Below are 230,686 nucleotides of genomic sequence, written 5' to 3' on the forward strand. Positions count from 1 at the left end.
GCAAGTGCTCAACTACGCGCACGGCCCGCAGATCGCGACGACGATCCAGTGGCCCGGCGCGCGCGGCTCGGGACGCGTGAGCCTGCAACTGACGCCGCCGCCGTCGAGCGGCGCGAGCAACGTGATGTTCGAAGGACCGTGGGCGCTGTTCCGCATGTTCGACCGGCTCGACGTGGAGCCGACCGATCAGCCCGAGCGCTTCATCGTGACCTTCGATGTGGAAGGCCGCAAGGCGCGCTTCGAAGTGACGGCGAACAGCGTCGAGAATCCGTTTCGCCTCGCGGATCTGCGCAAGTTTTCCTGTCCGGAACGCCTATGAGCGACGATCTCGGCGCGACGCTCGTCGATGGCGGCGCGGGCATCGCCGGCTGGTACGGCAAGCTGCCCTCGCTCGGCGATTTCGCCGCGCGGCGTCTGTCCGACGCGTTCGTCGCGCCGTGGGACGCGTGGCTCGCGCAGCGCGTCGCGGAAACGCAGCACGCGCTCGGCGCGGACTGGCTCGAGCTCTATCTCACGTGCCCGGTATGGCGCTTCTTCGCGATGCCCGGCGCGATCGCGCCCACGCTCGCCTCGTGCTGGACGGGCGTCGTGATGGCGTCGGTGGACCGCGTCGGGCGGCATTTCCCGCTGACCATCGCGGCGGCGCTGCCGTGCGCGCCGTCCACGGGCGCGGAGGTCGCCGCGCTGTGGCAATGGCTTTCGGCGATCGAAGGCGTGGCGCTCGTCGCGCTCGATTTCGATCACAGCATCGAGCGTCTCGACGAGCAACTCGCCGCGCTGCCCGTGCCGGTGCTGAGTGCGCCGGCCGCCGCCACGCGCTCGGCCGTGCTCGACGAGCCGTGGATCGTGCAATCGCCCGAGGCGCTGCCCGAGACGCTCGCGCGCAGCTTCGCGCCGGCGTGGCAGAGCGAGGTCTACGGCATGAGCATGTGGACCTCGGCGCAGTCCGCGAGCCCCGCCGATCCGCCCGACGACGCGCCGCGCCCCTTCACCGTGTGGCCGGTCTACGGGCTGCCGGACACGGCGCTCTTCACCACCCTGTTGCGGGATTGCGGATCATGAATGCGACTGGCCGCGCGCCCGAAGACGACCGCGACGACGGCAGGACCGAGAACAACGCCGGCGACGACCGGACGGTGATCGTGAGCGGCTTTCGGCAACAGGACGCCTCAGGTGCGACGCAAGCCTTCGAGCAGGCCGCCACGCACAACGTCCTGCCGCCTGGCACGCGGCTCGGCGAATTCGAGATTCTCGGGCTGATCGGCGAAGGCGGCTTCGGCATCGTCTATCTGGCTTTCGATACCTCGCTCGACCGTCATGTCGCGCTCAAGGAGTACATGCCGTCGGCGCTCGCCGCGCGGGTCGGCACAACGCAGGTGCAGGTCCGCTCCGCGCGCTACGAGAGCATGTTCCGCGCGGGTCTGAAAAGCTTCATCAACGACGAGGCCCGGCTGCTCGCGCGCTTCGATCATCAGTCGCTCGTGAAGGTGTACCGCTTCTGGGAAGCCAACGGCACCGCCTACATGGCGATGCCGTACTACAAGGGCGTGACGCTCAGGGACGCGCTCAAGGCCAGAAAAACGCCGCCCGACGAAGCCTGGCTGCGCGCGCTGCTGACGCCGCTCGTCGATGCGCTCGCCGTGCTGCATGCGGCGAACTGCTTTCATCGCGATATCGCGCCGGACAACATCATTCTGCTGGAGGAGAGTCATCGGCCCGTCCTGCTCGATTTCGGCGCGGCGCGGCGCGTGATCGGCGACATGACGCAGGCGCTGACCGTGATCCTGAAGCCGGGCTATGCGCCGATCGAGCAGTACGCTGAAGTGCCGTCGCTCAGACAGGGACCGTGGACCGATCACTACGCGCTCGCCGCGCTCGTCTACTTCGCGATCACCGGAAAGACGCCGCCGCCGTCCGTCGGGCGCATGGTGAAGGACAGCTATCAGCCGCTCGCGAAGCTCGCAGCCGGGCGTTATTCGGAGCGCTTCCTGAAGGCGATCGATCACGCGCTCAGCGTCCAGCCCGCGAACCGGCCGCAGACGGACCGGCAGTTCGCCGCCGAACTCGGCATTTCTCTCGACGAGGACGCGGCAGGCGGCGGCGCGAACGGCATGACGCCCGGCGCGCGGCGACGCGCCGGCTGGTTGCTTGGTGCGGCGTGCGGACTCGCGACGGCGGCGGCGCTCGGCTTCTTCGTGCCGAAGCTGCTGTCGCACGCGCCTTCCGCCTCTGTCGATCGCGCGGCGAACGTCGCGAGCGCGCCAGTTCCGGCTTCCGCCGCGCCTGCCGTGGCATCGTCCGGGGCGGTCGCGGTGGCCTCCGTTGCATCCGACGCAAAGCCTCCGGTCACGCCGCCGGCCGCGTTGCCGCCCTTCACCCCCGCTGATGAATTCGCGCGCATCGTCTCGCTCGCGGACCCGTCCATCGTCGTGAAGGCGGAAGTGCCGCAGCCGCGCGCCGTGATCGGGCGTGACCGGCTGCGCTTCTCGATCACTAGCAATCGCGATGGCTATCTCTACGTGTTCGTCGTCGATCCGGCGAACCAGTATCTGCAACTGTTCCCGAACGAACTCGACCGCGACAACCGCATCGGCGCGAAGAAACGCCTCGTGCTGCCGCGTCCGAGCTGGCCGATGGAAGCGGGCGAGCCCGTCGGCGCGAATCATTTCATCGCGATCGTGTCGAGCGCGCCGCGCGATTTCGCGGCACTCGACATGACGCACGATTCCGCGTTCGCGAGCCTCTCGCCCGAGGCTCAGAACGCGGCGGCGGCGCAGCGCACGCTCACGGCGTCGCCGTTCGCGGGCGTGCCGTCGTGCGGCAGCGGGACGCCCTCGTGCCCGGTCGCGTTCGGCGCGGCCGCCTTCAAAATCGATGTCGTCCATTCGTCTAAATAGCGCAACGCGCCTCACGCCCGATGACGCGCGGCACGGCAAGTCGAAGGCCCCTGAAGCTGGACGAGGACATCATGGCACCACGAACGCGCGGCCGAGCCGCGAAGTCGGGACGCACGCCCGGCGTTTCTCCTTTAGCCGCGCGCGCCGCGCTTTCCCTGCTTTGCACGATGCTCGCGGGCGCGCTCGCCGCTTGCGCGAATTCGCCGACATCGACGCCCGCGCAAGTCGCGCAGGCGCGCGACACGGCTTCGACCAGCGCCGCTTCCGACGAGCCGGTCGAACAGGCGCCCATCGTCAGCGCGGCGGCATCGGGACGCGAACCGGGGATCGTCAATCCGTTGCCCGCGAGTCCCACGGCCGCGCTGTCCGGAGCCGCGACGCCCTTCGCCACGAAGAACGCGCTCTACACGCCCGTGCCCTTTTCCAGCGTGCCCGGCTGGTCGGGCGACGACGTCGCGCAATCGTGGGACGCCTTCCGGCGCGGCTGCTCGGTGCTGTCGGGCAAGGCCGCGTGGGCGGCGCCCTGCGCGGCGGCGCGCGGCATCGCCGCCAGCGACAACGCCGCCGTGCGCCGCTTCTTCGAGGACAACTTCACGGTCTACCAGATTCGCAACGTTGACAGGAGTTCGCGCGGCGTGCTGACCGGCTACTACGAGCCGGTCCTGCGCGGCAGCCGCAAATACGGCTCGCCCTATGTCTTTCCCGTCTACGGCGTGCCGCGCGACATGCTGTTCCTCGATGCGCGCCGCCTGCCGCCGAATGCGCGCAGCGAAGCGGTCATGGCGCGCGTCGAGGGACGCACCGTGGTGCCGCTCGCGGCGATCGCGACCGGCAATGCGAAAGGCGTCTACGCGCTCGACCTCGGCAACAGCGTGCCCGACATCCGCGACAAGAAGCTGCGGCTGCGTCGCGAGGGCAACCGCATCGTGCCGTACTATTCGCGCGCGCAGATCGAGCGCGGGCGCATCGACGCGCCGGTGCTCGCCTGGGTCGCGGACCCCGCAATGCTCTATGCGATGCAGTTGCAGGGCGCCGGCAAGATCGTGCTGCCCGATGGCGCGGGCGTCATCCGGCTCGCGTACGCCGAGCAGAACGGGCTCGCGTTCAATCCGCCGGTCGCGAGCGCGTCGAGCCAGGGCCGCAAGGTGCTCGTGCGCGGCGTCGAGATCGATCTGGACGAACGCGATGTGAGCACGCAGGAAACGCCCGGCCATATCGATGCGTCCAATTCCGACGACGCGCCCAAGTCCGTGCTGCTGCGCGGTGCCGCCGACGCCGATCCGCCCGACGACACGGCGGCACGGCCCGAAGGTCCGCCCGAATCGCCGCTGTTGCGCGGCTTCAGTCTCGCGAAGGGCGCGACGCCCGCCGTGCGGCCGGCGCGCGTGAGCACTTCGCCGTCGGCGGTGCACACGGCGGTTCAATCCGCTGCGCCCGCCGCCGATACCACCGGCACATCCGACGCGCCCGCGCCATCGCTCGCCTATGCGTTCGCATCGTCGGACCCGAGCTACGTTTTCTTCCGGGCGATCCCCGATTCCGCCGCCGGGCCGATCGGCGCGCTCGGCGTGCCGCTCTCGGCGGAACGCTCCGCGGCCGTCGATCCACGCACGACGCCGCTCGGCGCGCCGGTGTTCATCAACGCGACGGAAGCGGCGAACGGTTCGCAGGTCTCGCGCCTATTGATGGCGCAGGACGCGGGCGGCGCGATTCGCGGCGCGGTGCGCGCCGACTACTTCTTCGGCACCGGCGAGAAGGCGCAACAGAAGGCGAGCCGCATGAAGCAGCCGGCGCAGATGTGGGTGCTGCTGCCCAAGGGCCTGCGCATCTCGGCGAAGGAATCGGCGGTGCGCGTGCGCGGCGGTCCGGCGATGCCGAGCGCCGATTGCGTCGTGAGCGACCCGGACCTGTGCGTCGACGACACGCCATCGAGCGCGCCATGAAGCACACGCTGGAGCGAGCATGAAATTCCTCGTCGCCGACGATCACGAACTGATCCGCCATGCGGTGAAGTCGCTGTTGCGCGGTCTGGATCGGGAAGCGCAGTTCGACGAAGCGGATAGCTGGGACACGCTCGCCGCCGCCGCGCATCCCGACGCGAATCACGATCTCGCGATCGTCGATCTGCACATGTCGGGCATGGCGAGCGCGTCGTCGCTGACGGCGCTGCTGAAGGCCAATCCCGCGCTGCCGCTCGTCGTGCTGTCGGCGGAGGAATCCGTCGATGAGATGCGCGCCGTGCTCGCCGCCGGCGCGCTCGGTTTCGTGCCCAAGCGCGAGCCCGCCAACGTGATGCTCAAGGCGATCGAGCTGGTGCTGTCGGGCGGCGCCTACGTGCCGATCGAAGCGCTCTGCCTCGTCGATGCGGACGCCGTCGCGCCGCACCCCGCCGACGCGACGCAACCGCTCAGGAGCGCACCCGGCGCGCCGCTCGCATCGCATCACCGGCATCTGATGGAGAACCTCTCGCCGCGTCAACGCGAGATCATGCGGCTCGTGCATCGCGGCTGCACGAACAAGATGATCGCGCGCGAACTGCAGCTCGCCGAAGGCACGGTGAAGGTCCACCTTTCGGTGATCTTCCGGGCGCTCGGCGTGCACAGCCGGTCGGCTGCGATCGCCGTCATCAATGACTGGCTGCGCACGGGACGCGAGCTATGACCGCGCCCAACGTGCTGATCTGCCTGCCGACCCATCACGACGACGTGCACATCAACTTCGCCTTCTCGCTGATGGAAACCGCCCGCGCGCTCACCGACGCGGGCTGCGGTTTCCAGACGATGCATGTTGGCTCATCGCACGTCATTCGCGCGCGCAACTTCTTCGCGAGCTATTTCGTCGCGCATCCGGAGTTCTCGCATCTGCTCTTTCTCGACACCGACATGCGCTTCTCGCCGCAAGCGGTCATGAAGCTGCTCGCCGCCGGCAAGTGCGTGGCGGGCGTCGCGTATCCGTACCGGCGCGTGAACCTCGACAAGTGCATCGGCGAGGCGGATCAGGGACTCACGCTGCGCGCATGGCTCGAAAAGCATGCGGACTACACGGTGCGCCTCAGGACTTCCGGCGATGGCCACGCGCGCGTGACCGATGGTTTCGTGGAAGCGGAGCACGTCGGCACCGGCATCTTTCTCGCGCGCCGCGATGCGTTCGACGTCACGCTGCCGTTCACGCAATGCTATGCGCCGCCCGAGCAATATCGCGACGCGCTGCCCGACGGCCGCTTCTACGGTTTCTTCGACACCATCGAGGAACAGGGACATTACCTGTCCGAAGACCTTTCGTTCTGCCGGCGCGTGCGCCTCGCCGGTGCGCAAGTGTGGGCGCTCGTCGACGAGACCGTCGTGCATTACGGCGCGTCGGAAGTGGCCGGGCAGTATCTGCGGGCGCTGCGCATGCGCGGCAACATCGCGTGACGCGCGGCAAGCGCAAGCCCGCGAATCACGCCGCCTCGTGCCCCTGCCCGTGCGGTTGAAGCAGCGTGTCGAGCGTGCGGCGCAGGCGCGTCGGCGTGACCGGCTTGTGCAGCACCGGCACGCCTTCGGCCGCCAGCGCCGCGAGTTCGGGCGATGTCATGTCGCCCGTGATCATCACGCGTGCGAGACCGTTGTGGCCGCGCCGGCGCAACGCCTCGCGCACCGCCTGCATTGCTTCGATGCCCGTCTGATGACGGTCGATCCGATAGTCGCAGAACAGCACCTCCGGCACGAAGCCTTCGGAGATCGCGCGCACCGCGGCGAGCTCGTCGCGGCAGCCGCGCACGACGCAGCCCCAGCGCGCGAGCAAGGCGCCGAGCGCATCGAGATTCGCGGGATCGTCATCGACGCACAGCACGCGGCGGCCGTCGATGAACGCGCTCATCGCAGGCGACGCGACAAGGCTCGCGGTGACGCGGCTCGCATCGCCTGTTTCGACCGGCACGCGCATCGTCGTGCCGCGGCCGGGCGCGGAGCGCAGCATCGGCTCGCAGCCGAGCAGGTGCGTGAGGCTGCGCACCGTCGAAAGGCCGAGACCGTGGCCCTGGCGGCCGTCGCGATGCGCGAGCGGCGCCTGATAGAACTCCTCGAACACAAGCGCATGCTCCTGCGGCGCAATGCCGATGCCCGAATCACGCACTTCGACGAAGCAGCGCTCGCGGCTCGCGGCCCGGCGCACACCGACCCACACGGCGCCGCGCTCGGTATAACGCACCGCGTTCGCGACGAGATTGACCAGCACGCGTTCGAGCAGCACGGGATCGGTGAACGCGACGCAGGTCGTCGGCGCGATGCGCAACGCCAGCCCCTTCGCGGCCGCAGCGGGCCGAAACTGCCGCTCGATGCGCGCGAGCACGTCGGACAGATGGAAGTGCTGCGGCATCACCTGCGTCACGCCGCTTTCGATGCGCGCCAGATCGAGCACCTGATTGAAGAGATGATTCAACGCTTCGACATTGCCGACGATGTGCTGTGCGGTGTCCTCGCGCTCGGCTTCGCTCGCGCGGCGATCGGTGAGCGACTGCGCGAGCAGGCCGATCGCATGCAGCGGCTGACGCAGATCGTGACTTGCCGCCGCGAAGAAACGCGTCCTCGCGATGCTCGCCTCCTCGATCACGCTCTTTTGCCGCGCGATGGTTTCGGCGAGCCGCTGCTGATCGACGCGCGCCTCGACGATGCCGCGAAAGAGTCCGCGATATTGCGATGCGAGCCGATCCACGGCGGCGATGAAAATGACGAGCGCGATGCCCAGTTCGAGCCGGCCATGTTCCGGTTGCAGAAGATGCAGCGCGGCAGCGGGCAGAAGCAGCGGCATCACCGCGCTGCGAAGGTTGAGCAGGTTCAGGCCATTCGCGCCATAGGCGAGCGCCGCGAGCGCGACGAGCAGCACGATATGCGCGGCGGCGAGTCCCGCGGACGCATGCTGGAACGCGAACCAGACGGACAGGCCCGGCGCGCTGTGAAGCGCGACGTTCCTCAACGCGTGCAGTTCGATCCACCGGCGTGCGCCGAACCGCAAGGGCCGACGCCGCCGCCACGTCCACAAGCCGATGGAAAGCCAGATCGCCGCGCCATAGAGCAGCACGCAAAAGAGCGGCAGCGGCCCTTCGCCTGCGCGTGCACCATAAACGACGACGAGAAGCACGATCGCACAGGCGTGCGTCGCGAAGGAGGCGGGGTCGGAGGCATAGAGCGCGCTTGCGACATCGTGGTCGATATCGGCGTCGAGCTCGCGCTTTCGTTGATCGCCATGCATTCTGTCATCCCCTTGGCCGGTTTACCCAGGCGTTTAGACGACGGCTATTACCAACGGCATATTGGTCGGTTGGTAGGAAAAAACCATACTCGATTCGTGGCCACCTGAATGGGGGGATGACGAGATGGAAACCCTGACCTTGGACGTCGCGCAGGCAAGCGGCGCGACTCCGATGCTCACCGATCTGTGGCGGCGGCGCACGAACCTGTCGCACGACGAGATGCTGTCGATCTATAACCTCGTGCAAGGCGCGCTGCGCACGTATCATCCGCCCGAGCTGCACGCGTTGCGCGAGGACAAGGAAGAGCTGATCGCCCAGTTCATCTATGCCAAGGTGTTGCGCCTCGAACCCGGCCACGGCGCTTCGCATGCAGGCGAGCACAGCGCGCCATCGAGCGGTTATGCGGTGTGCGCGTATTTCAGGCGCTTTCTGATCGATCACCTGCGCAGCGCGAGCCATCAGCGCGATGTGTCGATGGAAGTGGATGGCGTCGAAGAGCAGATGGACGAACACGCGCACGCGATGGACGATCCGATCCGCTCGGTTCTGATTCAACATGGACTCGATGAAGCGCGCGTGCGGCATCTCGCGCGCGAGTTCATCGGCGGACTCGACAAGTACGAGCAACTGGTGCTCGCCGGCACCTTCGGCTGGTGCTCGGGCGACAAGGGCGGCCTCTTCGGGCTCGCGTCACGGCATCACATTCCTTCGTACCACTATCGGGCGCTGAAGCTCGGTGTCACGCTCAAAAAGTCCGCGCAAAGCGAGGATTTCGCGGCGACCAAGATCGGTCGATGGATCGGCGGCACGCTCGGCATTTCGATCAGCGCGGATAATCAGTCCGCCATTCTGCTCGTGCTGAATCTGCTCGCGCTGGAGTCCAGTCAATGCGCGCCGTGATGGTTTCCTGAGCGCGCCGCGCCCGCACCTCATGCGAGCGCGGCGTGCAGATAGTCCGCCGCGCAACGCGCCCGCATCTGCGCGAAGCCGTCGCGCGCGAGCCGCTCTCGCTCCGTGTACGAGGCGAGCAGTTCGGCGGCGCGTGCGGGCAATGCATCGTAATCGGCGAAGGCGATGGCGCGCGCGAGCGGCGCTTCATCCTGCGGGTTCGCGCAACGCTCGCTCAGCACCGCGCATCCGTTGGCGAGCAAGTACGAAAGCCGCACGATCTCGAGCACGCCGTCGGCGCGGCTGTGCACGTTGAGCAGCAGCTTCGCGCGCGCGATGAGCCGATCGCGCGCGCGTCCGTAGAGGCCGAACACCGCGATCGCATCGATGCCCGCCGCGCGCATCCTGTCGATGATGTTCACGCGTCTCGCACACAGCGAACCGAAGAACAGCACGTCGATATCGCGCGGCTCGGCAAAGCGGATGCGCGTGAGTTCCGGCACGTAACCGATCGGCACCACGCGCCCGACATGCACGCCGAGCGCCGCGAAAGCGCGTGCGTTCGCGGCGCTGTAATCCCACACGACATGACGGCGCAGCAGCGCGAGCAGACCGGGCGTGATCCATGCCGATCCCGCGTGGACCTGTTCGAGGTTGTAGAGAATCGCGTCCGGCGCGACCGTCAACCCGCAATGCGGCAGAAGGTTCGAGCCGAGCACGATATGGCGTCGTCCGTCGAGCTTTCCCTCGCATGTCATCACGCTGTCGTGACCGAGCGCGCAGAGCGCATGATGAAGCGTTTCGGCCACTTCGTGAAATGCGGCGGAATGCGCATAGCCCGGCGGCGAGACCACGGTGACGGCGAATTTCATCGACCTTCGATCATCGCCGATGTGAGGCAGAGCGTGCTGAACGGTCCGGTGATGTAGCCACGCTCGCGCGGTCCGATCGACAGGATCAGTTGAATGGAGCCGCCCGCGTAGAACTTCGTGGTGGGTTGAGCGAGGCTCTTCGCCGCCTCTTCGGAAACCCGCGACTGCGGTTTCGTGAAGCCCCAGTAGGCGTTGAGCTCGGCGCCTTGCGGCAGGCGCAGCACCCAGCAGTTTCGCAGATCGCCCCAGTCGTTGGAGATGGCCCAGCGACGCCGGACATCGCGGATCAGGCGATCGATCGTGCGCTGCGCCAGGGCTTCGAGCACTTCCGAGCCGTACATCCAGTACTTGCCGTATGCGCCCTGCTCGTGGCGGTTCGAGTCCGAGAAGCGCACCACGGTGAGCGGCCCTTCCAGAACGGTGTGTCGAACGGTTGTGAGAAACGAAGCTTCCTCCTGCACGCCCAGATCGAAGAAACCCATGATGTCTTCCCGTCGGATGATTGTTCGATTGTTCTTTGTGTATAGACGAGCGGAGGCGATTTGGTTTGAATGCGTTGGAACGGTTGCGATGAAATGAAAAAGCGCCGAAGACTCGAGAATCCGCGGCGCACATGTTCTCCTGCTATCGACGCGCTTACTGTCCGCCGAAATAGATCTGCTTTAACTCTTCGGATGAAGCGGGCTGAACGACAGTGCGGGAACCGGATGTCGATGCGCCGGACATCACGCCGCCATAGCCGGTTGCGCCGCTCTGGGCCGATACGCGCGCCTGAGCCGTCTGAATGTCCACCGGATAGTTTGGATCGTCTTTTGCCGGGTTATAACCGGCCTGCTCGAGTTTTTCCAGTTCGGCGCGCACCTGGGCACGCGTCGGTGACGCATCGGTTTGACAGAACGCGGAAAGCGGCACGGCGAGCGCCGACGCAGCAGCGACCGCAATAACGAACGTTTTCATGGCGACCTCCTCATGAATGCCAGCGAGCAGGATTCGAAAAAGGAGACCCGTAGCTGGCCATCAGAGTTTAGGCGGCGAAGCCTTCAACTTCGATACGACCGGACACGGCCCGTCCGACATGACGGGATACGGCTGACACCTGTTCGCAGCTATCAAACGAACGACGGGCTGGAAAATTGGAATGCCGCTGCACCCTGGTCACTCGATGCCTGTGCAACCGTGCAGCAGTTCCTGGAGCGTCTTACCCTTCTCGAACATTTTCCCGAATGACTTCTTCTGCAAGCGGCAACCTATCAGGTATCCCAACTTTCTGTAGCTCTCGAACTGAGCTTCGTCGAACCATTGGTCGAGCGTGGTCTGCTGCGGAAAAGTATCGTTGGTCAGCGCGTAATTCACGAGGTCCGATGCGGTCGAGATGACGTCCTTGGTCAACGTGGGCTTGACCAGAATCAGCGTGCCGCAGAACGCGTTTACCGTGGGATCCGTGCTGCTCGCGGGATATTTGATGATGCCGTCCACCACGTACGCTTTGCTCTGCGGCGGCGGCCTCTTGCTGCCCTTTTCCAGATGCCGCAGCGGATCCACGTCGATGACGATATCGACGCCGAAATCGGCCGAGCACTTGCGGATCGTGTCGGCGAGATCATCGAAATGCAGCGGCGCGTCCTCGCCGCAGTCGCAGACCACGATCAGCTCGGTGCGCCGGCGCACGAGTTCGTAGAGGCCCAGATTGTCGAAGTGACCGCCATCGGAGAGATAGAGATAGTCGGATTTCGCGTCCGCGTGACCGAACAGCTCGTTGAGATACAGTTTGCCGCTGAACGCCGGACTCGGCGGCACCGGCCCTTCCGGTGTCTCGCGGACCGGGTTCGGACACCATCTGCCCAGCCGCACGTTGAAGAGCGTCAGCAGGAACGCCACGCCCGGATCGGTATGGAAACCCCAGTTCGGGCTCGCCGCCGCGCCCGAGATCGCCACCGCGCCGCCGAGCATCGGGCCGACGTCGCGAAGGGTGCCGGACTTGCGCGACGGAGCGCGCACGGATCCGGATCTGGACGCGGTGCGCATATAGTCCGCGGTCCGCACGAACTTGCCCGCCCCTTCCTGCCTGGAAACGTAGGCCTGCGGCAGGCCGAAGCCGCAATAGAGCGGCGAGAAGAAAAACGAGCCGGCCTTGCGCTGCTGCCACGCGAGGCTCTGGCCTTCGGTCAGGTTCACCGACGTGTTCAGAAGGTGATAAGGCCGTTGCACATAGGCGCCCTCGTCCCCCTGCGGCGGCGCGCACTGCGCCGTCGCGCCGTCCTTTTCCGGCTCGGGCTTGCACGCGGCCAGCCGGTCGAGCGGGATATCGTCGGCGGGATCGAAACCCGTGAACGGATCGGGCTCGCGCTTCCGATTCCCGTCGCCGCAGCGCGACGCGCCGAGATAGCAACGGGTCAGCCGGTTACGATAGAAGTTGTGCAGCGAGAACAGATTGACGTCCACGCGCCACGCCAGCAACGCCCACGCGGCTGCCGTGCCGAGCAGGACCACCAAACCCATGTGCGCCCACGGCTTGACGACCGGAACACTGGTCTGCGCCGTCATTTGCGCGAGCGTCGTGTCGAGCACGCACAGGTACGGGTGCGAATCGCCCTTGTGCGGCGTGCTGCATGCGGACAAAACGTCGGACGGATCGAGCGCCGCCTGCCAGATCGCGTGAATCGCGTACGAGAGCAGGATCAGCAGCCCGATGATGAACACATGCGGCACCACGACCAGGAGACGCTCGGTCCACGACGGCCCCGGGCCGCCCGTCTTGTTCGACGCCCCCTTCAGCACGCCCCAGAGCGACGCCAGCAGCCAGGCCGCGCCGCCCGCGCGCGCCCAGTTCGAGCCGAAGACGACGAGCGCCGGCCCATACACCGACACGACGAAAATCCCGCCTACGAAGACGATGATGGACATCAGCCAGCCGCCGTAGCGCGCCCACCACTCCTGCACTTCGTATTCAAAGATGCGGCCCACGAGCCCGAGATGCACGACGATGATCAGCGAGAGCACGCCCAGAATCAGAAACGGCGCGACCGATATCGCGATCCATATCACGGACTGGACATCCGGCGCGCCGGACGCCGCTCTGCCGAACGTCGCGTGCGCAACGCCGAGCAGGCTTCGGACGAGCCACAGCCCGAATCCGCCGGTCGCGCCGGCGAACAGGCCGAAGAACACGATCCAGCAGCGATTGCGCCAGCGCGCGCGGTTACTGGACACCGACGGCGGCGCGGGACCGGTCTGCGGCTTGTTCGCGGGCGCATCGAACTCGACGTTCCTGCGTTCGGCCGGAAGCATGGTCGAGCCGACGCCGAAGATGACCACGAAGACGACTATCCAGGTCAGAACGCCGTCACGGGGGAGCGGATGGTCGAGCGTTGCCAGAATCGTCATCGCCGCCGTGAGGATGAACGAGGCGAGAATGCCGGGGCCGAGAATCCGCACGAGCACGAAGCTCGTGCAGGCGGTCTTTGCGTTCCCGTTCGAGTTCATGTTGCGCTCGATATTCCGGATGCTCACCCACAGCAGCACGGCCACGATCCCGATCATCCCGGCGACCGGACATTCGGCATCCTGCCCGACGAGCGACTGCGTCCAGCGCATCAGCAGAAACAGGACTCTCGGCACCAGAAGCAGGAAGCTGAGCATCAGGATCAGCATGCTCTGAATCAGCGTGAGATTGCGCAGATAGGCGGCGATCGCGGCAAGGGTATCTGTGCTCAGCAGGCCGAGTCTCGGCGTCAGATAGTTGCTGTACTCGCGCAGAAAGACGATCGACGGGTCTTCACGGTCCTTCTGGACGCCGTTCTCCTTCGTCGGACTGAGTTTCGCCTCCAGCTCCTTCGGCGTGCCGTCGGGACACCTGCGGTAGATCTGCGCCGACAGCCATGCGCCGATATAGCCGCCACCGGAAACGGTCGAAAGATAATCGAAATGACGCAGCAGCCCCTTCTCGCATAGCGACTGAATCATGCCCAGGCAGAATGTCGCGCTGCGAATGCCGCCGCCCGAGAGCGCGAGCCCGGTGAGCGACGTTCCTTTTCCGGTCATCACGTCGCGCGCTGAAGGAAAGACCACCTTTCTCGTGCGATTGATCTGCCTGAGCTCGTCGGCCATCACCTTTTTGAAAGGATCTTCCGCTGGGCTGTTCGTGTCCGCCTGACCATCGGGATTCGCCATCGCCAGCCTCGCTCGATTCGGATCATTCGAGGCGACGCATACGCCGCCGCCCGCTCAGGACACATCCTTTCAAGGCGCGGGGCAATGTCACACTGACGATCGGTGATCCTGATCGATGCACGCTGCGTTCGAGCGTGTACCCCGAATTCTTCGCATGCATCGAAGCATAGAATAAGCAGCAACCCTTATCAATTGCGTTACAGAAAATAGTATGACTGTTTTCGGGTTTGTCGCGAAAGGCTTGCTCTACCGTTCAATATCGCCTATGCATGACAGAGCGGGTTATCGATGCTCGAAGAAGCGGTTGCCGGGCCTCGGCAGGCCGAGATGCTCCCGCAACGTCGTGCCCTCGTAAACCCGCCGAAAGATGCCGCGCCGCTGCAACTCGGGCACCACTTTCGCAACGAAGTCATCGAGACCGGCGGGCAGATACGGAAACATCACGTTGAAGCCGTCGCTGCCTTCTTCGACGAGCCACTGCTCCATCTCGTCCGCGATATCCGTCGCGGTCCCGACCATCTGCAAGCCCGAATAGCCGCCGACACGCTGCGCCAGTTGACGCACGGTGAGCCCTTCGGCGCGCGCCATGTCGATCACGCGTTCGCGCGCGCTCTTGCTCGCGTTGGTCTCCGGAATCTCGGGCAGGAGGCCATCCGGATCGAACGACGAGACATCGTGGCCGAGCGCGATCGAGAGCGATGCGAAGCCGCTGTCGTCATGCACGAAGGTATCGAGCAGCGCGCGCTTCTCCTGCGCTTCGTCGCGCGAGTCGCCCACCACGACGAACGCGCCCGGCAGGATCTTCAGATGCTCGCGCGCGCGGCCGACGCGTTCCATGCGGCCTTTGACATCGGCATAGAAACGCTTGCCCGCTGCGAGATTCGGTTGCGCGGTGAAGACCGCATCGGCGGTTTCGGCGGCGAGATGCCTGCCCGCTTCCGACGATCCCGCCTGCACCACCACCGGCCGGCCCTGCACCGGGCGCGCGATGTTCAACGGGCCACGCACCGACAGATACGCGCCCTTGTGATCGAGAACGTGCAGCTTATCGGGATCGAAGAACAGGCCGCTTTCGGTGTCGCGCACGAAGGCGTCGTCGGCCCAGCTATCCCAGAGGCCCGTGACGACATCGTAGAACTCGTGCGCACGGCGATAGCGTTCGTCGTGCTCCATGTGTTCGTCGCGGCCGAAGTTGCGCGCGGCGTCGGGATTCGATGTGGTGACGAGATTCCAGCCCGCGCGTCCATCGCTCAGATGATCGAGCGACGCGAAGCGCCGCGCGATGTGATACGGCTCGTCGAACGTGGTCGAAGCCGTCGCGATCAGCCCGATACGTTCGGTCACGGAGGCGAGCGCGGAAAGCAGCGTGAACGGCTCGAACGATGTCGCGGTATGGCTGCGCTTCAACGCATCCACCGGCATGTTGAGCACGGCGAGATGATCGGCCATGAAGAACGCATCGAAGCAGGCGCTTTCGAGCGTCTGCACGAATCGCTTGATATGCCTGAAGTTGAAATTGGCGTCGGGCCACGCGCCCGGAAATCGCCATGCGCCCGTGTGCAGGCTGACCGGCCGCATGAACGCGCCGAGGTGGAGTTGTCGGGTAGGTGGCATCGCGTTGGTTTATGAACGAGTGGCGGATCGCGCCAAGTTACTGCAACTCGCCAAAACGCGCTGGAATGGAAATGACTGCTCGCCGTTCGACCGAACCGTATATGCGAAGCACGCGCCGCGTCATTTGCTACGCATAATTGATTCGTAGCGGCGGCATGCAAAGTGCCTATAGTCGGAGGCTTCTTCACATCACTCCGTCCGCGCCATGAAACATTCGACCCTTCGCCGCACGCTGATCGCCGGCGCCGCTTCCTTCATGCTCGCAGCCGTCGCGCTCGCACCCGTTCACGCCAGGGCCGAAACGCGCGAGGTCGTCATCGGCTATCAGGACATGGTGGTGCCGTGGCGCTATGCGCAGGCAAGCGGCGCCGTCGAGAAAGCCACGGGATACAAGGTCACCTATCGCAAGCTCGGCAGCGGCGCGGACGTCATCCGCGCGCTCGCATCGGGCTCCATACAGCTGGGCGAAGCGGGCTCCAGTCCGATCGCGGCGGGACTCTCGCAAGGCGTCGATCTCTCGCTCTTCTGGATTCTCGACAACATCAACGACGCCGAAGCGCTCGTCGCGCGCAACGGCTCCGGCGTGAGCAAGCTCGCCGATCTGAAGGGCAAGACGCTCGGCGTGCCGTATGTATCGACGTCGCACTTCCATGCGCTCGTCGCCTTGCAGCAGGCGGGCGTCGATCCGTCGACGGTCAAGATCGTCAATCTGCGTCCGCCCGAAGTCGCGGCGGCGTGGGAGCGCGGCAATATCGACGCGACTTACATCTGGGACCCGGTGCTCGCCAAGGCCAAGCAGAGCGGCCGCGTGCTCATCACGTCGGGCGAAGTGGCGAAGGAATCGGGCAAGGCGACGTTCGACGGCTTCGTCGCGTCGCGCAAGTTCGCACAGGACAATCCCGCGTTCCTGAACGGTCTCGTCAAGGTGCTCGCCGATACCGATGCGCAATACCGCAACCACAAGGCCGACTGGACCGCCGCATCGAAACAGGTGCAGGCCGTCGCGCAGGAATCCGGCGCGAACGCCGCCGACGTGCCCGCGAGTCTCGCGCTCTACGCCTTCCCGAGCGCGGGCGAACAGGCGTCGCCGACATGGCTCGGCGGCGGACAGCAGTCCGGCGCGGCGAAATCGCTTGCGGCCACCGCGCAGTTCCTCAGGCAGCAGGGCACGATCCAGAACGTGCTCGCGGATTACTCCACGGGCGTCGATCCGCGCTTCGTGCAGCAGGCCGCGAAATGACGCCGCTTTTCATCCGCAGCTGAATCGCCTCCGAATACATCGAATACCCGTCATGTCCAAACGTAAATCCATCTTCGATCGTCGTGCTTTCCTGTCCCTGTCCGCGCGTGCCGCGGCGAGCGCCGCCGCGTTGGCCGCGATGCCCGCATCCTTCGCCCAGCAGAGCGCGCAAGGACAGCCGCGCGTGCTTCGCATCGGCAACCAGAAAGGCTATCTGAACCTGCTCAAGGGTCGCGCGACGCTCGAAAAGCGCCTCGCTCCGCTCAACGTATCCGTGAGCTGGACGGAGTTTTCCGCCGGGCCCGTGCAACTGGAAGCGCTCAACGTCGGGTCGATCGATTTCGGCGATGTCGGCGAAGCGCCGCCCATCTTCGCGCAGGCCGCCGGTGCGCCGCTCGCCTATGTCGCCGCGACGCCGGCACGCCCGCGATCAGAAGCCGTGATCGTCCCGGCGCAATCGCCAGTCAGAACGGTGGCGGATCTGAAGGGCAAGCGCGTGGCGCTGAACAAGGGCAGCAACGTCCATTACTTTCTCGTGAAGCTGCTGCGTCAGCACGGTCTTCAGTATGGCGACGTCGAACTGGCCTTCCTCGCCCCCGCCGATGCGCGCGCCGCGTTCGAGCGCGGCTCCATCGACGCGTGGGTCATCTGGGACCCGTTCTTCGCCGCGGCACAGAAGACGCTGAATGCGCGCATCGTGGCGGACGCGAGCGGCGTCGTCGGCAACCGTGCGTACTACTTTTCGTCGCAGAGTTATGTCGCGAAGAATGCGGATGTGATCCGTATCGTCATCGAGGAAATCAGGGCGGTCGATCAGTGGGGCAAGCAGCATCCCGATGAACTCGCGAGCGAGCTCGCGCGGCTATGGGGCTTGCCGAAAGCCGTCGTCGATCTTGCGGTGAGCCGGCAGGTGTTCGGCACCGAGGCGATTACACGGAACATCATCGGCGAACAGCAGCAGATCGCCGATACCTTCGTCGAACTCGGGCTCATACCGAAGCACGTCGATGTGCTCAGAGCCGCGCCGCCCGATCTCGCCTGAGCGCCGCGAACGCGTTCATGAAACGACTGCCGTGCGCCGGCGTTCGACGTGCCTCGGGCGACCGTTCGCTTCGAACCCGAAGATATGCCGCGTGATGGCGGCATTGACTTCGTCAGCGTGCGTGAGCGGTCCCATGTGGCCGGCACGCGGGACGATTGCAAGCCGCGCCGACGAGAGCAGGATCGGCAAGCGCTCGGCCAGCGCCCGCGTGGGCAGCGGTGCGTGCTCGCCGCGCATCACGAGTACGGGCATGCGGAGGCTCGCGTATGCCGTGGCTGACGTAGGCTCATCGAGCAGCGCGCGGAAATCCAGCGGCGCTTTGGGCGCCCAGCGGGTGAGCGCAGCCTTGACCGAGGGCCGAAGCGCTTCCCACGCGCCTTCGCCGCCCCAGTAATCGACAAACGATGCCGCCGCGCCGCGATAGTCGCCGCAACTCACGCTGTCGGCTGTGCGCTTCGATATCGCGTCGATTTCAGCCAGCGCGTGAGCTCCGTGCTTGCCCATCGTCCTCAGGAGATGGAACGCCGATGGCTCGTAGAGCGACAGTGTCGCGATACGCTCCGGCCGTTCCATCGCCACCCGCAGCGCCACGCCGCCGCCATACGAGTGCCCGACGAGATGCACCTTTCCTCGCGCGGCATCGATGATATCGACGGTTCTTCCGGCCTCGCCGGCGAGTGTGAACGCGCGTTCGCCGCTCCACGGTCCTGTGCTGTCGCAACCGTAGTGCTCGGGCGCGACGAACGACACGCGTGAGCCGAGCGCCTCGCCCAGCTTGCGCCACTGCGACGCGCCCGAGCCGGAACAATGCAATGCGATCACCGTCGATGGAGCCGACACGGGCTCGATAGGGAGAGGGTTATTCATATCGTCGATCCGTTTCCATCGCACGCATGCGACGTTCGAGTTCTTCCATATCAACAGCCGATGAGAGATAAGCGTCGCGCCGGCTGTTTTCCGCGCGATCGAGCGCCTTTTCGAGGCACAAGAGAAGATAGACGAACATGTTCCCCTTCCTTCGAGCGGACATGCCTGCTCCTTCGCCTTGCGACTGCTCAAGACGAAGGAGCGGCTAAGCCCGCCTCAAACCGGCACTCCGAGCCGCGACAGCGCGAATCGAAAAGCAAAGAAGCACACCGACGACAACAGCGGCAAAGTCATGACCACCGACCCGTACCGAAGCCCTGTAAAGCACAGCAGCGATTGCAGGCGCGACCCGATCTCCAGGGCAGCGTCGACCATATGTTTGAATCGGATCATTTTCGTTCCACCACGACTTCGAGATACTCGCTGGGCAACACGAGCGTTTGATCGCCCGACCGGTTGCGACTCTCGATGAGCGCCATCAGATCGCCGTGAAACGCGGCTTGCCGATCGCCTTCGAGCGCCGCGAACGCCTTGTTCATCGGACCGTAGTACGCGCGAAATACTTCGACGAAATGCGCGGGCGAGCGGTATCGGAAGACGAAGTCGCGCTTCTTCGCTTCGATACGTTTGGCTCCGCTGCCGAGCAGTTCCGCGAGACGCGCCTCCGTGCCCCATAGCGCGGGCGACTTCACGCCAGCAGGCGGCGCGATGTATTTGCCGATCGTCTTGAAGACCTGTCCGATAAAACTCTCCGGCGTCCAGTTCGCGAGACCGATCATTCCGCCCGGCCTGCACACGCGCATGAGTTCGCTTGCCGCCAGTTCCTGATTCGGCGTGAACATCACGCCGAAGGTCGAGAGCACGGCGTCGAACGAGGCGTCCGCAAAAGGCAGCGCTTCGGCGTCTGCGTCCTGGAACTGAACGGCAAGTCCTTCGGCGTTGGCGCGTGCGCGGCCCGCGTCGAGGAGCGAAGAAACGTAATCGGTGGAGACGACATCGCAATAGCGGCGCGCGGCCGCAAGCGTCGCATTGCCATTGCCCGCCGCAACGTCGAGAACACGGCTGCCGGAGCGCAGATCGAGCGCCTCGCAAAGATTTTCTCCGACGATCTGCAGCGTGGTGCCGACGACTGCATAGTTGCCCGTCGACCAGGCGGCTTGCTGACGGACCTTGACGGCGGCGAGATCGGCGGCGGGCGAGATGGCGGTATCGACTGCGGACATAACATGGCTCCTGATAGACGGGATGGCGGCGTTGCGAGACCGTTGGTTCGCACTGCCTGTTTCGATTGCGCCGCGAAAAGACCCACTTCGAGCACGCCGACGCGACGCACCGGCATGTCGATCAAGCGACTCGAACTATTCGGCGACGCTCACGCCCGAACCGCCCATTTCCTTCGGCAGGTCCTTCATCTTGGGCAGACCGTCCCTCATCGGCAATTTCGACTCCGCGTAATGAACGTGCACGCACGGGTCGTACTGGAAGTCGGAAATGACGGCGGCGTAGACATCGGTCAGCCCGAGACCCGGATGCTCGGTGAAAAGATGGCCGCCACAGTCCCTGCACCATTTCCGATAGCTGTGCTCAGTATTGTTGTAAGTGCCGATATGATCGGTCCCGTGCGTGATGATCACGGCATCGGGCTTCCAGAGCGTGAATGCATTGACCGGCCCCGCCGACCAGCGCCGGCACGATTCGCAATGGCAGTACCCCATGCCTTCGGGCTTGCCGGTCACCGTGAACTTCACTGCACCGCAAAAACATTGGCAATGGTAAGTATCTGCGTCATTCATTTACGCATCCCTCGTTAATGTGGGTTGGCGATTGGTCGAACTGCGCTTAACCTTGCGTCAGTGATGTTTCGCGTGATGCCAGTATCGGCGCGCGAATCGCTTCTTTGAATGACCGAGCGTCCAGATGTTTTGCGCGGGACGCCGAAACTTGGGGCCTGCGATGGATGCGCTTTCCGACGTTCTTCGTCTCCTGCGTCTTAGCGGCGCGGTGTATCTGAACGGCGATTTCACGGCGCCGTGGTGCGTGGTCGGTCAGGTTTCGCCCGCGATGTGCGCGACGTTTCTGCCGCGCGCCGAGCGCGTCGTCTCCTATCACCTGATTCTGGAAGGAAGCTGCTGGGCGGCGCTGACCGATGATCCGGCCTCGGCCATTCGCGTCGATGCGGGAGAGTTGCTCGTCGTGCCGCAAGGCGAGGCGCATCTGATGGGCAGCTCGCTCGAACTCACGCCGACGCCATCGGACGAAATGGTGTCCAGATATCTGGCGACATCTCCCGGCGACGTGATGCGCTTAAGCGTCGGAGCCGAAGGCGCGAGCCAGGAAGCGGGCCGCACGCGCATCGTCTGCGGCTTTCTCGCTTGCGACGACATGCTCGCGAATCCGGTGCTGTCGTCGCTGCCGCGCCTCTTCAAGGTCGACATGCGTGATGATCCGCAATCCGCGTGGCTCGAATCGTCGCTGAGATTTGCGGTGACCGAGGCGGCCGAGTGGCGTCCCGGCAGCGCGACCGTGCTCGCACGACTCTCGGAATTGCTCTTCGTCGAGGCTGTGCGGCGGTGCATCGGGTCCATGCCCGAGGATCGCCGCGGCTGGCTCGCGGGCGTCGCCGACCGGTTCGTCGGCAAGGCGCTCGCGTTGCTGCACGCGCAGCCCGCGCACGACTGGACCGTCGACGAACTCGCGCGCCGTGTCGGTCTCTCGCGTTCCGCGCTGGCTCAGCGCTTCACGCAGTTGCTCGGCCACGCGCCGATGCAATATCTCGCAAGCTGGCGATTGCAGGTCGCGGCGCAGGATCTGCTCTCCGGGCCGCGCTCGATCGCAGCGGTGGCCGAGCGTGTCGGCTATGAATCGGAGGCAGCGTTCAATCGGGCGTTCAAGCGCCAGTTCGGGATGCCGCCTGCGAGCTGGCGGCGCAGCCAGGGACGCGTCGCGAGCGACGAAGCATCGTCCGATGAGGTCTTCGCGGGAACCGATGCGAACGAAGACGCTTGCGCGCCATTTTCCGCGCCAACGCCTTTGAATGCTCGTCCTGAACGCCGCCTCAACGACGCTGCGTGATGTCCACCCGCTATCTGATGCCGACGAGCCTGTAGCCCACGGCCGTTTCCGTAAGAATGTGCTCGGGCTGCGCCGGATCCTTCTCAAGCTTCTGGCGAAGATGTCCCATATAGACGCGCAGGTAATGCGCATTGTCGACCTGCTCCGGTCCCCACACATCGCGCAGCAACTGCCGATGCGTGAGCACGCGCCCGGCATGCCGCATGAGAACCGTGAGTAACCGATACTCAGTGGGCGTAAGGCGAACCGGCCGGCCTGCGCGCGTCACTTCCCGCTTTGCGAGGTCCACGGCAACCTCGCCGAACGATACCGCGGGCGCTTCCTCCAGCGCACGTATGCTGCGGCGCAACTGCGCGCGAACGCGTGCAAGCAGCTCGGACACGCCGAAAGGCTTCGTGAGATAGTCGTCCGCGCCGGCGTCGAGGGCTTCGACCTTCACGGCTTCGCTCGTGCGCGCCGAGAGCACGATCACCGGCACCTGCGTCCAGCCGCGCAACTCGCGAATCACGTCGATGCCGTCGGTATCGGGCAGGCCGAGATCGATCACGACGATATCGGGTTGCCTCGTGGCGACCTCGCGCAATCCCGCCTTGCCGGTTTCCGCTTCGACGACCGCGAGTTCGTGCGACTCCAGCGTCGATCGCACGAAGCGTCTGATCTGCGGATCGTCTTCGATTATCAGCACCGTATGCCCGGTTTCGCTCATGGTCTCGTCTCGCCGGTTCCGTGGTCCAGAGCGGGCTGCTCGTCCACCGGTACGTCGAGCGTCGGCGGCGTGCCGTCCGCGGGCAGCGTGAACCAGAATCGCGATCCCGCGACACGGCCATCCTCGATACGATTCTCGACGCCGATCTGCCCGCCATGCGCTTCGACGATCGCGCGGCAAATCGCGAGGCCCAGCCCCACGCCGGACTGCGCGGACTCCTTCTGTCCGCGCGTGAACTTTTCGAAAAGACGCGTCTCGATGCCCGGCGGAATGCCCGGCCCGCGATCGTCGATGCAAACGCGCACGCATCGCTGTCCCGAAAGCTGTTCCTCGCGCGCGGATATCTCGATCTCGGTGCCTTTGGGCGTGTACTTCGCGACGTTCTCCAGAAGATTGGCGAAGAGCCGGTCCATCAGCACGGCGTCGAGTTGCAATAGCGGCAAGTCCGGCGGAATGCGGGTCTGCACGCGGCGGCCCGCGAGCGTCCGCTTGAGTCCCGCGAGCGCCGCGCCTACGGTTTCCTCCAGCATCGACCATTGCCGGTTCAACCGGATCGCGCCCGCTTGCAGCCGCGCCATATCGAGGAGATTGGTGACGAGACCGCTCATGCGCAGCGCTTCCTCGTGAATCGCATGGACGAGCTCCTGAGCGCGGCCGACGCCCGGCTCGGCGGCATCGACCTGTTCTTCGAGAATCGAAGCGAAGCCGACGATCGACGTGAGCGGCGTGCGCAGATCGTGCGAAATGGCGGACAGAAGCGCATTGCGCATGCGCTCCGATTCCATATTCACGAGCGCGTCCTGCGCGATTTCGACATAGTGGACGCGCTCGATCGCGAGCGCGATCTGCGCCGCGAAAGTCTCGATCATCCGGTGCTGCTCGGGGATGGCGAGATCGGCCATGCGCTGCGGCGCGAAGGCCAGGACGCCGCGCGTGCGCATCGGCGCCTTGAGCGGCAGATACAGCGCCTGCGCCGCAGGCAAGGTGTCGGTGCTGAGTCCCGCCGGCTTCTGCTGGTCGTAGACCCACTGCGCGATATCGAGGTCCAGCGCCGATTTGTCGATCGTCGTCTCCGGGCTCGCCTCCGCCACCTTCTGCTGCACCTTCTCCGCGCTGTCGGGCAGAAGAATGGCCGCGCGCGCCTGAAATACTTCCGCGATGTGCCGCGTGCCGATCTCGATGATCTGCTCGGTCATCAGCGCGGCGGCGAGTTCCTTGGTCATCGCGTACATGGCGCCGGTGCGCCGCTCGCGTTGCGAGGCGATGCGCGCCTCGCGCCGCAGGCTCGAAGTCAGATGGCTGATCGTGAGAGAAGTCAGCAGCATGACCGCGAACGTCAGAAGGTATTGCGTATCGCCGACCGAGAACGACATGACCGGCGCGACGAAAAAGAAATCGAACGCGGCGACCGACAGGAACGAGAGCATCACGCCCGGTCCGCGGCCAAGGCGCACGGCAGTGAAAATCACGCCGAGCAGATAGAGCATCACGAGATTGGTCACCGCGAACCGCTGCGCGGCGAGCGCGCTCGCGACGAGCGTGATCCCGCCGCCGATCGCGAGTGCGAAGGCATAGGCGCGCGGCGGGGAATGCGTGCCGTCCCGCAGCGCGCTGAACGTGAGCGGCGGGCGTTGCGGGCCTTCGCGCGCGCCGGTGGACACGAGCGTCACGTCGATATCCGCGGCCTGCCGGATGATGCGCTCGCTCACCGGCCGCGCGAAGTAGCGCCGCCAGCCTTGCGTCATCGATGCGCTCGCCACCAGCTTCGACACATTGCGCATGCGCGCATAGTCGATGAGCGTCGCGGCGGCGTCGGCGCCATCGAGCGTGACGGTTTCCGCGCCGAGCTCGGACGCGAGCTTGAGCGCATCGAGCGTGCGCCGCCGCTGTTCGTCGGAGAGCCGCTGGAGCTTCGGCGTCTCCACGTAAACGGCGAGCCAGTCGGCCTTGAGCGCCGCCGCGAGCCGCGCGGCCGCGCGCACGAGCGCAGCGCTTTCGGGACCGGGACCGACGCACGCGATCAGGCGCTCGCGCGCCCGCCAGATGCGCTCGATCGACTGATCGGCGCGGTATTCGCGCATCTGCGCATCGACGCGATCGGCGGTGCGCCGCAGCGCGAGTTCGCGCAGCGCGATCAGGTTGCCCTTGCGGAAGAAATTGCGCACCGCGTGCTCGGCTTGCGTCGGCAGATAGACCTTTCCGTCGCGCAGGCGGTCGAGCAGTTCCTCCGGCGGAAGATCGACGAGCGTGACTTCATCGGCGAGATCGAACACGCGATCCGGCACCGTCTCCCAGACGCGAATGCCGGTGATGCGCCCGACGATGTCGTTCAGGCTTTCGAGATGCTGGACGTTGACGGTCGTGTAGACGTCGATGCCCGCATCGAGCAGTTCCTGAACGTCCTGCCAGCGCTTCATGTGGCGCGAGCCCTGCACGTTCGAATGCGCGAGCTCGTCGACGAGAATCAGCTCCGGCTTGCGCGCGAGCGCCGCATCGAGATCGAACTCCGCGAGCAGGCGTCCGCGATATTCGATGCGCGCCACGGGCAGCGTGTCGAGCCCGTCGAGCAGTGCGAGCGTCTCCTTGCGGCCATGCGTTTCGACGACGCCGACGACCACATCCGCGCCTTCGTCGAGGCGACGGCGCGCGGCCTGCAGCATCGCGAAGGTCTTGCCGACGCCCGCGGAGGCGCCGAAGAACACCTTCAGCCGCCCGCGCTGGCGCTTCTCCTCTTCTCGCTGAAGCTTGTCGAGCAGTTCGTCGGGATCGGGGCGCGTCATCGTCATCGTCTCTTTTCAAGGGCGCACTGTATCAGCCGCGCGCCGAATCCAGCGCCAGATTGAGCTTCAGCACGTTCACGCGCGGCTCGCCGAGCACGCCGAACTGGCGCGCGCTCGTGGCCTCGCCGACGAGCGCCTCGACCTGCGCGGACGTCATTCCGCGCGCCTTCGCCACACGCGCGACCTGATAAGCCGCCGCCGCCGGACTGATCTCCGGATCGAGGCCGCTGCCGGAGGACGTCACGAGATCGACGGGCAACGGCGAGCGGTTGTCCGGATCGGCGGCGTGGAGCGCGTCGATGCGCCCCTTGATCTCATCGGCGAGCGCGGGGTTGGTCGGCCCGAGATTCGAGCCGCTCGAACTGCCCGCGTTGTACGGATTCGGCGTCGTCGCCGACAGACGTCCCCAGAAGTACTGCGGCGCATCGAACTGCTGTCCGATGATCTCCGAGCCGACCGTCTTGCCGTCGCGCTCGATCAGACTGCCGTTCGCCTGATGCGGGAACGCCGCCTGCCCGATCGCGGTGACGACAGCAGGATAAACCAGTCCCGTGAGCACCGTCAGCGCGACGAACAACACGATCGCCGGACGCAAAATTGTCTTCATCATGTTTAACTCCAGCCAAGTGCGGTAATGACCATGTCGATGAGCTTGATGAACGGGAACGGCAGGATGATGCCGCCGAGGCCGTAAATCAGCAGGTTGCGGCGCAGGAGCGAGGCGGCGCCCAGCGCGCGATACTTCACGCCCTTGAGCGCGAGCGGAATCAGGAACACGATGATCAGCGCGTTGAAGATCACCGCCGACAAGATAGCCGACGAAGGGGACGCCAGATGCATCACGTCCAGCACCCGAAGTTGCGGATAGGTCGTCGCGAACGCCGCCGGGATGATCGCGAAGTACTTGGCGACGTCGTTGGCAATCGAGAACGTCGTGAGCGAGCCGCGCGTCATCAGCATCTGCTTGCCGATCTCGACGATCTCGATCAGCTTGGTCGGATTCGAGTCCAGATCGACCATGTTGCCCGCTTCCTTCGCGGCCTGCGTGCCGGTGTTCATCGCCACTGCGACGTCGGCCTGCGCGAGCGCGGGGGCGTCGTTGGTGCCGTCGCCGGTCATCGCGACCAGACGTCCCTCGGCCTGATGCGCGCGGATCGTCGAGAGCTTCGCTTCGGGCGTCGCTTCGGCGAGGAAGTCGTCGACGCCCGCTTCCGCCGCGATCGCCGCGGCCGTGAGGCGGTTGTCGCCGGTCACCATCACCGTCTTGATGCCCATCTTGCGCAGTTCCGCGAAGCGCTCCTTGATGCCGCCCTTCACGATGTCCTTCAGCTCGATCACGCCGAGCGCGCGCGCCGTTTCGTTCACGCGCTCCGCCACGACGAGCGGCGTGCTGCCGCGCCGCGCGATGTCATCGACGGCGTTCTGCACTTCCTGCGGAAAGCGCCCGCCGCGCTCCTCGACGTACTTCCTCACCGCGTCGGCCGCGCCCTTGCGGATCTCGCGGCCGGGAAGATCGACGCCGCTCATGCGCGTCTGCGCCGTGAACGCGAGAAAGGTCGCGTGCAGTGTCGCCATGTCGCGCTCGCGGATATTGAAGCGCTGCTTCGCCAGCACGACGATGCTGCGGCCTTCCGGCGTTTCATCGGCGAGCGATGCGAGTTGCGCGGCATCGGCGAGATCGCGCTCGGCGATGCCCGGCGCCGCGACGAACATCGACGCCTGACGATTGCCGAGCGTGATCGTGCCGGTCTTGTCGAGCAGCAGCACGTCGACGTCGCCCGCCGCTTCGACCGCGCGGCCCGACGTGGCGATCACGTTCGCCTGCATCATACGGCTCATGCCCGCGACGCCGATGGCCGAAAGCAGGCCGCCGATGGTCGTCGGAATCAGGCACACGAGCAGCGCGACGAGCGCGGTGATCGTCACCACATGGCCCTGCTTCGCCGCTTCCACGGAGAACATCGAGAACGGCAGCAGCGTGGCCGTGGCGAAGAGCAGCACGAGCGTCAGCGCGACGAGCAGGATCGTCAGCGCGATTTCGTTCGGCGTCTTCTGGCGCTTGGCGCCCTCGACCATCGCGATCATGCGGTCGAGAAAGGCCTCGCCGGGATTCACGCCCACGCGCACGACGATCCAGTCGGAGAGCACGCGCGTGCCGCCCGTCACCGATGAAAAGTCGCCGCCCGACTCGCGGATCACCGGCGCGGATTCGCCCGTGATCGCGGATTCGTCCACGGACGCGACGCCTTCGATCACGTCGCCGTCGGCGGGGATCACATCGCCTGCTTCGACGAGCACCACGTCGCCTTTGCGCAGATCGGTGGATGTCGTGATGCGGATCGGCGACTTCGGATGCGGTTCGTTGAGCTTCTTCGCCATCACGTTGTGCTTCGCCTGACGCAGCGATGCGGCCTGCGCCTTCGAGCGCCCTTCCGCGAGCGCTTCCGCGAAGTTCGCGAAGAGCACCGTGAACCACAGCCACAGCGCGATCGCGAGGATAAAGCCCGCGGGCGCTTCGGCCTGGCCTGCAAGCGCGGCGAAGAAGAGCACCGTCGTCAGAATGCTGCCGACATAGACGCAGAACATCACCGGGTTGCGCAACTGCGTGCGCGGCGCGAGCTTTTTGAACGAATCGACGATCGCCGGCTTGACCAGCGCCGGGTCGAACATCGAACGTACGGCCGTGCGTGCCTGCCCCAGATTCTCGGGACGGTGCATCGGCGGTTGATTCATTTGAGTCATGCTGTCCTCGACTTCAATGGCCTGCGATCATGGTGATGTGCTCGACGATGGGTCCGAGCGCGAGCGCGGGCACGTAGGTGAGCGCGCCGACGAGCAGCAGCGTGCCGAGCAGAAGGACCACGAAAAGCGGACCGTGCGTCGGCAAGGTGCCCGCCGTCACGGCGAGACGCTTCTTCGCGGCGAGCGAACCGGCGATCGCGAGAATCGGGATAAGCGAGCCGAAGCGGCCAAACCACATCGCGATGCCGAGCATCGAGTTATAGAAGGGCGTGTTCACCGAAAGACCTCCGAACGCGCTGCCGTTGTTGTTGGCGGCCGAGCTGAACGCATAGAGGATTTCGGAGAAGCCGTGCGCGCCCGGATTCGCGATGCCCGCCGTGCCCGCCGCGCTCAGAACGGCGACCGACGTGCCCACGAGCACCAGCAGCGGCGTCAGCAGAATGACGATGGACACCATCTTCATTTCGAACGATTCGATCTTCTTGCCGACGTACTCGGGCGTGCGGCCGATCATCAGTCCGGCGACGAACACCGCCAGCAATGCGAACGCGAGCATGCCGTAGAGCCCGGAACCGACGCCGCCGAAGATCACTTCGCCGAGCTGGATCAGGAGCATCGGCACGAGGCCGCCGAGCGGGGTGAGCGAATCGTGCGTGTTGCTGACCGCGCCACACGAAGCCGAGGTCGTCGCGACCGTGAAGATGCCCGACTGCGCGATGCCCAGACGCGTTTCCTTGCCTTCCATGTTGCCGCCCGCCTGCAACGCGGACGCCTGCGTATCGACGTGCAGCGACGCATAGACTGGATTGCCCGCCTGCTCCGCCGAGATCTCGAACAGGCATGCAGCGGCGAACGCGATGGTCATCGCCGCGAGCACGGCATAGCCCTGGCGCCTGTCGCCGACCGTGCGTCCGAACACCACGCACAGCGCCGCCGGAATGATCAGCATGGCGAGCATCTGCATGAAGTTCGAGAACGGCGTCGGGTTCTCGTACGGGTGCGCGGAGTTGGCGTTGAAGAAGCCGCCGCCGTTGGTGCCGAGCATCTTGATCGCTTCCTGCGAGGCGACCGGGCCCATCGGCAAAGTCTGCTTGTCGGCCTTGAGCGTTTGCGTGACGGACTTGCCCTGCGCGTCGGTCGATTGCGTCTGATAGCTCGTGACCTGCAGCGTCGATACGTCCTGATATGCCCTGAAGTTCTGGATCGCGCCCTGGCTCACGAAGACGAGCGCGAAGACGACCGCGAGCGGCGCGAGAATGTAGAGCGTCGTGCGCGTCAGATCGACCCAGAAATTGCCGATGGTCTGCGCGGAATGGCGCTTGAAGCCGCGGATCAGCGCGATGACCACCGCGATGCCGGTCGCCGCCGACAGGAAGTTCTGCACGGTGAGGCCGAGCATCTGCGCGAGATAGCCGAGCGTGCTCTCGCCGCCGTAATCCTGCCAGTTCGTGTTGGTCACGAAGCTGACGGCGGTGTTGAACGCGGCGTCCGGCGACATCGCGGCGAAGCCTTGCGGATTGGCCGGCAGCATGCCTTGCAGACGCAGGATGGCATACAGCACGAGCGCGCCGAGCACGTTGAAGAGCATCACGGCGAGCGCGTAGTGCTTCCACGACATCTCGGCATCGGGATCGACGCCGGCGATGCGATACAGCACGTTCTCGACCGGACGCCCGATCCTGCGCACGACGACGGACGATCCGTCGAGCACGTTCGAGATATAGCGGCCGAGCGGAATGGCGAGTGCGATCAGAACGACGATGAAAATCGCCGTCTGCATGAAGGTATTGGCGTTCATTCGAGATCCTCCGCACGCAAAAGCGCGTACACGAGGTACACGAAGAGCAGCAGCGTGGAAGCCGCCGCGAGCCACAACATCCAGGCGCTCATGGACGGCCTCCCGTCGCGCGGCGGCTCAGTCGCTCGCAGCCGCGTGTGAGCGCCACGCAAAGTCCCCAGAACAGGACGATGCCGGCGAGATAAATGAAGTCCATTTTGGTGTTCTCCCCTTATGCGGTTCAGGACAGGGTGGAGAATACGAAAACGGACGTAAACGACTTAACAAGAGGTCGGGAGAAGGTATAAAAATGGTGTAAAGATGTGGACTGCCATTCTCGCGAGGCGATTTTTATGACAGACGATCCCGATCCCGAGCAGCTGAAAGGCCCAGGTGGAATGACGTTGCGGGAGATCCACGAACAGGTGCGGAAATCGGTCGAGCGCGACCGCGAAGCGCAGGCCGCGCATAAATCAGTTGCGCCGAAATCCCGATGGCAAAGATGGGTGCGCTACGTGTGGGGACGCAGCGGGCGCCGCTGATCGCGGTGTTGCAGGTCAGCGGTTCGAACTGATCCTCAAGCGGTGGCTTTTGCCTCCAGCTCCGCGATGCGCTTGCGTAACGCGCGATCTTCCTGAAAGCGCGCCGTCTCATCGCGTATGATCGCGACGATGCCGGTCACTTCGCCTTGCGATTGCAACAGCGCGACCGTGAACGCAATCGACATCGTGCGTCCGGCCTTATCGACGGCGGGCACCTTGAGCAGATCGTGTCCGTAACGCGTCTCGCCGGTCGCCATCGTCTTGTGATAGCCGTCCCAGTGACGGCCGCGCAGGCGTTCCGGGATGATCAGGTCCAGCGACTGTCCCAATGCTTCGCTCTGGGTGAAGCCGAACATGCGTTCGGCCGCCGGATTCCATAACGTGATCGCGCCGCTCGCGTCCGAAATGATCACGGCATCGCCGATCGCATTGACGAGCTGTTCGTAGTCGATGGTGTGGGTCATGGTGTCGTCCGGATCGATATAGTATTTTTGAAGGGCGCTGCCATTCTGCCGCAAAAAAGCCGGACAGCAGAAGGCAGCGATTTCCCTTTTCCTTCTGAAACTACTGCATCAAACGGCGCGCAACTCCTGCATGCGTGCAACCTGCTCCGGGCTATAGCCAAGCTCGAGCAACACTTCCTCGGTGTGCTCGCCCAAAAGCGGCGAGCCCGTGATTTCCGGCTTCAGATCCGAGAACTTGATCGGGCTGCCGACCGTGAGGTACTTGCCGCGCACCTTGTGATCCACTTCGACGATCGAGCCGCTCGCGCGCAACGATTCATCGTTCGCGAGTTCCTTCATCGTCAGCACCGGCGCGCACGGGATATCGAACTTGCGCAGGATATCGACGGCTTCGAACTTGGTCTTGTCGGCAAGCCATGCTTCGATCGTATTGAAGATATCGAAGATGTGCGGCTGGCGCGCTTCGGCCGTCATGTAGTTCGGGTCCTGAATCCATTCCGGTTTGCCGATTGCGCGGCAGATCGGCGCCCACGCGTGACCCTGAATCGTGAAGTAGATATACGCGTTCGGATCGGTTTCCCAGCCCTTGCACTTGAGCACCCAGCCCGGCTGTCCGCCGCCGCCCGCATTGCCGCCGCGCGGCACCACATCGCTGAACGTGCCGTGCGGATATTGCGGATATTCCTCGAGATAGCCGATGCGGTCCAGACGCTGCTGATCGCGCAGTTTCACGCGGCACAGGTTGAGCACGCTGTCCTGCATCGATACGGCGACTTTCTGCCCCTTGCCCGTTTGCTGGCGGCCGATGATCGCCGTGAGAATGCCGATCGCCAGATGCATGCCGGTGTTGCTGTCGCCGAGCGCGGCCGCGCTGATGGTCGGCGGGCCGTCCCAGAAGCCCGTCGTCGATGCCGCGCCGCCCGCGCATTGCGCGACGTTTTCATAGACCTTCAGGTCGTCGTAATGGTGACCGTCGCTGAAGCCCTTGACGGATGCCACGATCAACTTCTTGTTCAGTTCGTGGATGTTTTCCCACGAGAAGCCCATGCGGTCCAGCGCGCCCGGACCGAAGTTCTCGACCAGCACGTCCGATTCGCGGATCAGCTTGGTGAGCACTTCCTTGCCTTCGTCCGTTTTCGTATCGAGCGTCAACGAGCGCTTGTTGCTGTTGAGCATCGTGAAATACAGCGCGTCGGCGTCCGGAATGTCGCGCAACTGGTTGCGCGTGACGTCGCCCGACCCGGGACGTTCAACCTTGATCACATCCGCACCGAACCAGGCCAGCATCTGAGTGCATGCGGGACCGGCTTGCACGTGCGTGAAGTCGATGATCTTGATGCCTTTGAGTGGTTTGTCGCTCAATTGAGTTCTCCTGGGTGGCTTTTTCGTCGTTACTTTTTCATCGCCGCGCTTTGCGGATTCAGATTCGTCAGGCGTCCGCTCTCCGTGCCGGCCGCTTCATCGATCACTGCGTTGATCAGCGTCGGCTTGCCCGATCTGATCGCCTCTTCCAGTGCGTGCGTCAACTCTTCCGGCGTCGTCGCGTTGAAGCCGATCCCGCCGAATGCCTCGATCATCTTGTCGTAGCGCGCGTTCTTCACGAACACGGTGGGCGCGACGTCCTTGCCACCCGTAGGATTCACATCGGTGCCGCGATACACGCCGTTGTTGTTGAAGACGATGGTGCAGACCGGCAAGTCGTATCGGCAGATGGTTTCGAGTTCCATGCCGCTGAAGCCGAACGCGCTGTCGCCTTCGATCGCGACGACCTGCTTGCCGCTCGTCACCGCCGCGCCGATCGAGAAGCCCATGCCGATGCCCATGATTCCCCAGGTGCCCGAATCGAAGCGCTTGCGCGGCTCGTACATGTCGATGATGCTGCGCGCATAGTCGAGCGTGTTCGCACCTTCGTTCACGACGTTGATGTCGGGGCGGGTCTTCAGTACATCGCGGATGGCGCGCAGCGCGCTGTGGAAGTTCATCGGCGACGGATTCTTCGCAAGCGTCGCCGCCATCTTTTCGAGGTTCTTGTTTTTGCGCTCGTTGATCGCGCCCGTCCATTCGCTCGACGGCTTCGGGAAGCCCGCGCCGATGCCCGCGACGAGCGCCGACACGCATGAGCCGATGTCGCCGATCACCGGCGCGGCGATCGCGACGTTGCTGTCGATTTCGGTCGGCGAGATGTCGATCTGCACGAACTGCTTGGGCGCCGCGCCCCAGGTCTTGCCCTTGCCGTGCGCAAGCAGCCAGTTCAGACGCGCGCCGATCAGCACGACGCAATCCGCTTCCTGCAGCACGAACGAACGCGCGGCCGACGCCGACTGCTCATGCGTGTCGGGCAACAGGCCCTTCGCCATCGACATCGGCAGATACGGAATGCCGCTCTTCTCGACCAGCTCGCGAATCTGCGCGTCGGCCTGCGCGTAGGCCGCGCCCTTGCCGAGCAGGATCAGCGGACGCTTCGCGCTCTTGATCACGTCGAGCGCGCGCTTCACCGAATCCGGCGACGGCAACTGACGCGGCGCGGCGTCCACGACCTTGATGAGCGATTGCTGGCCCTTGAGCGCGTCCATCGTCTGCGAGAGCAGCTTGGCGGGCAGATCGAGATACACGCCGCCCGGACGTCCCGAAACGGCTGCGCGGATCGCACGCGCGATGCCGACGCCGATGTCCTCCGCATGCAGCACGCGGTACGCGGCCTTCGCATAGGGCTTCGCCGCGTTCAACTGGTCCATCTCTTCGTAATCGCCCTGCTGCAGATCGACGATCTCGCGCTCGCTGGAGCCGCTGATCAGGATCATCGGAAAGCAATTGGTGGTCGCGTTGGCGAGCGCGGTCAGTCCGTTCAGGAAGCCGGGCGCCGACACGGTCAGGCAGATACCCGGCTTCTGCGTCATGTAGCCCGCGATCGCGGCCGCATTGCCCGCGTGCTGCTCATGACGAAAGCCGATGAAGCGCATACCTTCCGCCTGCGCGAGGCGCGCGAGGTCGGTGATCGGAATGCCGACGAGACCGAAGATCGTGTCGATGTCGTTCAGCTTCAGCGCATCGATGACGAGGTGAAAGCCATCGGTCACTTGCGGCGCCTTCGTTTCAACGGGCGCCTGCGTTGTTGCCTCGAGTACGTCTGCCATTTGTCTCCTCCTGAGGGCCGGTTATGTGCTGATATACTAGATATCAGATACTGCATTTGTCAAAGCTTTATTTTGAGTTTTGTGCGAAAAACTGAGGGAGAGTTACGGCGCACGCTCTGGTGCATTGCGGCATGGCGCAAGGGCCGCGGACATCTCTGTCGCGCGGCCCCTCGCCGACCCTATGAAGCACGCATGCCGGACGTCGTCATCGGGTTGAAGACTTGCTCGGCGCTTCCGTCCAGTCAGGCTGAAAGGCCATGCCGATGACCGGCTGCGGCGAAGCCTCCACGAGCGTGTTCTCTATCCAGCGCCGGCGCATCGGCGCGAGGACGAACTTGGCGCAGATGCCCGCCGCGATCGATGTGATCGCCGTAGCGATGAACACGGTGTTCCACGAGCCGAGCGACGCCAGCACCGAAGCAAGCGGCACCATCATCGAGGCCGTGCCCTTCGCGGTGTAGAGCGTCCCCGCGTTGGCGGCGGCGTATTTGCTGCCGAAGGTATCGGCGCAAGTCGCGGGGAAGATCGAGAAGATTTCGCCCCAGCACAGGAACGTCATCGCCGCGAACAGCATGAAGAGATACGGATCGTGCCCGAACTCCATCAGCCCGAGCAGCGCGACGCCTTCGCCCAGGAAGATGATGAACATGGTGTTTTCGCGGCCGATCTTGTCCGAGATGAAGCCGCATAGCGGGCGCGTGAAGCCGTTGCAGAGGTTATCGATGGACAGCGTCATCGCGAGCAGCGGCAACGTCGCGCCGAGGAGACTCACCGGCATGTTCGCGAAGCCGTATTCCTTGGCGATCGGCCCGAACTGCGCGGTGGCGATCACGCCGCCCGCCGCCACCGCGACGAACATCAGATACAGCACCCAGAAGATGGGCGCTCGCACCATCTGCCCGGTCGTATAGTCGATCTTGGTAGCGACGACGCGTTTGGCCGGCACGATGTTCGCGGGCGGTTTCGGCCGCACGAGCAACAGCGCGAGCACGAAGATGACCGCGCCTTGCAGGCTGCCGAAGAACATGAAGGCGCTTTCGTAGCCGGAGTGCTGGATCATGTTCGAGATCGGGATCACGGTGACGGCCGCGCCCGCTCCGAAGCCCGCCGCCGTCAGACCGGCCGCGAGACCGCGCTTGTCCGGAAACCACTTGAGCGCCGTGCCGACGCACGTGCCATACACGCAGCCCGCGCCGATGCCCGCGACCACGGCGGCGATGTACAGATGCATGAGCGTGGTGGCATGGGCGTCGATGATCCAGCCGATCGCCGCGCAGATCGCGCCGCCCATCACCACGGGCCGTGGTCCGAACTTGTCGACGAGCCAGCCTTCGACGGGCACGAGCCACGTCTCGGTGACGATGAAGATCGTGAACGCGGTCTGAATCGCCGCCTGCCCCCAGTGATGCTTTGCGTCCATCGGAATCACGAACAACGTCCACGCGTACTGGAAATTGGCCACGAGCCCCATGCAGACGATACCGATCACCAACTGCACCCACCTGTTATGACGACGTCCGTGCCACTGCCCGGCGACCGCCGTATCTGCGCTTGCCATGTCTGTCTCCGTTATGTGTCATTGCGCTCGTTCGGCGCCTGAGGTACTGCGAAAACCGACGCGATGCATCGGTGGCGAGACACGCGGCCCCGATGCAAAGGGGATCGGGGAAATACACGAGACCATCGTGCGGCAGAAAAACGATAGGGGAAAGTTATAAAAAATTTCGATATGGATTCACGATCGTGAATGGATGACGGCGCGCGGTGGCATCGGCAGCCATCGCGAACTTGTTACACCTCTTACCGACGGGGGCGGATCGCGTTACTAAAGCCTTTCAGCGCTGCGGTTATACTCGGCGTCGTCTCAAAATCAAACGTCCGAACAATGTCGAAACGAATCATCAAACTTCTTGCTGTCGCAGCCCTCACGGCGGCGGCCTCGGTGCCGGCCCTGGCTGGCGACATGAACAATGCGCTCGGCGGCGCGCTCGGCGGTGTGGCCGGAGCGGCGCTCGGCGGCGCTGTAGGCGGCAGCACGGGCGCGGTGCTCGGCGGTGCGGTCGGCGGCGGCGCTGGCGGCGCGGTCACGTCGAACCGGCGCGAGCGCACGGGCGCGATCGTCGGCGGCGCGCTGGGCGGCGGCGCGGGCACAGCGGCAGGCAACGCGATGGGCGGCCGTGGCGGTGGCCTGATGGGCGCGGCGCTGGGCGGTGGCGCCGGCGCAGCGCTGGGCGGCAACGTCTCGCGCTCGAACTCGTACGAGGACGACTACAGCCGCGGTCATCACGGCAAGCACCACAAGCATCACCGTCACGACTGAGCGGCAAGCGCTTCAAAGCTGGAAAACGGACGCCACGTGGTCGATGAACGCACGGACGACGGGCGGCAATCCTCGGCGCGTGGTGAATACGAGATGGACGATGCCACTCTCCGTTTTCCATTCCGGAAACACATGAACGAGCGCGCCGCTCGCGAGTTGCTCCCGGCATGCGTGATCGGGCAGCAACGCGACGCCGAGTCCCGCCATCGCGCTATCGCGCAGTGAGACATAGTCCACGCACGTCATCCGCGGCTCGCTCCGGATCGTATGCGATGCATCGTCCGGTCCGGTGAAGGTCCACTCGATCTCGCCCATCTGATCCGTGGTCGCGAGCGTCGGCAAGGCGGAGAGCGCGGCGATGTCCCCGCTCATGCAGAGCGACGCGACCGAAGGTGCAGCCACCAGGATGCGGCTCGAGTGCCCCAGCGTGCGCACGATCAGCGACGCGTCCGTATCCAGCCGCACGCGCACGCGAATGGCGATGTCGATACGTTCCTCGATCAGATCGACCGGGCGATCCACGGCGATGACCTGCAGGCGCGCCTTCGGGAAGCGCGTGAGGAACGTGCTATACGCCTTCGAGAGTGTCGGCATGAGCCCGAGCGGACAACTGCAGCGGATGACCCCGCGAGGTTCGCTCAGCGCCTCGGAGATGACGGAGTCGGCCTGCTGCACGTCGAGCATGATCGTCCTGCAACGCTCATGGAAGGCGTGCCCGATCTCGGTCACCCGAAAGCGGCGCGTCGAGCGCTCGATCAGACGCACCCCGAGCCGCGCTTCCAGTGCGGCGATCCGGCGGCTGATGGTCGATTTGGGCGTGCGCAGCGCGCGGCTCGCCGCGGCGAACCCGCCGTGCCCGACCACTTCAGCGAACAGCACGTAATCGTTGATGTCGGCCATGCCTATTGACCCATTTTTGGAACTATCAAACCCGGTTTCACAGTCTACCGCGCCGATTGTCTCATTGGCATGATGCTCTCAACGCGACGCAACCTGCGCCGCCAAACCAGACGGAGAGTTGAAAATGACTGGCAAATTCGAAAACAAGGTCGTGGTCGTGACGGGCGGTACGAGCGGAATCGGCTTTGCGACCGCGAAGCGCTTCGCCGCGGAAGGCGCATCGGTGTTCATCACCGGTCGTCGTCAGAAGGAGCTGGATGCGGCTGTCGAAGCGATGCACGGACGTGTCGTGGGCATCCGGGCGGACATGTCGAAACTCGCGGATATCGACCGGCTCTACGATGCCGTGCAGCAGAAGCATTCGAATATCGACGTGCTGTTCGCCAATGCCGGCGGCGGTTCCATGCTGCCGCTGGGCGCCATCACCGAAGAACATTACGAAGACACCTTCGGGCGCAACGTGAAAGGCGTGATCTTCACGGTTCAGAAAGCGATCCCGCTTCTGCGCGACGGCGCTTCCGTGATCCTCACGGGCTCGACGGCCGGCAGCACCGGCACCGCCGCGTTCAGCGTCTACAGCGCGTCGAAGGCCGCGGTGCGCAGTCTCGCGCGTAGCTGGACGCTGGACCTAAAGGAGCGTGGGATTCGCGTGAATGTCGTCAGCCCGGGACCGGTGAAGACGCCGGGTCTTGTCGAGCTGGCAGGCCCGGATGCGGCGCAGCAGCAGGGTCTGCTCGACTACATGGCGTCGAACGTGCCGCTCGGACGCGTCGGCGATCCGGACGAGGTCGCCAAGGTCGTGCTGTTCCTGGGATCGGAAGAATCCAGCTTCGTCGCCGGAGCCGAGTTTTTTGTCGACGGCGGGCTGGCCCAGGTCTGATTGAGCGCTCGCGTGCCGGACAAGCTCGCAGTTTCGAGCCTGTCCGGGACGTCGTTAGTGAACCTGAGCGCCTTACGCCTTTTTGGACGCAGCGCCGATCGAACGATCGAGAAAGCTCAGCAGCAGCGGAGCGATTTCGTCGAGCTTGTCTTCCAGCGCGAAATGCCCCGTGTCGAGAATGTGCATCTCCGCATCGGGCAAATCGCGCAGATACGGGTGCGCGCCTTCTTCCGGGAAGATCTTGTCGTTCTTGCCCCACACGATGATCGTCGGTGGCTGGTGCTCGCGGAAGAACGCCTGAAACTGCGGATAAAGCGGGACGTTCGTTCCGTAATCGAGGAACAGATCCATCTGGATCTCGCGGTTGCCCGGACGGTCGAGCAGCGCCTGATCGTGCAGCCAGTTATCGGGGCTGATTCTCGACACATCGGAAACGCCGTCCGTGTATTGGAAGATCGTCGTGTCGAGCGTGACGAGGCCGTGCAACGCTTCGCGATTCTTCACCGACTCATCGGCCCAATAGGCCTTGATCGGATCCCAGAACTCGCGCAGACCTTCGGTATAGGCATTGCCGTTCTGAACGATCATGCCCGTCACGCGCGACGGATTCTTGAGCGCAAGCCGATAGCCCACCGGTGCACCGTAATCCATCACGTACATCGCAAAGCGATCGATATTCAACCGGCCGAGCAACGCGTCGATCATGTCGGCGTATCGCTGAAAGCCGTAGCTGAACGCGGCGCGATCGGGAGAGTCGCTTTCACCGAAGCCGGGATAGTCGGGCGCGACGACGCGGTACTTCTGCGCGAGGATCGGGATCAGATTCCGAAACATGTGCGAAGAGGTCGGAAAGCCGTGCAGCAGAAGAACGACCGGCGCGTCCGATGGGCCGGCTTCTCTGTAGAACACATTGACGCCATCGATAGTTTCGGACTGGTAGCGAACGACGGGAATCGAAGTCATGACAAGAATTCCTGTGAAAGATGATCGAGTGCCGCATCCGCTTCAAACCGGCCCTGATGCAGCGTTGAATGCATGGTGCACCCGTCGCCAATTCGACGGAATCCTCATCTTGCCGAATGCACTCTTCTTTCATCGAGAAGAGTTGCCTTTCCTTGAACTCCGGCGCTTGCCTTCGAACAAATCACGCTGTTGCGCGAGCCCTTCTCCCACCACATCGAAAAACGCTCGCACGCGCGCGGTCTTTCGAAGATCGGCATGCGTGACGATCCATAGTTCGCCTTCCAGTTCCGCGACCGGATTCGCGGCGACACGCGTGACGCCGATATCGCCGTCGCCAAGATAGCATGGCAGCAGCGCGAGGCCGATGCCCGCGCGCGCCGCGGTCAACTGATTCACCAGACTGTTCGTCCGGTACACGAACGACGACGGCGACGCGTTGAGCGCAAGCCATTGCGCCGCGCGAATGCCCGACGCCGTTTCGTCCCAGCCGATCAACGCGTGATCGTCGGGCTTCCAGTTGCGGCGAAGGCCGCCGGCATCGGCGACATACGACGGCGCGGCGTACCACGCCCACGCGACGTCCGCGAGCTTCTTGCCCCATAGCTCGCCCTCTTTCGGCCGAACCGCACGCAACGCGATATCCGCTTCGCGCCGCGACAGACTGAGCACGCGGTTTTCGATCGACAGTTCGACGACGATGCCGGGATGCGCGAAACGGAATGCGGCGAGATGCGTGGTGAGCTGGCTATAAGCGAGCGTTTCCGACGATGTGACGCGCAAGCGTCCGCTCAGCCGATGATCACCGCCGACGACATCGCGCCCCAGCGCAAGGAATTCATCTTCCATGCGCTCGGCGCCCGCCGCAATGCGCGCGCCGGCCTCCGTCGGCTGATACACGCCGCCCGGCAAGCGCTCGAACAGACGCGCGCCGAGCTGCGTTTCGAGTGCCTTCAGACGGCGATACGCCGTCGAATGATCGATGCCGAGCGCTTCGGATGCGGCATTGAGACTGCCGCCACGCTGAATCGCGAGCACGAGTCGGAGTTCGTTCCAGTCTTCCATGTATCGACGTTAAACCAGCGCTTGCATCGATGCAAGCGCGGCTTTCACGCGGACAATGGACTTGCATCATCGCAACCACTACTCTGCCGTTGTGCAGACACACATCAACGGGAGGCAGGTCATGAAGCTAATCGAAGCGCCGACGCTCACGCTCGTCAGTCATCCGCTTTGTCCATACGTTCAGCGCGCTGCGATCGTGCTGGCGGAAAGAGGCGTCGGTTTCGAGAAGCGTTACGTCGATCTGGCGAACAGGCCCGCATGGTTCGAAACGCTTTCGCCGCTCGGAAAAGTGCCCTTGCTGATGATCGCGCGTGACGGCCGCGAAGACGCCGTGATTTTCGAAAGCGCCGTGATCTGCGAGTATCTCGACGAAACGCAGCAGGGCCGCACGCTGCTTCCGCAGGATGCGCTCGAACGCGCGCAGCATCGTGGATGGATCGAGTTCGGCTCGTCGATTCTCGTCGAGATATGGAAGCTGGAAATCGCCACCGATGCATCGGCGTATCACGCCCAGCGGAAAGCGCTCGCGGAGCGGTTCGCGACGGTCGAGCGTGTGTTGAACGCGGGGCCGTGGTTTGCAGGCCGCGAGTTCGGCATGGTCGATGCCGTGTTCGCGCCGATCTTTCGCTATTTCGATGTATTCGACGAACTCGCGGACCTTCAGGTGTTCACCGATACGCCGAAGGTCATCGCATGGCGACGCGCGCTCGCTGCGCGCCCGAGCGTGATCGGCGCGGCGCCTGCGGACTACGCACAGCGATTGCGTGCTTTCCTGCACGAACGCGATGCGTACCTGCTTCGCGCCGACGCCAAGAGACCGCGATGAGCCAGAGTGCGGCGTGGCTGCTGCTCGTCCTGTCCGGATTGCTCGATGTAGCGTGGGCCGTCTCGATGAAGTTGACGCAGGGCTATACGCGCCCCGGATGGACAGCGCTGTCGATCGTGCTGCTCGCGGCCTTCGTCTATCTGCTCGGCAAGGTGCTGGCGCTATTGCCGGTGGGCAGCGCGTATGCGGTATGGACCGGCATCGGCGCGCTGGGAACCGTGGTGCTCGGGGTCGTGCTTTTCGGTGAAACCGTGAGCGCGCTGAGGGTTATCGGCGCGGTGCTGGTCATCGCGGGGATCGCGGCGCTGATGCAGGCGCCGGTCTGACGCAAGCAATTATCCCTTGCCGAGCGGCGGCCGGCCAGGAAACCCGGCCATATTGCTCAACTGCGCGAGTTCATTGGCCGCCTCGCGCAGCAGTACCGAGTACTCGTGAATCTTCTCGACCGTCAGCCGCACGCGCGGACCGGCCAGGCTGATGACGCCGACGCATCGCGAGCCGCTCACCGCGGGCACCGCCACCGCCGACATGCGCGGGGCGAACACTTCATCGATCATCGCGTAGCCGCGCACGCGTGCCGCATGCAGAAAACCCAGAAGCGCCTTGAGCGTCGTCGGCGCGTTGGGTCCGAACTCGTTCGGCTGTCCGAAGCCCTGTTTCAACACCAGCGCGACCGCCTGCTCGTCGGTCATCGTCATGAGCCATGCGTGCCCGGTCGACGTGCATGAAAGCCGTGCCGCCTGCCCCATGTCCGGATCGTAGCGAAAGCCTGTGCGCTGTCCGTCCGCCTTGCCCACCCAGATGATCGCCTCGCCGTCCACGAGCGACAGCCGCGCCAGTTCGCCGGTCCGCGCGGCGACGCGTTCGATGATCGGCTGGGCGATATCCGCGATGCCCGTCAGGCTCAGAAATTCCAGCCCGTTCGACGTCATGCGCATGGTCAGGATGTAGCGGCCGTGATCGACCAGTTGCCGGACATATCCGCTATCGACGAGATCGACGAGCAACCGGTGACACGTGCTGCGCGGCAAAGCCAAAGCATCGGCGATGGCGAGAAGCCCCGCGCCTTCGCCCTGCGACGCGAGGAAATCGAGAATTTTCAGGCCGTTTTTAAGCGACATGTCCCGTTTGTTTTCGTGATATGAAATGCAGTTCCGGTGCGGAACATCCCGCCTTTGCAGCGCAAACAATAGCACTTGTTCGTGGCCGGAAACGAACGCTTCACCATATCGAACAAAGGGGAGACACCATGTCAGTTCTTGCTGACTCAGACATCGCCGCGGGCGAACCAACCGCACAGACTCACTTGATGGCGCGTCGCGCGGTGGCGGGCGCCACCGTCGGCACGGCGCTGGAATGGTTCGACTTCGCGTTGTACGGCGTGGTCGCAGCAACCATTTTTCCGAAGCTCTTTTTCCCGTCGCTGGACCCGACCGCATCGCTGCTCGCGTCGCTCGCGAGCTTCTGGGCGGGGCTGGCCGCACGCCCGCTCGGCGCGGTGATCTGCGGCATGCTCGGCGACCGCTGGGGACGCCGCAACCTGATGCTGGTCACGGTCTCGGTGATGGGCGTGTCGTCGTTTCTGATGGGATTGCTGCCCACCTATCAGCAGGTCGGCATTCTTGCGCCGACGCTGCTGGTGTCGCTGCGCATCATTCAGGGCTTCGCGCTCGGCGGTGAATCGACGGGCGCGCAACTGATGGCGGTGGAACATGCATCCGCGACGAAACGCGGGCTGTATTCGGGCCTGCTCGGCATCTGTTCGCCGCTCAGCCAGATACTCGCCAATCTGGCGCTGTTCGCGCTGGCCGGTCTGCTTTCGGCCGATGACTTCGAATCGTTCGGATGGAGAATCCCTTTCCTCGCGAGCTTCGTGCTCGTGCTGCTGGGCATCTATATCCGCATGAAGGTCAGCGAGACTCCGGCCTTCGAAGCGCTCAAGAAGAACAAGGGCGAGCGCGTGCGCACTGCGAATCCGCTCGGCGTCGTCTTCAAATTTCACTGGCGCACCGCGCTGCGCCTGACGCTGTTTTTCTGCGGCCCGGCTGCGCTGTTCTACCTGATCGTGGTCTTCTCGCTCAGCTATCTGACCAAGAACCTCGGCGTTCCGAAGCAGACCGGCTTCATGCTTCTGATGGTCGCGAATGTCTGCGCCATTGGCGGCGCGCTGGCGGGCGGCTATCTGAGCGACCGGATCGGGCGCAAACGCGCGCTGCTCATCGGCTCGTTCTGCACGCTCGTCTGCTGCCTGATCTACTTTCCGATCCTCAACCAGCACTCGATCGGCATGACGATGGCCGTGATGGGCGCGTTCCTCGGCTTCACGCAGTTCCAGAGCGGCATCCAGCCGGTGTGGTTCGCCGAATCGTTTCCGACCGAAGCGCGTTACACGGGATCCGCATTGTCGTACTCGGGCGCGAACCTGCTCACCGGCGGGCCGATGCCGATTGTCGCCGTGGCGCTGCTCAACGCCTTTCACGGTTCGCCGTGGGCGATCGTCGCGGTTTGCGGCTCGCTGAACCTCCTCTCCTTCCTCATGATCGCGACGTCCCGGGAAACCAAAGGCACCGCCCTCGAACGCAGCGCTACACACTGAAACCATGACCCGCAAGCTCTATATCCTCAATGGCTCGAACCTGAACATGCTGGGCGTCAGGGAACCTCACCTCTACGGCAGCACGACGCTGAAGGACATCGAACAGAACTGCCTCGCGCTGGCCGATACGCTTGAATTCGACTGCGTATTCCGTCAGACCAACAGCGAAAGCCAGTTGATCGACTGGATTCAGGAAGCGTTTCTGCAGGACGCCGCGCTGATCATCAACCCGGCTGGATTTTCGTTCGGACGGATTCCGGTGCTCGACGCGGTCAAGCTCGTGCGCCGGCCGGTGGTGGAAGTGCATATCACGAACATCCATCGGCGCTCCGAGGAATATCGTCACTCCACCATCTCGGTTGCGGCGACGGCGGTGATCTGCGGCGCTGGCGCGAATGGCTACTTGCTGGCGATTCGCGCGGCTGACGATCTCTGGGACGTTCAGAGTTGAACCCGGCGCACGCGCGCTCCACAATGAGTCCGCGTGCGCCCGTTGTTCGAATCGAACTTGACTGGCGACGCGCGTCAGAACTTGTGCCGCAAGCCGATATGCACGCTGGTCTGCGCATCGCTCGTGGACGCCGTCAGGCTGTTGATCGCCGCGACCGCCGGCCGGTTGCGCGAGTCCGTTCCGGACGCATGCTGATACACGCCCATTACATAGACATCGGTGCGCTTGGACAGAAAATAATCCGCGCTCAACACGCCCTGATGATATGTTGCGCCGCCGTTTTCTCCCGTCGTCGATGCGATGCTGCTGCCCTTCATGTAGTCGTATGCGGCGGTCATCTGTAACGCCGGCGTGAACCAGTACTGCACGTTCACTTCAGCATTGTTGAAGTGCACCGACCCGCGATAACCCGACGGATTCGGCCCGGAGTTCGCCGTGTCGCCGAGATTGCCGAACTGGATATTCGAGTACGTCGCGCCCAGAATTGCGTTGCCGATCTTGTACGAACCGCCCGCCGCGATCACCTCGTACGTGTGCGCCGATGCAAAGCCGCTGTACACCGGCGATGCGATATTCGTTGCGGCGGCGCTGGGCGTGCCCGTCGTGCTGTTGCCGAAGAAGCTCACGTTGGGATTGCGCACGTTCATGTACGCGGCCCCGAATGAGAATGGCCCGCGATCATAGCCCGCGCCGACAGACCAGGTCTGATTGCGCGTGAAATCGCCCGCGACGCCGCCCACGCCATACATGCCGCCGAAATGCAGCCCGGCATAATTCGGGCTCTCGTACTTGATCGAGTTGTTGGTGCGATATCCGTTGTTGAAGTTATCGATATCCCCCGGATGCGCCGCCAGATAGCCGCCGCCGAATGCGCGATCCGAGTACACGCCCGGATAGTCCACCACCATGTCGTACTGACGGCCGAGCGTCACCGTGCCGAGTCGCGCATCGGTCAGGCCGACGTATGCGCGGCGGCCGAACTCGAGGCCGCCTTGCGTGAACTTGCCGGTGCTCGCATCGAAGCCGCTTTCGAGCAGGAAGATCGCCTTCAGTCCGCCGCCGAGATCCTCCGAACCGCGCAAGCCCCAGCGGCTGCCCTGCAACACGCCGCCTGCCATGCTCCACTGACTTTTCCCGCCCGCGTTGCTCGTATAGCTCAAGCCCTGATCGACGACGCCGAACAACGTCACTGCGCTTTGCGCGTGCGCGGCAGTCGCCGCCAGGCCGAGCAGGCCGATAGGAATCAAACGGCTATGTCTCACTCTTCTTCTCCATGGGTCATCGCGCGAGCGTGGACGATCGATCCACGGCTCGCGCTGAGGTCATTGCGGCTTGTTTCAGCCGCGTCGGGACACACGCCATCGATGCGGCGATCGATGGTAGCGTTATCATTTCGATGCGAAAAAATGCGGGGTTGTGCTGCGGGGAAGCTGATTTGCAGGGCTTGGACAGCCCTGCGTGATGACGAGGGGCCGGCGCCTCCGGGCTTCAGTGCGTGCTTGCGAGCTCCGCGTCGATGACCGTCCCGCTGCGCGGACTCTCGATGCCGAAATGCCTCGCGAGTGCATCGACGACGTTCTCGGCCATCGCGCGACGCGTCTCCTCCGTTCCCGAGCCGATATGAGGCGTAAGCACCAGCCTGCGATCGCGTATGAGCGCCTCAGGCACGGCGGGCTCGTGCTCGAACACATCGAGCGCGGCGCCCGCGAGCCTGTCCGATGCGAGCGCTGCGATGAGCGCTTGCTCATCGACCACCGGGCCACGCGCGATGTTCACGAGAAAGCCGTCGGGGCCGAGCGCATCGATCACGGTCGCATCGATGAGATGATGCGTCGCCGACGAGAGCGGACACGTGAGGATCAGCATGTCGCAGTCACGCGCGAGCCGGGTGACGTCGTCGTAGTACGGAATATCGACGGGCTTGCGGCTCGGTCCGAAATACGCGAGCTTCGAACCGAACGCCTTGAGACGATGTGCGATCGCCGATCCGATCGTCCCCAGTCCGACGATGCCCACTTTCATGCGCGAGATGGAACGCCCCAGCCGGTATTGACCTTGCACGGGCCATTGTCCCGAGCGCACGTAAGCATCCGCGTTCACGAAGTCGCGCGTGACTGCGAGCGCGAGGCCGACAGCCGCATTCGACACGTCTTCCGCCAGGATATGCGAGGTGTTCTCGATGCGAATGCCGCGCGCGCGCGTCGCGCCGATGTCCACGTTATCCAGTCCCGCGCTGTAGCTCGAAATGATTTCGAGGGCGGGAAGCGTATCGAGGAATGCCGCATCGATCTTCGTTTTGCGCAGCGCGATCCCGCGCACCTTGCCGCCGTGCTCTTTCAGGAACGCGCTCGCAGATTCGGGCTCTTGCGGCAGATCGAGCACGGTGAAAAGCGCTCGCAATTCCGCGTGAGTCCATTCGGGCAGTTCTGCCGCGTTGAGGATAATCGGCTTGGTCATGGTTCTGATTCGATGATGAATGCAATTGACACAGGGCGAAGCGCGCAACGAAGCTTCAGCTCATCTTCACGCGCTCGATCTTGCCCATGAAGAACAGATAGACGATGGCCGCGATCAGGCAGTGCGCAGCGACGAAGTACAGTCCGACCGTATAGCCGCCCGTCGCCTGCACGAGGTAGCCGAAGACGATCGGCGTCACGATGCCGCCGATGTTGCCGATGCAATTGAAGATCGCGCCCGCGAGACCCACTGCCTCGCGCGGAGCCGTGTCGCTCACGATGGCCCACGTACCCGCGCCCGCCGCCGCGCCCTTGCCGAAGAAGGCGAGCGCCATCAGCAGGACGATCACGACATTGCTTTCGGTGACGGCCGAGAGCACGATGCTGCAGCCCACCGCCATGCCGACGATATACGGCGTCTTGCGCGCCCACGACACGCTCCATCCGCGGCGAATGAGCCAGTCGGAGATCGTGCCGCCCGCAATGCCGCCGACGAAGCCCGCGACGGCCGGCACCATCGTCGCGAAGCCGGCCTGCATCACATTCATGCCGCGCGCCTGAACGAGGTAGATCGGAAACCAGGTGATGAAGAAGTAGCTCAACGCGATGGTGCAATACTGGCCGATATACGCGCACCACAACATGCGATTGCCGAGCAGCGCGCGAACCGCGCCGGGCGCCAGCACGGGACGCGATTTGAGTTCTTGCTTCGAATCGATATCGATCATCGCGCCGCCCGCGATGATGTGTTCGAGTTCGGCGCTGGAGACACGCGGATGTTTGCGCGGCTCATGCATGACGACCGCCCACACGCCTGCCGCCGCGATACCGATCAAACCCAGCGCGATGAACGGCGCAGGCCAGCCGAAGCGCGACGTGAGCCATCCCGCGAACGGCGAGAAAATGGCCACCGCGAAATACGATGCCGATGCGAACAGCGACGTGGCAAGACCCCGCTCTTCCTTGGGGAACCACATGACCGCGACGCGGCCGTTGGCGGGAAAGCTCGGCGCTTCGATCAGTCCGAGTGCGAAGCGCAGCGCGAACAATAAGCCGAGAGCGACCGACAGATCCGACGTGAAGTTGCCGATGAAGCCGACGAGCATGGTCGCGATGGACCAGAGAATGAGCGTGGCGCCGTACATCGTCTTGGTGCCGAGCCGATCGAGCAGCAGGCCGCCGGGTATCTGACCGACGACATAAGCCCAGCTGAACGCCGACAACACATAGCCGAGCTGCACATGATTCAGGCCGAATTCCTTCGATATGCCGGGACCGGCGATCGACAGGATGGCGCGGTCTGCGTAGGCCACCGTCGCCAGCAGCAGTATCATCGCGAGGATCGAGTAACGCGTGCGGGTCGTGCGGGCCGCCGTGCCCGCTATATACTGGGTCGTTCGCTCTGTAGCCACCGATATCTCCTCTTCATGCCCCTGAACGGTTCGCGATGTCGCGCTATGCGAGCGCCTGGTCCGGGGTTGGTTTATGTTTCGCATTAGACCGATGCCGTGGATGACCGTCAATCTTGATTGATTCGATCAACGTGAAGAACTGGATGACGCAGGAAGAAGCCTGCGAGGCTCTCGGCGTGCGCAAGCAAACGCTCTATGCGTATGTCAGCCGCGGTCAGATCGAAGTCCAGGGCGATCCGCAGCACGCAAACCGCAACCTGTATCGCGCAGCGGATATCACGACGCTTCTCAAGAAGCGCAGCCTCGGGCGGGCGCGCAAAAATATCGCTGCGAGCACGATGGCCTGGGGCGAGCCGATCATCGATACGAGCATCTCCACGATCGCGCGCGGCAGGCTTTACTATCGCGGCCAGGATGCCGTGCAACTGGCTGCATCCGCGACGCTCGAAGATGTCGCGCGCCTGCTCTGGAACGTGGCCGAAGCGCCGCACTTCGCGTCGTGTGAGCCGGTTGCGTTCGACGGCCCCACAGGTGCGCGCGTTTTCGCCGCCCTGGCCCGCGACGCCGCGCATGATCGAATCGAGTCGGCGCGCAATCTGGCGGACGAGGTGCAACAGGCTGCGGCGCTGGTCGGCCGCCTCGCGAGCAATTTCGTCGAGTTGCGATCGGATGAAGGACCGTTGCATCTGCGCATCGCGAATGCGTGGGACGTTCCGCGTCATGCGGACCTGCTTCGCCGCGTGCTGGTCCTGCTGGCCGATCAGGAACTGACGAGTTCTTCGTTCGCCGCGCGCGTGGCCGCATCGACGGGAGCGTCGCTCGGGGCGAGCATGATCGCCGGACTCGCCGTGTTCTCCGGACCCATGCACGGCAATGCGATCGTGCGCGTCCGTCAATTGATGGATGACGCCAGACGATCCGGAACCGCCGAGACCGCCGTCCGGCGAAGGATCGCGCAAGGCGAACCGTTGCCGGGCTTCGGTCACGAGCTTTATCCGCAGGGCGATCCGCGCGCCGCCGATCTCCTGTCCGCTTTCGAAGCGCCCGACGATGCACGCGAGCTAATCGATTGCGTCGAACGCTTGACGGGCAAGCTGCCCGCGATCGACATGGCGCTTGCCGCGCTCGTCGAGCATTGCCCGCTTCCCGACGAAGCGGCGTTCGCGTTGTTTTCCATCGCGCGCAGTGTCGGCTGGATGGCGCACTCGATCGAGCACGTGATGGAAGGAAGTTTGTTGCGGCCGCGCGCGCGTTATGTCGGGCTGGCTGTCGGTGAATGAGTGCGGCCGGATCACTTCCATGATTAGAACTGCGAAACGATTGTTGGTACGAGTGACGGCGGTCATCGCGACCGTGTCGTTGCTTTGCGCGTGCGCTGCGGGCGGTGCCGATAGTCGAGCGAGCCACGCGGCTTCGTTCGAGACTACGCCTTGCCCGCAGCCGAACATCGCCGGGTTCCCCGATCTCGATTTCCCATCGACCGTTCAATGCGGTTATCTCACCGTCCCTGAAAATCGCGCGCTGCCCGACGGACGACACATCCGCATCTTCGTCATGCGCGCACCCGCTGTCGCGGACAAACCGCGGCGCGATCCGCTCGTCTATCTGTCGGGCGGTCCGGGCGGCGCGGGATCGTTCGAAGCGGCGTTCATGATGAAGCAGGGAATCAATGCTGGGCGCGAGGTCATTTTCGTCGATCAACGTGGCACCCACCGCGCCGATCCGCTCCTTGCGTGCCCCGCGTGGGAGCAGTATGTGTTCGATTCCGTCAGCAGCCGCTTCACGACTCGATCCGGCACGCTGGCGGACGCATCGGCTCTCAAGTCGTGTCGCGATGCAATGGCCGCCGCCGGCGTCGATCTCGCCGCCTACAACACCACCGAAAACGCCGCCGACATCGCCGATCTACGCGTCGCTCTCGGCATCGACCAATGGGACGTCTACGGCGTCTCGTATGGATCGCGGCTCGCACTGACTCTGCTGCGCGATCATCCACAAGGCATTCGAAGCGTGGTGCTCGATTCGGTATCGCCACCCACGGTCAATATCGTCGAGGACTGGTGGACGGCTCCGGCGAGTTCGTTCAGGGCGATCTCCGCTGCGTGCGCCGCCGACGCCTCTTGCGCCCGGGCCTACCCGCATCTGCAAGCCGACCTGAACCTCGCAGTGAAGCGACTCGATCGGAAGCCGTTTACGACACGAGTCAAGGACGACTCGGGTGCTTCGGTGAACGTGGTCATCGACGGCTTCGCGCTCGCCTATACGCTCATCATGTCGAGCGAACGCGGCACTGCGTCAGACGTCCCGATGATGATCGCCGATACGGCGCGAGGCGACGCGCGCGCGGTCGCCGCCCGCTATCTCGCGTTGCGCGGTCCGCAGCAGTTCGTCGGTTTGGGCGGCATGGGTCTCGCTCTCGGTGTGTTCTGCGAAGAAAGCGCCAACCTGACGACCGAGGCAGCGACGCTCGCAAAAGCGAAAGCGGCCCTTCCCGGTTTTCCCGAACGCGTGCTCCGGATTCAGCCCAAGCAAGGGCGGCTCTTCACGGAGTGTCCGGTCTGGAACGTCGGCAAGGCGCCTCCTTCGGTCAGTGCCCGAATCGTGAGCGATGTTCCCGTGCTGATACTCGAAGGCGCTTTCGATGCCGCGACCGCGCCGGCGTGGGTCGGCGCGATCACGCCGGATCTCGGCCGCGCGCAGGTCGTGTCGTTTCCGTACACGGGGCATTCGGTGCTCGGCAAATCCGGTTGCGCGCAATCGATCATGGCCGCCTTCCTCGATAATCCGACGCATCCTGTCGATGGCTCGTGCGCCGCGAAACAAACGCTGAAATTCGATACCGGCCGATAGCCAGCCGTTCCGGTGTTTCCCGAACCCGGCATGCGTTTTGCGCGTCGATGCTATCCGTCGCGGGTGATTGCTTCTCACCCGGACGTCAAAAGGAGCATCGCGTCATGTCCAATCCTACTGTCGGCGATTTTCTGATCGAACGTTTGCACGCCTGGGGCGTACGCCGCATTTACGGCTATCCCGGCGACGGCATCAACGGCGTATTCGGCGCGCTCAATCGCGCGAAAGGCAAGATCGAGTTCATTCAGGCACGACACGAAGAGATGGCTGCCTTCATGGCCTCCGCGCATGCGAAGTTCACCGGCGAACTCGGCGTGTGCATCGCGACATCGGGACCGGGCGCGACGCATCTGATCACCGGCCTTTACGATGCGCGCCTCGATCACATGCCGGTCCTCGCAATCGCGGGACAGCAAGCGCGTGCGGCTCTGGGCGGCCACTATCAGCAGGAAGTCGATCTCGCCGCGATGTTCAAGGACGTGGCCGGCGCCTTCGTGCAGCAGGCGAGCGTGCCGTCGCAGATTCGCCATCTCGTCGATCGCGCGGTGCGTATCGCGCTGTCGGAACGCAAGGTGACCGCGCTCATTCTGCCGAACGATTTGCAGGACCTCGAATACGAACCGCCGGGCCGCAAGCATGGCACGCTGCATTCGGGCGTCGGCTATCGCGCGCCGAAGATCGTGCCATATGACGATGACCTGCAACGCGCCGCCGATGTCCTCAACGCGGGCAAGAAGGTCGCGATTCTCGTCGGCGCGGGCGCGTTGCAGGCGACCGACGAAGTCATCGCTGTCGCGGACAAACTCGGCGCGGGCGTCGCGAAGGCGCTGCTCGGCAAGGCCGCGTTGCCCGACGATCTGCCGTTCGTCACAGGCTCGATCGGTTTGCTCGGCACCGAGCCCAGCTACAAGATGATGAACGGATGCGACACGCTGCTCATGATCGGCTCGGGCTTTCCGTACGCCGAGTTTCTGCCGAAGGAAGGCGCGGCGCGCGGCGTGCAGATCGACCTCAAGGCGGATATGCTCTCGATCCGCTATCCGATGGAAGTGAATCTCGTCGGCGACAGCGCCGAGACCTTGCGCGCCCTCCTGCCCTTGCTGCAACAGAAGACGGACCTCGCGTGGCGCAAGGACATCGAAGGCTGGGTCGAAGACTGGTGGAAGACATTGGAGAAGCGCGCGATAACGCCCGCGAAAGGCGGCGTGAATCCGCAGCGCACCGTGTGGGAGTTGTCGCCGCGCGTGCCCGCGAATGCGATCGTCACGAGCGATTCGGGATCGGTCGCGAACTGGTACGCGCGCGATCTGAAGGTGAAGCGCGGCATGATGTGCTCGCTGTCTGGCGGCCTTGCATCGATGGGCGCGGCCGTGCCGTATGCGATCGCCGCGAAGTTCGCGTATCCGGAGCGGCCGGTGATTGCGCTCGTCGGCGATGGCGCGATGCAGATGAACAACATGGCCGAACTCATCACGGTCGCGAAGTACTGGAAGCAATGGTCGAATCCGCGCTGGATCTGCATGGTGCTCAATAACGAGGACCTGAATCAGGTCACGTGGGAGCAGCGCGTGATGGAAGGCGATCCGAAGTTCGAGGCGTCGCAGGACATTCCATCGGTGCCTTATCACAAGTTCGCGGAAACGATCGGTTTGAAGGGCTTTTATGTCGACGATGCGGAGCGCATGGCGGCTGTGTGGGACGAAGCGCTGGCGGCGGATCGTCCCGTGGTGATCGAGGTGAAGGCCGATCCGAACGTGCCGCCGTTGCCGCCGCATATCACGTTGCAGCAGGCGAAGGCGTTCGCGACCACGCTCATGAAGGGTGATCCGAGTCAGGCGAACGTGATCGTCGATACGGCGAAGCAGGTGCTTGGTGCGGTGTTGCCGGGGCATAAGGAGAAGTAAGACGCGTGCGGCCGTACATCTGTCCAGAACGCACTCATCTCTCGAAGTAATTTTCGGCTAAGTCAAGCGAGCGACACTGCGCGGGTGCCCACATCTCCGGCACCCCACCGCCGCTCCCCCACCGGACGAGCGCGCCCCGCTACGCATCCGAGCCGATCAAGCACCATGGTTTTAACCCCCGACACCATCGTCATCATTATCGCTGCCGGCCTGTTTTGCGGCTTTCTCAACGCGGTCGCCTCTTCGGGATCTGCCGTATCCCTTCCGGTTCTGATGTCGGTCGGTCTGCATGCCGTCACCGCCAATGCGACCAACCGCGTTCCGGTTCTCGTCGGCGCCATTGCTGCCACGGTTGGACTGGCGCGACGCGGGGCCATCCCCTGGAGACGCACGCTGAGCACGGCCGGTCCGATCACGCTGGGCGCGGCAGCGGGCGCGCTGCTGAGCGAACGGATTCCCGGTCACGATCTTCGAATGGTGATCGTGGCGGCCGTGGCCGTCGCGCTCGTTCTCATCCTCACCAACCTAAAGAAGCTGTTGAACTCGGCCGCCAAAGGCGACGCGCGAGTCGACTGGAAGGTGATGCTTCTGCTTTTCTGCGTCGGCGTCTGGACAGGCTTCATCGTGCTGGATGCCGGAACGTACATGCTGCTCGTTCTCGTCCTGGCGGCGGACTTCGCGCTGCCCGAGGCGAACGCCCTCAGAAATGTCGCGACCGCCACGGCGACCGCGGTGGCAATGGCAATCTTCGCCGGGCACGAGAGCGTCGACTGGACGACGGGCGGCATCATGGCGCTCGGCAGCGTCGCCGGTGGCCTGCTGGGTGCGCGGCTCGCCATCTCCGACCAGGCGCGGCGCTGGATCGTGGGCCTTCTCATCGTCGTGATCGTGGGCGAGCTGGCTAACCTGTCGATACGTTACTTCGCTCACTTGCTGCACTGATCGAAGACGCGCCTCCCAGTAATTCTGAGCTAAGTCGCCGCCGACATCATGACGTTGACCGGGCCGCGGATCCCGCACCCTGATTCAAGGAGAAACGTCATGAAAACAGATTTCCTGCACGGCGAGCAGAATGCCGCCCCTATCGATATTCCGGCCATCGGGCTGCGTCTTCAGGTACGCATCGCTTCGAAAGCGACGGGAGCATCGGCGACGCTACTCGAAACAACGGATCAGCCCGGGTTCGGCCCGCCGCAGCATCGGCATGAGATTGAGACGGAAGTCTTTCATGTCGTGCAAGGCCGTTATCTTTTCGACGTGGACGGAAAGCAGACCATCGTTAGCGCAGGCGAGACGATAGTCGCGAAACAAGGCACCACGCACCGTTTCATCAACATCGACGATCAACCGTCGCGCATGCTGGTGCTGGTCACGCCCGGCTGGGATGCCACCCGGTTTTTTAGCGAACTCGGTGACGTGATGGCGAATGGTTCGCCGGACCCGGCGGTGTTGAAAGCATTCGGCGACGAGTGGCGCATCGAGTTTGTCGGTCCGCCGCTTACCATGCCCGCCGAACTCGCGCCCGACGCGTTGAGCGCGTAACGGGCGTACGCGCGGTCAGATGCGGCTGCTCGCTTGCAGCAGGTCGCGCGCGGTGCTCAGCATGCCGTCGGCGATATTGCCCGAATCGATCTTGTAGCTACCGTCACGCAGCGCGGCCTTGATCGACTCGACCTTGGCCGTATCGATATCGGAACCGCTCGATTCTCCCAGCGCAGACATCGACGACAGATTCACCGTCGAGTTCAGCGCACCGGCGGCGCTCACCGACTGCACGGCGCCTTTCGTCGCGCGTTGCGTGTCGTTCTGGGCGGCTGCGAGCGTGTAGTTAATGGATTCGATTTTCATGGTGTCTACTCCCGACGTGTTGAATCCTTTAACGGTCCGGGGTTTGAAATCTTCACCATGCGCGGGAACGCGTGACCGATCCCGACGTTCGTCACCACCCGCGGAGCCTTGTCGGGCGGGCGTCTCAGTCGTTTGAAACAAATTGAAACAAAGTGTGAGCAAAGCCACACAAGGGCGATCGGATCAACTCGCGATGGCTCGAACGCGTCGCGCTGCGGCGCGCATGCGCCGGCACTTTTGCTTCTCCAGCCATTGCAGCGACTCCTGCACGACTTCGGGCGGAACGTCGTCGAATGAGGCGTCGCGAATCAGCATTTCACTCGCGGCGATGTCGTTGAACTGGCCGAGCTTGTTCTGCACGGACGTCAATTCCTTGATCGTGCGATCGTGTCCGCCCTTGATCACGGGCTGAAAAAATTCGAGCAAATAGCGCAGCTTCTTGCCGGCCTTGCGAACGTCGTGGAGATCTTCTTCGTGGGCGGTCTCGTTACGCGATGCATATCGGCTGCGCTTCTTCAGCGCGCGCTCCGCCCGGCGAACACGATCCTCCGCGAAGTCCCGAATGGGAAGATCGTTGCAACTCGACTCCAGTGCGATCTGCGCGCGAAGCAGGACGTCGTTGAGGAACGACTCGACATCATCGCTCTTGATCATCGTCTGGCTATGCACCACGGCCTGCGCCCGCTTTTCTCGCGCGGCGGCCACGAGAATGCCCATCGATGCACGCGACGCCTGCGCGGCTTTCAGAAGATCGCCGGCGATATCCCAGTCTCGCGTTCCACCGGCCACGGCGGCCAGGCGCTTGAATTCTTCGGTGGCGTGTGCGGTCGCTTCTTCGCCGAGATAAGGCGAATAGGCCCAGTACAAGGCACGCAGTTTTCTGAAGGAGACGCGAAGCTGATGGAATGCTTCGGCATCGCAATCCGTGGCGACTTCTCGCGCCCGCCGCACGGCTTCGGCGACCACGGGTGCCGCCAATGATGAAAACGTGCTCGCGATTGATTCCGCGTCGGATGTCGATGAATCGGCCGGTCGTCGGCCTTCCTTGAAATTGATCGGCCGGGGCAACGGCCAGTCAGCATCCATATCCACCATCGAGGCCTCGAGTCAGACAGAATTTTGGTGGACTTGACCATACCACAGCGAAGTACCCGAAAGCTGAACTCGATGACGATTTGATGAAGGTAGAACCCGTTTATCGATCGGCGAATTCGACGCGGTTGCGCCCGCCTCGCTTGGCGCGATAAAGCGCTGCATCGGCCGACGCATAGGCCGTGTCGAAGCCGGCTCCGGCTTCATTGTTGCTGATGCCGAAACTCGCGGTGATGCGGCGATCGACCGGCGGAACAATCAGCGAATCGCTGATGGCTTCGCGCATGCGTTCCGCGAGAATTGCGGCGCTGGAAGGATCATGACCGGGCAACAGCACCGTGAATTCCTCTCCACCCACGCGCCCGATGAAGCCGCGCTCGCCCACGATTCGCCGCAGACAATCGACGACGCCCAGTATCACTGCGTCGCCTGTGGGATGGCCGAAATCGTCGTTGATCCGTTTGAACTCGTCGATGTCCAGGACAATCATCACCGCGCTGTTCGTGCGCAGCATCTTGCCGGTCCGCTCGATCACGGCGCTGCGATTGAGCACGCCTGTCAGCGCATCGTGCGACGCGCGATGTTCGAGCTGCGTGGCAAGCGCCTGCATCTCGCGCTCGGCACGATCGCTTCTGCCGATCAAACGCCGCGTGTCGCGCATCAGCCGCTCGAAATGATCGATGAGTTCGCCAAGCGACTCGCGATATACATGCGCATCCGCATCGGCGGCCGCATGCACGGCGCGGGCTTTCACGAGCGCCGCGCTCTCTTTCTGAAACAGATCGGGCGCCGCGTCCGGAGGCAGATCAGGCGAGGATGTCGAGGGCATCCTTAACGTCCCTGATAGATGATGGGACGATCCGTGAATTCGATTGCGCCGAAATCGGCCTTCAGCTCTTCGCCGAATTCGGCAATCGTCTCGTCTTCTTCATCGTGATACCAGTTCATCAGCACGCGGCTTCCCGATTGACCCGCCTGATCGAGCGCGTCGAACATGCTGAACAGCATCTTGGTGCTCGAACTATTGAAGTAAGTCAGCGCGACATCGATGGTGATCACAGCGCCCGCGTTCTCGGCCAGATACTTGCGCATCTGCTCGATGACAGGCGCATAAAAAGCCGCCGCGTTTTCCGGGTATGACTCGCCCTTGAGCGACAACGCGTGCTGGTCGAAACGAAAATCGACCTCGGGCGACGTCGTCGTGGCGGCGATATAGAGGTTATCCATGGTTCTTGCGCCTTCCTGCTCAGATTTTGGCCATGAGGCAAAACAGCGTGGTTCCGGGATCGTCGGCACGCGGGTGAAAAGCAAACTCGAGCGGCGCACTCGCATCGCGCGCCATCGTGAGAAATCCAAGGCCCGCGCCCTTGCTGTCTTCCGGCGTGTCGGACCGCAGCGATAGCTTGTACGCCTGCCTGATTTCTTCAAGCGACATATTGCGCAGGGGTTCGAGCTTATTGCGCAGATTCTCGACTTCCGCGGTCGCCATCGGATTGACGCATAACATCACGTGATGCTCGCCGTCCTTCGAGATGCAGACTGCTCCCTCGCGTATGGCTCCCGCCGTCTCGCCGCCCGCTTTCAATGCGTCCGACGAGTAGTGAACGATGTTCTGCGACAGTTCGACAAAGGACGAAAAAAGCTTGCGGCGAGTCGGCGCGTTCACGCCCGCGACTTCCAGCTGCAGCTTGACCACCTCGCCCATCGCCGCGACGATGTTATGCGAGAAATAGCCCTTGTGATAGAAGAGAACATTGCGTCGCCGCGCCAGATCGAAAAAGGCGCTGTCTTGATCGAGTAGTTGAGACATTCTGGAAATTGACTAGATACGGGCACAAAAAAACGTAACGTCATCGCGGCGCGGTTGCGTGCGTTGCCAGTCGGCGAGTGCGAGCCGAAGCGCTTCGCAGATCGTCGACGGTGGCTCTGCCCGATGTTCGCGAATGACGTCGAGCGCGCGGCGCCGGCCGAAAGAAATGCTTCGCGGGCCGCCAATCTGATCCGTCAGTCCGTCCGTGCAAATGAAGAAGAGGCTGCCCTTCGGTAATGAAATGGCGTGCGCCTTCCATTCATAGTTTGCGCGGCTATCGACATAACCTACGCCCATGCGATCGGGCGCGATCGTTTCGAACTCTGTCGCGTCAGGCGACAGGATATGCAACGCAATCCTCGCCCCCGCGAAATGCAGCATGCTCTTTGCGGCATCGAACCAGAAGAATGCGGAATCCAGCCCGTCGTTGGATTGCGGTCCTCCGCTCGCGTTGTTCACCTGCCCGAGCAAGCCCTTCACGTTGCGGTTGAGCGCCGACAGCAAGGCGGCCGGATCGCGCGGTCCCATCTGTTCGAGCGCCTTCGAGAGAGACGCCGAAGCGAGCAGCGTCATGAACGCGCCGGGCACGCCGTGACCGGTGCAATCGGCTATCGCGCCGAACCAGTCGCCGGAGTTCGCCGCGAAATGATAGAAGTCGCCGCCGACCACGTCGCGCGGTTCCCAGACCATTGCGGCATCGCGTATATGCGTCGACAAGGTTTCATCGGAAGTACGCAGCATCGCGCGTTGAATCACGCTCGCGTACTCGATGCTCTGCATGATCTGGCGGTTCTTCTCCGCCTGCATTTCCGCTACGGCGCTGACGAGTTCCAGTCCGCTGCCCACGCCCGTGAAGCGGCCGCCGCGCGTGACGATGAAACCATCGACGAGCGCTTTCTCGCCGGCCTCGACGGTCCTGAACGCAAGCGTTTCGATGCTCTCGTCCGCATCGACGATCAAAGGCTCCTTGTCCATGAACGCGATGCAGGTCTTCTTATCGTATAGCTCGCGATGAAAAGGCTTGCTCATTTGCGACATGAAGATATCCCGGTTGATCAGGCCGATGGGACGAAGGCCATCGATGACCGCGAGACTTCCCATGTCACGACGTGCCGAGAAAATCTCCATCACGAGCGAGTTGGAGTCCTCTGCATCGACGAACGGCACTTCCTGACATAAGTCTCCCGCCGTGCGTGGCTCTATCTGGGCAGAAGATCGGCGAAACCTGGAAAACGCTGGCTGCATGGCACGCGGATGACATATGAAGAAACCCCGCACGCTACGGTTTCTGTGTGTACTTTATGTGTCAGATCAAAGAAAGATAGGCCGATTAGCGCGAATGTGGAGAACGATCGTTCGCGCAATCGTTTGCCCTGTGCGACGAGAAGCAATCGCCGTCGTCTGCGATATCTGACACTCGACTGACAACACCGCGCGGATCGGCGTATCTTTACTTCCCAGCGCACTCCCTTCGGGCTTGCCGCCAGTCGCGTGCGAAGGCAATGGCCCGTGCCCGGTGCGTCTGACTAACTTCTTCAAAAAGGAGAATCACAATGAATGCACGAAAACCACTTGCACTGGCGGCTGGCATCCTCGCCGTCGCGGTATCGCTGAATGCGGGAATCGGCAGCGCATACGCTCAGAGCAGCGACGTCGCGCCGGCGACATCGGCCGCGCCGAGCGCCAAATCCACGAAGGCCGCGAACCGGCAACTCGCCAAGGACGTGCGCAAGAGCCTGACCAAGGTGAAGGGTTTGAGTGTGTCGAACATATCGGTTCGTGCTAACGGCGGCGCTGTGACGCTCGCGGGCACCGTCCCCGACGCCGCGCAGATCGACAAGGCAACCGAGGCCGCGAAGGGAACGGCTGGCGTGACATCCGTCAGGAACGCGTTGACGATTCGCGAGATCGGGCAATAAGAAAGCCGCTCGCCGCGACATGGACCGACCACGAGAATCAAGGTCGGTCCGTGGCGGATAGCGCCGCGGATAGGAATTTACCCCGAGAACCGAAAAGCGGATTTCGGCGGAGAATGGCTCCCGAAACATTTTTTCGACCGGAACATTGTCGATATAGTGAGTCGGATCACGCGCCTTGTGCACGATGCTCGGCAGCCACCTGATTCGACGCGGGCTCGCGACGCCGGCTCGACCGCGTGACATTCCTCTTGATGAGCGCCCTGTCATGAAAAAAGCGATCCTTTCTCTTCTGGCGGCCTCGGCGTTCTGCATCGCTCCGCTCATCGCAAGCGCGCAACAGGCGGTTCGCATCGGCGTTTCGGCGCCGCTTACGGGCATCGGCGCGGCCAATGGCAAGGACATCGAAAACGGCGTGCGGCTCGCCGTGGAAGAAGCGAACGCGCAACACATCAACATCGGCGGACAGCCGGTTCAGTTCGAGCTCGCATCCGTCGATGATCAGGGCGATCCGCGCATCGGCGTACAGGTGGCGCAAAAGCTCGTGGACGATGGCGTCGTCGCCGTCGTCGGCTATTACAACTCCGGCGTGGCGCTTCCCTCATCGCCGATCTTCGCGAAAGCGGGCATCCCGCTGATCGATCCGGCAGCGACGAATCCGGCCATCACGCGCCAGGGGTTGAACAACATATTCCGCATCATCGCGACGGACACGCAGAACTCCGGCAACGCCGGCACGTATGCCGTGAAGGTCACGAAGGCGAAGCGCATCGCGGTCATGGACGACCGCACGGCCTTCGGACAAGGCGCGGTCGAAGAATTCAAGAAGGCCGTGCAGGCGGCGGGCGGCCAGATCGTATCCGAGGAATACACCACCGACAAAGCCGTCGAGTTCAACGCGCAACTCACGAACATCAAGGCGGCCAACGCCGACCTTCTTTACTTCGGCGGTCTCGACGGTCAGGCGGGCCTGATCGTGAAACGCATGAAGCAGCTCGGCATACGCGCGCAGTTCGTCGGAAGCGGCGGCATCGCCGATAGCGTCTTCATCAGTTCCGCGGGCAACGCGGCGGAAGGCGCGATGGCCTGGGAATACGGCCGGCCCGTCGATTCATTGCCGGAAGGCCGGGCGTTCGCGGCCAAATTCAAGAAGCGCTTCGGCGCGGATACGCTGACCTATGCTCCGTTCGCCTATGACTGCGCATGGCTCGCCATCACGGCGATGAAGCAGGCGAACTCCACGCAGCCCGCCACATTCATGCAAACGCTGCGCACGATGCAATATAACGGCATCACCGGCCATATCTCGTTCGATAAATACGGCGATCTGAATAGCCCGACCTCGACGCTCTATCAGGTGAAGTCGATGAAATGGCAGCCGGTGACGACCATCGGCGCGGAGAAGTAACCTACGACGCTCGCTCTTCTTATTCCTCCGCTGACGGCCATTCGTTCTCGAAGACGCATTCGTCGATAGAACGGCGCTTCGCCCAATGCTCGGTCTCCAGCATCGGCGCAGCGTAGTAGCGTTCCACATGCCCCACGCAGAGAATCGCGACGGGTCTCGCGCCGGCGGGCATGTTTAGCAACGCGGCGACTTCCTGCGGATCGAAGAGGGAAACCCAGCCCATTCCGAGCCCTTCCGCGCGCGCGGCGAGCCACATGTTCTGGATCGCGCAAGCCACCGAAGCGAGGTCCATCTCGGGAAGCGTGCGTCGTCCGAATACATAGCTTTCGCGGCCGTCCATCAGCGCCATGACGAGCACTTCAGCACAGTCGCGCAAACCTTCCACCTTGAGTCGCATGAACGAATCGCGTCGCTCGCCTAGGGCGTCGGCGGTGAGCAGGCGTTCGCGTTCGACGGCGTCCCGCAACTGCGCGCGAATATGCGCACGCGTGATGCGCAGGATGCGCCAGGGCTGCATGAAGCCGACGCTCGGCGCATGCAGCGCGGCGTCGATGAGCCGCTGCATGACCGGCGGCGCGATGGGATCGCTCACGAAGTGACGCATGTCGCGACGTTCGTGAATGGCGCGATAGACCGCTTCGCGATCCGCCTCGCTGAATGCTTTTTCCATGGATATCGATGAAGGTTCAACGCATGGAGAAGCATCATACTGCGTCGGGTGGCCGGCGCTATCGACAGGATTTAAAACCTCTCCACCCGATACGCGCTTGGATCCGCAAACGTCGCCTCGCCACTCATCATCTCCGCCAGAAGCCTCCCCGTGACCGGCCCGAGCGTGAGCCCATGATGCGCATGCCCGAACGCGAACCACAGCCCCGGATGCCGATCCGCAGCCCCGATCACGGGCCGCATGTCCGGGGTGCACGGCCGCAATCCCAGCCACGGCGACTCGTCGAGCCGCTCGCCAAGCCCGAACACCGGCCGCGCGATGCGCTCGGCACGTTCGAGCTGCACCGGACTCGGCGGCCGGTTCCTGCAAGCGAGTTCGACGCCCGTGGTCAGCCGCAAGCCGCGGCGCATCGGCGCGACCACATAACCATTCTCGATATCGACGACCGGCCTCGAAAGCGCGGCACGTCCATCGTTCGCGTAGTGCATGTGGTAGCCACGCTTGGCCATCAGCGGAATGCGATATCCGAACTTGCGCGCGACGTCGCCCGACCACACGCCCAGCGCCACCACCGCCGCTTGCGCTTCGACCAGCCCGTCCGCAGTCATCACGCGCCATCCGCTGCCCGTCCGTTCGAGCGTCGCGGCGTCGCCGGTCAGGATGCGTCCGCCTTCGCGCTCGAAGAGCGCCGCATAGCCCTTCGTCAACGCGCCCGGATCGATCACGCTGTGCGGGTCGGCCCAGTGGATCGCGCCTGCGTAGCCGCCATCGAGCGACGACTCCAGCCGCTGCAACGCGCCTGCGTCGAGCACCTTCATGCCGAGTCCGTGTTCCTTCGCGATCCGCTGTGCCGCGCCCGCCTCGCGTTCGAACTGATCCTGCGAACGATAGGCTTCGAGCCAGCCCGTCGGCCGCACGAGATCGGCGACGCCCGCGCGCGCAATCAGCGCCTCGTGCTCCGCCACGCTCATCCGGATGAGCGGCAGCATGTCGCGCGCAGCCGCCGCGAGTCTCGTGGGCGCCGACTCCCACCAGAACCGCGCGAGCCACGGCGCATAGGCCGGCAGCGAGCGCAGGTCGTAACGCAGCGCCGTCGAGCGGTTGAGCGCGAACTTCAGCACCGTGCCCCAGTCGCGCGGAAACGCATACGGAACGACCGACGACGCCTCTATCAGCCCCGCATTGCCGAAGCTCGTCGCCTCGCCGGGCGCACGGCGATCGACGAGCGTCACCTGCCATCCGCGCTGCCGCAGATGCAGCGCGACGCTCACTCCCACGATGCCCGCGCCGAGCACGATCACGTCCTGAGTCATATTCCGATGCCTGATGAAGTGCCTACTTCGCAATGATGTCGCGTTTGAAGTACTTCTGCGACAGCTGACTGAGCGTGCCGTCCTTTTTCAACGCATCGAGCGCGGCGACCACCTTGGCCTTCAGCGCCGCATCGTTCTTGCGCAAGCCGATGCCGGTGCCCTCGCCGAGCGTCGTCGGGTCGGTCAGCGCGGCCCCCGCGAAATCGAAGCCCTTGCCTTCGGGCTTCGCGAGGAAGCCGTCGATGGCCGTCTGCACTTCCTGCACCGCGCCGTCCAGCCGCCCCGCCGAGAGGTCCGCGAAAATCTGGTCCTGACTCTGATAGGTGACGACCTGCACGCCCTCGCTCGCCCAGTGCTTGCGCACGTAATCCTCCTGCGTCGAGCCCTGCAGCACGCCCACCGACTTGCCCTTCAGACTCGCGGGCGAAGGCTGCAGGTTCGAGCCGCGCTTTGCGACCATCTGGATCGGCATCACGTAGACGGGCGGCGTGAAGTCGATCGCTTGCCTGCGCTTGTCGGTGATGTTCATCGCCGAATTGATCGCGTCGAACTTGCGCGCCTGCAGCGCGGGAATCAGCCCGTCGAAGCTGTTCTCGACCCAGACGCACTTCATCTTGATCCGCTGGCACACCGCGTTGCCTATGTCGATATCGAAGCCTTCCAGCTGGCCCGTCGGCGTCTTGCTCTCGAACGGCGGATACGACGCCTCGACGCCGAATCGCAAGGTCTGCGTATCCGCATGCGCCACGCCGAATGTGAACGCGAGGCCCGCCGCGCCCGCCAGGCAAATCATCTTCCAGTTCATTGTCGTCACCAAAGGTCGTGTGTGTGAATCAACACCGTCGGTCCTGCACCGGGCGCGCCGCGTTTCATCGCGCGCTCACCGAAATATAGACCAGAAATAAAATTAAAGTCTAGAATAGACAAAAATGTCCACGATCCGGAGGCTGACGAATGACTCTCTCGCCCGAACTCATGCGTGGCGCCCAGGCGCCTTTCATCGCCGACGAAGCGCAGGTGCGGCAGGCGCTGCCGTCGCTCGACATCCGCGGCGCGCTCGAAAGCATGTTCATCGCGCTCGGCGATGGCGAAGCCGTCCAGCCGCCGCAAACGCTCACGCTCTTTCCGCGCGACGCGGGAGATTTCATCACCTACCTCGGCGTGCTCGCGAAACACGAAGTATTCGGCGTGAAGCTCTCGCCCTATCTCGTGAATGCGGGCGCACCGGTCGTCACCGCGTGGACCGCGCTCATGTCGATGCGCACCGGCGCGCCGCTGATGTGGTGCGATGCCGCGCTCCTCACCACCGAGCGCACGGCGGGCACGACCGCGCTTGCCGTCGATCGCCTTGCGCGCGCGTCGAGCCGGCGTCTTTCGATCATCGGCTCGGGCGACATCGCGCTCGCGCATCTGCGGCACGTCGCTCCATTGCGCGAATGGTCGGAGATCCGCATCCACTCGCCACGCCTCGCGAACGATCGCGCGCGGATCGCCGCCATCGAAGCGCTGGACGCGCGCGCACGCGTGGCGGCATCCGTCGACGAGTGCGTGCGCGACGCGGATGTCGTCATGCTGTGCACATCTTCAGGCACGCCGGTTCTCTCGCTCGACGCGCTCACCACGCCCGCGCTCGTCACGTCGATCAGCACGAACGTCGCGCGCGCACACGAGATCGACCCGGCCGCGCTCGGCGCGCTCGATGTCTACTGCGACTATCGGCAGACCACGCCATCGAGCGCGGGAGAAATGGTGATCGCGCGGGAGCGTCACGGCTGGTCGCCGGAGGCCATCCGTGGCGACCTCGCGGAGCTCGTGCGCGGCGCATGTCCCGCGCCTTCCTTTGAACGTCCGGCGTTCTTCCGCTCGATCGGTCTCGGTCTCGAAGATATCGCGCTCGCGCATGCGTTGCACGTCCATCTCGCGAAGGGGCGCGCGGCGGCGTAGCGGTATCATCGGTTTTCGCGGTTTCGAACCCATGTCTATTTCAATGCCACGACGCAAGACGCAAAAGCCGGATAGCGACGCGCTTCTCGCACGTTATGCGCACATCGCGGACAGCATTACGACGCTCTTCTTCCCGTACGCGGAAGTGGTGATCCACGATCTCTCGGATCAGACGATCGCGTATCTGTCGAACAATCTTTCCAAGCGCGAGATCGGCGACGATTCCGCGCTGGAGGATGTCGAAGAGACTGCGCGCGAGCGGCTCGTCGGTCCGTACGAGAAGCTGAACTGGGACGGACGCCGCATGCGCTGCGTGAGCACGGCGCTCTTCGACGACGCGGGCAACGCCGCGGGCGTGATGTGCATCAACTTCAACATCGCGGCTTTCGAAGAGATGCGCTCCATGCTCGATGTCTTCCTGCGCGGCGCGGGCGTCGTCGCGCAGCCGGTCGAGCTATTCAAGGACGACTGGCAGGAACGCATCAACACGTTCCTGCACGGATGGCTGCGCGATCGGCAGCTCGCGCTCAACTCGCTCACGCGCGATCATCGGCGCGAACTCGTGGAGGCGCTGCACGCGCAGGGCGCGTTCAAGGGCAAGAGCTCGGCGAACTATGTCGCGAAGGTGCTCGGCATGGGGCGCGCGACCGTCTACAAGCATCTGCGCGAGATGAAAGACGGGGCGTGAACGTCACGCATCGTGTCCGGGCCTACAACCAGCGCCAGATACCCGCTGCCCATCCGGCGAGCGGCTTATGAGCCCACGTCGCCGCAAGCCACACGACGAGTCCGCCCAAGAGCGCGTGCAAGCCGAATCCGCCCAGCCGCGCGCGTCCGGCCGCGATCGCCGCGAACGGCAAGTAACTCGTCTTCGATTCCCGTGCCGGCCAGAGATCGGGCTGGAGACGCTCCTTCTTCCGGTCCTGCAAAGCAGCGCCGACGAGCGCAAGAATGACGATCGCCGCCCCGACGATGATGTTCTTCGTCACCGGAAACACCGCGATGTGGCACAGCCCCCAGAGTGCGAACGACCACATCATCGGATGACGCGTCACCGCGAACACGCCGTGCGCCGCGTCCGGAAACGCGGCGGGACGTTTGCCGGAGGGAAGCGCCGGGTTACGAATCAAAGAGCCCATCAGGAGGATCGACGCGATCAGCATGATCACGGTCACGATCGCCCAGAGCACGTCGCCTACCGGCCACAAGGGCGCCGTCACGGGCGCCTTCCGGTAGGCCAGTACGAGCCAGCCGAGCGTCAGGAACGCAATCAGCGAATAGACGCCCTGAAATCCCGCTTCGCCGACTGCGCGAATCACAGGCTTGCGCAGCGGATGCGACAGGAGAAAGTGGCTGCCCACGAAGGCGATCGCCGCAGCCGGAACCGCATTGGTGTTGTCCATTTGTCCGTGCTCCTCAACTCATGTCGTAGGTGACCGTCACGTCCGTACAGGGCGGCCCGGATGCCGGGTAATATGGCGAAGCCCCCTCAAGGTGCCGACATCATGGCCAAGGTCGAAGACGGACTAGCGCGTTTCTACGCCCTTTCCGACGGAATTTTCGCCGTCATCATCACTGTGATGGTTCTGGCGTTCAAACCGCCGACAGGTCACGATTTCCACGCGCTGATCGGCTTATGGCCCGATGTCATCAGCTACGCGGTGAGTTACGCATTCATCGCCGTGGTCTGGTTGAATCATCACGCCGTGCTCCGGCATGCACAACAGCTAACCGGCACGCTTGCCTTAGCCAACTTCGCCAACCTGTTCGCCATTTCTTTCATTCCATTTACCACAGCCTGGCTCGCCGAAAGTGAAATGGCAACTTTTCCGCTGACGCTTTATGCGCTGGTCTTTTTCCTCGTGCAGGGCACCTACATGGTTTTGATGTGGGAAAGCTTTTCTCACCAGACAGGTGACGGCGATCCGTACGCGCGCAAGTGGCAGTGGTTCCGGGCGTGGATCATGTTCGGCGTATTCTTTGTGTCCGCCGCAGGTGTCATCATCCCGCCGCTTCTCCGGCTCGGGCTGCTCGCTTCCTTTCTCATTCTGTACTGCCGTCCCGATCCGTTCCGGCGCGCCAGATCGGCTGTGCAAAATCGACACGGCGGGCATTAGCCGATAGTCGCTAGTTCGAGCCCACTTCTTCCAGCAACCATTCCTTGAATGCCAGTACCGGCGCGTGCTGTTCGCGCTCCTTCCTGTAGACGAGGTAGTACGCCAGCTCACAACTCTGGACATGATCGAACGGCTTCACCAGACGCCCTTCCGCCAGATCACGTTCGACCAGCGTGGTCCTTCCGAGCGCAACGCCGTTCCCGGATATCGCCGTCTGAATGGCCATCGCAGAGTCGTTCAATTGCAGGCCCCGATCCGTCTCGAACGAATCACGATAGCCCGCATGCAGCAGCCACGATCGCCATGTGGGAAAGACGCCGAAGCCGCTCATCGATGTGTCATGAATCAGCGGGTGATTCTTCAGATCAGACGGCCGCCTCAACGCGTTCGGACCGTGCGCGAGCGCGGGACTGCAGACCGGGAAAAATTCGTCACGCAGCAAGAAGGTGGACATGAGATCGGGCCATGCGCCCGCACCATATCGGATGCCGACATCGATTCGCTCGGAGGTGAAATCGACGAGATGCCCGCTCGTCTCGATCCGCAGATCGTAATAGGGATGTCGGCCCTGAAAACGGCCGACACGCCACAGAAGCCACTTTTCCGCGAATGCCGGAGGGACGGTCACCGTAAAAATGATGCGGGATTTACTCGCCCTCAGCCTCTCCACTGCGCTCGAGAGGAGATCGAAGCCGCCTTGCAGGTCGGGGAGCGCGGCACGCGCGGCATCCGTCAGCGATAGACGCGCGGGGCCCGAACTGGAGCGGTGAAACAGTTCGATGTCCAGATAAGCTTCGAGGCCGCGAATGAGTTGCCCGATTGCCGCAGGCGTCACATTCAACTCCGCGGCGGCGGCCGGGTAACTCAAATGTCTCGCGACAGCTTCGAATGCGCGCAGGGCGTTAAGGTTGTTCGGCGCTCGCATCGCTTTTCGTACTCGCGAAAGTCGAAAACAGGACTTTACCGCGACATGTGTTCGAACGTGCAGCGCCCGCTTTCATCGCGTGCCGGCGGGTTCAGAGCTGCGTGAGTCCGCCATCGACGACGAGTTCGGAGCCCGTCATGAACGCAGAATCATCGCTCGCCAGGAACAGCGCGGCAGTCGCGATTTCGCGCGCTTCGCCGAAACGCTTCAGAGGGACAGCGGCCTGAATCGCGGACCCGGTATCGGCCAGTTGTTTCTCCGACAGCCCCAGCTTTTCATGGAACGGCGTCGCAATCGGACCGGGACTCACGGCATTGACGCGGATACCGCGCGGTGCAAGCTCTGCGCCGATCGAACGTACGAGCGAGCGCGTCGCCGCCTTCGTCGCTGAAAGGATCGACAGGCCGGGCGTACCGACTTCATTGAGAAACGACGTCGTAATGACGATCGACGATCCTTTCGACAGATGCGGAGCCGCCTTTTGAATGGTGAAGAACACGCCGTTGAAATTGAGCGCGAACTGATCGCTGATCTGTTCAGGCGTGACCGCTTCGAGGGGCGCCGCCGTTCCCGCCCCCGCATTCGCAAAGATCACGTCGATGCGTCCGAACGTTTCGACGACATCAGCGATAGCCTTGTCGATTTGTGCAGGGTCGCGCAAATCGACCGACAGCGTCGTGGCGCCTTCACCGAGAACGCTGGCGGCATTCGCGAGCCGCTCGGCATTCGTCCCCGTCACGACGACCGTGGCCCCTTCGCTCTGAAAAAGTCTCGCTGCTTCGAGACCGATGCCCGAGGTTCCGCCGGTGACCAGTGCGATCTTGTTCTTGAGCTTCATGACAGACTCCTTGATGTGTGTGACGTATCGGAAACTTCGATCGGCTTTGCGTTGCCGGTGCACACACTATCGTCGCTGCCATCCATGCCGACAAATGAGAAGATCTTGCGGGGCGGAAAAGAAAAACTATGCGGCCTGTCGATGACGCGTTCTCAGTCGAGCGTCTTGCCTTTCGTTTCCGGAATGCACGCGTAGACAATCGAGCCGATCAGGGCCGCTGCTGCGAGATACACCCACACGAAGTCGACACGCCCCGACTTGACCATCCACGTCACAATGTAAGGCGCTGTTCCCCCGAAGATCGCCACCGATATGGCATAAGGGAGCGCGATGCCCGTGACGCGAACCTCCGCGGGGAACTGCTCGGCCATCACGGCAGCGCAGTTGGCGCAGTATCCGATGAGCAGCACCATGCCGATCGTCTGCGTCATGAACAGGCTGAGAAAGCTTGCGGAGACGAAATGCAGGGCAGGCCAGACATAAAGCAGAGAGCCGATCGAGAAGGCCAGCAATGTCGGCTTGCGGCCATATCGGTCCGACAGCTTGCCGCCGAACGGAAGCAGGACGAGGAATACCACCAGCGCACACGCATTCGCCAGCAGCGCGGTTTTCAGATCGACGCCGGTGCGCAAGTGCGCATACGTCGGAAAGTTCACCATCCACAGATAGTTGAAGAGCGTGCCGGCGATCGAAATGCCCGCGACCCGGAGCGCGGCACCGGGATGCTTCAGCAGCAAGTCTTTCAGCGGGCTTTTCCTGCGCTCCGCCGACGACTGAATGTGCTCGAACGACGCTGTCTCTTTCGCATGCTTCCGGACCCAGAGCGTGACGATTCCCAACGCCCCGGCGAATGCGAAGCCCGCACGCCAGCCCCACGCCGCAAGGTCTCCTTCATGAAGCGATGAGGTCGTCACGAATCCGATCAGCGATGCCAGCAATATCCCGCCGTTGAGCGCGAAGTGCTGCCACGAACCGACAAAGGCTCGCTCGCCCGGTGCGGCGGATTCGACCAGAAACGCAGAAGCGGAGCCGAACTCGCCACCGGCGGAGAAGCCTTGAACGAGCCTCGCGAACACGAGCACGATCGGTGCGGCGATGCCAATGGTTCCGTAAGTCGGGCATCCCGCGATCACGAGCGATGATCCCGCCATCAGCAGCACCGATAGCGTCAGCGCCTTCTTTCTGCCGTAGCGGTCCGCATATGCGCCGAGCACCGCCCCGCCTACGGGCCGCATCAGGAAACCCACCGCAAAGACCGCAAAGGTAGAGAGCAGATTGGCGAGAGGCTCGCTGGCATCGAAGAATTGACCGGCGAATACAGGGGCAAACGTCGCATAGATCAGCCAGTCGACCCATTCGACCATATTTCCCAGGGATGCCGCCACGATCGCCGTTCTCGATCGTCGCTGCTCGGCGGTTATCGAGGGAGCGGTATCCAGCGTGGCGAGGCAGGCGCTTCCTGCCGGCTCTTGCTGATTCATGCGTGCGTCCGTTCCGCCCATATCAACTCCAGTTTGTATCGACATACGAAGTCTCCTTTGATCAATGTCGAGCGACCCGCAATCGCTCATTCTTTTTTGCATAGCATTCCGAATTAATATGAATCTGCCTTCGCCGGACAAAAGGCCGACGTGGCTACAGCCGAATGATGACGGACTTGAGTTGCGTGTAATGAGCGAGCGCCTCGACGCCCTGCTCCCTGCCGTATCCGCTTTGCTTGAAGCCGCCGCACGGCGTCTGAACGAATCCACCACTGTACTCATTGACCAGAATGCGACCCGCGTCGAGGCGACGTGCAACCCGATGCACCCTGCTCACATCGCGCGTCCAGATACCGGCAGCGAGCCCATAGTCCGAATCGTTCGCGATAGCGATCGCCTCCTGCTCGTCACGAAACCTGATAACGCACACGACCGGACCGAAGATCTCCTCGCGGGCGATTCTCATCTGGTTCGTCACATCGACATACACCGTCGGACTGATGAACCATCCTTTTCCGCCGTCCTTCTCCAATCCCGCTTCGCCGCCGATGAGGGGCGTCAGTCCATCCTGCTTCGCTATCTCGAAGTAGGCCTTGATCCGTTCGTATTGAGCTTGCGTAGTGATCGCGCCATAGGAAGCCTCGTCACCGGGTCCGACATCGAGCGCCGATACGTGATCGACGAGCCTGGCGACGAACTCATCGTGAATGTCCTCTTGTACGAGCAAGCGCGTGCCCGCCGCGCACCACTGCCCGGCATTCCATGTGAAGCCGGTTGCACAACCTTTGGCCGCCGCTTCGATGTTGGCGTCGTCGAAGACGATGTTTGCGGATTTGCCTCCAAGCTCCAGCGTCAGCGGCAGGATTCGCTCTGCTGCAAGCCGTCCCAGCTCTTTTCCCGCGCGCACACTGCCGGTGAATGAAATCTTGCCGATATCCAAGTTGTCGACCAACGCCGGCCCAAGCTTCGGACCGGTACCGACAACGACGTTGAGAATTCCAGGCGGAAGGCCGCACTCGACGGCGAGTCTCGCCAGTTCCACCAGTGAAGCGGATGTGAATTCCGACGGCTTCGCCACCACTGCATTCCCCGTCGCCAGCGCCGGTGCGATCGCGCGCGCCGCCTGATGCAATGGAGCGTTCCACGGCAGGATCACGCCCACGACGCCAAACGGGTCGCGTCTCGTGTACACGTGATAGTCGGCACCGGCGTTGATGATCTCGCCATCCATCGAATTGACGATCCCGCCGTAGTACTCGAAGTACTGCGCGGTCAGATCCATCAGTTGAGCCATCTCGCGGCCTGGCTTGCCGGTTTCGGCGCGTTCGAGCGACCCGAGTCGCTCCACGCTGTCCCGCACGCGCCTCGCCATTTCAACGAGTATCCGGCCGCGTGCGGACGGACGCATATCCGCCCAATGCGGCTGTGCCGCGACAGAAGACGCGACGGCGGCATCGACATCCGCCGCACCGCTATCGGCGACTTCACTTTGCTTCAGGCCGGAACGAGGATCGAACTTGTCGAGATATTCGTTCGTGGAAGGCGGGACCGGTTGCCCGGCGATGAAGTTCAGAATTCTTTGCATTTTCAAGCCCAAGCTGGTTTTCACAAAAGCCATGCAGACGAACATCGCTCGCCCGGGATGTTCGTCAGGTCGCCTTTATCTCGGCGTGTGCAAGCTTTTCCAATTGGATGACGACCTTCGTCATGTCATCACCATCGAAACCGTCCGCAATTGCTGCGTCGAAAATCTGCTTCACTACGGAGCAGGCCAGCATGGGAGATTTCACCGCTTCGGCTTCACTCAAAGCGAGGCGCATGTCCTTGCGCATCAGGTCCATCCGAAATCCGAAATCGAAGTTGCGCGACAAGACCTTCTCGCCGAGTAGCGTATCGACGGCGAAGCTTCGGGCAGTTGCACTCTTCGACAACGCGTCGAGAATCACCTGTGCGGGAATTCCGGCCTTCACGCCGAAGAGGACCGCTTCCGCGGCGGTGACGAGCGCCGCGCCGGCGATCATGTTGTTCACCAGCTTCAAGGTCTGCCCCAGTCCCGGTTGCTCTCCGAGATGCGCGACATTGCGGCCGAATGCGTCGAATGCGGGCTTTGCTCGTTCGAATCCGGAAGCCGCACCCGACACGAGAACGCTGAGCGTACCGGCCTTCGCACCGGCAACGCCGCCTGCAAGCGGCGCGTCCAGAGAGACTATGTTTCGCCCGGCAAATGCGTCCGCGAGCTTTCGTGCGACCGTCGGACCTGTCGTCGAATGATCGACGAAGACTTTGATCTTCGATCCTTCGATCAAGCCGTTCTGTCCTGTCGCGACAGCCTCGACGATATCCGGCGTCGGCAGGCAGATCATCACGACCTCCGCGCGGTCCGCGAGATCGCGGGCGCTCTTCGCAGGTTCAGCGCCACCGCTGACGGCCTCGCGGATAGCATTCTCGTTGCGGTCGAACACGACAACCGCCAGGCCTTTGGCGAGCATATGGGACACCATGTGTTTGCCCATCGCGCCAAGTCCCACGAATCCGTACGTCGCCATACCATGTCTCCCGATTGGTGACGAGGGCGAACTGGCGAACGTATGCGCTGACGCCATGTCGTATCGGCCCTTGTCGAAGAATTCGGTTGAATGGTATGTCGTGCCGGCGGCACGCTCAACTCAGTTTTCCTGTCGCTTCGATTTACTTTTTTTCGTTGAGAACGCCGGCGTATTCGTGCCGGGGATACCGCATGACGAGCCTGCGCGCTGGTCATACAAAATCCGCCAATTCCCAGCCGCACGTTGCTTCGCTCCGCTATTAGCGATACCTTTACATCCATCCTTGTCTTCGTGCCCTGGTCAACGAGTGGAGAGCCGCTTCGTGAAGAAAACATGGGTTTTCTCGTGCGTCGTTGTCGTCGGCGCGATCCTCGGCGGATGCAACAAGGGCGGATCGCAAAACGCCACCGAGGCATCGGGCGCATCCGCGAGTCAGGCTCCGGTTCAGCCGGCGCAAAACGCAAGCGAAGCGCCCGCCGCATCGGGCGCGGTAGGCACCGTCAACAAGACACAGTTGCCGGCGGAAGCGGGCGAGACACTGCGGCTCATCAAAGCGGGCGGACCTTTCCCTTTCGGCGAGGACGGCGTCCTGTTCCGTAACAGTTCGAACCTGCTACCGAAGCATCCGCGCGGCTATTACCACGCATACACGGTTCGCACGCCCGGTTCTACTGATCGCGGGCAGCGCCGCATCGTATGCGGCGGGCCGCGCAGGCAGGCCACGGAGTGCTATTACACCGAGGATTACTACGTCACCTTCAAGCGCATCGCCGAATGAGGTGTGCCGCGATGGGGAAGGATCGTGGAAGGGGTTTGAACACGACGAACTGCCGGATCGGTCGCCCGACCCGGCAGCATTCCCCGCATGTTGTCATTTCTACCGTCTTTATTGCGCCGCAGGCGACTTCACGCTCGGGGTCGCCAGCGTGTTATTGCTCGTAGTCGGTGCGGTGGTGCCCGACGTCGTGTTGCTGTTCGTGCTGCTCGGCAGGCCCGAGTTCGGCGCCCTCGCGCCCATGCCGCTGTCCGAGTTCGTCATGCCTGGCGTGCCATAGCCGCCTGTTGCACCGTTGACCTGATTTGCCGGGCTGGCTGTGCTGCCAGCCGAGCCCGCGCCGTTCGAGCCGCCAGCCGTTTGTGCATAAGCCCCCGCCGACAGGGCGAGTGCGGCCACAGCCGCCATCAAAGTGCTGATTGTGTTGCTCATGTTCCGTCCCTCCTAATCGGGCTGAAGTATGGACGCAGACGCTCGCCGCCTGCTTAACATGAACCCCGCAATCGCCGTGCCGCAGTTTTACAGCCCCTCTTACATTTCCGATTCGACAGTACACCGACACGAAAGCAATGCCCTTCAGAATCATCGAGTTCATGTCGATAACAAGCTATGGACACCTGTGATAACAACATCGTTGGCGCGTTCGAGCTTCGGATGATCGACGCTGACATCGCCCACATTCGACTCGCGATCGAAGCGGTTCTGCACGAGTCGAATTCGGCGCTTCCGATGTTGTATTGGCGCAGGCGGCTGGAGCATTTGCTGCGCAGCCGGCACCTTCTGCACCATCAGTTCTCGGCGGTAGCCGACCTGCTCACGAGGATCGAGAAGATCAGCGAAGCGGAGCGTGACGATGCGCCGACCGCAGTCGGCCGAGCATCTTCGTCACTCGCGCGCGCTATCGCCCGATAACATCGTTGGCCTCGTTTCGCCCGCGCTTTCTTTCGCGCTTGTCTTCGTACATCGCGGTATCGGCGAGGGCGATCGCCTGATCCGCGCTCACGAACCGCACCGCGACAGCACCGATGCTCAAGCCGAAAGCGCCCACCGGATGACGACCGGGCAAGCTCGTTCCACTTCCTGCCCGCGCAAAGCGCGCCCGAATCTCGGCCGCGATCCGGTTCGCCTCGTCGAGATCGGCGGGGCCCGGACCCACGAAGGCGAATTCATCGCCACCGATGCGCGCGAGCATATCCGTGTCGCGTGTGACGCTGGCAATACGCTCCGAGCAGTCCCTCAAATGACTGTCGCCGGCCGCGTGCCCGAACTCGTCGTTGATCTTCTTGAAATCGTCGAGATCGATCATGCCGACGATCACATATGAGCCATCTCTGGCGGCCCTCGCGAGCAGCCGTCCCAGTTCGTCCTGCAATGCGCGCCGGTTGGGCAGCCCCGTCAGCGTGTCCGTCAACGCGAACTTCGTCAGATATTCGTTGGAACGGCGCACTTCTTCGAGCAAGCGTTCACGCTCGATATGCTGCGCGATGATCTTCGAGAACAGGTTGAGCGCACTGCGCGCACGCGGCCCGATAGCCTGGCTTTTCCTGCTCGCGCCGCAGAGCGTGCCGATGATCAGTCCGTTGCTCGCGCATATCGGCGCACTCGCGTAGGTTTCGATGCCGAGCGCCCGGGCAGCCTGCGAGTCGCCCCACACTTCGCTGACGTTGGACGTGAAGCGGCGTCCATCCTCGATGCAGCGCTTGCAAAGCGTGTCCGACCAGGGCACCTCCAGTCCTTCATCGATGCGAAGCTCGCCCGTGTTGCGCGCGAAATCGACGAACTGAATCCCGGCGGCTTCATCGATGGAAGTCAGATAGACCGACTCCAGCCCCGTGACGATTTCAAGCATTTCAAGCAGCGGTCTCGTGAGCTGTTCCAGACTTTGCGCTGAAGCCACCGACTCCGAAAGCCGCTCAAGCATCAATTCCATAGGCACCTCGTTTAGCCTGAGAAACTGAATTGTAACGGTGCGGAAGTCGGCTTCGCTTAAAGGATCAGAACGCGTGCGTCATCCCGATTCGCGCCACCATCTGATGCGAATTCGACGACGGGCTCGCCGCGCCGGGAATGAACGCCGTATCGAGCGCCGTGCCCGTATTGCCGCCGCTCAGCTTCTGATAAACCAGTTGCGTATAAACGCCGGTGCGCTTCGACAAGAAGTATTGGGCCATCAGCCCGACCTGATTCCAGTGCATCGAGCTATCGATACCGCCGTGCTTCAGATGCGCCATCGTGTACGTGTACATGCCGGCGATCGACAAATCCGGTTGAATGTCGTACTTGGCGTTGAATTCGATGTTATCGAAACGCAGGCTCGCGTCATTCACCCCGAGATCCCCGAGATAAAGCGACGACACCGGCTGCTGCACGTTCACGTGGGTATAGACGAGACCCAGCGTCGCCGGCCCTGCTCCATAGCTCGCGCCGATACCGTAGATCTTCTGGTTCGCCGCGACGAAGCCCGCCTCATCCGAAGCCACGGCGCCCGTCGATGTCGCGCCTGGCGCCGCGAGGTTTTCATAGACGGCGCCGATCGTGAATGTCGCATAGCTGTACTTCAGCCCCGCGCTGTACATGCGATTGCCCGCGAATGCGCCGGCCTGATTGCTGAATCCGTATAGCGCGGTCGCCGTCACGCCGCCGTATTCGCCGCTCGTGAACTTGACCGAGTTGTTCGCATGAAACGTGGCGTCGGTATTGTCGTTATCGAGCGGATGCGAAAACAGATAACCGCCCCAGTAACCATTCGCCGTCATCGGCCCGATGATATCGGTCATCGAATCGAACTGGCGTCCGAACGTGAGCGTGCCGAGCGTATCAGATTGCAGTCCGACATAAGACTGATAACCGAATAGCCGCCCGTTGTAATAGGCGGCGCCGTTATCCAGCATGAAGCCGCTTTCCAGATCGAAGATCGCATGCAGTCCATCGCCGATATCTTCGCTGCCCTTTAGGCCCCATCGGCTCGTCACCAGATCGACGCTCGATGTCTGCCATGCCTTGTGTCCACCCGCGTTGCTCGTCAGATTGATGCCTTCGTCCAGCACGCCAAACAACGTCACACTGCTTTGCGCATGTACGGTGGCGCAGGCGAATAGCGATATCGCCGCGAGGACCATCTTCGAATTCATGCTGCTTGTCTCCAGCGTTTGAATGGTTTGAGTTCTTTATGTTTCCCGAGCGCGCGCGGCGCCCTGCCCGATTCACGAGCACATGCTTTTTTCGATTGAGGAATTCGAGCGTGAGGATCGCAACCGGAGCGCCGGACCCGGCGCTCCGTTGTGAAACGTGCAGCGTTATTCGACCTGTTCGCGACTACCCGCGAGATCCCGCGCGCGCGACGTCATCGTCACGTTCGCGCGGCGCACCGATGAGACGGCGTCCTTGCGGACCATGAACGGCGTCGGGTTCGGGAAAGCGCCACAGCATCGCCAGATACAGCATGCCGCCCACCACGAACGACACCGGCACGCTGAGATCGCAGCCGCCCGCGAGCGCGCCCAGCGGCCCGACGAACTGCCCCGGCAGATTCACGAACGCGAGACCGATCAACGCCGCCGGCAGCCACGCGCCCATCGCGCGCCAGTTCCAGCCATGCGAGAACCAGTAGTGGCCGCCGCGCCCGCCGCGGTTGAACACTTGCAGATCGTCCGCGAGATAGAAGCCGCCGCGCTGCACGAAGCCGATCACCATGATCGCCATCCACGGGCAACTGAACGTGCAGATGAGCGTCGAGAACGTCGCCACGCTTTCCACCAGGTTGAACGCGAAGCGGCCAACGAAGATGAAGCCGATGGCAAGCGTGCCGATCAGCGCCGTCGCACGCACGCGATTGAGGTACTTCGGAAACATGCTCGACATGTCGAGGCCCGTGCCGTAGAGCGCGGTCGTGCCCGTCGACATGCCGCCGATGATCGCGATGAGACACATCGGCAAGAGAAACCAGCGCGGCGACACCGCGAGCAGACCGCCCACGTAATCGTTCGAGCTGATGTAGGTCGGCGCCTGCGTCGCGATGATCGTCGCGGTCACGAGGCCGAAGAAGAACGGCACGAACGTCGCGATCTGCGCGGCGAACACGGCGCCCATCACGCGATGACGCGGCGTCGATTGCGGAATGTAGCGCGCCCAGTCGCCGAGCGTCGAAGCGAACGAAACCGGATTGCTGAGCGCCACGAGCGCCGCGCCGATGAACGCCGCCCAGAAGCCCGCGCCGCCGTGATGGAGCGTGCCCGCGTAATGCACGTCGAAGGCCTTCGCGAACGCGAACGCGCCGAGCACGAACATGAGGCTCGCCGCCCACACGGCGATCTTGTTCACCCACAGCATGAAGCGAAAGCCGTAGATGCACACGATCAGCACGAGCACAGCAAACACCATGTACGCGGTGCCGAGCGTCCACGGGTTGACCGGCAGGCCGACCATGTCGTGCGCGCCGCCGACGAGCGCATCGCCCGAACTCCACACCGCGAGCGAAAAGAACGCGACCGAGGTGAGCACCGCGAGAAACGAACCGACGATACGGCCATGAATGCCGAAGTGCGCGCCCGACGACACCGGATCGCTCGTGCCGTTGCGCGGCCCGAACAGGCTCATCGGCGCGAGAATGCAGGTGCCCGCGAGCACGCCGAGCACGATGGCCCACAGGCTCGCCTCGAACGAAAGCCCGACCAGAATCGGAAAGCTGCCGAGCACCGACGTCGAAAACGTGTTGCAGCCGCCGAACAGCAGCCGGAACAGATCGATCGGCCGCGCGTATCGCGAAGCGTCGGGAATGCGCTCGAAACCGAATGTTTCGACCTGCGTGATGCTGGTGTTGTCTGCCATGTTGTCTCGCTCCTTGAGGCGTCGTCCGGCATGCCGGTTCACGCACTATCGTTATCGGCGGTCATTCTGCTGCAGCGGAATGCGCGCCATATTGCGTAGTCAAAACGTTCACATCAGGTCCGGCCAATGTTTGGCCGCGCTCACACCTCTACTGCGTGTTCAGGCTCATCCATGAGCGACTCGCGCTCGCTCGCGCGCATGCCATAGACGCCGAGAAGGTCTTCACAGAAGGCCCGGACGATCGGCTTGTCGGCCATGCCGCGCTTCATCGCGAGATGCAGCGGCACGTCGAAGCCGAAGGCGGTACGCTTAAGCACCCGGATCAGGCCGCGCTGCTCGAACGGTTCGGCGTGATGCGTGGGCAGATAGCCGATATGACTGCCCGAAAGAATCAGCACGGTGGCCGCGTCGATGTTGTCCGCGATGGCCGTCACGCGGCGCTCGCCGATGCTCGCAAGCTCTTCGGGCACGGGATAGCTGCGCCAGATCCAGTCGTGCGCGCGCAGATCGTCGAACGTCACATGCGGGCCGGCATGAAAGAGCGGATGCCCGCGCCCGCAACAGATCACCTGCCGCTCGCTGAACAACCTGCTGTACGACAGCCCCGCAACGCGATGCCAGAAGTAGCCGATCGCGATATCGAGCTGCTGATTGACGAGGCTTTCTTCGAGTTCCTGCGGCGGCGCCACGTGCATCGCGAAACGCACGGCCTGATCGCGCTTGCGAAACGTGCCGATGGCTTCGGCGAGCCGCGCGTTCTCGACATGCGACGCCTGCCCGATCAAACCGATCGACAGCGTGCCCACGAGCTTGCGATCGATATCGCGCACCTGAGCGACGAACTGCGAAGTCGCGGCGACCAGCGAGCGCGCCGACGCGACGAAACGCTCGCCTTTCGACGTGAGCCGAAAGCCGCCGCGTCCGCGTTCGCAGAGCCGAAAGCCCATGCGCGCTTCGAGCGCGGACAACTGCGAGCTGATGGTCGACTGGCGCACGCCGAGCGTCGCTTCGGCGGCCGTGATGCCGCGCGCATCGACGACCGCAAGAAAGACGCGCACGAGGCGCAGGTCGAGATCGGAGGTATTGGAGAACATATGCTTGCGCCGCGCTCACATGGGAAAGCCCATCGCCTTGATGCCCTTGATCCACGCGCGCTTCCAGCCACCTTCTGCATCGGCGCCGTCGAACGCGTGGAAGGTCACCTTCGCGGCCAGCCATCGCACCGGCTCGGGCGGGATGTACGTCGGGCTTTGATTGGCGATGTCGAGCGCGCGCTCGGGGCTTTCGCGATCGAACAGGATGTTCAGGCCCATGAACGCGCCGAAGCGGCTCGCCGCCACGCCGAAACCCGTGTAGCCGGCGACAAACACCGCCTTGTCGCCGAGATAGCGCTTCGCGAACACCGAGCCGCGCGAGCAATAGTCGATCGGGCCACCCCACGCGTGCGAAAAGCGCACATCGCTCAATTGCGGGAAGGTCGTGTAGAACGCTTGCGCGAGCCGGTAGTACGTGTCGCGCTGCTGGTCGCTCGGCGGATTGGGATCGCCGTCGAAGTGATAGCTCACGAGGCCGCCGAAGATGATGTTGTTGTTCTTCGTGAGGCGGAAATAATTGAGCTGCGTGCGCGTGTCGTAAATGCCCTGGCGCTGCTTCCAGCCGATGCGCGACAGTTGTTCGTCGGTGAGCGGCTCGGTTGCGAGCACGTGATCGCGCACCTGCAACACACGGCGGTTGATGTCCGGAATGCCCACTTTCGCGGTGCCGCTGCCGAACACGACGCGCGGCGCGCGCACGGTGCCCGCCGGCGTCTTCACGAAGACGGTCTCGCCTTCGTCGCTTACGGTCATCAGCGGACTGTGTTCGTAGATCCGCACGCCGAGTTCGAGCGCCGCGCGCTTGAGACCCCACGCGAGCTTGGCCGGATGCACGATGCCGCTGCGGTTGCGCGACCAGAGCGCGCCCGCGAACAGCGGCGAATCGAGCTGTGCGCGCGTGGCCGCTGCGTCGAGCAGCAGGACATCATGGCCATAGGACTTGTGCAGATCGTAATCGGCACGCAGATGATCGACGTGATCCGGATCGACGGCCACCGTCATCTCGCCGTTCCACTCGATGTCGGCATCGATGCCGTAGCGCTTGAGCGTCGCCTCGAAGCCGTCGAGATTGCGCTGGCCGAACTCTTCGAGTTCCGCGATATCGTCCGGGAACACGCGTACCGCGTTGGGCAGTCCGTGCATCACCGATGTCGAGATGATGCCGCCCGCGCGCCCCGATGCGCCATGCGCGATCCGGCCTGCCTCGATCAGCACGACGTCGAGTTCGGGCATCAGCTCCTTCGCCTGCACCGCGGCCCACAGCCCGGTGAAGCCGCCGCCGACGATCAGCAGATCGGCGCGTATATCGCTCACGAGCGCCGGTTCCGCGGGCGGCTCGGCGGGATTGTCGAGCCAGTAAGGCATGAGGCGCGTGCGGGCGAGCGCTTCCTCGACGCTCAATTTGACTGACGTGCGACGCACGCCGCGCGACGCCTTCTGCGCGGGCGCGGCAATGTCGGCTTCGAAAAGTTGCGCGCTTTCGTTCATGACGTGTCTCCTCCTCGGGCGCGGCGCGCGACGGTTATTGCTGCGGTTCGAGCACGACGTAGAACTTCTTCGCGTCCTCGATCGTTTCCCAGCGGCCCGCGAAACCCGCGGGCAGAAGATAGCCCTGCCCCGCCGTGAATTCCTTGCGGCCGCCGTTCACGTCGATCAGCGCGATCCTGCCTTCGACGAGCCAGACCGCTTCGTCGGCCGTCGTCGCGGGGAAATCGACAGCGCCGGCCTTGCCTTCCCACCAGCCGATCACGTAGTTGCCGCTCTGGCCTTCGGCCGCGCGCCAGTCGCTTTCGTCCATGCCGTAGTCCAGCTTCGTGAACTGCCCGATGCCCTCGCCCAGCGGCGCGATGTCCTGAATCAGCTTGCTCATGTGCTTCCCTTGTTGCGTCGGTTTGAATTGAATCGGTGCGCCAAAGTTACCGATTCACGATGCCCCGGTATGCCCCCCCGCGGGGGGGACAAGCAGCGTTTAGCGAAGCGCGGGTAAATACCTAGATTTGCTGAAAACCCCTTCTGGCAAGGGCTATAACGCATGGTCTACAATCGAAGGGACTTTTCTTCGCGGCGCGCCATGCTGCTCAACGTACCCCCGCTCAATCAGGATCAAGCCGAGTTCGCGCTCTCGTTCAAGACGCTTGGCAAAGTCATCGAAGCTGTCGGCACACCGGATTTCGTGCCGCGTCTCACGCTGCTTCTCAATGAAGTCGTGCCGCTCAATGTCGTGCACATCGAGCGCTCGCGGGTGGACCGCAGCAAGCCCACGGGCTTTCGCTGCGAATGGATCGGCAGCAGCGGCGTGGGCATGGACACGGGCGTGATCTCCGAAGTCATGACGCTCTACTACGACCGCTTCTACGATACCGATCCGCTCTTCGCGGGCATTCGCGGCAAGATCGGCACGCTGCTCGTGGTGCGCGACATCGGCGCGATACCGCCCGGCGAATTTCGCCAGCGCCTCTTCGACGAAGCGCTGATCGCGCATGAATGCGTGCTCGCGCGCGGCACGCCTCACGCCCAGGATTCGATTGCGCTCGAACGCTCGCTCGACGCGCCGCCGTTCACGCTCGCCGAGATGAACCGCTTTCGCAACGTGAGCGAGTTCCTGTTTCCGCTGCTCGAGTTGCACGCATCGACGAGCGCGGCGAAACGCGTCGCGCATCCCACGTCGTTCCTGCATCCGCTCGCGCAGTTCGACGCGCGCATTGCCGCCGACGACGTGCGCCTGTCGAAACGCGAATACGAAATCTGCACGCATCTCATCACGGGCCGCACGGTGCCCGAGGCGGCGGAAATCATCGGTGTGCGCATCGGCACGGCCGAGTCGTATGTGAAGCGCGCGTTCGCGAAGCTCGGCGTGCGCACCAAGCGCGACCTGATCGCGTGGGGGCAGGCTTGCCCCCGTCTCACGGCCACCTGAAGCCCCGTTCACATCGAACCGGCTCGATGTGAACATTTCGACTTCGTGATTTGCGAGGCAGTCTCGTCGCCTAACATCGCCCCGTCCACATAACGATGACGGGAGACGAGCCCATGCAGCGTGAACTCAACCAGCCGCTCGGCGGCAACGACATGCCGCGCTTCGGCGGCATCGCGACCATGATGCGCCTGCCGCAGGCGAGCAGCACCGAAGGCCTCGACGCGTGTTTCGTCGGCGTGCCGCTCGATATCGGCACGTCCAACCGCTCGGGCGCGCGCTTCGGGCCGCGCCAGATCCGCTCGGAATCCGTGCTGCTGCGCCCCTACAACATGGCGACGCGCGCCGCGCCCTTCGATTCGCTGCAAGTGGCCGACATCGGCGATGTCGCCACCAATCCCTATGATTTGAAGGATTCGATCCGCCTGATCGAATCGGCCTATGACGCGATCGTCGCGAACGGCTGCCGTCCGATTACGCTCGGCGGCGATCACACGATCGCGTGGCCGATCCTGCGCGCGTTGCACAAGAAGTACGGCAAGGTTGCCGTGGTGCATGTCGATGCCCACGCCGACGTCAACGACACGATGTTCGGCGAGAAGATCGCGCACGGCACGCCGTTTCGACGCGCGGTGGAAGACGGTCTGCTCCAGTGCGACAAGGTCACGCAAATCGGCTTGCGCGGAACCGGCTACCACGCCGACGACTTCGACTGGTGCCGCGAACAGGGCTTCACCGTGGTGCAGGCCGAAGCGTGCTGGAACAGGTCGCTCGCGCCGTTGATGGAGGAAGTGCGCGCGCGCGTGGGCGATGCGCCCGTCTATCTGAGCTTCGATATCGACGGGCTCGACCCCGCGTTCGCGCCCGGCACCGGCACGCCCGAAGTGGGCGGTCTGACCGTGCAGCAAGGTCTCGAAATCGTGCGCGGCATGAAGGGGCTCAACGTCGTCGGTGCGGATCTCGTCGAGGTCTCGCCGCCTTACGATCAGGCCGGCACGACGGCGCTCGTCGGCGCCAATCTCGCGTTCGAAATGCTCTGCGTGATGCCGGGCGTCACTTACCGTCAAAGCACGCGAGGTTGAACATGGCTGCTCGACTCGAACGACATCCCGAAGACGGCTCGATCCTGCTGCCCGCCGCGACGATCGCGGGCACGCGCTATGGCGCATCGAACTGGGAAGCGGGCAACGCGATCCACGACGCATCGACGGGCGAGGTCATCGGCTGGCAGGAACACGCCGATGCCGCGCAAATCGATGCCGCCGTGCGTGCGGCGCGCGCCGCGCTCGATGCATGGCGCAACCGGACGCCCGCTGCGCGCGGCGAGGTGTTGCGCAAGATCGCCGAACTGCTCGCAACGGAGCGCGCGGCCCTCTCCGCGATGCAGCAGCAGGTAAGCGGCAAGCCGCCGCTCGAAGCCGACACCGACGTAAGCGACGCCATCGCCACGTTCGATTACTACGCGGACCTGTGCGCGGACGGTTCGCTCTTCGCCGCCGACGCGCTCGCATTGCCCGACGACACCGTGACGGGCGAGCGTCATTACGAAGCGGTTGGCGTGGCCGCGCTGATCGTGCCGTGGAATTTCCCGATGGTCACGACCTCGTGGAAGATCGCGCCCGCGCTCGCGGCGGGTTGTTCCGTGGTGCTGAAACCGTCCGAATTCACGTCGCCGGTCGAGCACCGGCTCGCGGAAATCATGACGGCGGCGGGTGTGCCCGATGGCGTCGTGAATCTCGTGAACGGCGGCGGCGAAGTGGGCGCGCGGCTCGCGGCGCATCCGCTCGTCGACAAGATTTCGTTCACGGGCAGCACGGCCGTGGGCCGCAAGGTCATGCAGAGCGCAGCGCAGGACATGAAGCGCGTGACGCTCGAACTCGGCGGGAAATCCGCGCTGATCGTGCGTGCCGACGCGGATATCGAACATGCGGTCGCGCTCGCGGTCGGCGGCGCGTTCACGAACGCGGGGCAGATGTGTTCGGCCACCTCGCGCATCATCGTGCACGACGATGTCTATCGCAAGTTCATGGCCGCCTTCGAAGCGGCGGTGCGCGCGCTCGTGGTCGGGTCGCCGCGGACGGAGAACGTCGCGATGGGCCCGCTCGTTTCCGGCGCGCAGCGCGCGCGCGTGCAAGCGCTGCTCGAACAAGGCGTGGCCGATGGCGCGAAGATCGCGTTCAGCGGCGCGCTCGACAGTGCCTGCGCGGAAGGCTTTTTCATGGCGCCCGTCGTCGTCGCGGAGCCGGATACGACGAACATGTTGTGGACGGAGGAAGTGTTCGGGCCGGTCGCGTGCGTGAAATCGTTCCGAACCGACGACGAAGCCATCGCGCTCGCGAACGACACGCGCTACGGACTCGTGGCGACGGTCGTCACGCGTGACGACGAAGCCGCACGCCGCTATCGCAATGCGCTGCGTGCGGGCCTCGTCTGGATCAACACACCGCAACTGATCTTCCCGCAAGTGTGCTGGGGCGGACTCGGTTTGAGCGGCATCGGCCGTGAACTGGGTGTTGCCGGATTGCGCAGCTATCAGGAGTTGCGTCATACCATCGTGTCACGATAGCGTCGCGCAAGCTCCTACAGTCGATAAGCTGTATATTCAATTTACAGTCGATGGGCTGTTTTGTACACAAACAGTCCATAAGCTGTAAAATGAATTTACAGCTTAAAGCCTGTAGGAGCACGCGGTGGACTATTCCCTGAAAACACTCGGCCAGCTCAGGCCGATCCTGCTCGGCTTCCGCAAGGCCGCGGGCCTGACGCAAGCGACCGTCGCGGAACGTCTGGGCGTCACACAGCAGACTTACGCGCAACTCGAAGCCAATCCCGCGGCCGTGAGCGTCGAGCGCCTGTTCAAGGTTCTGCGCGTGCTCGATGTCGAACTCGCGCTCACCCGAAGCGAATCCCCGCCGGCCGACCCGCCGCCCGTCCCCGCAAAAGCAACGCCGGCGCGCACCCGCCGCGCATCGCGGCAGACCGACGCCACGAAAAAGCGGGAGAACTGGTAATCATGGCGCGCCGCACGCAAACAGGACGGCTCGACCTGTGGATGAACGGTCTGCCCGTCGGATACTGGGAAAACGGCGCCGGCGGCGAAAGGCTCGTCTATCGCGAAGACTGGATCGCCGATGCGCAGGGCCGTCCGCTATCGCTGTCGCTGCCCTTTACGCCGGGCAATCAGCCGTGGCGCGGGCAGGTCGTCACGGATTTCTTCGACAACCTCCTGCCCGACAGCGAACCGATCCGCCGCCGCATCGCCACGCGCTTTCGCACCGGCGGCACGACGCCGTTCGAGTTGCTCGCGCAACTGGGCCGCGATTGCGTCGGCGCCATTCAGATGCTGCCGCCCGGCGAAGAGCCCGCCGATCTCGAAAGCATCAAGGGCCGCGCGCTCACCGAAGCGCAGATCGCGCGACTGTTGCGCGAAACGACAACCGCGCCGCAGCTCGGCCAACACGAAGCGGTCGACGACCTGCGCCTGTCCATCGCCGGCGCGCAGGAAAAGACCGCGCTCCTGCGTCACGGCAGGCGCTGGCTTCTGCCGGAAGGCAGCACCCCGACCACGCATATCTTCAAGCTGCCGCTCGGTCTCGTCGGTAACATGCGCGCCGACATGCGCACGTCGGTCGAGAACGAATGGCTCTGCTCGAAGATCGTCGCCGCGTATGGCCTGCCCATCGCGCGCTGCGAGATGGACCGGTTTGCGGATCAGAAGGTGCTGGTCGTCGAGCGCTTCGATCGCCGGCTGTCGAGCGACAAGTCGTGGATTCTGCGTCTGCCGCAGGAAGACATGTGTCAGGCCACCGGCACGCCCGCGCTGCACAAGTACGAATCAGACGGCGGCCCGGGCATCGAACGGATCATGGACGTGCTCTCCGGATCGACGCGCGCCGCGCAGGATCGCCGTCACTTTTTCCTGACGCAGCTGATCTTCTGGCTCCTCGCCGCGACCGATGGCCACGCGAAGAACTTCAGCATCGCGCATCTGCCCGGCAATCAGTACGAATCGACGCCGCTCTACGACGTGCTTTCGGCGCATCCGCTCATCGGCCGCGGGCCCGACAAGTTCGCCGCGCGACGCGTGCGGCTCGCGATGGCCGTGCGCGGCAAGAACGTCCACTATCTGATCGGCGAAATCCAGCGCCGGCACTGGATCGCGCAGGGACGGCGCGTCGGGCTCGCTGTCCCCGAAGTCGAATCGATGATCGACGATCTCGGCGCGCGCACGCCCGCGGTCATCGACGAAGTGGCCGCGCTTCTACCCGGCGACTTCCCGATGGACGTCGCCGACGCCATCTTCGACGGCATGCGCCGGCTCGCACGCAAGCTCGTTTGACGGGGTGCGCCGAGGCGTCGTTCATTTCGGCGGAGGCGCGGACGATGGACACTTCATGTCGGCGCCCTTCGCGCCATCGACATTCTTCAGCGAGACGAGCAGCCTGCTCCCCGTGTTCGCCGTGATGATGTGCCCGTAACTGACGGTCGGGATGAACTTGATATCGGGCGCGACGGAGACGGGCGGGGTTTGCGCGCCGTCGACGGTCAGGTCGAGTTCAACGGTGATCGAATCGATCGCGACGCCGTAGTTCTGCCCGTGTTCGGCTTGAGCCTTCTTGAAGTTGCACACACCGTCCAGGACATTCTGGAGCGCCGTCGGTATGTCCACCGACTTCCCCGGTGGAATGGGCGGCGTGTTGCAGGCGGCGAGGAGAATCGGTAAAGCCAGAACAGGCAGCGAGACGTACGCGCGCATCTGAATCTCCCAGCCCTTTGGAGAGGGCACAGTATCAGGCAAACGAGGCTTTTCGTCCATGCGGTTTCTTACTCACCATCCACGCGAATCCGGGAGACTGCCGGTTCATCGGCCGAGCACTGTCACGGCGGAAAATCGCGTCAGTTGCGAAACGTCGCGACTATCTCCCAGATAACGAATATCGGGCAGCCTGTCCAGCCGAACAGGGTCGGCGGCGAGGCCGCGAGCCACCAGGCGCTGCAGGACATCATGACGCAACCAGAAGAGCGTTCCGTCGTATATCGCCGGCAGATAGTTCGCCTCGAATTCGGCGACCGAATATATGCCGCTATCGCGGCTCCATAGGCCATGCGTTTCGATGACTTCCGGGCGCTCCTTGTTCAGATACTCGGCAAGCCCCGCATACCCGCGACGCGCCAGCGAAGGGTTGGTCAGGAGCCCCGAATCCAGAATGTCAAGACGTTCGCAGCACAACGCGGTGCCACCGACGTCCGGCGTCATGAACTTGAGCGTTGCTTGCCCCAGATGCTCGCGCAGATGATCGACCGATGTACCCGTCATCGCGTAGTTCTGTGGCGTGACACCGCGCCAGTCACCGGGAGATTCGCCCCACACTCGCTTTCGGATCTTGCCTCCGGCGGCATTCAATACGGACGGCAATACGCCGCGCATCGACGCACCGAGGATGATCGTGTCGACGTTTTCGCGCAGCACTGCAAGGTTGACCAGGAAGCTTCCACAAAGGCACAGCAATAGTCCGCGCAATACACGCGGTTGACGCATATCTGCGAAACGTTCCGCGAGAGCAAGGACGAACACGGGCAGCACCGCCACGAACATCCGCCCCGTATAACCCCAGTTTCTTCCCGATATCAGTGCGAACACGCCGAAGGCACATATCAGCAGTACGGGCATCGGATCAAGACGGCGCTCCTGAACGCGCTTCCGGCTCATATACATGCCAGCCAGAAACGCAGCGTTCACGAAGAGGAAATCCTCCAGCCCGCGCAGCTTTTCCGCTACGCCCTCCCAGCCCTTTCTACTGTAGGGCACCTGAAGCTTGGCCAGGATGGTATTCGGCACAAGCGCTCCGAAGACCCAATACCTCCAGATCGTCAGCAGCAGAAAAGAAAGCATGAGCCACGCGCACATTCGAATGGCACGCGGACGATCGTGCGGGCAAAACGCGACCATCCAGCCAAGCGCGAAACCCAGATAGAACACCGCCTCGAAGCGGACCAGCAACAGAAGCGGCAACAGGGCAAGGGCGAACGTCGATTGCGCGCGCCAGCAGAGCACGAATGCAGACAGCAGCAACGCAAAGACCGTCATTTCCATGCCATTGACGATCTCGGCCTGACAGGCCGGCAGCAGCCCAAGCAGGCTCACCACGATGAGGCGATGCGTCGGGCTCGGCAGGAACGGTTGAAGTGCGCGCCACACGAGCACCAAAGTAGCGCTCAGTGCGATGAAGGAGAGCAATTGCGCCGTCCTGATCGCTTCGAGAAAGCCTGGCTGAAGCAGCCACTGCCCCATCGCCAGCATCGCCGTCATGAGCAGGCTCGACGTACCTTCGGCCGACACCGAAGCGGGCGTCAATGCGAACAATCCGTACCGTCCGAGTGTGCGCGCATAGGCCACGGTGATGGCGCCGTCATCCCAGCCATAGGGGCCGACGAGCGCTATCGCTGTCAACGAAAGCGCCGCATACGCGACAACGAAGAGGAACCCGGTGGCTCCCGCTCTCGCCTCGATCCTGTATGTACGGTGCTCGGGCATAGTCCGTCGGCGCAAATGACATGACGGATGATACATCGGGCAATAGCGGGCGAACCCCGAAGTCTCAGAAAGCAGTGCGATCACGCAGACGCTTCTTCAAGACCGTTCCAGCTCCTCGAACAACCAGTCCTGAAAACTGCGCACCTTCGGCAAGTCCGCGCACGACTTGAGCAGATTGAGCGTATAGCCATTGACCTTGAGTCCGTCGAAGCCGAACGGCGCGACGAGCCGCCCCGTCTCCAGCTCGCGCTGCACCAGAAGTAAGCTCTCCAGACACACGCCCCCGCCATCCGTCGCCGCGCTGATCGCCATGAACGAGCGATCGAAACGCGGCCCGCGTGAGATATCGATCGGCGTCTTGCGATGCAGCCGCATGAAGTCGCGCCAGCCGACCAGACATCCCTCGCTGTGAATGAGCGTGTGATGGCGCAGGTCCGCGACAGTGCGTATCGGATGCTCGCCTTCGAGCATCGTCGGTGAGCACAGCGGCACGATCGTTTCGGTAGGCAGATCGAGCACCATCGTTCCCGCCGGCTGCAAGCGGCGCGCGCCATAACGCAAATCGATATCCACCGCCTCGCGCGTCAGGTCCACCGGATCGTTGGATGCATTCAGCCGCAAGTCGATATCCGGATGCAGCGCCGAAAAGCGCGCGAGCCGCGGCATCAGCCATTGCGTCGCGAAGCTCGGCGTCGAATGCAGCGTGAGGATGTCGCTCTTGGCCACGCGCCCGATATCGCGCGTCGCCTTGTCGATGCGCGCGAACGCCGCGCCGACCTCCTCCGCATAGCGCCGCCCGCTGTCGGTCAGGATCACCGTCCGGTGCATGCGATGAAAGAGCCGCACGCTCAGTTGCTCCTCCAGCAATTTGATCTGATGACTGACCGCCGAAGGGGTCACGAAAAGCTCGTCCGCAGCAAGCGAGAACGACGAAAGCCTCGCGGCGGCCTCGAAAGCCTGTATGGACTTGAGCGTGACTCGATGTTGCATTGCAGTGATCGCATGAATTCAGTTCAACGATCAGCCACTTTAATTCGTTTGAGCGCGCGTCATCAAGCGAATACGCTTCATATACGGGCCTGACGCACCAAACAAGGGAATACCCGGATCGCAGGCGCACCCGACAAAAGCAAACAGGAGACATCGCCGTGAACACGAGCATCACGCAGCTCGCGGAACATGCTCATCGCATCCGCCGCAACGCGCTACTCATGGGTGAAGTGCAGGGCCAGGGCTATATCGGCCAGGCACTCGATATCGCCGATGTGCTGGCCGTCGCCTACTTCGGCGCGATGAACTACCGCCCCGAAGACCCCGACTGGGAAGAGCGCGACCGCTTCCTGCTCTCGAACGGCCACTATGCGATCGCGCTGTACGCCGCGCTTTTCGAAGCGGGCATCCTGCCGCAGGAAGAACTCGAAACCTACGGCAGCGACGACAGCCGCCTGCCGATGTCCGGCATGGCGAGCTATACGCCGGGCATGGAGATGTCGGGCGGATCGCTCGGGCAAGGACTCACGATTGCAGTAGGCCGTTGTCTGGGTCTGAAGCGCAAGGGCTCGAAGTCCTTCGTCTACACGCTCTTCTCCGATGGCGAACTCGACGAAGGTTCCGTCTGGGAAGGCCTCATGTCCGCCGCGCACTGGAAGCTCGACAACCTCATCGCGATGGTCGATGTGAACAATCAGCAAGCCGATGGCCCCTCGACGCAGATCATGGCGTTCGAGCCGCTCGTCGAGAAGCTCGAAGCGTTCGGCTGGTACGTGCAACGCATCGACGGCAACGATATCGACGCCGTGAAGCAAGCCTTCGACAACGCACGCAATTTGAAGGATGCGAAGCCGCGCATCATCGTGTGCGATACGAAGATGGGCTCCGGCGTGCCGTTCCTCGAAGAGCGCGAGAAGAATCACTTCATCCGCGTCGATCCGCACGAGTGGCAACTCGCGCTCGAAGCACTGGAAGCCGGGAGAAACGCATGAGCACCGTAGCGAAGAAGCCGCGCCTGAAGACATCGGCGATGATCGCGTCCATCGCGGGCGAAGGACAGGTCACGCGTTCCGCGCCGTTCGGCCACGCGCTCGCGGAACTCGCGCGCAACAACGCGAATGTCGTCGGCATGACGGCCGACCTCGGCAAGTACACCGACCTGCATATCTTCGGAAAGGAGTTTCCCGAACGCTATTACCAGATGGGCATGGCCGAACAACTGTTGATGGGCGCGGCGGCGGGCATGGCGCATGAAGGCGCGCAACCGTTCGTCACGACCTATGCCGTGTTCGCGACGCGACGCGCTTATGACTTCATCCATCAGACGATCGCTGAAGACAATCTCGACGTGAAGATCGTCGCCGCGCTGCCGGGTTTGACGACCGGTTACGGCCCGAGCCATCAGGCCGCCGAAGACCTCGCATTGATGCGCGCGATGCCGAACATGACCGTGATCGATCCGTGCGATGCGCTCGATATCGAGCAGATGGTGCCCGCCATCGCCGCACACAAAGGCCCGGTGTATGCGCGCCTTCTGCGCGGCAACGTGCCCGCCGTGCTCGACGAATACGGCTATCGCTTCGAGCTCGGCAAAGCCAAGCTGCTGCGCGACGGCGCCGACGTGTTGCTGGTGTCCTCCGGGATCATGACCATGCGCTCCCTCGAAGCCGCGAAAGCGCTCGAACAGGACAACGTCGACGTCGCCGTGCTGCACGTGCCGACCATCAAGCCGCTCGACACCGCCACCATTCTGCGCGAGGCGAAGCGCACCGGCCGCATGGTCGTCGTCGCGGAGAACCATAGCGTGATCGGCGGTCTCGGCGAAGCGGTCGCGCGCACCTTGCTCGGCGCGGGCGTGACGCCGGCGTTCCGCCAGATCGCCTTGCCCGACGCCTTCCTCGACGCCGGCGCATTGCCCACGCTACACGATCGCTACGGCATTTCCACCGAAGCGATGTGCAACACCATCAAAGGCTGGCTCGGCTGAGCCGTCATCACTCGTCCCGAACAACTTCATCATCGATCAGGAGCACACCATCATGTCAGAGTCGCGTCTTCTCGAAGGCAAGGTCGCCGTCATTTCCGGAGCGGCATCGCCGCGAGGAATCGGCATGGCGACCGCCCGCATGTTCGCGAAGCACGGCGCGAAAGTCGCCATTCTCGATCTCGACGAAGCCGCCGCGCGCGAAGCCGCCAGCGAAATCGGACCGGAGCATCGCGGCTATGCGTGCAACGTCACCGACCGCGCCGCCTGCGATAAAGCCGTGCAACAAGTCATCGCGGATTTCGGCGTCATCGACGTGCTCATCAATAACGCGGGCATCACGCAGGCCGTGAAGCTGCTCGACATCGACGCGCAAAGCTGGGACCGCGTCCTCGACGTGAATCTGCGCGGCGTGCTGTATCTCTCGCAGGCGGTCGTGCCGCAGATGAAGCGTCAGGGCAGCGGCTCGATCGGCTGCATGTCATCGGTATCGGCGCAGCGCGGCGGCGGCATTCTCGGCGGCCCGCATTATTCCGCGGCCAAAGCGGGCGTGCTCGGTCTCGCCAAGGCGATGGCGCGCGAGCTCGGCAACGACGGCATCCGCGTGAACTGCGTGACGCCCGGCCTGATCCAGACCGACATCAACGCGGGCAAGATCAGCGACGAAAAGCGCGTCGAGATTCTCGCCGGCATTCCGCTCAACCGTCTCGGCGGACCGGACGACGTGGCGGGCGCATTCCTGTTCCTCGCGTCGCCGATTTCGTCCTATATCACCGGCGCCGTGATCGATGTGAACGGAGGCATGCTGATCCACGGCTGACGCAGTATCGGAGACACGCGCCGTCGAGAGCGCGTGCTCCACGCAGACAAAACCGATCGCCATAACCAGGTTTGGAGGAGCACATCATGACCACCCGCTCGATCAAAAGCGGCATCGACAGGCGCACGTTCCTGAAGACGGGCGCCACCATCGCCGCAGCCGCGCCGCTCTGGAGCCTCACGACGCGCAAGGCGTCGGCGGCCGACTTCTCGTACAAGCTCGCGACGGGCCAGGACCCGACGCATCCGGTGAACATCCGCGCGCAGCAGGCCTGCGACAAGATTCGCGAAGCCACCGGCGGCAAGCTCGACATCAAGCTGTTCCCGGCGAACCAGCTCGGCTCCGACACGGACCTGCTCTCGCAGGTGCGCAGCGGCGGCGTCGAGTTCTTCAATCTCGCCTCGTCGATTCTCGCGACGCTCACGCCCGCCGCGGGCATCGTCAACACGGGTTTCGCGTTCCCCGATTACGACCACGTCTGGAAAGCGATGGACGGCGATCTCGGCGGCTATGTCCGCTCGCAGGTCGAGAAGTCCGGCATTCTCGCGGTGTCGAAACCGTGGGACAACGGCTTTCGCCAAATCAGCTCGTCCACGCGCGTCGTGAAGACGCCCGCCGATCTGAAGGGCTTCAAGATTCGCGTGCCGCAAGCGCCGATGCTCACCTCGCTCTTCAAGTCGCTCGATGCGGGCCCGGCGCCCATCAACTTCAACGAGCTCTACTCGGCGCTGCAAACCGGCGTGGTGGAAGGCCAGGAGAATCCGCTGCCGATCATCGCGACGGCCAAGCTCTACGAAGTGCAGAAGTCCATCAGCCTGACCTCGCACGTGTGGGACGCGTACTGGATTCTCGGCAATCGTCGCGCGTGGCAGGCGCTGCCCGCCGACATGCGCGCCATCGTCACGCGCGAATTCGACGCCGCCGGCATGCTGCAACGCGCGGACATCGCCCAGCTCAACGGCTCGTTGCGCGATCAGTTGAAGGGCAAAGGCATCAACATCGTGGATGTGGACCGCGAGGCCTTCCGCGGCGCGCTCAAGAAGACCAGCTTCTATAGCGACTGGAAAGCCAAGTACGGCGATCAAGGCTGGGGCACGCTCGAAAAGTACACCGGAAAACTGGTATGAAAGCCATGCACACGATCCCGCTTCCGCATCCGGCGCCACACCGCGTCGCCGCGTTTCTCGACACCTGGCTCGGCCACTGCGTGGAGATTCCCGCCGCGCTGCTGGTCCTGGCCGAGATCGTGGTGCTGTTCGCCGGCGTGACGAGCCGCTATGCGCTGCACACGCCGCTCGTCTGGTCCGACGAACTCGCGTCGATGCTGTTCCTGTGGCTCGCGATGCTGGGCGCGGTCGTGGCGCTGCGGCGCGGCGAGCACATGCGCATGACGGCGCTGGTCGGCATGGCCTCGCCGGGCGTGCGCGCGTTTCTCGATGTCATCGCGATCGCCGCGCCGCTCGCGTTCCTGCTGATGGTGATCGGACCGGCGGTGGACTTCGCGCAGGACGAATCGTTCATCACGACGCCCGCGCTCGATATCGCCAACTCGTGGCGCGCCGCCGCGTTGCCGATCGGCGCGGGCCTGATGCTGCTCGTCGCGTGCCTGCGGCTCGTGCGCGTGGGGAACTGGAAGCTCACCATCGGCGCGCTCGCGCTCGTGGCCGCGGTCGCCGTCGCGTTCTATGCGGCGAGTCCGCTGCTCAAAGGCCTCGGCAATCTCAACCTGCTGATCTTCTTCGTCGGCCTCGTCGCGCTGTGCGTGCTCTCGGGCGTGCCCATCGCGTTCTCGTTCGGTCTCGCGACCTTCGGGTATCTCGCGCTCACCACGAGCACGCCGCTCGTCGTGGTCGTCGGGCGCATGGACGAAGGCATGTCGCATCTGATCCTGCTTTCCGTGCCGCTCTTCGTGTTCCTCGGCCAGTTGATCGAGATGACAGGCATGGCCAACGCGATGATCGCGTTCCTCGCCAGCATGCTCGGCCACGTGCGCGGCGGCCTGTCGTACGTGCTCGTCGGCGCGATGTATCTGGTGTCGGGCATCTCCGGCTCGAAAGCGGCCGACATGGCGGCGGTCGCGCCCGTGCTGTTTCCCGAGATGAAGGCGCGCGGCGCGAAGCCGGGCGATCTCGTCGCGCTGCTCGCGGCCACCGGCGCGCAGACCGAAACCATCCCGCCGAGTCTCGTGCTCATCACGCTCGGCTCGGTGACGGGCGTGTCGATCTCGGCGCTCTTCACGGGCGGCATGCTGCCCGGCATCGTGCTCGCGGTGACCTTGTGCACGGTCGTCTGGTGGCGTTATCGCAGCGACGATCTCTCCGGCGTGAAGCGCGCGACCCGCAAGGAGATCGTGCGCAAGCTCGCGATCGCCCTGCCCGCGCTCGCGCTGCCCTTCGTGATTCGCGCGGCCGTGGTCGAAGGCATCGCCACGGCGACGGAAGTATCGACCATCGGCATCGGCTATGCGGTGATCGCGGGTCTGTTGATCTATCGCCGCTTCGAATGGGGCCGCTTGAAGCCGATGCTGATCGATACCGCCGCGCTCTCCGGCGCGATCCTGCTGATCATCGGCGCGGCGACGAGCATGGCGTGGGCGCTCACGCAATCGGGCTTCTCGGGCCAGCTCGCGCGCACGATGGGCGCGCTGCCCGGCGGCACATGGATGTTCATGGCGGCGTCGATACTCGTGTTCATCGTGCTCGGCAGCGTGCTGGAAGGCATTCCCGCGATCGTGCTGTTCGGCCCGCTGATGTTCCCGATCGCGCGCCAGATGGGCATCAACGACGTGCACTACGCGATGGTCGTGATCCTCTCGATGGGCGTGGGCCTGTTCGCGCCGCCGTTCGGCGTCGGCTACTACTCGGCCTGCGCGGTGAGCCGCATCCATCCGGATGAAGGCATGAAGCCGATCGTCGGCTATATCGCGGCCCTGATCGTCGGGCTGATTTTCGTCGCCGCGATTCCGTGGATCTCCACGGGCTTCCTGAAATAAATTCCGTTCAACGCTCAGTGATGCCGCTCCTTCGATGGAGCGGCCAGGAGAAGTCATGTCTTCCATCGACACGCAAAAGCTGTCGAACGCCATTCGCTTTCTTGCCATCGACGCCATCGTGCGCGCGGGCGAAGGTCATCAGGGCGTGCCGCTCGGCATGGCGGAAATCGCCACGGCGCTGTTCACGCGGCACATGAAATTCAATCCCGCCGATCCGCAATGGCCCGACCGCGATCGTTTCGTGCTCTCGAACGGCCACGGCTCGATGCTGCTCTATGCGCTCTTGCATCTCACGGGTTATGCGAACTTCGGCATCGAGCAGATACGGACGTTCCGCGAGATGGGCTCGCATTGCGAAGGCCATCCGGAATTCGACACGGCCTCGGGCATCGAGGTGACGACCGGCCCGCTCGGGCAGGGCATCGCGAACGCGTTCGGCATGGCGGTGGCCGAGGCGTATCTCAACGCGAAGTTCGGCGCGGGCATCGTCGATCACTACACGTATGCGTTCGTCGGCGATGGCTGTCTGCAAGAGGGCGTCGGACAGGAAATGATCTCGCTCGCCGGGCATCTGAGGCTCGGCAAGCTGATTCTGTGCTGGGACGACAACCGCATCACCGACGACGGCAGCACGACGCTCTCGATCAGCGAGAACGTGAGCGAGCGTTTTCGCGTCGCGGGCTGGCATGTGGTCGAAGTGGACGGGCACGATCTCGAAGCCGTGTCGGATGCGCTGGCGCAGGCGAAGGCCGATCCGCGTCCGTCGATGCTCGCATGCCGCACGACGATCGCACGCGGCATCGCGCGTCTGCAAGGTCAGCGCGGCGGACACAGCGGACGTCTCTTCGACAAGGACGCCGACGCCGCGCGCAACGCGATGAACTGGCCGCATGCGCCCTTCGAGATTCCCGACGACGTGCAGCACGCATGGCGCGAAGCGGGACGTCGCAGCGAAGACGAATATCGCGCATGGCGCGAGCGTGTCGCTTCGTTGCCCGCGCCTGCGCGCGCCGAGTTCGACCGCATCCAGGCCGGCGAATTGCCCGAAGGATGGCGGCAAACGCTGGAAACCTACAAGCGCGATGCCGGAACGCGCGATGAAGCGCCGGGCGGCATCATGATTTCCGCCGAGATCAACGATCTCCTCGCGAACGTGCTGCCCGAACGCATGGTAGGTTGCGCCGATCTCGAAGCGCCGACGAGCCACAAGCGCAGCCTGCGCGCATTCACGGTCGAAGATCGCGGCGGCGCTTATGTCCATTGCGGCGTGCGCGAGCACGTGATGGGCGCGATGGCGAACGGCATGGCCGCGCACGGCGGCGTGATTCCGCTCACCGTCACCTATCTCGCGTTCTCCGATTACGAACGCCCCGCGATGCGCATGGCCGCGCTCATGGGCCTGCCGGTGAAGTTCGTCTTCAGCCACGACTCGATCGGCGTCGCCAAAAACGGGCCGACGCATCAGCCCGTCGAGATTCTCGCGTCCCTGCGCGCGATGCCGAACATGTACGTGTTCCGTCCCGCCGATGCCGTCGAGGCCGCCGAATGCTGGATGCTCGCCTACGAGCGCACGAGCGGCCCGAGCACGATGGTGTTCGCGCGCCAGGCGCTGCCGCTCGTGCGTACGAAGCACGAGGACGACAACCGCTCGGCGCGCGGCGGCTACGTGCTCGCCGAGGCCGAAGGCGGCGTGCGGCGCGTGACGCTCATCGCGACCGGCTCGGAGGTCGCGCTGGCGCTCGCGGCGCGCGAGCAGTTGCAGGCGGCGGGCATCGCGACGGCGGTCGTGTCGATGCCCTGTTGCGAACGCTTCGACGATGAGGACGCGGCGTATCGCTCGGGCGTGCTCGGCGCGGACACCGTGCGTGTCGTGGTGGAAGCGGCGGTGCGCTTCGGCTGGGACCGCTACATCGGCGAGCGCGGCGGCTTCGTCGGCATGAAGGGCTTCGGCGCTTCGGGGCCGGCCGAGGCGCTCTACGAACATTTCGGCATCACGCCGCGGCATATCGTCGAAGAAGTGCAGCGGCATCTTTGAATCCCGAACAGCAAGGAAAGAGCATGCAGAAGATCGTTTTTCTGGACCGCGAGACGCTCGCGCCGCAGATCCGCCTGAAGCGGCCCGCGTTCGAACACGAGCTCGTCGAGTTCGAGCGCACCGCGCCCGATGAAGTGGTGGCGCGTCTCGCGGGCGCGAGCATCGCGATCACCAACAAGGTCGCGCTCACGGCGGAGGTGCTGGACCAGTTGCCGGAGCTCAGGCTCATCGCGGTGGCCGCGACGGGCACCGATTGCATCGACAAAAGCGCGTGCGAACGGCGCGGCATCGTCGTCTCGAACATTCGCGGCTATGCGGTGAACACGGTGCCCGAGCATACGTTCGCGCTGATGCTCGCACTGCGGCGCAATCTGGTCGCCTATCGCGACGACGTGCTCGAAGGCGAATGGCAGAAGGCCGGGCAATTCTGCTTTTTCAATCATCCGATTCGCGATCTGGGCGGCGCGACGCTCGGCATCATCGGCGAAGGCGTGCTCGGGCAGCGCGTCGCGGAAATCGCCCGCGTGTTCGGCATGCGGCCGATCTTCGCCGCGCACAAGGGACGCGAGGGACTCGGCCCGCTCTACACGCCGTGGGACGAAATGCTCGCGACGAGCGATGTCATCACCATTCACAGCCCGCTCACGCCGCACACGCGCGGCATGCTGTCGACGGCCGAATTTCGCGCGATGAAGAAGAAGCCTCTCATCATCAACACGGCGCGCGGCGGGCTCGTGGACGAAGCCGCGCTCGTCGAGGCGCTCGATGAAGGCTGGATCAGCGGCGCGGGCTTCGATGTGCTCGCGACCGAGCCGCCCGCGCCCGGCAATCCGCTGATGCGCGTCGCGGGACGGCCGAACGTGATCGTGACGCCGCACGTCGCGTGGGCATCGGATGAAGCGCAACAGACGCTCGCGGATCAGTTGATCGACAACATCGCGGCATTCGTGGCGGGCGCGCCGGTCAATGTCGTGCGCTAAAGGCCAGCCATGAACGTGACCTTCATCGGCCTCGGCGCAATCGGTTTGCCGATGGCGCAGCGGATCAGCGCCTCGGGCCATGCCGTGACGGGCGTCGATCTGTCGAGCCGCGCGCGCGGGCTCGCGCAGGAAAGCGGCCTCGCCGCCGTCGATGGCTTCGCGGATGCGCCAGCCGCCGGCGTCGTCGTCGCGATGGTGGCGACGCCGCAGCAACTGGCATCGCTCGTCGATGGCGTCGGCGCGAACCTTGCCGGTCAGACGTGGGTGATCATGTCGACGGTCGGCCCGGACGCCGTGCGTCGAGAGGGCGAACGGCTGGCGGCGGCGGGCGCGCGGGTGATCGACGCACCCGTGACGGGCGGCACCGCGCGCGCGAAGCGTGGCGAACTCGTGATCTTCGCGGCGGGCGCGCAACGCGACATCGACGACGTGCGCCCCGTGCTCGACGCGATGGGCACCGTGCGCATCACAGGCACGAAGCTCGGCGACGGACAGGCGATCAAGCTCGTGAACCAGCACTTGTGCTCGGTGCATATCGTCGCCGCGGCGGAGGCGCTGAATCTGGCGCGCTCGCTCGGTCTCGATCCGGCCGCCGTGCTCGATCTGGTCGAAAAAGGCGCGGCCGGTTCGTGGATGCTGTCCGATCGCGGGCCGCGCATGCTGCAAGGCGCCGACGTGACGGTGACCAGCGCCATCGACATCTTCGTGAAGGACAGCGATCTCGTGGTCGCGGCCGCGCGGGCGTGCGGCGCCGACGTTCCGCTGCTTTCCGTCGCCAATGCCCGCTATCACGCCGCAGCGGAGGCGGGCCTCGGCGCACGCGACGACAGCCGCGTCATCGACACCTGGGACTGAGCGCCGCGGCCATCGACAACACCAATACTTTCGATGCGGTTACGCGGACTTCCGCCATGACGTGACACGCCCGCTGTTCGCTTCCTTCAGAAGAACTATAGTTAAAGCTCACAAAAACGGAGGCACCATGATTTCGTGCAAACGTCACCTCTGGATCCGTACGATCCTGGCCGCAAGCTTGCTTTATCTCCCGATGGCTCACGCGCAACTCGGCAACCTTCTCGATCAGGGCAAGAGCAGCGGCGCGGGTGGCGCGCTCGGCAGTCTCGGCGGATTGAGCAGCGGCATGTCGCTCGACTCGCTGAGTTCCGGCAGCACGAGCAATGTCGCCGGCGTGCTCGAGTTCTGCATCAAGAACAACTACCTCGGAGGCGGCGCATCGTCGGTCAAGGACGGGCTCATGAGCAAGCTCGGCGGTTCGGCTTCGAGCGACAGCGGATACACCAGCGGCGCGAAGGGAATCCTCGATAGCGGCAACGGCAAGCAAGTCGATCTGAGCGGCGGCGGTCTGAAGGAACAACTCACGAAGCAGGTTTGCGACAAGATTCTCGCTCAGGGAAAGTCGTTGCTGTAACGGTCGTGATCGAGCGGCGTTTATTTGATGTTCTCGTTCCAGTAAGCCTCGATCTGCCTGACGAGAACGGGTGGCAAGGAGACGTAGTGCTCGGCATCGGCGTCGGCCTGTCCTTCGTTGAGCGCCCATCTGAAGAACGCGAGCGCGGCTTTCAACGCGGCCGGGTCCTTCGCCTCTCGCGGCACGAGAACGAACACCACGCCGGCGATCGGCCATGCGTTCTCTCCGGGCGCGTCCGTCACGATCTGATAGAAGTCCGGCTGCTGAGTCCAGTCGGCGGCGGCAGCGGCTGCGCTGAAGCTCGCCCGCGATGGCTCCACGAAGGCTCCGCTCCTGTTCTGCACGGCGGTGAAGGCCAGATTCCGTTGCAGCGCGTAAGTCAGTTCGACATATCCGATCGAGCCTTCCACGTTCTTGATGTACATCGCGACGCCGTCGTTGCCGGCCGCGCCGACGCCGGTCGGCCATTTGACCGTCGTGCCCGCGCCCACGCCGCTCTTCCATGCAGCGCTGCTCTGCGAAAGGAAGCTGACCCAGTTGAAGGTGGTGCCCGAACTCTCGTTCCGATGCACGACGACGATCTTCAGATTCGGAACACTGACGTTCGGATTGAGCGCGACGATGGCCGGATCATTCCAGTTGACGATCTTGCCAAGGTAGATGTCGGCGAGCAGCGGCCCGGTCAGACGAATCTGCCCCGGACCTACGCCCGGAAGATTGACGACGGGAACCACGCCGCCGATCACGACCGGGAACTGCGCCAGTCCCGCCGCTCGCAGTTCCTCGGGCGCGAGCGGCATGTCCGATGCCCCGAAAGTCACTCTCGCTGCCTTGATCTGGCGGACGCCGTTGCCCGATCCGGTAGGCTGGTAGGCGACTCGCTGACCGGTTTTCGTATGGTAGGTATCCGCCCATTTCAGCAACAGCGGGTAGACGAATGTGGAGCCCGCGCCGGAAATCTCCGCGGAAAATGCGATCACCGCATGGCACGTGGCGAGGCAGAACGCGACGGCAAGAAGCAGTCGCCTTGAACCGGTCAGTTTCTTGTTCATCGTTGAGACCCTCGACATGCTTTGCGCGGTACGGGACGATGCGTTCCGGAACGTCATGACGCGGCCATTCGGCCGCGCCCTCAAAGTCACTGTTTCTGATCTTAGGATGTGCGGACGATTTTCCCAATGCCATTGCTTTGCGATCGGGAGCCATCGGAAAGATCGTTTCCGAATCGAACGAACGCTCGTGTTTGCAGATGGAAGCACTCGCGCAAGAAGATAAACTGGCTTGCAACGCTCGATGCCATCGACCGCTCTCCACTACGCCAGGATTCCATGTCATCTGCAGCAGCTCGCTTGCCGCGCGTCGGCCTGCTCTTCTCCCTCGCTCCGTTCCTGCGGCCTTATGCCGGGCGCTGGGCGCTCGCGTTCCTGGCGCTCGTGACGTCCGCGTGCGCGACGCTGGCGTTACCGATGGCTTTCAGATACCTGATCGATCGCGGATTCGCGAGCGGTGACCGGACGCATATCGACCGCTATTTCATCGCGCTTTTCGTCGTCTCGCTCGTCCTCGCGGGCGCGACGGCATTGCGCTTCTACTGGGTATCGTGGCTGGGCGAGCGCGTGACGGCCGACTTGCGGAGCGCGGTCTACGATCACATCATGCGAATGAGCCCGCAGTTCTTCGAGACGACACAGACGGGCGAAGTCCTCTCGCGCCTCACCACCGACACGACGCTGATCCAGACGGTAGTGGGCACCAGCCTGTCGCTCGGATTGCGCGATGCCTTGCTGACGGTCGGCGGCATCGCGATGCTGGTGACCACGAGCCCTGTGCTGTCCGGCTACATCATCGCTGTGCTGATCGTGGTGGTCGCGCCTATCGTCTTCTTCGGACGGCGCGTGCGGCGGCTTTCGCGCGCCAGCCAGGACAAGGTCGCGACCGCGAGCGCGCTGGCGGGCGAGGTGCTCAACGCAATGCCGACTGTGCAGTCGTACACGCAGGAAACATTCGAGGCAAAGCGTTTCGGCACGGCCGTGGAATCCGCGTTCGAGACGGCGCTTACGCGAATCCGCGCCCGCGCAGGGTTGACGGCCGTGGTCATCGTGTTCGTGTTCGCCGCCGTCGTCTTCGTGCTCTGGCTCGGCGCGCAGGCCGTGCTCGCGAAACAGATGACGGCGGGCCAGTTGTCGCAGTTCATCCTGTACGCGGTGTTCACGGCGGGCGCCGTCGGCACGCTCGCCGAGGTATGGGGCGATCTCCAGCGCGCCGCCGGCGCAACCGAACGTCTCATGCAGCTTCTGGCCGCGCGCTCGCCCGTCACCGAGGCGGCAACGACCACGCCGATGCCGGCCGCCGGCGAAGGCATCCGCTTCGATGACGTGAGCTTTTCCTATCCTTCCCGCGAAGGCATCGCGACGCTGTCCGGATTCTCGCTCCATGTCCGACCGGGCGAGCATGTCGCGCTCGTCGGGCCATCGGGAGCGGGCAAGACCACGCTGTTCCAGCTGCTGCTGCGCTTCTATGATCCGCAGTCCGGAAGCATTTCGATCAACGGCGTCGCGACACGGCACATGTCGTTCGGCACGTTGCGCCGGACGGTCGGCGTCGTGTTGCAGGACTCGGTGATCTTTTCGGGAAGCGTATTCGACAACATCCGTTACGGCATGCCCGACGCGACGCTCGCGCAAGTGCGGCACGCCGCCGACATGGCCGCCGCTGCCGGTTTCATCGAACAGCTTCCGCAGGGCTACAACACGTTTCTCGGCGAGCGCGGCGTGAGGCTGTCGGGCGGGCAGCGTCAGCGCATCGCGATCGCGCGGGCGATCCTTCGTGATCCACCCATCCTGCTGCTCGACGAAGCCACCAGCGCGCTCGATGCGGCGAGCGAACGACTCGTGCAAACGGCGCTGGACAACGCCGCGCAGAACCGCACCACGCTCGTCATCGCGCATCGGCTGGCGACTGTCCAGCAAGCCGACAGGATCGTCGTGATGGAACAGGGGCGCATCGTCGCGCAAGGCCGGCACGCCGAGTTGCTGCGAAGCTCGCCGCTCTACGCGCAACTCGCGGCCCTGCAATTCGGCGAGCAGGCCGTTGCCGCTCGCCGGGACTTCAACGCTTTGCGTTGAGCCTTCGCCACAACGTCGTCTTGCTGATGCCGAGCGCCTTGCAGACGGCGTCCCGATCGCCACCGAACGCGGCAAGCGTCGCACGGACCTGATCGGCTTCCACCGAACGGCTCAGGTCACGTAGCGACAGATCCGCGCTCGCCTCAGTCCTGAGTTCGGACAGCTCGGGCGCGATCGCCAGCAGGTCGTCGAGCGTCAACGCAAGGGGTTGCCCCGTGTCGACGTCCATGTCCGGAATCTCCACGGCAATGCGCTCGACGATGTTCTGCAACTCACGAACGTTGCCGGGCCACGGATAAACGCAGAGCGCCTGCTCCAGCGGCGCGAGCAGGCGCGCTGCGTCGTCGCGGCCGGGCACGCGCTGCGCAAGCGCCTTGTCGCGTCTCGCGGCCTGCATCAGCAGTTCCGTCGCGAGCGGCAGGATGTCGCTGGATCGCGCGCGCAACGGCGGCACCGCGACGCTCAGGATATTGATTCGATAAAACAGGTCGGCCCGAAACGACCCATCCGCGACGCCTTCCGCGAGCGTGCGATGCGTCGCGGCGATCACGCGGATATCGACGCGCGTCGGTTCCGTCGATCCGAGGCGTATCACTTCTCTTTCCTGCAGCACGCGCAGCAGCCGGCTTTGCAGCGAAGGCGGCATCTCGCCGATCTCGTCGAGAAACAAGGTTCCGCGATGCGCCGCTTCGATCAACCCGGCCTTGCCGCCCTTGCGCGCGCCCGTGAACGCGCCTTCTTCGTAGCCGAACAGCTCGCTTTCGAGGAGCGCCTCGGGGAACGCGCCGCAGTTCATCGCGACGAACGGAAAGTCCTTGCGGCGGCTCAGGCGATGCATGCTCTGCGCGACCATTTCCTTGCCGGTGCCGCTTTCGCCGAGAATCAGCACGGTGGCGTCGGACTTCGCGTAGCGGCGCACGAGCGACCTCACGCGCTCGATCGATTCCGACTCGCCGACGACGTCCTCCAGCCGATAGCGCGCGACGAATTCCTGCGCGCCCTGCCGCGATCGCAGCGTTCGGTCGAGACGTTCGACCGCGCGCGATTCCTGGAACGTGAAGATCGTGCCGCCCGCTGCGCCATCGCTCGCCAGCGGTCCGCGATGAATCGCGTAGCTCACGCCGCGCACCGCGCCGAACACGTCGCCATCGGCGACGGGCAACACGCCGTCGAGTTCGGGCGCGACATCAAGCAGCGCACGGCCGACCGCGCGCGATGCGTCGGCGATGCCGAGCGCGGTCGCGAGCCGGCGATTGATCGCTTCGATGCGGCCGCCCGCATCGACCGCGACGACGCCATCGCGAAGATGCTGCAACAGGTTGTCGAGCCGATTGCGGCGCGCGACTTCGCGGCGCATCGCCTGCGCGACTTCCAGCGCGGTCTCGAACGCCGCGACGACGGATGTGCGCGAATACAGAAACACCGAGCTCATGCCCGCGTCGGCGGCCAGGTCCGCGACGAGGCCGGGGCCGACCACGACATCGACGCCGCGATCGCGCAGATCGAGCACGAGGCTCTCCGCGTCCTGCGCCGAGCGATACGATTCGCAGATCATGTCGATGCCGTAAGCGGCGAGAAACCGGCGTATCTCGGCGGGCGTGTCGCCGTGCGTGACGAGCGCGACGCTCGCGCCCTCGCGTCGCGCCTTCGTGAGCGCGTGCATCACGTCGAAGCCGGTCGGGCTGATCACGACGACCGGCACCGACACGCGGCTCTTGAGATAAGCGCCGTTCGAGCCGCCCGCCACGACGACATCGGGCCGCTCGTCGCGCGCGCCTTCGATGCTGTTCGCGGCGTCCTCGTAGCCGAGCGGGACGACGTCGAGTTCGGCGCGATCGGCATAGGCGCCGGCGATATCGATGAACAAATCCCGGAGCCGGCTGATACCGACGGCCCAGATGCGCGGGCGAGACGCGGTTTCCGTTTGCATGATCTTCTGCGGTGAATGAAACGATGGAACTCATTTAGTATGCAACATCCGTTTCAGATTCGAAATCCGGGATTTCATCCGTGAAAGCACTTACGTTCGGTCAAATTTTGCTTGTGCTGCAAAATCAATGACTTGCAGAAAGGGTTTGCCCTGGCAAGCAAATTGCATTAATGAGCCGACTTCATCAGGAGACAAAACGTGAGTTCCGAATTTCAGTCCGCACAGACCGCAGGCGCGCGGTTCCGCCAGGCCGTCCGCGACGAAGCCCCGCTTCAGGTCGTCGGCGCGATCACCGCGTACGCCGCGAAGATGGCCGAAGCCGTCGGTTTCAAGGCGCTCTATCTGTCGGGCGGCGGCGTGGCCGCCAATTCGCTCGGCATGCCCGACCTCGGCATCAGCACGATGGAAGACGTGCTTATCGACGCGCGCCGCATCACCGACGCGTCCTCGCTGCCGCTGATGGTCGATATCGACACGGGCTGGGGCGGCGCCTTCAACATCGCGCGCACGATCCGTTCGTTCATCAAGGCGGGCGTGGCTGCCGTTCATATCGAGGATCAGGTTGGGCAGAAGCGCTGCGGTCATCGGCCGGGCAAGGAAGTCGTGCCGACGAGCGAAATGGTCGATCGCGTGAAAGCCGCCGTCGATGCGCGCACCGACGAGTCGTTCGTCATCATGGCGCGCACCGACGCCGCGGGCGCCGAAGGCATCGACGCGGCGATCGAGCGCGCGGTCGCGTATGTCGAAGCAGGCGCCGACATGATCTTCCCCGAAGCGATGAAGACGCTCGACGACTATCGCCGCTTCAAGGCCGCCGTGCGCGTGCCGATTCTCGCGAACCTGACCGAGTTCGGCTCGACGCCGTTCTTCACCGTCGATGAACTGAAGGACGCGAACGTCGATATCGCCTTGTATTGCTGCGGCGCGTATCGCGCGATGAACGCCGCCGCGCTCAACTTCTACGAGACCGTGAAGCGCGACGGCACGCAAAAGGCCGCCGTCGAAACGATGCAGACGCGCGCCGATCTGTACAAGTATCTCGGCTATCACGCCTACGAAGACAAGCTGGATCAGCTTTTTGCAGCAAAGAAATAACCCTTGTGAAGGAGACGAAATCAATGAGCGAAGCAGACAACAGCACCGCAGGCGCATTCAAGCCGAAAAAATCCGTCGCGCTGTCCGGCGTGACGGCGGGCAATACCGCGCTGTGCACGGTCGGCAAGACCGGCAATGACTTGCACTATCGCGGCTACGACATTCTCGATGTCGCGACCACTTCCGAATTCGAAGAAATCGCGCATCTGCTGGTGCACGGCAAGCTGCCGAATGCGGCCGAACTGAAGGCGTACAAGACGAAGCTCAAGGCATTGCGCGGCCTGCCCGCGAACCTGAAGGCCGCGCTGGAATGGATTCCCGCGTCCGCGCATCCGATGGACGTGATGCGCACCGGCGTCTCCGTGCTCGGCACCATCCTGCCCGAGAAGGACGACCACAACGTGCCGGGCGCGAAGGATATCGCCGACAAGCTGATGGCCTCGCTCGGCTCGATGCTGCTGTACTGGTATCACTATTCGCACAATGGCAAGCGCATCGAAGTCGAAACGGATGACGATTCCATCGGCGGGCACTTCCTGCATCTGCTGCATGGCGTGGCGCCGTCGAAGTCGTGGGTCGATGCGATGCACGTATCGCTGAACCTGTATGCCGAGCACGAGTTCAACGCATCGACGTTCACGGCACGCGTGATCGCCGGCACCGGCACCGACATGTATTCGGCGATCACCGGCGCGATCGGCGCGCTGCGCGGCCCGAAGCACGGCGGCGCGAACGAAGCGGCCTTCGACATTCAATCGCGCTACGAGACGCCCGACGAAGCCGAAGCCGACATCAAGCGCCGCGTGGAGCACAAGGAAGTCGTGATCGGCTTCGGCCATCCGGTGTACACGATCTCCGATCCGCGCAACAAGGTCATCAAGGAAATCGCGAAGAATCTGTCGAAGGAAGCGGGCGACACGAAACTCTTCGATATCGCCGAGCGCCTCGAAACGGTGATGTGGGACGCGAAGAAGATGTTCCCGAATCTCGACTGGTTCAGCGCGGTTTCCTATCACATGATGGGCGTGCCCACAGCGATGTTCACGCCGTTGTTCGTGATCTCGCGCACGTCGGGGTGGGCTGCGCACATCATCGAGCAACGCATCGACAACAAGATCATCCGGCCGAGCGCGAATTACACCGGTCCGGAAAACCTCGAGTTCGTCCCGCTGGCAAAACGCGCCTGAGGCACATCGAACCCCCTTGACGTTGATACGCGAGATACGTGAGGGCTTCGGGCTCCGCTGCCACACCCGGCAGCGGGCCCCTTTTTTTGCCGCAATCGATGCGAAAGCCGCTGATGACCGATACGCGAGTTGAGCGTAACCTCTCCTCGAACCGTAAGGCCAGCGGCGCTTAGAATAGACCGAATTATTAAACGAAGGGGTCTCCCCACAGTACCCTTCGAGCGTGGCATCTGAAAGACCATGCAATGACCGAGACACCGCGATGAATACTGCAAACCGCAAACCCCTGCCCGGCTCCTCGCTCGATTACTTCGACGCGCGCGCCGCCGTCGAAGCCATCGCGCCGGGCGCCTATGACAAGCTGCCCTACACCTCGCGCGTGCTCGCGGAGAATCTCGTGCGCCGCTGCGATCCGGCGATGCTCGAACAATCGCTGATGCAGCTCGTCGAAAGGAAGCGGGAGCGCGATTTCCCGTGGTTCCCGGCGCGCGTCGTGTGTCACGACATTCTCGGACAGACCGCGCTCGTCGATCTCGCTGGCCTGCGCGACGCGATCGCGGACCAGGGCGGCGATCCGGCCAAGGTGAATCCTGTGGTGCCGGTGCAACTCATCGTCGATCATTCGCTCGCGGTGGAATGCGGCGGCTTCGATCCGGATGCGTTCGCGAAGAACCGCGCCATCGAGGACCGGCGCAACGAGGATCGCTTCGACTTCATCAACTGGACCAAGAAGGCGTTCAAGAATGTCGATGTGATTCCGCCGGGCAACGGGATCATGCATCAGATCAATCTTGAGCGCATGTCGCCGGTCATTCACGCGATCGACGGCATCGCGTATCCGGATACGCTCGTCGGCACCGACAGCCATACACCGCACGTCGATGCGCTCGGCGTGATCGCGATCGGCGTGGGCGGGCTCGAAGCCGAAAACGTGATGCTGGGCCGCGCGTCGTGGATGCGCCTGCCGGATATCGTCGGCGTCGAGCTTTCCGGCAAGCGTCAGCCCGGCATCACGGCAACCGATATCGTGCTCGCGCTCACCGAATTCCTGCGCAAGGAAAAAGTTGTCGGCGCGTATCTCGAGTTCTATGGCGAAGGTGCATCGAGCCTCACGCTCGGCGACCGCGCGACGATCTCGAACATGGCGCCCGAATACGGCGCGACCGCCGCGATGTTCTACATCGACGAGCAGACGATCGAGTATCTGCGTCTTACCGGCCGCGAGGACAAACAAGTGAGCCTCGTCGAGCAATACGCGAAAACCGCGGGACTGTGGGCCGATTCGCTGACGCATGCCGAATATGAACGCGTGCTGCGCTTCGATCTGTCGGCGGTCGTGCGCAACATGGCCGGGCCGTCGAATCCGCACAAGCGCCTGCCCGTTTCGGAACTGGCGGCGCGCGGCATCGCGGGCAAATGGGAAGACACGCCGGGGCAGATGCCGGATGGCGCGGTGATCATCGCGGCGATCACGAGCTGCACCAACACCAGCAATCCGCGCAACGTGATTGCGGCCGCGCTCCTCGCGCGCAATGCGAATGCGCAAGGCCTCACGCGCAAGCCGTGGGTGAAATCGTCGCTCGCGCCGGGCTCGAAAGCGGTCGAGCTGTATTTGCAGGAAGCCGGTCTGCTGCCGGATCTGGAACAACTCGGCTTCGGCATCGTCGCGTTCGCCTGCACGACGTGCAACGGCATGTCCGGCGCGCTCGATCGCGCGATCCAGCAGGAAATCATCGATCGCGATCTGTACGCGACCGCCGTGCTCTCCGGCAATCGCAACTTCGACGGCCGCATTCATCCCTACGCGAAGCAGGCGTTTCTCGCGTCGCCGCCGCTCGTCGTCGCGTACGCGATCGCGGGCACGATCCGCTTCGACATCGAACGCGATGCGCTCGGCATCGGCGCGAACGGTCAGCCAGTGTATCTGAAAGACATCTGGCCGAGCGACGAGGAAATCGACGCCATCGTCAAACAAAGCGTGAAGCCGGAACAGTTCCGAAAGGTCTACGAGCCGATGTTCGCGCTGACCCCGGCGAGCGGCGAAGCCATCAGCCCGCTCTACGACTGGCGCGCGCGAAGCACGTACATTCGCCGCCCGCCGTATTGGGAAGGCGCGCTTGCGGGTGAACGCACGCTCACGGGAATGCGCCCGCTCGCCGTGCTCGGCGACAACATCACGACGGACCATCTCTCGCCGTCCAACGCGATCCTCGCGAACAGCGCGGCTGGCGAATACCTCACGAAAATGGGCTTGCCGGAGGAAGACTTCAACTCGTACGCGACGCATCGCGGCGACCATCTGACGGCCCAGCGCGCGACCTTCGCGAATCCGACGCTCATCAACGAAATGGCGATCGTCGACGGTCAGCAGAAGAAGGGCTCGCTCGCTCGCATCGAACCGGAAGGCCGAGTCACGCGCATGTGGGAAGCGATCGAAACGTACATGGAGCGCAAGCAGCCGCTCATCATCGTCGCGGGCGCGGATTACGGGCAAGGCTCGTCGCGTGACTGGGCCGCGAAAGGCGTGCGGCTCGCGGGCGTCGAAGCGATCGTCGCGGAAGGCTTCGAGCGCATTCATCGCACGAACCTGATCGGCATGGGCGTGCTGCCGCTCGAATTCAAGCCGGGCGCGAATCGCCAGACGTTCGCTATCGACGGCACCGAGACCTATGACGTGATCGGCGAGCGCAAGCCGCGCGCGGATCTCACGCTCGTGATCCGTCGCGCGAACGGCGAGCGTGTCGAGGTGCCGGTGACGTGCCGCCTCGACACGGCCGAAGAAGTCTCGATCTACGAAGCCGGCGGCGTGCTGCAACGCTTCGCTCAGGACTTCCTGGAGTCGTCGAAGGCGGCGGCCTGACATCGGACGCCATCTCTCTCACAAGGAATCACATGGCACACGCACCACAGATCAAGATCGCCGCGACCTACATGCGCGGCGGCACCAGCAAGGGCGTTTTCTTTCGCCTGAACGATTTGCCCGAAGCGGCGCGCGTGCCCGGAGCCGCGCGCGATGCGCTCTTCCTGCGCGTGATCGGCAGCCCGGACCCGTATGGCAAGCAGATCGACGGCATGGGCGGCGCGACGTCGAGCACGAGCAAGACGGTCATCGTGTCGAAGAGCGCGCGGCCCGGTCATGACGTCGATTATCTCTTCGGTCAGGTCGCCATCGACAAGCCGTTCGTCGACTGGAGCGGCAATTGCGGCAATCTTTCCGCGGCCGTTGGACCGTTCGCGATCGCGGGCGGCCTCGTCGATCCGGAACGCGTGCCGGACAACGGCGTCGCGATCGTGCGCATCTGGCAGGCGAATATCGGCAAGACGATCATCGCGCATGTGCCGATGATGAGCGGCTCGGTGCAGGAAACCGGCGACTTCGAACTGGACGGCGTGACCTTCCCCGCCGCCGAAGTGCAGCTCGAATTTCTCGACCCGGCAGCGGAGGAAGAAGGCGCGGGAGGCGCGATGTTTCCGACGGGCAATCTCGTCGACGATCTCGACGTTCCGGGCATCGGCACCTTCAAGGCGACGATGATCAACGCGGGCATTCCGACGATCTTCGTGAACGCGGATGCCATCGGCTACAAGGGCACCGAGCTTCAGGACGCGATCAACGGCGACGACGCGGCGTTGAAGCGCTTCGAAACCATTCGCGCATACGGCGCGCTGCGCATGGGGCTCATCAAGAGCCTCGATGAAATCGCCACGCGTCAGCACACGCCGAAGATCGCGTTCGTCGCGGCCCCGGCGGAGTATGTCGCATCGAGCGGCAAGCGGATCGGCGCGGACGATGTCGATGTCCTCGTGCGCGCGATGTCGATGGGCAAACTGCATCACGCGATGATGGGCACGGCTGCCGTCGCGATCGGCACGGCGGCGGCGATTCCGGGCACGCTCGTCAATCTCGCGGCGGGCGGCGGCGAGCGCCAGTCGGTGCGCTTCGGGCATCCGTCGGGCACGTTGCGCGTCGGCGCGGAAGCGGTCGAAGCGAACGGCGAGTGGCAGGTTAAGAAAGCCATCATGAGCCGCAGCGCGCGCGTGCTGATGGAAGGCCGCGTGTGGGTTCCGAACGTGTTGCCGGATTGATCGGCGTTTGTTTCCGGTCGTGGGCGCCTCCGAATCGCACGCTCGTCTGTGACGCAGGCGTCATTGAGTCGAGCCGAGTCGCGTAGAATGAAAACGCCGATCTCGGTCTTCGACTCCGTGCGACAGGACATCCCATGCTGCAGCCATTTGCGTCATCAGAGCCGTTCACGATTGGCGTCGAACTCGAAGTTCAGGTCGTCAACACTCACGACTACAACCTGACCAAGGCGACCACGGAGCTGCTGAATCGCGTAAAGGAAGAGAGCTTCGCGGGGGCGATCAACCCGGAGACGACCGAAGGGATGATCGAGCTGTCGACCGGCATCTGCAAGGACTTCGATCAGGCGCGCAGCGAATTGCAGGTGCTGCGCGATACGCTCGTCCGGGCGGCGGACTTTCTGAACGTCGGCGTGTGCGGCGGAGGCACGAACTTCTTCCAGAACTGGTACGACCAACGCTCCGACGGGCGCGAGCGCTCGGAATACCTCATGGGTTTGTATGGAGCGCTGTACCAGCAGTTCACGATCTTCGGCCAGCACGTACATGTTGGCTGTCCCGATCCCGATTCGGCGCTCGTTCTATTGCACTCGCTTTCGCGTTACGTCCCGCACTTCATCGCGCTCGCGGCTTCTTCTCCATTCGTGCAGGGCAGCGATACGCAGTTTCAATGTGCGCGGCTCAATTCGGTCGCGCCATTTCCCCTGGCGGGGCAAGCGCCTTTCATGACGAGCTGGTCCGAATTCGAAGAGTACTTCGATCGCATGACGAACACGGGCCTCGTCAAAAGCCTTAAAGACTTCTACTGGGATATTCGTCCAAGCCCCGGTTACGGCACGATCGAAGTACGTGTGATGGACACGCCGCTGCGTGTCGAATGGGCCGCGGCGATTGCCGCTTATATTCAGGCGCTCGCGCGCTATCTTCTGATCGACAAGCCTGTGCGCCTCAGCGAGCGGGACTATGAAGTGTATCGAACCAATCGCTTCATGGCCTGCCGCTTCGGACTCGACGGCACCTGCGTGAATCCGCATACCGGGCAGCGCGATACGATCCGGGGCGAGATTCTTGCCACGCTCGACGCAATCGCGAGCCATGCGAAAGTGTTGGGCGCCGAGGAAGGGCTCGACATCGTCAGGCGTACCGTGACGTCCGGTTTGAGCGATGCCATGTGGCTGCGCCGAATCTACGGCGCGCACGATTCATTGCATGAAGTCGTGCGTCAGCAGTGCCGCGTATGGCGTGGCGCGCAGGCGCTCGAATAGACGCCCCGCACGCCACGTTTCGCATCCGCGATCACATCAGATTGCCCCACTCGTAGTCCACCCTGTCCGGCCGCAGCCGAAACATTCCCGCGCCGGGCGTGAACGTCAGTTCACCGAAATAGATTGCGTCATTCGAATCGTAGAGATCGACCCGCACGAATTCGAAATCGCTGGCCAGCGTGCGCGCAACCGATAGCAGCGCGTCCAGTTTCTCCGGCCGCGGGTCCGGCGTTACGCTGCGCTTGTAGTGGCCCATCGAGATGTCGAGACGGTTCCAGTCAGCGTCGTATATATCGCCGCGCGGAGATTCGCCGAAGCGGTCCGAGATCACGAGGATGAAGATTTTCGGGTCGCCCGACTGCTTGTTGAAGACATGAAACTTCAGATCGGGTGGAACCTTTCCATCCGGTTCGACAAGAAGCGCCTCGAAGAAAATGCGCCGCTCGATGGTGCGGTAATGCCGCTCACGCGCGATCGCATAGAAGTCGGTCGACAGCCAGCTTTGCGCCAGCGCATCGAGTTTTTCGAACGTCGTGGTGCTCTTGTCCTTGACGAGATGCACGAAGCCGCTGCCGTGGTTCGCCTTCATGACGAACGCCGGCGGCAGAGCATCGAAAACATCTCTCGTGAAATCGGACGGCTCGGCGACGAGCGGTACGAGATACTCGCTGCCGATCTTATCGGCAACATATTCTCGAACCTTCAGCTTGTCGGTAAGGTCGCCAAAGCGCGGATCGGGTTCGAGGCAGCGTCGAAGAATCTTTTCATTGAATGTCGTCGGATGGCGCATCTTCGGAAAGCGCCCGATCCTGCGACGATGATAAATACTCAAATACAGGTTGTCGGGCAACCAGTCCCGTACGCTGTGGATCAGCGCCTTTGAGAGAGTCATGCACTCGCCTCCAAATTTCCTTACACGTCAGACGAAATCGCTTCCGCCCATGCTTCGGCTGCGCCTTGAGCGTACCGCGTTTATCGAGGCGTTGTTTGCTGAAGGACGACACTTCGATCACAACCTTAATTTTCTGCTGAAGCGCCGACCCGCCGTATGTACGCGACCGCACACACTTGCAAACCGCGTTATCTGAACTCGTATCCAACGGTAGTTTTGCTTGCGACTACGACACATCGACGCTACATTGCCTCTGCCGGCGAAACAGATGGCCGGACCGGTTTCTCTCTTTCGATGAATCGCTGAGCTTCATCGGCGTGCGCCGACCGATACGCATCCGGTCATTCAACCGCACGCCGCAGCGACAGGCGTCAACACTTGCGTCAATCGCATCGGTACCGTCTCGACGGGCAAGCGTCTTCTTGCGCCGGAGCGGATCGCGATGCTTCCGATGCCGGATGCACGCCACGCATGCATCGCGCATGCGCCCGCAGTGCAGCCCGCAGCACCTTCAGAAATCCATCCAAGGGGCGGAGTCGACACATGCTCAAAGAGAAACATATGCATACGCGCTGGATCGCCGGCGCACTCTCGGGCGCAGCGCTTGCATTGCTTGCCGCTTGCGGCGGTGGTGGCGGCGGCGACAGTACTTCGAGCAACGGCTCGAGTTCGCCCGCAAACTCGGGCGATACCGGCGCGAGTGCACCGGCGCCGGCATCCACGCCGACAACGCCCACCACACCGACCCTCGCCGCGGCGACCGCCGTCCTCGACGGCACGACGCTCGGCACCGCGCAATGGAACGACGGCTCGACATCCTCCGGCGGCACTGGCCAGGCGGTCAGCAACCTCACCTGCACGGTGGCAGGTAACAAGTACAGCTACGCGCATCTGTCGATCTATCAGGACGGCAAGCAGCTCGCGTTGCCGGCGAACATCGGCAGCGTGGCGCCGACCATGGCGCTGCAGCGGGGCTGTGTCTATCCGGTCCACACGGTCGATGCGTCGGGCAAGATTCGCATGGACGTGACGTCGAACGGCACGTACACGCTGGGTCAATTCTTCGCCGTATGGGGTCAGCCGCTCAGCACCACCAACGTGGCAGGGATTACCGGTGCCGTGACCGCCTGGGTCAACACGGGCGGCACGCTCACGAAATACACCGGCGATCTCGCGAGCCTCGCGCTGCCGCAGCACGGCGAAGTGACGCTCGTCATCGGAACGCCGCCGGCGCAGATCGCTACATATACATGGACCGATCCGCCGCCGTTCACATCGACCGTCACCACGCTCTCTTTCGGCGGCGTCGTGGGCAGTGCGTTCTGGGCGGACGGCATGACGGCGACAGGCGCCACGGGCGCGCCGGTGGATGGCGTGATCTGCGCGGCGGGCATGGCCGAAACCTTCCACGTGCACTCGCATGTCGCCATCTTCAAGGACGGCCAGTGGCTCGCGTTCCCGAAGAACGTCGGCATCTTGCCGCAGTGCAACTACGAGATGCATACGCATGACAATACCGGCATCATCCATATCGAAACACCGAACGTGAAGACATTCACGCTCGGCCAGGTTTTCGATATCTGGGGACAGCCGCTATCGAGTACGAACGTCGCGGGTATCACGGGCAATATCGTGGTGTATATCAACGATAACGGCGATGTCCGTCGATACATGGGCGACCCGCGCAACATCGTGCTGACTTCGCTGCGGGACATCACGTTCCAGATCGGCACGCCGTTGCCGTCGCTTCCGACGTACTCCTGGTACGAACCGCAGTAACTTCGCGGACGAACGCCGCGGCGCGAGCCGCGGCGTTTTTCATTTTGCGCGAACATCTATCGTGCTTCAGGCATCCTCGCCAGTCGTTTCTCCCGAGACTGCGCACGCTCACGGCAGGACCCGCGATGTCTGTGCGGTACTGCATTGAACGATGGTGCGCAAACTGTTATGTTTTCTGCAGCGCAGTCTCTGCGAGCATATTCACGATGCGCACGCCTTCTCTATCCGCAGCGGAAATGCGCTCGCGCGAGTACCTGTCATGGCAGAGATGAGCACGGTACGACATTGCGTCGCCGGGCGCTGCGCGCTCAATGCATCGAACACGACGTCGAGTGATCTCACGTCGAGTATGATGATTTAACTTTATGCCTCGATTCACAGGGTTTTCTGTCGTGTCATCGACTGTTGCACCCTGATAGCACTTCGCACCGCCGTGTTTCTGAATAGGCCTTTCCAAGGAGACTTCGACGTCGTGAAGATACTGATCGCGAACACCCTCTACTTTCCGGATGAACCCGGAGGCGCCGAGATATCGACGCGGCTTCTCGCCGAGGGCCTGGTCAGAGCGGGCATCGAAGTCTGCGTGGTCTGCGCGACAGGCACGGGCGCCGACCGTGTCGACGATGTGAACGGCGTGAAGGTGTATCGGCTACGTTCGGTCAATCTTTACTGGCCGCATGTGCGAGAGAAGCACGGCCGCGTCGCGAAGCTCATCTGGCATGCCATCGATGTGTATAACGTCATCATGTCGCGCAAGCTGTCTAGCATCATCGCGCGCGAAAAGCCGGACGTCATCAGCACCAGCAACCTGTCTTGCCTCTCCGTCGATATCTGGCGGCTCGCACGCAATGCCGGCGTGCCGATCGTGCATACGGCGCGCGACTATTATCTGATGTGTCCGACGGCCATCATGTTCTCTCATGACAAGCCGTGCCAGCGGCAGTGCGGCGTCTGCGCGGTGTATGCGCAGCCCAAGCGCGTCGCGTCGGCGCGCGTCGCGGCCGCCGTGGGCGTCAGCCGCTTCGTGCTGCAAAAGCACCTGGAAAGCGGCTACTTTTCGCGCGCGGCACGCACGGCGGTCATTTACAACGCCTGCGAGTCGAACGAAGATTCGAGCTTGCCGCAACGCACGCGCCGTTATCGCGGTGGTCCGGTGCGGCTCGGCCTGCTCGGGCGGGTGTCGAAAGAGAAAGGGCTGGAAGTGCTGCTCGAGCAACTGCTCGGCGACGACACGCTGCAATGGACGCTCGCCGTCGGCGGCCACGCGGATGCGGACTACCTCAGTGCGATCAAGGCGAAGTACGACGACCCGCGCATCGAGTATCTCGGCCGTGTGAACCCCGATGAATTCTTCAATGGCATCGATATTCTCGTGGTGCCATCGATCTGGAACGAACCGTTCGGTCGCGTGACGGTCGAAGCGTATTCGCACGGCGTGCCCGTCGTCGGTGCAAACACCGGCGGCATTCCCGAGGTCATCGAGCCGCGCACGAATCTGGTGTTCGACATGGCGCGTCCATGGACGATCATCGGCAAGTTGCATGAAGCGATTGCGCTGCTCGAAGACCCGGACGTACACGAGCGTCTGCGCGAATACGCCGGGCGCTTCAACGTGGATGCGATGGTCGATGCTTATCGGGCGCTATATGAAAGCGTGCTCACCGAGCAGGCCATTCCGCGCGTCGTATGCCCGTGAACCTCGCCTACTTTTGTCGAGGCCCACATCGTTTTTACAGGTAGCCGGATCGAAGTATTGATTCACCTGGAACCTGGAAAGTAAGCAGAAGCACGCAAATTGAAAAACTGCGATGCCTCAAGCTTCGATGGGGTAAACTGGTCCGCACAGCTCGTAGTAAGTTTGATCAGTTCGCCCGGTCACATTCATATTGTTTTCGTTTGCCGACCGGATCGAGATGACGCGGCGCCAACTGTTAGCCGTCAGGCCATACGCAGGAATACAGGAGCCGCGACTCATGAAGGGACACACGACCCGTCGAATCATCGGGAAGCGCTCATCAGGCTGTGGCTTGCGCGAAGACCTCCAGACCGTCAAGCCGTCGGCTCGCATCGATCCGCATCTTCTTCATACGCCGTGAAAGTACTGATCGCGAACACGTTATATTTTCCAGACGAGGTCGGCGGCGCCGAAGTTGCGACGCGACTCCTTGCCGAAGGACTGGTCAAGGCCGGTGTAGAGGTGTGCGTAGTCTGCGCCACCGGCTTCGGCGAGGACCGCAGCGAGGAAGTCAACGGCGCGAAGGTCTATCGTCTTCGATCGAGCAATCTCTACTGGCCGCATGCTCCCGGCGAGCATTCCCGCGTCGCCAAACTGATATGGCACGCGATCGACGTGCGCAACACGGCCATGTCGCGAAAGCTCGCCGACATCATCAGGCGCGAGAAGCCGGACATCGTGAATACGGCCAATCTCTCCTGTCTTTCCGTCGATGCGTGGCGCGTCGCGAGCAACGCAGGCGTGCCGATCGTGCACACCATCCACGACTATTATCTGCTGTGCCCCACGGCGACCATGCTGACCGGCGGAAAGCCTTGCCCGAGTCAATGCGGCGTGTGCTCGCTGTACGCAAAGCCGAAGCAGCTCGCGTCCGCGCAGGTCAACGCGGCGATCGGCGTGAGCGGCTTCGTGTTGCAGAAGCATATCGAGAGCGGTTTTTTTTCGCGTGCCGCGAAGACCACCGTCATCAACAATTGCTATAAGCCGACCCTGGATTCAGCAGCGAAGCAGTATTCGAAGCGAGTCGAAAACGCGCCATTGAAACTCGGCATGCTCGGACGCGTGCTGCCCGAAAAAGGCCTCGAACTCCTGCTCGAACAACTGCTCGCGGATCAGACGCTCAACTGGACGCTCGCCGTCGGCGGAACCGGCGATCCGGACTACGTCGAAAGCATCAAGACGAAATACGCGGACCCGCGCGTCACTTTCCTTGGCCGGGTGGACCCCTCCGATTTCCTGAGCGGTATCGATATTCTCGTGGTGCCGTCCGTCTGGAACGAACCGTTCGGGCTCGTGGTTCTCGAAGCGTACTCGCACGGCGTGCCCGTCGTGGGGTCGAACCTGGGTGGCATTCCCGAGATCATCGAGCCGCATTCGAATCTCCTTTTCGACGTTGCCCGCCCCGAGACGATGATCGGCAAGATTCACGAAGCGAGCGCCTTGCTCGACGATCCTTCGGCGCATGATCGGCTGCGCCAGCATGCCAGGAAGTTCAGCCACGATGCGATGATCAACGCGTACGTCGAATTGTACGAAGGGATGGTTTGCGTCGAAGAGCGAAAGCCGTCGATGGCTACAGGACGGGAAGCGAACTGAAGCCGGGTGGGTTAGAAGTCAGCGAATCGGCCTTGCGAGGTCATCATGCGCAACTCCATGAACGCTGCTGTGAAGTGCGTGCTTGCAGCGCTGCTGGCCGCGTTGGCCGTAGTGTTCGTGAATGCGCGCCTTCCGAATGAAGCGCACAGTGCAGTCCCGGCAAAGGTCAGCCGCACGACGATAGCCGAAGGCGACGTCATCACGCTCGTCGTCCACTCGGCTCCGGACTGCAAATATTGCGTGCGCTGGATGGGGCCTTTCGCGGGACAGGGACACTTCAAATCCTGGGCGCGCACGCATCCCGGCGCGCAGCTTTTCATCGTCGAGCGCGCATCGATAGCCAGCAACGAGACGCCGGACGATTATCCTCAGGCCCTTCGCTGGCTGTCGGAGCAAAATCGAAAAGAGCAGCGCCTGCATCCGGGCACGCCGATGTTCGAGGTCTTCGTCGCGCAAAATCTAATCGTTCGGTCCTATGGTCTGGATTCGTGGGACGACGAGGTGTTTCCCGCGATCAAGGACCTCGATGCGCGGCGGTCTCATCTCGGCGCGAGTCGCTGATCCTTTTCGAATGCGCGTCGAGCAATTGCAGATGACGTGCTTCGGTCTCGTCATCGGCGGGAAACATACATTCCAGACGCAGTTCCTGCGTCGCGACGTTCTGCGGTGCGCCCACGGTCGTGACCATCGAGAAATAACGAAGCACCGCGCCCTCGCTGACGAAGCCGATCGGAATGACCGGCATCGTGGGCGCGGCGGATCGCCCGTGATGGCTGTTCCAGTCGCGCGGCACATCCGGATAGGCGAGCAGTTCGTCGAGCAGACGCCGGGTGCCATCATCGATCATATGGCCGACCGATTCCCGATACACCCGTTGCAGCAGGCTTTGCGAGACGTTTTCCCAATCGTCCACGAATGGGCGCATCCCCTGCGGATCGAAGATAAGATGCAGCATGTTGCGCGGGCCTTCACGCGAAGCCATGTCGATGAAACAGCCGAAGAAGCGTGGCGCTGCGTCGTTGGTCATGAGGACGTTCCAGTGACGATCCATCACGATTGCCGGAAACGGTTCATGCTGGCGAACGACGCGTTCTAGCGCGCGCACGACGCCGTGCATCTCCTGCGCGTTCCACGGCGCCTCCGAATATATGGGCGCATAGCCCGCGGCGAGCAACAGCGCATTGCGCTCGCGCAGCGGCACGTCGAGCGTCTGCGCCAGCGTCAGCAACGTATCCCGGCCCGGCACGCTGCGCCCGCTTTCGATGAAGCTGATCTGGCGTTGCGAGACGCCGGCCTCCAGCGACAGACCGAGCTGGCTCATGCCCCGCACATCGCGCCAGTAGCGCAGCAGATCACCGAGTTCGCCCGGCGGAGCATTCGGATCGGGACGCATGGCGTTCATCGGATCTCCGGTATCGGATCGTGAATGAAACTCAGGCTATCGGCGCATGCCAGACGAACGCTTCGAACTGCGTCTCGAGCGGCGGGCGCGTCACGCTGCTGGTGTAGTTCGTGATCGTCGATGCCGCCACCACCGCAATCACTTCCAGTATCTGCGCGGCATCGAAACCCGCTTCGAGAAAACGTCGCTGGTCCGACTCGTCCAGACGGCCGCGCTTGCCGATCAATGCACGCGCCAATGCCGACAGCGCGGCCAGTTTGGCATCGCCGGGCAAGACGCCTTGACGGATCGCTTCGACGTCTTCGCGATGCACGCCTTCCTTCAGCGCGAGCGCCGTATGAAACGCGACCGGCCATTCGCTCGCGTTCGCGACCGCGTTCGTCAACAGCAAGGTCTGAATCTGCGGCTCGGTCAGACTACTCGCATGCACGCGCTGGAACACGCCGATGAAAGCGTCGATCAGCACCGGCGATGCGGCCATCGTGCCCGCGACGTTCGGGATCAGGCCGAACGCCTGCTGCAATTGCTGGAGCACGGGCCGCGATTGCGCGGGCGCGGATTCGATCGTGTGAACGGGATAGTTGAGCATGGTATCTCCTGGCAGTAACGCGCAACCGGAACGGAGGCGCGAAAGCCATAGAGTAGGAGCGCTCGTGCATTGCGCCAATTACATCGCATGTAATCGACTTGCGGGCCGGGTCGGGAGTCGCTTCGCGACTGCGCTGTAGAACACCGAGGCTTCGAAGGGCAGGGTGTCGGACGGGGCTATGGGGACGCGCTCGTGATCGGCGCCGGCCGGCAGCGTGGATGCGGACGCCTTTACGCCTTGTCGTAGATCGAACTGCCCAGCGTCAATGTCGTCCCGCTCGCCGAGCCGAAACGGATTTCATAGAGATCGCGGCCGAAGTTTCCGGGCACCTTCACCGACATGCCGCCGCGATCGTCCGCGAGCGGCACGAAGAGCTGATAGCGAAGGTCTTCGTTGCCGTACAGGACATAGCCCGCCAGTTCGGGCAAAGTGGTGAGGAAGGCCGGCGGATTGCCCAGGATGACGATCGGTACGGCCGTCGGCGAATCGTTCGTCAAGGTCCACTGTGTGCCCGCGCGCTGCTGCCACGCGGCGTCGAGCGGCGCAAGCGGCGCGAGTTGCTGCCCAATCGGCAGCGTGAGATAGGCGTAGCCCGCGCCCGGCACGACGCGCTTCATCACATAGCGATAGCTGAACGCGTTGCCCTCGCCATCGGTTCCCGACACGACCGTGAATCGATAGGACGCGGCATCGCTGTTGCTCCACCACCATCCGTCGCTGCGGTACTGGTATGTGCCGACCTGCGTCCACGCGCGCGTGGGGCCGTTCCACTTATTCAGTTGCAGGCTGCCGTCGGGATTGGCGATCACCTGCAGCGGGGAATCGGAGTTGCCGTAGATGCCGCTGGCATTCGCGATGCCCGGCGCCGACGCAGCCGGTGGCGCCGTCGTGCTGACCTTGGCCGGCAGCGACGCGATCGTGCCGTCCTCCTTCAGCGCGGACAGAACGAGCGATTCCGCCAGCTTGCGCGCATCGTAGCCCGAGTTGCCGGTCACCATCAGCGCAAGTTGCGCCTGCGGCACGACGAAAAATTCGCTCGAATAGAACGCGGTCCCGCCGTCCTTTTCCCATCCGAGGATGCCCGCGGCCTGAAGCGCGGGCTGCTGGACCGAATCCCAGCCGAGACCCCAGCGCCATTCGGGCGAGGGGTTGATCAAGAGTCCCGTCGACTGGTCCGTGCCCATCTCCGCGATGCCCGCCGCGGACACCACGCGTTGGCCCTGAAACATGCCGCCGCCGATGATCATCTGCGCGAGATTCATCATGTCGCCGGGCGTCGAGCTCAGCCCGCCGGTCGCGTACGCATTGACGAACTCCTGGTACTGCGTGCCGTTCGCGAACGGGTAGGAGAACGAACCGCCGTTTGGCACGGCCGTGAGATAGCTGGAGTTCGTCATCTTCAGCGGCGCGAGGATGTTCGCTTCGACGAAGCTCGCAAAGCTCTGCCCGGTCATCGCGAGGACGATCTGCTCGACCATCGTGAAGCCGTCGTTGCAATACACGGCAAGTTCGCCCGGCAGATGCTTCAGATGCGTGTTCGCGAGTTCGGCTTGCGTGTCGGCCGCGTATCCGGGAACCGGCGCGAAGGTGAAGAGGTTGCGCGAATTGGTGCCGGGCAATCCCGACGAGTGCGACAGCAGATGACGCGTGGTGATCTTCGCGTACTCGGGGGACAGCATCGTGAACGTCGGCAGGTATCGGACGATCGGCGTATCGAGCGTGATGAGTCCGCGATCCTGAAGAATCGCAGCCGCGAGCGCCGCAAAGAGCTTGCTGACCGAGCCGATGTTGAAGCGCGTCTGGATCGTCGCCTGGGTCTGGCTCGGCACCGACGACACGCCGAACGCCTGCTGCCAGAACACGTTGCCGCCCTTGAGCATGGCGACGGAAATTGCGGCGACCGGTTGCGCCGGGTCCGCGATCATCTGCTGGATGGCCTGTTGGCCCATCGCGACCGTTTGGGGATACGGCTGCGAGTCGGAATGATCGCTGCCGCAGCCGGGAAGAATCGTCGCCAGCATGCCGGCGCCGGCCGCGCCGAGAAATTGCCGTCGGCCCGCGCTGGGCGCACGGGGGCTGAAGCTCGTACGGTTGGATCGGGACACGACGGCTCTCCTTGTTGTTTTTCGCAGGAGCGTGTTTTTGTGCGGCTCGGTCCTTTCGCGGTGGATTATAGGCATGAAAATTACGCGGCGACTCATCGCTTGATCGAAAGTCGATGCGGGCTTCACTCTCTTTTAAGAGACCGCTAACTTAGCTTCGACTTCCATTAGCTCAACGAAACCTGTCAATTCAGCAATATGAAGATAGGCAACAGTAACATACCTGAGAATCATTCTCATTTATATTGACGAGAATAAACGTCCAACGTACGATTCGATTCAAGCCATTCAGGACTCAAGTCGCAGCGCCGCATTAATTCAATTTTCGTGATCAATGCGATCGACAAGACAATAACAATTAGGAGTTCAATGAAAATCGACCGATCCGCATATCGGCATCGACGAACCGGGCGTGCGGCGTCCGTGCGGTCCGTCATGCCCGCGGCCAGATGCCTGACCGTAGCCACGGCGCTGATGTTGAACGCGCTCGCCGGCAGCGCGTTCGCGGCCGCCAGTCCCGATGCCGCGCCGGAAGCGCCCGAAGCCGACCTTCAGATTCAGGCGCAGCCGTCCAACTTCTGGACTGGCTTCTGGACGCGCGAAACCATGCTCGGCGACATGGGCGGCTTGCGCCCGTGGCTCGGCAAATACGGCGTCACGTTCCAGTTGACCGAAACGAGCGAGTACCTCGCGAACGTGCGCGGCGGCCTCGGTCGCGGCGGCGCATACGATGGCCTCACCACGGCGACGGTAGGCATCGATACGCAGAAGGCGTTCGGCCTGCCCGGCGGCCAGTTCAACGTCAGCGCGCTGCAGATTCACGGCACCAATCTGAGCACGCGCTACCTCGGCACGTTGAACACGGCGAGCGGAATCGAAGCGGAAGCCACTACGCGGCTGTGGGAGTTGTGGTATCAGCAGTCGTTCCTGGACAAGCGCGTCGATATCAAGATCGGTCAGCAAAGCATCGATCAGGAATTCATCACGAGTCAGTATTCCGCCACCTTCATCAACACGATGTTCGGCTGGCCCGCCCTGCCCTCGTACGACATGCCTTCAGGCGGACCCGCTTATCCGCTTTCCGCGCTCGGCGTGCGCGTGCGCGGTCAGATCACGCCGCAACTCACTGCGCTTGCAGGCGTGTTCGACGGCGATCCGCTCGGCAATAACCCGGATAATCTGCACGGCACCAACTTCAATCTGCACAACGGAACGCTGTTCATCGGCGAACTGCAATATGCGATCAACCAGCCGTCGGACGGCGAGATGGTCGGCATGAACAGCAACAAGCTGCCGGGCACTTACAAGCTGGGCGTCTGGTACAACAACAACCGCTTCGACGATCAGCGCTTCGACAACACCGGCTTGTCGCTGGCCAATCCGGCATCGACGGGCGTGCCGCAATCGCATCACGGCAATTACAGCTTCTATGCCGTCGCGGATCAGATGATCTGGCGTCCCGATCCCGACGAGCCGCGCAGCATCGGCGTGTTCACGCGGCTAATGGGCGCGCCGGGCGATCGCAATCTCGTGAGCTTCGCGGCGAACGCGGGCATCGTCATGAAAGCGCCTTTCAAAGGACGCGACGACGACAGCGTGGGTCTCGCGGTCACCTATATCAAGGTCGGCAATCACGTGCACGATCTCGATCTCGATTACCGCAACTTCCTCAACTCGCCGTATGGCGTGAGGACGCAGGAAACCACCATCGAAGCGACGTACATCTATCAGGTGACGCCGTGGTGGACCATGCAGGCCGACGCGCAATACACCTTCAACGCGGGCGCAGGCCAGAATCCGAACGATCCGACGCAGCCGCTGCGCAACACCTTCGTGATCGGCGTGCGGGCGAACCTCACGTTCTAAGCCCAAATCGACGCGCGACATTCCCCGACCCAAGCGAAGCATTCAGATCATGACGGCCACTCAAAACACGCGCGCAGCACTCACTTCGACGCGACGCATGCTCCTCGCATTCGCGACGGTCATCGCCGCCAGCCTTCTTCCATGCGCGGCGTTCGCGGAGCCGCAGGGCTTCCTCGAAACGCTGCACCGTAACACGACGCTCATCAACACGGTGCCGGACAACGGCGACCAGAATCCGTATGCGATCTTCGTCGCGCCGGTGTCGGCGGGGACGATAAAGAAGGGCGATGTGCTCATCGACAACTTCAACAACGCGGCCAATCTGCAGGGCACGGGCAGCACCATCGTCAACTATCACCCCGATACGAAAGAGATGACGCTGTTCGCGCAGATTCCGCGCGATCTGAAAGAGTGCCCGGGCGGCGTCGGCCTCTCGACGGCGATGACCATGCTCAAGTCGGGCTGGGTGATCGTCGGCAGCACGCCCAGCAACGACGGCACCACCGGCACCAAAGGCGCGGGCTGTCTCGTCGTGCTCGATTCGAGCGGCAAGATCGCGAAGGTGTGGTCGAGCCCGAACATCAACGATCCGTGGGGCAACATGGCCGTGGACGACAACGGCACGAGCGCGACGCTCTTCATCAGCATGGCGGGCTTCGGCGTGGGTAGCGCGGAAGGCAAGCCGCCCGTGTTCAAGCAGGCCACCGTGCTGCGGCTCGATCTCGACATTCCCGAGGGACAGCCGCCCGTCGTGAAGAAGGAAACCGTGGTCGGTAGCGGCTTCGGCGCGCAGGCCGACAAGGGCGTGTTCCTCGTCGGCCCGACCGGGCTCGCGCTTTCGGCGGACAAGAAGCTGCTGTATGTGTCGGATGCGATCGGCAACCGCATCAACGAAATCGATGACCCGCTGACGCGCGACACCAGCGCGGGCGTCGGCCGGCAATTGACCGCCGACGGCCTGCTGCATCGTCCGCTCGCGATGGTCACCGCGCCCAACGGCCATCTGCTCGTGACCAACGCGCTCAATGGCCAGGTGGTCGAAATCATTCCCGAAAGCGGCAAGCAGCTCTATGCGCGCTGGATCGACACCGACAAGGCGCAAAGCCCTCCGGGCAACGGCGACCTGTTCGGCATCGCGATGACGCCGGAAGGCGACGGGTTCTATTACGTGCAGGACGATGTCAACACGCTCGTCATCGCGAAGTGACGGGCGTGGCTGGCACGCGAAGGAAGGCAGCATCATGAACGACGATCAATCGACGCCACGCCGTCCGGGCCGGCGAGGTTTTCTGAAAGCGGGCGCGGCGGCGGGACTCGCGTCGGGCGCGGGCGTCGCGCGGGCCGCACTCACGCGCACGCCCGCCGACGACGCGCAACGGCAAACCGAGCCGTTCTACGGCGCGCATCAGGCGGGCATCGTGACGCCGCAGCAGAGCCACACGTACATGGCGGCGTTCGACGTGAAGACCGACAATCGCGATGAACTCGTGTCGTTGCTGCGCGCCTGGACGATCGCCGCGGCGCGCATGACGCGCGGTGACACGGCCGCCGCGCTGAACACGCCCGACGACAAGTCCGCGCCCGATTCCGCCGATGTGCTGGGCCTCGGCGCATCGGCGCTGACGGTCACGTTCGGCTTCGGGCCGGGCCTCTTCAAGACGGGCGACGGAAAGGATCGCTTCGGTCTCGCATCGAAACGTCCCGGCGCGCTCGTCGATCTGCCGCGCTTCAATGGCGATCAGCTCATCCCCGAGAAGACCGGCGGCGATCTGATGATCCAGGCCTGCGCGAACGACGCGCAGGTCGCGTTTCACGCGGTGCGGCAACTCGCGCGCATGGGGACGATCGCGAACGTGACGACGATCCGCTGGGGTCAGGCCGGATTTCTGTCGGGCCCGAAGGGACAGACGCCGCGAAATCTGATGGGCTTCAAGGACGGCACCAACAATCCGGCCACTGCGCAGCCGCCGCTCATGAACCAGTTCGTCTGGGCCGACGGCGCCGACGCGCCGTGGATGAAAGGCGGCACGTACACCGTCGTGCGGCGCATCCGCATCACGCTGGAGCACTGGGACACGATGGAGCTGGGCTTTCAGGAGCAGGTCTTCGGGCGCCACAAGTACAGCGGCGCGCCCATCGGCAAGAAGAACGAATTCGATGCGGTCGATCTCGACGCCGCCGACAAGGACGGCAATCCGACGATCGCGGAAAACTCGCACGTGCGGCTGTCGAACCACCAGAGCAACAACGGCATGCAGATCCTGCGCCGCTCGTACTCGTACAACGACGGCACCAACTTCTATATCGAGCGCTGGCCGCCGTGGCGGCAGGAAACCGAATACGACGCGGGGCTGATCTTCATCGCGCATCAGTCGGACCCGCGCACGGGCTTCATTCCGATCAACGCGAAGCTCGCGAAGTTCGACATGATGAACCAGTTCACCACCCATGTCGGCAGCGCGATCTTCGCGGTGCCGCCGGGCGCGAAGGAAGGCTCGTATATCGGCGCGCAGTTGTTCGAGGCCTGAAGACAGTCACAGGCCCGCGCATAAAAACATAACGTCAAGAGGAACAGGCTCCATGGCTCAATCTCGGTTCGGCATATGGCGGCAGTTGCCGCAAGTGGTGATGTTGACGCTGTCGATCGCGGTGAGCGCGCACGCGGCGTCGATCGTCGTGTACAACGCGCAGCACGAGCAGGTCATGAACATGCTCGCGAAAGACTTCGAGCAGCAGACCGGCATCGGCGTGAAGATTCGCAACGGCGAAGGGCCGGCGCTCGCGGCGCAGCTCGTCGCGGAAGGCGCGAATACGCCGGCGGACGTGTACTTCACCGAGAATTCGCCGGAGCTCATGTTGCTGGAAGAGAAAAGCCTCCTCGCCAAAGTCGATCCGGCGACGCTCTCGATCATTCCCGCGCGCTACAACTCGCCGACCGGACAATGGGTCGGCGTCACCGCGCGCGAGAGCGTGCTCGCCTACAACACGGGCAAGATCCAGCCGTCGCAACTGCCGCCATCGCTCTTCGATCTCGCGAAGCCCGAATGGAAGGGCAAGGTCGGCATCGCGCCGAGCGACGCGGATTTTCTGCCGTTGGTGAGCGCCGTGCTCGCGTTGAAGGGTCAGGAACAGACGCTGCAATGGCTCAGGGGCCTGAAGACCAACGCGCAGATTTTCGACGATGACGAAGGCGTGGTCGCGGCCGTCAATCGCGGCGGCGTGACGACCGGCATCATCAACAATTACTACTGGGCGCGCCTGCATGCCGAACTCGGCGACAAGGCCACGCGCAGCGCGATCTATCACTACGGCAACGGCGATGTCGGCGGGCTCGTCAACGTGTCGGGGGCGGCGATCATGAAGAGCGCTCATAACGTCGAAGGCGCGCAGCAGTTCCTCAAGTATCTCGTCAGCGAACGCGCGCAGGCGCTGATGGCGAAAAGCCGCGTGAGCTACGAGTATCCGCTGCTCGCGGGCGTCGCACCCGATCCGCTGCTCAAACCGTTCGACCAGTTGCAGCCGCCCACACTCACACTCGAACAACTCGGCGACGACAGTCAGGCAGGCAAGCTCCTGCGTCAGGCCGGGCTGATCTGAAGCCGGTGAGCGAATTGATCGAGCCGGGCGAAGCGGTCGCGGCACTGGAGCCGTCCGCGGACGGCGCGCCCCTTCGGATGACGAAGCGAGCGCCGCGTGTCTTGCTCGCGTGCGCATCGCTCGCGGCGCTGCTCGTGCTGGCGCCGCTCGCGTTCACGTTCTGGCGCGCGAGCGCGAACGGGCTCGATGACGCAGTCGAACTGCTGTTTCGCCCGCTCGTCGGCGAGTTGCTGCTCAACACGCTGTGGATCACGCTCGGCGCGACGCTCACATCGGCGGTGATCGGCACGGCTGCGGCATGGTTCATCGAGCGCACGCGTCTGCCCGGACGACGCATCTTTGCGATGCTCTCCGCCGCGCCGCTCGCGATGCCCGCTTTCGTGTCGAGTTATGCGTGGGTATCGATCAGCCTCGACTTGCAAGACTTCGCGGGTGCATTGCTCGTGATTACGTCGGCATATTTTCCGCTGGTGTATTTGCCTGTCGCCGCAGCCTTGCGCAGCATGGATCCCGCGCTGGAGGAAAGCGCGCGGTCGCTCGGTTGCGGTCGATGGGCCGTGTTCGCACGCGTGGTGTTGCCGCAATTGCGGCCCGCTTTGCTCGGCGGCATGCTGCTCGTCGCGCTCGGCGTGCTGTCGGAGTTCGGCGCGTTCCAGATGCTGCGTTATCGCACCTTCACGACGGAAATCTACGCGGAGTACCGCACGAGTTTCGATGGCGGCGGCGCGTCGCTCGTCGCGTGCGTTTTGTTGCTGCTGTGTCTGATCGTGCTTGCGCTCGAATTCCGGCTGCGCGGACGCGCGCGTTACGAACGCGTCGATCGCGGCGCGCGCCGCGCGGCGCTGCGTTACGAACTCGGACGATGGCGCTGGCCGGTCGTCGGGGGCTTCGCCGCGCTCGTCGTCGTCACGCTCTGCGTGCCGCTCGGCATGATCGCGTTCTGGCTCACGCAGGAAGGCGCGGCGGCCGTCACGCCCGCGGAGGTATCGCCGAAACTGTTGTTCGATGCGACGATGTCTTCCGTCGGCTTCGGCCTGCTCGCGGCGGTCGTCACTGTGCTGCTGTCGTTTCCGCTCGCGCTCTTGCTCGTGCGCTATCCCGGACGCATCGCGACCGCGATGGAGCGCGTCGTCTTTCTCGCGCAAGGCGTGCCGGGACTCGTGATCGCACTGGCGATCGTGTCGCTCGCGGTGCGTGCGTTGCAGCCGCTGTATCAGGGCGTGACGCTGCTGATCGCCGCTTACGCGATTCTCTTTCTGCCGCTCGCGCTCGTCAGCGTGCGCGCTGCGCTGATGCAGGCGCAACCGCGTCTCGAAGACACCGCGCGCTCGCTCGGCCTCGACGTCACGCAGACCTTTCTGCGCGTGATGCTGCCGCTCGCCGGTCCGGGCTTCGGCGCAGCGGCGGCGATGGTCTTCATCTCCGTCGTCACGGAACTGAACGCCACGCTGCTGCTCGCGCCGCTCGACACCCACACGCTCGCGACGCAGGTCTGGTCCGATACATCGACGCTCGCATTCGCCGCCGCCGCGCCCTATGCGGCCTTGCTGACGCTCATCTCGTTCTGCGCGTCGGGCCTGCTTTTCGTGTTGCTCGGACGCTCCGCGCTGCTCGATCCTCGACATTCAGCCAACCTATGAGCGAACTTCGCGTGCAGGGTCTGCGCAAGGCCTTCGATGACCATCCCGTGCTGCATGGCGTCGATCTCACTGTTTCGCGGGGCACGCTTTTCGCGCTGCTCGGCCCGTCCGGGAGCGGCAAGACGACGCTGCTGCGCCTCTTGTGCGGCTTCGAGCGCGCGGATGGCGGCATCATCGAAATCGACGGCCGTCGGGTGGACGGCCCCGGCTCGTTCGTGCCGACGGAGCATCGGCGCATCGGTTATGTGCCGCAGGAAGGCGCGCTGTTTCCGCATCTGTCGGTGGCGGAGAACATCGTGTTCGGGCTGCCGCGTGGCGAGCGCCGTGCGCATCATCGGGTGGCGGAGTTGCTGGCGCTGGTCGGATTGCCGCTCGACTACGCACAGCGTGCGCCGCAACAGCTTTCCGGCGGGCAGCAGCAACGCGTCGCGCTGGCGCGGGCGCTCGCGCCAGCGCCCGGACTGATCCTGCTCGACGAACCGTTTTCTTCGCTCGATGCAGCCTTGCGGATCGAGACGCGCAAAGCCGTCGCGGGTGCGCTGGCGCAAACCGGTACGACCGCCGTGCTCGTCACGCACGATCAGGCCGAGGCGCTTTCGCTGGGACAGCAGGTCGCTGTCCTCTGGAACGGCAGGCTCGTGCAGAACGCGTCCGCGGAGGAGATCTATCGACGGCCGGCGACGCGCGAACTGGCGTCATTCGTCGGCGACGCGGTGCTGCTGCGCGGCATCGCCGATGGCAATTTCGCGAGCTGCGCGCTCGGCAGGCTTCCGCTTTCGAGTCCTGTCGCGACAGGCCCGGTCGATGTGATGATCCGGCCCGAACAGATTCGCCTTGCTGCGGAGACGTCGCCCGCGTCGCGTGAGGCGGTTGTGATAGACGTCGGCTTCAATGGCCGCGATGCGCTCGTCACGCTCAGGCTGAAACATGGGGAAGACTGCACGGTCGTCGCCTGCGTGCCGGGGTTTCGTGCGCCGCGTATCGACGAGCAAGTCCATCTTTCGGTCGAAGGCGATGCGGTGGCTTATCGCTTGTCGCCCGATTCCTGACCAATTTGCCCTGCGAATGAAAATGAGTCTCGTTGTGGGCCTGTTGTCGCTCAGCGTCTATCCTGATTGGGTAGCCACGTGATCAGGCAGGAGACGGTATGCAAGGCGATCCGAAAGTGATTGACTACCTCAACGCCGAACTGAAGAACGAGCTGACGGCCGTGCACCAGTATCTTCTTCACGGGCGCCTCTACAAACACTGGGGTTTCGAAGAGCTCGGCGCGCACGAGTACAACGAGTCGATGGATGAGTTGACGCATGCAGACAAGCTGATCGAGCGCATCCTCATGCTCGACGGAATGCCCAATTTGCAGGATCTGCACCCGCTATCCATTGGCAGTCACACGCTCGAAGCACTCCAGAACGATCTCAAGCTCGAGATGGCGGCTCAAGCGCAATGCAAGGAAGGCATCGTCTATTGCGAGTCGGTGCGGGACTTCGTGTCGAGAGAAATCCTGGTCGAGCTTCTCGACGCTACCGAAGATCACATCGACTGGCTGGAGATTCAGATCGGCCTCATCGACAAGATCGGCATCCAGAATTACCAGCAATCCGCGATTCACAAGGTCGTGTGATCACGCGCCGGCGCTTTCCCTGCTGACGCGACGAACGGCCTGCGGTGGCTGCCCGGTCGTGCGCAGGAACGCCCGTCTCATTCGCTCCCGATCCGAGAAACCGACTTCGTCCGCTATCACGTCCAGCGACAGACGCCCTTTCTCCAGCAACAATCTCGCGGCTTCCACACGCAGATGTTCGACTGCCTTGGCAGGCGATTGCCCCGTCTCGGCGCTGAACGCGCGACTGAACTGGCGCGGGCTCAGGCTCGCGATGTCGGCTAGCTCCTCGACGGTCAATGGATTGCGCAGATTGGCGCTCGCGTAGTCGATGGCTTTCTGGATGCGGTCGGATTTCGGTTCGAGGTCCAGCAGAGTCGAGAACTGCGACTGCCCGCCGGCGCGCCGATGGTAGACGACGAGCTTGCGCGCGACGGCACGCGAGACATCCTGGCCGTGATCTTTTTCGATCATCGCGAGCGCCATGTCGATCGTGGCCGTCATGCCTGCCGAGGTCCAGATCGGCCCGTCGACGATGAAGATCTGATCCTCTTCGACAGCGATCCTGGGAAAGCGGCGCTGCAGTTCGTTGGCGAAACGCCAGTGGGTCGTTGCGCGGCGGCCGTCGAGAACCCCTGCTTCCGCCAGGATGAAAGCGCCGGTGCATGGAGCCGCGATTCGTCGCGACGTGCTCAGCGAGCGCCTGACGAATGCAGTCAACGCGGCCGACTTCGTATCGATTTCGACGCCCGAGCTGAACATCACCGTGTCGAATGCGGCATCGCCGAACGCTTGCGTTTCCACGCGGACGCCCGCCGAAGACAGAACGAGCCCGCCCTGTTCGGACAGAACGGTCACGCCATAGGCAGGCTCGCCCAAAACGGCGTTGGCCAGCTCGAAGGCGGTCACCGCCGCAAATCCCAGCAGGTAGAAGTTCGGGAAGACCACAAAGCCGATCGTGTGCATCGCGTGCCGCTCGTCATGTCCTAAATCGATTGTATATATGACATTTGAGACACGGTCAACGCCGATTATGCTTTTCCCACGGGCCGTTGCCGCAGGTGAAAGCGGACCGGACGACCGATTCTCAACCGTGCTTCAGAAAAAACTCTCGTATGGATCGTCGATTATTGATACTGGCAACGGGCATGTTCGCGATGGGCACCGACAACTTTGTCGTCGCCGGCATTCTTCCGGAGGTTGCCGCGTCACTGCATACGTCCATCGGCCTCGCCGGACTGATGGTGACCTTCTACGCGTTGACCTACGCGGTGGCCGCGCCCGTGATGGCGGCCTTCACCGGCAACTGGCCGCGCAAGGTTCTGCTGATCTCGGCGCTGGGCATCTTTGTCGTCGGCAACGCGGTCAGCGCCCTGGCCGCCGATTTGCAGTGGGTTCTCTTCGCCCGCGCGCTGGCCGGATTCGGCGCCGCGCTGTTTTCGCCGACAGCATTGGGCGTTGCTTCGGCGGTTGCAGCGCCCGAAAGACGCGGCCGCGCGCTGGCGACGGTGACCGCCGGTCTGACGGCAGCAACGGCGCTCGGCTCGCCAATGGGCACTTTCATCGGCGGATTCGGAAGTTGGAGGATGACGCTGTGGTTCGTCACCGCGCTCGGGATTGTCGCGATGATCGGCGTATGGGCGATGCTGCCATCGGTTGCGCGGCCGGCATCGGTCAGATTGCAAGAGCGGCTGGCGCCTGTCCGCGATGTGCGTATCGCGCTCACCTTGCTCACGTCGCTATTCGCGTTCGGCGGATTCCTGATGGTCTACACGTATGCGGGTGTCGTGCTCGAACGCGTGACGCACGGCGATGAAAGCGTTCTCGCAGGCATGTTTTTGCTGTGGGGCGTAGCGGCGACGGCCGGTAACCTGCTATCCGGCCGCCTCGTGGACCGGTTCGAGAGTCGCACGCTGATCAATGCGATGCTGTGGATCGCCGTCATCAATTTCTGCGCGTTGCCGTGGACTTCGGCACACGCATTCGGTGCGGCAATAGCACTCGTTATCTGGGGTGTATGCGGATGGGGGCTTCTCGTTCCACAACAGCATCGTCTCGTGCAGATCTCGCCGCATATCGCGCCGCTGGTGCTCGCGCTGAATAACACCGCTACGTATGTCGGACTCGCGTGTTCGGGCTTGCTGGGCGGGGCGTTGATTCCGAGAATCGGCGGACAGTATCTGAGCCTGATCGCTGCTGCGCTGATTGCAATGGCTTTCGTTTTCGCCGAGGCTGCGCATCGTTATATGCGGCGACCGATCATTCGGCATCGCGAAGCCGTCAACATGCGGACGACCATTGAATGAGATCTATGATCGGCCCATAAACGCAAAAACCCCACCTTTTCGGGGTGGGGTTTTTGTTTTCGGCATGAGGAGCCTGACGATTACCTACTTTCACACGGGTGATCCGCACTATCATCGGCGTGGAGTCGTTTCACGGTCCTGTTCGGGATGGGAAGGGGTGGTACCGACTCGCTATGGTCATCAGGCATGACTTGTTGTTGTATCGCCTGTGGGGCGCTACAACCAATCTGGGAAGAAGCGGTAAAGAATTCGGGTGGTGACTGTTGCACACACGGTACTCAACCAGTGGTGCCCCCTACGGGGGCGAGATGCTCGTAAGTGCTGAAGCACTGACGATCATCGCGAAACACACTGGTTATAGGATCAAGCCTTACGGGCAATTAGTATCAGTTAGCTCAATGCATTACTGCACTTACACACCTGACCTATCAACGTCCTGGTCTGGAACGACCCTTCAAGGGGCTCGAAGCCCCGGGGATATCTCATCTTAAGGCGAGTTTCCCGCTTAGATGCTTTCAGCGGTTATCTCTTCCGAACATAGCTACCCGGCGATGCCACTGGCGTGACAACCGGTACACCAGAGGTTCGTCCACTCCGGTCCTCTCGTACTAGGAGCAGCCCCCTTCAAATATCCAACGCCCACGGCAGATAGGGACCAAACTGTCTCACGACGTTTTAAACCCAGCTCACGTACCTCTTTAAATGGCGAACAGCCATACCCTTGGGACCGGCTACAGCCCCAGGATGAGATGAGCCGACATCGAGGTGCCAAACACCGCCGTCGATATGAACTCTTGGGCGGTATCAGCCTGTTATCCCCAGAGTACCTTTTATCCGTTGAGCGATGGCCCTTCCATACAGAACCACCGGATCACTATGACCTGCTTTCGCACCTGCTCGACTTGTCGGTCTCGCAGTTAAGCACGCTTATGCCATTGCACTATCAGCACGATTTCCGACCGTACCTAGCGTACCTTCGTACTCCTCCGTTACACTTTGGGAGGAGACCGCCCCAGTCAAACTGCCTACCATGCACTGTCCCCGATCCAGATAATGGACCAAGGTTAGAACCTCAAACAAACCAGGGTGGTATTTCAAGGACGGCTCCACCGAAACTAGCGTTCCGGTTTCATAGCCTCCCACCTATCCTACACAGATCGGTTCAAAGTCCAATGCAAAGCTACAGTAAAGGTTCATGGGGTCTTTCCGTCTAGCCGCGGGGAGATTGCATCATCACAAACACTTCAACTTCGCTGAGTCTCGGGAGGAGACAGTGTGGCCATCGTTACGCCATTCGTGCAGGTCGGAACTTACCCGACAAGGAATTTCGCTACCTTAGGACCGTTATAGTTACGGCCGCCGTTTACCGGGACTTCAATCAAGAGCTTGCACCCCATCATTTAATCTTCCGGCACCGGGCAGGCGTCACACCCTATACGTCCACTTTCGTGTTTGCAGAGTGCTGTGTTTTTATTAAACAGTCGCAGCCACCAGTTTATTGCAACCTCTTCACCCTTCTGGCGCAGGCCAGTCAAGCTACAGAGGCGTACCTTATCCCGAAGTTACGGTACCAATTTGCCGAGTTCCTTCTCCCGAGTTCTCTCAAGCGCCTTAGAATACTCATCTCGCCCACCTGTGTCGGTTTGCGGTACGGTCACTATTAGACTGAAGCTTAGAGGCTTTTCTTGGAACCACTTCCAATTGCTTCGCTTCCGAAGAAGCTCGCGCCACACCCTTGAATTATGTGCCCGGATTTGCCTAAGCACCTTCTCCAATGCAGCGACCGGGACGTCCAACACCCGGACAACCTTCCGCGATCCGTCCCCCCATCGCATCTAACAATGGTGCAGGAATATTGACCTGCTTCCCATCAGCTACGCATTTCTGCCTCGCCTTAGGGGCCGACTCACCCTACGCCGATGAACGTTGCGTAGGAAACCTTGGGCTTACGGCGAGGGGGCTTTTCACCCCCTTTATCGCTACTCATGTCAGCATTCGCACTTCCGATACCTCCAGCACGCTTTTCAACGCACCTTCGCAGGCTTACGGAACGCTCTCCTACCACACACGTGTCTTTCAACGTGTATCCGCAGCTTCGGTGACTGGCTTGAGCCCCGTTACATCTTCCGCGCAGGACGACTCGATCAGTGAGCTATTACGCTTTCTTTAAAGGGTGGCTGCTTCTAAGCCAACCTCCTGACTGTTTTAGCCTTCCCACTTCGTTTCCCACTTAGCCAATCTTTGGGACCTTAGCTGGCGGTCTGGGTTGTTTCCCTCTTGACACCGGACGTTAGCACCCGATGTCTGTCTCCCGTGATTGCACTCTTCGGTATTCGGAGTTTGCTATGGCGTAGTAATCCGCAATGGACCCCACAACCATGACAGTGCTCTACCCCCGAAGGTGATACACGAGGCACTACCTAAATAGTTTTCGGAGAGAACCAGCTATTTCCAAGTTTGTTTAGCCTTTCACCCCTATCCACAGCTCATCCCCTAACTTTTCAACGTTAGTGGGTTCGGTCCTCCAGTACGTGTTACCGCACCTTCAACCTGGCCATGGATAGATCACTTGGTTTCGGGTCTACGCCCAGCAACTGATCGCCCTATTCGGACTCGCTTTCGCTACGCCTGCCTTAATCAGTTAAGCTCGCTACTGAACGTAAGTCGCTGACCCATTATACAAAAGGTACGCCGTCACCCCTTACGAGGCTCCGACTGTTTGTATGCATGCGGTTTCAGGATCTATTTCACTCCCCTCCCGGGGTTCTTTTCGCCTTTCCCTCACGGTACTGGTTCACTATCGGTCGATCACGAGTATTTAGCCTTGGAGGATGGTCCCCCCATCTTCAGACAGGATTTCACGTGTCCCGCCCTACTTCTCGTACCCCTAGTTCTTCCAAGCTGTTTTCGTCTACAGGGCTATCACCTGCTATGGCCGCACTTTCCAGAGCGTTCGACTAACAATTCAGATAAAGAGTACAGGCTGATCCCATTTCGCTCGCCACTACTTTGGGAATCTCGGTTGATTTCTGTTCCTGCGGTTACTTAGATGTTTCAGTTCACCGCGTTCGCTTCACGTAACCTATGGATTCAGTTACGGATGACCCATACGGGCCGGGTTTCCCCATTCGGATATCGGTGGATCAAAGCTCGTTTGCCAGCTCCCCACCGCTTTTCGCAGGCTACCGCGTCCTTCATCGCCTGTGATCGCCAAGGCATCCACCACATGCACTTGTTCGCTTGACCCTATAACGAGTGTGTCTCGCAACACCCTCGTCATAGGCTGAGTATTCGCGTTGTGCCGTATTCCAAAGCAATCTTTCGATCACCTTTTCATACTTGATACAATCACTACCCTGATGCCCCTACTCACACCCATCTCTAAGTGCTTTCAGCGCATCTCTTTACTACTTCTTCCAGATTGTTAAAGAACGTTTAGCCGATCGGGTCACTTCACTACCCAACAGCATCAACTGGCTATAGTCGCCAATGCACAACGTTGAATCACCATTCAGCGCTGTGCATTGAGGACTTGGTGGAGGATGACGGGATCGAACCGACGACCCCCTGCTTGCAAAGCAGGTGCTCTCCCAGCTGAGCTAATCCCCCTACGTGGCCTGACCATGAGCTGTTGCCCCATCAGCACGCTTTTCGGGTGGTGGGTCTGGTTGGATTCGAACCAACGACCCCCGCCTTATCAAGACGGTGCTCTAACCGACTGAGCTACAGACCCTTAGCCTGTCTTAAACAACAGCCGATAAGCGTGAGCGCTTAATGTTGTGTGCGAAGCTCGAGAAAGGAGGTGATCCAGCCGCACCTTCCGATACGGCTACCTTGTTACGACTTCACCCCAGTCATGAATCCCACCGTGGTAAGCGCCCTCCTTGCGGTTAGGCTACCTACTTCTGGTGAAACCCACTCCCATGGTGTGACGGGCGGTGTGTACAAGACCCGGGAACGTATTCACCGCGGCATGCTGATCCGCGATTACTAGCGATTCCAGCTTCACGCAGTCGAGTTGCAGACTGCGATCCGGACTACGATCGGTTTTCTGGGATTGGCTCCACCTCGCGGCTTGGCAACCCTCTGTTCCGACCATTGTATGACGTGTGAAGCCCTACCCATAAGGGCCATGAGGACTTGACGTCATCCCCACCTTCCTCCGGTTTGTCACCGGCAGTCTCCTTAGAGTGCTCTTGCGTAGCAACTAAGGACAAGGGTTGCGCTCGTTGCGGGACTTAACCCAACATCTCACGACACGAGCTGACGACAGCCATGCAGCACCTGTGCGCCGGTTCTCTTTCGAGCACGTCCACCTCTCAGCAGACTTCCGACCATGTCAAGGGTAGGTAAGGTTTTTCGCGTTGCATCGAATTAATCCACATCATCCACCGCTTGTGCGGGTCCCCGTCAATTCCTTTGAGTTTTAATCTTGCGACCGTACTCCCCAGGCGGTCAACTTCACGCGTTAGCTACGTTACTAAGGAAATGAATCCCCAACAACTAGTTGACATCGTTTAGGGCGTGGACTACCAGGGTATCTAATCCTGTTTGCTCCCCACGCTTTCGTGCATGAGCGTCAGTGTTGGCCCAGGAGGCTGCCTTCGCCATCGGTATTCCTCCACATCTCTACGCATTTCACTGCTACACGTGGAATTCTACCTCCCTCTGCCACACTCAAAGCCTGCCAGTCACCAATGCAGTTCCCAGGTTAAGCCCGGGGATTTCACATCGGTCTTAACAGACCGCCTGCGCACGCTTTACGCCCAGTAATTCCGATTAACGCTCGCACCCTACGTATTACCGCGGCTGCTGGCACGTAGTTAGCCGGTGCTTATTCTTCCGGTACCGTCATCCCCCTCAGGTATTAACCAAGAGGTTTTCTTTCCGGACAAAAGTGCTTTACAACCCGAAGGCCTTCTTCACACACGCGGCATTGCTGGATCAGGGTTGCCCCCATTGTCCAAAATTCCCCACTGCTGCCTCCCGTAGGAGTCTGGGCCGTGTCTCAGTCCCAGTGTGGCTGGTCGTCCTCTCAGACCAGCTACAGATCGTCGCCTTGGTAGGCCTTTACCCCACCAACTAGCTAATCTGCCATCGGCCGCCCCTCTAGCGCGAGGTCCCGAAGGAGCCCCCGCTTTCTTCCGTAGATCGTATGCGGTATTAATCCGGCTTTCGCCGGGCTATCCCCCACTACAGGACACGTTCCGATGTATTACTCACCCGTTCGCCACTCGCCACCAGGGTTGCCCCCGTGCTGCCGTTCGACTTGCATGTGTAAGGCATGCCGCCAGCGTTCAATCTGAGCCAGGATCAAACTCTTCAGTTCAAACCTGTTACTGTTTTTCGGTTCCGTTAGAAACCGGTCGCTCACTCAACGTTCTGACGATGATTGTTCATCCAAAGATGAAAAACCTTCCTCTGATACTTCGTGTGAGACTCTTGATACTTTTGCTTGTTGTCTCAGCCTAAAAGACTGAAACCGCACTCGCTATCAAGCGCCCACACTTATCGGCTGTTAGTTTTTAAAGAGCATTGCGCTGAGAATTTGCTTCGCGGGTTACTGCTTTCGCTTGCTTTCTTGCGCGCCGTCATTCAACGGGAGGCGAATTATGCGGACCAATTTCGATATCGTCAAGCGTCTTTTCCAAAAAATTTAATCAGACTATTTTCGAATCGGAATGACGAATCGCGCAAAGGTGCGCGCTGCCGCTCGATCGCGTGGCGGCCCGCCTTCGGCATGCCCTCATCACGCGCTAATTCTCGTGTTCGATCATGGATGCAGATGGGAACGACGGACGCGACGCCGCCCGCCGCGACCGAAATCGAGTATGAAGAACAACCTGGAGACACCCCAAATGAGCACGCTCGCCGATAGCACCGTCCCGACACAATCGAGATCCCGACGCTATGGTCTCTTCGTCTGCCTCATGGCAGCGCTTGCCGGTCTGCTGTTTGGCCTCGATATCGGCGTGATCTCGGGCGCGCTGCCGTTCATCGCGAAGCATTTCGTCCTGAACGATCGCGCGCAGGAATGGATCGTCAGTTCGATGATGGTCGGCGCGGCGATCGGCGCACTGGGTGCGGGCTGGCTGTCGTGGCGCCTCGGACGCCGCTATGCGCTCGTGCTGGCGGCGATCCTCTTCATCGCGGGATCGCTCTGGTCGGGATTCGCGGGCAGTCCCGTGCATCTGATCGGCGCACGGCTGATACTCGGCCTCGCGGTCGGCATGGCGTCCTTCACGGCGCCGCTTTACCTTTCGGAAGTCGCGCCACGACAGGTGCGCGGGGCGATGATCTCCACGTATCAGCTGATGATTACCGTCGGGATTCTGGCGGCGTTTCTGTCGAATATCGGGCTGTCCTACGTAGCCGACTGGCGCTGGATGCTGGGCGTGATCGCGATCCCCGCCGCATTCTTCTTGGCAGGCGTCCTCGCCCTTCCCGACAGTCCGCGCTGGTTGCTTCAACGCAATCGCGCCGCGGAAGCGCGCGCCGTGCTGCAGCGCCTCTACACCAATCCGGCCGACGTCGAAGCCGAACTCGAGCAAGTGAGCGAAGACAGCACGCGTCCGCAGCGAGGATGGAGCCTGCTGCGCAAGAACATGAACTTTCGCCGTTCCGTGCTGCTGGGCGTGGTGCTGCAAGTCTTCCAGCAACTCACCGGCATCAATGTCGTGATGTACTACGCACCGCGTATCTTCGAGCTGGCCGGGTTCGCAACGCATGAGCAGCAATTGTGGGCGACGGTCATCGTCGGTCTCGTCAACGTCGTGGCGACATTCGGCGCGATCGCCTTCGTCGATCGCTGGGGCCGCAAGCCGATTCTCTATGCGGGATGCGCGGTCATGGCAATCGGCATGTGCTCGCTTGGGGTTCTCCTGCATATCGGCGTGGCGGGTCTCACGGCTCAGGTTCTGGCGGTCGCGGCGCTCCTGCTTTTCATCGCCGGCTTTGCGATGTCCGCGGGTCCGCTCGTATGGATTCTCTGCTCGGAAATTCAACCCCAGCAGGGACGCGACTTCGGCATCGCCGTTTCGACGCTGGTCAACTGGGTCGCCAACATGGCGGTCGCCGCCACGTTTCTCAGCTTGTTGTCGACGGTCGGCGAAGCGAATACCTTCGTTCTGTATGCCATCCTAAACGTCGTCTTCGGGATTGTCGTGTTCTTCTACGTGCCCGAAACGCGCGGTGTCTCGCTCGAGAAACTGGGCAACGATCTGATGGCCGGCAAGCGCCTGCGCGATCTGGGAAAAGGCAACTGAGGAAGACGCGGGAGCAACTCAAAACTCCCGCAACGTCAGCTCGACATGCTTCAGCCTGCGCACCATTCGCTCGATGAATTCGCCCGTCACATGCGGCAGCGCGCGCTGGCTCGGAACGATGATGCCGACCGTCAGCTCGTTGATGTTCTCGTCGTCGATCGGCCGCCACACGACGTCGCCGCGCGACAGCTCGTCGAGAAAAGCGAGCTTGGAGAAGAACGATATGCCGCGCCCGGATGCGATCAGACGCTTGAGCAGCGTCGTCGAGTTGCAGGTGACGCTCGGCTGCAGCAATTCCCAGAACGCGGGGAACTCGCTGCTCATGGCGCCCTGGATCGGCGAGCGGCCTTCGAGGCGCAGGAACGCGTGATGGCGGCACTCGTCGAAGGTCACGCGCTCGCGCTTCGCAAGCGGATGCGACGACGCCATCACGACGCCCGGCGGCAAGGGCACTTCCGTCACGACGTCGAGCCCGGCGGGCAGCTTCGTGATGTACGTGATGCCGACGTCGTACTCGCCGGTCAGCACGCGCGGCGGGACATCGTGGGGCGGCACGGCGGCGATCGAGTACGTGACGGCCGGATACGCATCCGAGAATTCCTCGACTGTCGCCGGCAGAAAATCGACGAACAGCGAATCCATCGCCACCACGGACACGTGGCCTTTGCGATCGCCCTTCAGTTCGTCGAGCTCGCTGCGCATCAGGTGGAAATCGTTCAGCGTGCCGCGAATGTGCTGCAGCACGCGCTCGCCCGCCGCGTTCAGGCGGATGCCGTTGGGCAGCCGGTCGAAGAGCTCGGTGCCCATCTCGGATTCGAGCTTGAGTATCTGCCGGTTCACCGCGCTCGACGCGACATAGAGGTTCTGCGCAGCCTTGCGGATCGATCCGCACCGCGCGACCTCGACGAAATACTTCAGAACGTTCGCGTGCATCGTTTGCCCTCAGTCCGTCACCGTAACGCTGCTTCGCGGCCACGACGCGACCACGGGGTGATCGAAGGCTACCCTGCCGACGTCCGATGCGCCACCCGGCGAACCGAGCGCGCTCACGTCAACGTCGAAGAAGGCACGGTTCACCGCCGCGAACGCGGCTTGCGCGGGCGGCAGTTCTTCCTCGTGATAGATCGCCTCGGTCGGGCACACCGAAACGCACACGCCGCAGTTGATGCATTCCTCCGGATGGATATAAAGCGTGCGCCCGCCTTCGTAGATGCAATCGACCGGACAGCACTGCACGCATGCGCCGTCTTTCACGTCGATGCACGGCGACCCGATCACATAGGCCATCAGCGTCCCCTCCATTGCGGCTTGCGCTTTTCCTGGAACGCGCGCACGCCTTCGTGCGCGTCCTCGGACTGCAGCGCGCTGACGAGCGCGGGGAGCCTGAGCGCCTGCGCCTCGCTCGCGGACAGCGTCGACGTGCGGCGCACGACCTGCTTGATCGCCTGCACCGACAACGGCGCGCACGCGAGCACCGCATCGACCCATCGATCGACGGTTGCGTCCAGTTCCGCTCGCGCGACGACCTCGTTGACGAGGCCCATCTCCCGCGCTTCGTGCGCGGAAATGCGGCGTCCCGTCATGAGCATCGCCATCGCCTGACGATAGGGGATCTGGCGTTGCAGCAGGGTCATGCCGCCGTCGAGCGGCATGCGGCCGACGAGCGCCTCGGGCAAGCCGAAGCTCGCTTCCTCGCACGCGATCACGAGGTCGCAGCCGAGCACCATCTCGAAGCCGCCGCCGAGCGCGTAACCGTTCACGCGCGCGATCACCGGCACATTCAGCGTCTCGCGCAGCGCGATGCCGCCGAAGCCGCCCGGACGCGGCGCGGCCCAGTATTCGAGGCCGCTCATCGCGGGATTCTTGAGATCCGCGCCGACGCAGAACGCGCGCTCGCCTTCGCCCGTCAGCACGACGACGCGCACGTCGCGGTTATGCTCGAGCTCGCTCCAGATGCGTTGCAGTTCGGCTTCGGTTTCCAGATCGACGGCGTTGAGCGCTTCCGGACGCGCGAGCGTCACGGTGGCCACGTGCCGATCGATGACGAGGCGCACGCTCATACGGCCTCCGTCGTCGTGAGGCCGAGCACCTCGGCCGTGTGCTGGCCGAGGCGCGGCGGTGCACGGCGCAACACGACAGGCGCGTTAGACAGCTCGATCGGGCTGCCGATCAGGCGCACCGGCTGCCCTTCTCCGTCGCCTTCGATGACGAGCCGGTTATGCAGCGTCTGCGGATCGACGAGCGCCTCGCGCAGATCGCGCACCGGCGCGCACAAAAGGTCCTGTTCTTCGAGCCGCGCGAGCCAGTATTCGCGGCTGTTGCTCGCGAAGCGCTCGCGGAAGGTGCGCTGCAATTCGGCCTTGTGTGCGAACTGCTGGTTCAGGTTGCAGAAGCGCGCATCGGCGGACATGTCGTCGATTTCCAGCGCCGCGCAGATGTCGCGCAACGGATTCGCCTTGAACGCGCCGACGAGCACGAGCGGACCCGTCGTCGTCTCGAACACGCCGGAGAGCGGCATCGCGGCCCAGTTCACTTCGGAGTCCGCCATCATGATCATCGCGGCTTCCTGCATCTGCATCGCGAGCATCGAGTTGTAGAGCGACACGTTGACCTTCTGCCCTTCGCCCGTGCGCTCCCGATGCAAGAGCGCGAGCAGAATGCCCTGCACCATGTGCATGCCCGCCGAGTAATCGGCGAGCGCCGTCGGATAGACGGAGACAGGCAGCGAGTCGTCGGCGCGGCGCGCCATCACGCCGCTCATCGCCTGCGCGAGCACGTCCTGTCCGCCCTTGTGCGCATACGGTCCCGTCTCGCCGAAACCCGTGCCGACCGCGTAGATGATGCGCGGATTCAGCGCGCGGCAGGCTTCGTAGCCGAGACCCAGCCGATCCATCACGCCCGCGCGGAAGTTGTTCACGACGACGTCCGCTTCCGCGATCAGCGCCTTCAACGCTTCCATCTGCGATGCATCGCGCAGATCGAGCGCGACGCTGCGCTTGTTGCGATTCAGGCTGCAGAAGATCGGGTTGTCCGCGCCCGCGACCGGTTCGAAAGTCGAGCGGCTCAGATCGCCCGCGCCGTGCCGTTCGATCTTGACGACATCGGCGCCGTAGTCGGCGAGCATCTGCGTGCAGACGGGGCCCATCATCACTTGCGTGAGATCGATCACGCGCACGCCGGTCAATGGAAGATCGTTCTTTTTCATCTTGTTCTCCGTGTTGCTCATGCCGCTTCCCTCGCATCGATATGCCGCGCGAGCGCCGGGACGTCCGCGTTGCGCCCGCTCTGGTCGCCCGGGTCCGCGCCCTGCGCGCGCAGCGTCTTCTGCAGCGCGGATACATCGACGTCGCGCACGGTGACGCCTGCGTTCAGCGCGAGCGCCGCCGCGACGCCCGCGGCTTCGCCCATCGCCATGCACGGCGGGATTTCGCGCGACATCTTCTGCGCCTGCGAAGTCGCCGAGTAATGACGGCCCGCGACGAGCAGGTTGTCGATCTCCTTCGGCAACAGCACGCGATACGGCATGTAGTAGTCGCGTCCGCGCGCGATGCTGTCGGTGAAGCGCGTGCGCTGCGCGAGGTCTTCCTTCGTCATCACGTATTCGCCCTGCAACAGGCGCGTCTGACGCACGCCGGTCTGCGGCGCGACATCGATCACGTAGCATTGCTCGAAGCCCGGCAGCTTCTCGCGCACGAATTCGACGACCGCGTGAATGTGGCTGCGTCCCTGCATCTCGGCACGCGTCAGGTCCTCGGGCTTCAGTCCATCGAGACCGGCCATGTGCGGGCAGTTGCACCACACGACGCCCGGCAGCGGCGTCTTGAGCCACCAGTAGCCCCACGAGCCGCCGAGAATCCGCTTGATCTGGCGATCGAGCGCGGCGAACGCTTCCGGTTCCTCTGCTTCGAAGCGCTCGGCAGCTTCGGTATCGACACCGCCCAGACGAAACACGGTCGTCGTGATGTAGCTGCCGCCGACATGCGGCACGCCCGCCGACGCCGCGACGTCGAGATCGCCGGTCGCGTCGATGACGACATCGGCGAGAATCGCTTCGCGCCCGCTCTTGGTCTCGCAGATCACGCCTTTGACCTTGCCGTCCTCGACGAGCGTGCGCGAGAACCACGAATGCAGCCGCAGCTTGATGCCGAGCGACTCGACCATTTCGAGCGCGACGCGCTTCATCGCATCGGGATCGAAGGCCGCGGCGAAGCACACCGGATGCGGGTTCTTCTGGCTATGAAAATCGAACGTGCCCCAGCGGCCCCACTTGCGATACGCCGTCGGATCGTCGCCCCATTCGTCGGCACGCGGGAAATAGGCGAGCTTGCGTGCGGCCATGCGCTCGATGAACGTCATGCAGGTGCCGCGCACCGAGATCTCGTTCAGATGGTTGTCCCACATGTCGTCGAGCACGAGCACCATGCCGCCCGATGCGAGACCGCCCAGATGGTTGTAGCGTTCGAGCAGTATCACTTCGGCGCCATTGCGTGCGGCTGCGATCGCCGCCGACAAGCCCGCCGGGCCGCCGCCGACCACGACGACGTTTGCTTGCGCCGCCACGCGCACATCGCGTGCGGGTTCCTGAATCCAGTCGCTGATCGTATTCATTTCGTCTCCTGTGTTGATGGTTCGTGTCGCGTCGGATTCAGCGGACGCCTTCCGGCTGCCACTTGACGAGCCAGCGCTCGAGCGCCGCGATCACGAGAAAAAAGAAGCCCGAGAGAACGGCGCTCATGATGATCGCCGTATAGAGCAGCGCCGAGTCGAAGGCATAAGTCGCCTGAATGATCATCGCGCCGATGCCTTCGGTCGCGCCGATCCACTCGCCCACGACCGCACCGATCACCGACATCGACGCCGCGATGCGCAGCGCGGAGAACAGATACGGCAGCGATGCGTAGAGCCTCAGCTTGAAGAAGATTTCGCGCTTGCTGGCGGAAAGCACGTGCATCAGTTCCATCGACTGTGGATTGACAGCTTCGAGACCGCGCACCATGTTCACGAGCGTCGGGAAGAAGCAGACGATCGCCGCGATCGTGATCTTCGGCTCCAGCCCGTTGCCCATGATGAGCACGAGGATCGGCGCCTTCGCGACCACCGGAATCGAATTGATCATCACCGCGACCGGATAGAAGATGTCCTGCAGCGTCTTGTTGTGCACGAAGATCGTCGCGAGCACGATGGCCACGAGATTGCCGAGCACAAAGCCGAGCGAGGCTTCGATCGCGGTCGGCACGAGGTTCTGCAGCAGCACGTCGCTCTTGGCGAAGAGCGTCTCGAACACGAGCGCCGGCGAAGGCGCGATGAACGGCTTCACATGAAAGCCCGCGACCACCGCCCACCACGCGAAGATCAGGCTCGCGACGCCGAGCGCCGGCAGCATGCGGGCGCGCCACAACTGCTGGCGACGGCGCGCGCGCCACGCCTGCGATTCCGCGTCCGGGATGTTGGCCGGCACGTTCAGGTTCATTTCGGACGTAGCCATCAGCAAGTCTCCAGTACGCGGCGCAGGTGCGCGGTGAGTTCGACGAATTCGCGCGTCTCGCGGATATCGAGCGTGCGGTTCTCGGGCAGGTCCACCGGCACGATTTCCTTCACGCGTCCAGGGTTCGCCGCGAGCATGAGCACGCGCTGACCGAGGAACGCGGCCTCATAGATGCTGTGGGTGACGAAGAGCGTCGTCAGGCCGAGCTCCTTCCAGACGCGGCGCAGTTCTTCGTTGAGGCGGTCGCGCGTGATCTCGTCGAGCGCGCCGAAGGGCTCGTCCATCAACAGCACTTTCGGATCGCAGACGAGCGCACGCGCAATCGCGACGCGCTGGCGCATGCCGCCGGACATCTCATGTGGAAACGCGTCCTCGCGGCCTTTCAGACCGACGAGTTCCAGCAATTCGCGCGGCGTCGCCCGGCCGGCGCGCGTCTTGCCGTGCGCGACTTCGAGCGGCAGCTCGACGTTCTGGATCGCGGTGCGCCACGGCAATAGCGCAGCGTCCTGAAACACGAAGCCGATATCGCGCCGCTCGCGCGCGGCTTGCGGCGGCGAACCAAGCACGCTGATGCTGCCGCGGCTCGGCTTTACGAGATCGGCGACCACGCGCAGAAACGTCGACTTGCCGCAGCCCGACGGGCCGAGCAGTGTGAGGAATTCGCCCGCCGCGATATCGAGGCTGAGGCCCTCGATCGCGGTGACGCTGCGGCGGTCGGTGAAAAAGCGCACGTTGATGTCGCGGCAACTGATCGCGCAATCGATGTCTTGCGGCAACGCGAAGTGCGAGCTAGCCCGCTCCGCGCGCGGCGGATTCAAAGTGGCAGCATGCATGGGTTACACCTTCAGGCGAGAGGAGTGAGTGGCCTTGAGCACGTCCATCGTCATGACGTCGTCGACTTTGGGTTGTCCCGCGCGGAACTGGCCGAGCTGGCCGTACATCGCGATCTGTTCTTCCCAGACGCCCGCGTCCATCGCGCCCCAGCCCTGCGTCTGCGTGGTCTGGTTGAATGCGTAGCTCATCAGCGAATCGATCGCGACGCGCTCATCCGCGCGATTCAGGTTCGGATAATCCTTCACCAGCATGTCGACGGCCTGATCGCGATTCTGGTTGGCGTACATCCAGCCGCGCGCGGTGGCACGAAGAAATCCCGCGACGACTTCCGGATGCTCCTTCAGGCTCGACGTGGTCGCGTAGTACGGCAGCGCGTAGAGGCGCACGCCGGTGTCCCACAGACGCAAGTCCACGCGATCGGCGCCGAGCGGCTTCAGCGCCGTGGTGTTGGTCTGCCAGCCGGTGACGGCATCGACCTGACCGGCGACGAGCGGCATCATGTCCGCGCCGACGGGCACGATCTTCACCTGGCTCTCGGGGATCTTGTGTTTCGCGAGCAGCGCGCGCAGCAGGACCATGCCCGTCGACTGAATGCCGATGCGCTTGCCGATCATGTCCTGCGGCGAGCGGATCGGCGCCTTCTTCAGCGAGAAGAACGTATACGGATGCTGCTGGAGCCCAACCGCGATGCATTTGATGGGCAGCCCTTCCGACACGGCCAGCATGATCGATGGACTCGATGAAATCTCGCCCGCCTGAAAGCGCCCGGACGCGACGATCGCGACACCGTCGATGTTAGGGCCGCCCGGCTGGATATGAAAATCGATGCCTTCCTTCTCGTAGTAGCCGAGGCGCTTGGCGACCACCTCACCGACCTGATTGCCGCCCGGCACCCAGCCGAGCTGCATGTTCACGGTCGCGAGTCCGCCGGCGAACGCTCGCACCGACAGCAGGCCGCCGCTCGTCGCTAACGCACCCGCGGTGAGCGTGCGCAACATGCGCCGCCTTCCCGCGTTTTCGATCATTGCCATTTTCGTCTCCGGTGTTTCCTGCATGGGCTCCCCTTTTCCACTGTCTTTCGTCAGACGGGTGATGCCGAGTGATCCCATTGTCAGCAGCCAAAAGTGTCCCCGCATAGCATCATTTTTTGCGATGAGTGATGCCGAAATTAGATCGGGGTGGGTATACCCGGCGCCTCGAAAGCGATGAAAGGCGTACGCGGCGCGCACGGATGCGGAGCGCATGCGCGCTAAAAATTCGCTCGCTGGTGGCCAAATTCGGTGCTATCCCGCGCGTTTTTTGTTCCGCAAGAATCTGTCGCAACCGGGACGAATCGCTGTTGCCGATGTCCGTGAGAGGCGACGCCGGGCTTCAAAAAGGTTGGTTCGTCATCCTTATCGATCGAGATGTTTCCGTTCAAACTCATACGACAGGAAAGCCATGAAACGACGTTTGTTGGTCATCGCCGCAAGCGCGCTGTGCGTCCAGAGCGCGTTTGCCCAGAGCACCGTAACGCTCTATGGGCTGGTTTCGACAGGCATCGTCTACGCGAACAACCAGCGCGGCGCGGACAAGCAGGGACATTCGACCTGGCAGTTCGCGAGCGGTCCGATGCAGACGCCGCGCTGGGGCATGAAGGGCACCGAGGATCTGGGCGGCGGCGTGAAGGCGATCTTCACGCTGGAGAGCGGCTACAACATCGGCAACGGCACGCTGTCGCAGGGAGGACGCGAGTTCGGGCGGCAGGCGTTCGTCGGATTGTCGTCGAACACGCTCGGCACGATCACGTTCGGGCGTCAGTACGACGAGGCAGTCACGCTGTGCATGTTCGAATCGGCGTGCCAGTTCGCGGCGTATGGCGCGCATATCGGCGACAGCGACAATGTGTTCGATACCTTCCGCATCAACAACGCGGTGCAGTACAAGACGATCGACTATGGCGGCTTTCAGGCGGAAGCGCTGTATGGCTTCTCGAATCGCGCGGGCGGCTTTTCCGACAACAACGCGTACAGCGCGGCGGTGCAGTACCGCAGAGGTCCGTTGTCACTGGGCGCCGCGTTCCTGCTCGTCAACGAGCCGAACGATCCGAACAACCCGAACGGCGCAGTGGTCGGCGATTATGGATTCACGTCGCCCTTCATCACCAACCCGGCGACGGGATCGGGCGTGCGCAGACAGACGATGTACGGCGCTGGCGGCGCTTACGCATTCGGATCAGCGAGCGCGTCGTTCCTCTATACGAACGCGCGCTTCGACTATCTGGACGAATCGCGATTGACGCTGCAGAACTTCGAAATCTCGCTGACGGACTATGTCTTGCCCGACCTGCTGCTCGGCGCGGCGTATATCTACACGACCGGCCAGTACCATCCGCAGGACGCGTCTCCCGCTTGGCATCAAGTGAATGCGGGCGCGAACTACTTTCTAAGCAAGCGGACGGACCTGTTCCTTGTCGGCATCTATCAGCATGCGGCGAAGGACGCGCCCTATGCGCAGATCTACACGTTGTCGCCGTCGACGACGAAGACGCAAGTCTCGGCCGTCGTCGGGTTGAGGCATCGGTGGTAACGCTTCAGGGCATCGGATTGGAAACGTCGACCTCAAGTTGTAATCCTCGGTGCCGTTAAGTCAGTGAGAGCGCCGATTCGCTTTCGTGGCCGTTGCTAGAATACGCGGCCGTTTTTGCGGCTTCCGGATCGTTTCGCAACCCAGGTTGGCTTTTTTAATTTCCCTTGCCGCGAGCGCAAGTCAAAACACCAGAACAAACATGAAACTCGTCGTCGCGGTATCTGCACTTTCGATCGCTTTGGCCGGATGCGGCGGAGGTGGAGGCGGTGGCTCGGACAGCACGCCCAGCGCGCCCGAGGCAAACGCCGCCCAAGGCCTTTATTCGGGAACCGATGTAAACGGCAACGTTGTCGGCGGCGTTGTGCTCGATACAGGTGTTTACTATTTCGTGTATGCCAACACGACGACCAACGCATTCGGGTTGGTGCAAGGCACGGCGTCCGCATCTCATGGCGCGTTTCAATCCGACAACGCGCGCACCTTCGACATCACCGGCAAGAGCGCGAGCGATACGCCTGTCCTCGCGGGTTACAACGAGAAGAACAGTGTCCAGGGCGTGATCTATACGAGCGCCGCGAAGCAGAACAGCTTCAAGTTCAATCTGCTTTACGACGGCATGTATGAGCGCGCGATCGCGCTGTCGGCGGTCGCGGGGAGTTATTCGGGCGCGGCGGGATCGATCAAGGGCAGTGAGACCACCACGTTCGCGATCGGTCAGGACGGCGCGATCAAGGGTGCTGGAGCGAGCGGCTGCACGTTCAGCGGGACGGCAACGCCTCATGGGAACAAGTATTTTCTGGATGCCGCGATTACGTTTGGAGGCGCGCCTTGTGTTTATCCGGGCGTCACGGTTACGGGTGTCGTGTTCTTTACCAACGGTCAAGTGCTCGCGGCGCTGACGCTGCCCGATCGGTCGGATGCGTTTGTTGTTGCTGCTACGAAGTGAGGGGATGAGGGCGTTGAATCGACTGGATTCGGTTTAGTGCCCTCTTCAAGGAGCCGCTTTTTGGCGGATCCGTCGGCGGGATGATGGCGCCTTTTAAATTGGCAGAGACTCTCGATGATGCTTGGGCAGGAACGATTTCGCCGATGCTTTGCGCCTTAGACCGTTAGTTGCGTCGTGATTGGTGTGGGTGATTGCGGCGCCAAGGTTCGCAGGTCGATGTGCGTGGCGGCTCTTACGTTGGCATTTGTGGCACGGCGTGCCGCGGACGCCATGGTAAACGCGCGCGACAAGCCCGTACCACGAAGGCGCTCAAACGCCGAACAGACACGCATTGTGATGGCTTATCGCGACTTTGATGCGGCGATGCTAAATGCATACTCAAGGCAAATCGATTCTCCGACACCACAGATTTCGCGACCGGATGAGGTAGACATGGCATTGCTTGAATTCCTTGGCACGATTGGGTTTGTCGCTGTCGTACTCCTGTCTTTGATGACGGTTTTGGACGTGTTCTTCCCGCGCCTGATTCCGAATTCGAACGCACTGCGCGCTTTTGATCACGTTCGTTCACGCAAACTTGCGAAGGTACGTGCGCGTTAGTCCGGCCGGGGCGTTAGTCATGCGCAGCGTGGGCATTTTCGCTCTGGTTCTCTCGATACGGAGCAGATCGGTCCCGCTCGTAATTGGATCGCGTCTCGCAGAAGCATGGCTCATGCTGAACCTAACCGCCCTTTTCAATCGCGCACCGACAGGGGCGCGCTTAGAAAGGTGGCGTATCCGGGCGTTGTTTGAATGCATTCAATCGTTGATTGCTGCCAACGCAGACTGCCAATCGCGGCGCGATCGGGTGAGATGGCTTAGAGTCAGCGGGAGTGGACCGCGCTCGTCTCGCATCACGGTACTGGCTGCAGATGTATCGAACGATACATAATCAAGCTATTTTGCTACGAAAACACTGTGAAGGACTGCTTCAACGCCTCCAAGGCGTAATGCATGGGTTCGGTGCGTGTCAGCTTCGATAAAGGCGTGAAACAATTCCTCGAAGATAGATGAAAAACGGCGCTAAAGCCCATACCAGCAAGGGCTAAAGGCACTTATCATCGCTGCATTGATTGTTTCACGGTCCTCTCCGCCGAAGCGACGGCAGGTTGCCAGGGCGTGAGTAGGCTCACCGATCAAAGCCCATCGGGTCGTAGTTTGCGAGCTATTGGTGATTCGGAACGGGAAGGATCCCGCCCGTGGATTTGAAGATTATGCCGAGCGCATGAGCGCGGCAGGGACGGCGTCTTGGGACTCGGTTCGACTAGCTCACCCTAGGACTCGACTGTCCGATCTCAGTTTTGACCACTCTCTGCTCCTCAGCAGAACACCTCCGGCCGATGTCGATCACCGCGCGCTCATCGCTTCCGCAGGCAGTCTCGAAGAGACGTAGCTTTCACGTGAGGTTCAATTTGCTTGTCGACCGACCTCGATGTAATTGCTGTCGCCTGCGGCTCAGCGATTAAGGCAACTCAGTAGACGTGCGCTCCATCGTGGACGTTGCCTCGCGCTTGATTTACGAGTTGGGATTGCACCTGAGTCGGCGTGGTGAACGCTACATAAGCGCGCTACGAGGATGATGTTCGTCCATAGGGTTCAAAAGTGAGCGCGCGACTGTGCGCCATGGTCGCCGTGTGGACTTCGGGATGCATGCGATAGTCACGCATCAGACTCTTAACCAAACCCTTCATCGCCTGTTGATTGCGGCCTCCAGCCCATCGTGGACAATGGCTTAGGTTCTATGCACAAAGTAAAGGATGCAAATCCTATCCGCAGTGCAATCTGAATCGTAATCTGGCAACACGCGATTTAAGCCGGTGGCTTCAAGAAATCGGTTTCGAATAGTACGGCCTGTACCACGTTGCCTCGGTGAATACTCTCTGGCGGGCGCTTGGCGCATTGTTTTCATGGTCGCAGCGATGCGACGAGTGCGCTGGTCGTACTGGGCGCGACGTTCAACGCCATCAGAAACTCGATGCTCGCGTTCTTCGCTTGTGCCTTTGCCGTCAAGGCCGACGCTGTGCCGTCATGGCGACCGTCTTCTTTTATTGGCAAGCCGCACACGTAAGATGCGCGCGGACGAATGTCAGCGACCAAGCCGGCGGCGTTCATTTTTTCCTGACGTCGCGTCAAGCCTAATGGAATTGGGAGCGGAAGCGTTGCTGCCACTCTCCCGAGTGCGCTAACTCGCGATGGCACTTATTTGGCACGGTTTTCCTAGAATGCTATCGCGCGAGTCGCCCGTCTGCATCGGATCGTCCATCGCAGCCGGAGTACAAGCCCCGCACTACTCACACTAGTTTTTTGCTCGTCGCTGTTAAAGTCCGCAGTTGTATGTCTACGCGCTATTTTGAGCTGAGCCATGGCGCGGCGATTTCGACACTGTGTTGCGATAGCGCCGGCGATGCAACTGCTACATGGGTCGAGCGAGGCGACCCGGAGAGGAAGCAGAAGAAGCAAATCTAGCCTGGTTTCGCCGACTGAAGAGGCTTCGTAAGGCTTCAGTGTTAGCCGCGCGTTTCATTGAACGCTAGTGCTCACAACTCTTTGGGAGCTCATCGTCCAAATTAATGGCTGCGCGGGCGCGACGAACGCGCGAGAACTCCGCTCCAGAATTTTGCTCAGTCCCACGCCAGTCGTCGACTGTTTTTACCATTCCTTTCGGTCATCTGAGGCCGCTCTAGCTTTGACAATGAACAGTGGACAGCGGGACTGCGTGGGAGCAAGAAATGGTTACGTTGGCAGAGGTTTCGGCCGCGGGACTGACAGGGCTAAGATCGGCAGCAGCGGCGAGAAGAATCGACAAGAACTCAAGGATACGTTCTCACCGGTCTGGAGTGGGAAAGGGGCCCGGGATGTAGCAGGAGGGCCCTTACCCATCGAATGGGCAATGGGTGTCCCAAGTAGGGACACCCGCCGAATTTCGGCTTACGAGACGATATGTCGGTTCAGTTGACTGTCCCAAGTTGAGACACTACCAACCGGAAAATCGCAGGACGACATAGGGCTACTTTAATAGTCAGACGCAAATTAGCCGTTATCCGCAAACAACTGCGTCACCAAATCTCGAATTTGCTTTTCCTTGTCTGCGGTCAGGGAGCCCGCTTTGATCTTGACAGTCAACCCCATTGAATCCTTTGTGATCGACCCCGCTTGCGATCCGCCCGCGAATATTTTGTCGATGCTGCGATCGCTCACACCGGGTGCCGGCTTGCCTTCATCCTCCAACGCCTGCTTGATCGCCCTGCCGAATTTCGACTGTTCCAAATCCCCCGCCACCACTCGCGCCCAAAGATCCTTGGCGATCCCGAAAGCAGCCTCATTCCGTCCGCGAAGCACGGACACGACGTTTTCAGCGGCAGTCGCGCCCAGCAAACGCGGTTGCACATCCAAATCCTGGAGAACGAAATCAGGCAATTCACCGAAAGCTAAATAGCGATAAAGCTCCGACCGTGAAATTCCCAAAGCCTCCGCCATCCGCTTGCGGTTAGGAAACTCCTTCTCGGTCCGCCGAATCGATCGCGAAATCTCGTAGTCACACAAATCCTCGCGGGCGACGTTCTCCACGAGGGCGAGCATCGCCATCTCTTCGTCCGAGAGGTCGACCACCAGGACTTTGATCGACTCCTTTCCGATCATCTTGTGCGCGCGCCACCGCCGCTCGCCCGCGACAATTTGAAATCCCGCGCCGACGCGCCGTACAACAATAGGCTGAACAAGTCCGGCTTCACGAATCGACTCCGCCAGTTGAACAAGCTTGGCGTCGTTGAACACTTGGCGAGGCTGCCACGGATTCGGAATGATTTCCGATACTGCCGCCTCCGATGCGGGACCGGCGTGTTCGAGCTGAGCAATACGCTGCTGCGCAGCCGCCAACGCGGCCGCCATGCCGGGTGCGGTCCGCGGGCTGACGGCCTTCTCCTGCTGCGGATCGAGCTGAATGTCTTTCGCCGCTCGAACCTCGGCGGTCTTGCTCATCATGCGATCACGAAGGCTGCTCATTGTCCTGCCCTCCATTGGGCGACATACTGGTCATCGATCCATTTGCAGTAGTCCACCATCGGCTGCTTTACGCGCGCCAAGGTTTTCGCGACGGTCTCGGCGCGCGACAGGTCGAACACAGTCGAAAACGCCAACGCGCCGTTACTCATAACGGAACTGGCCGGGATCTCAGTGGTGTGCAGCCAGTCGCCATACGCTCGCTGAGACCAAGAGCGCACTACCGGCGCCGACGACGTACTTCCGTAGTCCACGCGAGAGAGGAGTACCGAGACGAAATCGTAGGTTTTGTCGACCTCATGCTCTACGAAACCATTCGCGACTTCCGCGAACAGCGACCAAAACGACACCGAGGAAATGAAGTCGAGACTCTCGGGTACGAGCGGCATCACCATCGAGTCGGCCGCCATCAGTCCGTTGAGCGTCATATAAGAGAGTGACGGAGCGGTATCGAGGATGATGTAGTCGTATTGAGCACGCAGCGGCTCGATACCTTTCCTTAGCACCGACCAGAACTCGAAGTTCGCATTCGTCTTCTGAGCGGTCGGCAGATGAAACTCGGCGTCGTGCAAATAGTTGTGCGCCGGAATCACATCGAGACCATCCCAATAGGTCGTCTGGACCTTCGACGAGAGGCCGCCTTCGATATCCGGATCATAGATATAGGGCAGGACTGTATCCTCCCAGGTCAGATCCTTTTCGGCGTACAAGCCGCACAGTTCCGAAAGCGATGCTTGTGGGTCAAGGTCGATCATGAGAACCTTGCGACCACGCAGACTCAGTCCCTGACCGATGCACATCGATGTCGTCGTCTTGCACGAGCCGCCTTTGAAGTTCGCGGTGATCAATACGCGACCCCGATGTTCTCGCGTACCGGTGACAAGCGGCGTCTGATAAATGTCCGAGACCTGTTGCACCCAGGTCCGGGCGTCCCGCAAGGAGAAGATGCGCGCGCGGCCCGTCCCGTGCGTTTCTCCCGGAGGCAATTCGCTTCCGTCCTTGGTCGCCAGATAGTTGATTTTCTGGCGGTCGATGCCGCACATGTCGGAGAGCTCGCCGATCGTGAAGACGGGAGCCGTCTTCCGCGGCCTGGGGGCAAGGATCTGATCTCGCAGTTCGTTCGTCATGACCGACAAACGCTCGGCGAACTCGCCAAGATTGGAGAGCTTCACCCTTCGATTGATCCCTGGCAGTTCACTCAAATTCATTCCGGCGCTTCCTTATAAATCCACGGTGAGGTGTTTTCTCCACGCTCCGTGGTGTTTCCACGGTTTTGGTATAACTGGATGTCGAACCGTAGAATACTCGTCGCAGTGATGAATGGCTATTGGAATCGAAGGAATTTTGCAGAAGCCATCGTCCACACCGAAAAACCCCTTATCTTTCCGAGACTTGACCATACCGCGTAGCTCGTTGTGGAAGCCCTAATTAGTCAGATCCTTCTGCAAGCGTCTTAATAGGAGATCAATGAGCAAGCGCGCGAGCACAAAACACCTCACCTCAGCAGGCGGCCCTACAGCTCGTTGAAGGACGCATCAATGCCCGATCACAATTCGCCTCACCATTCCGCCAGCACTTTAGGCGAGAAAATCAGTTGCCTGGTTCAAACCGCATGGTCCAGCGAAATCGATCTCCAGGATCGGTGAACTTGTGCTCGCTGGTTTGTTTTTTTAGAAAAACAGAACCCACCACCACTAACAGCACCGATGACCTCGTTAAAAATCAGATAGATACATTCAGATGGTGAGGTTTACTGTGCTCGAAGTGCTGTTGATTGAGTACCAAAGTGCTGTGTTTACCCCCGCTAAGTGAGGCGAATTGACAACGAAGGTGAGACGTATGGGCGGCGAGGGTGAGGCAAATTGTGAGAGAGATCGGGAAAGGTGAGGCGTTCTGTGTTTGCGTCGGAGAAAGGTGAGGTGTCTTGTGTTGACAGCTCACCTTGCAGACGTTAACGTACCGCTCGAAAGCAAAACTACAGCGCGTGATGCGGAGGCGGAATGACGGGAGCAGGGCAGGTGGCCACGTCCAGACAACTGGCGTTGGCGCTATTCGACGATGCGAATGCCGAAGGCCTTCCCGTCGATGCTGCTCGCTCGGACATCGGTTTCGCGCGCAAGAACGTCCTGATTCGGATCGTCGATCTTGGCGTGTCGGCTCGACGTCTTATCGACGCGGCTTATTTCATCGTCGCTCAGGAACACAAGGTCCACGATCTATACGACGTCGAACTGGACTATTTCAAATGGCTCATGCGCTATTCGAGTCGCAATAACGCGCATCTCGAACAGGTGATCACGGAAGCGCAGAGGGCACTCATTCAGGCGACTGCGGAACCCGATGCCGACGGGTCCAAGCCATTCGGATCGGTTCAACTGATCGGCCGTATTTCCTACGTGGGCGGACGGTTCCAGTTCCGAGTGCCGCCCGACCTCATCGGGATCATTCGTGGTCCGGGGAAATCTCACTGGCTTAGCCTGCGCATCACCTCTCTCTTCACGCTCAGCTATGCACGTGTCATGTACGACCACCTTCTTCCGTACGCGGGCGAGGGCGTAACCGACTGGTTCACACTCGATGAATTGCGCGCGTGGCAGGGAACGATGGGCGCGAAGGCACAGGAATTCAAGTACTTCAAGCGAGACTGGCTCGCGCCCGCCGTGGATCAAATCAATGAGGTGTCCGATCTTTCTCTCTCTTATGAGACGCGCAATGAACCGGGCTCCCGCAAGATCGGGCGCATGCGCTTTCGCGTCGAGCGAAAGGAGATGGCCGAGCGATTGCTTCATACGCACGAGCACGCACAAGCGCTGTATCAGACGTTGAAGCAGGAAATCGGTCTGTCGAGCGCGCAATTCGGCCAGATTGCTTCGGACCGGGATACCTACACCGATGCTCGTCTGGAACAGGCAATCGAGCGTACGCGTTTCAGCCTGAAGCTGGGCAAGGTGTCGAAGAGTCCGGCCGGCTTTTTCATGAAGGCGCTGAAAGAAGGCTGGATCGTGTCGGACGCTGAGCGTCAGATGGTACAGATCCAGCAGGGCCTGACGCTGACCGATCAGCGCGAGGCGGAGGCGAAGGAACAAGCCGAGGCGCGCCGGGCATTGCAGATCGCGGCGCAAGACGTGAATGCACAGAACCGGATCGTCGACGAAGTTCGTCGAGGCTGGGACGTGTACGAAGCCGCAACGCCACGACAACGCGAGGATTGGCGTCGTACCTACAAAACGAGCCCTGGCGGAAAACTGACGCTGCGCAGGCTGGGCATCGATCCATCGAGTGATCTTGTCGAAGCCATCATCCAGAAATATCCCGATCTGCGAGACGGGTTCTCAGGATATGTGTTCAACAAAATGCGCTCCGTCAAAAGCAGGGGCTGACAAATTAAAACGATGCGAAGCTAGCTTCACCGCATAGTCCGCAACTAACGGTCTCGCTGAGCTTGCGCCATGATTCGCTTCGCCAACGAAGAGCGGCAATCGACGATCCGCGCCCGAGGCAACGCACGAGACAAGCCCGGCGCGCATCACCGAGCGAATCTCGCACGCATGAACCTCGACGCGTGCCGTTAGCCGTCCGCGTCGAGAACCTGCAACCTCAAAGCCAGACGCCGCCCTGACGCTCGCTCGGTTCCTGTGTCAGGGCATCGAAGTCGTGAATCCAGTCCAGGTGGCGCATCAGGCTGTCACGCCCCTGAAGACGAGCGTTACGCGCCTGCGCCTCAGGCCCGTCTGGCAGATGCAGCACGTCCGCGGTCGTTATCGACGCGTATTGCACCTTGCGCGTACGGCCCCGGCGCAGCCTCTCATATGCCTCCTGCGCCTCGCGCCAGCGTCCCGCGCCGGCCTTCGCCAATTGCGCGGCCAGCACGACGGCATCTTCGATCGACTGATTGGCGCCTTGCCCGTGATGCGGCACGAGCGCATGCGCGGCATCGCCGATGAGCGTCACGCGGCCCTTGCTCCAGCGTCCGAGCGGAGGCCGATGGAACAGCCCCCAGCGCTGACTGGTCGGCACCGCCGTGATCATCTGCACCACAGCCGGATGCCGGTTCCCGAACAGCCGCAATTGCTCGCCTTCACTCGCCGGCGTAACCCAGTCGCGCGACGGCCACGGCGACGGATGACGCTCGACGAGCAGAAAGTTTTGATCGCCCTCATCGCCGATCGGATAGTGCAGCAGATGGCCCTGCGGACCGATCCAGAACTGGATGGCTTCGGGATCGGGCAGCAGATCCATGCGCCCGGCGGGCACCACGCCGCGAAAGCCCGAGCAGCCTGAATACAACGCGTCGTCGTAGCCGAGCATCCAGCGCCGCGTAATCGAGCGCGCGCCGTCCGCGCCGATCACCAGATCGGCGTCGATCTGTTTGCCGTTGGCAAAACTCAGACTCACGCGATCCGGATGCTGCACGAGATCGATCAGCCGATGGCCGAGATTGATACGTTCGAGCCCCACCGCTTCCGACAGCACCGCCTGCAGGTCAGCACGATGCACGCCCCAATACGAGCCGCCGAACTGCTGCCGATAGCTCGGCTCGCCGCGATGCTCTCCGATGAGCTCGCCGCTGCGCCCATCGCGATAGATCAGCGCGGGAATTTCGGCGCACACGGCGTCGAAGGCCGCGCGCAGCCCCATGCGCTCGTAGAAGCGCGTCGCGTTCGCCGACAACGCGACGGCCGCGCCGACTTCGCGAAGCTCGTCGGTCTGTTCGTAAAGCTGTGCATCGACGCCGTGTTCGCGCAACGCGAGCGCGAGCGTGAGGCCGCCGATTCCCGCGCCGACGATGGCGATTTTCAGATCCAGTTGTCCCATGATGTGTCTCCGTATCTCTGAGTGAGCGCCGCATTCGTGCGCCGTGTCCGTATTCTCGGGAGCGGAGTTTCATTCCACAATAAAATGGGATGAATCTGCTTCATCACCAGAATCAATGAACGCGAGATAGCCGAATCATGGAACTGCGCGACGTCGATCTCAATCTGCTGCTGCTCTTTCAACGTCTGATGCAGGAACGACGCGTCTCTACCGTCGCGGAACAGATGGACATGAGCCAGCCCGGCGTCAGCAATGCGCTCGCCAAGCTGCGTCGCCGGCTCGGTGATCCGTTGTTCGTGCGCGGGCCGGGTGGCGTGGTGCCGACGCCGTTCGCGTTGCGTCTGGCCGAACCGGTCTCGCAGGCGCTCGCGACGCTGCACGCCGCGCTCAATCCCGCGACCGGTTTCGATCCGCTGCGCGCCACGGACACGATGACGATCGGCATGACCGACATCGGCGAGGTCGTCTTTCTGCCGGCGCTGGTCGAACGGCTGTCGCGTGAAGCACCGGGCATCGCGCTGAATACCGTTCGCGAAACCGGCGTCAATCTGAGCGACGAAATGGCCGATGGCCGCGTGGACCTCGCCATCGGGCTGCTGCCGCAACTCAAGGGCGGCTTTTATCAGCGCCGTTTGTTCGATCAGCGTTATGTGTGTCTCTTCAGACGCGGCCATGCGCTGGAGGATGCGCCGCTCACGCTCGCGGCCTGGCGGGAAGCCGAGCATCTGGTCGTGGTGTCGGCTGGCACCGGGCACGGTCAGGTCGAAGACTGGCTGAAGCGTCGCGGCGTGCAGCGCCGGGTGCGGTTGACGGTGCCGCATTTCATGAGCGTCGGCTATATCCTGCAACGCACCGATCTGATCGCCACGGTGCCCGAGCGACTGGCCCAGCAACTGGCTCAGCCGTTCTCGCTCAGCCTGCGCGCGTTGCCTTCGACGCTGCCCGCCGCGCCGATCCATCTGCTCTGGCACGCGCGCGTGCAGCAGGACGAAGGCAATCGCTGGCTGCGCGGCGTGGTGATCGATCTGTTCGCGGACTCAGCGAAAAACGCAGGCCAAACCGATTTGCGCTAGCCTGTCCGATTCATCTTCAACTTCACCATGCTCATGTCTCGCCCTCTCCAGATCGACTTTGTCTCCGATATCGCCTGCCCGTGGTGCGCCGTCGGCCTGTCTTCCCTGCAACGCGCGCTGGAGCGCCTCGGCGACACCGTCGAGGCCCGCATCACGTTGCATCCGTTCGAACTGAATCCGGACATGGGCCCGCAAGGCGAGCGCATCGTCGATTATCTCGGCCGCAAGTATGGCCGCACGCCGGAGCAGATCCGCGAGACGCAGGCGATGATCCGCGAGCGCGGCGCACAGGAAGGCTTCGATTTCGGCGAACGCAAGTGGGTGTACAATACGTTCGATGCGCATCGGCTGCTGCACTGGGCGGGCATCGAAGGCAAGCAACTGCCGCTCAAGCTCGCGCTCTTGCGCGCGTATCACGGCGACGGCAAGGATACGAGCGATCCGGACGTGCTCATCGAAGCGGCCAGAAGCGTCGGTCTCGATGGCGAAGCGGCGCGCGCGGTGCTGGAAAACGGCACCTATGCCGATGAAGTGCGGGCCGAGGAGCGGGAGGTGCAGCAACTCGGCATCCAGTCCGTGCCCGCGATCATCTTCGACCAGAAGTATCTCGTGAGCGGCGGCCAGTCTTCCGAAGCGTTCGAGCAGGCGATCCGCAAGATCATCGACGAGAAGGGTTGAAGGGCAGGGTCGCGACGGCTTTCAGTGCAGCGTGAGACCGCCCGTCGGACTGAGCGTCGCGCCGGTGAGATAAGCGGACTCGTCGGAGGCGAGAAACGCCACCACGCGTCCGATATCCGCCGGCGCCGCGACGCCGAGCGGGCAACCCGCGACGATCTTCTCGTACTGTCGGCGATGCTGCTCCGACACCTTGCCGTCCACACCGAACACCGCTTCCCACGACGGACTGTCGCGCACGACCGTGACGCACACGCAATTCACGCGGATGCGGTCGCGCGCCAGTTCTTTCGCTATCACCTTGCTTGCGCGGATCAGCCCGCCGGCAAACGTCGCGACGGCGGTTTGCCCCGGCGTCGGCACACGGCCGCCCTCCGATGTCAGGAAGATCACGCTGCCGCCGCCTCGCGCGCGCATGTAGGGCAGCGCCGCCTGCACGGGGAAGAGCTTCGCGCAGGTGTTCTCCGCGACGACGGCCGCCACGCGCGCCAGATCGATGTCGACGAACGGGCCGCGCACTTGCGCCGAGCGGGCTTCGTCGTCGTTGCCGCCCGCGTTCGCGACGACGATGTCGATGCCGCCGAACCTGCGCGCGGTCTCTTCGGCGAGCGCGGACATATCGGCGCTGGATCGCACGTCGCCCGCGATGAAGCCTGCCGTTGCGCCGGCCTGCCGCATTTCCGCGAGCGCGGCTTCGGCTTTCGCCGCGCTGCGCCCGCTGATCACGACGACGGCGCCGCGCGTGGCGAGCTGCAACGCGATGCCCTTGCCGATGCCGCCCGTGCCGCCCGTGACGATGGCCACCTTTCCTTCCAGATCGCTCATTGCATTGCGTCCTCGATGATTTGACGAGTCCTCTCCTGCCGATCACCACGTTAGGCGCGCAACGGTCATCGCGGCAACTGCAATGTTTCGAACCGGCGCTTCGCGTAATCCGAACGACCTGCCGCGCCGCGATTCGACGACACCGAATACCCGATTCGAAAACCGTCACTAGGTCTGAAAATTTCGCGTGCCTATATTGGGACGGCTCACTCGATGAGCCCATCAGCGGACATTCGAATAATCCGACACAGGAGACGATGTGAATCTATCTTCAAGACCGCCGCGAAGCAGTCTGTTCGTGGTCATGCTGTGCTTTCTGACGATTGCAGTCGATGGCTACGATCTCATCGTCTACGGTGCGACCATCCCGCGCCTGCTCGAAGAACCCGGCTGGAACCTGAGTCCCGCGAGCGCGGGGATGATCGGCAGCTGGACGCTCGCCGGCCTGATGGTCGGCCTGCTCGGCGCGGGTCCGCTGTCCGATCGCATCGGGCGGCGCAAGCTCATGATGGCGGGCGTGCTGTGGTTCTCGCTCGGCTCGCTGCTCTGCGCGATCGCGCATTCGCCGCAAGCGCTCGGCATCGCGCGTTTCGTCACCGGAATCGGGCTCGGCGGCGTGGTGCCGTCGGCGGTGGCGCTCACGATCGAATACGCGCCTCGCAGCCGCCGGCAACTCTACAGCGCGATCGCGTTGACGGGCTATCCGGTCGGCGGCGTGATCTGCGCGCTGCTCGCCATCGCGATGCTGCAAGAGCAGGGCTGGCGCGTGCTCTACGGACTCGGCGCGCTCTACGTGTTCATTCTGCCGGTCATGTTCTTCTACCTGCCCGAGTCGGCGAGCCATCTTCTGGACCGTGGCCGCACCGACGAAGCGCGCGCACTCGCTGCGCGCTACGCGATCGACCTCGACGAAATCGCACGCGACGAAGAGGAACATCGCCGGTCGCGCGTCGCGGCGTCGGGCGCGCGGGGGTATCGGCTGCTGACATCGCCCGAATTCCGCGCCGCGTTGCTGCTGTTCGCGCTGATGTGCTTCTGCGCGCAACTCGTCGTCTATGGCCTCAACGCATGGCTACCCCAGTTGATGCGCAAGTCGGGCTATCCGCTGGGCTCATCGCTGCAGTTCCTTCTCGTGATGCAATTCGGCGCCGTGGTGGGTAACCTGATCGGTTCGTGGCTCGCCGATCGCTTCGGTTCGAAGCGCGTGCTCGTGCCGTATTTCCTCATCTGCTCGATCTCGCTGCTCGTGCTCAGCCAGAAGCCGGATCACACCTGGCTCATGCTGGCGGTGTTCGGCGCGGGCCTCGGGTCGATCGGCTCATCGACGCTCGTCTACGGCTTTATCGGCGCCTATTTTCCGGCCTCGTGCCGCGGTTCCGCGATCGGCGCCGCGCAGGGTCTCGGGCGCATCGGCTCGATTCTCGGACCGATGATCGGCGGGTGGGTGCTCGGCTCGAACCTCGGCCATCACTGGAACTTCTATGCGTTCGCGATTCCCGCCGTGATGGCCGCCGGCGTCGTCACGCTGATACCGAAGGCCACGCAATACGACGTACCCTATGCGCAAGCGAAGAGCACCTGAGCGGAGACGACCGACATGGAAAACGCACGAGGGCCGCTCGCGGGCATTCGCATCGTCGAGCTGGGCGGGGTGGGTCCGGCGCCGTTCTGCTGCATGCTGCTGGCGGATCTGGGCGCGGATATCGTCCGCATCGACAGGCCGCCGGGCTATGACGGCGGCGCGCCGGTGGAACATCGCTTCAATCTGCTGCATCGCGGGCGTCGCAGTGCGGCGCTCGATCTGAAGAAGCGGGAAGCCACGGATGCTGTCCTGAAGCTGGTCCGCTCAGCCGATGCGCTCATCGAAGGCTTCCGCCCCGGCGTCGCCGAAAAGCTCGGACTGGGACCGGACGTGTGCCTCGCTGTGAATCCCGCGCTCGTCTATGGACGGATGACCGGCTGGGGGCAGGACGGGCCGCTCGCGCAGGCGCCGGGACACGACATCAACTACATCTCGCTCACCGGCGTGCTGCATTCGGTGGGGCGCGCGCAAGGCGGTCCCGCGATTCCGCTGAACCTCGCGGGCGATTTCGGCGGCGGTTCGCTGTATCTCGCGCTGGGCGTGGTATCGGCGCTGCTCGAACGACAGCGCTCGGGCAAGGGTCAGGTGATCGACGCGGCGATGGTCGACGGCTCCGCATCGCTGATGACGCTCTTCTACGGCCTGCGCGCGGGCGACTACTGGCGCGATGAGCGGGGCGTCAATCGGCTCGACTCGGGCGCGCCCTGGTACAACGTGTACGAGACCAAGGACGGGCGCTGGCTAAGCCTCGGATCGAACGAGGCGCGTTTCTGGCGCAACACGCTGGCGCTGCTGGACTTGCGCGAAGACGAGATGCCCGCTCAGCACGACCGCGCGCAATGGCCCGCCGTGCACGCGATATTCGCCGCGCGTTTTCGCACCCGCACGCGCGATGAATGGTGCGCGCTCGCGCAAGGGCGCGAGGTGTGCATCGCGCCCTTGCTGTCGATGGCCGAGGCGCCGGATCATCCGCATTTGCGCGCGCGCGAGACGTTCGTGGAGAACGATGGCGTCATGCAACCCGCGCCCGCGCCGCGCTTTTCCCGCACGCCGGGCGCGATCCAGCGGCCGCCGCCTGCGCCCGGCGAGAACACCGATGCCGTGCTTGCCGACTGGGGTTTCACGCCTGAGGAGCTGAGCGCATTGCGCGAGGCCGGCGCGGTCGTCTGAATCCGTTTCGTTGCAGCCCGCAAACAGCGCCGGAGGGCGCTGTTTGCGTTTCCGCGCACGCGAAACACGCTTCGACATCATCGAAACCGGGCTTCGAAAAACGCCAGTTGGATCGCGGTCTGCATCGCTCTAACCTGCAAATACCGATACATCGGTCATTCAACGAGGAGCAAGAAGACATGCCCGCAAACTTTCTGGACGAGTCGCAAACGATGTGGCTCGACACCGTCAACAAGTTCATGGACAACGAGATCACCGTCGAATACGTGCGCAAGTGCGACATGGAACGACAGTATCCGTACGAAGCCTACGAGAAGATCGCGCAGCAGGGATGGCTCGGCATCCTGATTCCGGAAGAAGCGGGCGGCTCGGGCGGCGACATTTTCGATTACTCGCTGATGGCCGAAGGCCTCGGCAAGTTCGGCTTCGACTTCGCGTGCTCGGTGCTCGTGCCGACCTTCACAGCGATGAACATCATCAAGTTCGGCACGCCGGAACAGAAAGCGCGTTACGTGAAGCCCTTCATCGAAGGCAAGATCCGCTTCTCGGTGTCGATCTCCGAGCCGGACGCGGGTTCCGATGCCGCCAACACGAAGACGCGCGCGCGTCGCGACAGCAACGGCGACTGGATCGTGAGCGGCCAGAAGCTCTGGTGCAGCGGCGCGGCGGCGAAGGACACGACCATCGCGATGCTGGTGCGCACGGGCAACGACGACAAGCACGGCGGCCTGTCCGTGCTGCTGATTCCGAACGACACCAAGGGCGTCGTCATCAACAAGCTGCCGACGCTTTCGCGTCACGCGACGGGCACCACCGAAATCTTTCTCGACGAAGCGCGCGTGCCCGGCGATGCGCTGCTCGGCGATGTCGGCCAGGGCTGGAAAATCATCACCGAGCATCTGGAGCTGGAACGCTGCGCGGTCGCGGCGGCGTACACCGGCAACGCGCAACAGGCCGTGACCGCCGCCACGCGCTACGCGCACGAGCGCATCCAGTTCAGCAAGCAACTGTACGAATTTCAGGTGATCCGCCACATGCTGGCCGACTGTCAGACCAAGGTCGATGCCGCGCGCCTGCTTTGCTATCGCGCCGCGCAAATGGCCGCCGCGCATGTGCCGTGCAGCCGCGAAGTGTCGATGGCCAAGCTCTACGGCTCCGAGACGCTGAAAGAGTGCGCACTCACCGGCATGCAGGTTCTGGGCGGCTACGCGAACCTGCCCGAAGCCGACATGGAGCGCTATCTGCGCGAGAGCATTCAGTCGACCATCGGCGGCGGCACGTCGCAGATTCAACGCACGATCATCGCGAAATCGATGCGTCAGTGAACCCCTCAAAAATCACACAGGAGATATCGATGAGCGTCGTCAATAGCAGCGTGAACGTACCGTGGGACGAACTGGAGATCGGCCAGAAATTCCGCTCGGCGGGCCGCACCGTGACGGAAAGCGATGTGGTCATGTTCTGCATGTTCACCGGCAACTGGATCGAGATTCACTCGAACACCGAATACGCATCGAAGACGCGCTGGGGCGAGCGCCTCGTGCAGGGCATGTTGACCTTCTCGCTGCTCTCGGGCCTGCTGCAGTTCGGCCCGGCGATTCAGGCGAACTACGGCGTCGACAAGATGCGCTTTCTCAATCCGGTGAAGATCGGCGACACCGTTTATGTGAGCGCGGAAGTCATCGGCAAGAAGGAGAAGGACGACAAGTACGGCGTCGGCTCGTTTCTGATCAAGGCGTTCAACCAGCGCGGCGAAGTCGTGCAGCGCAGCGAATGGAGCCTTCTGATGATGAGAACGCGCGCCGATCTCGACGCGCTCGTCGCCGGATCGCAGCCCGAGCTTCAGGACTGAGGAGAGCGAGCATGACGCCTCAACCCGTCGCGGCGATCGTCGGAATGGGCGATGCGTATGCATCGCTCGCGAATCGCAAGGACCCGTTGCAGCTCGCGGCCGAAGCCACGCACAACGCACTCGCCGACGCGGGCATCGGTCGCGATCAAGTCGATGCCGTGTTCACCGGCCGCTCGCCGTGGGCCGACAAGCGCTCGCAGTGGAGCAACATCTTCATCTCGCACATGCAGATGCCGGTGACCATCACGAGCGAAGTGACGATGCACGGCGCAGGTCTGACATCGACCATCGCCATCGCTTCGCAGATGATCGCGGCCGGCCGCGCGGAGTACGTGCTGTGCCTGCAAAGCGATGCGACCGAGCTCTTCGTCGATGCCGTCGCGATGGGCGCCGAAGCCGACGCCGATCCGCAGTTCGAGATTCCGTACGGCCCGACCATTCCCGCGCTGTATGCGCAGGCCGCGTGCCGCTACTTTCACGAGTTCGGCATCACGGAAGACGATCTCGCCGATGTCGTGATCGCGAATCAGCGCTGGGGGCGGCATCATCCGCACGCGGCGAAGGCGAAGTTCGGCGAGATCGATCGCGCGAAGGTTTTGAGTTCGCCGTATGTCGCCTCGCCGTTGCGCCGCTGGATGTGCTCGACCTGGGGCGGCGGCACGGGCGGCGCGCTCGTCGTGACATCGCCGGACAACGTGAAGGACGCACGCGATCCTGTCTACGTGCTCGGCTACGGATCGGCGAGCACGCACGAGTATCTGACCGATCGCATGAACATGCGCCGCTGCAAGTTCGAAGGCCTCGGCGCGTTCCCGAATCTCACGCACACCGCGACGGCCGAAGCGGCGCGTCAGGCCTATGCGATGTCCGGCCTCACGCCATCGGACATCGACATGACGCAGATCTCCGTCAACTTCGCGCACATGGGTCCGATCGTGATGGAAGACCTCGGCTTCGCGAAGAAGGGCCGCGGCATCGATCTGTATCGCGAGGGCCGCACCGGCATCGACGGCGATCTGCCGACCGATACCAACGGCGGCTGGCTCTCGTTCGGGCAGCCGGGCATTTCCTGCAACATGGACAGCATCGTCGAGGCGATCCGCCAGTTGCGCGGCACGCCGCTCGGCCTTGCCGCGAAAACCCGTCCGAAGACCGTGCTGGTGCAGGGCGCGGGCGGCATGCTGGCGGCGGGCGCCGTGCTGATGCTGTCGTCCACGACCTGAGAGAACGCACATGACAGAAGCCATTTCAGCGCAAGGCTGGCCGCAACCCTACCGCCTTCCGGATGCCGAACCGTACTGGGCCGCGCTTTCCGGGAACGAACTCACGTTCCAGCGCTGCGCCGATTGCACGCAGGCCGTGTGGCCCGCGCATTCGTACTGCCCGCATTGCGGTTCGCAATCGCTCGGCTGGGAACGCTCGCAAGGGCGCGGCGAAGTCTGGTCGCACAGCACGATCATGCGCGGCCCGACACCCGTGTGGGCATCGATCACGCCGTACACAGTCGGCTTCATCAAAATGGACGAAGGCTACTATCTGTTCTCGCAGATCGATGCCGAACCGGACGCCGTGCGCATCGGCGAGCGTGTGACGATGCGCATCGTCGAACGCGGCGCGCAGAAGATGCCGGTCTTCGTCCTGTCCGACCGATAACGAACAAGCTGGAGGAGACGTCATGGCAGGACCACTCGACGGCGTGCGCATTCTCGATCTCACGTCGAATTTCATGGGGCCGTACGCATCGCTTCTGCTCGCCGACATGGGCGCGGACGTGTGCAAGATCGAATCGCGCGAAGGCGACACGACGCGCGGCGTCGGACCATGCAGGCATCGCGGCATGAGCGCGATCTTTCTGCATCTGAACCGCAACAAGCGCAGCATCGTGCTTGACCTGAAACACGAGCGCGGCGCGGCGGCGCTGCAACGCATGATCCGGCAGGCCGATGTGGTGATCTACAGCCTGCGGCCCGCATCGATGGCGCGGCTTAACATCGCGTACGAAGATGTGCGCGAGGTGAATCCGCGCATCGTGTATTGCGGCGCGTTCGGCTTCGGGCAGAACGGCCCGTATGCGGATCGCCCGGCCTACGACGATCTGATCCAGGCCGGCGTCGGCATGCCGGTGCTGCAGGCGCGCAAGAGCGGCGAGCCCGAATACGTGGCGACGGCGATCGCGGATCGAGTCGTCGGCATGGCCTTGTGCTCGGCGGTATCGATGGCGCTGTATCGGCGCGAGAAAAGCGGCGTCGGTCAGGAAGTCGAGGTGCCGATGTTCGAAACCTTCGCGCACTTTGTGATGGGCGATCATCTCTACGGCCATACCTTCGTGCCGCCGATCGGCGACTGGGGCTACGCGCGCATGATGAACGGCGACCGCCGTCCGTATCGCACGCTGGATGGCTACATCGGCGTGAACGTCTATGCCGATCATCACTGGCGGCGCTTCTTCGTGCTGACCGGGCATCCGGAGATGGCCGACGATCCGCGCTACGCCGACATCCACGGACGCACGCAGCATATCGCCGATCTGTACGCGTTTCTCGCGCGCACGTTCGAAACGAAGACGACCGCGCAGTGGATGAAGCTGCTGGTGGAAGCGGACATTCCCGTCATCGAGATGAACACGCCCGCGACGCTGCTCGACGATCCGCACATGAAGCAGATCGGCTTCTTTGAAGAGCAGGAGCATCCGTCGGAAGGCAGGCTGCGCGGCATCGGCATTCCCCAGCGATGGAGCGAGAGCGCGCCCGCGTTGCGTCATCCCGCGCCGCGCCTCGGGGAACACACCGAGCAGTTGCTGGACGAATACGGTTTTTCGCGCGACGAGATCGAAGCAATCCTGCTGTCCGGCGGCGCGTGGGCCGCGCAACGGGCACAACCGGAGAACGAACATGCTACGTGATCTGCCTTTGTCGGGCGTGGTGGTGGTGGAGTTGAGCGACAGCGCCTCCGCGCCGTTCAGCGGCCGCATTCTCGCCGCGCTCGGCGCCGAAGTGTGGAAGGTCGAGCGGCCGAGCGGCGATTCCTCGCGCGGCTGGGGGCCGAGCACATGGAAGGGCAGCGGCGCCGCGTTTCATGCGATCAACCGGGGCAAGCGCTGCATCAGCATCGATATCAAGGATCAGGCGCAGCTCGGGATGCTGCATCAGCTCATCGCCGAGCACGCCGATGTGTTCATCCATAACCTGCGGCCAGGCACGAGCGCGGGCTACGGCCTCGACGCCGACAGCCTGCGCGTGACCAAGCCCGAACTGGTCCATTGCGAGATCGGCGCGTTCGGACACACCGGTCCGCTCAACGATCTGCCCGGCTACGATCCGCTGATGCAGGCGTTTTCCGGCATCATGAGCATCACGGGCGAGGAAGGGCAGTCGCCGGTGCGCGCGGGCGTGTCCATCGTCGATTTCGGCACCGGCATGTGGGCCGTGATCGGCATTCTCGCGGCGCTCTACCGGCGACAGGCGAAGCATTGCGGCGCGAGCGTCAGCAGCTCGCTGCTGGAGACGGCGATCGCGTGGATGTCGGTCGGCATCGCCAATTACAGCGCCGACGGCGAACTCGGCGCACGGCACGGCTCGGGCGTCGCGTTCATCGTGCCGCATCGGGCTTATCCGACGGCGGACGGCTATCTGATCATCAGCGCCGCCAACGATGCGCTGTTCGCGAAGCTGTGCGCCGCGCTCGATCATCCCGAATGGACGCGCGACGAGCGCTTCGCGACCAACGCGGCGCGGCTGAAGTATCGCGCGGAGATCGACGGCCTGATCGGCGCGCGGCTCGCGCGGGAAACGCGCGCGTTCTGGCAGGCGCGCCTGCAGGCGGCGGGCCTGCCGGTCGCGCCGGTTCAGACCACCGACGAACTCGTGCATCACGCGCAGACGAAGGCGCTCGGCATCATCGAAACGCCGCCGGACGACGAGATAGGTCTGGTCGGGCTGCCGCTGTCGTTCGAAGGCAAGCGGCCGCCGCCCTTGCACGCGGCGCGGGATATCGGCGCGGACAACGACCGGCTGGAGGCCTTGCTGAACGTTCACCAGTAGAAAGCGCCTTTAAAGAGCGCACAATGAGCGCATCGGCGATGCGCGAGAGGAGACATGGGAACCTTCAACCGGCTTCACCTGATCCGTCAGGTCGATCTGTTCACGCTCAAGCTCTTTCTTTCCGCGGTCGAGGAACAACAGATCGGCCTCGCCGCGATCCGCGAAAACATCGCCGCATCGACGGCGACCAAGCGCATTCAGGACCTCGAGGACATCGCCGGCGTCAAGCTGCTCGAACGCAGCCCGAAAGGCGTCGTCGCGAGTCCGGCGGGCAGCGTGCTCGCGCGCTATATCCGCACGATTTTCGGCAGTCTCGAAGACATGCGCGCCGAGATCGCCGCGTTCACGGAAGGCATGCAGGGCGAGTTGACGGTCGCGTCGGCGCGTTCTGTGTACGTGCCGTTTCTGTCGCGCGAGCTGGGCGAGTTCAGCCGCGAATATCCGCTCGTGCATCTCGTGCTGCGCGAACTCGAAAATGCCGAGATCATTCACGCCGTATCGCGTGGCGAGGCGGATATCGGCCTTTTCGCGGCGGCGCACGAGCTGGATCTCGGCGGCGTCGATGTCACGCCGTATCGGCATGACCGGATGGTCGTGGTCGTGCCGCAAGGGCATCCGCTGAGCGCGCATTCGAGCGTCACGTTCAAGGAATTGCTGCCGGAACAACTCGTCACCGTCGATGCGATGCTCGGCGCGTTTCGCGCGGCCGCGCGCCGTCTCGGCACGGAATTCGAGCCGCGTCATTGCGTGCGCAGCGCGGGCGTCGCGATCAGTCTGGTGCAGGCGGGTCTCGGCGTGACCGTGCAACCCGAATGCTTTCTCGGCCACGAACTGCTGAACCGCGTTTCGGTGATCGAACTGGCTGAGCCGTGGGCCGTGCGCCGGATTCATATCGCGACGCCGCGCGGCCGCAGCCCGAGTCCGACCACGCGCGCGCTGATGCAGCAATTGCTCGATCAGCCGCGCGACGAATCAACGCGCCACGACGACGCGCAATGACGCGTCGCGCGCTTCCCGCTCCAGTGCTTCACGATGATCGGGATGCGCGACATCGATCATGCGCGAAAGACGCTGCGCGAGCGACAGTCCGCGCAAGTCGGCCACGCCGTATTCGGTGACGATCACGCACGCGTCGCTGCGCGGGATCGTCGTGGGCCCGGCGAGTCGCGCGACGATGCGGCTGTGTTTGCCCGCCGTCGACGGCATCGCGATGATCGGCACGCCGCCACGGCTCGCCTGCGCGGCGCGCAGAAAATCGCCTGCGCCGCCGACCGCGCCGACATACGTGCCCGCCGCGACTTCCGCGTTCACCTGCCCGGTCAGATCGACTTCGACGGCGGAATTGATCGCGACGAAACGATCGAATCTCCGCAGCACGTTTGCGTCGTGCGTGTACTCGGTGCCGCGCAGTTCCAACGCGGGATTGCGATGCGCGAACTGGCGCACGCGCGCCGAGCCGATGATGACGCCGCCCACGCAGACGCCCGCATCGATCGCCTTCCTGGCGTTCGTGACGACGCCCGCTTCGCATAACGTCGCGATGCCGTCGCCGATGCTGCCCGTGTGCACGCCGAGATCGCGGCGGTCCATCAGTTGCGAGAGCACCGCGTCGGGAATGGCGCCGATGCCGGTCTGCAAGGTCGCGCCGTCTTCGATGAGACTCGCCACGTTTTTCCCGATGGCCGTTTCGACCGGACCCGGCGCGCTCGCGGGCGGGTTGGCGAACGCGGCATCCGATTCGACGAGCAGATCGAAGTCCGATTCGCGCAGATAGGGCCCGCCATGCGTCCAGGGCACGTCGCGATTCACTTCGCCGATGATCGTGCGCGCGCCCTTCAACGCTTCGACCAGATACTCGCGCGCGAGGCCGAGCGAATGGCGCCCGAGCGCATCTGGCGGCGATACCTGAAGCATGACGACATCGACACGCAAGGCACCGCTGCGCACAAGTTGCGGAAGCTGCGAATAGTGCGCGGGAAGAATGTCGAGCACGCCCGCGCGCGCGAGCGTCCGGTTGGAACCGCTGCCGCAATACGCTAGAAAGTCGAAGGCGTCGGCGTGTTCGGGCGCGAGCACGTCAGAGAGGCCGATGCCGAGAAAGAGCCGCACACGCCCGATGCGATGCCGCTCTTCGACGAGCGCGCGCATCAGCGTGACGGGTTCGGCGTGGGACTGGCCCCACATGACGGTATCGCCGGGGCGGATCAGCGCGGAGAGATTCATGTGGGCGTGTGATGGTAGGGCCATAGACGTTTCACGAGATCGCGCGTCGCGCCGTAGGCATGGCAACTGTCGATCTTGACGGGTTGGCCGTTGCTGTCGCGGTCGTTCAATGCCGATGGCCGCAGTCCCACCATCGTCTGAAATGCGGTGCTCGCGAGCGGCCCGAGCAGTTCCTTCAGATGCGTGCACGTGTCGCACGATGGCAGACGCTTGCGCACCTCGCCGTTCCAGCCCGCGCCGATGCGCAGGCCGATCAGCGCACGCAGCGAATCGCCGCCGCCGGGGCACGTATCGTAGGGATGCGCGCGCATGAACGTGCGCACGTCGCGCACGATCATGTCCGCGTCGAAGATGAGCGTCACGCCCATGTCGTGAATCGGCGTATGGCTGCGTGCCGTGCGCGCGCCGCCGGGCGGCCTGAAATCGTGCGACTTGGAATCGATGAGAATCGCGCTCGCTTCGAAGAGCCCATCGCTGCGCCGGTATCCGCGCATGTCGATCTGGCGATGATGAATCTCTTCGCGCGTGACGTCGTCGTGTGGAATCGTCATGTGTCGCCTCGTATGCTGTTCTCACGATAAGCGGCTTCTTCTTGCGATGTCCACGCCAGGAGCGCGCGTGTTCCGTAGTTTGAAAGCGTCTCGCGGATACTGGACGAGGGCATTACCCGATGGTGGCCTGACCGAACAAGCGATAGGGTAACAAACGTTAGGTAAATTGTCGTGACGCGACGGGACTGTCCATACATCGAAAAGCGTTCGCTGCCGAACGAGCGTTCGGCGCACGCTGCTTGAACGGCATTTCGCAGGGAAAATGAACCTTCCAAAGTACGGAACACATTCGCCAACTGGTTGACGTTCTCGACGCGAAAACCTGTAATCGAAAGCATGACGAAGGAGTGAATCATGTCGACGCAGCCGAGCCGCAATGCCGGAACACATCAGACGCGTTGGGATTCGGCGCTGTCGGACAGCGCGCATGCGTCGCGCGAGCAGACGGGTGCGGCGATGGTCGTGCCGCTCGCCCGCAGCCTCGCGATACTCGCCGCGTTCACGCCGCAGGAGCCGTGGCTCGGCAATCAGGAAATCGTCTTCGAAACAGGCATTCCCGCGCCGACCGTGTCGCGCATGGTGCGTTCGCTTGTGGCGCTCGGGTATCTGCATTATTCGCCGGCGCAGCGCAAATACCGGCTCGCGGCATCCGTTCTATCGCTCGGCTATGCGGCCATCGCGCATTCGAGCGTGCAGCGCCTCGCGCGCCTCGAAATGCAGTCTTTCGCCGATGCGAGCGGAACCTACGTCGTGCTCGCCGCGCGTGACCGTCTCGATGTGATCGTCCTCGAAACATGCGCGAGCAAGCCTGCGACGATCGATCTCGAACTCCATGCGGGCGCGCGGCTGCGCATCGCGTCATCGCCGATGGGCTGGGCGCTGCTCGCCGCGCTGCCCGAACTCGAACGCTTCTATCTGCTCGGCAATGTCGAGCGCAGGGCGGGGCGCGACTGGCCGCATTTGCGGCGGCGCATCAGCGAAGGCATTTCGCAGACGCATAACGCGGGCTATTGCACGTCGCTCGGCGAATGGGAGCCGGACCTCGCGATCGTCGCGGCGCCGCTCGTGATCCGCGATCAGACGCCGCTCGTGCTGGCGTGCATCGGGCCGAGCGCGAAGCTCGGGCGCGCACGCGTCGAACGTGAACTCGGGCCGCGTCTCGTGGCCGCGGCGCAGCATCTGCAGGAGCAGGTGCTTTTCGACGATTGAGGCGACGATGACCACCCCATCCGATACCACCCCCGTCACGCTGACCGTCGAACGCGGGCTCGAAGTGTTGCGCGCATTTCGCGCCGATCGTGCGCCTCTGTCGAATGCGGAACTCGTGCGCCGCACCGGTTTTCCGAAAGCGACGGTCTCGCGTATCACCGCGACGCTGATCCGCATCGGCTTTCTGCGGCGCGTGAGCGGGGGACGGCAGTTCGAGCTGAGCGCAGGCGCGTTGAGCATCGGGCATGCCTATCTCGAAGCGAGCCCCGTCACGCGTCTCGTCAATCCGTTTCTTCAGACGCTCGCCGACAAGCTCGAATTGTGCGTCGCGCTCGCGGTGCCCGATCATCTCGACATGCTGTACATCGCGTGCAGGACGAGCGCGCGGATCGCGACGTTGCGGCTCGGCGTCGGCACCTTGCTGCCGATGGAAACGACCTCGGTCGGGCGCGCGCATCTGTACGCGCTGCCCGAAGCGCAACGCCGCGAACGCATCGCCGCGATTCTCGCGACGCCGGGCAAGAACGCGGACATCGTGCGCAAGAATCTCGACACCGCGTTCGAGGATCTGCGCACGACGGGCGTCTGCATGGCCGTCGGCGAATATCAGCGCAATGCGTATGGCATCGCGTTGCCGCTGACGGTGGGACGCACGCGCACGCTGATGTCGCTCAACTGCGGCGCGGTCGAACTCGAACCCGACATGACCGCGATCCGCAAGCGCGCCATTCCCGCGCTTCACGCGGCAGGGCACAGGCTTACCGAACTGCTCGCGGATGTCGATTGCGAGCCGTGATTCCGTACTTCGGAATCCGCTTCGACTCACGCGCGAGACAGCACGCAGCAGAGCCGGTTTCGACGTACGGAACAACGCGGTGCATCGCGTTGACGCTATCGGTCGCGGTCGTCACGATGGATTCAACGAATTCCAGAGAGAAAGGAAGAATCCATGTCGGAGCCTGTGAAGTCCAACGTGTCTTATGCGTCGTATGGCGTGCTCGCATTCGATCGTCCCGCGCGCGGCGTGCTGCGCGTCACGCTGAATCGCCCGGAACGGCTCAACGCGCTCGATGCGCGCGGCCACGATGAACTCGCACGCGTCTGGCGCGATGTCGATGAAGATGAGCAAACGAGCGCCGTGATCCTGTGCGGCGCGGGCCGCGCGTTCTCGGCGGGCGGCGACTTCGACATGGTCGAGGAAATGATCGACTCCTTCGATGCGCGCGTGCGCGTGTGGCGCGAATCGAAAGATCTCGTCTACAACATCATCAACTGCTCGAAGCCGATCGTCTCGGCGATACACGGATCGGCCGTCGGCGCGGGGCTGGTCGCGGCGCTGCTCGCGGATATATCGGTTGCGGCGCGTTCCGCGAGACTCGTGGACGGGCATACGCGCCTCGGCGTCGCAGCCGGCGATCATGCGGCGATCATCTGGCCGCTCCTGTGCGGCATGGCGAAGGCGAAGTATCACCTGATGCTGTGCGAGCCGGTGAGCGGCGAGAAGGCGGAGCAGATCGGCCTCGTATCGCTCGCCGTGGACGATGCCGAGCTTCAGGACACCGCGCTTTCCATCGCCACGCGCCTCGTGAACGGCGCGCCCTCCGCGGTGCGGCTGACCAAGTACGCGCTCAACAACTGGCTGCGTCAGGCGGGCCCGACATTCGATGCATCGCTCGCGCTGGAGATGTTCGGCTTCGGCGGCGCGGAAGTGCGCGAAGGCGTGGCGTCGTTCCGCGAGAAGCGCGCGCCCGCGTTCCCGGTGACCACGCCGGTTTCGCCCGCACGCAGCGCCTGAGAGGACGACACGACATGGCCAAGGTTCTTCAAGGCATTCGCGTCCTCGATTTCGGGCGCTATATCGCAGGGCCTTTTTGCGCGGCGCTGCTCGCGGATTTCGGCGCTGAAGTGATTCGCGTCGATCGCGTCGGCGGCAGCGAAGACCGCTTCGTCATGCCGGTCACGGAAAGCGGCGAGGGCGCGTTCTTTCTGCAGTCGAACCGCAACAAGCGTTCGATCACACTCGACATCGATCATCCTCAGGGCCGCGAGGTCGTGAAGCGGCTGATTCGCGACGCCGACGTCGTCATCGCCAACATGCCGCCCGCGACGCTCGCCAATCTCGGCCTCGATTACGAGTCGCTGTGCGCGATCAAACCGGACATCATTCTCACGGCGTCGTCCGCGTTCGGATCGCATGCGGATGCGGCGAATCGCGTCGGTTTCGATGGCGTCGGCCAGGCGATGAGCGGCGCGGTCTACATGTCGGGCACGCCGGAAAGCCCGGCCAAGGCGATGGTGCCGGTCGTCGATTTCGCGACCGCGCTGTCGTGCGCGCTCGGCACCGTGATGGCGCTTTACGAGCGGCGCACGAGCGGCAAGGGGCAGGTGGTCGAGGCGTCGCTCTTGCAAACCGCGCTGATGTTCGCGAGCGGCGCGCTGATCGAGGAAGCGGTGCTGTCCATCGACCGGCAGGCGACCGGCAATCGCAGCCCGATACACGGACCGTCGGACATCTTCCGTGCGCGCGATGGGTGGATCATCGTGCAGGTGATCGGGCAGCCGCTTTTCAGGCGCTGGGTGCGGATGATCGGCGATCCCGCGCTGATGGACGATCCGCGTTTCACCGACGACCTGCGGCGCGGCGAAAACGGCGCGGCGCTGAGCGAGATGATGTCGGCGTGGTGTGCGTCGCGCACGCGCGAGGAAGCGCTCGCCGCGCTCGAAGCGGCGCGCATTCCCGCTGGCCCCGTCTATTCGCCGCGCGAGGCGCTCGACGATCCGGCGATCCACGCTTCGCACGCGTTCGACTGGGTCGATTATCCGGGACTGGCGCGCAAGGCGCCGATCGTCGTGTCCCCGGCGATGCTGTCGCGCACGCCGCCTTCGATCGAATCGCGGCCGCCGACCATCGGCGAACACACGACGGAGATCCTGCACGAAGCCGGCTACGGCGACGCGCAAATCCAGGCGCTGCGCGAACTCGGCGTGGCGTGAAGTCTTCATGTATCGGGAAGTCGAAGCTCATGTCTCAAACGAATGTCCTCGAACAATACGGTCCACGCGAATCGATGGACTACGACGTGGTGATCGTCGGCGGCGGACCGGCCGGATTGTCCGCCGCGATTCGACTCAGGCAGCGCGCGGCGGAGCACGGCGTCGAACTCGGCGTCTGCGTGCTGGAGAAAGGCTCGGAGATCGGCGCGCATATCCTTTCGGGCGCGGTGATGGACCCGCGCGCGCTCGATGAACTCATCCCCGACTGGAAGGCGCAAGGCGCGCCGCTCGATGTCGCCGTGACGGAAGACCGCTTTCTGTTCCTGTCCGAATCCGGCGCGCGCGCCGTGCCGAACTGGGTGCTGCCGGATAACTTCAGGAACCACGGCAACTACGTGATCAGCCTCGCGAATCTCACGCGCTGGCTCGGTCAGCATGCGGAAGCACTGGGCGTCGAAATATTCGCGGGCTTTCCCGCAGCCGAAGCGCTCTATCACGATGACGGTTCGGTAAAGGGCGTCGCGACGGGCAACATGGGCGTCGGCCGGAATGGCGAGCCGACCGAAAACTTCCAGCTCGGCATGGAACTCCACGCGAAGTACACGCTGTTCTGCGAAGGCGCGCGCGGTCATCTCGGACGGCAGCTATCGGAGCGTTTCAGGCTGCGCGACGGCGCCGATCCGCAGGTGTACGGCATCGGCATCAAGGAGTTGTGGGAGATCGATCCCGCGCGGCACGAGCCCGGTCTCGTCATTCATACCGCGGGCTGGCCGCTCGATCGCGACACGTACGGCGGTTCGTTTCTCTATCACCTCGACGACAACCAGGTGATTGTCGGCTTCGTCGTCGGACTCGGCTATTCGAATCCGTATCTCTCGCCATTCGAGGAATTCCAGCGCTACAAGACGCATCCGGCCATCCGCACGTTTCTCGAAGGCGGCAAGCGCGTGTCGTACGGCGCGCGCGCGATCACGGCGGGCGGGCTGATGTCCTTGCCGAAGCTCGTGTTTCCAGGCGGCGCGCTCGTCGGCGACGACGCGGGCTTTCTCAACGCGTCGCGCATCAAGGGCTCGCATGCGGCGATCAAGACCGGCATGCTCGCCGCCGACGCCGCCTTCGATGCGGTTCAGGCCGGGCGGCGATCGGACGAACTCGCCGCTTATCCCGCATCGTTCAAGGCCTCGTGGCTGCACGACGAGTTGTATCGCGCGCGCAATTTCAAGCAATGGATGAGCAAGGGACTTTACCTCGGCACGTTGATGGTGGGCATCGAGCAAAAGGTGCTGGGCGGCAACGCGCCGTGGACGCTGCATCATCGGCATTGGGATCACGAGACGCTCAGGCCCGCTTCGCAATGCACGCCGATCGCGTATCCGAAGCCGGATGGCAAGCTCACGTTCGACCGATTGTCCTCGGTGTTCATCTCGAACACGAATCATGAAGAGAACCAGCCCGCGCATCTCACGTTGAAAGATGCGCGCATTCCGGTCGATATCAATCTGCGCATGTACGCGGGACCGGAAGCGCGCTTCTGTCCCGCTGGCGTGTATGAATTCGTGAAGAACGATGCGCAGGAGGACTGCCTGCAGATCAACGCGCAGAACTGCGTGCACTGCAAGACATGCGATATCAAGGACCCCACGCAGAACATCGTGTGGGTGACGCCCGAAGGCGGCGGCGGGCCAAACTATCCGAACATGTGATCGAAGCGCGTGCCCGATGGAATCGGGCACGCGCTGCGCTCAGGCTTCGGTGATTTCAGCTTCGCCGTTGTTGAGCACGACGACATCGCGTTCCACCGATCGCGCGCGAAACCGCAGCGCCGTCGCGGACTGACGCCATATCTCGACGCGTATCGTCTCGCCCGGAAACGCCGGCGACGAAAAGCGCGCGTAGAGCATCCTGAGGCGCGCTGCCTCGTAGCCGCACACCGCGCGCAGAATCGCGTGACCGGCGACGCCGTACGTCGCCAGTCCATGCAGCACGGGGCGCTCGAATCCGGCCGCACGCGCCGTCGCGGGATCGACATGCAACGGATTCACATCCCCGTTCAGCCGATACAGCAACGCGCCTTCCGCACGCACGGGCAGATCGCAGACGATATCCGCCTGCGTTTCCGGCACGGCCGAAGGCGCGGGCAGCGGCGCATCGTGCGGCTGACCGTGCGCGGTGAAGCCGCCATCGCCACGGCAGAAGTTCAATTGCTCGACGCGCGCCAGCACTTCACCGTTCGATGCATCGATGACATCGCGCGACATCAGCACTTGCGCGCCCCTGCCTTCGCCCTTGTCGACGATCGACTGCACGCGCGTGCGCCCGATGATCGTCGCGGCGGCGGGCAAAGGCTGCACGAGCGTCACGCGCTGCTCGCCATGCACGACCTTCACGTAATCGATGCCGCTCTCGGGGTTGCGCATCCACTGTCCGGGAAAGCCGAGCACGGCGGCCATCGTCGGCGCGACGGCCATCTCCGGGCCGTAGGTGAACTTCAGCGCGCGCGTGTCGAGCGGATCGACGCCGAAGCCGACGCTCAGCGCATACAGCGCGCTATCGCGCTCGGTGTAGGTCTGGCGCACATCGTCGAACGGCCAGTTCTTCAGTTTCTGATAATCGATCGCCAAGTCAGTCTCCGTCGCGTCACACCGGGTCCCAGCTGAAGACATCGCCGGAGCGGTCCATCGGCACGAACGAGGACTTCAGCGCGGGCATGCCGTGCTCCGCGATGGATTCGGGCGTCCAGCCCTCGCTCTGATGCACGGAGCGCACCGGGCGCGGCTGGCTCATCAGGAAGATTTCGTTGTTGCGCACGGTGAAGATCTGGCCGTTGACATCGCGCGCGCCGTCGCTGGCGAGATAGACCGCGAGCGGCGCGATCTTCGCGGGCGTCATCTGCTTGATCTTTTCGACGCGCGCCGCCTGCTCGGGCGTGTCGGTCGGAATGGAGCTGACCATGCGGCTCCAGGCGAACGGCGCGATACAGTTCGAGCGCACCTTGAACCTGCCGAGATCGAGCGCGATGGATTTCGAAAGCCCCGCGATGCCCATCTTCGCCGCGTTGTAGTTGGCCTGCGCGAGATTGCCGATCAGCCCCGAGGTCGATGTCATGTGGACGAACGTGCCGCTCTCCTGATCCTTGAAGCGGTTCGCGGCGGCGCGGCTCAGATTGAAGCTGCCGTACAGATGCACTTTCAGCACGGCATCCCATTCTTCGTCCGACATCTTGTGAAAGAAGCGGTCGCGCAGAATCCCCGCGTTGTTCACGACGCAGTCGATGCGCCCGAACGCATCGAGCGCCTGTTCGACGATGCGCTCGCCCGCGCCGTTTTCCGCGACGCTGTCGGTGTTCGACACGGCTTCGCCGCCCGCCGCGCGAATCTCATCGACGACGCGCTCGCCCGGCGTGCTGTCGCGGCCCGTGCCTTCGAGCGACGCGCCGATATCGTTGACCACCACGCGCGCGCCGTAACGCGCCATCAGCAGCGCGATATCGCGGCCGATGCCGCCGCCCGCGCCCGATACGACCACCACCTTGCCTTCCATCATCCTGCTCGTCATGTGTGTCTCCGTTGAATCCCGATTGCCTGACTTCGACGATGAAGCGCGCGGCCGATACGTGTCAACGCGATGCGCGAGGACATTCCGTACATCGAAAAGGAACGCGGCGCTAAACACGGCGCACGTACGGAAGAGGCGCAATCGAAGTACGGAACGTGCTTCCACATGCCGTTGACGCAGGTGCCTCGCGAATCGCAGCATGAGCACATCACAGAAGCATCCGGAGAGACTGAAGACCATGATTCGCGACACCGAAACGATGAACGTGCTGCGCGACAACATCGCGCGTTTCGTTCGTGAACGCCTGATCCCCAACGAGGAGCGCGTGGCCGAGAGCGATGAGATTCCGCGGGACATCGTTCGCGACATGAAGGAGATGGGCCTCTTCGGGCTGACCATTCCCGAAGCGTACGGCGGCCTGCAATTGACGATGGAAGAAGAAGTGATCGCGATGTTCGAACTGGGGCGCGCATCGCCCGCGTTTCGCTCGCTGATCGGCACGACGGTAGGCATCGGCTCGCAGGGCATTCTGCTCGACGGCACCGAGGAACAGAAGGCGCTGTATCTGCCGCGTCTCGCGACCGGCGAGATCATCGCGTCGTTCGCGTTGACGGAACCGGAAGCCGGGTCCGATGCGGCCTCGCTGCGCACCACCGCGATACGCGACGGCGATCACTACGTCGTCAGCGGCACGAAGCGCTACATCACCAACGCGCCGCAAGCGGGCATCTTCACGCTGATGGCGCGCACCGATCCCGAAGACAAGACTTCCGGCGGCATCTCGGCGTTCATCGTCGAGGCGGGCACGCCGGGCATCGGCTTCGGCAAGCGCGACAAGAAGATGGGGCAACGTGGCGCGCATACGTGCGACGTGATCTTCGAAAACTGCCGCGTGCCCGCCGCGAATCTGATCGGCGGCGTGGAGGGAAAGGGCTTCAAAACCGCGATGAAAGTGCTCGACAAAGGGCGCATCCATATCGCGGCGATCTGCGTGGCGGTCGCGCAGCGCATGCTCGACGACACGGTGCAATACGCGATCGAGCGCAAGCAGTTCGGCCAGGCCATCGGCGAGTTTCAGCTCGTGCAGGCGATGCTCGCGGACAGCCGCGCCGAACTCTATGCGGCGCGCTGCATGGTTCTCGATGCCGCGCGCCGTCGCGATGACGGTCTGAACGTGAGCACGGAGGCATCGTGCGCGAAGCTGTTCGCATCGGAGATGTGCGGGCGTGTCGCGGATCGCGCGGTGCAGATTCACGGCGGCGCGGGCTACATGAGCGAATACGGCATCGAACGCTTTTATCGCGATGTGCGCCTGTTCCGCATCTTCGAAGGCACGACGCAGGTGCAGCAACTGGTCATCGCGCGCAATATGTTGCGTGAAGCGCGCGGGTAAGGAGAGCGACATGATGTCCGCGCGAAAGTCCCTGCGTGATGCCGTCGAAAGCTGGATCACACCCAACCGGGCGATTCCGTTTCGTGTACGCTCGATTCATCGCGGCGAGCGGCTGCGATGCGTGCAGGTCGAGGCCCGCGACGCCAGCGGCGATGTCGCGATCTGCTTCTTCAAACATGCCGACGGCGCGTGGCATCTGTTCCCGCCCGCGCCGCGCCGCCTGACGATGAGAATCGCGTGATGAGCGAGTGGGTCGCAGCAGAGGTTCTGAGCGAAGTCGAAGCCGCATGGAACGCGGCAGCGCGCGACTGGAATGTGCAGGCATTCGGCGCGCTTTATGCGCCGGACGCGTTGTTCTTCGGCGGACGAAAAGGGCAATCCGTCGGAGAAGCGGGCATCCTCGCGTATTTCGCGTCCTATCTTGGCGTGATCGAATCGGCCACGCTCGCATTGACGGAGCAGCAATTCATTCGTCTGGGTCCGGACTGCTTTCTCGCACAGGGATACGGCGAATTCACGTTCTTTCTTGCCGGAAACAAGACGTCGAAAGCGCGCTTGCGCACGACGCTCGTCATCGCATCGATCGACGGTACGTGGCGCATCCGTCAACATCATTTTTCCAACGAGCCGGAATCGCCGCCGATCTGAACATGCCGGCGCACATCGCGTGCGCCAGCATGAACGAGCCGATCAGAACTTGTGACGCATCGCGAGCCGCACGAGCACCTGATTGCGCGTGGTCGATGCATCGGGCGCGGATGTGCCGCCCGTGCCGTACGTATCCGGCGCGATCGATGCGACCGGCGCGTCGCCGACCGCATGCTGCCATGCGCCGAGCAGATACACATCGGTGCGTTTCGAGAGGAAGTAATCGGCGATCAGCTCGGCCTGATGATATCGAGGCTTCAGGTCCGAGTTGTGCGCCTGGCCGTTCGTGTAGGTGTAGTTGCTGGAGAGAATGAACGCGGGCGTGATCTGCCAGCTTGCCGTCGCCGCGTAGTTGTCGAAGCGGAGCGAATCGCTCGCGGAATAGAACTTGGAGTGGCTATACACGAAACCGAGCGTGACAGGCGTGAGCTGATACGTCACGCCCGCCGCGGCCACGTCCTCCCGAATCACCGCGCCGGTAAGCCCCGCGGCATGCAGCGGCGAGGTTGTCGTCACGTTGATGTAATCGCCCGAGATCGCGCCCGTCGTATTCGCATTCGGCGCATTCAGATGCATATACGCTGCGCCGACAGACAGCCTGCCTTGCGTGTAGCTCGTGCCGAGACTCCACAGCCGGTTCGTCGCGAAGCCGGAGCCGTTGTCCGTCGTCGCGGTGTTGCTGAACGCGTACATGCCGCCGAACTTCAGACCGCCGAAGTTCGGGCTCGTGTACTTGACGGAGTTGTTCACGCGAAACGAGTTGTCCATATTGTCATTGTCGAACGGATGCGCGAGACCCGTATACGGAATGCCGCTCAACGGCTGAATATATTCGACGATGGAATCGTACTGACGGCCCATCGTGAGCGAGCCGAAACGATCGTTGGCGATGCCCATCCATGCTTGCCGTCCGAAGAGACGTCCGCCTTGCGCAAGCGCGCCGCCGCCGGTGAAGCCGTTCTCGAGCTGAAATATCGCGCGGGTTCCGCCGCCGAGATCCTCCACGCCCTTGAAGCCGAAGCGGTTGCCTTGCAGGACGGCCATCGTCATCGTCCAGTTTGCTTTGCCGTTGTCGTTGCTGACGTAGTTCACGCCCGCATCGACGAGACCGTACAAGGTCACGCTGCTTTGCGCGTGCGCCGCGCCCGCAACGCTGCTGATTACCGCGACCGACAAAAGATGCCTTTTCACTGACGTGTCTCCTTGATTTTGTAGGACTTCGACTGCTGGTTATTAAAAAGCTATTTCGGATGACGAATTAATGGACATGCGCGGACACCGTCAGGCTGTCGAACGCGCTAACGGTGCAGATTCAGGTTCAGTTGCTTATGCCGCTTCGAAGATGGCCGCGAGTCCCTGACCGCCACCGATGCACATGGTTTCGAGGCCATAGCGCGCGCCGCGCCGCCGCAGTTCGTTGAGCAGCGTGGTCATCATGCGCACGCCGGTCGCGCCGATAGGATGCCCGAGCGAGATGCCCGAGCCGTTCACGTTCAGCCTTTCGCGGTCGTCCCACTGCCAGCCTTTCAGCACGGCGAGCGCTTGCGCGGCGAATGCCTCGTTCAGTTCCACGAGATCGATGCGATCGAACGAAAAGCCCGTGCGCGCGAAGAGTCTTTCGACAGCGGGAACCGGACCGATGCCCATCCTCGCCGGCTCGCATCCCGCCGCGGCCCAGCCGACGAGATAGCCGTGCGGCGCAAGTTCGAGCGCATCCAGCTTGTCTTCCGCGACGATCAGGCACGCGGCCGCCGCGTCGTTCTGCTGGCTCGCGTTGCCCGCCGTCGTCACGCCGTCCTTCATGATCGGCTTGAGGCGGGCGAGGGAATCGGCGGTCGTGTCGGCGCGAATGCCTTCGTCGCGCGTGAACATGAGCGGATCGCCCTTTCGCTGCGGCACGGCGATGGGCACGACTTCATCGTCGAATTTGCCTGCTTCCCACGCCGCGGCCGCGCGCTGATGACTCGACGCCGCGAATGCATCGGCTTCGGCCCGCGTGATGCCGTATTCGCGCGCGAGATTCTCGGCGGTTTCCACCATGCCCGAGATATAGCCGAAGCGATCTTCCGGCTGCGAGCGCTCGCGGCCGCGCTCCAGCCGATCGTGAAAGCGCACCGAGCCCGAGCGCTTGCCCCAGCGCATGTCGGTCGTGTAGTACTCGATGTTGCTCATGCTTTCCACGCCGCCCGCCAGCACGACATCGGCGGCGCCGCTTTGCACCATCATCGCGGCGGTGACGATGGCCTGCAATCCGCCGCCGCAGCGTCGGTCGAGCTGCATGCCCGGCACGCTGACCGGCAGCCCCGCATTGAGCGCCGCCCATCTGCCGATGCACGGCGTCTCGCCGTTCGCATACGACTGTGCGAACACGACATCGTCGATGCGCGTGGGATCGATGCGCGTGCGTTCGAGCACAGCCTGGATCACGGGCCGGGTGAGGTCTTCGACCGGTACGCCGCGCAGGCTGCCGCCGAACGCGCCGACGGGCGTTCGCACGGGTGCAACAATGGCTGCTCGTCTCATGAATCGTCCTTCGATGTGAATATCGGATAAGTACGTGCACGATGCGAGCCGCACGATACCTTCGTCAACGCAGGACGAGAGACATTTCCGTACTTCGATAGCACGTCGAATGCGATATGCGGGTTGCGCCCTATGCGAGCGTCGCGCGCGTTCGCGATGCCGTTTCGTTGCACGGAACATGCTCGCGTGCCGCGTTGACGGGCACTGCCCTGCCGCTCAGGATTGGAGCGACAATGATCGGGCCTCGTTCCAGGTTCCGGTTTCCGGCTTCATCTCATCGGTATGGAATTGCAATGAACGATCATCAGAAAAGTGCGTGGCGGCCGAGCGCCGAAGACATCGCGACGTCGAACGTGAATGCGCTGATCGAACGGCTCGGCGTGCAGGACTACGACGCGCTGCTGGCCTGCGCGAGCGCGGAGCCGGACCGTTACTGGAAGACCGTGCTCGATTACTGCGGCATCGTGTGGGACGAGCCGTATCGCGCGTATGCGGATCTCTCAGCGAGAAAGGAATTCCCGAAATGGTTCGACGGCGGCAGGCTCAACTGGGTGAACTCCGTGCTCAAGTGGGCGGACGATCCGTTCACCGCCGAACGGCTCGCGGTCGTCGCGGAACGCGAAGACGGCTCGGTGCACAACGTCACGTTCAGCGAGCTGAAGGCGCGTGTCGCATCGTTCGCGGCGGGCCTCAGGGCGCAGGGCGTGAGACGCGGCGATCGCGTCGGCCTGCTGATGGAAAACGGCATCGAAGCCACCGTGACGATGCTCGGCCTGTCGTGGATCGGCGCTATCGCGGTGCCGCTTTTCAGCGGCTTCGGCGTCGATGCGATCGTCTCGCGCCTGTCATCGTGCACGGCGCGCGCGCTCATTGCGACCACGGGCTTTTCGCGGCGCGGCAAATGGGTCGATGCGCGCGCGCTCGTCGATGAAGCGCTCACGCGCCTGCCCGATATCGACACGCTGATCTGGAAGGACGGCAACGAAGCGCGTGGCTTTCGCGGCAATGTCGTCGACTGGTCGGCGGTCGCGTCGGCGGCGCGGGATGCTGCGCCTGAAGTGATGGCATCCGGCGATCCGTTCATGGTGATCTACACGTCGGGCACGACGGGCAAGCCCAAGGGCGCGGTGCACACGCACGGCGGCTTTCCGATGAAGATCGCGCACGATTCGGCGGTGCACTTCAACGTCAAGCCGGGCGATGTGTTCTGCTGGCCCGCCGACATGGGCTGGATCGCGGGCAGCCTCGTGATGTCGAGCGCGTTGTTGCGCGGCGCGACGCTCGTCTGCTACGACGGCGCGCCCGATTATCCGGACTGGTCGCGCATGTCGCGTCTGATCGAGCGGCATCGCATCACGCATTTCGGCTCGGCGCCGACGCTCATTCGCGGTCTCGCGGCCAACGCCGACGTGGCGATGCAGGGCGACGTGTCGTCCGTGCGCTTGCTCATCACGGCGGGCGAGGGCATCGATCCGGAACACTTCGTCTGGTTTCAGCGCGCATTCGGCAGAGGCGAGCGCCCCGTCATCAATTACACGGGCGGCACGGAAGTGTCGGGCGCGTTGCTGTCCAGCGTGGTCGTGAAGCCCATCGTGCCGAGCGGATTCAACACGAGTTCGCCGGGCGTGGACGTGGATGTCGTCGATGCGGAGGGACACACGCTCGTCGGCGCGATCGGCGAACTCGCGGTGCGCGCGCCGTTCGTCGGCATGACGCAATCGTTCTGGCAGGACGACGAGCGTTACCTCGATTCCTACTGGCGCACGGTGCCCGGCATCTGGGTGCACGGCGATCTCGCGATGCATCGCGAGGACGGTCACTGGTTCATGCTCGGCCGTTCCGATGACACCATCAAGCTCGCGGGCAAGCGCGTCGGGCCGGCGGAGATCGAGGAAGTGCTGCTCGAATTGCCGGAGATCGCGGAGGCCGCCGCGATCGGCGTGGACGATCCCGTCAAAGGGCAAAAGCTCGTGGTGTTCGTCATTCCGATGGCGGGCGCGCCCGTGTCGCAGACGGAGCTGGAGCAGACCGTCGGGCGCCACGTGGATACGCGGCTCGGAAGGCCGTTCCGTCCGTCGACGCTGCATGTCGTCGAGCAGTTGCCGAAGACACGCAGTTCGAAGATCATGCGGCGCGTGATTCGCAGCGTGTATTGCGGGCGTTCGCCGGGCGATCTTTCATCGCTCGACAATCCGGCCGCCATCGACATGATTCGCCGCGCCGCGCAGTCCTGAATTTGCTTCAGCCGTGCCGGTCCCGGACCGGCACGTTGCGCAGGAGAAAATCGATCGCGACGCGCCCGAACCGGTCGTTGCGATCGCCCGCCACCATATGCCCCGCTTCCGCGACGTTCACATGATCCGCGTGCGGGCACAGCGCGAGAAACTCGCGCACGCCTTCCTCGCTGACGACATCGGAACTTGCGCCGCGAACGAGCAGGGTCGGCGCCGATAATGCGCGCGCACACGCCGACAGTCGTTCGTGGCGTCCGCGAATATCGAGCGGGCGTTCGATGAAGCGCGGGTCCCAGTGCCAGCGATAACGCCCGTCGTCGCCGAGCCGCACGTTCTTCGCGAGACCCTCCGGACTGCGGCGGCGCGATTGCGACGGTCGATATTCGCTGATGGCGTCGGCCACCGCTTCGAGCGAATCGAAGCCTTCCGGACGCTGCCGCATGAATGCGCGAATCCGGTCGACGCCCGCGGGCTCGGTGTACGGCACGATATCGACGAGGATCAGCGCGCTCGCATCGACGAGGCCCTCGCCCATTGCGACGAGGCTCGTCGCGCCGCCCAGCGATGCGCCGACGAGCACGGGGCGCGCGCCGTTCACCGAACCGATCACGCATTGCAGATCCTGCGCGAGCGCGTCGAGGCTGTAGTCGCCGTCCGGGCTCCAGCCCGAATCGCCGTGTCCGCGTGCGTCGTAGGCGACGGCGAAATAGCCGGCCTCGCCGAGCCGCGCGCCCGTCTCGCCCCACGCGTGACGTGTCTGGCCGCCGCCATGCAGCAGGATGACGAGCGGGCCGTCCGGGTCGCCCCACGTATCGGCGGCGAGCGCGATGCCCGATGGCCCGGTCCACATGTGCGTCGGTTGCGGTGCGCCCGCGAGTCGGGTTCCTGCGCTCATCGTCGTTCCTTTTTCATGCGCATTCGTAGAGACGCCGCGCGCGTGGCCGCTCGGCGCACGCGCGGCGCTCGATGAAGCGCAGCGCCGCATCGCCGAATATGTCATTGCCTTTTCCTACGCGATGACCCGCATCGCGCACGGTGAGGTATTCAGCGTGCGGACACAGCTTGAGAAACTCGCTCGCGCCTTCCTCGCTGATGACATCCGAACGCTCGCCGCGCATCAGCAGCGTGGGCACCGCGAGCTTGCGCGCGCACGCGCTGAGCCGCCGATGCCGCCGCGCCATGTCTCGCGGCCACGCGACGAAATACGGGTCGCAGTCTTCCGGCGATCGTTGCCGCATGAAGGACTGCACACGCGCGACGCCGCCGGCTTCCGTCTGCGGCGCGATGTTGACGAGAATCAGCGCGCGGGCATCGACGTAATTCTCGCCCACGGCGAGCAGGCTCGTCGCGCCGCCGGTGGCCGCGCCGATCAACACGGGCCGACGCGCACCCAGCGATGTCACGATGCATTCGAGATCGCGCACCATCGCGCTCTGGCTGTAGTTGCCGTCCGCGGGCCAGTCCGAATCGCCGTGACCGCGCGCATCGAACGCGATGGCGTGATAGCCCGCGTCCGCGAGCAGCCGTCCCGTGCGATGCCAGGCGTGCCGCGTCTGCCCCGCGCCGTGCAGCAGGATGACCGGGACACCGCCGGGGTCGCCCCAGGCATCGCCGGCGAGACGAACGCCGTCGTGGCTTTTCCACCAGCGCGTCGATTCGGGCATATGACTTGAAACGTTCATGACTTCGCTGCGCGCGGTTTGCGCCTTCTCCTTTGTATAGGTCAGCACTCAATGTCATCGCGCGCGGGTGAAGCGTCAACGTCGATCGATGCGTTGTTCCGTATTTCGGAAGGGCGAGGCGTGGCTATCGCGCGTTCTTCGCGAGGAAGCGATCGAGTTGCGCGGCGAAATTCTTCCCGTCGCGCGGCGCATACGGCGCGGGCCCGCCCGTCTGGACGCCGGAGCTGCGCAACTGATCCATCATCGCGCGGATCGACAGCCGTTCCTCGATGTTCTCCGTGCTCATCCATTCGCCGCGAGGATCGAGCGCGAACGCGCCCTTCGCGATCACCGCGGCGGCAAGCGGAATGTCCGCCGTGATGATGAGATCGCCCGTTTGCGCCATCTCGACGATGCGCGCATCGGCCACGTCGAAACCGGTCGGCACCTGAATCGCGCGTATCCAGGGCGAGGGCGGCGTGCGAAGGAACTGATTGGCGACCAGCGTGACGTTCACGTTCATGCGCGGGCCTGCGCGAAACAGGATATCTTTCACGACGGCGGGGCAGGCGTCGGCATCGACGATGATTTGCATCGGTGGGTATCCCGGAATGTTAAGCCGCCGTCGCGAATGGAAGCGGGCAGGGTGGCGCGACGAGTATCGCATGATGACTTCCGCCGACGCAGCGTGGACCCGAACGCCCTATACTTTCGTGAAACGCATCTCCTCCAGAACGGAGAATCACCGTGAGAACGAAGCTGGCAAGCATTGCTGTGTCACTCATCATGGGCGTTGTGGGCGCATCCGCGACTCCGCTTACCTATGCTCAGGATACCGGTTCGACCGCCACTGACGCGACGCAAGCGGCACCCACGACGAAAGCGGAAAAGAAGGCCGCCCGCAAACAGGCGCGCGCCAAGAAGAACGCCGAGCTGAAGAAGCTCGAAGACGCGGGCTACAACCCGGGCCGCGCGAACGATCCCAACTATCCCCAGGATTTGCAGAACGCTCAGAAGAAGGCGGGGATCGGGGCGGGCGCGAGCCAGTAGTTTCGCAGCCGAAGTCATCGCACAGGGCATGGACGCCATCACGGAACGCCGTGATGGTTGCGCACGTGCGTGCTGACTCGCCCGTATCTGAACAAAAAAATCCGTGCAATTAGGGTTCGGGCGGCTTGCGCGCGGAATTCTCTTATCCAACACTGCATTGCGTTCCGATTAGCCAGATGCCTGTCCGATATACCGGACAACGAGCGACAACCCGATTTTCGATGCGGAACGAGTCTGGAACCGGTTCCGTCATTTCCTTCCTCAAGAACAGGACCTGCAAATGAAACTCTCGAACATAGGCGCCAGAACTGTCTCGCTGTTCGTCATCGCCGGGGCGCTGGCGCTGTCCGCGTGCACCAAGGTTTCCACGCCGGCCGAAGGCGGCGCGGCGGCAGGTTCTGCTTCGACGCTTCAGGCGGTGCTTCAGCGCGGGACCTTGCGTGTCGGCGACTGCCTGACCTTCGCGCCGTTCGGCTTCTACGACAAGGCCGGTCAGCCCGATGGCTACGACGTCGATCTCGCCAAGGAGCTCGCCAAACAGATGGGCGTCAAGCTCGAAGTCGTGAACACGACGAGCGCGAACCGGATTCCGAACCTGCAGACGAGCAAGGTCGATGTCGTGTTCTGCAACTTCACGCGCAATCTGGAACGCGCGAAGGTCATCGAGTTCACGACGCCTTACGTCGTCGCGAGTGAAGCGCTGCTCGTGAAGAAGAGCAGCGGCATTCAGTCCGTGAAGGACATGGGCAACCGCACGATCGCGACCGTGAAAGGCTCGACCAACGGCGACGAAGTGCGATCGCTGAACATTCCGATCAAGATCCAGGAATACGACAGCTCGCAGGCCGCGATTCTCGCCGTGAAGCAAGGTCAGGCCGACGCGATGATCGAAGACAACAACTTCCTCGCGTATCAGGCGACGCTCGACCCCGAACTGACCGTGACGAACGAAGCCCTCGTGCCGCTCGAATACAACGGCTTCGGCGTGAAGGCCGGCGATCAGGCGTGGCTCAATTACCTGAATCTGTTCCTCTTCAACATCAACGCGTCGAAGCTCAACGCGCAGCTCTACAAGAAGTGGTTCGGCGTCGATCCGCGTTATCCGCTCAACCCGCAGTTCTGAGGAAGGCGTGATGTCGATATCGCATGAAACCGGCACGATGCGGAGGCTGAAATGAGTTACGAGTGGCTAACCTTGTGGGGCTATGTCCCCGAGTTCCTGAAAGCGGGCTGGCTGACGCTGCAAGTGACGCTTCTCGCGTTCGTGCTGGCGGTGCTGCTCGGTCTGCTGACGGCGCTGGCCAGCATGTCGCCGCTCGGCGTGATCCGGTTCATCGCCCGGGCTTACGTCGAGATCATCCGCAATACGCCGGTTCTCTTGCAGATATTCATCGTGTTCTTCGGCTTGCCGTCGGCGGGAATTTCGCTCGATGCGTACTGGGCCGGCGTGATCGCACTGGGGCTCAACGTCGGCGCTTATCTCTCGGAAGTGTTTCGCGCGGGCATTCAGTCGGTGCCGCGCGGGCAGCTCGAAGCCGCGGGCATTCTCGGCCTCGAACGCGGCCAGATTTTCACGGAGATCGTATTGCCGCAGGCCGCGCGTGCGGTTTATCCGGCGATCGTCAATTACCTGATCCAACTGTTGCTCGGCACGTCGCTGTTGTCCGCGATCGCATTGCCCGAACTGACCGGCACCGCGACCGTGATCAACTCGCGCACGCTGCTCTATATCCAGACGTTCGCGGTCGTGCTCGTCGCGTATCTGGTGCTGAGCAACGTGCTGTCGTGGATCGCGGGGCAGCTCGGCGCACGGATGTTCCATCCGCCGCTGATCGTCCGGCCGCGCGCGCGCTTCGGCGGTCTCGCGCTGCGCCGCGCCAACCGCGCCTGATGACCGAATCGGAGTTGGATCATGTCATTTGAATTGCTGGGAACCAGTCTGTCGATCCTGCTGCAAGGTCTCGTGACGACGCTGCTGCTGTCTATCGCGTCGATCGTCGGCGGCACGCTGATCGGCCTGATTGCCGCCGTGTTGCGAACGTTCGGACCGTGGGGCACGGATCGCATCGCGCGCCTTTATACCGAGCTTTTTCGCGGTACGCCCGTTCTGATCACGCTGATGTTCATCTACTTCGGCGTCTCTTACTTCGGCTATGCGATCGATGTGTTCGCCGCCGGGGTGATCGGCCTCTCCGTGTATCAGGGCGCGTATATCGCCGAAGTGTTCCGTTCCGGGATCGAGTCGGTGGCGAAAGGCCAATGGGAAGTCTCGCAGATTCTCGGTCTGTCGCGCATGCAGGCGTTCGCGTTCGTCGTGTTGCCGCAGACCGGCAGGATCGTGCTGCCGCCGCTTATCGGCCAGTATCTTTCGCTCATCAAGGACACATCGATCGTCAGCATGATCGGCATGTCCGAACTGATGCACGGCGGCCAGGCGATCGTGGATCGCATCGGCAAGCCGGTCGAGATATACGGACTCGTCGCACTCATCTATTTCGTCGTGTGCTTCCCGCTTTCGCAGTGGGTGCGCCACCATGACCGCAGGAGACTGTCGTGAGCAATCAAAGCCAGACCAAGCCCGTCATTTCGCTCTCGGGCGTCAGTAAAGCATTCGGCGCGACGCGCGTGCTCAACGAGATCAATCTCGAAGTGCGCGCGGGCGAAGTGCTCGTGCTCATCGGCGCGTCGGGTTCGGGCAAGAGCACGGTGCTGCGCATCATGGCGGGACTGGAAACGACGGATTCCGGCGAAGTGTGGGTCAACGACGTGCCGATGCACGACCCGAAGCGCGCACGCGATATTCGCGGTCACGTCGGCATGGTGTTCCAGCAGTTCAATCTGTTTCCGCACAAGACCGCGCTCGGCAACGTTACGCTCGCGCTGATCAAGGCGCGCAAGATGAATCCGGCCGATGCCCGCAAGCGCGCAATGGACGTGCTCGATCGCGTCGGCCTCGCGGATCGCGCCGATCATTACCCGAGCCAGTTGTCCGGCGGACAGCAGCAGCGCGTCGCGATTGCGCGGGCGCTCGCTGTCGAGCCGGGCATCATGTTCTTCGATGAAGCGACATCGGCGCTCGATCCCGAACTCGTCGGCGAAGTCACCGAAGTGATGCGCGGACTCGCTCGCGACGGCATGACGATGGTCGTCGTCACGCACGAAATGGGGTTCGCGCGCAAGACGGCGGATCGCGTCGTCTTCATGGATAAGGGCGTGATCGCGGAGCAGGGAGAGCCGGAACAGATCTTCGTGAATCCATCGAACGAGCGCACCCGGCAGTTCCTGCATCGCGTGCTCGACCATTGACGCATACGGAGTGAATGCATGGCAGTTACAGAATCGTCGCGAGCGAGAGGCGTGGACCGGGTCATTGCGATGTTTCGGCAATTGCATCTCGCGCAGCGCCCGATGACGATGCGCGAGTTGATCGAAGCGACCGGCGCGCCGCGTTCGAGCATCTACGAGCTGGTCGCGATACTCGCGGATGTCGGCTGGCTCGAAACCTCCGCCGATGGAAGCGTGTTCTTCGGACGCGAGATGCACTATTACGGCTCCGATTACGCCACGCACAACGACCTGATCAGCCGCGCGCATCAGTCGATTCTCGCGCTGGTGCGCAAGTACGACGAGACCACCCAGTTGTGCATGCTGGAGGGCAACAAGTACACCGTGGTGCTGTCCGAGAACAGCGCGCGCCCGTTCAACATCAGCTCGGACATCGGCGTGCGAGTGCCGATTCCGTGGACCGCGACCGGACGCCTGCTGCTCGGTCACATGAACGCCGGGGAAATCGGCGCATTGATTCCGCGCGAGGACTTCACGCTCGATAACGGCGTGCATATCGACTTCGATGAATTCATGCGCGATGTCCAGCGCGCGAAGGATCTGGGCTATTGCTGCACGGAAGGATTGTCGAACGCGTTTCGCCTGTGCATGGCGGCGCCCGTGCGCGATCGCGCCGGCATGCCGATCGCGGCGCTGTGCTTCATGACCGGTCGCGATACCGATCCGCAACGGCGGCAGGCGATGCTCGACGATCTGCTGCAATCCGCGAACGCGCTGTCGCAGCGATAGTGCATCTGGTTCTTATCGCAGTTTTGCGTCGAAGAAGCGCACTATGTCGGCGTTGAAGCGTTCATGGAACGCCGACCGGTCAAAGCCTGGCGCGCTCGTGCAGATAGCGGGCGCCTTGCGCATCAGACGCGCGCTGCAGGGCGGCAGGAAGTCGTAGTGTCCAGCATTAGCGATGACGTGATACTCCGGCGCTTGCGGCAGGTTCGCGCGCACCGCTTCGTCATAGAAAGGGTTCGGCTGATGATGATCGTCGGCGGCCCGCCAAAGCTGGATCGGGATGCGCACGTCTTTCAGGCCCGCGGGTCCGAAGGTGAAGCCGAAAGCCGGAGCCGCGATGACCGCCGCCTTGATGCGGGCGTCCGGCACCCAGGCGTCGGCCGGCACGTTCGCGCCGACATCAGGATCGACGCCGGCATGCTGAAGCGTCTGGCATAAGTCGTGATCCGGATGCGCGCGGCAATACGGCGCGATCGCGGAGAGATTCGGCACGCCGCCAGCAGCCACGAGCACGGTGAAGCCGCCGTTCGAGAAACCAAATGCACCGACGCGCGCCGGATCGAGATGCTCGCGGCCGCGCCACTGTGCGAGCATGTAATCGATCAGGCGGTGAAGCTGGACCGGGCGACGCCATATCTCCAGAACGTGCGTCTGGTCGTCGAACGTGTCACCCGCGTGGCTCACCGCCGCTGCGACGAAACCCGCATGAGCCAGCGCGAGGGCCGTATCGTAATGGCTGTCATACGAGCCGCCGCCACCGTGCGACATCACGATCAGCGATAACCCGTTGCCCGCGATCGTCTTCGCAGGGTCGCCCGAGGCCGGTGTATCGGTGGGATACCAGATGCCGACGATCAGCGGCGGTTCCGTGCCGTTCGCGATCCTGACTTCCTCGAAGCCGACATCGGCTGCGAAAGACGGCGTGGCAAGAAGCGCGAGAACGAGCGCAAACGCGGTGACGGCAGCGAATCTCATGACGGTCGGTCTCCTCGTCCGTTCGCCGAAGGAATGGCTGATGTTAGAGCATTCGCAAGCCGACGATGCCGCATCGCCGAACCGCTTTTACGTCATGCCGGACCACGGACAGGTACTCGTAAACTCACGCTGTTACGATCGTGCCTCTTTCATCTCCAAGACAACGAACTCATGAAAAAGGCTGTTCTCGCCGTATTGGCCGCTGGCATGGCATTCTTTTCGGTCGCTCCGGCTTTCGCTGCTTCGCATCATCATGAACCGGTCTGCCACAAGGTGCGCGTGCATCATCACTGGGAACGCCACTGCAAGTAAGCGCGTTGCGCCGCTGAAAGCAAAGAGCCCCGTCGCGGATACTGACGGGGCTCTTTTTTTCCGATGCGACGCTTCAGGGAACGCGCGCCACCGACACGGCCGCGCTCGACGACTCCCATCCCAAGCCCAGACTCTTCTGTAGCGACACGAAATCCTTCAGCAATTCAGCCTGCGCGGCCACCACGTCCTGTTGCGCGGCGAACTGCGTGCGCTGCGCATCGAGCAGATCGATGAGCGTCGATACACCCGCCGTGTAACGCTGTCGCACGAGCGTGGCCGATCGCTCCGCCGATGCCTGAACCTGCTGAAGCCGCACCACATGTTCACGCTGATTGCCGTATCGCGACAACGACGAATTGGCGTCCTTCAGTGCGCCGAGCACGGTCTTCTCGTAGCGCGCTTCGGCTTCGTCGCGCGCGGCTTCGGCGGCATCGACATTCGCCGCCGTGCGCCCGAAGTCGAACAGATTCCATTGCAGATACGGCACGCCGACCCACGAGAAATTCTGCTTGCGCAGCAAATGGCCCGGGTTCGACGCCGAAAAGCCGATATCGCCGAGCAAGGACACCTTCGGGAAATAGTCCGCGACGTGCTCGCCGATCTGCGCATTGCTCGACGCGAGACGCCGTTCGGCGGCGCGGATATCGGGGCGCTGTTGCAGCATCGTCGCCGGATCGCCGATCGGCACCGACGACGGCAGCGCGGGCAGCGGTGCACGCGCGCCGAGTTCGGCATCGAGCGCGCCGGGCGTGCGGCCGGTCAGCACGGCGAGTTGATCGAGCGAATCGGTGATCTGCACCTGCAGCGGCACGAGCGTCGCGCGCGTCGTATCGACCTGCGTGGTGAGGCGTTCGACATCGACTTCCGCCGCCGTGCCGCGCGCGCGGCGCTGCTCGGTGAGCGTGAGCATCTGCTGCTGATACTCGGCCGTGTGTTCGGCGAGCGCGAGCCGTTCCTGCTGATCGCGCAGGTCGATGTACGCCGAGGCCACTTCCGCCGCGAGCGACACGCGCGCGTCGGAAAGATCCGCGTCTACGGCGTCGGCTTCGTCCGATGCCGCTTCGATCGCGCGGCGCGTGCCGCCGAAGAGATCGATTTCCCAGGAGGCGTCGAAGCCCACGGTATAGAAATCGACGGGACCGCGTCCGCTCGATGCCGGCGCGCCCTGATCGCCCGACGACGAGCCGAAGATCGACGTATCCGGCGAACGCGTGCGCAGCGCCGCCGCCGAAGCCGACACCTTGGGCAACTCGTTGGCGCGCTGTCCGCTCAGTTGCGAGCGCGACTGGCGCAAACGCGCCCGTGCCATCTTGAGGTCGGGATTGTGCGCGAACGCGGCATCGATCAACGTGTTCAATTGTTGATCGTCGAGCGCCTGCCACCATGTAGCGGGCGCGTGCGTCGCGACGACGCCCCGCGCCGGGGCGCGCACGAACGCGCCGCTCTTCGCGGCGTCGGGCGCGACATCCGGCGCGCCGTGATAGTCGGGGCCGACCGTGCACGCGGCGAGCGCGAGCGCGGCCAACGGAAGCAGACAGGTGAAGCGGGAAGGAAACATCGTCGAAAGATTCATGACATCAGTGGCCGGCGGACGGCATCTCGCCGGCCTGCGCGCGCGGCGTCTTGAGAAGAAGCGCGAGCGGCAGACACGCGAGCAGCGCGATGGCCAGCACGTAAAAGGTTTCGGAGTAGGTCATGACGATGGCCTGCTGGCCGATCTGCATCGACAACTGGCCGAGCGCCTGCATCTTCGCGTGGGCGATGTCGCCGCCTTGCGCCGCGAAGTTCGCCGCGCTCGCCGCAATGCGCTCCTGACCGATCACGGAGTTCGCCGTCAGCGATTCGCGGATCGCCGCCGTATGAAAATCGTTGCGACGATCGATCACGGTGCCGAGGATCGCGAGACCCACCGAGCCGCCGAGGTTGCGCGCCATGTTGTAGAGGCCGGCGGCATCGCCGGATTCCTCGCGCGATACCGCGGCCATCGACGCCTGATTGAGCGGCATCATCGCGAGCATCTGGCCGAAGCCGCGCAGGATTTGCGACCAGAAGAAATCGTGCCCGACGCTCTGCGCGGTGAGCGAGATATCGAGCAGGCAGCTCGCCGCGAAGAACAGCAGACCCGTGATGACGAGCACGCGAAAATCCACCTTGCCGAGCAGACGCGGCAGCACCGGCATGATGAGAAACGCGGGCACGCCCGACACGAGCATGATCGCGCCGGACTGCAACGCGTTGTAGCCCGCGACGATGCTCAGGAACTGCGGTAGCAAAAACGATACGCAATAAAGCCCCGCGCCCACGGCGAACACGATCAGGATCACGCTCGCGTAGCGCGGATTGCGCAAGAGCGAGAGCCGCACGATCGGCTTCTTCGCGACGAACTGCGAAAGGGCGATCAACAGGAAGCCGAACGCGGTGACGCAGGTGAGCATCACGATCTCGCCCGATTCGAACCATTGATTGCGCTGGCCTTCTTCCAGCACGACGGTGAGTGAGCTCAGACCGATCGCCAGTCCCGCGATGCCGATCCAGTCGGCTTTCAGGAACGCCTCCCAGTGCGACTTCTCGGCTGGCAGCCCGGTGATGAGCAGCGCGACGAGCGCGATGCCCACCGGCACGTTCACGAAGAAGCACCACGACCACGAGATATTCTCCGCGAGCCAGCCGCCGAGCACGGGGCCGAGCAGCGGCCCGAGCAGCACGATCAGGCCGAAGATCGTCATGCCGACCGGCATCTGCTCGCGCGGCAGCCGCGTGCGGATGATGGTCTGCGCGGTCGGGATCATCGCGCCGCCGGTGAAGCCCTGGCCGATGCGGCCCGCGACCATCATCGGCAGGGAATTCGAGAGGCCGCACATCACCGAGAACAGCGTGAACAGCACCGCGTTGCCGAGCAGGAAATTGCGCAGGCCGAACACGCGGGTGAGCCACGCGGCGAGCGGGATCATCACGATTTCCGACATCAGGTAGCCGGTCGAGATCCAGGTGCCTTCGGTGCCGGTCGCGCCGATCTCGCCCTGGATCTGCGGCCGCGCGGAGTTGGTGATGGAGATATCGAGCGTGGCCATCAGCGCGCCGAGCGCGCCGGCCGTGACCGCGATCCAGTCGACGGCGCTCGCGCGTGCGTGCGCTTCAGTCATGGCGATTCTCTGCGGCGACGCGCTTGCTGTCGTCGGTGGCGGCTTTCGTATCGACATCGACCGTCACCGACAATCCCGGCAGCAGCACCTTGCGCGTTTCCGGACCGGTATCGACGCGAATGCGCACCGGCACGCGCTGCACGATCTTCGTGAAGTTGCCGGTCGCGTTCTCGGGCGGCAGCAGCGCGAACTGCGCGCCGGTGCCGGGCGCGAAGCTCTCGACGACGCCGTGCAGATCCGTGCCCTTGAGCGCATCGACATGCAGCGTCGCCGGCTGGCCGATACGCATGCGGCCCACTTGCGTTTCCTTGAAGTTCGCTTCGAGATACAGCGACTGGACCGGCACGACCGTCATCAGCCGCGTGCCGGGCTGCACGTACTGGCCGACGCGCATCGTGCGGTCGCCCACGCGGCCCGCGACCGGACTCACGAGCGTCGTGTCGTCGAGATCGAGCTTCGACTGGTTGAGCTGCGCTTGCGCCGCTTCCATCTGCGCGCGGGCCTGCGCGATCTGCGCTTCGGTCGCGCCGATCTGCATCGTGGCGGAGCGCGCGGCGGCGAGATTCGCGGCGAGCGTGGCGCGCGCCTTATCGCGTGTCGACACGAGGCTCGCGAGGCGCTCGGCGGTTTCCGCGCCGGTCGCGACGAGCGGACGGTAGCGGGTCACGTCGTCCTCCGCATGGGCGAGACTCACGCGCGACACGTCGGCCTGCGCCTTCGCCTGTTCGGCGTTCGCGTGCTGTTGCTTCAGCTCGGCTTCCGCGCGCTGGATATCGGCGGCGCGCGCGTCGAGCGTCGCTTTCGCCTGATCGAGCGATGCCTGATACTGCCGCGTATCGAGGCGCGCGAGCGGTGCGCCCGCCGCGACGGACTGATTGTCTTCGACCAGCACTTCCGTGATGTAGCCGCTCACCTTGGGCGCGATGGTCACGCTGTCGGCCTTGAGATAAGCGTCGTCGGTGGTTTCGACGAAGCGGCCGACGGTCCACCAGCGCAGGCCCCACGCAACGCCGGCGACGACCGCGACGATGCCGATCGCGATCAGCACGCGCTTGCGTGACGTTTTGCCTTGGGCGGCGTCAGCGGATTGGTCGCCGTGCGTGGGCGCTGTGACTGACATGATTTCTCCGGGATTGCTTGCGCTACCGCCTGCGTGCGGTAGTCTTCGATGAATACGAGACGGTGAGCGCATTTGCTGCGTGTTCGATACACGCGGCGCGCTCGCCAAACTAGACGATGGCGTCTAGTATGCACGAATCTAGACGATTGCGTCTAGTTTCGCCCGTGCCAGGAGAGACGATGAAGAAGCCTCGCGCCGACAACGAAAGCGAGTTGCAAGATCAGGAGCGCGGCAGCACTGCGCGTTCGCCGCTGCAGGCGCGCGGGCGGGCGCGCATCGAGGCCGTGCTCGACGCGACCGCCGAGCTGATCGTGGAGAAAGGTCTTGAGGGCGTGACGATGCACGGCGTCGCCCGGCGCGCACAGACGCCGATCGGCTCGATGTATCACTTCTTTCCGGATCGCGACAGCCTGCTCGCCGCGCTGTGGGATCGTCACGCGGCGGCGCTCGACGAACTCGAAGATGAGCTCGGACGGATCGATAGCGAAACGTGGCGGGGGCTATCGGCGGAAGCGGTGATCGATCGCATCATGACGCCGCATATCGAATACTTCGAGCGCAAGACCGACTTTCTGATCCTGATGTCGGTCATGCCGCACGACGAAGCGAAAAAGAAGCGCAAGTCCGGCATGATGAGAAAGGTGATCGACGCACGCATGCCCGGCGTGAAGGCGTCCGAGCGCGAACTTTACGTGGAGATGCTCCATGCGCTCGCGGGCGGCGCGCTGGCCGTCAAGTTGCGTCCGGCGATGCGCGACGTGCAGTTGGCGCGCCGCTATCTGCGCGAAGTCAAGCGCGCGCTGGCCGCGTATCTGGCGGCGGTGGAGGCGGCGGTTCTCAAGTGACGCTTGGATAACACGAAAATTCGGAATCCGAAGTAAATCAGACTTCCGCGTGCTTGCGAATCTGCCGTGTCATGAACTCGCTCGAATCGACATCGTCCGGAGACAGCGAACGGCCACACGCTTCACATGCAGGCGTGTTATCGGCGAAGAGGCGGTCGGCGCCTTGGTAGTGACCAGTGTCCGACAGGCCTTCCAGCGTCGCGCGATACCAGTGTGACTGTCCATCGTCGTAGATGCGTTCCACAATCGAGCCGCGATGCCCGCAAGGGCAATTCACGTGTGTGATGATGCCGACTTTCATGCATGCCTCGATATTATTGGCGAAGCGTTGAAGTGCGCGATGCGCCCGGCAAGCGTGCTAATGGACAAACGGACGCAACGCATGTACCTGACTTCATCGATTTGGCAGGCGATCGCATAACGAGTTCATTCCGCGTGCAAGGAGTGGCGAAAATAAGCGTCATCCGCTCAGTAGCGGGTCGAGTCGGGTGGAAAGGACTTTCGCAGCGCGCTTGCTTGTTTCGTCTTGAAGAGACGTCGGCGGCATCGGTTGGATTCATCAAAATTTCGCTATACAAAATCCTTAAACCGCGTAGGATGGATGAATCCAGCGAGTGGCAATCAATTCGTAGCATCCGATAGCGCTCTAGCGCCGGCCCCGAACGGGATCAGCCTCAGATCGGAGACCGTGCAACGCGGTCGATCGTGTCACCTTGCCGATACTGCTCTACGCCCCCTTACTACACTGCCGCCTGTGCGCGGTCCGAGATCATTTGATGACAGTCGAAAACCGCCTATATCGTGGCCTGGAAATATGCCCGCTCGTCTTTTCGCATCGGCCGGCCGGCGCCAGTCACGCATACAGCCAGGACGATGGATTCGATGCTGCCGTGCGTATTCAGGAACCATCGGCGGAAATGGGTATGTCGCGCAGCCGTGTATTCAAGATCAGCGCGGGCGAGCCGTTTCAGAGTGCAGGCGACGCGCGTCGCGCATCGATCGCCTACGCCGAGCAGATGATCGATAAGTGCCCGCAGGCGCGGACGTTCCTTGACTAGCGCTACGAACACGCTTCGCAGCGCCGACGATGACCTGCCGTCGCAAACGGCAAGGGGAAGCATGATGCAAGCCGATACCCGCAACATTCGCATCGATCCGACGCCGCGCCGCGCCGATGGCGAATATATGGCGCATGCACGCATCTGCGCCGACCGTGCGGACGGCAGCGTAATGGATGTCTTCGTCAGTGGCGATCTTGCCGGCTTCGACCGCCGTGACGACGCCGTCGCGTTCGCGGCGAACTGGGCGCGCCAGTGGCTTGAAGTCCGGTTCGGTTGAATCGACCTCGGTAGATTGACATGCCGTGATTTCGTCTGCGCAGGCCGCCGCGCCTCCTAACGTCTCACATTGGCAAAAGAAGCTGATTGTGGAGCGAGGATGGCCGGTTCACGTCGAAAAGAAAGCACTGAAGATCTGGGCACGGACGCGCAGAATGTCCGCGTCGCTACAGCGAAAAAGGGCAAGCCGGCCGTTGCGGACGCATTGCAACCAGACCGGCAACGACGCGCCGACGAACAGCAGCGTGCGGTACGCGCGTTGATCCGTGTTGCCAGGGATCAAGGTTTCGTCACGCATGCGCAAATCAATGATCATTTACCTGGCGATCTCGCGCAGCCGTCCGTGCTCGATGATGTTTCGCGCACGTTCCTCGAAATGGGCGTGGCGGTCTACGAACAGGTTCCCGACACCGAAACGCTGTTGCTCGGCGACGCAGTCCCGGTCGTCGCGCTCGATGATCAGTCGGAAGAAGACGCCGAAGTCGCGCTCTCGACTGTCGATGCCGAATTCGGCCGCACGACCGATCCCGTGCGCATGTACATGCGCGAGATGGGTGCTAAGCAACTGCTGACGCGCGCGGCCGAAGTGAAAATTGCGCAGCGGATCGAAGAGAGCATCAACGAGATGATTCAGGCCATCGCGGCCTGTCCTCCCACTATCTCGATGATCCTCGCGAGCGCGCGGCAGGTCGCGGAGAACGAGCTTGGCATCGATGAACTGATCGACGGTATCGATGACCAGACGATGCCGTCGGAGATCGATAAACCCGAGCGTGCCGACGATGAACGCGATCCCGAAGCCGAGGACGAAGCGAACCGCGTGCGGCTGACGCAACTCAAGAACGACGCACTCGCGCTCTTCGCGCGGGTGGAAGAATGCGTCGATCAATTGCGCGAAGCGGGCACGACCAGTGTTCCGGGCGCTCACGACACCATTCGAAAAGAGCTTGCGCGCGTGCGCTTCACGACGCGCACAGTGGATCGCGCCTGCAACGACATTCAGCAGCGGCTGGTGCACGTGCGTCAGATTGAACGGCGAATTTCCGGCATTGCCATCGACCGGTGCGGCATGCCGCGCGAGCAGTTCATCGCATCGTTTCCGGGTCACGAGACCGATCTCGACTGGACCGCGAAAACCGCCGCGACATCGCGCGACTATGGTGCATCGCTGGAACGCAGCCTGCCTGCCATTCAGGCCGAGCAATGCCGTCTGATCGAGCTCGAACGGCACGCCGCGATGCCGGTTCAGCGCCTGGAGCAAATCGGCCGGCAACTGCTCGCGGCCGAATCCCGCATGCGGCACGCGAAGAACGAGATGATCGAAGCCAATCTGCGCCTCGTGATCTCGATCGCCAAGAAATACGTGAATCGCGGCGTTCACTTTCTCGACCTCGTTCAAGAGGGCAACATCGGCTTGATGAAGGCCGTCGACAAGTTCGAATACAGGCGCGGCTGGAAATTCTCGACGTACGCGACGTGGTGGGTTCGTCAGGCGGTCACGCGAGCCGTCGCGGACCAGGCGCGCACGATTCGCGTGCCTGTGCATATGGTCGAGACGATCAACAAGCTCAACCGCATTTCAAGCGAGATTCTGCAGCAGACCGGCAAGCCCGCGCAGCCCGCGGTGCTGGCCGAGCGCATGGAGTTGCCCGAGGCACGCATCGGCAGCATTCAGAAAATGGCCATGCGCCTGATCTCGCTCGAAACACCGGCGAACGATGACGCCGATGCGACGCTCGGCGACCTGATCGAGGATTCGAACGCGGAATCGCCGCTCGATGCCGTCGTGCGCGCCAGCTTACGCGTTGCCATCGACGATGCGTTGAGCGCGCTCACGCCGCGCGAAGCACGCGTTTTGCGCATGCGCTTCGGCATCGACATGCTGAGCGAATTCACGCTCGGCGAGCTAGGCACGCATCTGGGTGTGTCGCGCGAACGCATCCGGCAGATCGAGAGTCAGGCCATCCGCAAACTGATGCATCCGCGACGCGCGGATAAACTGCGCTCGTTTCTCGATCACTAGTCGAGTCGGTTTTCCGTGAGGCTCATGAGGACATCGGCGTACCAGGCGCTGTTGAGGCCGAGCGATTCGTCCACGTGCAGATCGCGCGTGGTCATGTCGATGGTCGATGAATGTATGCCGAGCAGCCGCCACGGAAGCGCGCACGACGCGGCGCTTTCATCGGCCGGATGGCGGCTTATCACGACGGGCGCGCCGCTCGTGCCGCGGTGCGTGCGCGCATCGGTGATGAAGCAGCCTTTGCCCTGAAACCGCAGCCCGAATGCGGACGCGATGATGCCCTGTCTCACCACCGGCAGATGATGCAGCGAGTCGTGAAAGCCCAGCGGAAAGCCGACGATCAGCACGGAAGCGCCAATCGGCATTGCGTCGCTGGATGCGGGGAGATGCTCGGGACGAAACGCGGCGAACACGGCCGTGAGCGGCAACTGATGGCGGGGGACTTCGAGCACGGCGACATCGATCTCGCCGCCCGTGTCCGATGCCTGACGCCACAGGCTCATGCCCGCGTCGTATAGCGGCAGCGATGCCCACGCCGACGCGCCCAGATTGTCGCGATCCACATGCAGCTCGATTTCGATGCGATCGGGGAAATGCTGGCTGGCCGCATCCACCAGCACATGACGGCTCGTGACGAGAAAGAGGCGCTCTCCGCGCGCGAAGAAAAAGCCGCTCGCGTTGGTGAGATGACGTGTTTGCACGAACGTGCGCACCCGCACGGCCGTGAGCAAAAGGGCTTCGACCGTGGGCTTGCGCGCGGCGTCAGGCTCGTTGGGCAAATTCGGATTGGCGCTGTTTCCCGCGAGGAAGATTCGCAGCGCGTCGTGCTGCGGATACTGATCGTGCAGGCTGTTTTCCGACAGGAACTCTGCGACGGGCTTGTCCGAAACAGAACCGCCGGACGCCTCGTTTGGCACGTGCCGGACAACGGCATTCGCGCCATCGCTAAGGAGCCATCTGTCGCCGTTCGAGCTGCGATAGAACTCGGTCGTATGCATTGCCGTGGTGTCCTGGTGACGCGAAATTTGCAGCGTCACCGTTGTCCACGCGACCGCTTAAAAACTTGGGTCGCTTCAGGCGCGGCGGTCGCCGGGGAGATGCGGATCGAATACCGCCTCGAGCGTGAATCCACCATACGCACCTCGCCCAAAGCGGTCAAGGTATTTCAGGCAACGTGAAGGAGACCGGGTCGCGATGCGCTTGCGCCTCGGTCATGCACTATCCCCGGGTGTCGATCCAGTCCTTCGCCCAGCGATGCGCGTAAGCGATGGCCTCGACTTCTTTCGAGAAATAGCCGACGGAATAAAAGGTGTACTGCGATTCGGAAGAACGAATATTTTTGCGGTCGACAGACACGTTTGCCGAAAACGTCCGGTCCGGCAGACGGTGTGCGGTCGCTTGTACCGCGTAACCGTGATAACTCTGAATGGATGCCATTAGATTTTATATTTTTTTGGGCGCTGATACTTACGTTCAAACGCAACGAATGAGAAAAGAGTGCGCGCGATATATCACCGAGCGATGTCGGGACTTGCGGCAATGAAGAGGGTGAGGGAGGGAAGCGGAAAAACCAGAGGGGAACGGGATCCGCACAACGGACCCCGTGACGCTGCGATTAGAGCGGCTTGATGTTCGAGGCTTGCATGCCCTTCGGGCCGCGCTTCGTTTCGAAGCTCACCTTCTGACCTTCGACCAGGGTCTTGAAACCGTCGGCGCGAATTTCGGAGAAGTGCGCGAACAGATCATCGCCGCCGTTATCCGGGGTAATGAAGCCGAAGCCCTTGGTGTCATTGAACCATTTAACGATGCCGTTATCCATGAAAAATCCTTGAGAATCTGATGTGGGTGTTGAACGAGAGAAGCATCAAGGAGGGAGTGGACAACGAATTCCGGCACTAAAACGGACTATTGATGAGCAGCAGTCGACTTCTTGAACTTCGGCTGCAATCATACCAAACCCGTACGAAATGGTCAACTATTAGTCAGTTTTAGTGCGGATACGTGACGGGAAGACGCTCCGGCCACGCCCCTCGGCGGCGCTGCGCTTCCTCATCCGACAATTCGGATAATTAATGATTGACGTCCGCACGCAGCCAGGCAGAAGCTTGCGGAAATAATTCGTAATGGAGCCTCCGGTCTGAATACGCGCTGAAAATATATTTCCTTCCGCCATGCGCAAGCCTGCATGGTCTCGAAAAAACGGAGAAGAGAATGAGAAGGATACGAGGGCTGGTTCTGGCGATATCTTCAGGAGTATTGATTACCGGATGCGGCGGCGACGCCGGCTCCGATGCAGCGGTCACAAACGGAAAGAGCGCGACTGGTCAGCCAGCGGCGCAGCAGGAAGCCGCAACCAAGGGTTACGCGTTGTCGACGGTCATCTGGGACCGCGTTCCCATCGGCGTTTGCTGGAACATGAACAACGCCGATTTCGCGCGATACTCCGCAGAACGGAACTGGAGCCGCCTCGCGGTTCAGGAAACCTGGGAGCAGAATTCGGGCGTGCGGTTCACGGGATGGCAGCAATGCACGAACGATCCGAACTACTACGGCGTGCGGATCACCGTCGAGGACATTGCCGCGAGCGGACCGCATACCGTCGGCCTGGGCGCGATGCTGAACAACGTCGCAGGCGGAATGGCGCTCGATTTCACCTTCAGGAACTGGAGTCCGAGTTGCCAGGGACGCGAGGAATATTGCATTCGCCGGGTTGCCGCGCATGAATTCGGCCACGCGCTGGGCTTCGCGCACGAGCAGAACCGGCCCGACACGCCTTCGGCATGCATCGAGCCCGCGCAAGGCACCTCGGGCGATACGATGATCGGCAATTGGGATCTCGCATCGATCATGAACTACTGCAATCCCAACTGGAACGGCGACGGCAAGCTAAGCGCCACCGACATCGAAATGGTGCAGAAGTACTACGGACCTCCCCGGGTCAGCGAAACCGTGTACACGTTGACGCGCGCCCAGGCTCCGGCTCAGGTCACCGCGTACGATTTCGCTTCGCGCACAGCGAAGGCATCGATCGATCTTTCATTGACGGGCGACTACAAGCAGGTCGATCAAATGTTCGCCAGCGTCGATGGGAAGCGGCTGCACGTGCTTCTGGAGAGAAGTCCGACATCGCTCGATCTCGCCACGATCGATACCGCGACCAACAAGGTGCTGCACGTCACGCCCATCGGGCCGCTGCTGACGACTTCCACGGGTTATAGCTTCCAGCCCGCGACGGATGGAAAGCAGGTCTATCTGTCGAACAGGAATGTCATCAGCGTCATCGACACCGACTCGGGGGCGCTGCTCAGAAAGATGGTGCTGCCCGAGGACTACAGCGTCATCAAGCTGGTAACGGCGAAGAATGACGATCAATACCTCTTCGCGCTCGCGAACGCGCCGGGGACGAAGCTGGAAGTGCTTCGCATCGAGGCGGCCAGCGGGTTCATCGTGGGCGGCTATCCGGCGGGTTCGGCGTCGAGCACCATGAACGATGAATTCACCGTAACCGCCGATGCGAAAAAGGCCTATTTCGTGACCTTCGCGTCGTTTGCAGCCGCGGGCAGTCTGACGGAAATGGATCTGGAGAGCGGCATCTGGCGCGTGCTGACCGATCTGCCGGAGAAGAAGCCGAAATTCCTCACGGCAATCGGTAACGGGCAGATTCTTTTCGCCGATGACAATGCGACGAGCCCGAGCGCGATCATCCTCTATGACGTGGCGAGCAGAGCGAAGACGACGTTGCTGACATCGCCGATCCTCGTGGGATACATGCAATTCGATCCGACGTCCGGGTCCGTTCTCCTCGAACGGAGTGACACGTGGTCCGTCAATCAGTTGAAGCAGCGTTCGGACGGAAAATATCGAAGCACCGACCTCGGGCTGCGGTCATTCACGAGCGGTACGGTGTCGAGCGGCGTCGCGCCCTTCGTGGTGGTGACGCGTTGATTCGTAGGACATAAAGGAGGAATCCGCACCACCGATAGCACAGTGAGGAAAACACGAATGCTCACTTGACGACAGCCGAAAGTGCCGTATGATGGGTCTCTATATTGCGGTGCAGCAAAATCGCGCTCGGTCATAAATACAGCTTTTTCTACGAAGCTGAACTCAGGAGCAACAATGTTTCCCTCTTCTTTCGCGAATCAAACGTTTGTCTACCCGGCAGCAAGTTTCCAGGTCCTCGTGAATGTTGCAAAGCGGTATGCGAGCGGGCTCCAGCAGCTTGCGGAACTGAACGTGCAGACGGCCAAGACCGTCTTCGAAGAGAGCACGGCCGTTGCCAAGGCCGGCCCGCAGGCAAAACCGGCCGATTTCCTGAGCTGGCAATCGACTCTGCTGGCCGAGACGCCCGAAAAGGCGGCCGCTTATACGAGGCATTTCTGGCAGATCGTTCGTGCGACGCAGACGGACATTCTCAACGAAGCGCGTGGCCCGATCGAGCAGTTCGGCTTCGGACTGAAGAAGGCGACTGAAGATGCTTCGCAAGAGGCTGTCGGACTGCTATCGAGTGCCGCCGAGGCATCGACCGATCTCGCGGATGCAGGCGCCGAGGCGATCGAGTCATCCGAGAAGGCCGCGCGTGCTGCCAAGGCCGACGCTAAGCGCTAATCCGTGCCGTCAGTCCTGACGTGCCACTGTTGACTTTCGAAACCCGCATCACGCGGGTTTTTTATTCCGCTCGACCCGACGGGAAAATCGATGAATCCCTTCCATCCGCTTGCGTGGGCGCACGACTCGTTCTGGTCGATGTTTCCTCGCGAAATCGTCGGTCTCACGGCGCAATTCTTCGACAACACCGAGACAGCGGTCGCAAGCCCTGCGACTCCGCTGCCATCGGAAAGTGAAACGAAAAAGACATCCGCCGAAGATGAACCGCCGCACCGCGACAACTCAGTCGCGCAAGCGGGCGATCATCGCTGGTTGAGCAAGAGCTTCGAGCATGGCAACGAGCGCTATCGATTCAAGGTCTATGTTCCGACCGAATACGAAGGCCAGCCGCTGCCGATGATCGTCATGCTCCACGGCGCGCAACAGGACCCGGACGACTTCGCATCGGGGACCGGGATGAACATCGTCGCTGAAGAGAAGGGCTTTATCGTCGTCTATCCGGAGCAGCCGGAAAGTTCGAATCCGCTGAGGTGCTGGAACTGGTTCATGGCGGCGAATCAGACGCGCGAATCAGGCGAAGCGGCGGCCATCGCGGCTCTCACGCGCGAGGTCGCGGCCACGTATAACGTGGATCGCGCTCGCGTTTATATCGCGGGTATGTCGGCTGGCGGCGCATTGGCCGTGAATCTCGCCGTGACGCATCCGGAGTTGTACGCGGCCGCGGCGATTCATTCGGGCCTCGCGTTCGGCGTCGCCGACGAGCAGATGACCGCACTCTGCGCGATGAATGACGGCAAGGGCAAAGTGCGCTTGCCCGACACCCTGTCCGACGAACCCAAGTCGCGCGCGGTGCCGCTGATCGTTTTTCACGGCGATGCCGACGACACCGTGCATCCGCGCAACAGCGAACAGATCGTGTCGATGAGCCAGTTGCTGCATGGCATGTCCGACGACACGGTGACGTCATCCTCGATATACGTCGCCGACGAAGCGGGTGGCCACGCCTATACCCGGCAAGTGTTTCATGACGGTGACGGTGAACTGATCGGCGAGCAGTGGGTCGTGCACGGACTGGGTCATGCATGGTCCGGTGGCCATCCCGACGGCACCCATACGGACACGCGCGGACCGGCGGCAAGCCGCGAGATTGCGCGATTCTTCGGTCAATTCACGAGAGACGGCAACCGGCAAGACTGAAGGTTCATCGAAGAAGTCCGCTTTGAATTCTCCCCCCTCGCCGCCTAGACTTTGATTCGACATTCCGGGTAGTCGATCAAAACGCGAACTCGTTCGCGCATCGTCGGAACGTGGTGTGACACGAGGAGGGACGATGGAATGCATCGAGATATACAGCGGACTCGACGGACATTCGGCGTTCAGAACCATCCACGCGTTCGAAGCGAGCCCGGTGATATTCAAGGGCGTCGCCGTTTCCTTATCGTCGCCGCAGCCGTGTGAAAGCGTGCTCATGCACGAGTTCGACGCAGACTATGTGCTCGGCTGGCATAACCCGCCGTCAAGACAATATGTCATCGTGCTGGATGGCGAACTCGAAATCACCGTGCAAGGCAGCGACACTGCGCAACGGTTCGCAGCAGGCGCGATATTCATTGCCGGCGACATGGACAGCACAGGCCATACGACTCGCGCGATCCGATCAGGCCGCGCATTGGTCGTCAACTTGCGGGTATGACGCGATGTTACTCAAGCATGCTCTCGCAGTGGTGACAGGCGGCGGCAGTGGCATAGGCTTCGCCGCCGCCGAACGATTCGTGGCAGAAGGCGCGCGCGTGGTCATCAGCGGGCGTAACGCGGAGAAACTGCAACGCGCCGCGGAGAAACTCGGCGAGAACGCACTGCCTGTCGTTGCCGACGCCGCGAACTCCGACGACATGCGACAGCTATACGAGACGGCGGTCGGCCACTTTCAATGCAAGGTGGATGTGGTCGTTGCCAACGCGGGTGTATCCCGGCAAACACCGGTGCGCGATACATCGCTGGCGCAATTCTCCGATGTTCTCAACACCAATGTCGGCGGGGTCTACGCAACCGTGCGCGAGGCGCTGCCGTTCCTTGCGCGGCCTGCGTCGATCATCCTCGTGGCGTCGCTCGCGGCCAATCAGGGCACCAAAAAATTTTCCGCGTACTGCGCGTCGAAGGCAGCGGTGGTTTCGCTGGCAAAAAGTTTCGCGGCGGAATTCGTCGAGTCCGACATACGCGTCAACAGCATTTCTCCGGGCGTGGCCAATACGCCGATTTTCGATAGCCTGGGAATGTCGGAAGCGCAACTGCTGGAATGGGCGCGCGTGATTCCGATGAAGCGCCCGGCCGACCCGGCGGAAATCGCCGCCGCCATTCTGTTCCTCGCATCCGATGCATCGCGCTACATGACAGGCGCCGACCTCGCGGTCGACGGCGGCATGTCAGGCATCAGTCCATTCTGATTCGTTGCTGCGATTGCTGCGATAAAACGCCGACATCTCTCGCACGATTGCATCGAAGAACGCGGGGTCGAGGGCGTGCCCCATGCGATCGATCACTCGAAGCGTTGCTCGCGGGCTTGCGCTGGCGGCCCATTCGCCATGCGCGACCGGAAAGATCGGATCATCGCTTCCCTGAATGATCAGCACCGGCAAATCGAGAGACGCCAGTTCTTCGCTGGTCAGCGCCGGCGTCGCTTTTTGAGCCAGCGCATGGTTGCTGTTGTTGGCGAGCGTCGGCTGTAGTCCATCGGATCGCAGGAGCGGCCGTTCGGCAAACGCTCGACCGAGACTTTGCCACGCGCGCTCGTCGAAAGGCGACCTCGGTCCTGCGGCGAGCTTGAAATTCTCGATGAAGTGCGTCGCGATGTCATCGACGCTCGTCGGTGGAATGGCGTTCAGCGCGATGACTTTTTCGACGAAGCCAGCGCAAGGACGAGGAAGCGCACCCGGCGTCTCGATCGCCCCTGCGAACGCATCGTTTTTGGGCCGCAGATCGGGCGACGACATGATGGTGCAGAGCGTCGTCACGCGCCGCGGCATCGCGAGCGCCATCCTGTAGCCGATGACCCCGCCCTGCGACAGCCCGACGACATGCGCTTCATCTATGCCAATGCCATCGAGCAGGTCGAAGGCGTCGGCGGCCAGATCGTCGAGCGTGTAGGGCGACGCGCTGAAATCGATGTACGTCGAGAGACCGGTATCACGCGCATCGAACCGGATGACGCGCAATCCAGTTGCGGAAAGCAGACGACAGAACGCGTCAGGCCAGACCAGACCCGGCGCGCTGTTGCCCATGACGAGCAATACCGGCGGGTCTTCGCTCTCTCCGAATTCCTCGTAGAAGAGGTTTATCCGCTTGCCGCGAAACGTACCTGCCTTGACCACGAAAATCTCCTTTCATCATGATGCCTCGACGTTCCGCGCGAGTGGCAGAGGTCTGGCTTGGCGATGCTCATCGAGATGTTTGCAGACGACGTCCGCGACGAGTTCCGGCCTAGTGCCTACGAAATAGTGCTGTCCCTCGGGCAACACGGCGAGCGCCGTCCGGTCCGACAGTGCCGACCACGCGCGAAACCGGCGCGCATATCCGCGCGTCAGCGGATCATCGGCGCTGACGATGCAGAGTATCGGCGCGGCGATCTTGTCGTCGGCGCGATGTTTCTCGTAGTCGAACGTCAACTGGGCATTCCTGCGGAAGTTGCCCATCATGAACGCGATGACATCGGGTTCCATCGCGTCGGTCGGACCGCCCCAGCGCTGAATCAGCGTCTGCAGCTTGCTGTCGCTGGTGAGGCTCCAGGGCGAGGGCATCGGCAGCCAGCGCAGAAGCCAGGGAAGCGGAAACGCCGCAGCAACGGTGAGGAGCGCGACCTTGCGCCCCCGGCGCTCGATCTGGCGCACGAGTTCAAACGCCAGGAAGCTCCCCACGCAATGGCCGTACACGGCGATATCGCCGGTGTCCGCCGCGACGAGTTCGTCGGCGCAGGCCTGCGCCATCTGCACCACCGACACGTAATCGCGCGGATCGCTGCCTAGCTCGTTACCGGGCAGCGCGATTGCGCGCACCGCGAGCGTCGGATCGCGCGAGCACAAGGCATCGGCCAAAGGCCGGAACACGGTTGCGGACGCCCCGGCATACGGCGCGCATACGACGGTCATACGCGTCGTGGCGGAACCGCGCGCGATGATCGGCACGAGTGTGCTCGCCGTGGGAGCATCGCGAGCGAGCAGCGCAGCGACGCCCGCGACGGTCGGCTGACGATAGAAGTCGAGCTGTGCGATCTTTTTATCGAACGCACTCGCAAGCCGCGACAACGACGTGATCACCTTCAGCGAGTGGCCGCCGAGCGCGAAGAAATCGTCGTGACGCCCGATACGCTCCACACCCAGAAGCTCCTGCCAGATTGCGGCGATCGCGCTTTCCGCCTCGCCTTGCGGCGCCTCGTAGTCTTTCGTCACCACCGAAGACTGGTCCGGCGCCGGCAGCGCGCGCCGGTCGAGCTTGCCGTTCTGCGTCAGCGGCAACGTCTCCAGATTCACGAAGGCGCTCGGCACCATGTAATCGGCCAGCACCATCGAGAGCTGTTCACGCAAATCCGCCGCCAATGGCCCGGTCCCGTCGCGGCCGACCACATATCCGACCAGTCGCTTGTCGCCCGAACTGTCCTCCCGAACGATCACTACGGCCTCGCGCACGCCTTTGCATGCCAGCAGCTTCGCTTCGATCTCGCCCAGTTCGATGCGAAAGCCGCGAATCTTCACCTGGTCGTCGTTGCGGCCGAGGTATTCGAGCGTGCCGTCGGCGAGCCATCGGCCCAGATCGCCCGACTTGTACATCCGCGCTTGCGCATCGCTCGTGAACGGATCGCTCACGAAGCGCTGCCCGGTGAGTTCCGGACGGTTCAGATAGCCGCGCGCCACGCCCGCGCCACCCACGTATATCTCGCCGGTCACGCCCTCGGGAACCGGCTGACCCTGACCGTCCAGCACATACAAGCGCAGGTCCGGAATTCGCCCGCCGATCGGACTGCGGCCCGTGCGCTGCGCATCCTCGGGACTCAGCGCACGATAGGTCACGTGCACCGTGGTCTCCGTGATGCCGTACATGTTCACCAGTTGCGTGAGCGCATTTTGCTCACGCGCATACCACGGCTGGACGATCACCGGTTCGAGGGCTTCGCCGCCGAAGACGACCTGGCGCAGTCGATGCGGCAGATTACTTTCTCCCTGTGCGGCGATCAGTTGCCGGAACGCGCTCGGCGTCTGGTTCAGGATCGTCACGCCTTCCTCGCAAAGCAGGCGATAGAAGTCCTGCGGCGAGCGGCTCACCTCCTTCGGCACCACGACGAGGCGGCCGCCGTACAGCAGCGCACCCCAGATTTCCCACACCGAGAAGTCGAACGCGAACGAGTGAAAGAGCGTCCAGACGTCCTGCGCGCCGAACTCGAACCAATGGTCCGTGGCGCTGAACAGCCGCACCACGTTGCGATGCTCGATCATCACGCCCTTCGGTTGGCCCGTCGAGCCTGAGGTGTAGATCACGTAAGCCAGATGACGCGGATTCAGATCCGCGACCACCGGATTGTGCGTCGGTTGCGCTTCGAAGGACCGCGTGTCGAGTTCGATCATCGGCGCGGACAGTTCGCCCAGCACCTCGCGCACGCTCGCCTGTGCGAGCACCACCACCGGCGCGCAATCGTCGAGCATGTAGGCGAGCCGCTCGACGGGGTAGCCCGGGTCCAGCGGCACATATCCGGCGCCTGCCTTGAGAATGCCCAGCACGCCGACGATCATCTCGATGCCGCGTTCCACGCAGATCGCGACCCGGTCGTCGGGCTTGACGCCCGCATCGATCAGACGATGAGCCAGCCGATTCGCGCGGACGTTCAATTCTCCGTACGTGAGACGCGCGTCTTCATGGACCACCGCCACGGCGTCCGGCGTCTTTTCGACCTGCGCCTCGAACAGCGCGACCACCGTGGTTTCCGGCGCTTCCGCCGCGATTTCGTTGCGCTTGACGAGCAGGCGTTCGCGCTCGGCGACCGGCAACATGTCGAGCGCGCGCACGGGCAGCGACGGGCTTTCCGCCAGCGCCAGTGCCAGCGCGTCGAGCGTGCAGTCCATATAGCCGGCCACACGCGATGCATCGACGCGCGTATCGGCCTGCACGACAAGTTCGAAGTCGCCGCCGAAGTCGTTCACCGAGAGCAGCAGCGGATAGTTGGTGCGCTCATCGCCGTGCAGCACCGACACGCCGCTCGCGGTGGTGCGCGCGCCGTGCGCCTTGTCGGACGCCCGGCTGTGACGGTAGTTCAGCAGCGCGCTGAACAGCGGCAACGGTGCGGCGACGCCGCTGCAACGCTGCGCCAGCGCGAGCGAGGCGTGCTCATGGTGCAGCAGCGTCGACAGCGCCGCATGCGTGTGCCGCACGGCATCGCCGACGCTCACATCGTGCAGGCGGACGCGGATCGGCAGCGTATTGATGAACATGCCGAGCACGCGGTCCGCGCCCTCGCCGCCCTGCATGCGGCCGAGCAGCACCGTGCCGAATACCAGGTCCTCACGGCCCGACACACGCCCCAGCACCTGCGCCCACGCGAGGTGAAAGAGGCTCGCCACGCTGACGCCGAGCTTGCGCGCTTCTTCGCGCAACTGCTGGCTCAGCCGGACCGGAAGCGTCGTCCTGAATTCGGCGATGCCGAGGCCGTTGCTCTGCACATCGCTCAGGCCATACGGCAGCGTGGGCTCGTCGACATCGGCAAGCGCTTCGCGGAAGTACGCCTCGTGCTCGCTCTGGCTCATGCCCAGCCGCGCCTGCGCGACGAAGTTGCGATACGGCAGCGGCGTGGGGAGAGACTGCGTCTCGTCACGCAGGATCGTTTCGATTTCCTCCAGCATCATCTCCAGCGCCGTGTAGTCCATCACCATGTGATGGCCAAGCAGTTGCAGCAGCCAGCGGCCGTTGGGCTCGTCGCGAGCCACGTAGAGCCGCATCATCGGCGCCTGACGCACATCCAGCCGGTGATGTCGCGGGTCGAAGCGCTGCGCCAGTTGCGCCTCGATTTCGCCATCCTCCGACGACAGCGTGACCTCCTCGACGATCAGGCGCGCCTCGCGCCACACCACCTGCACCGGTTCGGGCAGACCTTCCCAAAGCACAGCGGTACGCAGAATGTCGTGGCGCGCGATCACCGTTTGCAGCGCCTGCACGAAGCGCCCGAGCTCGACGCGCTCGGGCATGGCCATCATCATGTTTTGCAGATACGGATCGCCGTCGCCGCCCGCGATATGGTGGAACAGCATCCCCTCGTGCAACGGCGCGAGCGGATAGATGTCCTGCACGTTGCGCGCACCGCCTTCGACCTGCGCGACCACGGCGTCGATCTGCTGCGCGGTCAGCGTGACGAGCGGCAGCATCTCCGGCGTGATCGCCTCGCACCCGGCCGGGATGCCGTTCGGCGGCACCGTCACCGCGTTGCGCACGCTTTGCGCCGCAGCCGCCAGCGCGGCCACGCTCGGCTGGCTGAACAACACCCGAACGTCGGCCCGTACGCCTGCCTGACGCATCCGTTCGATCAGCGTCACCGCCAGCAGCGAATGGCCGCCCAGCTCGAAGAAGTTGTCGTGCCGGCCCACGCGTTCGCGTCCCAGCACCTCCGCCCAGATTGCCGCGATCATCGATTCCGTATCGCCCGCCGGCGCTTCGTAGTCGCGACGGGTGAATGCGCCATCGTCGGGCGCGGGCAACGCGCGCCTGTCCACTTTGCCGTTCGGCGTGAGCGGGAGTGCGTCCAGCATCACGTAGGCGGCCGGCACCATGTACTCCGGCAGCGTCTCCAGCATGTGGGCGCGCAATTGCTGGCTCTGCGACGCTTCCCGCGATGCGTCCGCCGTGTAATAGGCCACGAGCTGCTTGCCGCCACTGCCCTCGCGCGCCACCACCACCGCCTCGCGGATGCCTTCATGTGCCGCGAGCCGCGCCTCGATCTCGCCAAGCTCGATGCGATAGCCCCGGATCTTGACCTGAAGATCGTTGCGGCCGAGGAACTCGATATTGCCGTCGGGAAGCCAGCGGGCGAGGTCGCCGGTGCGATACATGCGCGCGTCCGGCATCGTGCTGAAGGGATCGGGCAGAAAGCGTTCGGCCGTGAGTTCCGGCCGGTTCAGATAGCCGCGCGCAACGCCTGCACCGCCGATATGCAGCTCCCCGACGGCGCCCGGCGGCATCGGCTGGCCGTGCGCGTCGAGCAGATATATCCGCGTGTTGGCGAGCGGCCGGCCGATAGGCACCGTGTTGCCGCCGAACCCGTCCGGCCTGCGCCATGCCGTCGCGCAGACCGTGGTTTCGGTCGGGCCATAGGCGTTGAAGATCGTGATATCGGATTGCACTGCGCGCATCAGCGAGACGCCCGGCGACTCGCCGCCCAGCACGAGAACCTGAAGCCTCGGCAGGAGCGCCAGCGAATTCTGTCCCTGCAACAGCGCCGGGGGCAACTGGGCGTGCGTGACCGCGTGCCGCCGCATGTAGTCGATGAGCGATGTGGCCGCGAGGCAGTCGTCACGCACCGGAAGATAGAGCGCGGCGCCCGCGGCCAGCGTCATGAACACATCGGCGACGCTGACATCGAAGCCCGGTGAAACGAACTGGACGACGCGGCTCTCCGGACCAACGCCATAGAGCGCGATTTGCGCGACGGCAAGATTGACGATGTTGCCATGTTCGACCATGACGCCTTTAGGCGCGCCCGTCGATCCGGACGTGTAGATCACATAGGCGAGGTCGCGGGAACCGAGCCCCGCGACTTGCGGATCGTGATCGGGCCGGGTGTCATCGAAAGCGCCGGGTTCGAGCACCGGCAGTTCGCCCGTATCACCGAGCGCCGCGCGACCCGCGGTATCCGCGATGAGCAGCGCGGGAGCGGCATCCCTGAGCATGTAGGCCAGCCGTTCGCCGGGATAGGCCGGATCGAGCGGCACATAGGCCGCGCCCGCCTTGAGAATGGCCAGGAGCGCGATCACCAGTTCCGGACGACGCTCCATGCACAGCGCCACGCGCGCTTCGCGTCCGACGCCCAGCGCAATCAACTGATGGGCGAGCCGGTTGGCCTGCTCATTGACCCGCGCATAGGTGACGGACTGGCCTTCGAAGACGAGCGCGACCGCATCCGGCGTGCGCGCAGCCTGCTGCTCGAACAACTGATGGATGCACTGCGCCTGCGGCAAGGGCGTGGCCGTCCCGTTCCATTTTTCGAGCACGTCGCGCTCGCCGGGCAGCAGCAGGGGCAGGGTATGTAACGGGACGTCGGGCTGCGCGATCGCCTGTTCGAGAAAATGCGTGAATCGCCGCAAATGCGTCTGCACCGCCTCGGCGCTGTACATTGCCGCGCTGGCATCGAATACCAGTCTCAGGCCCACTTGCTCTCCCTCGTCGTGGACGTGCAACGTCAGGTCATCGGGCGTGACGGAAAACGTGCGAGTCGATGCAACCTCGCAGTCCGTGAACGCGATCGCGCTATTGAAGCCGGGCATGATATTCACGATCGGGCCGAACAATCGCTGACCGATGTCGAGGCGTTCGAGATCGCGCCGGATATCCTTGATCCGATAACGCTGGTGACGCAGCACGCGAAGGCTCTGCGCGGAAACCTGCTTGACGAGTTCGATCATGCTCGCACGCGGATCGACGGGCACTCGCAGCGGCAGCACGTTGGACATCATGGCCGGCACGTTCTTGGCCGTTCGCCCGACCCGCGCAGTGACGGGCATGCCCAGCACCACTTCATCGGCTTGGCCGCTGACGCGAGCCAGATAGGCGGCCATCGCGGCCGTGATGAACTGCGACCACGAGGTGCCGTTCTGTTGAGCGGTCTGACGCAGCGATGCCACTGTCTCGGGCGGCAGGTTGATCCTTGCCTTCACCGTCGTGACTTCGGGCGATGGATTCTCCACGTCCGCGGCGATGATCGGCGGTTCCGGGCAATTGGCCAGATGCTCGCTCCAGTACTGCTGATCCTTTTGAAAAGCGCTGGATGCGCGATACGCCTCGTCATCCGCGAGCAGATCGGCCAGCCGGCTCCATGTCGGCGGCGCGGGTTGCGATCCGCCTTTCAGAGCCGAATAGATCTCCGCAAGCCGCTCGATGAAGAGAAGAAACGAGTAGCCATCGAACACGAGATGATGAAAGCACAGAAACAGGAAGAACCGGTCCGGCGCGGTCCGAAGCAATGCCACGTTGAACAATGGCCACTGATCGAGATCGAACGCGGTGGAACGTCTCGCCTGCACGTGATCCTCGACTGCCTGTAGCGGGTTTGCCTCGCCGCTGACATCGAGCACAGGGAGCCTGAAATCGACCGGCTCCAGTACCTGATGCGGCAATCCTTCCGTGCCGCGCAGACGAACCTGCACCGCGTCCGCTTCCGAGATGGTCTGCCGCAAGGCCGATTCCAGCACATCGATATCGAGCGGCCCGGCAATCTCCGTCAGATGCGCGAGGTTGTATCGGGGATCCTGCAAGTCGACTTGTTGTCGAAAGAAGATGCCGAGCTGCGCGGGCGTAAGAGGAAAGCTGAGCATGGTTTCACTCGATAAGAAGTTTTAACCGGACGGCCCCGACGCGTTCAGTCGGCCACGGGCGAGTCATTGCGTCTCGCGTACAAACCCGCCTTCAGCGCTTCGGCCGATACATCGACGAGACGGCCTTGCGCCACCTGTACGAGCCGGTCGGCGCATTCGAAGTAGGCGTCGTCGTGAGAGATGACGATGACCGTCTTGCCGCGGCGCTTGAGATCGGGAATGAGCTCCGTGTAGAACACGCGCCTGAACATGGGGTCCTGATCGGCGGCCCACTCGTCGAAAAGATAGATCGGGCGATCTTCGAGATACGACGAGATCAGCGCCATCCGCTTGCGTTGCCCCGACGAAAGACTGGTGGTGCTGAACCGGTTGTCCCGGATGCTTACCTTGTGATCGAGTTCGAGCGTGCGCAGATAATGCGTCGCCTGCTTGTCGACCTGAGCCTGATCCTGGCACAGGATTTCGTCGAACAGATGAAAGTCGGCGAACACAGCCGAGAAGCGCTGACGATACTGCACGAGGTTATGCCTGTCGACCTTGATCCCGTTCAGCTCGACATGTCCTTGCTCGGGTTCATAGAGCCCGAGCAGCAGCATCGCGAGCGTGGTCTTGCCGCTGCCGTTTCCTCCGATCAGGTAGACGACCTCGCCTTGTCGGATCGACAGATCGATCGGTCCGAGCGTGAACGGACGATCCTCGGTCAGCCCCGGATAGCGATGCGATACGCCGGCGAATCTGAGCAGCGGCGCACCTTCCTTCGTGATGGCGAACGGGTCGTCCTGCGTCGCGGGCGTGTCGTCGTTCGGCGCGTGCGTCAGCTCGGCATCGAGAATGCGGATGCGCCCCAGTGCGATGGACGCCTGACGCAGAATCGGCAAGCTCGTCATCACTTCGCTGACCGGCTGGATCAGAAACAGAAGCAGCAGCGTGAGCGTCACGAGAACGCCCGGCGACTGCGGAAACCAGTGCGGCACGACGAGCAGGATCAGGCCGATGGCCACATAGAACAACATGCCGCCCGCATTGGCGACGAGCGAATAGAGAAGCATCGCCCGCGTGAAGGATCTCCTGAACCGATGCGCGGTCGGATGGACCACGTGATCGGTGAAGTATCGGCCTCGCGAAGTATTGAGCTGCAATTCGCGCGTACCTTCGAGCAGCGAGCGGAAATGCCGGAAGATGACGTCGAGCTGATCGCGAACCGCCTGCATTTCTCGCAGCGGCCAGCGCTCCACGCTGTGATAAATGACCGCCGCGGTGATCAGAAAGACGAAGAAGCACGCGAAGGCCTGCCAGGAAAGCCAAGCCATATAGGCGAGACATACGGCGGTGAGGACCAGATGTCCGAACACGACCGGGAGCATCTGCGCGGCCTGCGCGAACGTGTTGACATCCGTCGTGAGAATGGCGAGCAGGCGCGGCTTTCCGAGCGCCTCCAGCTTTTTATAGGGCGTATGAAGGATCTTCCGGCACAACTCGATACGCAGGCTGCATATCACCTGCTGCCCGAAGTCCATGATGAGAATCTGCGACGTCGTTCTGAAGAGCAGTTGTGCCGCGCAGACGGCGAAGAAACCGATCGCAAGCGCGCGCGTGGGTATGTGACCGCTGGCGACGGTACTGATCAGCCGTGCGATTTCGGCGCTGCAAATGGCCCCGACGAACCCGGCAATGACAGCGACGACGATGCGCGGCATCGACTCGCGTCGAATCTGCGGTGGAATCAGCGAGAACATGACGCGTCTCCGCTCGCTGCGGGTGCAAGAGACGCAAGGAACGTCTGGATCGTCCGGTTGAATTCGTCGGGATTGTCGGTCATCACGGAGTGGCCTGCGCGCGGGATCGTCGCGAGTTGCCCTTTGGGCAGCGCCTGATTCACCATGCGCCACGCGATCTGCGGCGTCAGCAATGCGGACCCGATGCCTCTCACGACGAGGCTCGGGCAGCGCACGGACCTGAGCATGGCCCAGACATGCTCGTCGCGCGCGTTGTCCTTCGGCGAGTCATCGGCGACGGCCCTGTCGAGCTTCGGCTCGAACGCGCCCGTATTCGTGCGACGCAGCGCGTGCGCCGCGAGATGTTGCAGCGCACGTTCATTCGCAAGCGGACGACGCTCCTGCAGCCACTGCGCATACTCGGTGATCGAGTTGAAACGCGCCGGCGTTTCGCGTATTTCAGCGAACACTTTTTGCGAACCAGCGCCATCGGAATCCGGTCCAAAGTCGACCAGGACCAAACCCGACGTGAACTGTTCGAGCATTCCCGTAAGATGCAATGCGACGCTGCCGCCGAGCGAATGACCGATCAGTACGGGCTTTCGTATGTTCATTGCGAGGAGGACTTCGAGCACGTCGCCGGCGAGCGTTCGCGCGTCGTATGCGCGCTCCGGGTCCCAGCTCGAATCGCCATGGCCGCGAAGATCGATGGATACGAATCGGTTATCGGCGCAGGCGGATTCCGTCAGCGTGCGCCACACGCCGCTGCACTCGCCGCGGCCGTGAAGCAGCACGCAGGGCGTGCCGGCGCTGCCTGAATCCTCGACCGATATGTCGAAACGGCCATTACGGATTCTGACGCTGCGTCGCTGCACGAAAGAGGGTCGTTTCATGATTGTCACCTGTTAGGATCGAGCGAAGACAGCTTGACGCTCGAGAGTTAGAACCGGATTAGGTCACGAAGCAGCGGGGTAAAAGTGGCCGATGCGCCCCGCTAACAGGTTCCTAACTTTCCACGTCTAACTTGACTTCATTCACATGTTCTGTCGGTCCGGGCCTTCATGGAACGTAAGACTGACCGACGATCCGATAACACGATGTAACTTTCCGGTGGATGCGCACATGACAAATTCGAACCCTGTTTTCAAAGAGCCAATCGCACAGGACGCCGTTGCGGTCACGGGCAATTCCGTCGGCTCACCCGAAGAACTCGCGTCGATGGTCGCCGAGGCGCTGGGTGCGAAACGCTGTGTCGTTTCCGTGACGGCGGACGAGCGCATCGCCGACGTATGCTCGGGGCACTATGTGTCCTTCGGCGAGGTGCATCTCGGGGCGACGGCGGCCATCGTCGAATATTCGGACGCGCGCGACAAGATGTTCTCGGTGCTCGAGTCGAATGGAAAGGCGATTGGCGTGGTGCAGGTTTCGGGGCCGCGAGACAAACAGCGGTTCGATGAACATGACCTCAAGCTGCTGCGCATTTTCGCGGCGTTCATCACGCGGGCCGTCGAAGCGGACAGACTGCAGAAGCTCGTTTCCTCGCCCTTCGCGCGCATGACGCTGAAGCGCTCGACGGATCAGACTATTGGCGACATCGTTGCTCAATCGATCCAGAATCCGAGCCAGCTCTCGAAGCTGCTTGCCCGATCTTTCTATCGCGAGATGACGCGCGCGGGCTTCGACTTCAACCAGATCATCGGCGCGGCGACCGAGATCATTTCCGAACTCGCGAGCAACGTGCGCAAGCATAGCGATCGAAATAACCGGCGCGAAAGCTGACTTTTCGCTTCGCGTGACGAGCGGCGGCGCGCCATGCGCCGCCGTTTTTTTTGTTGGTGACATTCGCGCGATCATCTGCCTTCTCCTCTTCGTTGTTTGCCATCGGCCGTGCAGCCGATGGCAAGCTTCACTTCACGCCGAGTTCCTCACCCGGATGCCGACGCGCCGAAGCTTCGAAGACACTCAACGAAGCGAGACTTCGTCCGATCGTCGCGAGCGAGGACGGCTGGCACATTTCGCCGTGCGCGCAATCGATATCGAAGTTCACGACAGCGCCTTCCGCTCGTTCGCGCCATTGCGCGACATGCCGCGCCTGACCGTCCGCTTCGGACCGCGTGGCCGTGAAGTAGACGATATCGCCGCCGAACTGCGCTGGCGCGAACGTGCCTTGCAGATGCATGTTCCGCCGCGTTGCATCGATCAGCGTCATCACGTGTCCATCGGTGATATACGCCGGAATCAGCCGATGCTGGCGCAGGGCGTCGACACGCTCCGTAGTCGTCTGCATCTCGCGAAGCGCGAGCGTGAGTTCCTCGGGCATGTTGGAAAAGGCCGCTGCCATGAGCCCGCATTCGTCGAATTCGCGTGCTTCCCGGCCATCGGGCAGGCGCGAGTCCAGCAGAACGAGTTGGTCGACGGTCTCGCCGGCGCGTTGAAGCTGCGTCGCCATTTCATAGGCAACCAGTCCACCGAAGGACCAGCCGAACAGCCGATAGGGTCCTTGAGGCTGCACGCTCCGGATGCGCGTGATGTAGTCGCTCGCCATCTCCGCGATAGTCGCGGGACTGTAATCGGGTTGCTGGAGCGCGGGCGTCTGCACGGCGTAGATTGGCCGATTTCCTTCGATGCTTTGAGCAAGTCCCGCATAGCTCCAGGCGAGTCCGCCGACCGGGTGAATGCAGAACAGCGGCGCGCCGTCGCCGGGAGTACGGATCGGCAGGATCGCGTCGAATTCCGTGTTCGAGGGCGCGGTGCTCAGATGGTCCGCCAGCTCGGCCACCGATGGGGCGTTGAACAGGACCCGGATGGATATGTTCTGGCCGAGCCGGGCGTCGATAAGCGCCATCAGTTGTACGGCGAGCAGCGAATGACCCCCGAGCGAGAAGAAGTTATCGAAGACGCTGACGCGTTCGAGACCGAGCACGCTGGCGAAGCACTGCGCGAGCGAATGTTCGATCGACGTACGCGGGGCGACATAAGCTGCAAGGTCTTGCCACTGCGGATCGGGCAGCGCGCGGCGATCGAGCTTGCCATTGGGCGTGAGAGGCAACGCATCGAGCACGACGAAGGCCGATGGCACCATGTAGTCGGGCAAACGCGAGTCGAGATGTTCACGCAAGGCGCTCGTATCGGTCTCTGATACCAGCGTGACATAAGCGACAAGCTGCTGATCCTGCTGTCGAGCACGTGCAATAACCACCGCCTCCCGCACCGCCGGATGACTGGCGATCTGCGCCTCGATCTCACCCAGTTCGATACGGAAGCCGCGAATCTTGACCTGATGATCGTTGCGGCCCAGGAATTCGATATTCCCATCGGCACGATATCGTGCGAGATCGCCCGTGCGATACATACGCCCGCCTGAAACGAAAGGATCATCGAGGAAACGCTCGGTGGTGAGATCGTCCCGATTCAGATAACCCCGCGCCACACCCGCCCCACCGATATACAACTCGCCCACCGCCCCCGGCGGCACCAGTTGATAACGCTCATCGAGCAGATACATGCGCGTATTGGCGATCGGACGACCCACCGGCACCGTCGATGACGTACTCGCTTCGAGCCCGGTTTGATAGCACGAGGACCAGACCGTGGTTTCGGTAGGACCATAAAGATTCCACAGCGACTTGACCTTCTCGCGCAGACGCGCAGCCAGTCCCTCGGACAAGGCTTCGCCACCGCACAATGCCGTGAGTTGCGCGGAGCCGGGCCACTGCGCATCGAGCAGCATGCGCCAGGTCGCCGGGGTCGCCTGCATGAAGCGGACGTCGTGCTTCACGAGCAGCGTTTGCAGCGCAAGCGGATCGGCCGCATCGCTTCTGCGGGCCAGCACCACGCACGCACCGGTGCTCAAGGGCAGATACAGCTCCAGCCCGGCGATATCGAAGGAGATGGTCGTGACGGCGAGAAGCTTGTCGGCCGCGCGCATCGCGGTGACATCGCGCATCGAGCAGAGGAAGTTCAGCATCTCGCGATGCTCGACCATCACGCCCTTGGGCTTGCCCGTCGAACCGGAGGTGAAGAGCACGTAAGCGAGATGATGCGAAGCGACGGACGTTTGCGGATCGTCTTGCGGGAGTGCATCATCGATCGCTGCATCGGGATCGAGCACGCGCAGAGAACCCGTATCGCCCAGTGCTTCACGTCCGGCGGCATCGGCGATCAACAGCCGCGGCGTCGAGTCGGTGAGGATATGGCTCAGACGCTCGCCGGGATACGCCGGATCGAGCGGCACGTAGGCACCGCCTGCCTTGAGTATCGCCATCAATGCGACGACCATGCCGATGCCACGCTCCACGCACAACGCCACGCGATCTTCCGGCTGTACACCGAGCGCGATCAGATGATGTGCAAGCTGGTTGGCGCGCGCATTGAGTTGCGCGTAAGTCATCGATTCATCTTCGAATACGAGCGCGATCGCATCGGGCGTACGTTTAACCTGTTGCTCGAAGAGCTGATGAATGCACAGGTGTTCGGGATAAGCGGCAGCAGTGTCGTTCCACGTCTGGACCAGCAAGGTGCGAGTCTCGGTCGACAACACGTCGAGCTGATTCACCGGCGTCTGAGGGGCCTGTTCGAGCGCCTGCGCAAGACTCGACAGCGCCTGCTCCATGTAGCCGCACAGTTGCTCGGGCGACAACGGCGCGAGCGTCTGCGCGGTGAGCCCGAGGCTCTGGCCATCGTCTTCGACCGCGAGCATCAGCGGATAGTTGGTGCGTTCTTCGGCGCCGAGCAGCTCGATACCGTCGAAGACCGGCTGCTCATCGGTGGAGGCCTGATTGTGGCGATAGTTGAGCAAGGCGCTAAAGAGCGGCGCGGGCGCGGCGACGCCACTGCATCGCTGCGCAAGTGCGAGCGGCGCGTGCTGATGCTGCAACAACGCGGCGAGCCGTTCATGCGTATCACGCACGCTATCGATGACCGATGCATCGTTCACATCGAGGCGAATCGGCAGCGTATTGATCAGCAAGCCCAGCGCCTGATCGACGCCTGCCTGCATGCGTCCGAGCAGCACGGTGCCGAACACGACGTGACCGTCCGGGTTCGCCGCACTGGCGGCGTTGAGCACACGCGCCAGCGCCAGATGGCACAGACTCGCGAGACTCACGCCGATGCTGCGGGCCTGAGTGCGCAGGCGTGTATTGAGCGATGCGGGCAACATAACGCGCGCTTCGGCAACCGCCGAGCCATCGTGATGAACGTCGGTGAGGCCGAAGGGCAAAGTCGGTTCGCTCACGACGGCGAGCATGTCGCGGAAGAATGCTTCGTGCTCTTGCCGGGTCGCGCCGAGCCGCGCCTGCGCGACCAGATCGCGGAACGGCTGAGCCGCGCCGAGTGTGTGTGCGCGGCCATCGAGCAGCGCGCCGATCTCCTTCTGGACCACCTCCAGCGTGACGTGATCGCCGATCAGGTGATGCCAGACGAGCAGCGCCAGCCAGCGCGCCGAGCCGGGCTCGCGAGCGATGGTGAGCCGCAGCAGCGGAGCCTGAGCGAGGGAAAGGCGCTGTGAGCGCGCATCGAAATGTCGAGCAAGCTGATCGGCAGCGTTGTCCTCCGTGAGGCTGATTTCGTCTATCGCCAGGGGCGCGTCACGCCAGACCACTTGCGCGGGCGTGCTGAGGCCGTCGTGGATGAAGGCGGTGCGCAGGATGTCGTGGCGCTTGACGACCTCGCGCAAGGCATCGAGCCACGCATCGAGCCGCGCGCGGCTATCGAAGGCGATGCGCGCGGTTTGCAGATACGGATCGCCGTCGGTGGTCAGCATGTGATGGAACAGGATGCCTTCCTGAAGCGGTGCGAGCGCGTAGATATCCTGCACGTTGGCGAGACCACCGGGCACCTGAGCGACGATACGATCGATGTCCGTCTGCGTGAGCGCGATGAGCGGCAGCATGGGCGGAGTGAGTGCAATGCAGTCACGAGTGATCGCATTGGGCGGGACGACGATCTCTGCGGTAACGGCACCGTGTTCGAGCGAAGCCGCGAGCGCACAGAGCACGGGCGTGGCGAACAGATCGCGCACGCTGGCGTGCAGCCCGACGCGACGCATACGCTCGATGAGCGTCACGGCGAGCAGCGAATGACCACCGAGGGCGAAGAAGTTGTCCTGCCGACCGACGCGTTCGAGGCCGAGCAATTCGGCCCACAGATCGGCGAGCGCGGTTTCGGTGACACCTTGAGGCGCTTCGAAGGGACGCAGCGCGAAGGCATCGGCTTGCGGATCGGGCAATGCGCGACGATCGAGCTTGCCGTTGGGCGTGAGCGGAAGCGCATCGAGCACGACGAAAGCCGAAGGCACCATGTAGTCGGGCAGGTGCGAGGCGAGGTATTCGCGCAGGGCGCTGACATCGATATCGGAGGTCAGCGTGACATAGGCGACGAGTTGCTGATCTTGCGACTCCTCATGCCGCGCACGAGCGATGACCACTGCTTCGCGCACCGCCGGATGATCGGTCAAATGCGCTTCGATCTCGCCGAGTTCGATACGGAAGCCGCGAATCTTGACCTGATGATCGTTGCGGCCAAGGAATTCGATATTGCCGTCGGCGCGATAACGTGCGAGGTCGCCCGTGCGGTACATGCGTGCGCCGGGCATGAAGGGATCGTCGAGGAAGCGCTCGGCAGTGAGTTCGGGCCGATTCAGATAGCCACGCGCCACGCCTGCGCCACCGATGTAAAGCTCGCCCACCGTGCCGAGCGGCACCGGCCGGCGCTGCGCATCGAGCAGATAAATCTGCGTGTTCGCGATAGGCCTGCCGATGGTCTCCGTCAAACGCTCGCCCTTGTGCATCTGTATCCAGGTCGAGTACGTCGTCGTCTCGGATGGACCGTACAGATTGCACAGCCGCTCGATCCCGGTCTCGGCGAAGATTCGCTTCATCAGCGCGAGCTTAAGCGGCTCGCCGGCGAGGTTGATCGTCCGGACCGATGCCAGCGATGCGCCTGCATCCAGCAGCGACGTGATAGCCGATGGCACCGTATTGATGAGGCTGACCTCCTGCGGACGCCTCATGAGAGCGAGGACGTTGTCGACTAAATGAACCGTTCCGCCTGTCGTCAAGGGCGCGAAGCATTCGTAGATCGAGAGATCGAAATTGAGCGAGGTCGCGAACAACGTTTGCGAAAGCTCTTCCGGCGTGAAAGCCTCGTGGCTCCAGGTCAGGAAGTTGACGGCGTTCCGGTGCTCGATGGCGACGCCCTTGGGTTTGCCGGTTGAACCGGACGTGTAGATCACGTACGCAAGGTGATGCGGGGCGACGTCCGATTGCGGATCGTCTTGCGACAGCGAGCCATCGAGCGATGCATCGGGATCGAGCACACTCAGCGAGCCGATATCGCCCAGCGCTTCACGTCCGGCGGCATCGGCGAGCAGCAGGCGAGGCGTGGCGTCGGTGAGGATATGACTCAGACGTTCGCCCGGATACGCCGGATCGAGCGGAACGTATGCGCCGCCTGCCTTGAGAATAGCCATCAACGCGACGACCATGCCGATACCACGCTCCATGCACAGCGCCACGCGATCTTCCTGCCTCACACCCAGCGCGATCAGGTGATGCGCAAGCTGGTTCGCACGTGCATTGAGTTGCGTGTAGGTCAGCGACTCATCTTCGAAGACGAGCGCGATGGCATCAGGCGTACGTCGAACCTGTTGCTCGAAGAGCTGATGAATGCACAGATGTTCGGGATAGGCCGCAGTCGTGTCGTTCCAGCGTTCGAGTAATGCGTGCTCTTCGGGCAATATCAGTTCGAGCGCATGCAGCGGCGCATCGGGTTGATCGAGCGCTTGTTGAAGCAATCGCGTGAACCGTTCACCGAGCCGTGCGATGGTGACTTCATCGAACAGATCGGTCGCGTAACTGAGCGTGCCTGCGAGACCGTCTTGGGTATGCGTCAGACTCAGCGTGAGATCGAACTTGGCGCCGGCTTCGGCCCCGGGCAGCAAGGTCAGCGTGAGGCCGGGCAAGGCAAGCGCTTCCATCGGCGCGTTCTGCAACACGAACATAACCTGAAAGAGCGGCGTGCGACTGGTGTCGCGTACCGGCGCGAGTGCTTCGACCAGTTTCTCGAAAGGCAAATCCTGATGCGCATACGCGGCAAGCGTCGTGTCGCGCACTTGTGCGAGCAGATCGCGCAACGAGGGTGCGCCTGACAGATCGGCACGCAGCACCAGCGTATTGACGAACAAGCCGATGAGCGGCTCGATCTGCGCATGCGTGCGATTGGCAATAGGCGAGCCCACCGCAACTTCCGATTGCCCCGACAGCCGCGCGAGCAGCGTCTGGAACACGGCGAGCAGCAGCATGAAGGGCGTGACGCCCTCGCGTTGGGCCAACGCATGCAGGCGCTCGGAGAGCTCCGCGTTCAGCGCAAAGGGCAGCGTCGCACCGCGTCCGCTGATCTGCGCGGGCCGTGGGCGGTCCGTGGGCAGATCGAGTGGCGCGAGTTCGGCGAGTTGATTGCGCCAGTATTGAGTCTGCCGATCGAGCTCGGCCCCGGCGAGCCATTCGCGTTGCCACAGCGTGTAGTCGGCGTATTGCACGGCCAGAGGCGGCAGCGCGAGCGGTTCATTGCGCAGTGCGGCGGTGTAACCGGCACCGAGTTCACGTACCAGCACGCCGGTAGACCAGCCATCGGAGACGATGTGATGCATGGTGAACAGCAGAACGTGTTCATCGTCTTCGAGGCGCAGCAGTTGAGCGCGCAGCAACGGGCCGCGTTGAAGATCGAAGGGACGACGTGCTTCGTCCTGTGCCAGACGCGGGACATCGGCGGCTTGGGCATCGATGAGCGGCAGTGCAAATTCCAGTGCCGGAGCGATGTGCTGCACGGCCTGACCGTCGTGTTGTGCAAACGAAGTGCGCAGGCTTTCGTGACGGGCGACGAGCGCATTCAGAGCAGCTTGGAACGCACGAACATCGAGTGCGCCGTGCAGACGCAAGGCGATCGGGATGTGATAGGTGGACTGTCCGGGGTTCAACTGTTCGAGGAACCACAGGCGTTCCTGTGCGAAGGACAGCGGTACATGTGCCGGGCGCGCAAG

The 230,686-nt window shown here is 63.1% G+C and carries 200 protein-coding genes, 2 tRNA genes, 3 rRNA genes and 1 pseudogene (2 of these 206 cut by a window edge); 102 read left to right on the top strand and 104 right to left on the bottom strand.

Translation table 11 applies throughout. The features are described 5' to 3' along the window. The 6 genes from tssM to ACEN42_RS35985 form a co-directional block, all read left to right on the top strand. A protein-coding gene (gene tssM / locus ACEN42_RS35960; RefSeq protein WP_371882415.1) for a type VI secretion system membrane subunit TssM crosses the window boundary here: on the top strand, positions 1–319 show its end. 3,308 nt of this gene lie to the left of the window's left edge; 319 of the gene's 3,627 nt are visible here — the last part of the coding sequence; its start codon lies beyond the left edge, outside the window; it ends in the stop codon at positions 317–319. After that, a complete protein-coding gene (gene tagF, locus ACEN42_RS35965; protein WP_371882416.1) occupies positions 316–1,062 on the top strand; it encodes a type VI secretion system-associated protein TagF in 747 nt (248 codons plus the stop codon). Before tssM ends, tagF begins: the two co-directional genes overlap by 4 nt. Then, positions 1,059–2,897 carry a serine/threonine protein kinase gene (locus ACEN42_RS35970; protein WP_371882417.1) on the top strand — a complete coding sequence of 613 codons (1,839 nt, stop codon included), beginning with the start codon at positions 1,059–1,061 and terminating at the stop codon, positions 2,895–2,897. The genes tagF and ACEN42_RS35970 overlap by 4 nt, the downstream gene beginning before the upstream one ends. Before the next feature lie 71 nt (positions 2,898–2,968). Continuing rightward, on the top strand, positions 2,969–4,840 hold the full coding sequence (locus tag ACEN42_RS35975) for an MltA domain-containing protein (protein ID WP_371882418.1): 1,872 nt from the start codon (positions 2,969–2,971) through the stop codon (positions 4,838–4,840). Between the two features lie 19 nt (positions 4,841–4,859). Then, positions 4,860–5,558: a LuxR C-terminal-related transcriptional regulator gene (locus tag ACEN42_RS35980; protein ID WP_371882419.1), complete on the top strand. Its 699-nt coding sequence runs from the start codon at positions 4,860–4,862 to the stop codon at positions 5,556–5,558. After that, on the top strand, positions 5,555–6,310 hold the full coding sequence (locus tag ACEN42_RS35985; RefSeq protein WP_371882420.1) for a hypothetical protein: 756 nt from the start codon (positions 5,555–5,557) through the stop codon (positions 6,308–6,310). Before ACEN42_RS35980 ends, ACEN42_RS35985 begins: the two co-directional genes overlap by 4 nt. 25 nt (positions 6,311–6,335) lie before the next feature. Here ACEN42_RS35985 and ACEN42_RS35990 read toward each other — a convergent pair whose 3' ends face one another. Continuing rightward, entirely contained in the window at positions 6,336–8,126 is a 1,791-nt protein-coding gene (locus tag ACEN42_RS35990) for a hybrid sensor histidine kinase/response regulator (RefSeq protein ID WP_371882421.1), read from the bottom strand. Positions 8,127–8,250: 124 nt separating this feature from the next. Here ACEN42_RS35990 and ACEN42_RS35995 point away from each other — a divergent pair, with 124 nt between their 5' ends. Then, positions 8,251–9,027, top strand: coding sequence for a hypothetical protein (locus ACEN42_RS35995; RefSeq protein ID WP_371882422.1), 777 nt, complete (start codon positions 8,251–8,253; stop codon positions 9,025–9,027). 29 nt (positions 9,028–9,056) lie between these two features. Here the strand turns inward: ACEN42_RS35995 and ACEN42_RS36000 are convergent, their stop codons facing one another. The 5 genes from ACEN42_RS36000 to ACEN42_RS36020 all read right to left on the bottom strand — a co-directional run bounded on the left by ACEN42_RS36000 (position 9,057) and on the right by ACEN42_RS36020 (position 15,671). Then, positions 9,057–9,887 (bottom strand): hypothetical protein, encoded by an 831-nt coding sequence (locus ACEN42_RS36000; RefSeq protein WP_371882423.1) that lies wholly within the window; start codon positions 9,885–9,887, stop codon positions 9,057–9,059. After that, complete coding sequence (locus ACEN42_RS36005) at positions 9,884–10,369, bottom strand: hypothetical protein (RefSeq protein ID WP_371882424.1); 486 nt, start codon at positions 10,367–10,369, stop codon at positions 9,884–9,886. Before ACEN42_RS36005 ends, ACEN42_RS36000 begins: the two co-directional genes overlap by 4 nt. Before the next feature lie 154 nt (positions 10,370–10,523). Next, positions 10,524–10,844, bottom strand: a complete 321-nt coding sequence (locus ACEN42_RS36010; protein WP_371882425.1) for a DUF4148 domain-containing protein — start codon at positions 10,842–10,844, stop codon at positions 10,524–10,526. 198 nt (positions 10,845–11,042) lie between these two features. Then, on the bottom strand, positions 11,043–14,057 hold the full coding sequence (locus tag ACEN42_RS36015) for a patatin-like phospholipase family protein (RefSeq protein ID WP_371882426.1): 3,015 nt from the start codon (positions 14,055–14,057) through the stop codon (positions 11,043–11,045). A gap of 282 nt (positions 14,058–14,339) precedes the next feature. Next, on the bottom strand, positions 14,340–15,671 hold the full coding sequence (locus tag ACEN42_RS36020) for an LLM class flavin-dependent oxidoreductase (RefSeq protein ID WP_371882427.1): 1,332 nt from the start codon (positions 15,669–15,671) through the stop codon (positions 14,340–14,342). A gap of 205 nt (positions 15,672–15,876) precedes the next feature. Between ACEN42_RS36020 and tauA the strand changes: the two genes are divergently transcribed. Together tauA and ACEN42_RS36030 are read left to right on the top strand one after the other, a co-directional pair. Further along, complete coding sequence (gene tauA, locus ACEN42_RS36025) at positions 15,877–16,911, top strand: taurine ABC transporter substrate-binding protein (protein WP_371882428.1); 1,035 nt, start codon at positions 15,877–15,879, stop codon at positions 16,909–16,911. 52 nt (positions 16,912–16,963) lie between these two features. Continuing rightward, positions 16,964–17,953 (top strand): sulfonate ABC transporter substrate-binding protein, encoded by a 990-nt coding sequence (locus ACEN42_RS36030; RefSeq protein WP_371882429.1) that lies wholly within the window; start codon positions 16,964–16,966, stop codon positions 17,951–17,953. Between the two features lie 15 nt (positions 17,954–17,968). Here ACEN42_RS36030 and ACEN42_RS36035 read toward each other — a convergent pair whose 3' ends face one another. The 5 genes from ACEN42_RS36035 to ACEN42_RS36055 all read right to left on the bottom strand — a co-directional run bounded on the left by ACEN42_RS36035 (position 17,969) and on the right by ACEN42_RS36055 (position 20,613). After that, a complete protein-coding gene (locus tag ACEN42_RS36035) occupies positions 17,969–18,820 on the bottom strand; it encodes an alpha/beta fold hydrolase (RefSeq protein WP_371882430.1) in 852 nt (283 codons plus the stop codon). Next, positions 18,813–18,959, bottom strand: a complete 147-nt coding sequence (locus ACEN42_RS36040; protein ID WP_187603690.1) for a DUF3563 family protein — start codon at positions 18,957–18,959, stop codon at positions 18,813–18,815. Before ACEN42_RS36040 ends, ACEN42_RS36035 begins: the two co-directional genes overlap by 8 nt. Positions 18,960–19,036: 77 nt before the next feature. After that, on the bottom strand, positions 19,037–19,213 hold the full coding sequence (locus ACEN42_RS36045) for a hypothetical protein (RefSeq protein WP_187603029.1): 177 nt from the start codon (positions 19,211–19,213) through the stop codon (positions 19,037–19,039). After that, a complete protein-coding gene (locus ACEN42_RS36050; RefSeq protein ID WP_371882431.1) occupies positions 19,210–20,043 on the bottom strand; it encodes a methyltransferase domain-containing protein in 834 nt (277 codons plus the stop codon). Before ACEN42_RS36050 ends, ACEN42_RS36045 begins: the two co-directional genes overlap by 4 nt. A gap of 135 nt (positions 20,044–20,178) precedes the next feature. After that, positions 20,179–20,613 carry a GFA family protein gene (locus ACEN42_RS36055; protein WP_371882432.1) on the bottom strand — a complete coding sequence of 145 codons (435 nt, stop codon included), beginning with the start codon at positions 20,611–20,613 and terminating at the stop codon, positions 20,179–20,181. Positions 20,614–20,773: 160 nt separating this feature from the next. Here ACEN42_RS36055 and ACEN42_RS36060 point away from each other — a divergent pair, with 160 nt between their 5' ends. Next, positions 20,774–21,892 (top strand): AraC family transcriptional regulator, encoded by a 1,119-nt coding sequence (locus ACEN42_RS36060; RefSeq protein WP_238214121.1) that lies wholly within the window; start codon positions 20,774–20,776, stop codon positions 21,890–21,892. A gap of 10 nt (positions 21,893–21,902) precedes the next feature. Here the strand turns inward: ACEN42_RS36060 and kdpE are convergent, their stop codons facing one another. The 7 genes from kdpE to ACEN42_RS36095 all read right to left on the bottom strand — a co-directional run bounded on the left by kdpE (position 21,903) and on the right by ACEN42_RS36095 (position 30,114). After that, positions 21,903–22,598, bottom strand: a complete 696-nt coding sequence (kdpE, locus tag ACEN42_RS36065) for a two-component system response regulator KdpE (protein WP_238214119.1) — start codon at positions 22,596–22,598, stop codon at positions 21,903–21,905. Then, positions 22,595–25,378 (bottom strand): DUF4118 domain-containing protein, encoded by a 2,784-nt coding sequence (locus tag ACEN42_RS36070; protein ID WP_371883237.1) that lies wholly within the window; start codon positions 25,376–25,378, stop codon positions 22,595–22,597. The genes kdpE and ACEN42_RS36070 overlap by 4 nt, the downstream gene beginning before the upstream one ends. A 31-nt stretch (positions 25,379–25,409) precedes the next feature. Continuing rightward, complete coding sequence (gene kdpC, locus ACEN42_RS36075; RefSeq protein ID WP_371883238.1) at positions 25,410–25,985, bottom strand: potassium-transporting ATPase subunit KdpC; 576 nt, start codon at positions 25,983–25,985, stop codon at positions 25,410–25,412. 5 nt (positions 25,986–25,990) lie between these two features. Next, positions 25,991–28,048 (bottom strand): potassium-transporting ATPase subunit KdpB, encoded by a 2,058-nt coding sequence (gene kdpB, locus ACEN42_RS36080; RefSeq protein WP_187603688.1) that lies wholly within the window; start codon positions 28,046–28,048, stop codon positions 25,991–25,993. An 85-nt stretch (positions 28,049–28,133) separates the two neighbouring features. Then, positions 28,134–29,918 (bottom strand): potassium-transporting ATPase subunit KdpA, encoded by a 1,785-nt coding sequence (gene kdpA, locus ACEN42_RS36085; RefSeq protein ID WP_187603023.1) that lies wholly within the window; start codon positions 29,916–29,918, stop codon positions 28,134–28,136. Further along, positions 29,915–30,010 carry a K(+)-transporting ATPase subunit F gene (kdpF, locus tag ACEN42_RS36090; protein ID WP_008350504.1) on the bottom strand — a complete coding sequence of 32 codons (96 nt, stop codon included), beginning with the start codon at positions 30,008–30,010 and terminating at the stop codon, positions 29,915–29,917. Before kdpF ends, kdpA begins: the two co-directional genes overlap by 4 nt. Further along, positions 30,007–30,114: a potassium ABC transporter ATPase gene (locus ACEN42_RS36095; protein WP_222946335.1), complete on the bottom strand. Its 108-nt coding sequence runs from the start codon at positions 30,112–30,114 to the stop codon at positions 30,007–30,009. Before ACEN42_RS36095 ends, kdpF begins: the two co-directional genes overlap by 4 nt. 136 nt (positions 30,115–30,250) lie before the next feature. Between ACEN42_RS36095 and ACEN42_RS36100 the strand changes: the two genes are divergently transcribed. Further along, positions 30,251–30,439 (top strand): hypothetical protein, encoded by a 189-nt coding sequence (locus ACEN42_RS36100; protein ID WP_075583909.1) that lies wholly within the window; start codon positions 30,251–30,253, stop codon positions 30,437–30,439. 35 nt (positions 30,440–30,474) lie between these two features. On the opposite strand, the gene ACEN42_RS36105 is transcribed toward ACEN42_RS36100, so the two are convergent. From ACEN42_RS36105 to oxlT, 4 genes are all read right to left on the bottom strand, one after another. After that, positions 30,475–30,903 (bottom strand): PAS domain S-box protein, encoded by a 429-nt coding sequence (locus tag ACEN42_RS36105; protein WP_371882433.1) that lies wholly within the window; start codon positions 30,901–30,903, stop codon positions 30,475–30,477. A 108-nt stretch (positions 30,904–31,011) separates the two neighbouring features. After that, entirely contained in the window at positions 31,012–32,265 is a 1,254-nt protein-coding gene (gene frc, locus ACEN42_RS36110) for a formyl-CoA transferase (RefSeq protein WP_238214115.1), read from the bottom strand. A 29-nt stretch (positions 32,266–32,294) separates the two neighbouring features. Continuing rightward, the gene (oxc, locus tag ACEN42_RS36115) at positions 32,295–34,037 is read right to left on the bottom strand and encodes an oxalyl-CoA decarboxylase (protein WP_238214114.1); all 1,743 of its coding nucleotides are present in this window, start codon (positions 34,035–34,037) and stop codon (positions 32,295–32,297) included. 205 nt (positions 34,038–34,242) lie between these two features. Beyond that, the gene (oxlT, locus tag ACEN42_RS36120) at positions 34,243–35,595 is read right to left on the bottom strand and encodes an oxalate/formate MFS antiporter (protein WP_371882434.1); all 1,353 of its coding nucleotides are present in this window, start codon (positions 35,593–35,595) and stop codon (positions 34,243–34,245) included. A gap of 327 nt (positions 35,596–35,922) precedes the next feature. Here oxlT and ACEN42_RS36125 point away from each other — a divergent pair, with 327 nt between their 5' ends. Beyond that, complete coding sequence (locus ACEN42_RS36125; protein WP_187603020.1) at positions 35,923–36,357, top strand: hypothetical protein; 435 nt, start codon at positions 35,923–35,925, stop codon at positions 36,355–36,357. Positions 36,358–36,369: 12 nt separating this feature from the next. Here ACEN42_RS36125 and ACEN42_RS36130 read toward each other — a convergent pair whose 3' ends face one another. After that, positions 36,370–37,257, bottom strand: a complete 888-nt coding sequence (locus tag ACEN42_RS36130; RefSeq protein ID WP_250486224.1) for a LysR family transcriptional regulator — start codon at positions 37,255–37,257, stop codon at positions 36,370–36,372. A 124-nt stretch (positions 37,258–37,381) separates the two neighbouring features. On the opposite strand from ACEN42_RS36130, the gene ACEN42_RS36135 reads away from it, so the two are divergent. Continuing rightward, complete coding sequence (locus ACEN42_RS36135; protein WP_187603018.1) at positions 37,382–38,137, top strand: SDR family NAD(P)-dependent oxidoreductase; 756 nt, start codon at positions 37,382–37,384, stop codon at positions 38,135–38,137. Positions 38,138–38,209: 72 nt separating this feature from the next. Here the strand turns inward: ACEN42_RS36135 and ACEN42_RS36140 are convergent, their stop codons facing one another. Together ACEN42_RS36140 and ACEN42_RS36145 are read right to left on the bottom strand one after the other, a co-directional pair. Continuing rightward, positions 38,210–39,100, bottom strand: coding sequence for an alpha/beta fold hydrolase (locus ACEN42_RS36140; protein ID WP_371882435.1), 891 nt, complete (start codon positions 39,098–39,100; stop codon positions 38,210–38,212). Between the two features lie 129 nt (positions 39,101–39,229). After that, positions 39,230–40,162, bottom strand: a complete 933-nt coding sequence (locus ACEN42_RS36145) for a LysR family transcriptional regulator (RefSeq protein WP_371882436.1) — start codon at positions 40,160–40,162, stop codon at positions 39,230–39,232. 121 nt (positions 40,163–40,283) lie between these two features. On the opposite strand from ACEN42_RS36145, the gene ACEN42_RS36150 reads away from it, so the two are divergent. Together ACEN42_RS36150 and ACEN42_RS36155 are read left to right on the top strand one after the other, a co-directional pair. Beyond that, the gene (locus tag ACEN42_RS36150) at positions 40,284–40,988 is read left to right on the top strand and encodes a glutathione S-transferase family protein (protein ID WP_371882437.1); all 705 of its coding nucleotides are present in this window, start codon (positions 40,284–40,286) and stop codon (positions 40,986–40,988) included. Next, positions 40,985–41,314: a multidrug efflux SMR transporter gene (locus ACEN42_RS36155; RefSeq protein WP_371882438.1), complete on the top strand. Its 330-nt coding sequence runs from the start codon at positions 40,985–40,987 to the stop codon at positions 41,312–41,314. Before ACEN42_RS36150 ends, ACEN42_RS36155 begins: the two co-directional genes overlap by 4 nt. Positions 41,315–41,323: 9 nt before the next feature. On the opposite strand, the gene ACEN42_RS36160 is transcribed toward ACEN42_RS36155, so the two are convergent. Beyond that, positions 41,324–42,109: an IclR family transcriptional regulator gene (locus ACEN42_RS36160; protein ID WP_187603013.1), complete on the bottom strand. Its 786-nt coding sequence runs from the start codon at positions 42,107–42,109 to the stop codon at positions 41,324–41,326. 188 nt (positions 42,110–42,297) lie between these two features. Here ACEN42_RS36160 and ACEN42_RS36165 point away from each other — a divergent pair, with 188 nt between their 5' ends. Together ACEN42_RS36165 and ACEN42_RS36170 are read left to right on the top strand one after the other, a co-directional pair. Continuing rightward, on the top strand, positions 42,298–43,584 hold the full coding sequence (locus ACEN42_RS36165; protein ID WP_187603687.1) for an MFS transporter: 1,287 nt from the start codon (positions 42,298–42,300) through the stop codon (positions 43,582–43,584). A 4-nt stretch (positions 43,585–43,588) separates the two neighbouring features. After that, positions 43,589–44,035, top strand: a complete 447-nt coding sequence (locus ACEN42_RS36170; protein ID WP_187603012.1) for a type II 3-dehydroquinate dehydratase — start codon at positions 43,589–43,591, stop codon at positions 44,033–44,035. A 74-nt stretch (positions 44,036–44,109) separates the two neighbouring features. Here ACEN42_RS36170 and ACEN42_RS36175 read toward each other — a convergent pair whose 3' ends face one another. From ACEN42_RS36175 to ACEN42_RS36185, 3 genes are all read right to left on the bottom strand, one after another. Further along, on the bottom strand, positions 44,110–45,297 hold the full coding sequence (locus ACEN42_RS36175) for a porin (protein ID WP_371882439.1): 1,188 nt from the start codon (positions 45,295–45,297) through the stop codon (positions 44,110–44,112). Between the two features lie 226 nt (positions 45,298–45,523). After that, entirely contained in the window at positions 45,524–46,492 is a 969-nt protein-coding gene (locus ACEN42_RS36180) for a 2-hydroxyacid dehydrogenase (RefSeq protein WP_371882440.1), read from the bottom strand. Positions 46,493–46,547: 55 nt separating this feature from the next. Further along, positions 46,548–47,903 (bottom strand): MFS transporter, encoded by a 1,356-nt coding sequence (locus ACEN42_RS36185; RefSeq protein WP_371882441.1) that lies wholly within the window; start codon positions 47,901–47,903, stop codon positions 46,548–46,550. Positions 47,904–48,016: 113 nt separating this feature from the next. Between ACEN42_RS36185 and ACEN42_RS36190 the strand changes: the two genes are divergently transcribed. From ACEN42_RS36190 to ACEN42_RS36210, 5 genes are all read left to right on the top strand, one after another. Beyond that, positions 48,017–49,183 carry a citrate synthase family protein gene (locus tag ACEN42_RS36190; RefSeq protein ID WP_371882442.1) on the top strand — a complete coding sequence of 389 codons (1,167 nt, stop codon included), beginning with the start codon at positions 48,017–48,019 and terminating at the stop codon, positions 49,181–49,183. 19 nt (positions 49,184–49,202) lie between these two features. Further along, the gene (locus ACEN42_RS36195; RefSeq protein ID WP_371882443.1) at positions 49,203–50,753 is read left to right on the top strand and encodes an alpha/beta hydrolase; all 1,551 of its coding nucleotides are present in this window, start codon (positions 49,203–49,205) and stop codon (positions 50,751–50,753) included. 104 nt (positions 50,754–50,857) lie between these two features. Next, complete coding sequence (locus tag ACEN42_RS36200) at positions 50,858–52,657, top strand: thiamine pyrophosphate-requiring protein (RefSeq protein ID WP_371882444.1); 1,800 nt, start codon at positions 50,858–50,860, stop codon at positions 52,655–52,657. Between the two features lie 165 nt (positions 52,658–52,822). Further along, positions 52,823–53,599, top strand: coding sequence for a sulfite exporter TauE/SafE family protein (locus tag ACEN42_RS36205; RefSeq protein WP_250486238.1), 777 nt, complete (start codon positions 52,823–52,825; stop codon positions 53,597–53,599). Between the two features lie 48 nt (positions 53,600–53,647). Next, positions 53,648–54,199: a cupin domain-containing protein gene (locus ACEN42_RS36210; protein ID WP_371882445.1), complete on the top strand. Its 552-nt coding sequence runs from the start codon at positions 53,648–53,650 to the stop codon at positions 54,197–54,199. A 15-nt stretch (positions 54,200–54,214) separates the two neighbouring features. On the opposite strand, the gene flgM is transcribed toward ACEN42_RS36210, so the two are convergent. The 6 genes from flgM to ACEN42_RS36240 form a co-directional block, all read right to left on the bottom strand. Then, positions 54,215–54,505 carry a flagellar biosynthesis anti-sigma factor FlgM gene (gene flgM / locus ACEN42_RS36215; protein WP_371882446.1) on the bottom strand — a complete coding sequence of 97 codons (291 nt, stop codon included), beginning with the start codon at positions 54,503–54,505 and terminating at the stop codon, positions 54,215–54,217. Between the two features lie 183 nt (positions 54,506–54,688). Beyond that, entirely contained in the window at positions 54,689–55,597 is a 909-nt protein-coding gene (locus tag ACEN42_RS36220; RefSeq protein WP_238214235.1) for a CHAD domain-containing protein, read from the bottom strand. Positions 55,598–55,700: 103 nt separating this feature from the next. Further along, positions 55,701–56,426, bottom strand: coding sequence for a GGDEF domain-containing protein (locus tag ACEN42_RS36225; protein ID WP_371882447.1), 726 nt, complete (start codon positions 56,424–56,426; stop codon positions 55,701–55,703). 2 nt (positions 56,427–56,428) lie between these two features. Next, positions 56,429–56,824: a DUF1987 domain-containing protein gene (locus tag ACEN42_RS36230; protein WP_035504868.1), complete on the bottom strand. Its 396-nt coding sequence runs from the start codon at positions 56,822–56,824 to the stop codon at positions 56,429–56,431. 19 nt (positions 56,825–56,843) lie between these two features. Beyond that, positions 56,844–57,407 carry a SiaB family protein kinase gene (locus ACEN42_RS36235; protein ID WP_187602999.1) on the bottom strand — a complete coding sequence of 188 codons (564 nt, stop codon included), beginning with the start codon at positions 57,405–57,407 and terminating at the stop codon, positions 56,844–56,846. A 12-nt stretch (positions 57,408–57,419) separates the two neighbouring features. Beyond that, positions 57,420–58,652 (bottom strand): SpoIIE family protein phosphatase, encoded by a 1,233-nt coding sequence (locus tag ACEN42_RS36240; protein WP_371882448.1) that lies wholly within the window; start codon positions 58,650–58,652, stop codon positions 57,420–57,422. A 308-nt stretch (positions 58,653–58,960) separates the two neighbouring features. On the opposite strand from ACEN42_RS36240, the gene ACEN42_RS36245 reads away from it, so the two are divergent. Both ACEN42_RS36245 and ACEN42_RS36250 read left to right on the top strand, forming a co-directional pair. Next, positions 58,961–59,326: a BON domain-containing protein gene (locus tag ACEN42_RS36245; RefSeq protein WP_238286442.1), complete on the top strand. Its 366-nt coding sequence runs from the start codon at positions 58,961–58,963 to the stop codon at positions 59,324–59,326. A gap of 265 nt (positions 59,327–59,591) precedes the next feature. Next, positions 59,592–60,731: a branched-chain amino acid ABC transporter substrate-binding protein gene (locus tag ACEN42_RS36250; protein WP_238214076.1), complete on the top strand. Its 1,140-nt coding sequence runs from the start codon at positions 59,592–59,594 to the stop codon at positions 60,729–60,731. A gap of 19 nt (positions 60,732–60,750) precedes the next feature. On the opposite strand, the gene bluB is transcribed toward ACEN42_RS36250, so the two are convergent. The 3 genes from bluB to ACEN42_RS36265 all read right to left on the bottom strand — a co-directional run bounded on the left by bluB (position 60,751) and on the right by ACEN42_RS36265 (position 63,519). Further along, positions 60,751–61,401 carry a 5,6-dimethylbenzimidazole synthase gene (gene bluB / locus ACEN42_RS36255; protein ID WP_371882449.1) on the bottom strand — a complete coding sequence of 217 codons (651 nt, stop codon included), beginning with the start codon at positions 61,399–61,401 and terminating at the stop codon, positions 60,751–60,753. 71 nt (positions 61,402–61,472) lie between these two features. Continuing rightward, the gene (locus ACEN42_RS36260; protein ID WP_371882450.1) at positions 61,473–62,714 is read right to left on the bottom strand and encodes an NAD(P)/FAD-dependent oxidoreductase; all 1,242 of its coding nucleotides are present in this window, start codon (positions 62,712–62,714) and stop codon (positions 61,473–61,475) included. Positions 62,715–62,736: 22 nt separating this feature from the next. Further along, entirely contained in the window at positions 62,737–63,519 is a 783-nt protein-coding gene (locus ACEN42_RS36265; RefSeq protein WP_371882451.1) for an ABC transporter substrate-binding protein, read from the bottom strand. 149 nt (positions 63,520–63,668) lie between these two features. Between ACEN42_RS36265 and ACEN42_RS36270 the strand changes: the two genes are divergently transcribed. Then, a complete protein-coding gene (locus ACEN42_RS36270; RefSeq protein WP_371882452.1) occupies positions 63,669–64,658 on the top strand; it encodes an ornithine cyclodeaminase family protein in 990 nt (329 codons plus the stop codon). 31 nt (positions 64,659–64,689) lie between these two features. Further along, positions 64,690–65,346, top strand: a complete 657-nt coding sequence (locus ACEN42_RS36275) for a transcriptional regulator (protein ID WP_273654946.1) — start codon at positions 64,690–64,692, stop codon at positions 65,344–65,346. Between the two features lie 22 nt (positions 65,347–65,368). On the opposite strand, the gene ACEN42_RS36280 is transcribed toward ACEN42_RS36275, so the two are convergent. Next, positions 65,369–66,061 carry an NnrU family protein gene (locus ACEN42_RS36280; protein ID WP_371882453.1) on the bottom strand — a complete coding sequence of 231 codons (693 nt, stop codon included), beginning with the start codon at positions 66,059–66,061 and terminating at the stop codon, positions 65,369–65,371. Positions 66,062–66,163: 102 nt separating this feature from the next. Between ACEN42_RS36280 and ACEN42_RS36285 the strand changes: the two genes are divergently transcribed. Beyond that, positions 66,164–66,775, top strand: coding sequence for a TMEM175 family protein (locus ACEN42_RS36285; protein WP_371882454.1), 612 nt, complete (start codon positions 66,164–66,166; stop codon positions 66,773–66,775). A gap of 10 nt (positions 66,776–66,785) precedes the next feature. On the opposite strand, the gene gcvA (ACEN42_RS36290) is transcribed toward ACEN42_RS36285, so the two are convergent. The 6 genes and pseudogenes from gcvA (ACEN42_RS36290) to ACEN42_RS36315 all read right to left on the bottom strand — a co-directional run. Continuing rightward, positions 66,786–67,700 carry a transcriptional regulator GcvA gene (gene gcvA, locus ACEN42_RS36290; RefSeq protein ID WP_371882455.1) on the bottom strand — a complete coding sequence of 305 codons (915 nt, stop codon included), beginning with the start codon at positions 67,698–67,700 and terminating at the stop codon, positions 66,786–66,788. Positions 67,701–67,791: 91 nt separating this feature from the next. Next, entirely contained in the window at positions 67,792–68,538 is a 747-nt protein-coding gene (locus tag ACEN42_RS36295) for an SDR family oxidoreductase (RefSeq protein ID WP_371882456.1), read from the bottom strand. A 152-nt stretch (positions 68,539–68,690) separates the two neighbouring features. Further along, the gene (locus ACEN42_RS36300) at positions 68,691–70,019 is read right to left on the bottom strand and encodes an MFS transporter (RefSeq protein WP_371883239.1); all 1,329 of its coding nucleotides are present in this window, start codon (positions 70,017–70,019) and stop codon (positions 68,691–68,693) included. Between the two features lie 154 nt (positions 70,020–70,173). After that, positions 70,174–71,604: an aldehyde dehydrogenase gene (locus tag ACEN42_RS36305; RefSeq protein WP_371882457.1), complete on the bottom strand. Its 1,431-nt coding sequence runs from the start codon at positions 71,602–71,604 to the stop codon at positions 70,174–70,176. Between the two features lie 64 nt (positions 71,605–71,668). Beyond that, on the bottom strand, positions 71,669–72,049 hold the full coding sequence (locus tag ACEN42_RS36310; RefSeq protein WP_374191232.1) for an NAD-binding protein: 381 nt from the start codon (positions 72,047–72,049) through the stop codon (positions 71,669–71,671). A gap of 93 nt (positions 72,050–72,142) precedes the next feature. Next, positions 72,143–72,622 (bottom strand): annotated as a pseudogene (locus tag ACEN42_RS36315) (NAD(P)-dependent oxidoreductase); the annotation flags it as partial. 265 nt (positions 72,623–72,887) lie between these two features. Here ACEN42_RS36315 and ACEN42_RS36320 point away from each other — a divergent pair. Beyond that, positions 72,888–73,343 (top strand): ribonuclease, encoded by a 456-nt coding sequence (locus ACEN42_RS36320; protein ID WP_371882459.1) that lies wholly within the window; start codon positions 72,888–72,890, stop codon positions 73,341–73,343. Positions 73,344–73,451: 108 nt separating this feature from the next. Here the strand turns inward: ACEN42_RS36320 and ACEN42_RS36325 are convergent, their stop codons facing one another. Then, the gene (locus ACEN42_RS36325) at positions 73,452–73,772 is read right to left on the bottom strand and encodes a hypothetical protein (protein ID WP_371882460.1); all 321 of its coding nucleotides are present in this window, start codon (positions 73,770–73,772) and stop codon (positions 73,452–73,454) included. Between the two features lie 222 nt (positions 73,773–73,994). Between ACEN42_RS36325 and ACEN42_RS36330 the strand changes: the two genes are divergently transcribed. Further along, positions 73,995–74,252, top strand: coding sequence for a hypothetical protein (locus ACEN42_RS36330; RefSeq protein WP_374191223.1), 258 nt, complete (start codon positions 73,995–73,997; stop codon positions 74,250–74,252). Here the strand turns inward: ACEN42_RS36330 and ACEN42_RS36335 are convergent. The 6 genes from ACEN42_RS36335 to ACEN42_RS36360 form a co-directional block, all read right to left on the bottom strand. Beyond that, positions 74,239–75,270: a sensor domain-containing diguanylate cyclase gene (locus ACEN42_RS36335; RefSeq protein WP_187602982.1), complete on the bottom strand. Its 1,032-nt coding sequence runs from the start codon at positions 75,268–75,270 to the stop codon at positions 74,239–74,241. The genes ACEN42_RS36330 and ACEN42_RS36335 overlap by 14 nt on opposite strands. Before the next feature lie 64 nt (positions 75,271–75,334). Further along, a complete protein-coding gene (locus ACEN42_RS36340) occupies positions 75,335–76,471 on the bottom strand; it encodes a porin (RefSeq protein WP_371882462.1) in 1,137 nt (378 codons plus the stop codon). A 184-nt stretch (positions 76,472–76,655) separates the two neighbouring features. Continuing rightward, the gene (locus ACEN42_RS36345; protein WP_250487588.1) at positions 76,656–78,167 is read right to left on the bottom strand and encodes a cytosine permease; all 1,512 of its coding nucleotides are present in this window, start codon (positions 78,165–78,167) and stop codon (positions 76,656–76,658) included. Positions 78,168–78,307: 140 nt separating this feature from the next. Then, positions 78,308–79,261, bottom strand: coding sequence for a LysR family transcriptional regulator (locus ACEN42_RS36350; protein WP_371882463.1), 954 nt, complete (start codon positions 79,259–79,261; stop codon positions 78,308–78,310). 15 nt (positions 79,262–79,276) lie between these two features. Next, positions 79,277–80,749, bottom strand: a complete 1,473-nt coding sequence (locus ACEN42_RS36355) for an NAD(P)/FAD-dependent oxidoreductase (RefSeq protein WP_371882464.1) — start codon at positions 80,747–80,749, stop codon at positions 79,277–79,279. A gap of 34 nt (positions 80,750–80,783) precedes the next feature. Then, positions 80,784–81,131 (bottom strand): cupin domain-containing protein, encoded by a 348-nt coding sequence (locus tag ACEN42_RS36360; protein WP_187602978.1) that lies wholly within the window; start codon positions 81,129–81,131, stop codon positions 80,784–80,786. A 201-nt stretch (positions 81,132–81,332) separates the two neighbouring features. On the opposite strand from ACEN42_RS36360, the gene ACEN42_RS36365 reads away from it, so the two are divergent. The 5 genes from ACEN42_RS36365 (at position 81,333) to ACEN42_RS36385 (ending at position 86,514) form a co-directional block, all read left to right on the top strand. Continuing rightward, a complete protein-coding gene (locus ACEN42_RS36365) occupies positions 81,333–82,178 on the top strand; it encodes a helix-turn-helix transcriptional regulator (RefSeq protein ID WP_035504910.1) in 846 nt (281 codons plus the stop codon). Between the two features lie 113 nt (positions 82,179–82,291). Next, positions 82,292–83,257: an agmatinase gene (gene speB, locus ACEN42_RS36370; RefSeq protein WP_371882465.1), complete on the top strand. Its 966-nt coding sequence runs from the start codon at positions 82,292–82,294 to the stop codon at positions 83,255–83,257. 2 nt (positions 83,258–83,259) lie between these two features. Continuing rightward, a complete protein-coding gene (locus ACEN42_RS36375; RefSeq protein WP_371882466.1) occupies positions 83,260–84,741 on the top strand; it encodes an aldehyde dehydrogenase family protein in 1,482 nt (493 codons plus the stop codon). Positions 84,742–84,865: 124 nt separating this feature from the next. Then, positions 84,866–85,186: a helix-turn-helix transcriptional regulator gene (locus tag ACEN42_RS36380; protein ID WP_371882467.1), complete on the top strand. Its 321-nt coding sequence runs from the start codon at positions 84,866–84,868 to the stop codon at positions 85,184–85,186. Next, positions 85,186–86,514 (top strand): type II toxin-antitoxin system HipA family toxin, encoded by a 1,329-nt coding sequence (locus ACEN42_RS36385; RefSeq protein ID WP_238287840.1) that lies wholly within the window; start codon positions 85,186–85,188, stop codon positions 86,512–86,514. The genes ACEN42_RS36380 and ACEN42_RS36385 overlap by 1 nt, the downstream gene beginning before the upstream one ends. A gap of 21 nt (positions 86,515–86,535) precedes the next feature. On the opposite strand, the gene ACEN42_RS36390 is transcribed toward ACEN42_RS36385, so the two are convergent. The 3 genes from ACEN42_RS36390 to gcvA (ACEN42_RS36400) all read right to left on the bottom strand — a co-directional run bounded on the left by ACEN42_RS36390 (position 86,536) and on the right by gcvA (ACEN42_RS36400) (position 89,700). Next, complete coding sequence (locus ACEN42_RS36390) at positions 86,536–86,931, bottom strand: hypothetical protein (RefSeq protein ID WP_187602975.1); 396 nt, start codon at positions 86,929–86,931, stop codon at positions 86,536–86,538. A gap of 105 nt (positions 86,932–87,036) precedes the next feature. After that, complete coding sequence (locus ACEN42_RS36395; protein WP_371882468.1) at positions 87,037–88,794, bottom strand: hypothetical protein; 1,758 nt, start codon at positions 88,792–88,794, stop codon at positions 87,037–87,039. Between the two features lie 12 nt (positions 88,795–88,806). After that, the gene (gcvA, locus tag ACEN42_RS36400) at positions 88,807–89,700 is read right to left on the bottom strand and encodes a transcriptional regulator GcvA (protein WP_371882469.1); all 894 of its coding nucleotides are present in this window, start codon (positions 89,698–89,700) and stop codon (positions 88,807–88,809) included. 221 nt (positions 89,701–89,921) lie between these two features. On the opposite strand from gcvA (ACEN42_RS36400), the gene ACEN42_RS36405 reads away from it, so the two are divergent. The 9 genes from ACEN42_RS36405 (at position 89,922) to ACEN42_RS36445 (ending at position 99,940) form a co-directional block, all read left to right on the top strand. Further along, on the top strand, positions 89,922–90,692 hold the full coding sequence (locus ACEN42_RS36405; protein ID WP_238287838.1) for a transketolase: 771 nt from the start codon (positions 89,922–89,924) through the stop codon (positions 90,690–90,692). Then, entirely contained in the window at positions 90,689–91,687 is a 999-nt protein-coding gene (locus ACEN42_RS36410; protein WP_371882470.1) for a transketolase family protein, read from the top strand. Before ACEN42_RS36405 ends, ACEN42_RS36410 begins: the two co-directional genes overlap by 4 nt. 52 nt (positions 91,688–91,739) lie before the next feature. Beyond that, positions 91,740–92,504, top strand: coding sequence for an SDR family NAD(P)-dependent oxidoreductase (locus tag ACEN42_RS36415; protein ID WP_250487582.1), 765 nt, complete (start codon positions 91,740–91,742; stop codon positions 92,502–92,504). Between the two features lie 86 nt (positions 92,505–92,590). Continuing rightward, positions 92,591–93,631, top strand: a complete 1,041-nt coding sequence (locus ACEN42_RS36420) for a TRAP transporter substrate-binding protein (protein ID WP_035509515.1) — start codon at positions 92,591–92,593, stop codon at positions 93,629–93,631. A 5-nt stretch (positions 93,632–93,636) separates the two neighbouring features. Beyond that, positions 93,637–95,496: a TRAP transporter large permease subunit gene (locus tag ACEN42_RS36425; RefSeq protein WP_238287835.1), complete on the top strand. Its 1,860-nt coding sequence runs from the start codon at positions 93,637–93,639 to the stop codon at positions 95,494–95,496. Positions 95,497–95,551: 55 nt separating this feature from the next. After that, positions 95,552–97,531, top strand: a complete 1,980-nt coding sequence (gene tkt / locus ACEN42_RS36430; RefSeq protein ID WP_371882471.1) for a transketolase — start codon at positions 95,552–95,554, stop codon at positions 97,529–97,531. Positions 97,532–97,554: 23 nt separating this feature from the next. Continuing rightward, the gene (locus ACEN42_RS36435) at positions 97,555–98,511 is read left to right on the top strand and encodes a D-2-hydroxyacid dehydrogenase (RefSeq protein ID WP_238214041.1); all 957 of its coding nucleotides are present in this window, start codon (positions 97,555–97,557) and stop codon (positions 98,509–98,511) included. A 9-nt stretch (positions 98,512–98,520) separates the two neighbouring features. Next, positions 98,521–99,366, top strand: a complete 846-nt coding sequence (locus ACEN42_RS36440; protein WP_371882472.1) for an NAD(P)-dependent oxidoreductase — start codon at positions 98,521–98,523, stop codon at positions 99,364–99,366. 127 nt (positions 99,367–99,493) lie between these two features. Then, positions 99,494–99,940, top strand: a complete 447-nt coding sequence (locus ACEN42_RS36445) for a DUF2501 domain-containing protein (protein ID WP_238214039.1) — start codon at positions 99,494–99,496, stop codon at positions 99,938–99,940. 20 nt (positions 99,941–99,960) lie between these two features. On the opposite strand, the gene pstS is transcribed toward ACEN42_RS36445, so the two are convergent. Beyond that, positions 99,961–100,992, bottom strand: a complete 1,032-nt coding sequence (gene pstS / locus ACEN42_RS36450; protein WP_371882473.1) for a phosphate ABC transporter substrate-binding protein PstS — start codon at positions 100,990–100,992, stop codon at positions 99,961–99,963. A gap of 276 nt (positions 100,993–101,268) precedes the next feature. Between pstS and ACEN42_RS36455 the strand changes: the two genes are divergently transcribed. Then, complete coding sequence (locus ACEN42_RS36455) at positions 101,269–103,065, top strand: ABC transporter transmembrane domain-containing protein (RefSeq protein WP_371882474.1); 1,797 nt, start codon at positions 101,269–101,271, stop codon at positions 103,063–103,065. On the opposite strand, the gene prpR is transcribed toward ACEN42_RS36455, so the two are convergent. Further along, positions 103,049–104,995, bottom strand: a complete 1,947-nt coding sequence (gene prpR / locus ACEN42_RS36460) for a propionate catabolism operon regulatory protein PrpR (protein WP_371882475.1) — start codon at positions 104,993–104,995, stop codon at positions 103,049–103,051. The two genes, ACEN42_RS36455 and prpR, sit on opposite strands and share 17 nt — an antisense overlap. Positions 104,996–105,193: 198 nt before the next feature. Here prpR and prpB point away from each other — a divergent pair, with 198 nt between their 5' ends. The 5 genes from prpB to ACEN42_RS36485 all read left to right on the top strand — a co-directional run bounded on the left by prpB (position 105,194) and on the right by ACEN42_RS36485 (position 112,625). Beyond that, positions 105,194–106,090, top strand: coding sequence for a methylisocitrate lyase (gene prpB, locus ACEN42_RS36465; protein WP_238286309.1), 897 nt, complete (start codon positions 105,194–105,196; stop codon positions 106,088–106,090). A 23-nt stretch (positions 106,091–106,113) separates the two neighbouring features. Further along, entirely contained in the window at positions 106,114–107,277 is a 1,164-nt protein-coding gene (gene prpC, locus ACEN42_RS36470) for a 2-methylcitrate synthase (RefSeq protein ID WP_371882476.1), read from the top strand. A 262-nt stretch (positions 107,278–107,539) separates the two neighbouring features. Further along, positions 107,540–110,137 (top strand): Fe/S-dependent 2-methylisocitrate dehydratase AcnD, encoded by a 2,598-nt coding sequence (gene acnD / locus ACEN42_RS36475; protein WP_371882477.1) that lies wholly within the window; start codon positions 107,540–107,542, stop codon positions 110,135–110,137. Positions 110,138–110,169: 32 nt separating this feature from the next. Continuing rightward, positions 110,170–111,363, top strand: a complete 1,194-nt coding sequence (gene prpF, locus ACEN42_RS36480) for a 2-methylaconitate cis-trans isomerase PrpF (protein ID WP_371882478.1) — start codon at positions 110,170–110,172, stop codon at positions 111,361–111,363. 134 nt (positions 111,364–111,497) lie between these two features. Continuing rightward, entirely contained in the window at positions 111,498–112,625 is a 1,128-nt protein-coding gene (locus tag ACEN42_RS36485) for a YbdK family carboxylate-amine ligase (protein WP_187602953.1), read from the top strand. Positions 112,626–112,656: 31 nt separating this feature from the next. Here ACEN42_RS36485 and ACEN42_RS36490 read toward each other — a convergent pair whose 3' ends face one another. Next, positions 112,657–113,517, bottom strand: coding sequence for an ATP-grasp fold amidoligase family protein (locus ACEN42_RS36490; RefSeq protein ID WP_187602952.1), 861 nt, complete (start codon positions 113,515–113,517; stop codon positions 112,657–112,659). A gap of 543 nt (positions 113,518–114,060) precedes the next feature. On the opposite strand from ACEN42_RS36490, the gene ACEN42_RS36495 reads away from it, so the two are divergent. From ACEN42_RS36495 to ACEN42_RS36510, 4 genes are all read left to right on the top strand, one after another. After that, a complete protein-coding gene (locus ACEN42_RS36495; RefSeq protein WP_371882479.1) occupies positions 114,061–115,296 on the top strand; it encodes a hypothetical protein in 1,236 nt (411 codons plus the stop codon). 472 nt (positions 115,297–115,768) lie between these two features. Next, the gene (locus tag ACEN42_RS36500; RefSeq protein ID WP_371882480.1) at positions 115,769–116,992 is read left to right on the top strand and encodes a glycosyltransferase family 4 protein; all 1,224 of its coding nucleotides are present in this window, start codon (positions 115,769–115,771) and stop codon (positions 116,990–116,992) included. Between the two features lie 396 nt (positions 116,993–117,388). Then, the gene (locus ACEN42_RS36505; protein WP_371882481.1) at positions 117,389–118,627 is read left to right on the top strand and encodes a glycosyltransferase family 4 protein; all 1,239 of its coding nucleotides are present in this window, start codon (positions 117,389–117,391) and stop codon (positions 118,625–118,627) included. A gap of 45 nt (positions 118,628–118,672) precedes the next feature. Beyond that, positions 118,673–119,188, top strand: a complete 516-nt coding sequence (locus ACEN42_RS36510) for a hypothetical protein (protein ID WP_371882482.1) — start codon at positions 118,673–118,675, stop codon at positions 119,186–119,188. Here ACEN42_RS36510 and ACEN42_RS36515 read toward each other — a convergent pair. From ACEN42_RS36515 to ACEN42_RS36525, 3 genes are all read right to left on the bottom strand, one after another. Beyond that, positions 119,142–120,029: a helix-turn-helix domain-containing protein gene (locus ACEN42_RS36515; RefSeq protein WP_371882483.1), complete on the bottom strand. Its 888-nt coding sequence runs from the start codon at positions 120,027–120,029 to the stop codon at positions 119,142–119,144. The two genes, ACEN42_RS36510 and ACEN42_RS36515, sit on opposite strands and share 47 nt — an antisense overlap. Positions 120,030–120,060: 31 nt before the next feature. After that, positions 120,061–120,618, bottom strand: a complete 558-nt coding sequence (locus tag ACEN42_RS36520; protein ID WP_371882484.1) for a carboxymuconolactone decarboxylase family protein — start codon at positions 120,616–120,618, stop codon at positions 120,061–120,063. Positions 120,619–120,848: 230 nt separating this feature from the next. Further along, positions 120,849–122,639 carry a serine hydrolase domain-containing protein gene (locus tag ACEN42_RS36525; RefSeq protein ID WP_371883240.1) on the bottom strand — a complete coding sequence of 597 codons (1,791 nt, stop codon included), beginning with the start codon at positions 122,637–122,639 and terminating at the stop codon, positions 120,849–120,851. A 450-nt stretch (positions 122,640–123,089) separates the two neighbouring features. Between ACEN42_RS36525 and ACEN42_RS36530 the strand changes: the two genes are divergently transcribed. The 7 genes from ACEN42_RS36530 to bfr all read left to right on the top strand — a co-directional run bounded on the left by ACEN42_RS36530 (position 123,090) and on the right by bfr (position 131,447). Continuing rightward, a complete protein-coding gene (locus tag ACEN42_RS36530) occupies positions 123,090–124,586 on the top strand; it encodes a carbohydrate porin (protein ID WP_371882485.1) in 1,497 nt (498 codons plus the stop codon). A 97-nt stretch (positions 124,587–124,683) separates the two neighbouring features. Next, positions 124,684–125,793, top strand: a complete 1,110-nt coding sequence (locus ACEN42_RS36535) for a hypothetical protein (protein WP_371883241.1) — start codon at positions 124,684–124,686, stop codon at positions 125,791–125,793. 34 nt (positions 125,794–125,827) lie between these two features. Continuing rightward, on the top strand, positions 125,828–127,114 hold the full coding sequence (gene efeB, locus ACEN42_RS36540; RefSeq protein WP_371882486.1) for an iron uptake transporter deferrochelatase/peroxidase subunit: 1,287 nt from the start codon (positions 125,828–125,830) through the stop codon (positions 127,112–127,114). A 100-nt stretch (positions 127,115–127,214) separates the two neighbouring features. After that, positions 127,215–128,183, top strand: a complete 969-nt coding sequence (locus ACEN42_RS36545) for an iron ABC transporter substrate-binding protein (protein ID WP_371883242.1) — start codon at positions 127,215–127,217, stop codon at positions 128,181–128,183. A gap of 77 nt (positions 128,184–128,260) precedes the next feature. Then, complete coding sequence (locus tag ACEN42_RS36550; RefSeq protein ID WP_371883243.1) at positions 128,261–129,823, top strand: ABC transporter permease; 1,563 nt, start codon at positions 128,261–128,263, stop codon at positions 129,821–129,823. Further along, on the top strand, positions 129,820–130,872 hold the full coding sequence (locus ACEN42_RS36555; protein ID WP_371882487.1) for an ABC transporter ATP-binding protein: 1,053 nt from the start codon (positions 129,820–129,822) through the stop codon (positions 130,870–130,872). Before ACEN42_RS36550 ends, ACEN42_RS36555 begins: the two co-directional genes overlap by 4 nt. 98 nt (positions 130,873–130,970) lie before the next feature. Further along, positions 130,971–131,447 carry a bacterioferritin gene (gene bfr / locus ACEN42_RS36560; protein ID WP_187602919.1) on the top strand — a complete coding sequence of 159 codons (477 nt, stop codon included), beginning with the start codon at positions 130,971–130,973 and terminating at the stop codon, positions 131,445–131,447. Here the strand turns inward: bfr and ACEN42_RS36565 are convergent, their stop codons facing one another. Then, positions 131,448–132,392: a GlxA family transcriptional regulator gene (locus ACEN42_RS36565; protein WP_371882488.1), complete on the bottom strand. Its 945-nt coding sequence runs from the start codon at positions 132,390–132,392 to the stop codon at positions 131,448–131,450. A 149-nt stretch (positions 132,393–132,541) separates the two neighbouring features. Here ACEN42_RS36565 and ACEN42_RS36570 point away from each other — a divergent pair, with 149 nt between their 5' ends. Further along, positions 132,542–133,732, top strand: coding sequence for an MFS transporter (locus ACEN42_RS36570; protein ID WP_371882489.1), 1,191 nt, complete (start codon positions 132,542–132,544; stop codon positions 133,730–133,732). Positions 133,733–133,803: 71 nt separating this feature from the next. Here ACEN42_RS36570 and rrf read toward each other — a convergent pair. The 5 genes from rrf to ACEN42_RS36595 form a co-directional block, all read right to left on the bottom strand. Further along, positions 133,804–133,917 (bottom strand): 5S ribosomal RNA (gene rrf / locus ACEN42_RS36575). A gap of 174 nt (positions 133,918–134,091) precedes the next feature. After that, positions 134,092–136,978: ribosomal RNA gene (locus ACEN42_RS36580) — 23S ribosomal RNA — on the bottom strand. A 287-nt stretch (positions 136,979–137,265) separates the two neighbouring features. Beyond that, positions 137,266–137,341 (bottom strand) — tRNA-Ala (locus ACEN42_RS36585). A 47-nt stretch (positions 137,342–137,388) separates the two neighbouring features. Then, positions 137,389–137,465 (bottom strand) — tRNA-Ile (locus ACEN42_RS36590). A 62-nt stretch (positions 137,466–137,527) separates the two neighbouring features. After that, positions 137,528–139,061 (bottom strand): 16S ribosomal RNA (locus tag ACEN42_RS36595). Together the 16S, 23S and 5S rRNA genes with 2 tRNA genes alongside form the textbook arrangement of a ribosomal RNA operon. A gap of 529 nt (positions 139,062–139,590) precedes the next feature. On the opposite strand from ACEN42_RS36595, the gene ACEN42_RS36600 reads away from it, so the two are divergent. Next, positions 139,591–140,997, top strand: a complete 1,407-nt coding sequence (locus ACEN42_RS36600; protein WP_371882490.1) for a sugar porter family MFS transporter — start codon at positions 139,591–139,593, stop codon at positions 140,995–140,997. 18 nt (positions 140,998–141,015) lie between these two features. Here ACEN42_RS36600 and ACEN42_RS36605 read toward each other — a convergent pair whose 3' ends face one another. From ACEN42_RS36605 to ACEN42_RS36640, 8 genes are read right to left on the bottom strand one after another with little or no spacing between them, the layout of a single operon-like run. Next, positions 141,016–141,930 carry a LysR family transcriptional regulator gene (locus ACEN42_RS36605; protein WP_035499147.1) on the bottom strand — a complete coding sequence of 305 codons (915 nt, stop codon included), beginning with the start codon at positions 141,928–141,930 and terminating at the stop codon, positions 141,016–141,018. A gap of 9 nt (positions 141,931–141,939) precedes the next feature. Then, the gene (gene fdxA / locus ACEN42_RS36610) at positions 141,940–142,284 is read right to left on the bottom strand and encodes a ferredoxin (protein WP_238211474.1); all 345 of its coding nucleotides are present in this window, start codon (positions 142,282–142,284) and stop codon (positions 141,940–141,942) included. Next, positions 142,284–143,057 (bottom strand): enoyl-CoA hydratase-related protein, encoded by a 774-nt coding sequence (locus ACEN42_RS36615; RefSeq protein ID WP_187609272.1) that lies wholly within the window; start codon positions 143,055–143,057, stop codon positions 142,284–142,286. The genes fdxA and ACEN42_RS36615 overlap by 1 nt, the downstream gene beginning before the upstream one ends. Then, the gene (locus ACEN42_RS36620; RefSeq protein WP_371882491.1) at positions 143,054–144,202 is read right to left on the bottom strand and encodes a CaiB/BaiF CoA transferase family protein; all 1,149 of its coding nucleotides are present in this window, start codon (positions 144,200–144,202) and stop codon (positions 143,054–143,056) included. Before ACEN42_RS36620 ends, ACEN42_RS36615 begins: the two co-directional genes overlap by 4 nt. Before the next feature lie 17 nt (positions 144,203–144,219). Continuing rightward, positions 144,220–145,605 carry an FAD-dependent oxidoreductase gene (locus ACEN42_RS36625; RefSeq protein ID WP_371882492.1) on the bottom strand — a complete coding sequence of 462 codons (1,386 nt, stop codon included), beginning with the start codon at positions 145,603–145,605 and terminating at the stop codon, positions 144,220–144,222. Between the two features lie 37 nt (positions 145,606–145,642). Further along, positions 145,643–146,482, bottom strand: a complete 840-nt coding sequence (locus tag ACEN42_RS36630; protein ID WP_371882493.1) for an ABC transporter permease — start codon at positions 146,480–146,482, stop codon at positions 145,643–145,645. Further along, entirely contained in the window at positions 146,482–147,315 is an 834-nt protein-coding gene (locus ACEN42_RS36635; RefSeq protein WP_371882494.1) for an ABC transporter ATP-binding protein, read from the bottom strand. Before ACEN42_RS36635 ends, ACEN42_RS36630 begins: the two co-directional genes overlap by 1 nt. 3 nt (positions 147,316–147,318) lie before the next feature. Further along, positions 147,319–148,347 carry an ABC transporter substrate-binding protein gene (locus ACEN42_RS36640; RefSeq protein WP_187609268.1) on the bottom strand — a complete coding sequence of 343 codons (1,029 nt, stop codon included), beginning with the start codon at positions 148,345–148,347 and terminating at the stop codon, positions 147,319–147,321. Positions 148,348–148,756: 409 nt separating this feature from the next. On the opposite strand from ACEN42_RS36640, the gene ACEN42_RS36645 reads away from it, so the two are divergent. The 3 genes from ACEN42_RS36645 to ACEN42_RS36655 all read left to right on the top strand — a co-directional run bounded on the left by ACEN42_RS36645 (position 148,757) and on the right by ACEN42_RS36655 (position 151,430). Then, complete coding sequence (locus tag ACEN42_RS36645) at positions 148,757–149,884, top strand: porin (protein WP_238289585.1); 1,128 nt, start codon at positions 148,757–148,759, stop codon at positions 149,882–149,884. Between the two features lie 199 nt (positions 149,885–150,083). Further along, positions 150,084–150,830: a hypothetical protein gene (locus ACEN42_RS36650; RefSeq protein WP_371882495.1), complete on the top strand. Its 747-nt coding sequence runs from the start codon at positions 150,084–150,086 to the stop codon at positions 150,828–150,830. A gap of 432 nt (positions 150,831–151,262) precedes the next feature. Further along, complete coding sequence (locus ACEN42_RS36655) at positions 151,263–151,430, top strand: hypothetical protein (protein ID WP_374191224.1); 168 nt, start codon at positions 151,263–151,265, stop codon at positions 151,428–151,430. Between the two features lie 1,344 nt (positions 151,431–152,774). On the opposite strand, the gene ACEN42_RS36660 is transcribed toward ACEN42_RS36655, so the two are convergent. From ACEN42_RS36660 to ACEN42_RS36670, 3 genes are all read right to left on the bottom strand, one after another. Next, positions 152,775–152,981 carry a hypothetical protein gene (locus ACEN42_RS36660; RefSeq protein WP_371882497.1) on the bottom strand — a complete coding sequence of 69 codons (207 nt, stop codon included), beginning with the start codon at positions 152,979–152,981 and terminating at the stop codon, positions 152,775–152,777. A gap of 918 nt (positions 152,982–153,899) precedes the next feature. After that, the gene (locus tag ACEN42_RS36665) at positions 153,900–154,871 is read right to left on the bottom strand and encodes a ParB/RepB/Spo0J family partition protein (protein WP_238211485.1); all 972 of its coding nucleotides are present in this window, start codon (positions 154,869–154,871) and stop codon (positions 153,900–153,902) included. Further along, positions 154,868–156,076, bottom strand: a complete 1,209-nt coding sequence (locus ACEN42_RS36670; protein WP_238211486.1) for a ParA family protein — start codon at positions 156,074–156,076, stop codon at positions 154,868–154,870. Before ACEN42_RS36670 ends, ACEN42_RS36665 begins: the two co-directional genes overlap by 4 nt. Positions 156,077–156,868: 792 nt before the next feature. Between ACEN42_RS36670 and ACEN42_RS36675 the strand changes: the two genes are divergently transcribed. Continuing rightward, the gene (locus tag ACEN42_RS36675; protein ID WP_371882498.1) at positions 156,869–158,248 is read left to right on the top strand and encodes a replication initiation protein; all 1,380 of its coding nucleotides are present in this window, start codon (positions 156,869–156,871) and stop codon (positions 158,246–158,248) included. Positions 158,249–158,465: 217 nt separating this feature from the next. On the opposite strand, the gene ACEN42_RS36680 is transcribed toward ACEN42_RS36675, so the two are convergent. Further along, the gene (locus tag ACEN42_RS36680; RefSeq protein ID WP_371882499.1) at positions 158,466–159,683 is read right to left on the bottom strand and encodes an FAD-dependent monooxygenase; all 1,218 of its coding nucleotides are present in this window, start codon (positions 159,681–159,683) and stop codon (positions 158,466–158,468) included. Between the two features lie 137 nt (positions 159,684–159,820). Between ACEN42_RS36680 and ACEN42_RS36685 the strand changes: the two genes are divergently transcribed. Together ACEN42_RS36685 and ACEN42_RS36690 are read left to right on the top strand one after the other, a co-directional pair. Beyond that, positions 159,821–160,756, top strand: coding sequence for a LysR family transcriptional regulator (locus ACEN42_RS36685; RefSeq protein ID WP_187609263.1), 936 nt, complete (start codon positions 159,821–159,823; stop codon positions 160,754–160,756). Between the two features lie 33 nt (positions 160,757–160,789). Further along, the gene (locus ACEN42_RS36690) at positions 160,790–161,434 is read left to right on the top strand and encodes a DsbA family oxidoreductase (protein ID WP_371882500.1); all 645 of its coding nucleotides are present in this window, start codon (positions 160,790–160,792) and stop codon (positions 161,432–161,434) included. 21 nt (positions 161,435–161,455) lie between these two features. Here the strand turns inward: ACEN42_RS36690 and ACEN42_RS36695 are convergent, their stop codons facing one another. Continuing rightward, positions 161,456–162,256, bottom strand: coding sequence for an SDR family NAD(P)-dependent oxidoreductase (locus tag ACEN42_RS36695; RefSeq protein ID WP_371882501.1), 801 nt, complete (start codon positions 162,254–162,256; stop codon positions 161,456–161,458). 259 nt (positions 162,257–162,515) lie between these two features. Between ACEN42_RS36695 and ACEN42_RS36700 the strand changes: the two genes are divergently transcribed. From ACEN42_RS36700 to ACEN42_RS36740, 9 genes are all read left to right on the top strand, one after another. Beyond that, positions 162,516–163,838 (top strand): aromatic acid/H+ symport family MFS transporter, encoded by a 1,323-nt coding sequence (locus ACEN42_RS36700; protein ID WP_187609260.1) that lies wholly within the window; start codon positions 162,516–162,518, stop codon positions 163,836–163,838. A 15-nt stretch (positions 163,839–163,853) separates the two neighbouring features. Next, positions 163,854–165,008, top strand: coding sequence for a CaiB/BaiF CoA transferase family protein (locus ACEN42_RS36705; RefSeq protein WP_371882502.1), 1,155 nt, complete (start codon positions 163,854–163,856; stop codon positions 165,006–165,008). Between the two features lie 179 nt (positions 165,009–165,187). Further along, positions 165,188–166,333 (top strand): acyl-CoA dehydrogenase family protein, encoded by a 1,146-nt coding sequence (locus ACEN42_RS36710; RefSeq protein ID WP_035499132.1) that lies wholly within the window; start codon positions 165,188–165,190, stop codon positions 166,331–166,333. Positions 166,334–166,362: 29 nt separating this feature from the next. Then, positions 166,363–166,860, top strand: coding sequence for a MaoC/PaaZ C-terminal domain-containing protein (locus tag ACEN42_RS36715; RefSeq protein WP_371882503.1), 498 nt, complete (start codon positions 166,363–166,365; stop codon positions 166,858–166,860). A gap of 11 nt (positions 166,861–166,871) precedes the next feature. Further along, positions 166,872–168,083 (top strand): thiolase family protein, encoded by a 1,212-nt coding sequence (locus ACEN42_RS36720; RefSeq protein WP_371882504.1) that lies wholly within the window; start codon positions 166,872–166,874, stop codon positions 168,081–168,083. A gap of 10 nt (positions 168,084–168,093) precedes the next feature. Beyond that, positions 168,094–168,513 (top strand): Zn-ribbon domain-containing OB-fold protein, encoded by a 420-nt coding sequence (locus ACEN42_RS36725; protein WP_371882505.1) that lies wholly within the window; start codon positions 168,094–168,096, stop codon positions 168,511–168,513. 22 nt (positions 168,514–168,535) lie between these two features. Beyond that, a complete protein-coding gene (locus tag ACEN42_RS36730; RefSeq protein ID WP_371882506.1) occupies positions 168,536–169,762 on the top strand; it encodes a CaiB/BaiF CoA transferase family protein in 1,227 nt (408 codons plus the stop codon). Continuing rightward, on the top strand, positions 169,752–170,900 hold the full coding sequence (locus tag ACEN42_RS36735) for a CaiB/BaiF CoA transferase family protein (RefSeq protein ID WP_371882507.1): 1,149 nt from the start codon (positions 169,752–169,754) through the stop codon (positions 170,898–170,900). Before ACEN42_RS36730 ends, ACEN42_RS36735 begins: the two co-directional genes overlap by 11 nt. A 54-nt stretch (positions 170,901–170,954) precedes the next feature. Next, positions 170,955–171,899 carry a LysR family transcriptional regulator gene (locus tag ACEN42_RS36740; RefSeq protein ID WP_371882508.1) on the top strand — a complete coding sequence of 315 codons (945 nt, stop codon included), beginning with the start codon at positions 170,955–170,957 and terminating at the stop codon, positions 171,897–171,899. Here the strand turns inward: ACEN42_RS36740 and ACEN42_RS36745 are convergent. From ACEN42_RS36745 to ACEN42_RS36755, 3 genes are read right to left on the bottom strand one after another with little or no spacing between them, the layout of a single operon-like run. Then, positions 171,873–173,123, bottom strand: a complete 1,251-nt coding sequence (locus tag ACEN42_RS36745) for an acetyl-CoA hydrolase/transferase family protein (RefSeq protein ID WP_374191225.1) — start codon at positions 173,121–173,123, stop codon at positions 171,873–171,875. The genes ACEN42_RS36740 and ACEN42_RS36745 overlap by 27 nt on opposite strands. After that, a complete protein-coding gene (locus tag ACEN42_RS36750; RefSeq protein ID WP_371882510.1) occupies positions 173,120–173,674 on the bottom strand; it encodes a DUF2889 domain-containing protein in 555 nt (184 codons plus the stop codon). The genes ACEN42_RS36745 and ACEN42_RS36750 overlap by 4 nt, the downstream gene beginning before the upstream one ends. Continuing rightward, positions 173,671–174,030 (bottom strand): hypothetical protein, encoded by a 360-nt coding sequence (locus ACEN42_RS36755; RefSeq protein WP_371882511.1) that lies wholly within the window; start codon positions 174,028–174,030, stop codon positions 173,671–173,673. The genes ACEN42_RS36750 and ACEN42_RS36755 overlap by 4 nt, the downstream gene beginning before the upstream one ends. Between ACEN42_RS36755 and ACEN42_RS36760 the strand changes: the two genes are divergently transcribed. The 5 genes from ACEN42_RS36760 to ACEN42_RS36780 all read left to right on the top strand — a co-directional run bounded on the left by ACEN42_RS36760 (position 174,029) and on the right by ACEN42_RS36780 (position 179,580). Beyond that, the gene (locus tag ACEN42_RS36760) at positions 174,029–174,883 is read left to right on the top strand and encodes an IclR family transcriptional regulator (protein ID WP_371882512.1); all 855 of its coding nucleotides are present in this window, start codon (positions 174,029–174,031) and stop codon (positions 174,881–174,883) included. The genes ACEN42_RS36755 and ACEN42_RS36760 overlap by 2 nt on opposite strands. 7 nt (positions 174,884–174,890) lie before the next feature. After that, positions 174,891–175,679: an IclR family transcriptional regulator gene (locus tag ACEN42_RS36765; protein WP_371882513.1), complete on the top strand. Its 789-nt coding sequence runs from the start codon at positions 174,891–174,893 to the stop codon at positions 175,677–175,679. 153 nt (positions 175,680–175,832) lie between these two features. Next, on the top strand, positions 175,833–176,678 hold the full coding sequence (locus tag ACEN42_RS36770) for an enoyl-CoA hydratase/isomerase family protein (RefSeq protein WP_371882514.1): 846 nt from the start codon (positions 175,833–175,835) through the stop codon (positions 176,676–176,678). A 14-nt stretch (positions 176,679–176,692) separates the two neighbouring features. Continuing rightward, on the top strand, positions 176,693–177,877 hold the full coding sequence (locus tag ACEN42_RS36775; protein WP_371882515.1) for a CaiB/BaiF CoA transferase family protein: 1,185 nt from the start codon (positions 176,693–176,695) through the stop codon (positions 177,875–177,877). A gap of 29 nt (positions 177,878–177,906) precedes the next feature. Continuing rightward, entirely contained in the window at positions 177,907–179,580 is a 1,674-nt protein-coding gene (locus ACEN42_RS36780; protein WP_371882516.1) for an electron transfer flavoprotein-ubiquinone oxidoreductase, read from the top strand. Between the two features lie 39 nt (positions 179,581–179,619). Here ACEN42_RS36780 and ACEN42_RS36785 read toward each other — a convergent pair whose 3' ends face one another. Next, the gene (locus ACEN42_RS36785) at positions 179,620–180,498 is read right to left on the bottom strand and encodes a MaoC/PaaZ C-terminal domain-containing protein (protein ID WP_371882517.1); all 879 of its coding nucleotides are present in this window, start codon (positions 180,496–180,498) and stop codon (positions 179,620–179,622) included. A gap of 16 nt (positions 180,499–180,514) precedes the next feature. Beyond that, positions 180,515–181,420: an SDR family oxidoreductase gene (locus ACEN42_RS36790; protein WP_371883195.1), complete on the bottom strand. Its 906-nt coding sequence runs from the start codon at positions 181,418–181,420 to the stop codon at positions 180,515–180,517. A gap of 250 nt (positions 181,421–181,670) precedes the next feature. On the opposite strand from ACEN42_RS36790, the gene ACEN42_RS36795 reads away from it, so the two are divergent. From ACEN42_RS36795 to ACEN42_RS36805, 3 genes are read left to right on the top strand one after another with little or no spacing between them, the layout of a single operon-like run. Continuing rightward, on the top strand, positions 181,671–182,825 hold the full coding sequence (locus ACEN42_RS36795; RefSeq protein WP_371883196.1) for an acyl-CoA dehydrogenase family protein: 1,155 nt from the start codon (positions 181,671–181,673) through the stop codon (positions 182,823–182,825). A 10-nt stretch (positions 182,826–182,835) separates the two neighbouring features. After that, the gene (locus tag ACEN42_RS36800) at positions 182,836–183,066 is read left to right on the top strand and encodes a hypothetical protein (protein WP_238289537.1); all 231 of its coding nucleotides are present in this window, start codon (positions 182,836–182,838) and stop codon (positions 183,064–183,066) included. Beyond that, on the top strand, positions 183,066–183,473 hold the full coding sequence (locus tag ACEN42_RS36805) for an SgcJ/EcaC family oxidoreductase (protein WP_238289535.1): 408 nt from the start codon (positions 183,066–183,068) through the stop codon (positions 183,471–183,473). Before ACEN42_RS36800 ends, ACEN42_RS36805 begins: the two co-directional genes overlap by 1 nt. Before the next feature lie 42 nt (positions 183,474–183,515). Here the strand turns inward: ACEN42_RS36805 and ACEN42_RS36810 are convergent, their stop codons facing one another. Further along, the gene (locus ACEN42_RS36810; protein ID WP_371882518.1) at positions 183,516–184,664 is read right to left on the bottom strand and encodes a porin; all 1,149 of its coding nucleotides are present in this window, start codon (positions 184,662–184,664) and stop codon (positions 183,516–183,518) included. Between the two features lie 135 nt (positions 184,665–184,799). Then, a complete protein-coding gene (locus tag ACEN42_RS36815) occupies positions 184,800–185,996 on the bottom strand; it encodes an acetyl-CoA C-acetyltransferase (protein ID WP_371882519.1) in 1,197 nt (398 codons plus the stop codon). A 293-nt stretch (positions 185,997–186,289) separates the two neighbouring features. On the opposite strand from ACEN42_RS36815, the gene ACEN42_RS36820 reads away from it, so the two are divergent. Further along, a complete protein-coding gene (locus ACEN42_RS36820; RefSeq protein WP_371882520.1) occupies positions 186,290–188,230 on the top strand; it encodes an AMP-binding protein in 1,941 nt (646 codons plus the stop codon). A 7-nt stretch (positions 188,231–188,237) separates the two neighbouring features. On the opposite strand, the gene ACEN42_RS36825 is transcribed toward ACEN42_RS36820, so the two are convergent. The 3 genes from ACEN42_RS36825 to ACEN42_RS36835 all read right to left on the bottom strand — a co-directional run bounded on the left by ACEN42_RS36825 (position 188,238) and on the right by ACEN42_RS36835 (position 190,486). Beyond that, positions 188,238–189,125 (bottom strand): alpha/beta fold hydrolase, encoded by an 888-nt coding sequence (locus tag ACEN42_RS36825; RefSeq protein WP_371882521.1) that lies wholly within the window; start codon positions 189,123–189,125, stop codon positions 188,238–188,240. A 13-nt stretch (positions 189,126–189,138) separates the two neighbouring features. Continuing rightward, positions 189,139–189,960: an alpha/beta fold hydrolase gene (locus tag ACEN42_RS36830; RefSeq protein WP_371882522.1), complete on the bottom strand. Its 822-nt coding sequence runs from the start codon at positions 189,958–189,960 to the stop codon at positions 189,139–189,141. A 76-nt stretch (positions 189,961–190,036) separates the two neighbouring features. Further along, a complete protein-coding gene (locus ACEN42_RS36835; protein WP_371882523.1) occupies positions 190,037–190,486 on the bottom strand; it encodes a YaiI/YqxD family protein in 450 nt (149 codons plus the stop codon). A gap of 191 nt (positions 190,487–190,677) precedes the next feature. On the opposite strand from ACEN42_RS36835, the gene ACEN42_RS36840 reads away from it, so the two are divergent. The 6 genes from ACEN42_RS36840 (at position 190,678) to ACEN42_RS36865 (ending at position 195,015) form a co-directional block, all read left to right on the top strand. Then, on the top strand, positions 190,678–190,941 hold the full coding sequence (locus ACEN42_RS36840; protein ID WP_187609277.1) for a DUF4148 domain-containing protein: 264 nt from the start codon (positions 190,678–190,680) through the stop codon (positions 190,939–190,941). Positions 190,942–191,221: 280 nt separating this feature from the next. Beyond that, complete coding sequence (locus tag ACEN42_RS36845; protein WP_238289527.1) at positions 191,222–192,064, top strand: transporter substrate-binding domain-containing protein; 843 nt, start codon at positions 191,222–191,224, stop codon at positions 192,062–192,064. Between the two features lie 51 nt (positions 192,065–192,115). Continuing rightward, entirely contained in the window at positions 192,116–192,832 is a 717-nt protein-coding gene (locus ACEN42_RS36850) for an amino acid ABC transporter permease (protein ID WP_035499107.1), read from the top strand. A gap of 21 nt (positions 192,833–192,853) precedes the next feature. Then, positions 192,854–193,498, top strand: a complete 645-nt coding sequence (locus ACEN42_RS36855; protein WP_371882524.1) for an amino acid ABC transporter permease — start codon at positions 192,854–192,856, stop codon at positions 193,496–193,498. Beyond that, a complete protein-coding gene (locus ACEN42_RS36860; protein ID WP_035499103.1) occupies positions 193,495–194,247 on the top strand; it encodes an amino acid ABC transporter ATP-binding protein in 753 nt (250 codons plus the stop codon). Before ACEN42_RS36855 ends, ACEN42_RS36860 begins: the two co-directional genes overlap by 4 nt. Positions 194,248–194,265: 18 nt before the next feature. After that, positions 194,266–195,015 carry an IclR family transcriptional regulator gene (locus ACEN42_RS36865; RefSeq protein ID WP_035499101.1) on the top strand — a complete coding sequence of 250 codons (750 nt, stop codon included), beginning with the start codon at positions 194,266–194,268 and terminating at the stop codon, positions 195,013–195,015. A 12-nt stretch (positions 195,016–195,027) separates the two neighbouring features. On the opposite strand, the gene ACEN42_RS36870 is transcribed toward ACEN42_RS36865, so the two are convergent. From ACEN42_RS36870 to ACEN42_RS36885, 4 genes are all read right to left on the bottom strand, one after another. Further along, positions 195,028–195,987, bottom strand: coding sequence for an alpha/beta hydrolase family protein (locus tag ACEN42_RS36870; protein WP_371882525.1), 960 nt, complete (start codon positions 195,985–195,987; stop codon positions 195,028–195,030). A 385-nt stretch (positions 195,988–196,372) separates the two neighbouring features. After that, positions 196,373–197,872, bottom strand: a complete 1,500-nt coding sequence (locus tag ACEN42_RS36875; RefSeq protein WP_371882526.1) for an efflux transporter outer membrane subunit — start codon at positions 197,870–197,872, stop codon at positions 196,373–196,375. Positions 197,873–197,876: 4 nt separating this feature from the next. Further along, positions 197,877–199,442, bottom strand: a complete 1,566-nt coding sequence (locus ACEN42_RS36880; RefSeq protein ID WP_371882527.1) for an MDR family MFS transporter — start codon at positions 199,440–199,442, stop codon at positions 197,877–197,879. Further along, entirely contained in the window at positions 199,435–200,562 is a 1,128-nt protein-coding gene (locus tag ACEN42_RS36885) for an HlyD family secretion protein (protein ID WP_371882528.1), read from the bottom strand. The genes ACEN42_RS36880 and ACEN42_RS36885 overlap by 8 nt, the downstream gene beginning before the upstream one ends. 179 nt (positions 200,563–200,741) lie before the next feature. On the opposite strand from ACEN42_RS36885, the gene ACEN42_RS36890 reads away from it, so the two are divergent. Continuing rightward, positions 200,742–201,407 carry a TetR/AcrR family transcriptional regulator gene (locus ACEN42_RS36890; RefSeq protein WP_371882529.1) on the top strand — a complete coding sequence of 222 codons (666 nt, stop codon included), beginning with the start codon at positions 200,742–200,744 and terminating at the stop codon, positions 201,405–201,407. 37 nt (positions 201,408–201,444) lie between these two features. Here ACEN42_RS36890 and ACEN42_RS36895 read toward each other — a convergent pair whose 3' ends face one another. Then, complete coding sequence (locus tag ACEN42_RS36895) at positions 201,445–201,708, bottom strand: hypothetical protein (protein WP_187609229.1); 264 nt, start codon at positions 201,706–201,708, stop codon at positions 201,445–201,447. Between the two features lie 475 nt (positions 201,709–202,183). Between ACEN42_RS36895 and ACEN42_RS36900 the strand changes: the two genes are divergently transcribed. Both ACEN42_RS36900 and ACEN42_RS36905 read left to right on the top strand, forming a co-directional pair. Next, positions 202,184–202,465, top strand: a complete 282-nt coding sequence (locus ACEN42_RS36900; protein ID WP_238289517.1) for a hypothetical protein — start codon at positions 202,184–202,186, stop codon at positions 202,463–202,465. 64 nt (positions 202,466–202,529) lie between these two features. Continuing rightward, positions 202,530–202,745, top strand: a complete 216-nt coding sequence (locus ACEN42_RS36905) for a hypothetical protein (protein ID WP_035499201.1) — start codon at positions 202,530–202,532, stop codon at positions 202,743–202,745. Positions 202,746–202,853: 108 nt separating this feature from the next. Here ACEN42_RS36905 and ACEN42_RS36910 read toward each other — a convergent pair whose 3' ends face one another. After that, positions 202,854–203,060 carry a hypothetical protein gene (locus tag ACEN42_RS36910; RefSeq protein ID WP_371883244.1) on the bottom strand — a complete coding sequence of 69 codons (207 nt, stop codon included), beginning with the start codon at positions 203,058–203,060 and terminating at the stop codon, positions 202,854–202,856. Here ACEN42_RS36910 and rpoD point away from each other — a divergent pair. Beyond that, on the top strand, positions 203,004–204,767 hold the full coding sequence (gene rpoD, locus ACEN42_RS36915; protein WP_371883197.1) for an RNA polymerase sigma factor RpoD: 1,764 nt from the start codon (positions 203,004–203,006) through the stop codon (positions 204,765–204,767). The genes ACEN42_RS36910 and rpoD overlap by 57 nt on opposite strands. Here the strand turns inward: rpoD and ACEN42_RS36920 are convergent. The 3 genes from ACEN42_RS36920 to ACEN42_RS36930 form a co-directional block, all read right to left on the bottom strand. After that, on the bottom strand, positions 204,764–205,762 hold the full coding sequence (locus ACEN42_RS36920) for a serine protease (RefSeq protein WP_309296214.1): 999 nt from the start codon (positions 205,760–205,762) through the stop codon (positions 204,764–204,766). The genes rpoD and ACEN42_RS36920 overlap by 4 nt on opposite strands. 220 nt (positions 205,763–205,982) lie before the next feature. Continuing rightward, entirely contained in the window at positions 205,983–206,201 is a 219-nt protein-coding gene (locus ACEN42_RS36925; RefSeq protein ID WP_035499089.1) for a hypothetical protein, read from the bottom strand. 178 nt (positions 206,202–206,379) lie between these two features. Beyond that, positions 206,380–206,583 carry a cold-shock protein gene (locus ACEN42_RS36930; RefSeq protein WP_035499088.1) on the bottom strand — a complete coding sequence of 68 codons (204 nt, stop codon included), beginning with the start codon at positions 206,581–206,583 and terminating at the stop codon, positions 206,380–206,382. Between the two features lie 392 nt (positions 206,584–206,975). Between ACEN42_RS36930 and ACEN42_RS36935 the strand changes: the two genes are divergently transcribed. From ACEN42_RS36935 to ACEN42_RS36955, 5 genes are all read left to right on the top strand, one after another. Next, complete coding sequence (locus ACEN42_RS36935) at positions 206,976–208,709, top strand: M57 family metalloprotease (RefSeq protein WP_371882530.1); 1,734 nt, start codon at positions 206,976–206,978, stop codon at positions 208,707–208,709. 81 nt (positions 208,710–208,790) lie between these two features. After that, positions 208,791–209,372, top strand: coding sequence for a TIGR01841 family phasin (gene phaP / locus ACEN42_RS36940; RefSeq protein WP_371882531.1), 582 nt, complete (start codon positions 208,791–208,793; stop codon positions 209,370–209,372). A 90-nt stretch (positions 209,373–209,462) separates the two neighbouring features. Continuing rightward, positions 209,463–210,569, top strand: a complete 1,107-nt coding sequence (locus tag ACEN42_RS36945; protein ID WP_371882532.1) for a PHB depolymerase family esterase — start codon at positions 209,463–209,465, stop codon at positions 210,567–210,569. A 133-nt stretch (positions 210,570–210,702) separates the two neighbouring features. Further along, positions 210,703–211,065: a hypothetical protein gene (locus tag ACEN42_RS36950; RefSeq protein WP_371882533.1), complete on the top strand. Its 363-nt coding sequence runs from the start codon at positions 210,703–210,705 to the stop codon at positions 211,063–211,065. A gap of 79 nt (positions 211,066–211,144) precedes the next feature. Beyond that, on the top strand, positions 211,145–211,816 hold the full coding sequence (locus ACEN42_RS36955) for an SDR family NAD(P)-dependent oxidoreductase (RefSeq protein ID WP_371882534.1): 672 nt from the start codon (positions 211,145–211,147) through the stop codon (positions 211,814–211,816). Here ACEN42_RS36955 and ACEN42_RS36960 read toward each other — a convergent pair. From ACEN42_RS36960 to ACEN42_RS36975, 4 genes are read right to left on the bottom strand one after another with little or no spacing between them, the layout of a single operon-like run. Further along, complete coding sequence (locus ACEN42_RS36960) at positions 211,796–212,740, bottom strand: alpha/beta hydrolase (protein ID WP_371882535.1); 945 nt, start codon at positions 212,738–212,740, stop codon at positions 211,796–211,798. The two genes, ACEN42_RS36955 and ACEN42_RS36960, sit on opposite strands and share 21 nt — an antisense overlap. 15 nt (positions 212,741–212,755) lie before the next feature. Next, positions 212,756–219,931, bottom strand: coding sequence for an amino acid adenylation domain-containing protein (locus ACEN42_RS36965; protein ID WP_371882536.1), 7,176 nt, complete (start codon positions 219,929–219,931; stop codon positions 212,756–212,758). A 44-nt stretch (positions 219,932–219,975) separates the two neighbouring features. Continuing rightward, positions 219,976–221,667, bottom strand: coding sequence for a cyclic peptide export ABC transporter (locus ACEN42_RS36970; RefSeq protein ID WP_371882537.1), 1,692 nt, complete (start codon positions 221,665–221,667; stop codon positions 219,976–219,978). Continuing rightward, positions 221,655–222,539: an alpha/beta fold hydrolase gene (locus ACEN42_RS36975; RefSeq protein WP_222946814.1), complete on the bottom strand. Its 885-nt coding sequence runs from the start codon at positions 222,537–222,539 to the stop codon at positions 221,655–221,657. The genes ACEN42_RS36970 and ACEN42_RS36975 overlap by 13 nt, the downstream gene beginning before the upstream one ends. 229 nt (positions 222,540–222,768) lie before the next feature. Between ACEN42_RS36975 and ACEN42_RS36980 the strand changes: the two genes are divergently transcribed. Further along, the gene (locus ACEN42_RS36980) at positions 222,769–223,425 is read left to right on the top strand and encodes a GAF domain-containing protein (RefSeq protein ID WP_371882538.1); all 657 of its coding nucleotides are present in this window, start codon (positions 222,769–222,771) and stop codon (positions 223,423–223,425) included. Between the two features lie 127 nt (positions 223,426–223,552). On the opposite strand, the gene ACEN42_RS36985 is transcribed toward ACEN42_RS36980, so the two are convergent. Further along, positions 223,553–230,686 carry the 3' portion of a non-ribosomal peptide synthase/polyketide synthase gene (locus ACEN42_RS36985; RefSeq protein ID WP_371882539.1) on the bottom strand. 19,044 nt of this gene lie beyond the right edge of the window, so 7,134 of the gene's 26,178 nt are visible here — the last part of the coding sequence; the start codon falls outside the window, past its right edge — the gene reads right to left on this strand; it ends in the stop codon at positions 223,553–223,555.

This window comes from Caballeronia sp. S22, from assembly GCF_964261745.1.
GTDB classification, from domain to species: Bacteria; Pseudomonadota; Gammaproteobacteria; order Burkholderiales; family Burkholderiaceae; genus Caballeronia; species Caballeronia jiangsuensis.

Bases quoted from the DNA above. Each gene is read 5' to 3' on its own strand.
- oxlT (WP_371882434.1), bottom strand. From the start codon at position 35,595: ATGGCAAGCGCAGATACGGCGGTCGCCGGGCAGTGGCACGGACGTCGT.
- ACEN42_RS36445 (WP_238214039.1), top strand. From the start codon at position 99,494: ATGATTTCGTGCAAACGTCACCTCTGGATCCGTACGATCCTGGCCGCA.
- ACEN42_RS36210 (WP_371882445.1), top strand. From the start codon at position 53,648: ATGACGTTGACCGGGCCGCGGATCCCGCACCCTGATTCAAGGAGAAAC.
- ACEN42_RS36720 (WP_371882504.1), top strand. From the start codon at position 166,872: ATGACGCCTCAACCCGTCGCGGCGATCGTCGGAATGGGCGATGCGTAT.
- ACEN42_RS36375 (WP_371882466.1), top strand. From the start codon at position 83,260: ATGGCTGCTCGACTCGAACGACATCCCGAAGACGGCTCGATCCTGCTG.
- ACEN42_RS36845 (WP_238289527.1), top strand. From the start codon at position 191,222: ATGAAACTCTCGAACATAGGCGCCAGAACTGTCTCGCTGTTCGTCATC.
- ACEN42_RS36180 (WP_371882440.1), bottom strand. From the start codon at position 46,492: ATGACCAAGCCGATTATCCTCAACGCGGCAGAACTGCCCGAATGGACT.
- ACEN42_RS36485 (WP_187602953.1), top strand. From the start codon at position 111,498: ATGCTGCAGCCATTTGCGTCATCAGAGCCGTTCACGATTGGCGTCGAA.
- ACEN42_RS36055 (WP_371882432.1), bottom strand. From the start codon at position 20,613: ATGAATGACGCAGATACTTACCATTGCCAATGTTTTTGCGGTGCAGTG.
- ACEN42_RS36510 (WP_371882482.1), top strand. From the start codon at position 118,673: ATGCGCAACTCCATGAACGCTGCTGTGAAGTGCGTGCTTGCAGCGCTG.
- ACEN42_RS36950 (WP_371882533.1), top strand. From the start codon at position 210,703: ATGGAATGCATCGAGATATACAGCGGACTCGACGGACATTCGGCGTTC.
- ACEN42_RS36640 (WP_187609268.1), bottom strand. From the start codon at position 148,347: ATGGCAATGATCGAAAACGCGGGAAGGCGGCGCATGTTGCGCACGCTC.
- ACEN42_RS36635 (WP_371882494.1), bottom strand. From the start codon at position 147,315: ATGCATGCTGCCACTTTGAATCCGCCGCGCGCGGAGCGGGCTAGCTCG.
- ACEN42_RS36620 (WP_371882491.1), bottom strand. From the start codon at position 144,202: ATGAAAAAGAACGATCTTCCATTGACCGGCGTGCGCGTGATCGATCTC.
- ACEN42_RS36935 (WP_371882530.1), top strand. From the start codon at position 206,976: ATGAGAAGGATACGAGGGCTGGTTCTGGCGATATCTTCAGGAGTATTG.
- ACEN42_RS36010 (WP_371882425.1), bottom strand. From the start codon at position 10,844: ATGAAAACGTTCGTTATTGCGGTCGCTGCTGCGTCGGCGCTCGCCGTG.
- ACEN42_RS36715 (WP_371882503.1), top strand. From the start codon at position 166,363: ATGAGCGTCGTCAATAGCAGCGTGAACGTACCGTGGGACGAACTGGAG.
- ACEN42_RS36305 (WP_371882457.1), bottom strand. From the start codon at position 71,604: ATGCAAAGAATTCTGAACTTCATCGCCGGGCAACCGGTCCCGCCTTCC.
- ACEN42_RS36260 (WP_371882450.1), bottom strand. From the start codon at position 62,714: ATGACTCAGGACGTGATCGTGCTCGGCGCGGGCATCGTGGGAGTGAGC.
- ACEN42_RS36885 (WP_371882528.1), bottom strand. From the start codon at position 200,562: ATGTCAGTCACAGCGCCCACGCACGGCGACCAATCCGCTGACGCCGCC.
- ACEN42_RS36340 (WP_371882462.1), bottom strand. From the start codon at position 76,471: ATGAATTCGAAGATGGTCCTCGCGGCGATATCGCTATTCGCCTGCGCC.
- ACEN42_RS36900 (WP_238289517.1), top strand. From the start codon at position 202,184: ATGACAGTCGAAAACCGCCTATATCGTGGCCTGGAAATATGCCCGCTC.
- ACEN42_RS36815 (WP_371882519.1), bottom strand. From the start codon at position 185,996: ATGAGACGAGCAGCCATTGTTGCACCCGTGCGAACGCCCGTCGGCGCG.
- ACEN42_RS36690 (WP_371882500.1), top strand. From the start codon at position 160,790: ATGTCTCGCCCTCTCCAGATCGACTTTGTCTCCGATATCGCCTGCCCG.
- ACEN42_RS36410 (WP_371882470.1), top strand. From the start codon at position 90,689: ATGAGCACCGTAGCGAAGAAGCCGCGCCTGAAGACATCGGCGATGATC.
- ACEN42_RS36005 (WP_371882424.1), bottom strand. From the start codon at position 10,369: ATGGGTTTCTTCGATCTGGGCGTGCAGGAGGAAGCTTCGTTTCTCACA.
- bluB (WP_371882449.1), bottom strand. From the start codon at position 61,401: ATGGAAAAAGCATTCAGCGAGGCGGATCGCGAAGCGGTCTATCGCGCC.
- ACEN42_RS36795 (WP_371883196.1), top strand. From the start codon at position 181,671: ATGATTCGCGACACCGAAACGATGAACGTGCTGCGCGACAACATCGCG.
- ACEN42_RS36425 (WP_238287835.1), top strand. From the start codon at position 93,637: ATGCACACGATCCCGCTTCCGCATCCGGCGCCACACCGCGTCGCCGCG.
- ACEN42_RS36730 (WP_371882506.1), top strand. From the start codon at position 168,536: ATGGCAGGACCACTCGACGGCGTGCGCATTCTCGATCTCACGTCGAAT.
- ACEN42_RS35990 (WP_371882421.1), bottom strand. From the start codon at position 8,126: ATGCATGGCGATCAACGAAAGCGCGAGCTCGACGCCGATATCGACCAC.
- ACEN42_RS36975 (WP_222946814.1), bottom strand. From the start codon at position 222,539: ATGAAACGACCCTCTTTCGTGCAGCGACGCAGCGTCAGAATCCGTAAT.
- kdpF (WP_008350504.1), bottom strand. From the start codon at position 30,010: ATGAGCGCCTGGATGTTGTGGCTCGCGGCGGCTTCCACGCTGCTGCTC.
- ACEN42_RS36625 (WP_371882492.1), bottom strand. From the start codon at position 145,605: ATGAATACGATCAGCGACTGGATTCAGGAACCCGCACGCGATGTGCGC.
- ACEN42_RS36330 (WP_374191223.1), top strand. From the start codon at position 73,995: ATGATCGACGCTGACATCGCCCACATTCGACTCGCGATCGAAGCGGTT.
- ACEN42_RS36695 (WP_371882501.1), bottom strand. From the start codon at position 162,256: ATGAGCGATCTGGAAGGAAAGGTGGCCATCGTCACGGGCGGCACGGGC.
- ACEN42_RS36765 (WP_371882513.1), top strand. From the start codon at position 174,891: ATGACCACCCCATCCGATACCACCCCCGTCACGCTGACCGTCGAACGC.
- tauA (WP_371882428.1), top strand. From the start codon at position 15,877: ATGAAACATTCGACCCTTCGCCGCACGCTGATCGCCGGCGCCGCTTCC.
- gcvA (WP_371882455.1), bottom strand. From the start codon at position 67,700: ATGCGAGCGCCGAACAACCTTAACGCCCTGCGCGCATTCGAAGCTGTC.
- ACEN42_RS36440 (WP_371882472.1), top strand. From the start codon at position 98,521: ATGAACGTGACCTTCATCGGCCTCGGCGCAATCGGTTTGCCGATGGCG.
- ACEN42_RS36670 (WP_238211486.1), bottom strand. From the start codon at position 156,076: ATGAATTTGAGTGAACTGCCAGGGATCAATCGAAGGGTGAAGCTCTCC.
- ACEN42_RS36105 (WP_371882433.1), bottom strand. From the start codon at position 30,903: ATGACCCACACCATCGACTACGAACAGCTCGTCAATGCGATCGGCGAT.
- ACEN42_RS36095 (WP_222946335.1), bottom strand. From the start codon at position 30,114: ATGGACTTCATTTATCTCGCCGGCATCGTCCTGTTCTGGGGACTTTGC.
- ACEN42_RS36535 (WP_371883241.1), top strand. From the start codon at position 124,684: ATGCTCCTCGCATTCGCGACGGTCATCGCCGCCAGCCTTCTTCCATGC.
- ACEN42_RS36235 (WP_187602999.1), bottom strand. From the start codon at position 57,407: ATGTCTCAACTACTCGATCAAGACAGCGCCTTTTTCGATCTGGCGCGG.
- tagF (WP_371882416.1), top strand. From the start codon at position 316: ATGAGCGACGATCTCGGCGCGACGCTCGTCGATGGCGGCGCGGGCATC.
- ACEN42_RS36770 (WP_371882514.1), top strand. From the start codon at position 175,833: ATGTCGGAGCCTGTGAAGTCCAACGTGTCTTATGCGTCGTATGGCGTG.
- ACEN42_RS35975 (WP_371882418.1), top strand. From the start codon at position 2,969: ATGGCACCACGAACGCGCGGCCGAGCCGCGAAGTCGGGACGCACGCCC.
- ACEN42_RS36325 (WP_371882460.1), bottom strand. From the start codon at position 73,772: ATGAGCAACACAATCAGCACTTTGATGGCGGCTGTGGCCGCACTCGCC.
- ACEN42_RS36000 (WP_371882423.1), bottom strand. From the start codon at position 9,887: ATGAAATTCGCCGTCACCGTGGTCTCGCCGCCGGGCTATGCGCATTCC.
- ACEN42_RS36150 (WP_371882437.1), top strand. From the start codon at position 40,284: ATGAAGCTAATCGAAGCGCCGACGCTCACGCTCGTCAGTCATCCGCTT.
- ACEN42_RS36295 (WP_371882456.1), bottom strand. From the start codon at position 68,538: ATGAAGCTCAAGAACAAGATCGCACTGGTCACCGGCGGAACCTCGGGC.
- ACEN42_RS35995 (WP_371882422.1), top strand. From the start codon at position 8,251: ATGGAAACCCTGACCTTGGACGTCGCGCAGGCAAGCGGCGCGACTCCG.
- ACEN42_RS36965 (WP_371882536.1), bottom strand. From the start codon at position 219,931: ATGCTCAGCTTTCCTCTTACGCCCGCGCAGCTCGGCATCTTCTTTCGA.
- ACEN42_RS36020 (WP_371882427.1), bottom strand. From the start codon at position 15,671: ATGCCACCTACCCGACAACTCCACCTCGGCGCGTTCATGCGGCCGGTC.
- prpR (WP_371882475.1), bottom strand. From the start codon at position 104,995: ATGCAAACGGAAACCGCGTCTCGCCCGCGCATCTGGGCCGTCGGTATC.
- ACEN42_RS36665 (WP_238211485.1), bottom strand. From the start codon at position 154,871: ATGAGCAGCCTTCGTGATCGCATGATGAGCAAGACCGCCGAGGTTCGA.
- ACEN42_RS36455 (WP_371882474.1), top strand. From the start codon at position 101,269: ATGTCATCTGCAGCAGCTCGCTTGCCGCGCGTCGGCCTGCTCTTCTCC.
- ACEN42_RS36905 (WP_035499201.1), top strand. From the start codon at position 202,530: ATGCAAGCCGATACCCGCAACATTCGCATCGATCCGACGCCGCGCCGC.
- ACEN42_RS36850 (WP_035499107.1), top strand. From the start codon at position 192,116: ATGAGTTACGAGTGGCTAACCTTGTGGGGCTATGTCCCCGAGTTCCTG.
- bfr (WP_187602919.1), top strand. From the start codon at position 130,971: ATGCAAGGCGATCCGAAAGTGATTGACTACCTCAACGCCGAACTGAAG.
- ACEN42_RS36250 (WP_238214076.1), top strand. From the start codon at position 59,592: ATGAAAAAAGCGATCCTTTCTCTTCTGGCGGCCTCGGCGTTCTGCATC.
- ACEN42_RS36970 (WP_371882537.1), bottom strand. From the start codon at position 221,667: ATGTTCTCGCTGATTCCACCGCAGATTCGACGCGAGTCGATGCCGCGC.
- ACEN42_RS36390 (WP_187602975.1), bottom strand. From the start codon at position 86,931: ATGCGCGCGTACGTCTCGCTGCCTGTTCTGGCTTTACCGATTCTCCTC.
- ACEN42_RS36045 (WP_187603029.1), bottom strand. From the start codon at position 19,213: ATGATCCGATTCAAACATATGGTCGACGCTGCCCTGGAGATCGGGTCG.
- ACEN42_RS36420 (WP_035509515.1), top strand. From the start codon at position 92,591: ATGACCACCCGCTCGATCAAAAGCGGCATCGACAGGCGCACGTTCCTG.
- ACEN42_RS36920 (WP_309296214.1), bottom strand. From the start codon at position 205,762: ATGCATACGACCGAGTTCTATCGCAGCTCGAACGGCGACAGATGGCTC.
- ACEN42_RS36870 (WP_371882525.1), bottom strand. From the start codon at position 195,987: ATGAGATTCGCTGCCGTCACCGCGTTTGCGCTCGTTCTCGCGCTTCTT.
- ACEN42_RS36705 (WP_371882502.1), top strand. From the start codon at position 163,854: ATGGAAAACGCACGAGGGCCGCTCGCGGGCATTCGCATCGTCGAGCTG.
- ACEN42_RS36280 (WP_371882453.1), bottom strand. From the start codon at position 66,061: ATGGACAACACCAATGCGGTTCCGGCTGCGGCGATCGCCTTCGTGGGC.
- ACEN42_RS36820 (WP_371882520.1), top strand. From the start codon at position 186,290: ATGAACGATCATCAGAAAAGTGCGTGGCGGCCGAGCGCCGAAGACATC.
- ACEN42_RS36135 (WP_187603018.1), top strand. From the start codon at position 37,382: ATGACTGGCAAATTCGAAAACAAGGTCGTGGTCGTGACGGGCGGTACG.
- ACEN42_RS36355 (WP_371882464.1), bottom strand. From the start codon at position 80,749: ATGAACGAAAGCGCGCAACTTTTCGAAGCCGACATTGCCGCGCCCGCG.
- ACEN42_RS36755 (WP_371882511.1), bottom strand. From the start codon at position 174,030: ATGATTCACTCCTTCGTCATGCTTTCGATTACAGGTTTTCGCGTCGAG.
- ACEN42_RS36520 (WP_371882484.1), bottom strand. From the start codon at position 120,618: ATGCTCAACTATCCCGTTCACACGATCGAATCCGCGCCCGCGCAATCG.
- ACEN42_RS36790 (WP_371883195.1), bottom strand. From the start codon at position 181,420: ATGATGGAAGGCAAGGTGGTGGTCGTATCGGGCGCGGGCGGCGGCATC.
- ACEN42_RS36945 (WP_371882532.1), top strand. From the start codon at position 209,463: ATGAATCCCTTCCATCCGCTTGCGTGGGCGCACGACTCGTTCTGGTCG.
- ACEN42_RS36405 (WP_238287838.1), top strand. From the start codon at position 89,922: ATGGGTGAAGTGCAGGGCCAGGGCTATATCGGCCAGGCACTCGATATC.
- gcvA (WP_371882469.1), bottom strand. From the start codon at position 89,700: ATGCAACATCGAGTCACGCTCAAGTCCATACAGGCTTTCGAGGCCGCC.
- ACEN42_RS36855 (WP_371882524.1), top strand. From the start codon at position 192,854: ATGTCATTTGAATTGCTGGGAACCAGTCTGTCGATCCTGCTGCAAGGT.
- speB (WP_371882465.1), top strand. From the start codon at position 82,292: ATGCAGCGTGAACTCAACCAGCCGCTCGGCGGCAACGACATGCCGCGC.
- ACEN42_RS36660 (WP_371882497.1), bottom strand. From the start codon at position 152,981: ATGAACGCCGCCGGCTTGGTCGCTGACATTCGTCCGCGCGCATCTTAC.
- ACEN42_RS36835 (WP_371882523.1), bottom strand. From the start codon at position 190,486: ATGCAAATCATCGTCGATGCCGACGCCTGCCCCGCCGTCGTGAAAGAT.
- ACEN42_RS36350 (WP_371882463.1), bottom strand. From the start codon at position 79,261: ATGTTCTCCAATACCTCCGATCTCGACCTGCGCCTCGTGCGCGTCTTT.
- ACEN42_RS36195 (WP_371882443.1), top strand. From the start codon at position 49,203: ATGATTAGAACTGCGAAACGATTGTTGGTACGAGTGACGGCGGTCATC.
- ACEN42_RS36435 (WP_238214041.1), top strand. From the start codon at position 97,555: ATGCAGAAGATCGTTTTTCTGGACCGCGAGACGCTCGCGCCGCAGATC.
- ACEN42_RS36565 (WP_371882488.1), bottom strand. From the start codon at position 132,392: ATGCACACGATCGGCTTTGTGGTCTTCCCGAACTTCTACCTGCTGGGA.
- ACEN42_RS36125 (WP_187603020.1), top strand. From the start codon at position 35,923: ATGTCGAAACGAATCATCAAACTTCTTGCTGTCGCAGCCCTCACGGCG.
- efeB (WP_371882486.1), top strand. From the start codon at position 125,828: ATGAACGACGATCAATCGACGCCACGCCGTCCGGGCCGGCGAGGTTTT.
- ACEN42_RS36880 (WP_371882527.1), bottom strand. From the start codon at position 199,442: ATGACTGAAGCGCACGCACGCGCGAGCGCCGTCGACTGGATCGCGGTC.
- ACEN42_RS36230 (WP_035504868.1), bottom strand. From the start codon at position 56,824: ATGGATAACCTCTATATCGCCGCCACGACGACGTCGCCCGAGGTCGAT.
- oxc (WP_238214114.1), bottom strand. From the start codon at position 34,037: ATGGCAGACGTACTCGAGGCAACAACGCAGGCGCCCGTTGAAACGAAG.
- ACEN42_RS36630 (WP_371882493.1), bottom strand. From the start codon at position 146,482: ATGGCTACGTCCGAAATGAACCTGAACGTGCCGGCCAACATCCCGGAC.
- ACEN42_RS36300 (WP_371883239.1), bottom strand. From the start codon at position 70,019: ATGAATCAGCAAGAGCCGGCAGGAAGCGCCTGCCTCGCCACGCTGGAT.
- ACEN42_RS36490 (WP_187602952.1), bottom strand. From the start codon at position 113,517: ATGACTCTCTCAAAGGCGCTGATCCACAGCGTACGGGACTGGTTGCCC.
- ACEN42_RS36155 (WP_371882438.1), top strand. From the start codon at position 40,985: ATGAGCCAGAGTGCGGCGTGGCTGCTGCTCGTCCTGTCCGGATTGCTC.
- ACEN42_RS36980 (WP_371882538.1), top strand. From the start codon at position 222,769: ATGACAAATTCGAACCCTGTTTTCAAAGAGCCAATCGCACAGGACGCC.
- ACEN42_RS36805 (WP_238289535.1), top strand. From the start codon at position 183,066: ATGAGCGAGTGGGTCGCAGCAGAGGTTCTGAGCGAAGTCGAAGCCGCA.
- ACEN42_RS36910 (WP_371883244.1), bottom strand. From the start codon at position 203,060: ATGATCATTGATTTGCGCATGCGTGACGAAACCTTGATCCCTGGCAAC.
- ACEN42_RS36060 (WP_238214121.1), top strand. From the start codon at position 20,774: ATGGATGCGCTTTCCGACGTTCTTCGTCTCCTGCGTCTTAGCGGCGCG.
- ACEN42_RS36725 (WP_371882505.1), top strand. From the start codon at position 168,094: ATGACAGAAGCCATTTCAGCGCAAGGCTGGCCGCAACCCTACCGCCTT.
- ACEN42_RS36530 (WP_371882485.1), top strand. From the start codon at position 123,090: ATGAAAATCGACCGATCCGCATATCGGCATCGACGAACCGGGCGTGCG.
- ACEN42_RS36615 (WP_187609272.1), bottom strand. From the start codon at position 143,057: ATGAGCGTGCGCCTCGTCATCGATCGGCACGTGGCCACCGTGACGCTC.
- ACEN42_RS36655 (WP_374191224.1), top strand. From the start codon at position 151,263: ATGGCATTGCTTGAATTCCTTGGCACGATTGGGTTTGTCGCTGTCGTA.
- ACEN42_RS36335 (WP_187602982.1), bottom strand. From the start codon at position 75,270: ATGGAATTGATGCTTGAGCGGCTTTCGGAGTCGGTGGCTTCAGCGCAA.
- ACEN42_RS36650 (WP_371882495.1), top strand. From the start codon at position 150,084: ATGAAACTCGTCGTCGCGGTATCTGCACTTTCGATCGCTTTGGCCGGA.
- pstS (WP_371882473.1), bottom strand. From the start codon at position 100,992: ATGAACAAGAAACTGACCGGTTCAAGGCGACTGCTTCTTGCCGTCGCG.
- ACEN42_RS36735 (WP_371882507.1), top strand. From the start codon at position 169,752: ATGCTACGTGATCTGCCTTTGTCGGGCGTGGTGGTGGTGGAGTTGAGC.
- prpC (WP_371882476.1), top strand. From the start codon at position 106,114: ATGAGCGAAGCAGACAACAGCACCGCAGGCGCATTCAAGCCGAAAAAA.
- kdpE (WP_238214119.1), bottom strand. From the start codon at position 22,598: ATGAGCGAAACCGGGCATACGGTGCTGATAATCGAAGACGATCCGCAG.
- ACEN42_RS36265 (WP_371882451.1), bottom strand. From the start codon at position 63,519: ATGAACTGGAAGATGATTTGCCTGGCGGGCGCGGCGGGCCTCGCGTTC.
- ACEN42_RS36170 (WP_187603012.1), top strand. From the start codon at position 43,589: ATGACCCGCAAGCTCTATATCCTCAATGGCTCGAACCTGAACATGCTG.
- ACEN42_RS36685 (WP_187609263.1), top strand. From the start codon at position 159,821: ATGGAACTGCGCGACGTCGATCTCAATCTGCTGCTGCTCTTTCAACGT.
- kdpC (WP_371883238.1), bottom strand. From the start codon at position 25,985: ATGAAGACAATTTTGCGTCCGGCGATCGTGTTGTTCGTCGCGCTGACG.
- ACEN42_RS36285 (WP_371882454.1), top strand. From the start codon at position 66,164: ATGGCCAAGGTCGAAGACGGACTAGCGCGTTTCTACGCCCTTTCCGAC.
- ACEN42_RS36675 (WP_371882498.1), top strand. From the start codon at position 156,869: ATGACGGGAGCAGGGCAGGTGGCCACGTCCAGACAACTGGCGTTGGCG.
- ACEN42_RS36760 (WP_371882512.1), top strand. From the start codon at position 174,029: ATGTCGACGCAGCCGAGCCGCAATGCCGGAACACATCAGACGCGTTGG.
- ACEN42_RS36100 (WP_075583909.1), top strand. From the start codon at position 30,251: ATGACAGACGATCCCGATCCCGAGCAGCTGAAAGGCCCAGGTGGAATG.
- ACEN42_RS36200 (WP_371882444.1), top strand. From the start codon at position 50,858: ATGTCCAATCCTACTGTCGGCGATTTTCTGATCGAACGTTTGCACGCC.
- ACEN42_RS36865 (WP_035499101.1), top strand. From the start codon at position 194,266: ATGGCAGTTACAGAATCGTCGCGAGCGAGAGGCGTGGACCGGGTCATT.
- ACEN42_RS36680 (WP_371882499.1), bottom strand. From the start codon at position 159,683: ATGGGACAACTGGATCTGAAAATCGCCATCGTCGGCGCGGGAATCGGC.
- ACEN42_RS36270 (WP_371882452.1), top strand. From the start codon at position 63,669: ATGACTCTCTCGCCCGAACTCATGCGTGGCGCCCAGGCGCCTTTCATC.
- ACEN42_RS36030 (WP_371882429.1), top strand. From the start codon at position 16,964: ATGTCCAAACGTAAATCCATCTTCGATCGTCGTGCTTTCCTGTCCCTG.
- ACEN42_RS36825 (WP_371882521.1), bottom strand. From the start codon at position 189,125: ATGAGCGCAGGAACCCGACTCGCGGGCGCACCGCAACCGACGCACATG.
- ACEN42_RS36875 (WP_371882526.1), bottom strand. From the start codon at position 197,872: ATGAATCTTTCGACGATGTTTCCTTCCCGCTTCACCTGTCTGCTTCCG.
- kdpB (WP_187603688.1), bottom strand. From the start codon at position 28,048: ATGTTCGACCCGGCGCTGGTCAAGCCGGCGATCGTCGATTCGTTCAAA.
- ACEN42_RS35985 (WP_371882420.1), top strand. From the start codon at position 5,555: ATGACCGCGCCCAACGTGCTGATCTGCCTGCCGACCCATCACGACGAC.
- ACEN42_RS36015 (WP_371882426.1), bottom strand. From the start codon at position 14,057: ATGGCGAATCCCGATGGTCAGGCGGACACGAACAGCCCAGCGGAAGAT.
- ACEN42_RS36525 (WP_371883240.1), bottom strand. From the start codon at position 122,639: ATGCTGGCGACGATTCTTCCCGGCTGCGGCAGCGATCATTCCGACTCG.
- ACEN42_RS36035 (WP_371882430.1), bottom strand. From the start codon at position 18,820: ATGAATAACCCTCTCCCTATCGAGCCCGTGTCGGCTCCATCGACGGTG.
- ACEN42_RS35980 (WP_371882419.1), top strand. From the start codon at position 4,860: ATGAAATTCCTCGTCGCCGACGATCACGAACTGATCCGCCATGCGGTG.
- ACEN42_RS36550 (WP_371883243.1), top strand. From the start codon at position 128,261: ATGACGAAGCGAGCGCCGCGTGTCTTGCTCGCGTGCGCATCGCTCGCG.
- ACEN42_RS36160 (WP_187603013.1), bottom strand. From the start codon at position 42,109: ATGTCGCTTAAAAACGGCCTGAAAATTCTCGATTTCCTCGCGTCGCAG.
- kdpA (WP_187603023.1), bottom strand. From the start codon at position 29,918: ATGAACGCCAATACCTTCATGCAGACGGCGATTTTCATCGTCGTTCTG.
- ACEN42_RS36145 (WP_371882436.1), bottom strand. From the start codon at position 40,162: ATGGAAGACTGGAACGAACTCCGACTCGTGCTCGCGATTCAGCGTGGC.
- ACEN42_RS36515 (WP_371882483.1), bottom strand. From the start codon at position 120,029: ATGAACGCCATGCGTCCCGATCCGAATGCTCCGCCGGGCGAACTCGGT.
- ACEN42_RS36645 (WP_238289585.1), top strand. From the start codon at position 148,757: ATGAAACGACGTTTGTTGGTCATCGCCGCAAGCGCGCTGTGCGTCCAG.
- prpF (WP_371882478.1), top strand. From the start codon at position 110,170: ATGGCACACGCACCACAGATCAAGATCGCCGCGACCTACATGCGCGGC.
- ACEN42_RS36555 (WP_371882487.1), top strand. From the start codon at position 129,820: ATGAGCGAACTTCGCGTGCAGGGTCTGCGCAAGGCCTTCGATGACCAT.
- ACEN42_RS36165 (WP_187603687.1), top strand. From the start codon at position 42,298: ATGGCGCGTCGCGCGGTGGCGGGCGCCACCGTCGGCACGGCGCTGGAA.
- ACEN42_RS36345 (WP_250487588.1), bottom strand. From the start codon at position 78,167: ATGGCAGACAACACCAGCATCACGCAGGTCGAAACATTCGGTTTCGAG.
- ACEN42_RS36930 (WP_035499088.1), bottom strand. From the start codon at position 206,583: ATGGATAACGGCATCGTTAAATGGTTCAATGACACCAAGGGCTTCGGC.
- tkt (WP_371882471.1), top strand. From the start codon at position 95,552: ATGTCTTCCATCGACACGCAAAAGCTGTCGAACGCCATTCGCTTTCTT.
- ACEN42_RS36140 (WP_371882435.1), bottom strand. From the start codon at position 39,100: ATGACTTCGATTCCCGTCGTTCGCTACCAGTCCGAAACTATCGATGGC.
- ACEN42_RS36775 (WP_371882515.1), top strand. From the start codon at position 176,693: ATGGCCAAGGTTCTTCAAGGCATTCGCGTCCTCGATTTCGGGCGCTAT.
- ACEN42_RS35970 (WP_371882417.1), top strand. From the start codon at position 1,059: ATGAATGCGACTGGCCGCGCGCCCGAAGACGACCGCGACGACGGCAGG.
- ACEN42_RS36415 (WP_250487582.1), top strand. From the start codon at position 91,740: ATGTCAGAGTCGCGTCTTCTCGAAGGCAAGGTCGCCGTCATTTCCGGA.
- flgM (WP_371882446.1), bottom strand. From the start codon at position 54,505: ATGAAAATCGAATCCATTAACTACACGCTCGCAGCCGCCCAGAACGAC.
- ACEN42_RS36365 (WP_035504910.1), top strand. From the start codon at position 81,333: ATGCTGCTCAACGTACCCCCGCTCAATCAGGATCAAGCCGAGTTCGCG.
- ACEN42_RS36925 (WP_035499089.1), bottom strand. From the start codon at position 206,201: ATGGCATCCATTCAGAGTTATCACGGTTACGCGGTACAAGCGACCGCA.
- ACEN42_RS36605 (WP_035499147.1), bottom strand. From the start codon at position 141,930: ATGCACGCGAACGTTCTGAAGTATTTCGTCGAGGTCGCGCGGTGCGGA.
- ACEN42_RS36890 (WP_371882529.1), top strand. From the start codon at position 200,742: ATGAAGAAGCCTCGCGCCGACAACGAAAGCGAGTTGCAAGATCAGGAG.
- ACEN42_RS36840 (WP_187609277.1), top strand. From the start codon at position 190,678: ATGGGCGTTGTGGGCGCATCCGCGACTCCGCTTACCTATGCTCAGGAT.
- acnD (WP_371882477.1), top strand. From the start codon at position 107,540: ATGAATACTGCAAACCGCAAACCCCTGCCCGGCTCCTCGCTCGATTAC.
- ACEN42_RS36050 (WP_371882431.1), bottom strand. From the start codon at position 20,043: ATGTCCGCAGTCGATACCGCCATCTCGCCCGCCGCCGATCTCGCCGCC.
- fdxA (WP_238211474.1), bottom strand. From the start codon at position 142,284: ATGGCCTATGTGATCGGGTCGCCGTGCATCGACGTGAAAGACGGCGCA.
- ACEN42_RS36240 (WP_371882448.1), bottom strand. From the start codon at position 58,652: ATGCAGCCAGCGTTTTCCAGGTTTCGCCGATCTTCTGCCCAGATAGAG.
- ACEN42_RS36750 (WP_371882510.1), bottom strand. From the start codon at position 173,674: ATGACGATTCCACACGACGACGTCACGCGCGAAGAGATTCATCATCGC.
- ACEN42_RS36740 (WP_371882508.1), top strand. From the start codon at position 170,955: ATGGGAACCTTCAACCGGCTTCACCTGATCCGTCAGGTCGATCTGTTC.
- ACEN42_RS36245 (WP_238286442.1), top strand. From the start codon at position 58,961: ATGAATGCACGAAAACCACTTGCACTGGCGGCTGGCATCCTCGCCGTC.
- ACEN42_RS36225 (WP_371882447.1), bottom strand. From the start codon at position 56,426: ATGCCCTCGACATCCTCGCCTGATCTGCCTCCGGACGCGGCGCCCGAT.
- ACEN42_RS36570 (WP_371882489.1), top strand. From the start codon at position 132,542: ATGGATCGTCGATTATTGATACTGGCAACGGGCATGTTCGCGATGGGC.
- ACEN42_RS36780 (WP_371882516.1), top strand. From the start codon at position 177,907: ATGTCTCAAACGAATGTCCTCGAACAATACGGTCCACGCGAATCGATG.
- ACEN42_RS36745 (WP_374191225.1), bottom strand. From the start codon at position 173,123: ATGAATCTCTCCGCGCTGATCCGCCCCGGCGATACCGTCATGTGGGGC.
- ACEN42_RS36710 (WP_035499132.1), top strand. From the start codon at position 165,188: ATGCCCGCAAACTTTCTGGACGAGTCGCAAACGATGTGGCTCGACACC.
- ACEN42_RS36495 (WP_371882479.1), top strand. From the start codon at position 114,061: ATGCTCAAAGAGAAACATATGCATACGCGCTGGATCGCCGGCGCACTC.
- ACEN42_RS36800 (WP_238289537.1), top strand. From the start codon at position 182,836: ATGATGTCCGCGCGAAAGTCCCTGCGTGATGCCGTCGAAAGCTGGATC.
- ACEN42_RS36130 (WP_250486224.1), bottom strand. From the start codon at position 37,257: ATGGCCGACATCAACGATTACGTGCTGTTCGCTGAAGTGGTCGGGCAC.
- ACEN42_RS36600 (WP_371882490.1), top strand. From the start codon at position 139,591: ATGAGCACGCTCGCCGATAGCACCGTCCCGACACAATCGAGATCCCGA.
- ACEN42_RS36070 (WP_371883237.1), bottom strand. From the start codon at position 25,378: ATGACGCGCCCCGATCCCGACGAACTGCTCGACAAGCTTCAGCGAGAA.
- ACEN42_RS36360 (WP_187602978.1), bottom strand. From the start codon at position 81,131: ATGAGCAAGCTGATTCAGGACATCGCGCCGCTGGGCGAGGGCATCGGG.
- ACEN42_RS36895 (WP_187609229.1), bottom strand. From the start codon at position 201,708: ATGAAAGTCGGCATCATCACACACGTGAATTGCCCTTGCGGGCATCGC.
- ACEN42_RS36205 (WP_250486238.1), top strand. From the start codon at position 52,823: ATGGTTTTAACCCCCGACACCATCGTCATCATTATCGCTGCCGGCCTG.
- ACEN42_RS36040 (WP_187603690.1), bottom strand. From the start codon at position 18,959: ATGTTCGTCTATCTTCTCTTGTGCCTCGAAAAGGCGCTCGATCGCGCG.
- ACEN42_RS36275 (WP_273654946.1), top strand. From the start codon at position 64,690: ATGTCTATTTCAATGCCACGACGCAAGACGCAAAAGCCGGATAGCGAC.
- ACEN42_RS36545 (WP_371883242.1), top strand. From the start codon at position 127,215: ATGTTGACGCTGTCGATCGCGGTGAGCGCGCACGCGGCGTCGATCGTC.